187 protein-coding genes, 3 tRNA genes and 4 pseudogenes (2 of these 194 only partly in view) are annotated in these 230,686 nt (G+C 60.7%); 75 read left to right on the forward strand and 119 right to left on the reverse strand.

All coding sequences use genetic code 11. The features are described 5' to 3' along the window. The 4 genes from IPM54_29145 to IPM54_29160 form a co-directional block, all read right to left on the reverse strand. Window positions 1–1,161, reverse strand: the 5' portion of a protein-coding gene (locus IPM54_29145; protein ID MBK9263858.1) for an insulinase family protein. Its footprint begins 279 nt before the window's first position; 1,161 of the gene's 1,440 nt are visible here — the first part of the coding sequence; it begins with the start codon at window positions 1,159–1,161; the stop codon falls past the left edge of the window. Between the two features lie 82 nt (window positions 1,162–1,243). Further along, the gene (locus IPM54_29150) at window positions 1,244–1,855 is read right to left on the reverse strand and encodes a hypothetical protein (GenBank protein ID MBK9263859.1); all 612 of its coding nucleotides are present in this window, start codon (window positions 1,853–1,855) and stop codon (window positions 1,244–1,246) included. 54 nt (window positions 1,856–1,909) lie between these two features. Continuing rightward, window positions 1,910–3,712: an elongation factor 4 gene (gene lepA / locus IPM54_29155; protein ID MBK9263860.1), complete on the reverse strand. Its 1,803-nt coding sequence runs from the start codon at window positions 3,710–3,712 to the stop codon at window positions 1,910–1,912. Between the two features lie 74 nt (window positions 3,713–3,786). After that, the gene (locus tag IPM54_29160) at window positions 3,787–3,981 is read right to left on the reverse strand and encodes a ribbon-helix-helix domain-containing protein (GenBank protein MBK9263861.1); all 195 of its coding nucleotides are present in this window, start codon (window positions 3,979–3,981) and stop codon (window positions 3,787–3,789) included. Between the two features lie 261 nt (window positions 3,982–4,242). On the opposite strand from IPM54_29160, the gene IPM54_29165 reads away from it, so the two are divergent. Together IPM54_29165 and IPM54_29170 are read left to right on the forward strand one after the other, a co-directional pair. Beyond that, the gene (locus IPM54_29165) at window positions 4,243–5,058 is read left to right on the forward strand and encodes a hypothetical protein (protein ID MBK9263862.1); all 816 of its coding nucleotides are present in this window, start codon (window positions 4,243–4,245) and stop codon (window positions 5,056–5,058) included. Next, a complete protein-coding gene (locus IPM54_29170; protein ID MBK9263863.1) occupies window positions 5,055–5,972 on the forward strand; it encodes a hypothetical protein in 918 nt (305 codons plus the stop codon). Before IPM54_29165 ends, IPM54_29170 begins: the two co-directional genes overlap by 4 nt. Before the next feature lie 169 nt (window positions 5,973–6,141). Here the strand turns inward: IPM54_29170 and IPM54_29175 are convergent, their stop codons facing one another. After that, window positions 6,142–6,495 carry a cupin domain-containing protein gene (locus IPM54_29175; GenBank protein MBK9263864.1) on the reverse strand — a complete coding sequence of 118 codons (354 nt, stop codon included), beginning with the start codon at window positions 6,493–6,495 and terminating at the stop codon, window positions 6,142–6,144. Window positions 6,496–6,550: 55 nt separating this feature from the next. Here IPM54_29175 and IPM54_29180 point away from each other — a divergent pair, with 55 nt between their 5' ends. Further along, window positions 6,551–7,513, forward strand: coding sequence for an rRNA pseudouridine synthase (locus IPM54_29180; GenBank protein ID MBK9263865.1), 963 nt, complete (start codon window positions 6,551–6,553; stop codon window positions 7,511–7,513). A gap of 18 nt (window positions 7,514–7,531) precedes the next feature. Here IPM54_29180 and IPM54_29185 read toward each other — a convergent pair whose 3' ends face one another. From IPM54_29185 to IPM54_29195, 3 genes are all read right to left on the reverse strand, one after another. Continuing rightward, complete coding sequence (locus IPM54_29185) at window positions 7,532–8,695, reverse strand: AAA family ATPase (protein ID MBK9263866.1); 1,164 nt, start codon at window positions 8,693–8,695, stop codon at window positions 7,532–7,534. Window positions 8,696–8,852: 157 nt separating this feature from the next. Then, window positions 8,853–8,927, reverse strand: a tRNA-Gly gene (locus IPM54_29190). 32 nt (window positions 8,928–8,959) lie between these two features. Beyond that, window positions 8,960–9,031, reverse strand: a tRNA-Gly gene (locus IPM54_29195). Between the two features lie 283 nt (window positions 9,032–9,314). On the opposite strand from IPM54_29195, the gene IPM54_29200 reads away from it, so the two are divergent. Further along, window positions 9,315–10,586, forward strand: a complete 1,272-nt coding sequence (locus IPM54_29200) for an FHA domain-containing protein (protein ID MBK9263867.1) — start codon at window positions 9,315–9,317, stop codon at window positions 10,584–10,586. Between the two features lie 31 nt (window positions 10,587–10,617). Here the strand turns inward: IPM54_29200 and amrB are convergent, their stop codons facing one another. Continuing rightward, on the reverse strand, window positions 10,618–11,847 hold the full coding sequence (gene amrB, locus IPM54_29205) for an AmmeMemoRadiSam system protein B (protein MBK9263868.1): 1,230 nt from the start codon (window positions 11,845–11,847) through the stop codon (window positions 10,618–10,620). 98 nt (window positions 11,848–11,945) lie between these two features. Here amrB and IPM54_29210 point away from each other — a divergent pair, with 98 nt between their 5' ends. Next, a complete protein-coding gene (locus tag IPM54_29210) occupies window positions 11,946–12,503 on the forward strand; it encodes a YkgJ family cysteine cluster protein (GenBank protein MBK9263869.1) in 558 nt (185 codons plus the stop codon). On the opposite strand, the gene IPM54_29215 is transcribed toward IPM54_29210, so the two are convergent. Then, window positions 12,481–14,646, reverse strand: coding sequence for a bifunctional (p)ppGpp synthetase/guanosine-3',5'-bis(diphosphate) 3'-pyrophosphohydrolase (locus IPM54_29215; protein MBK9263870.1), 2,166 nt, complete (start codon window positions 14,644–14,646; stop codon window positions 12,481–12,483). The two genes, IPM54_29210 and IPM54_29215, sit on opposite strands and share 23 nt — an antisense overlap. Window positions 14,647–14,791: 145 nt before the next feature. Between IPM54_29215 and hemW the strand changes: the two genes are divergently transcribed. From hemW to IPM54_29250, 7 genes are all read left to right on the forward strand, one after another. Continuing rightward, window positions 14,792–16,018 (forward strand): radical SAM family heme chaperone HemW, encoded by a 1,227-nt coding sequence (hemW, locus tag IPM54_29220; protein MBK9263871.1) that lies wholly within the window; start codon window positions 14,792–14,794, stop codon window positions 16,016–16,018. Between the two features lie 63 nt (window positions 16,019–16,081). Further along, entirely contained in the window at window positions 16,082–17,161 is a 1,080-nt protein-coding gene (locus IPM54_29225; protein MBK9263872.1) for a polyprenyl synthetase family protein, read from the forward strand. A gap of 5 nt (window positions 17,162–17,166) precedes the next feature. After that, window positions 17,167–18,171 carry a mevalonate kinase gene (mvk, locus tag IPM54_29230; protein MBK9263873.1) on the forward strand — a complete coding sequence of 335 codons (1,005 nt, stop codon included), beginning with the start codon at window positions 17,167–17,169 and terminating at the stop codon, window positions 18,169–18,171. Then, the gene (gene mvaD, locus IPM54_29235) at window positions 18,150–19,184 is read left to right on the forward strand and encodes a diphosphomevalonate decarboxylase (GenBank protein ID MBK9263874.1); all 1,035 of its coding nucleotides are present in this window, start codon (window positions 18,150–18,152) and stop codon (window positions 19,182–19,184) included. Before mvk ends, mvaD begins: the two co-directional genes overlap by 22 nt. Continuing rightward, window positions 19,181–20,089, forward strand: coding sequence for a hypothetical protein (locus IPM54_29240; protein MBK9263875.1), 909 nt, complete (start codon window positions 19,181–19,183; stop codon window positions 20,087–20,089). The genes mvaD and IPM54_29240 overlap by 4 nt, the downstream gene beginning before the upstream one ends. A 92-nt stretch (window positions 20,090–20,181) precedes the next feature. Beyond that, the gene (gene hisC / locus IPM54_29245) at window positions 20,182–21,270 is read left to right on the forward strand and encodes a histidinol-phosphate transaminase (GenBank protein ID MBK9263876.1); all 1,089 of its coding nucleotides are present in this window, start codon (window positions 20,182–20,184) and stop codon (window positions 21,268–21,270) included. A 2-nt stretch (window positions 21,271–21,272) separates the two neighbouring features. Then, on the forward strand, window positions 21,273–22,436 hold the full coding sequence (locus IPM54_29250) for a tetratricopeptide repeat protein (protein MBK9263877.1): 1,164 nt from the start codon (window positions 21,273–21,275) through the stop codon (window positions 22,434–22,436). A 5-nt stretch (window positions 22,437–22,441) separates the two neighbouring features. Here IPM54_29250 and IPM54_29255 read toward each other — a convergent pair whose 3' ends face one another. From IPM54_29255 to nuoE, 8 genes are read right to left on the reverse strand one after another with little or no spacing between them, the layout of a single operon-like run. Next, window positions 22,442–23,392, reverse strand: coding sequence for a hypothetical protein (locus IPM54_29255; protein ID MBK9263878.1), 951 nt, complete (start codon window positions 23,390–23,392; stop codon window positions 22,442–22,444). Window positions 23,393–23,400: 8 nt separating this feature from the next. Beyond that, entirely contained in the window at window positions 23,401–24,936 is a 1,536-nt protein-coding gene (locus IPM54_29260; GenBank protein ID MBK9263879.1) for an NADH-quinone oxidoreductase subunit N, read from the reverse strand. Next, entirely contained in the window at window positions 24,933–26,792 is a 1,860-nt protein-coding gene (locus tag IPM54_29265; GenBank protein MBK9263880.1) for an NADH-quinone oxidoreductase subunit M, read from the reverse strand. Before IPM54_29265 ends, IPM54_29260 begins: the two co-directional genes overlap by 4 nt. After that, window positions 26,789–29,368 carry an NADH-quinone oxidoreductase subunit L gene (gene nuoL / locus IPM54_29270; GenBank protein MBK9263881.1) on the reverse strand — a complete coding sequence of 860 codons (2,580 nt, stop codon included), beginning with the start codon at window positions 29,366–29,368 and terminating at the stop codon, window positions 26,789–26,791. The genes IPM54_29265 and nuoL overlap by 4 nt, the downstream gene beginning before the upstream one ends. Window position 29,369: 1 nt before the next feature. Continuing rightward, the gene (nuoK, locus tag IPM54_29275; GenBank protein MBK9263882.1) at window positions 29,370–29,672 is read right to left on the reverse strand and encodes an NADH-quinone oxidoreductase subunit NuoK; all 303 of its coding nucleotides are present in this window, start codon (window positions 29,670–29,672) and stop codon (window positions 29,370–29,372) included. Between the two features lie 5 nt (window positions 29,673–29,677). Further along, the gene (locus tag IPM54_29280) at window positions 29,678–30,244 is read right to left on the reverse strand and encodes an NADH-quinone oxidoreductase subunit J (GenBank protein ID MBK9263883.1); all 567 of its coding nucleotides are present in this window, start codon (window positions 30,242–30,244) and stop codon (window positions 29,678–29,680) included. Between the two features lie 55 nt (window positions 30,245–30,299). Next, on the reverse strand, window positions 30,300–31,652 hold the full coding sequence (gene nuoF / locus IPM54_29285) for an NADH-quinone oxidoreductase subunit NuoF (protein ID MBK9263884.1): 1,353 nt from the start codon (window positions 31,650–31,652) through the stop codon (window positions 30,300–30,302). A 3-nt stretch (window positions 31,653–31,655) separates the two neighbouring features. After that, complete coding sequence (gene nuoE, locus IPM54_29290; GenBank protein ID MBK9263885.1) at window positions 31,656–32,135, reverse strand: NADH-quinone oxidoreductase subunit NuoE; 480 nt, start codon at window positions 32,133–32,135, stop codon at window positions 31,656–31,658. Window positions 32,136–32,530: 395 nt separating this feature from the next. Between nuoE and IPM54_29295 the strand changes: the two genes are divergently transcribed. Together IPM54_29295 and IPM54_29300 are read left to right on the forward strand one after the other, a co-directional pair. Continuing rightward, the gene (locus IPM54_29295; GenBank protein ID MBK9263886.1) at window positions 32,531–33,736 is read left to right on the forward strand and encodes a zinc ribbon domain-containing protein; all 1,206 of its coding nucleotides are present in this window, start codon (window positions 32,531–32,533) and stop codon (window positions 33,734–33,736) included. After that, complete coding sequence (locus IPM54_29300; protein ID MBK9263887.1) at window positions 33,733–34,164, forward strand: DUF2752 domain-containing protein; 432 nt, start codon at window positions 33,733–33,735, stop codon at window positions 34,162–34,164. Before IPM54_29295 ends, IPM54_29300 begins: the two co-directional genes overlap by 4 nt. 30 nt (window positions 34,165–34,194) lie before the next feature. Here IPM54_29300 and IPM54_29305 read toward each other — a convergent pair whose 3' ends face one another. The 3 genes from IPM54_29305 to IPM54_29315 form a co-directional block, all read right to left on the reverse strand. Continuing rightward, a complete protein-coding gene (locus IPM54_29305; protein ID MBK9263888.1) occupies window positions 34,195–34,764 on the reverse strand; it encodes a hemerythrin domain-containing protein in 570 nt (189 codons plus the stop codon). Window positions 34,765–34,865: 101 nt separating this feature from the next. Beyond that, window positions 34,866–35,804, reverse strand: a complete 939-nt coding sequence (locus IPM54_29310; protein ID MBK9263889.1) for a serine/threonine protein kinase — start codon at window positions 35,802–35,804, stop codon at window positions 34,866–34,868. Window positions 35,805–35,861: 57 nt separating this feature from the next. Beyond that, the gene (locus tag IPM54_29315) at window positions 35,862–36,095 is read right to left on the reverse strand and encodes a hypothetical protein (GenBank protein ID MBK9263890.1); all 234 of its coding nucleotides are present in this window, start codon (window positions 36,093–36,095) and stop codon (window positions 35,862–35,864) included. A 182-nt stretch (window positions 36,096–36,277) separates the two neighbouring features. Here IPM54_29315 and tssI (IPM54_29320) point away from each other — a divergent pair, with 182 nt between their 5' ends. The 9 genes from tssI (IPM54_29320) to IPM54_29360 are packed head-to-tail and all read left to right on the forward strand — an operon-like array spanning window position 36,278 to window position 50,409. Next, window positions 36,278–38,725, forward strand: coding sequence for a type VI secretion system tip protein VgrG (gene tssI / locus IPM54_29320; protein MBK9263891.1), 2,448 nt, complete (start codon window positions 36,278–36,280; stop codon window positions 38,723–38,725). 32 nt (window positions 38,726–38,757) lie between these two features. Continuing rightward, window positions 38,758–41,208, forward strand: a complete 2,451-nt coding sequence (gene tssI / locus IPM54_29325; protein ID MBK9263892.1) for a type VI secretion system tip protein VgrG — start codon at window positions 38,758–38,760, stop codon at window positions 41,206–41,208. 20 nt (window positions 41,209–41,228) lie between these two features. After that, window positions 41,229–43,682 (forward strand): type VI secretion system tip protein VgrG, encoded by a 2,454-nt coding sequence (tssI, locus tag IPM54_29330; protein MBK9263893.1) that lies wholly within the window; start codon window positions 41,229–41,231, stop codon window positions 43,680–43,682. A gap of 28 nt (window positions 43,683–43,710) precedes the next feature. Further along, on the forward strand, window positions 43,711–46,422 hold the full coding sequence (locus IPM54_29335; GenBank protein MBK9263894.1) for a DUF2169 domain-containing protein: 2,712 nt from the start codon (window positions 43,711–43,713) through the stop codon (window positions 46,420–46,422). 2 nt (window positions 46,423–46,424) lie between these two features. Then, entirely contained in the window at window positions 46,425–47,474 is a 1,050-nt protein-coding gene (locus IPM54_29340; protein MBK9263895.1) for a pentapeptide repeat-containing protein, read from the forward strand. A gap of 30 nt (window positions 47,475–47,504) precedes the next feature. After that, on the forward strand, window positions 47,505–48,149 hold the full coding sequence (locus IPM54_29345; GenBank protein MBK9263896.1) for a DUF3540 domain-containing protein: 645 nt from the start codon (window positions 47,505–47,507) through the stop codon (window positions 48,147–48,149). A gap of 12 nt (window positions 48,150–48,161) precedes the next feature. Continuing rightward, window positions 48,162–48,563 carry a DUF4150 domain-containing protein gene (locus IPM54_29350; GenBank protein ID MBK9263897.1) on the forward strand — a complete coding sequence of 134 codons (402 nt, stop codon included), beginning with the start codon at window positions 48,162–48,164 and terminating at the stop codon, window positions 48,561–48,563. Window positions 48,564–48,588: 25 nt separating this feature from the next. Continuing rightward, on the forward strand, window positions 48,589–50,088 hold the full coding sequence (locus IPM54_29355) for a DUF2169 domain-containing protein (protein ID MBK9263898.1): 1,500 nt from the start codon (window positions 48,589–48,591) through the stop codon (window positions 50,086–50,088). A gap of 45 nt (window positions 50,089–50,133) precedes the next feature. After that, window positions 50,134–50,409, forward strand: a complete 276-nt coding sequence (locus IPM54_29360; protein ID MBK9263899.1) for a hypothetical protein — start codon at window positions 50,134–50,136, stop codon at window positions 50,407–50,409. A 40-nt stretch (window positions 50,410–50,449) separates the two neighbouring features. Here the strand turns inward: IPM54_29360 and IPM54_29365 are convergent, their stop codons facing one another. The 6 genes from IPM54_29365 to IPM54_29390 all read right to left on the reverse strand — a co-directional run bounded on the left by IPM54_29365 (window position 50,450) and on the right by IPM54_29390 (window position 60,141). After that, window positions 50,450–50,686 (reverse strand): hypothetical protein, encoded by a 237-nt coding sequence (locus IPM54_29365; protein ID MBK9263900.1) that lies wholly within the window; start codon window positions 50,684–50,686, stop codon window positions 50,450–50,452. Window positions 50,687–50,719: 33 nt separating this feature from the next. Beyond that, entirely contained in the window at window positions 50,720–53,323 is a 2,604-nt protein-coding gene (gene mutS / locus IPM54_29370; GenBank protein ID MBK9263901.1) for a DNA mismatch repair protein MutS, read from the reverse strand. A gap of 197 nt (window positions 53,324–53,520) precedes the next feature. Then, window positions 53,521–56,628: a hypothetical protein gene (locus IPM54_29375; protein ID MBK9263902.1), complete on the reverse strand. Its 3,108-nt coding sequence runs from the start codon at window positions 56,626–56,628 to the stop codon at window positions 53,521–53,523. Continuing rightward, window positions 56,625–58,340 (reverse strand): hypothetical protein, encoded by a 1,716-nt coding sequence (locus IPM54_29380; GenBank protein MBK9263903.1) that lies wholly within the window; start codon window positions 58,338–58,340, stop codon window positions 56,625–56,627. Before IPM54_29380 ends, IPM54_29375 begins: the two co-directional genes overlap by 4 nt. 58 nt (window positions 58,341–58,398) lie before the next feature. Further along, window positions 58,399–59,115 (reverse strand): DUF2490 domain-containing protein, encoded by a 717-nt coding sequence (locus tag IPM54_29385; protein ID MBK9263904.1) that lies wholly within the window; start codon window positions 59,113–59,115, stop codon window positions 58,399–58,401. 45 nt (window positions 59,116–59,160) lie between these two features. Continuing rightward, window positions 59,161–60,141 carry a YihY/virulence factor BrkB family protein gene (locus tag IPM54_29390; GenBank protein ID MBK9263905.1) on the reverse strand — a complete coding sequence of 327 codons (981 nt, stop codon included), beginning with the start codon at window positions 60,139–60,141 and terminating at the stop codon, window positions 59,161–59,163. 126 nt (window positions 60,142–60,267) lie between these two features. Here IPM54_29390 and IPM54_29395 point away from each other — a divergent pair, with 126 nt between their 5' ends. Beyond that, on the forward strand, window positions 60,268–61,050 hold the full coding sequence (locus IPM54_29395) for a hypothetical protein (protein MBK9263906.1): 783 nt from the start codon (window positions 60,268–60,270) through the stop codon (window positions 61,048–61,050). A gap of 38 nt (window positions 61,051–61,088) precedes the next feature. Then, on the forward strand, window positions 61,089–62,063 hold the full coding sequence (locus tag IPM54_29400) for a quinone oxidoreductase (GenBank protein ID MBK9263907.1): 975 nt from the start codon (window positions 61,089–61,091) through the stop codon (window positions 62,061–62,063). A gap of 3 nt (window positions 62,064–62,066) precedes the next feature. Here IPM54_29400 and IPM54_29405 read toward each other — a convergent pair whose 3' ends face one another. Then, a complete protein-coding gene (locus tag IPM54_29405) occupies window positions 62,067–63,251 on the reverse strand; it encodes an FAD-dependent oxidoreductase (protein ID MBK9263908.1) in 1,185 nt (394 codons plus the stop codon). A gap of 15 nt (window positions 63,252–63,266) precedes the next feature. Beyond that, window positions 63,267–63,521, reverse strand: coding sequence for a hypothetical protein (locus IPM54_29410; protein ID MBK9263909.1), 255 nt, complete (start codon window positions 63,519–63,521; stop codon window positions 63,267–63,269). Between the two features lie 296 nt (window positions 63,522–63,817). Here IPM54_29410 and IPM54_29415 point away from each other — a divergent pair, with 296 nt between their 5' ends. The 4 genes from IPM54_29415 (at window position 63,818) to IPM54_29430 (ending at window position 69,711) form a co-directional block, all read left to right on the forward strand. Further along, entirely contained in the window at window positions 63,818–65,854 is a 2,037-nt protein-coding gene (locus IPM54_29415) for an SUMF1/EgtB/PvdO family nonheme iron enzyme (protein ID MBK9263910.1), read from the forward strand. After that, window positions 65,851–66,924 carry a hypothetical protein gene (locus IPM54_29420; protein ID MBK9263911.1) on the forward strand — a complete coding sequence of 358 codons (1,074 nt, stop codon included), beginning with the start codon at window positions 65,851–65,853 and terminating at the stop codon, window positions 66,922–66,924. Before IPM54_29415 ends, IPM54_29420 begins: the two co-directional genes overlap by 4 nt. Before the next feature lie 47 nt (window positions 66,925–66,971). Beyond that, entirely contained in the window at window positions 66,972–67,802 is an 831-nt protein-coding gene (locus IPM54_29425; protein MBK9263912.1) for a hypothetical protein, read from the forward strand. A gap of 223 nt (window positions 67,803–68,025) precedes the next feature. Next, window positions 68,026–69,711: an FAD-dependent oxidoreductase gene (locus IPM54_29430; protein MBK9263913.1), complete on the forward strand. Its 1,686-nt coding sequence runs from the start codon at window positions 68,026–68,028 to the stop codon at window positions 69,709–69,711. Between the two features lie 120 nt (window positions 69,712–69,831). Here the strand turns inward: IPM54_29430 and IPM54_29435 are convergent, their stop codons facing one another. From IPM54_29435 to IPM54_29500, 14 genes are all read right to left on the reverse strand, one after another. Then, on the reverse strand, window positions 69,832–70,911 hold the full coding sequence (locus tag IPM54_29435; GenBank protein MBK9263914.1) for an ABC transporter ATP-binding protein: 1,080 nt from the start codon (window positions 70,909–70,911) through the stop codon (window positions 69,832–69,834). A 3-nt stretch (window positions 70,912–70,914) separates the two neighbouring features. Further along, the gene (locus IPM54_29440; protein ID MBK9263915.1) at window positions 70,915–71,625 is read right to left on the reverse strand and encodes an ABC transporter permease; all 711 of its coding nucleotides are present in this window, start codon (window positions 71,623–71,625) and stop codon (window positions 70,915–70,917) included. Between the two features lie 77 nt (window positions 71,626–71,702). Beyond that, a complete protein-coding gene (locus IPM54_29445; protein MBK9263916.1) occupies window positions 71,703–72,623 on the reverse strand; it encodes an ABC transporter permease in 921 nt (306 codons plus the stop codon). A 14-nt stretch (window positions 72,624–72,637) separates the two neighbouring features. Then, window positions 72,638–73,798: an ABC transporter substrate-binding protein gene (locus tag IPM54_29450; GenBank protein ID MBK9263917.1), complete on the reverse strand. Its 1,161-nt coding sequence runs from the start codon at window positions 73,796–73,798 to the stop codon at window positions 72,638–72,640. A gap of 72 nt (window positions 73,799–73,870) precedes the next feature. Beyond that, window positions 73,871–75,199 (reverse strand): 4-aminobutyrate--2-oxoglutarate transaminase, encoded by a 1,329-nt coding sequence (gene gabT, locus IPM54_29455; protein ID MBK9263918.1) that lies wholly within the window; start codon window positions 75,197–75,199, stop codon window positions 73,871–73,873. A 36-nt stretch (window positions 75,200–75,235) separates the two neighbouring features. Further along, complete coding sequence (locus tag IPM54_29460; GenBank protein MBK9263919.1) at window positions 75,236–76,702, reverse strand: aldehyde dehydrogenase family protein; 1,467 nt, start codon at window positions 76,700–76,702, stop codon at window positions 75,236–75,238. Window positions 76,703–76,999: 297 nt separating this feature from the next. Then, the gene (locus IPM54_29465; protein ID MBK9263920.1) at window positions 77,000–77,467 is read right to left on the reverse strand and encodes a dirigent protein; all 468 of its coding nucleotides are present in this window, start codon (window positions 77,465–77,467) and stop codon (window positions 77,000–77,002) included. A 103-nt stretch (window positions 77,468–77,570) separates the two neighbouring features. Beyond that, the gene (locus tag IPM54_29470; GenBank protein MBK9263921.1) at window positions 77,571–78,278 is read right to left on the reverse strand and encodes a sulfite exporter TauE/SafE family protein; all 708 of its coding nucleotides are present in this window, start codon (window positions 78,276–78,278) and stop codon (window positions 77,571–77,573) included. Then, window positions 78,275–79,654 carry a cytochrome c oxidase accessory protein CcoG gene (gene ccoG / locus IPM54_29475; GenBank protein ID MBK9263922.1) on the reverse strand — a complete coding sequence of 460 codons (1,380 nt, stop codon included), beginning with the start codon at window positions 79,652–79,654 and terminating at the stop codon, window positions 78,275–78,277. Before ccoG ends, IPM54_29470 begins: the two co-directional genes overlap by 4 nt. 123 nt (window positions 79,655–79,777) lie before the next feature. Beyond that, window positions 79,778–80,359, reverse strand: coding sequence for a c-type cytochrome (locus IPM54_29480; GenBank protein MBK9263923.1), 582 nt, complete (start codon window positions 80,357–80,359; stop codon window positions 79,778–79,780). Continuing rightward, window positions 80,349–80,576, reverse strand: coding sequence for a hypothetical protein (locus tag IPM54_29485; GenBank protein ID MBK9263924.1), 228 nt, complete (start codon window positions 80,574–80,576; stop codon window positions 80,349–80,351). The genes IPM54_29480 and IPM54_29485 overlap by 11 nt, the downstream gene beginning before the upstream one ends. A 12-nt stretch (window positions 80,577–80,588) precedes the next feature. Further along, entirely contained in the window at window positions 80,589–82,988 is a 2,400-nt protein-coding gene (gene ccoN, locus IPM54_29490) for a cytochrome-c oxidase, cbb3-type subunit I (GenBank protein ID MBK9263925.1), read from the reverse strand. 178 nt (window positions 82,989–83,166) lie between these two features. Beyond that, window positions 83,167–85,875, reverse strand: coding sequence for a heavy metal translocating P-type ATPase metal-binding domain-containing protein (locus tag IPM54_29495; GenBank protein ID MBK9263926.1), 2,709 nt, complete (start codon window positions 85,873–85,875; stop codon window positions 83,167–83,169). A 57-nt stretch (window positions 85,876–85,932) separates the two neighbouring features. After that, window positions 85,933–87,495 (reverse strand): response regulator, encoded by a 1,563-nt coding sequence (locus tag IPM54_29500; GenBank protein MBK9263927.1) that lies wholly within the window; start codon window positions 87,493–87,495, stop codon window positions 85,933–85,935. Between the two features lie 294 nt (window positions 87,496–87,789). Between IPM54_29500 and IPM54_29505 the strand changes: the two genes are divergently transcribed. Continuing rightward, the gene (locus IPM54_29505) at window positions 87,790–89,490 is read left to right on the forward strand and encodes a hypothetical protein (GenBank protein ID MBK9263928.1); all 1,701 of its coding nucleotides are present in this window, start codon (window positions 87,790–87,792) and stop codon (window positions 89,488–89,490) included. Here IPM54_29505 and IPM54_29510 read toward each other — a convergent pair. After that, the gene (locus IPM54_29510; protein ID MBK9263929.1) at window positions 89,480–94,630 is read right to left on the reverse strand and encodes an AAA family ATPase; all 5,151 of its coding nucleotides are present in this window, start codon (window positions 94,628–94,630) and stop codon (window positions 89,480–89,482) included. The two genes, IPM54_29505 and IPM54_29510, sit on opposite strands and share 11 nt — an antisense overlap. Window positions 94,631–95,004: 374 nt before the next feature. Here IPM54_29510 and IPM54_29515 point away from each other — a divergent pair, with 374 nt between their 5' ends. Then, on the forward strand, window positions 95,005–95,931 hold the full coding sequence (locus IPM54_29515; GenBank protein MBK9263930.1) for a hypothetical protein: 927 nt from the start codon (window positions 95,005–95,007) through the stop codon (window positions 95,929–95,931). Window positions 95,932–95,939: 8 nt separating this feature from the next. On the opposite strand, the gene IPM54_29520 is transcribed toward IPM54_29515, so the two are convergent. Then, window positions 95,940–96,611: a DMP19 family protein gene (locus IPM54_29520; protein ID MBK9263931.1), complete on the reverse strand. Its 672-nt coding sequence runs from the start codon at window positions 96,609–96,611 to the stop codon at window positions 95,940–95,942. A 106-nt stretch (window positions 96,612–96,717) separates the two neighbouring features. Then, window positions 96,718–98,163 (reverse strand): hypothetical protein, encoded by a 1,446-nt coding sequence (locus IPM54_29525; protein ID MBK9263932.1) that lies wholly within the window; start codon window positions 98,161–98,163, stop codon window positions 96,718–96,720. 67 nt (window positions 98,164–98,230) lie between these two features. Between IPM54_29525 and IPM54_29530 the strand changes: the two genes are divergently transcribed. Continuing rightward, the gene (locus IPM54_29530) at window positions 98,231–99,064 is read left to right on the forward strand and encodes a hypothetical protein (protein MBK9263933.1); all 834 of its coding nucleotides are present in this window, start codon (window positions 98,231–98,233) and stop codon (window positions 99,062–99,064) included. 294 nt (window positions 99,065–99,358) lie between these two features. Here the strand turns inward: IPM54_29530 and IPM54_29535 are convergent, their stop codons facing one another. The 3 genes from IPM54_29535 to IPM54_29545 form a co-directional block, all read right to left on the reverse strand. Then, window positions 99,359–100,027 carry an ABC transporter permease gene (locus tag IPM54_29535; GenBank protein MBK9263934.1) on the reverse strand — a complete coding sequence of 223 codons (669 nt, stop codon included), beginning with the start codon at window positions 100,025–100,027 and terminating at the stop codon, window positions 99,359–99,361. A gap of 71 nt (window positions 100,028–100,098) precedes the next feature. Continuing rightward, complete coding sequence (locus IPM54_29540) at window positions 100,099–100,647, reverse strand: hypothetical protein (GenBank protein ID MBK9263935.1); 549 nt, start codon at window positions 100,645–100,647, stop codon at window positions 100,099–100,101. After that, window positions 100,647–101,018 (reverse strand): AHH domain-containing protein, encoded by a 372-nt coding sequence (locus IPM54_29545; protein ID MBK9263936.1) that lies wholly within the window; start codon window positions 101,016–101,018, stop codon window positions 100,647–100,649. The genes IPM54_29540 and IPM54_29545 overlap by 1 nt, the downstream gene beginning before the upstream one ends. Window positions 101,019–102,322: 1,304 nt before the next feature. On the opposite strand from IPM54_29545, the gene IPM54_29550 reads away from it, so the two are divergent. Next, window positions 102,323–103,195 carry an SAM-dependent DNA methyltransferase gene (locus IPM54_29550; GenBank protein ID MBK9263937.1) on the forward strand — a complete coding sequence of 291 codons (873 nt, stop codon included), beginning with the start codon at window positions 102,323–102,325 and terminating at the stop codon, window positions 103,193–103,195. 8 nt (window positions 103,196–103,203) lie between these two features. On the opposite strand, the gene IPM54_29555 is transcribed toward IPM54_29550, so the two are convergent. The 4 genes from IPM54_29555 to IPM54_29570 all read right to left on the reverse strand — a co-directional run bounded on the left by IPM54_29555 (window position 103,204) and on the right by IPM54_29570 (window position 105,608). Further along, entirely contained in the window at window positions 103,204–103,374 is a 171-nt protein-coding gene (locus IPM54_29555) for a hypothetical protein (protein ID MBK9263938.1), read from the reverse strand. Window positions 103,375–103,481: 107 nt separating this feature from the next. After that, on the reverse strand, window positions 103,482–104,525 hold the full coding sequence (locus IPM54_29560) for a hypothetical protein (protein MBK9263939.1): 1,044 nt from the start codon (window positions 104,523–104,525) through the stop codon (window positions 103,482–103,484). Next, complete coding sequence (locus IPM54_29565) at window positions 104,513–104,890, reverse strand: caspase family protein (protein MBK9263940.1); 378 nt, start codon at window positions 104,888–104,890, stop codon at window positions 104,513–104,515. The genes IPM54_29560 and IPM54_29565 overlap by 13 nt, the downstream gene beginning before the upstream one ends. Window positions 104,891–105,308: 418 nt before the next feature. Further along, on the reverse strand, window positions 105,309–105,608 hold the full coding sequence (locus IPM54_29570; GenBank protein ID MBK9263941.1) for a hypothetical protein: 300 nt from the start codon (window positions 105,606–105,608) through the stop codon (window positions 105,309–105,311). 443 nt (window positions 105,609–106,051) lie between these two features. Between IPM54_29570 and IPM54_29575 the strand changes: the two genes are divergently transcribed. Beyond that, entirely contained in the window at window positions 106,052–106,261 is a 210-nt protein-coding gene (locus tag IPM54_29575) for a hypothetical protein (GenBank protein MBK9263942.1), read from the forward strand. Window positions 106,262–106,344: 83 nt separating this feature from the next. On the opposite strand, the gene IPM54_29580 is transcribed toward IPM54_29575, so the two are convergent. The 7 genes and pseudogenes from IPM54_29580 to IPM54_29610 form a co-directional block, all read right to left on the reverse strand. Continuing rightward, entirely contained in the window at window positions 106,345–106,677 is a 333-nt protein-coding gene (locus tag IPM54_29580; GenBank protein ID MBK9263943.1) for a hypothetical protein, read from the reverse strand. Continuing rightward, window positions 106,674–107,026 (reverse strand): annotated as a pseudogene (locus IPM54_29585) (DUF5615 family PIN-like protein). The gene IPM54_29580 and the pseudogene IPM54_29585 overlap by 4 nt, the downstream one beginning before the upstream one ends. Window position 107,027: 1 nt before the next feature. Next, window positions 107,028–107,262: pseudogene (locus tag IPM54_29590) on the reverse strand (DUF433 domain-containing protein). 562 nt (window positions 107,263–107,824) lie between these two features. Continuing rightward, complete coding sequence (locus IPM54_29595; GenBank protein MBK9263944.1) at window positions 107,825–108,736, reverse strand: substrate-binding domain-containing protein; 912 nt, start codon at window positions 108,734–108,736, stop codon at window positions 107,825–107,827. Between the two features lie 238 nt (window positions 108,737–108,974). Next, window positions 108,975–109,987: pseudogene (locus IPM54_29600) on the reverse strand (ABC transporter permease). Then, entirely contained in the window at window positions 109,984–111,516 is a 1,533-nt protein-coding gene (locus IPM54_29605) for a sugar ABC transporter ATP-binding protein (protein MBK9263945.1), read from the reverse strand. The pseudogene IPM54_29600 and the gene IPM54_29605 overlap by 4 nt, the downstream one beginning before the upstream one ends. Window positions 111,517–111,641: 125 nt before the next feature. Next, a complete protein-coding gene (locus IPM54_29610) occupies window positions 111,642–112,874 on the reverse strand; it encodes a ferritin-like domain-containing protein (protein ID MBK9263946.1) in 1,233 nt (410 codons plus the stop codon). Between the two features lie 2 nt (window positions 112,875–112,876). Between IPM54_29610 and IPM54_29615 the strand changes: the two genes are divergently transcribed. Genes IPM54_29615 through IPM54_29635 form a run of 5 tightly spaced genes read left to right on the forward strand, consistent with a single transcriptional unit; the run spans window position 112,877 to window position 120,044 of the window. Next, window positions 112,877–113,647: a glutathione S-transferase family protein gene (locus tag IPM54_29615; protein ID MBK9263947.1), complete on the forward strand. Its 771-nt coding sequence runs from the start codon at window positions 112,877–112,879 to the stop codon at window positions 113,645–113,647. A gap of 51 nt (window positions 113,648–113,698) precedes the next feature. After that, window positions 113,699–116,488, forward strand: a complete 2,790-nt coding sequence (locus IPM54_29620; protein MBK9263948.1) for a protein kinase — start codon at window positions 113,699–113,701, stop codon at window positions 116,486–116,488. Between the two features lie 56 nt (window positions 116,489–116,544). Then, window positions 116,545–118,197, forward strand: a complete 1,653-nt coding sequence (locus IPM54_29625; protein MBK9263949.1) for a hypothetical protein — start codon at window positions 116,545–116,547, stop codon at window positions 118,195–118,197. Between the two features lie 13 nt (window positions 118,198–118,210). Continuing rightward, a complete protein-coding gene (locus IPM54_29630) occupies window positions 118,211–119,272 on the forward strand; it encodes a hypothetical protein (protein MBK9263950.1) in 1,062 nt (353 codons plus the stop codon). 46 nt (window positions 119,273–119,318) lie between these two features. Continuing rightward, window positions 119,319–120,044 carry a hypothetical protein gene (locus IPM54_29635; GenBank protein ID MBK9263951.1) on the forward strand — a complete coding sequence of 242 codons (726 nt, stop codon included), beginning with the start codon at window positions 119,319–119,321 and terminating at the stop codon, window positions 120,042–120,044. On the opposite strand, the gene IPM54_29640 is transcribed toward IPM54_29635, so the two are convergent. Then, the gene (locus IPM54_29640; GenBank protein MBK9263952.1) at window positions 120,045–121,307 is read right to left on the reverse strand and encodes a c-type cytochrome; all 1,263 of its coding nucleotides are present in this window, start codon (window positions 121,305–121,307) and stop codon (window positions 120,045–120,047) included. A gap of 18 nt (window positions 121,308–121,325) precedes the next feature. Beyond that, the gene (locus tag IPM54_29645; GenBank protein MBK9263953.1) at window positions 121,326–121,886 is read right to left on the reverse strand and encodes a hypothetical protein; all 561 of its coding nucleotides are present in this window, start codon (window positions 121,884–121,886) and stop codon (window positions 121,326–121,328) included. 393 nt (window positions 121,887–122,279) lie between these two features. On the opposite strand from IPM54_29645, the gene IPM54_29650 reads away from it, so the two are divergent. Beyond that, the gene (locus IPM54_29650) at window positions 122,280–122,792 is read left to right on the forward strand and encodes a hypothetical protein (GenBank protein ID MBK9263954.1); all 513 of its coding nucleotides are present in this window, start codon (window positions 122,280–122,282) and stop codon (window positions 122,790–122,792) included. Here the strand turns inward: IPM54_29650 and IPM54_29655 are convergent. From IPM54_29655 to IPM54_29705, 11 genes are all read right to left on the reverse strand, one after another. Beyond that, window positions 122,789–123,907, reverse strand: a complete 1,119-nt coding sequence (locus tag IPM54_29655) for an SUMF1/EgtB/PvdO family nonheme iron enzyme (GenBank protein MBK9263955.1) — start codon at window positions 123,905–123,907, stop codon at window positions 122,789–122,791. The two genes, IPM54_29650 and IPM54_29655, sit on opposite strands and share 4 nt — an antisense overlap. Window positions 123,908–123,969: 62 nt before the next feature. After that, window positions 123,970–125,364 carry a carboxypeptidase regulatory-like domain-containing protein gene (locus tag IPM54_29660; protein ID MBK9263956.1) on the reverse strand — a complete coding sequence of 465 codons (1,395 nt, stop codon included), beginning with the start codon at window positions 125,362–125,364 and terminating at the stop codon, window positions 123,970–123,972. Between the two features lie 205 nt (window positions 125,365–125,569). Beyond that, a tRNA-Phe gene (locus IPM54_29665) sits at window positions 125,570–125,645 on the reverse strand. Between the two features lie 57 nt (window positions 125,646–125,702). Next, the gene (locus tag IPM54_29670; protein MBK9263957.1) at window positions 125,703–126,776 is read right to left on the reverse strand and encodes a hypothetical protein; all 1,074 of its coding nucleotides are present in this window, start codon (window positions 126,774–126,776) and stop codon (window positions 125,703–125,705) included. Beyond that, a complete protein-coding gene (locus tag IPM54_29675; protein ID MBK9263958.1) occupies window positions 126,773–128,815 on the reverse strand; it encodes a M1 family metallopeptidase in 2,043 nt (680 codons plus the stop codon). Before IPM54_29675 ends, IPM54_29670 begins: the two co-directional genes overlap by 4 nt. Further along, window positions 128,812–130,077, reverse strand: a complete 1,266-nt coding sequence (locus IPM54_29680; GenBank protein ID MBK9263959.1) for a hypothetical protein — start codon at window positions 130,075–130,077, stop codon at window positions 128,812–128,814. Before IPM54_29680 ends, IPM54_29675 begins: the two co-directional genes overlap by 4 nt. Window positions 130,078–130,119: 42 nt before the next feature. Beyond that, window positions 130,120–131,949 carry a molecular chaperone DnaK gene (gene dnaK / locus IPM54_29685; protein ID MBK9263960.1) on the reverse strand — a complete coding sequence of 610 codons (1,830 nt, stop codon included), beginning with the start codon at window positions 131,947–131,949 and terminating at the stop codon, window positions 130,120–130,122. A 68-nt stretch (window positions 131,950–132,017) separates the two neighbouring features. Continuing rightward, window positions 132,018–133,736 carry a DnaJ domain-containing protein gene (locus IPM54_29690; protein MBK9263961.1) on the reverse strand — a complete coding sequence of 573 codons (1,719 nt, stop codon included), beginning with the start codon at window positions 133,734–133,736 and terminating at the stop codon, window positions 132,018–132,020. A gap of 133 nt (window positions 133,737–133,869) precedes the next feature. Next, window positions 133,870–134,460, reverse strand: coding sequence for a hypothetical protein (locus IPM54_29695; protein MBK9263962.1), 591 nt, complete (start codon window positions 134,458–134,460; stop codon window positions 133,870–133,872). 17 nt (window positions 134,461–134,477) lie between these two features. Next, window positions 134,478–135,188: a hypothetical protein gene (locus tag IPM54_29700; GenBank protein MBK9263963.1), complete on the reverse strand. Its 711-nt coding sequence runs from the start codon at window positions 135,186–135,188 to the stop codon at window positions 134,478–134,480. Continuing rightward, window positions 135,185–135,769 carry an RNA polymerase sigma factor gene (locus IPM54_29705; protein MBK9263964.1) on the reverse strand — a complete coding sequence of 195 codons (585 nt, stop codon included), beginning with the start codon at window positions 135,767–135,769 and terminating at the stop codon, window positions 135,185–135,187. The genes IPM54_29700 and IPM54_29705 overlap by 4 nt, the downstream gene beginning before the upstream one ends. 380 nt (window positions 135,770–136,149) lie before the next feature. Here IPM54_29705 and IPM54_29710 point away from each other — a divergent pair, with 380 nt between their 5' ends. The 3 genes from IPM54_29710 (at window position 136,150) to IPM54_29720 (ending at window position 140,577) form a co-directional block, all read left to right on the forward strand. Next, window positions 136,150–137,043, forward strand: coding sequence for a rhomboid family intramembrane serine protease (locus IPM54_29710; GenBank protein MBK9263965.1), 894 nt, complete (start codon window positions 136,150–136,152; stop codon window positions 137,041–137,043). Between the two features lie 110 nt (window positions 137,044–137,153). Continuing rightward, the gene (locus tag IPM54_29715) at window positions 137,154–137,858 is read left to right on the forward strand and encodes a hypothetical protein (GenBank protein MBK9263966.1); all 705 of its coding nucleotides are present in this window, start codon (window positions 137,154–137,156) and stop codon (window positions 137,856–137,858) included. Between the two features lie 136 nt (window positions 137,859–137,994). Then, window positions 137,995–140,577 carry a hypothetical protein gene (locus tag IPM54_29720; GenBank protein MBK9263967.1) on the forward strand — a complete coding sequence of 861 codons (2,583 nt, stop codon included), beginning with the start codon at window positions 137,995–137,997 and terminating at the stop codon, window positions 140,575–140,577. Between the two features lie 40 nt (window positions 140,578–140,617). Here IPM54_29720 and rodA read toward each other — a convergent pair whose 3' ends face one another. The 7 genes from rodA to IPM54_29755 all read right to left on the reverse strand — a co-directional run bounded on the left by rodA (window position 140,618) and on the right by IPM54_29755 (window position 147,744). Continuing rightward, a complete protein-coding gene (rodA, locus tag IPM54_29725; GenBank protein MBK9263968.1) occupies window positions 140,618–141,760 on the reverse strand; it encodes a rod shape-determining protein RodA in 1,143 nt (380 codons plus the stop codon). Next, a complete protein-coding gene (gene mrdA / locus IPM54_29730; GenBank protein ID MBK9263969.1) occupies window positions 141,757–143,751 on the reverse strand; it encodes a penicillin-binding protein 2 in 1,995 nt (664 codons plus the stop codon). Before mrdA ends, rodA begins: the two co-directional genes overlap by 4 nt. Beyond that, on the reverse strand, window positions 143,748–144,275 hold the full coding sequence (locus IPM54_29735; GenBank protein ID MBK9263970.1) for a hypothetical protein: 528 nt from the start codon (window positions 144,273–144,275) through the stop codon (window positions 143,748–143,750). Before IPM54_29735 ends, mrdA begins: the two co-directional genes overlap by 4 nt. Window positions 144,276–144,292: 17 nt before the next feature. After that, complete coding sequence (mreC, locus tag IPM54_29740) at window positions 144,293–145,171, reverse strand: rod shape-determining protein MreC (protein MBK9263971.1); 879 nt, start codon at window positions 145,169–145,171, stop codon at window positions 144,293–144,295. A gap of 203 nt (window positions 145,172–145,374) precedes the next feature. Continuing rightward, window positions 145,375–146,409, reverse strand: a complete 1,035-nt coding sequence (locus IPM54_29745) for a rod shape-determining protein (protein MBK9263972.1) — start codon at window positions 146,407–146,409, stop codon at window positions 145,375–145,377. A 191-nt stretch (window positions 146,410–146,600) separates the two neighbouring features. Continuing rightward, on the reverse strand, window positions 146,601–146,762 hold the full coding sequence (rpmG, locus tag IPM54_29750) for a 50S ribosomal protein L33 (protein MBK9263973.1): 162 nt from the start codon (window positions 146,760–146,762) through the stop codon (window positions 146,601–146,603). A gap of 403 nt (window positions 146,763–147,165) precedes the next feature. After that, on the reverse strand, window positions 147,166–147,744 hold the full coding sequence (locus tag IPM54_29755; GenBank protein ID MBK9263974.1) for an RNA-binding protein: 579 nt from the start codon (window positions 147,742–147,744) through the stop codon (window positions 147,166–147,168). A 687-nt stretch (window positions 147,745–148,431) separates the two neighbouring features. On the opposite strand from IPM54_29755, the gene IPM54_29760 reads away from it, so the two are divergent. Next, window positions 148,432–149,349, forward strand: coding sequence for an acyl-ACP desaturase (locus tag IPM54_29760; GenBank protein MBK9263975.1), 918 nt, complete (start codon window positions 148,432–148,434; stop codon window positions 149,347–149,349). Window positions 149,350–149,528: 179 nt separating this feature from the next. Here IPM54_29760 and IPM54_29765 read toward each other — a convergent pair whose 3' ends face one another. Beyond that, window positions 149,529–150,488 carry a prolipoprotein diacylglyceryl transferase gene (locus tag IPM54_29765; protein ID MBK9263976.1) on the reverse strand — a complete coding sequence of 320 codons (960 nt, stop codon included), beginning with the start codon at window positions 150,486–150,488 and terminating at the stop codon, window positions 149,529–149,531. Between the two features lie 133 nt (window positions 150,489–150,621). Here IPM54_29765 and IPM54_29770 point away from each other — a divergent pair, with 133 nt between their 5' ends. From IPM54_29770 to IPM54_29780, 3 genes are read left to right on the forward strand one after another with little or no spacing between them, the layout of a single operon-like run. After that, window positions 150,622–151,401 carry a patatin-like phospholipase family protein gene (locus tag IPM54_29770; protein ID MBK9263977.1) on the forward strand — a complete coding sequence of 260 codons (780 nt, stop codon included), beginning with the start codon at window positions 150,622–150,624 and terminating at the stop codon, window positions 151,399–151,401. 55 nt (window positions 151,402–151,456) lie between these two features. Beyond that, the gene (locus IPM54_29775; GenBank protein ID MBK9263978.1) at window positions 151,457–151,990 is read left to right on the forward strand and encodes a molybdenum cofactor biosynthesis protein MoaB; all 534 of its coding nucleotides are present in this window, start codon (window positions 151,457–151,459) and stop codon (window positions 151,988–151,990) included. 7 nt (window positions 151,991–151,997) lie between these two features. After that, complete coding sequence (locus IPM54_29780; protein ID MBK9263979.1) at window positions 151,998–153,200, forward strand: molybdopterin molybdotransferase MoeA; 1,203 nt, start codon at window positions 151,998–152,000, stop codon at window positions 153,198–153,200. A gap of 182 nt (window positions 153,201–153,382) precedes the next feature. Here IPM54_29780 and IPM54_29785 read toward each other — a convergent pair whose 3' ends face one another. From IPM54_29785 to IPM54_29800, 4 genes are read right to left on the reverse strand one after another with little or no spacing between them, the layout of a single operon-like run. Continuing rightward, window positions 153,383–153,844, reverse strand: coding sequence for a molybdenum cofactor biosynthesis protein MoaE (locus IPM54_29785; protein MBK9263980.1), 462 nt, complete (start codon window positions 153,842–153,844; stop codon window positions 153,383–153,385). Continuing rightward, entirely contained in the window at window positions 153,841–154,791 is a 951-nt protein-coding gene (gene moaC / locus IPM54_29790; protein ID MBK9263981.1) for a cyclic pyranopterin monophosphate synthase MoaC, read from the reverse strand. The genes IPM54_29785 and moaC overlap by 4 nt, the downstream gene beginning before the upstream one ends. A gap of 12 nt (window positions 154,792–154,803) precedes the next feature. Continuing rightward, window positions 154,804–155,853: a GTP 3',8-cyclase MoaA gene (moaA, locus tag IPM54_29795; GenBank protein ID MBK9263982.1), complete on the reverse strand. Its 1,050-nt coding sequence runs from the start codon at window positions 155,851–155,853 to the stop codon at window positions 154,804–154,806. Between the two features lie 3 nt (window positions 155,854–155,856). After that, complete coding sequence (locus IPM54_29800) at window positions 155,857–156,090, reverse strand: MoaD/ThiS family protein (protein ID MBK9263983.1); 234 nt, start codon at window positions 156,088–156,090, stop codon at window positions 155,857–155,859. Window positions 156,091–156,214: 124 nt separating this feature from the next. Between IPM54_29800 and IPM54_29805 the strand changes: the two genes are divergently transcribed. From IPM54_29805 to IPM54_29815, 3 genes are all read left to right on the forward strand, one after another. After that, window positions 156,215–159,694: a protein kinase gene (locus tag IPM54_29805; protein MBK9263984.1), complete on the forward strand. Its 3,480-nt coding sequence runs from the start codon at window positions 156,215–156,217 to the stop codon at window positions 159,692–159,694. 74 nt (window positions 159,695–159,768) lie between these two features. Next, window positions 159,769–161,316 carry a hypothetical protein gene (locus IPM54_29810; protein ID MBK9263985.1) on the forward strand — a complete coding sequence of 516 codons (1,548 nt, stop codon included), beginning with the start codon at window positions 159,769–159,771 and terminating at the stop codon, window positions 161,314–161,316. A gap of 26 nt (window positions 161,317–161,342) precedes the next feature. Beyond that, window positions 161,343–161,804, forward strand: a complete 462-nt coding sequence (locus IPM54_29815; protein MBK9263986.1) for an OsmC family protein — start codon at window positions 161,343–161,345, stop codon at window positions 161,802–161,804. On the opposite strand, the gene IPM54_29820 is transcribed toward IPM54_29815, so the two are convergent. Beyond that, window positions 161,805–162,380, reverse strand: a complete 576-nt coding sequence (locus IPM54_29820; protein MBK9263987.1) for a hypothetical protein — start codon at window positions 162,378–162,380, stop codon at window positions 161,805–161,807. It lies immediately after the preceding gene. Between the two features lie 156 nt (window positions 162,381–162,536). Here IPM54_29820 and IPM54_29825 point away from each other — a divergent pair, with 156 nt between their 5' ends. The 3 genes from IPM54_29825 (at window position 162,537) to IPM54_29835 (ending at window position 165,548) form a co-directional block, all read left to right on the forward strand. Next, window positions 162,537–163,310, forward strand: coding sequence for a hypothetical protein (locus IPM54_29825; GenBank protein ID MBK9263988.1), 774 nt, complete (start codon window positions 162,537–162,539; stop codon window positions 163,308–163,310). A 108-nt stretch (window positions 163,311–163,418) separates the two neighbouring features. Further along, window positions 163,419–164,915, forward strand: coding sequence for a hypothetical protein (locus tag IPM54_29830; protein MBK9263989.1), 1,497 nt, complete (start codon window positions 163,419–163,421; stop codon window positions 164,913–164,915). 123 nt (window positions 164,916–165,038) lie between these two features. Beyond that, window positions 165,039–165,548, forward strand: coding sequence for a hypothetical protein (locus tag IPM54_29835; protein MBK9263990.1), 510 nt, complete (start codon window positions 165,039–165,041; stop codon window positions 165,546–165,548). A 12-nt stretch (window positions 165,549–165,560) separates the two neighbouring features. Here IPM54_29835 and IPM54_29840 read toward each other — a convergent pair whose 3' ends face one another. Beyond that, entirely contained in the window at window positions 165,561–166,466 is a 906-nt protein-coding gene (locus IPM54_29840) for a hypothetical protein (protein MBK9263991.1), read from the reverse strand. A gap of 118 nt (window positions 166,467–166,584) precedes the next feature. Here IPM54_29840 and IPM54_29845 point away from each other — a divergent pair, with 118 nt between their 5' ends. From IPM54_29845 to IPM54_29855, 3 genes are all read left to right on the forward strand, one after another. After that, window positions 166,585–168,930 carry an SBBP repeat-containing protein gene (locus IPM54_29845; GenBank protein ID MBK9263992.1) on the forward strand — a complete coding sequence of 782 codons (2,346 nt, stop codon included), beginning with the start codon at window positions 166,585–166,587 and terminating at the stop codon, window positions 168,928–168,930. Between the two features lie 111 nt (window positions 168,931–169,041). Next, a complete protein-coding gene (gene nrfH, locus IPM54_29850) occupies window positions 169,042–169,485 on the forward strand; it encodes a cytochrome c nitrite reductase small subunit (GenBank protein ID MBK9263993.1) in 444 nt (147 codons plus the stop codon). 14 nt (window positions 169,486–169,499) lie between these two features. Next, complete coding sequence (locus tag IPM54_29855; protein ID MBK9263994.1) at window positions 169,500–170,972, forward strand: ammonia-forming cytochrome c nitrite reductase subunit c552; 1,473 nt, start codon at window positions 169,500–169,502, stop codon at window positions 170,970–170,972. A gap of 23 nt (window positions 170,973–170,995) precedes the next feature. Here IPM54_29855 and IPM54_29860 read toward each other — a convergent pair whose 3' ends face one another. From IPM54_29860 to IPM54_29880, 5 genes are all read right to left on the reverse strand, one after another. After that, the gene (locus IPM54_29860; protein ID MBK9263995.1) at window positions 170,996–171,934 is read right to left on the reverse strand and encodes a response regulator; all 939 of its coding nucleotides are present in this window, start codon (window positions 171,932–171,934) and stop codon (window positions 170,996–170,998) included. Next, window positions 171,931–173,466: a sensor histidine kinase gene (locus IPM54_29865; protein MBK9263996.1), complete on the reverse strand. Its 1,536-nt coding sequence runs from the start codon at window positions 173,464–173,466 to the stop codon at window positions 171,931–171,933. The genes IPM54_29860 and IPM54_29865 overlap by 4 nt, the downstream gene beginning before the upstream one ends. A 575-nt stretch (window positions 173,467–174,041) precedes the next feature. Next, window positions 174,042–174,239: a hypothetical protein gene (locus IPM54_29870; protein ID MBK9263997.1), complete on the reverse strand. Its 198-nt coding sequence runs from the start codon at window positions 174,237–174,239 to the stop codon at window positions 174,042–174,044. 93 nt (window positions 174,240–174,332) lie between these two features. Continuing rightward, window positions 174,333–176,087, reverse strand: a complete 1,755-nt coding sequence (ftsH, locus tag IPM54_29875) for an ATP-dependent zinc metalloprotease FtsH (GenBank protein ID MBK9263998.1) — start codon at window positions 176,085–176,087, stop codon at window positions 174,333–174,335. Between the two features lie 358 nt (window positions 176,088–176,445). Continuing rightward, the gene (locus IPM54_29880) at window positions 176,446–177,639 is read right to left on the reverse strand and encodes a hypothetical protein (protein ID MBK9263999.1); all 1,194 of its coding nucleotides are present in this window, start codon (window positions 177,637–177,639) and stop codon (window positions 176,446–176,448) included. 68 nt (window positions 177,640–177,707) lie between these two features. Here IPM54_29880 and IPM54_29885 point away from each other — a divergent pair, with 68 nt between their 5' ends. Both IPM54_29885 and IPM54_29890 read left to right on the forward strand, forming a co-directional pair. Next, window positions 177,708–182,081, forward strand: coding sequence for a protein kinase (locus tag IPM54_29885; GenBank protein MBK9264000.1), 4,374 nt, complete (start codon window positions 177,708–177,710; stop codon window positions 182,079–182,081). Then, window positions 182,078–183,352, forward strand: a complete 1,275-nt coding sequence (locus tag IPM54_29890) for a patatin-like phospholipase family protein (protein MBK9264001.1) — start codon at window positions 182,078–182,080, stop codon at window positions 183,350–183,352. The genes IPM54_29885 and IPM54_29890 overlap by 4 nt, the downstream gene beginning before the upstream one ends. Window positions 183,353–183,361: 9 nt before the next feature. Here IPM54_29890 and IPM54_29895 read toward each other — a convergent pair whose 3' ends face one another. The 7 genes from IPM54_29895 to IPM54_29925 form a co-directional block, all read right to left on the reverse strand. Further along, window positions 183,362–184,771, reverse strand: a complete 1,410-nt coding sequence (locus tag IPM54_29895; GenBank protein ID MBK9264002.1) for a serine/threonine protein kinase — start codon at window positions 184,769–184,771, stop codon at window positions 183,362–183,364. A 91-nt stretch (window positions 184,772–184,862) separates the two neighbouring features. Further along, a complete protein-coding gene (locus IPM54_29900; protein MBK9264003.1) occupies window positions 184,863–186,638 on the reverse strand; it encodes an AAA family ATPase in 1,776 nt (591 codons plus the stop codon). A gap of 476 nt (window positions 186,639–187,114) precedes the next feature. Further along, window positions 187,115–188,443, reverse strand: coding sequence for an adenylosuccinate synthetase (locus IPM54_29905; GenBank protein MBK9264004.1), 1,329 nt, complete (start codon window positions 188,441–188,443; stop codon window positions 187,115–187,117). Next, window positions 188,437–188,910, reverse strand: coding sequence for a hypothetical protein (locus IPM54_29910; GenBank protein MBK9264005.1), 474 nt, complete (start codon window positions 188,908–188,910; stop codon window positions 188,437–188,439). Before IPM54_29910 ends, IPM54_29905 begins: the two co-directional genes overlap by 7 nt. Before the next feature lie 571 nt (window positions 188,911–189,481). Continuing rightward, complete coding sequence (locus IPM54_29915) at window positions 189,482–190,381, reverse strand: VWA domain-containing protein (GenBank protein ID MBK9264006.1); 900 nt, start codon at window positions 190,379–190,381, stop codon at window positions 189,482–189,484. Between the two features lie 44 nt (window positions 190,382–190,425). Then, window positions 190,426–191,451 (reverse strand): hypothetical protein, encoded by a 1,026-nt coding sequence (locus IPM54_29920; GenBank protein MBK9264007.1) that lies wholly within the window; start codon window positions 191,449–191,451, stop codon window positions 190,426–190,428. Window positions 191,452–191,506: 55 nt separating this feature from the next. Next, the gene (locus IPM54_29925; GenBank protein MBK9264008.1) at window positions 191,507–192,259 is read right to left on the reverse strand and encodes a hypothetical protein; all 753 of its coding nucleotides are present in this window, start codon (window positions 192,257–192,259) and stop codon (window positions 191,507–191,509) included. A 150-nt stretch (window positions 192,260–192,409) separates the two neighbouring features. On the opposite strand from IPM54_29925, the gene IPM54_29930 reads away from it, so the two are divergent. Next, window positions 192,410–193,333, forward strand: coding sequence for a Uma2 family endonuclease (locus IPM54_29930; GenBank protein ID MBK9264009.1), 924 nt, complete (start codon window positions 192,410–192,412; stop codon window positions 193,331–193,333). A 24-nt stretch (window positions 193,334–193,357) separates the two neighbouring features. On the opposite strand, the gene IPM54_29935 is transcribed toward IPM54_29930, so the two are convergent. After that, a complete protein-coding gene (locus IPM54_29935; GenBank protein ID MBK9264010.1) occupies window positions 193,358–194,128 on the reverse strand; it encodes an AAA family ATPase in 771 nt (256 codons plus the stop codon). A 188-nt stretch (window positions 194,129–194,316) separates the two neighbouring features. Here IPM54_29935 and IPM54_29940 point away from each other — a divergent pair, with 188 nt between their 5' ends. After that, the gene (locus tag IPM54_29940; protein MBK9264011.1) at window positions 194,317–195,024 is read left to right on the forward strand and encodes a tetratricopeptide repeat protein; all 708 of its coding nucleotides are present in this window, start codon (window positions 194,317–194,319) and stop codon (window positions 195,022–195,024) included. A 32-nt stretch (window positions 195,025–195,056) separates the two neighbouring features. Here IPM54_29940 and IPM54_29945 read toward each other — a convergent pair whose 3' ends face one another. Together IPM54_29945 and IPM54_29950 are read right to left on the reverse strand one after the other, a co-directional pair. Next, window positions 195,057–195,752, reverse strand: a complete 696-nt coding sequence (locus IPM54_29945; GenBank protein ID MBK9264012.1) for a hypothetical protein — start codon at window positions 195,750–195,752, stop codon at window positions 195,057–195,059. 9 nt (window positions 195,753–195,761) lie between these two features. Further along, on the reverse strand, window positions 195,762–196,532 hold the full coding sequence (locus IPM54_29950) for a hypothetical protein (GenBank protein ID MBK9264013.1): 771 nt from the start codon (window positions 196,530–196,532) through the stop codon (window positions 195,762–195,764). Window positions 196,533–196,924: 392 nt separating this feature from the next. Here IPM54_29950 and IPM54_29955 point away from each other — a divergent pair, with 392 nt between their 5' ends. Both IPM54_29955 and IPM54_29960 read left to right on the forward strand, forming a co-directional pair. After that, the gene (locus IPM54_29955; protein MBK9264014.1) at window positions 196,925–197,647 is read left to right on the forward strand and encodes a hypothetical protein; all 723 of its coding nucleotides are present in this window, start codon (window positions 196,925–196,927) and stop codon (window positions 197,645–197,647) included. Between the two features lie 430 nt (window positions 197,648–198,077). Further along, complete coding sequence (locus IPM54_29960) at window positions 198,078–199,529, forward strand: hypothetical protein (GenBank protein ID MBK9264015.1); 1,452 nt, start codon at window positions 198,078–198,080, stop codon at window positions 199,527–199,529. A 216-nt stretch (window positions 199,530–199,745) separates the two neighbouring features. Here the strand turns inward: IPM54_29960 and IPM54_29965 are convergent, their stop codons facing one another. Then, window positions 199,746–201,242 (reverse strand): MFS transporter, encoded by a 1,497-nt coding sequence (locus IPM54_29965; GenBank protein ID MBK9264016.1) that lies wholly within the window; start codon window positions 201,240–201,242, stop codon window positions 199,746–199,748. A gap of 13 nt (window positions 201,243–201,255) precedes the next feature. Between IPM54_29965 and IPM54_29970 the strand changes: the two genes are divergently transcribed. The 3 genes from IPM54_29970 (at window position 201,256) to IPM54_29980 (ending at window position 204,986) form a co-directional block, all read left to right on the forward strand. Beyond that, entirely contained in the window at window positions 201,256–202,662 is a 1,407-nt protein-coding gene (locus IPM54_29970) for a hypothetical protein (GenBank protein ID MBK9264017.1), read from the forward strand. Window positions 202,663–202,756: 94 nt separating this feature from the next. Then, on the forward strand, window positions 202,757–203,842 hold the full coding sequence (locus IPM54_29975; GenBank protein MBK9264018.1) for a hypothetical protein: 1,086 nt from the start codon (window positions 202,757–202,759) through the stop codon (window positions 203,840–203,842). Window positions 203,843–203,963: 121 nt separating this feature from the next. Then, on the forward strand, window positions 203,964–204,986 hold the full coding sequence (locus tag IPM54_29980; GenBank protein ID MBK9264019.1) for a sphingosine kinase: 1,023 nt from the start codon (window positions 203,964–203,966) through the stop codon (window positions 204,984–204,986). Between the two features lie 4 nt (window positions 204,987–204,990). Here the strand turns inward: IPM54_29980 and IPM54_29985 are convergent, their stop codons facing one another. The 3 genes from IPM54_29985 to IPM54_29995 all read right to left on the reverse strand — a co-directional run bounded on the left by IPM54_29985 (window position 204,991) and on the right by IPM54_29995 (window position 207,154). Continuing rightward, entirely contained in the window at window positions 204,991–205,467 is a 477-nt protein-coding gene (locus tag IPM54_29985) for a hypothetical protein (protein ID MBK9264020.1), read from the reverse strand. 160 nt (window positions 205,468–205,627) lie between these two features. Then, window positions 205,628–206,743 (reverse strand): hypothetical protein, encoded by a 1,116-nt coding sequence (locus tag IPM54_29990; GenBank protein MBK9264021.1) that lies wholly within the window; start codon window positions 206,741–206,743, stop codon window positions 205,628–205,630. A gap of 39 nt (window positions 206,744–206,782) precedes the next feature. Beyond that, window positions 206,783–207,154, reverse strand: coding sequence for a response regulator transcription factor (locus tag IPM54_29995; GenBank protein ID MBK9264022.1), 372 nt, complete (start codon window positions 207,152–207,154; stop codon window positions 206,783–206,785). Between the two features lie 168 nt (window positions 207,155–207,322). On the opposite strand from IPM54_29995, the gene hrpB reads away from it, so the two are divergent. Further along, window positions 207,323–209,893: an ATP-dependent helicase HrpB gene (gene hrpB, locus IPM54_30000; GenBank protein ID MBK9264023.1), complete on the forward strand. Its 2,571-nt coding sequence runs from the start codon at window positions 207,323–207,325 to the stop codon at window positions 209,891–209,893. Window positions 209,894–210,019: 126 nt separating this feature from the next. Continuing rightward, window positions 210,020–210,244 (forward strand): 50S ribosomal protein L28, encoded by a 225-nt coding sequence (gene rpmB, locus IPM54_30005; GenBank protein ID MBK9264024.1) that lies wholly within the window; start codon window positions 210,020–210,022, stop codon window positions 210,242–210,244. A 90-nt stretch (window positions 210,245–210,334) separates the two neighbouring features. Here rpmB and IPM54_30010 read toward each other — a convergent pair whose 3' ends face one another. From IPM54_30010 to IPM54_30050, 9 genes are all read right to left on the reverse strand, one after another. Next, window positions 210,335–211,372, reverse strand: a complete 1,038-nt coding sequence (locus IPM54_30010) for a hypothetical protein (protein MBK9264025.1) — start codon at window positions 211,370–211,372, stop codon at window positions 210,335–210,337. After that, window positions 211,369–212,100, reverse strand: a complete 732-nt coding sequence (locus tag IPM54_30015; GenBank protein ID MBK9264026.1) for a DUF72 domain-containing protein — start codon at window positions 212,098–212,100, stop codon at window positions 211,369–211,371. Before IPM54_30015 ends, IPM54_30010 begins: the two co-directional genes overlap by 4 nt. Continuing rightward, a complete protein-coding gene (gene queG / locus IPM54_30020; protein ID MBK9264027.1) occupies window positions 212,097–213,380 on the reverse strand; it encodes a tRNA epoxyqueuosine(34) reductase QueG in 1,284 nt (427 codons plus the stop codon). Before queG ends, IPM54_30015 begins: the two co-directional genes overlap by 4 nt. Then, window positions 213,377–213,943, reverse strand: coding sequence for an RNA methyltransferase (locus tag IPM54_30025; protein ID MBK9264028.1), 567 nt, complete (start codon window positions 213,941–213,943; stop codon window positions 213,377–213,379). The genes queG and IPM54_30025 overlap by 4 nt, the downstream gene beginning before the upstream one ends. Next, a complete protein-coding gene (gene trmD, locus IPM54_30030; GenBank protein MBK9264029.1) occupies window positions 213,940–214,674 on the reverse strand; it encodes a tRNA (guanosine(37)-N1)-methyltransferase TrmD in 735 nt (244 codons plus the stop codon). Before trmD ends, IPM54_30025 begins: the two co-directional genes overlap by 4 nt. 12 nt (window positions 214,675–214,686) lie before the next feature. Continuing rightward, window positions 214,687–215,232 (reverse strand): 16S rRNA processing protein RimM, encoded by a 546-nt coding sequence (rimM, locus tag IPM54_30035; protein ID MBK9264030.1) that lies wholly within the window; start codon window positions 215,230–215,232, stop codon window positions 214,687–214,689. Then, a complete protein-coding gene (locus tag IPM54_30040) occupies window positions 215,229–215,462 on the reverse strand; it encodes a KH domain-containing protein (protein MBK9264031.1) in 234 nt (77 codons plus the stop codon). Before IPM54_30040 ends, rimM begins: the two co-directional genes overlap by 4 nt. Before the next feature lie 37 nt (window positions 215,463–215,499). Beyond that, window positions 215,500–215,754 carry a 30S ribosomal protein S16 gene (gene rpsP / locus IPM54_30045; protein MBK9264032.1) on the reverse strand — a complete coding sequence of 85 codons (255 nt, stop codon included), beginning with the start codon at window positions 215,752–215,754 and terminating at the stop codon, window positions 215,500–215,502. A gap of 313 nt (window positions 215,755–216,067) precedes the next feature. After that, window positions 216,068–216,259 carry a hypothetical protein gene (locus tag IPM54_30050; protein MBK9264033.1) on the reverse strand — a complete coding sequence of 64 codons (192 nt, stop codon included), beginning with the start codon at window positions 216,257–216,259 and terminating at the stop codon, window positions 216,068–216,070. A gap of 142 nt (window positions 216,260–216,401) precedes the next feature. Here IPM54_30050 and IPM54_30055 point away from each other — a divergent pair, with 142 nt between their 5' ends. The 6 genes and pseudogenes from IPM54_30055 (at window position 216,402) to atpC (ending at window position 223,834) form a co-directional block, all read left to right on the forward strand. After that, window positions 216,402–217,919: a DUF4350 domain-containing protein gene (locus IPM54_30055; protein ID MBK9264034.1), complete on the forward strand. Its 1,518-nt coding sequence runs from the start codon at window positions 216,402–216,404 to the stop codon at window positions 217,917–217,919. Next, window positions 217,877–218,887: a MoxR family ATPase gene (locus tag IPM54_30060; protein MBK9264035.1), complete on the forward strand. Its 1,011-nt coding sequence runs from the start codon at window positions 217,877–217,879 to the stop codon at window positions 218,885–218,887. The genes IPM54_30055 and IPM54_30060 overlap by 43 nt, the downstream gene beginning before the upstream one ends. A gap of 3 nt (window positions 218,888–218,890) precedes the next feature. Continuing rightward, window positions 218,891–220,547: pseudogene (locus IPM54_30065) on the forward strand (DUF58 domain-containing protein). A gap of 63 nt (window positions 220,548–220,610) precedes the next feature. Beyond that, window positions 220,611–221,441, forward strand: a complete 831-nt coding sequence (rsmA, locus tag IPM54_30070) for a ribosomal RNA small subunit methyltransferase A (GenBank protein ID MBK9264036.1) — start codon at window positions 220,611–220,613, stop codon at window positions 221,439–221,441. Window positions 221,442–221,821: 380 nt separating this feature from the next. Then, window positions 221,822–223,246 (forward strand): F0F1 ATP synthase subunit beta, encoded by a 1,425-nt coding sequence (gene atpD, locus IPM54_30075; protein ID MBK9264037.1) that lies wholly within the window; start codon window positions 221,822–221,824, stop codon window positions 223,244–223,246. Between the two features lie 27 nt (window positions 223,247–223,273). Next, window positions 223,274–223,834, forward strand: coding sequence for an ATP synthase F1 subunit epsilon (gene atpC, locus IPM54_30080; GenBank protein ID MBK9264038.1), 561 nt, complete (start codon window positions 223,274–223,276; stop codon window positions 223,832–223,834). 69 nt (window positions 223,835–223,903) lie between these two features. On the opposite strand, the gene IPM54_30085 is transcribed toward atpC, so the two are convergent. Further along, window positions 223,904–224,953, reverse strand: coding sequence for a virulence RhuM family protein (locus tag IPM54_30085; protein MBK9264039.1), 1,050 nt, complete (start codon window positions 224,951–224,953; stop codon window positions 223,904–223,906). A 15-nt stretch (window positions 224,954–224,968) separates the two neighbouring features. Between IPM54_30085 and IPM54_30090 the strand changes: the two genes are divergently transcribed. Together IPM54_30090 and IPM54_30095 are read left to right on the forward strand one after the other, a co-directional pair. Next, a complete protein-coding gene (locus IPM54_30090) occupies window positions 224,969–225,319 on the forward strand; it encodes a hypothetical protein (protein ID MBK9264040.1) in 351 nt (116 codons plus the stop codon). Between the two features lie 64 nt (window positions 225,320–225,383). After that, complete coding sequence (locus IPM54_30095; protein MBK9264041.1) at window positions 225,384–226,955, forward strand: ATP-binding protein; 1,572 nt, start codon at window positions 225,384–225,386, stop codon at window positions 226,953–226,955. Between the two features lie 18 nt (window positions 226,956–226,973). Here the strand turns inward: IPM54_30095 and IPM54_30100 are convergent, their stop codons facing one another. The 3 genes in view from IPM54_30100 to IPM54_30110 are tightly spaced (at most 18 nt apart) and all read right to left on the reverse strand, a layout consistent with a single transcriptional unit that may run on beyond the window. Next, window positions 226,974–227,546, reverse strand: a complete 573-nt coding sequence (locus tag IPM54_30100; GenBank protein ID MBK9264042.1) for a methyltransferase domain-containing protein — start codon at window positions 227,544–227,546, stop codon at window positions 226,974–226,976. A 5-nt stretch (window positions 227,547–227,551) separates the two neighbouring features. Continuing rightward, on the reverse strand, window positions 227,552–229,012 hold the full coding sequence (locus IPM54_30105) for a hypothetical protein (GenBank protein ID MBK9264043.1): 1,461 nt from the start codon (window positions 229,010–229,012) through the stop codon (window positions 227,552–227,554). Between the two features lie 18 nt (window positions 229,013–229,030). Next, window positions 229,031–230,686, reverse strand: partial view of a GcvT family protein gene (locus tag IPM54_30110; GenBank protein MBK9264044.1) — the 3' portion only. Its footprint extends 804 nt past the window's final position; 1,656 of the gene's 2,460 nt are visible here — the last part of the coding sequence; its start codon lies off the right edge, out of view; the stop codon is at window positions 229,031–229,033.

The raw sequence follows: 230,686 nt of genomic DNA on the forward strand, positions 1-230,686 counted from the left end.
CGCCTTCGCAAGCTCAGCTTCCGAAACAGGCTCCGCTTTCACCCGGTCCAATATCTCGTCGATTGCCGTCAAGAGCTCGGCCGCCGTATGGCCTTCTCTCGCCGAGAGAAAGACGTCGTAAAGCCCCGGATCGCGAAAGCTGCCCACGTAGGCGCGCACTTCCGATGCAATTTCTTGTTTTTGCACGAGCTCCCGGTGCGCACGCGACGAACGACCGCCAAACAAGATCTCGTTCAAGAGCACCAGCGGCGCGTGATCGAAATCCCCGAGCGCCGGCGACTTGTACCCGATTGCAAGTTTGTGCGTCGGCGTCGGTTTCGTCATCGAAAGCCGCCGCTCCTCCATCTGCGGAGGCTCGGGACGAACGTCCTCGACCGGAATTTCCGCCGGTGGCATGTGACCGTAGGTTTCCTGCACCAATCGCAAGACCTGCCCAATGTCCACATCCCCCACGACCACCATCGTCGCATTGTTGGGCGAATAGTATGTCTTGTAAAACTCGACGCAATCATCCGTGGTAAAACCCAGGATATCGTCCATCCAGCCAATCGTCGGATGCTTATAGCCGTGCTCGCGAAACGCTTCCTTGTAAAGCGCTTCGCTGATCGATCCATCCACGTCGTCGTCGACACGCTGTCGCCTCTCGTTCGCAACGACGTCTTTTTCGCTGGTCACTTGAGGTTCGCGCAAGACGAGCTGCGACATGCGATTGGCCTCGAGACGCAGCGTCAGCTCCAGCGCTTCGGCGGGAAGGTTCGTATGGTAAAACGTCCAATCGAGGTACGTGGCGGCGTTCGTTTCAGCGCCGGCTTCTTCGAGCATTCGATCGAAAGCTCCATGCGGCGTCGTTTCCGTTTCGCCGAACATCAAGTGCTCGAATAGATGCGCGATTCCCGTCTTGCCTTCACGTTCGTGGCGCGACCCGACGCCGAACCAAGTTTGAAGGCAAATGACCGGCGCGACGTGATCCTCGAGCACCAGCACGCGCAGACCATTGCCCAGGACAAACCGCTCGACGCGCATCGATGGACCGAAGGCGATGGTGCCATCGTGCTCGGCCCATGCATGAGGCGACTCGTGACGGTTCAGCTCGGTGAGCAATTCCGCGAACGGCCCTTTACGGACGCGCGTGCCTGGTTTCAAAACGGAAGCTGTGTGCATGTGGCTCGTGTCCTTACCACATCACGTGCCACGCGCGCCCACGCAGTCGCGACTCGATGAAAAGTCGTCTCGAACGGATGCGTCAGCGTCGTGGTGCAAAGTGACAGAGCACGTCTTCAGGGATGCGCGTCGACTGATGACATTCCCACTTCGAGTCATGACAGGAAATGACGAGCACCCCTGCTTTGTACGCTTCTTCGAGCGACGAACCTGCGCGCTGATGGATCAGGTTCTTCGGCGTCGAGTCCAGACAACCTTTGCCCATCTGCACTTCGATCTTGCGATTGCCTCTGTCGAGCTTCACGGGATTCGGCGGCGTCTTGCCTTTGTCGGCGGAGCGAGCTGCATCGGCGAGCTTTTTCGAGATGCGGTCCAGGTACTCTTTGTCGACGATCGGCGGGTCACCGTTTTGCACTGCAACCATCGCGAGCGTGTACTGGATGGCCATGATTTGGTCTTGTTCCGGCGCGTTGGGCTGAATCGGCCCGGACGAACCCAGCGGTACGGGTCGCGGCGGCATTTTTATTTTGGGCTTCGCATCGGCCGCGCTTGCCGATGGTGCGGCTGACGCTGTCGCTTGCGGAGCTGCCGTCGCGGATGCTGCGGTATCGGTCGTCGCTGGCTTGGGCTCGTCACAGCCCAGGGTGGTCGCGATCAGGACAGCGAGCGGGAATGCATAGCGGATGGTCGCCATGAGCTCTTTTATACGCGTCTTCGCCAAGGGGCGACAAAGCCGCGTCGAAAGTGCTCAATCCACTTTCAGAATCGCGAGAAACGCTTCTTGCGGAATCTCGACGCTGCCCACCATCTTCATGCGCTTCTTGCCCTCTTTCTGTTTCTCGAGGAGCTTGCGCTTACGCGAGATGTCGCCGCCGTAGCACTTCGCGGTGACGTCTTTGCGCATGGCCTTCACGGTCGTCCGCGCAATGACCTTCGATCCAATCGCCGCTTGAATGGCCACTTCGTACTGCTGTCGCGGCACGATGTCTTTCAGCTTCACGGCAAGATCGCGGCCTCGCTGATACGACTTTTCCTTGTGCACGATGACGCTCAACGCATCGAGCGGCTCGCCGTTCACGAGCATGTCGAGCTTTATCAAGTCGGCTGCCTGGTACCCCACGAGCTCGTAGTCCATCGACGCATAACCGCGCGAGACGCTCTTCAGCTTGTCGTGGAAGTCGAAGAGCACTTCGCTGAGCGGCATGTCGTACGCGATGATCACGCGATCGGCCGACGCGTATTGCAGCGACTTTTGCTCGCCGCGCCGATCCTGACAGAGCGCCAGCACGGCACCGACGTACGTTGCGGGCACGTGGATCGTGACGCGGTAGATCGGCTCTTCGATGTGATCGACGTATTGCGGCGCGGGCAGACGAGCCGGGTTCTCGATGGGCTTCATCGTGCCGTCGTTCATGTGCACGTGGTACACGACGCTCGGCGCGGTCGTGATGAGGTCCAGGTTGTATTCGCGCTCGAGCCGCTCCTGGATGATTTCCATGTGCAAGAGGCCCAGAAATCCGCAGCGGAACCCGAATCCGAGCGCTTCGGACGTGTCGGGCTCGTAGACGAATGCTGCATCGTTCATGTGCAGCTTCGATAACGCGTCGCGGAGGTCTTCGTATTGCGCCGAGTCGGTGGGGAACACGCCGGCAAAGACCATCGGTTTGACGTCTTTGAATCCGGGTAGAGCGACTTTCGACGGATGTACCGCGTCGGTCACGGTGTCGCCGATTTTCGTGTCCGTCACGCTCTTGATATTGCCCGCGACAAACCCGACTTCCCCGGGACCGAGCTCGGTGATGGGCGTAGCGTGTGGGGAAAACACGCCCATTTCCGTGATTTCGTAGTCGCGGCCCGTCGCCATGAAGCGAACTTTCTGGCCTTTGCGGATCACGCCATCGACGACACGAATCATGACGACTGCGCCGCGGTAGCTGTCGTACCAGCTATCGAAAATGAGCGCGCGCAGCGTGCCGCTCACATCGCCCTTCGGAGCAGGTACGCGTGCGACGACCGCTTCGAGGATGTCCTTGATGCCAAGGCCCGTCTTTGCGCTCGCGGGAATGGCACCGGCACAATCGAGGCCAATGACGTCTTCGATTTCGCGCTTGGTGCGATCGACGTCCGCCGAGGGCAGATCGATCTTGTTGAGCACCGGGATGATCTCGAGGTTGTTGTCGAGCGCGAGGAACACGTTGGCGAGCGTTTGCGCTTCGACGCCCTGCGATGCATCGACGACGAGCAGCGCGCCCTCGCATGCCGAAAGACTTCGTGAAACTTCGTAGTTGAAGTCGACGTGTCCTGGCGTGTCGATGAGGTGCAGGCGGTACTTCTGCCCATCGTTTGCCGTGTAGTCGAGGCGCACGGTTTGGGCCTTGATGGTGATTCCTCGTTCTCGCTCGATTTCCATCTTGTCGAGAAACTGGTCTTGTTTCTCGCGTGCGGAAAGCGCCCCGGTGAATTCGAGGATGCGATCGGCAAGCGTGGATTTGCCGTGATCGATGTGCGCGATGATGGAGAAGTTGCGGATGTGCTTGGGTTCGACGGGCATGCGTAGTGGACCGACGTGGATGAGAGGGTGCGTGCTCCTAGCGCGTCACCTCGTCAAAAGCCATCCTCGGCGCATTACTTCTTTTGCTGCACCGTCGCCTCGAGACTCATTTGTCCCGGCAAGACGTGCTCGTAGTGCTTCAGAACCATGTCGATGCCTTCGCGGATGTAGACCGCGATGGGGACCTTGGTCCGATCGTGCAAGAGCTTCAGGCGCTCAGCCTGCTCGGGCGTGATGTAGATGGTCGTCGAGACTTTCTTTCGCGACATGTCACGCCCTGCACGTTACTCCGTCCACCACATGCGGACGGTGCACCCTCGGAGCTCCGAGAACGACTGACAAGGCGTTACCCTAGATGCCTGTACGTGTGTTGTCAATCCGGAAGCGTCGAACGAAACGTGCGAGCTCGGGAAAATTGCGGAGGTGCTCACGGTTCTGCGCACGAAAACGGCTCTACCTCCGCAGGTTCGACGTTGCCTTGCCTCGTGAAAGCGCGGCGCCTAGACTGCGCCAAACGCTTGGAATCTCCGTTGCCTCCCGGCCTTCGTCCGGCCCCTGATGCTCTCGAGCCTTCGACGCCACCGGCAAGCAAGGACATTCGCGCCAAAGCATTTTCGACGAGTTTCGCCATCACACTCGTCGCCCTCGCCGCGTGCTCGGCCGCCGATGGAAACGACGCTGCGCGGCCCACTGGCTTCGAGCGCGACACGGAAATGAAGCACGAGCCGTGTGATGGTGCCGCGGCTGGCAATGAGCGAATCGACGTCAATGGCGACGGGCGACCCAACATCGTCAAGGTGATGAGTGGCGGCCGCGAGGTGTGCCGCATCCTCGACTTGAACATGGATGGGGCGATCGACGCGTACGTGTACTACGACGAAAGCGGACGCGAACGACGTCGTGAATTCGACTTCGATCGTGACGGGCGGGTCGATGAAATCGCGAGTCTTCGCGGCGGCGCTGTGTTCCTCAAAGAGCGCGAAACGAACTTCGACAACCAGCTCGACACTTGGGATTATTACGAGTCGGGAAGACTTGTGAAACGCGAACGCGACTCGGACGGCGATGGCGTCGTCGATCAGTGGTGGACGTTCAACGACCCGACCGATGCTCGGTGCGCTGCGGTTTCATTCGACCGCAACTACGACGGCGAACCGGATCGTTCCGGCATCCTCGATGTGTGTGCCGAAGCGCGGCAGAAGGCGTTTATCCAGCCAACGGTCACGAGCGCCAAACCTGCTGGTTCGAGCAGTGCACCGAAACCCGCTGCGACACCTGCATCATCGGCGTCTGCTGCGAAGCCGCCCGTGCCTGCGCCAAGCTCCAGTCAAGCGAGTCCGCCATGAACGTGCGTACGCTCGCCTGGCTCCTACCTGCGTCGTTCGTGCTCTGCGCATGCAGCAGCACCAAGCCTGGCGGCGAAGCGGATGGGTCGCACAGTGCGCTGTCGAAGAAGCCTTTGCGAGGTCCGACGAACGTCGTCGATGACCGTTCGATGTGCGATTGGAAGGGACGCCCCGATCGCGAGGTGAAGGAAGTCAGCGGGCCCGGATCGGCAAACCGGAACGTGCGTCGCGTCTACCAGAAGCTGGGCACGGGCGAGAGCGCCAAGCGCGTGCTGAATTGCCGCGAGATGGACACGAACTTCGACGGCATCAAGGACGTGGTTCGTCGCTACAACGACAAGGGCGAAAGCGTGCACGAGGAGAGCGACTCGAACTTCGATGGTCGCATCGACACGTGGATCACGTTTGCTCGCGGAATGCTCGCCGAAGTCATCGTCGACACCGATTACGATGGTCGTCCCGACGAACAGAAGACCTATTCCGACGGCCGGTTGGTGCGTATCAGGCGCGACAGCAATCGCGATGGACGGCCGGACGTGTGGGAGATTTATCGCGAGGGTCGGCTCGAACGTATGGGCGTGGATGTCGACGGCGATGAACGTGTCGATCGCTGGGATCACGACAGCGAAGCGCGCCGCAAGCTCGACGAAGAAGAGCGCAAGCGGGAAGAGGCCGAAAAGGCGGCGGCTGCTAAAAAAGAAGCGGACAAGAAGAAAGAGGAAGAGGACGCCGACAAACCCAAGAAGGGCGGCGTGAAAGGGCGCGGCAAGGGTGCGGCGGACAAGGCATCGAAAGACGCGCCCAAGAAATCTGAAGAGAGCGCCGCGAAAGGCGAGACCAAACCGGTTGGCGATGCCAAACCGGCAGGCGACGCCAAACCGGAAGACTCAAAACCCGCTGAGGGCAAGCCCTAACGCAGAGGGCCCAATCGGGGGGTATGGGGGGCGGACCAGTCGGCCCGTGTTTTGGCCTTTGGCCAAAACACTTAAAGGGCCGCCTGCGAGCCCCCCATCGTGAACCCGCCTCGCGAAGCGCGCGTCCCACGCGCGCGTAGCGAGCGTACAAACCCTGGCCCGCTTTCAATCAAGCCGCGCTGGTTCCTTCGCGACCGTACACGTCTTCGAGACGCACGACGTCATCGAGCTCGGGCGTCGACACTTCGATCACGTCGACGTCCGTCACGGCGATCATGCGGTGAATGGTTCCTGGCCGAACGTGAAACACGTCGCCCTTGACCATGCGGCGCTTCTCGATCGCTTCGCTCGGTCCCACCTCGAGATCCATCTCTCCAGACTGAATCAGGAGTGTCTCTTCCTTGACGCGGTGGTACTGACGAGACAATCGATGTCCTGCCAGAATGTGCAGCAGTTTGCCCACGTAGCGGGGAGTTTCGGCCCAGATGAGCTCGTGTCCCCACGGCTTGTCGACCCGACGCATGTTGCGTGCTTACCACGAGCGGGCGGATTAGGCAGCGCAAGGAGAAGGGCCCCTCATGGAAGAGCGGCTGCAAAAAATCATCGCCCGATCGGGGCTGACATCACGACGCGCCGCGGAAGACTTGATCACCGCCGGCCGAGTCCGCGTGAACGGACGCATCATCACGGAGCTCGGCGCCAAGGCCGACCCGCGCAAGGACCGTATCGAAGTTGACGGAACGCGGCTCGTCGCCGAGCCTTTCGTGTACCTCGTCCTTCACAAGCCGAAGAACGTCGTCTCGACGCTTCGCGATCCCGAGGGTCGCCCGACCGTGGGCGAATACGTGCGAGGTGTCGGGGCCCGCGTGTATCCCATCGGGCGCCTCGACTTCGCCACGAGCGGCGTTCTGCTCATGACCAACGACGGCGACTTTTCCAACGGACTGCTGCATCCGCGCGGCGGCGTGCCCAAGACGTACATCGTCAAAGTTCACGGCATCATGGATGAACAAGACGTGCTCGTGTGGCGCAAAGGTGTCGAGCTCGAGGACGGCAAGACGCTGCCGGCCGATGTGCACGTCCTCCGGCACGAGGGCGACAAGACGTGGCTCGAAGTCACGCTCCGCGAAGGGCGAAACCAGCAAATTCGTCGTATGGGTGATGCGACGCGTTTTCCAGTCATGCGTTTGGCTCGCACAAGCTTCGCGGGCGTCACGTCCGAAGGACTGTTGCCCGGAAAGTGGCGGCTGCTCACGGTCGACGAGCTGATGGAGATTCGAAAGCAGTTCGGTGTACCGAGGCGAGTGAAAGCAGCAGCCGCACAGCAGGATCTCTCGCGCCTGCAGAGTCGACCTCGCCCTACTGCGCGCGCGCCGCGTGGCCGCAGCGACGAAGAGCGTTCGCCTCGACAAACAAGCAAGGCTCCGCGCCATCCAGCAAGCAAGGGCGCCGCTCCGCGTCCACGCACCGATGACGAACGACCGAAACGAGGCCCGACCAATCGACAAGCCTCCACAAGGCCGCGCCGAGACCGCCCGTAGGGCTTGGACAAACCGTCGCTAAAGCTGCGAAAAACGCCCCGTACGAAACGAAGCTTCGAGAAGCTGCGCGACGCGCTTCTCGAGTTCTCGTGCGCGCGGATCGGTCACGGACGCGAGCGCCGTCTTGATTTCGCCGAGCGCCTTCAACTGGCTGAAGAGCTGCACGTCGCCGAGCGCAGCACCACCTGTGAGCAGTTGGCGAATGCGATCGATCTCGGCCGCGAGCGCATCGACGCCGACACCGAGCGCTCCGACGCGACGTCGATCCGGGTGTTCCCGGAAAAACGCTTCGAGCACGGGCTGCACCACACCTTCCAAAATCGCGGCTTGATCTTGGTTGTTCCAAATGTGTTTGAGCACAAAGAAATCGCTCGGGTCGGTCGTCGAGCGTCCGTCGAGATAAGCACTGGCTGCGAACAGCTTGAGCATCTTCACGACGCGGCGATCGGAGAGGGAAATGCCCTCGGCCCTGATCTGAAAAACGATGCCCTTGTAGGCAGACAAGAAGCTGTCGGAGAAGTTCATCCTTCCGCCGAAGCTCTTGCCCAAGTCCGCAAGTTCTCGTGCTGCAACGACCGGTCGAAGCCCTTCGCCGGACATCTGACGGATCTCGTGCTGGATGCCGCGCTGGAGCAATTCGTTGAAGTGATACGCGTCGAGGTTGTCCGAGTGCACGCGGAGGAGAAAGCGGTCGAAGATGGCGTTGAGCGTTTCGTCTCCGGGCACTTCGTTCGACGCGGCGAACACGCTGATGAGCGGACAGCGCATGACCTTGCCGCCGCTCGTGAACTTGCGTTCGTTGAGCAGCGTGAGCAGCGTATTGAGGATGGCGCTGTTCGCCTTGAAGACTTCGTCGAGAAAAACGATCTCGGCTTCGGGCAGCATGCCTTGCGTGTTGCGACGGTAGGTGCCTTCGCGGAAGGCAACGATGTCGACCGGTCCGAAGATCTCGTTCGGTTCCGTAAAACGCGTGAGCAAGTACTCGAAGTACTGCGCTTGCATGAGCTCGGCGAGCGACCGGATGAGGGCGCTTTTTGCAGTGCCCGGTGGGCCGAGCAAAGCGCAGTGTTCACCGGCGACGACCGAGATCATCAGCAGACGAATGATTTCGTCTTTGCCGAGAAATTGTCGTTCGAGTGTGTTGGCGAGTTGCCTGAGTCGCTCGTGCAGAGGCGCGGACATCGCACTCGGATGCGTACCACAACGCGCGCAGCAGCCGGATGCGATTGTGCGGGGCGAATTGAATGCCGACGCGGATGGGAAAGTGGGGCGTCGGAAAACGTTGGTCGTCAAATGAAAACTACCCGGGCGTGAGAACGCACCGGGTAATTTTGCGACTTGGAGCGGGAGACGGGATTTGAACCCGCGACGTCAACCTTGGCAAGGTTGCACTCTACCACTGAGTTACTCCCGCAGTATGGCTGCATTATACTGCGAATTTTCGAGAGCGGGAGACGGGATTTGAACCCGCGACGTCAACCTTGGCAAGGTTGCACTCTACCACTGAGTTACTCCCGCAAAAGGCTGTCTTAGGGCGCGTCCTGACGGGTACATCAGGACAATCCTTACGAGCGCCTTGCCACGGACTGAAGCACTGCTTCAACCGAGGCGGGCCATTCCTACTAGCGGTTGTCGAAACTGTCAAGGGCTGCGCCCAAGGCGTTTGCTTCTTTGAATTCCAGGAGTATCTTGTTCGGGCCGCTGCATCGGACGGCCTGACCGGAGCGCAACTCCGGGGCCTCATGGGGAATGCAGCACGGCGACGCGGGCACGACGCCCGCTGCCGATTGATGGGGGGAACATGAACGAACAGCAGGCTTTGCGTGTCCACAACACCGACACCAACGTAGAGGCGTCGCACTTCACTCAAACCCAGAAGGAAGTACGATCCGGAATTTTCGCCAAGGGGCGACGAGACGGCAGCGGGTGGGGACTCGTTCTTGCCGGTTTCGACGGCGAGCTTCGGCCCGTCATGCTGACCGATGGCGCCGTCGTCGGAACGACGTCGAAAGATGCACCAATCGACGGCAAAGGAATCGCTGGCGAGCACGTGCGCGTGAACGTGCGTGCCGACGGTTGCTACGTCGAAGACCTTGGTGCGCCGCAAGGCACGTACGTCAACGGCGTTCGCGCCAGGCGCATCGGCCTCAGCCACGGCGATGTCGTCCGCCTCGGCGAAACCCTTGGTATTTTCGTCGAGCGCGATCTCAGCACGTACGCGGGTCCGAGCATGCGCACGGGCACGCTCGTACACGGCCCACGTCAACGCAAGGATTGGATCGATCCCATCCTCGAGCTCGTCAAGAACGGTTCCTGCGTCTGCATCGAAGGCGCTCCCGGCACGGGCAAACGCACGATGGCCAAGCTTGCAGCAGCCGTGCGTGAAGGCGTCGGTGACATCGTCACGGTCGATGGATCGGGCGAAGCCAAACCCGTCGTGCCCGCAGGGGTTCGTCCCATGACATGGGTCGTGCTCCACGCGGATCGCCTTCCACGTCCACAACAACTCGAGATCGCGCACGCGGTCGGACGAACCAACGGCGTCGCCGTGATCGCCACCGTAAGCCAACCGCTCGATCGCGCCGTCGGCGACGGCAAACTCGCACCATGGTTTGCCTCGCTGTTCTCGGGCAAACGCGTCACGATCACGCCGCTCGAGCACCGACGCGAGGACATTCCGGCCATCGTGCGAGACATCGCCGATCGTCGCGGCATCGCGCTCGAGCGCATCACGCCGGAATTGCTCGATGCGCTCGTGCGCGCAGGCTGGCCCGGCGGAATCCCTCAACTCGAAGCGACGCTCGTGGCCGCTGCCGATGCGACCGAAGCAACGTCGCCCATCGAGCCGTCGGCCGTCGTGTCGACGCTTGCTCGTGCCAATCGCACCAAGCCTTCGCTTCCGCCAGCCGCCGATCCGGCGCTCGCTCGCGCACGCCTCGAAGACGCACTCGCGCGTGCCAACGGGTCGGTCGCATCCGCCGCACGATCGCTCGGCATGTCGCGACAAGCCATCTATCGCGAAGCCGAACGCCTCGGCCTCGACATTGCCAGGCGCAAGTTCTCGCGCAGTTGACTCGCTTGTCCTGCCTACCTCGCTTACCGTTTCAACGGTAAAACCCTACCGACGCGTGACTCACGATCGATCCTTCCTGAGGATCGACGCACTGATCGTAGTGCAACACTTCGCCCATCGTTCCTTCGGGTAAAACGCGCAGCGCCGTGTAAATCGGACCAAGTCCGCACACGCGCCGCGCATGCAGGTCCTCGCGGACGTGAAAGTAAAACCCACGCGCATCACGCTCGACCATCCGCGTGATGGACTCGTGGTCACGCTTCGCAAGCGCATCACGCTCGGGTGCATGTAGCGGTCTCGCGTCGCCGAAGCGAGGTCCCACATGCGCGAGATCCGCACCCATCACGACGAAACTGCGCTCCCTGCGACGCTCGACGAGCTCACGCAGTGCAACGAGGAACGACTCGGTTGCCGCATCTCTCGAAGGCTCCTGCGCGGCTGAGATCACACGTCCCAAGCCGCATAAAATGGGCACGATCCGCACCGGCCTTGCACCGAGCAAGTGGCGCAAGAACACGATTTGAAACTCGAGCGAGTGTTCACCTTTGTGCAGGTACTCGTCTTCTTTGACGTCGAAGCGAGCTCGCGACGCAAGCCATGCAATCGCCTCGCGATCAGGAGACATCGCGCCAAGCGGCGTGGCGAATGGTTTGTCGCAGACGGCGAAAGGTTGTCGCATCGGCATGTGGGACGTGCCGAGTACGAAGATCGTGTCCACTTCGTCTGGCAACGATTCGGAGAGCGCCGCGTACGCATGACCGTAACCCACCGATGCTCGCCAAAGATCCATGTGCGGAGCGCAGAGCCCCACCATGCGCGGGCGACGTGCAACTCGCGCTGCCTTTGCCAAACAGTCGTTCTCGATGAACCGCCGCAGCGCTTTCGGATCAGCGTGATACGCACTGCCCGCGTGCTGCGCCGGTCGTTCACTCCGAGACTTGAACGCAGCAACGACCTCACGCCGCCTTTCCAAATAACGCGGCGAATCCAAAAAGTACGCAGCGTCTAGCTCGGCGACGAGCTGCCTCACGACCGCTGCGTCAATCGTTTGACCTGCAATCGAACTGGCCTGCCGAGCCAACGCGTCGATCGATCTCGTGCCATCCATGCTCATCACAACAGGCGCGAGATCACCTCGAATGGCGAGCGCCGTCGGAGCAATCCCCTCCCCGTCCCTCAACATCAGCGCTCGACCGAACGCATCATGAAGAACGAAAATGGTCTCGATCGAACGAAGCCGCGGGTGACTGTTCGTCTCCATGACGCACCCCCCACGAACAATAGCGTGCCGCATGCCGCTCGACTTCAGTTCGCGCTTGGCGCAGTCGCAATCGTTTCGACATATTCTCTGCCGCGCAGATGGCCCGCTCCAACTCGACCGATCGTTCGTCCCGAGCACACCCTCGACAAAGTGACCGCGATGTAGAGAAGAAACTCTTCGGTGAGCTCGAAGCGGTCTATCGCGACGTCGACGCGGTGCTCCACGAAGACTCGTGCCCCGCGACCACCGAGTGCTGCCGGTTTGGAATTACGGGACGCGAGCCGTACGTAACCTCGATTGAAGTTGCGCTCGTCGAACGCGGCATCGCACGCCGCGGCGGCGCCCGTGCGCTTGGTCGCGCGCCGAAGCCGCTTCAGCAAGAAACGCCCGTTCGCAATGACAAACGTCGGCTCGACATGGTCGACGAAGAGCCGTGCCCGCTGCTCGATGCAAACGGCCGATGCTCCGTTTACGACGCACGACCGTTTGGCTGCCGCACGTACTACTGCGAGCGAGCGACGCGATCGAGTGGGCTCGGGCAACGCGACATCAACGAATTCGTACGAAGGATCAAAGACATCGCCGCACGCCACACGACGGGCGGTGATCAAGGCAAGCCGCTGCGTCGCGCGCTCACGTCCGTTCGACCGCGATGACGCCCGGAATGCGTTGAAGCTGCCGAATGACGCCCTTCAACTGAGCGAGATCCGAGCACAGGAAGCTGAACGTATTCGTCGCTCGACCATCGTCGCCGGCGCGACACGTCGCTTCGCTGATGTTGATGCCTTGCTCGTGAAAGGTTTGTCCTACCGTCGCGAGGATGCCGGGACGATTGGCCGTCATGACGCGAAGCTGTACGGGCCGGTTGATCTTGGCGCGTGCATCCCATGAAATTTCGACGCGCCGCTCGGGATCGGTGTCGAGCGCTTTCGGGCAGTTTCGCCTGTGCACCGTGATTCCGCGTCCGCGCGAGATGAAGCCGACGATCTCGTCGCCAGGCAGCGGATTGCAGCACTTCGTGTATCGAACGAGAACGTCGTCAATCCCGTTCAGCTTGATGCCGTGACTGTCGCGACCAGTGACTTTGCGGACCAGCGACTCGATGCGGCTTTCCTTGAGCGACGCCGGAGGAACCGTCTCGGTCGCGCCTGCCTGAGGAGGAGCGAGGAACGCGATCACGTCACGCGCTGCATGCTTGCCGTAGCCGATACCGATGAGCAGCTCGTCGAACGACTGCACGTTGAAGTGTTCGGTCAACTTGCGCAGCTCGGCTTCGTTTTTGGTCAAACGAGCCAGGCTGATGCCGCCTTGGTGCATCTCTTTTTCGAGCAGCTCGCGACCGAGCTTGAGGGACTTTTCGCGTTGATCGGCGCGCAGGTAGCTGCGGATGCGGCTCTTGGCGCGGCTCGTCGTGACGAAGTCGAGCCAGTCCTTGTTCGGATGCTGGTTCGGGTTCGTCATCACCTCGACGACGTCGCCATTGCGGAGCTTGTAACGCAAAGGAACGATCGCGCCGTTCGATCGCGCGCCCGAACAGTGATCACCGACTTGGCTGTGGATCGCGTACGCAAAGTCGATGGGCGTCGAGCCGCGAGGGAACACGCGCACATCGCCCTTCGGCGTGAAGACGTAAACTTCGTCTTGGAACAGATCGACCTTCACGCTCTCGAGGAATTCCGCCGGATCCTTCATGTCCTTTTGGAATTCCATGAGCTGGCGGAGCCACCCGAAACGCGCAGCGTCCTTCGGATCGATCCCCCCCGAGTTGCGCTCTTTGTAGCGCCAATGCGCCGCGATGCCTTGCTCGGCCACGCGATGCATCTCGTGCGTGCGTATCTGCACCTCGATGCGTTCGCGCCCGGGACCAATCACCGTCGTGTGCAGCGATTGGTACATGTTGGGCTTGGGCAGCGCGACGTAGTCCTTGAAGCGACCCGGAACAGGCGTCCACTGTGAGTGGATGACGCCAAGCGTCGCGTAACAGTCGGCCACCGATTCGACCAGCACGCGGAATGCGATGACGTCGTAGACCTGATCGTAGTCGCACTGCTGCGCCTGCATTTTGCGCCAGATCGAATACAGGTGCTTCGCGCGGCCCGTGACTTCCGACGGAAATCCTTGCTCGGCAAGCTTGGCCGAAAGGACCTTCGATACATCGGTGATGTACTTGTCGCGCTCTTTTTTCGATCCGAGCACCTTTTGCGTCAGGTCCCCGTACGCTTGGGGCTCCAAGTACTTGAAGGCCAAGTCTTCGAGCTCGCTCTTGAATCGCGCGATGCCGAGTCGATTGGCGAGAGGCGCGTAGATCTCCATCGTCTCGCGCGCAATGCGATCCTGCGCCTCGGGCTTCATGTGCTCGAGCGTCCGCATGTTGTCCAAGCGATCGCAAAGCTTCACGAGCAGCACGCGAATGTCGCGTGCCATCGCAATCAGCATTTTGCGGAAATTTTCCGCTTGGCGGTCTTCCTTCGATACGAAGTTGATCTTCGACAGCTTCGTGACGCCATCGACGAGAAACGCGACTTCCGCGCCGAAAATCCGCTCGATGTCCGAAAGCGTCGCGAGAGTGTCTTCGACGACGTCGTGCAAGAGGCCCGCAATGACACTGGCCGCATCGAGCCGAAGATCGATGATGACTGCGGCAACGGATATCGGGTGCGAAAAGTACGGATCGCCGCTTTTTCGCGTTTGTCCCTTATGCGCTTCCGAGGCAAACTCGTAAGCACGGGCGATGAGCTCGACGTCGGCCCCTGGATGGTATTCCTGGACCCGACGGATTAGCTCTTGCGACGTCAGCATACGATTTTCGGCCGATGCACCAGCATCGCCCTGTTGCTTGACGCTAACATCCCGCACCTGGCGCGGCAATTCTGTGACCATGGCGCCCGCCTGTTCCCGCACTTCGCGCTTCTGCCCCTGTGATGCATTATACATTGGCGCAACCATGATGCCCATCGGAGTCTACGTTCACTTCCCGTGGTGTCTCAAAAAGTGCCCCTACTGCGACTTCGTCTCTTTCGCCGAAGAACCTCGCATGATCGAGCACGAGCGATACGCCGACGCTGTCATCACCGAGCTCGAACGACGCGCTGAATCGTTCGCGGACCGAACGCTCACGACGGTGTTTTTCGGCGGGGGCACACCTTCCCTTTGGGCACCTTCGGCCATCGGTCGCGTGCTCGATGCAATCGTACGTGCAGCAACGAACGTGACGAACGACCTGGAGGTGACGGTCGAATGCAACCCGACGTCCCTCGATGAAGACAAAGCACGGGCGCTCGTGGATGTGGGCGTCAATCGGTTGAGTGTTGGCGTGCAAGGTACGGATCGCGAAAGGCTCGAGTTCCTTGGTCGGCTTCACGATGCACAAGGAGGCTTGGCAGCGGTCGCTGCAGCCGTGCGTGCGGGTGTGCCGCGCGTGAGTGCCGACCTGATCTATGGGATCGCCCTGCCAGAAGCAGGTTCGAGCGCACGATATCTCGCGGGAGGGCCCGTGCGCGAACAATCGCCGAACGATGCGGCGGCGGAAGCACGGCGAGTGGCTGAGACGGGGGTAACGCATGTGTCGGCGTACAGTTTGACGATCGAGCCGGGAACTCGTTTTGGTGAATTATCGCGACGCGGCAAATTGCCCGTAGCAAGCGACGATGTCGTTGCGGATGCGTTCTTCGCGATCGAAGAAGCGCTCGGAGCAGCGGGGCTCGAACACTACGAGATCTCGAACTACGCGCGACCTGGTCACGAAGCTCGGCACAACCTCGGATATTGGCGAGGGCACGACTACCTGGGCCTCGGTTGCGCGGCTTTTGGGACGATCAGCGGAAAAGCTTCGGGGCAACGAGCTTCGTGGGCGCTTCGTTATCGGAACCTGATCGATCCTTCCCGGTACATGCGTGCAGCACTCGATCGCGCGGTGGATGTCGAAAGCGAAGAGGCTCTTGCGCCCGAAACGCGTCTTCGTGAACGGATCATGCTGGGTCTGCGCCTTCGAAGCGGATTCGATCTCGAGGAGGCCGCGTCGGATCTCGGGCAACCGGTTTGGACCGACGCACGACGCAAAGCAGCAGACCAGCTTTCGGCTCGAGGCAAGCTCGAGGTGCACGAAAACCGCCTTCGTATTCCGAAGCAAGCGTGGGTGCTCGCGGATGGGATCGCTGCGGAGTTGTTTTGACAGCCAAAGATGCCGCCGTTTCATTGACCGACCACGCTGTGCCTCCTACGCTCGCGCGCCCGTATGAGCGGATCTGAGTCGACGGCACACAACGCCTTTCTCGAACTGCTCGGCCGTTTGCGTCCGGAGATCGACCGGCGCATTGCCGAGCGGTACGACGTCGTCGTTGCGCGTGCACGTACGCACGGGCCGCATGTCGCGGCGATGGTCGAAGCGTCGCGCGACCTTGCGCTGCGTGGTGGCAAGCGGCTTCGAGCAGGCCTGATCGCAGCAGGATGGCTCGCTGCGGGTGGAGACGCCGATCTGGAAGCGCCCATCGAAGGTGGCGTCGCGTTCGAGCTATTGCAGACGTACTTGCTCATTCAGGACGACTGGATGGACGGGGACATGACGCGCCGCGGTGGACCAAGCGTTCATGCTGCGTTGACTCGAGCGCTCGACGGCACACAGCGCGGTGCATCATCCGCCATCCTCGCGAGCGATCTCACGTGGGGTTTGTCCGTCGAAACACTCTTGGGAATCGAACGGTTATCGGCCGAGGCGCGCATCGAGGTCTTGTCGACGTTCTTGCGCGTTCACGAAGATGTCGTGCTCGGACAGCAGCTCGACATTCTCGGTGCATCCGAAGACGTCGAAGCGATGCACGACCTGAAAACGGGCAGCTACACGATTCGTGGACCGCTCGTGCTCGGGGCGACGATGGCCGGTGGATCACACGAGCTTCGAGAGTTCCTCACGCGATTTTCCGCGCCGCTTGGTGTTGCATTCCAACTTCGTGACGACTTGCTCGGGACGTTCGGTGACCCTGCGGAGACCGGCAAGCCCGTGGGTAACGACATCATCGTTGGAAAACGCACGGCGCTGGTCGTGGAAGCCGAACGTTTGGCGAGCGAGGACGAACGTAGGGCCATCGCGAGCGCGTTCGATCGCGGTGACGCAAGTGAAGCTGCGGTCGGTGCAGCGACTTCAGCGATGATTTCGTCGGGAGCTCGTCGCGCCGTCGAAGAGCGTCAGGGAACCCTTTGTGATCGAGCGCTGGCGATGCTCGACGAGTCATTGCTTCCCGTTGCCGTACGGCCGGTGCTCGCTGGTATCGTCGATGCCATCAGGGTTCGTCCAAGCGAACCGAAGGTACGATCGTGACGCGTATCGAACGATCGACAGGCGATGCATGCGGCAAGGTGATCCTCTTTGGTGAGCATGCGGTCGTGTATGGTTCGTCAGCCATCGCAGCGGGTATCGAGCGCGGCGCGCATGCGACGGCTGAACGATCCACGACAGCAACGAGCACGCTGCGCATCGCGGGTCAGGACGTCATCGCGGATGCGAATGGGAAGGACGATCTCGGGCGAGCGCTGCACGCGCTCTTGCACGTGTCCCCTGCACTTCCGCCGCTGCACATCGAGGCGCGGAGCGACCTGCCAGCAGGCGGAGGCCTTGGCAGCTCTGCAGCGTTGGCCGTCGCCATCGCGCGCGCCGTGCAGGCATTTGCAGAAGCGGATGGTGGCGATGCGGATGTCGTCACACTCGAGCGAGCTGCCGCGTGGGAGCGGGTTTTTCATGGCAACCCATCGGGCATCGACGCGACGGCGGCTGTGCGTGGGGGCATTTTTCGATACTCGCGCGCGGATGGTGCGACGCCGCTTCACCCTGCGAACGACATCGTTCTTTGCGTAGGCTATTCGGGAACGCCGTCGTCGACGCGCGAGACGGTTGAGCTCATCGCGGCGCGCATGGCCAAGGATTCACAGCTCGTCAAAAACTCGATCGGCGCGATCCAATCGATCGTGGACGCTGCGGCGAGTGCCATTCGGGCGGGCGATCATGCAGCCATCGGACAGCTCATGAACATGAATCAGCTCGTCTTGTCGGGCCTCATGGTTTCCACGAGCGAGCTCGAGGAGCTTTGCGCACTTGCGCGTGTACATGGCGCGCTTGGAGCGAAGCTCACGGGTGGTGGTGGTGGAGGGTCGGTCATTGCGCTCGTGCCGCCGGTATTTACGGATGACGGGCAGGAGGATCGCGAGCGGGAGTTTGCGCACGCCGAACGCATCGTGGATGCGTGGCGACAAGCCAATGCGCGTTACGAAGGGTTCGTCACGCGAATCTCCGCGGACAAACCCGGTTCGTCATTCGAAGGAGAAGCGCCTTGACGCTCTACGCAGCGACAGCCATTGCCCACCCCAACATCGCGCTCGCCAAGTACTGGGGTAAACGCGACGACGGCGTAAATCAGCCGGCGGTGCCAAGTCTTTCGGTGACACTTTCGGGCATGTCGACGACGACGACGGTCACCTTCGTTGCATCGCTCGAGGCTGACTCGTTGCTGCTCGGTGGAGTGCCCGCATTTGGCAGACCTTTGGAACGTGTCGTGGGGCTGCTCGATCGCGTGCGTCGTGCGTCTGGACGAACCGAACGCGCCTCCGTCGCAAGTGAGAACGACTTTCCAACGGCGGCAGGGCTTGCATCGAGCGCATCGGGATTTGCCGCGCTGGCCCTTGCAGCGGCGAGCGCCGCGGGGCTCGACGCTGCACCGACGTACGTGAGTGACCTGGCACGACGCACTTCGGTATCCGCTGCACGTTCGGCGTTTGGTGGGTTTGTCGAACTTCCCGCGGGCAAACCTGGTGACGATGATTTGTCAGCCGTCCCGGTCGCACCCCCGGATCAGCTCGATCTTCGCGTGATCGTCGCGGTCACACAGGAAGGTCCGAAGGACGTCGGTTCGACGGAAGGGATGAAGCACACGGTTCGGACGAGTCCGTATTATCCGGCATGGGTCGAGTCGGCGCCGGCCCTGTGCAATCGGGTACGCGAAGCAATTCTTCGGCGGGATCTCGAGGCGCTGGGAGTTGCGGCGGAAGAGAGTGCGCTCGCGATGCATGCAACGAGCATTGCGGCGCGCCCGGGCCTTATTTATTGGACAGGCGCCACCGTCGAGGCGCTACGCGAGGTTCGGCGGTTGCGAGAACGCGGCGTTCTTGCCTATGCAACGATCGACGCAGGACCGCACGTCAAAGTCCTCACCACGAATGCAGATGAACCTCGGGTCATCAGCGCGCTCGGCGAAGTGCCTGGCGTGAAACGAACGATCGTCGCGTCACCGGGCCCCGGTGCGCGCCTTGCTGATGTACCCACAAGAATGACCAAAGGGAGTAAGTCGTGATCGCGTGGGCCCCAGGCAAAATCGTCATCTCGGGTGCGTACTCCGTGCTCGAAGGCGCTCCCGCGCTCGTGGGAGCAGTCGACCGGTACGTCGTCGCCGATGCGAGCCGCAGAAGCGCCATCGTGAGTGAAGAAGTGCTTGCAGCCTACCGATCCGGGGCGATCGACCTCGTGCCTTGGTTCGATGCATCCGGCCTGCGCATGCGATTGCCCGATGGCACGACACGTAAAATCGGCCTTGGCTCCAGCGCAGCCATTCTCGTCGCGTCCATCGCGGCGGTGTTCTCGAATCGCATCGCTGGCGAAACCGAGTTGCGACAAGCGGTCATGCCCGTGGCGCTTGCCGCACATCGCCAAGCGCAGCCTTTGGGAAGCGGAATCGATGTCGCGGCAAGCGTATATGGCGGCATCGTTCAATGCCTCAAACGTGACGACGACACGCTCGACGTCACGCAAGCCGCACTTCCGGAGGGGCTCGTCTTCGAAGTGTTCGCATGTCCCGTCGCCGCTTCGACGGCGCAGCTCCTCGAAAAGATCCAAGCGTTCAAACAAGCCGAACCAGCGGCATACAACACGCACATGGACGTCGCGATCGCCGGAGCGCGCGATGCTGCTGCGGCGCGCGATGCCGATGCTTTCATGAAAGCCGTGGCCGTTCAGGTCGATGCCCTGGCGAATTTGGGCCGCGCTGCGAGCGCCCAAATCGTCATTCGCGCCGTGGCGGAGCTGCACACGCTGGCCGCTGCGGAAGGCGCCGTGTTCGGCCCTAGTGGAGCGGGCGGAGGCGACATTGCGCTCTGGATCGGAAAAGCACGCCCATCCGAAGCGTTCCTTGCACGCGCCGCGTTTCACCGACTCGAACCACTCGGCGTCATCGTGGGTGCTCGAGGCGTATACGTGGGCTGATGCGTCCCACACGACCGCTTTGCCCGACAACCCTCGCTGCGCGCACGCATCACCACAGCTAAGCTCGTGTCGTGCTCGGAGCTCGAACCGACATGACATCATCCTGGTTTTCTCATCTCGTTCGTCCCGAGCTCGCAGGCGTCGAAGCGTACGTCCCTCACGCGGGCTCGTTCGACGTGCGACTCGATGCCAACGAATCGCCCGATCTGCTCTCCACCGAGGCGCATGCGCGCGTCGCCGAAGCGCTCGCAGCGCCCATGCTGAATCGCTACCCGGACGCCACAGCCCGCGAGCTTCGCGAAGCTGTCGCAGCTCGTGCCGGCGTTTCCGCGGACGAAGTCATCGCTGGATGCGGCTCGGACGAAGTCATTGCCATCCTTCTCGCGGCGCTCGACAAACCTCGCCCGAAAGCTCCACGCCCGAGGATTGTCACGACAACCCCCACGTTCGTGATGTATCGCCTGAGCGCGCGCGTGCGCGGAATCGAGGTCATCGAAGTACCACTCGATGCGACGTGGGATCTCGATGTCAGCGGCATGAAGCGAGCCATCGAGTTTGGACAGCCAAACATCGTGTTCATTGCCACGCCGAACAATCCAACTGGCGGCTGCATGTCCGAAGATCGCCTGCGCAGCGTCATCGAATCCGCACCCGATGCGCTCATCGTTTTGGATGAAGCTTACGTAGATTTTTCGACCACCAACGTTTCACACCTGCGTCGCGAATATCCCAACGTCGTGACACTCGGCACCATCTCCAAGATCGGCTTTGCGGCGCTTCGAGTCGGATGGATGATCGGTTCGGCAGATCTCGTGCACGAGCTGCACAAGATCCGCCAGCCCTACAACATTCCCCTCCCCTCACAACGCGCGGCGACGTTGGTGCTGCGAGAGCTGAAGGGCGAAGTGGACACGCTCGTGACGCACGTGGTTACCGAACGTGAACGCATGACGCGCGAGCTCGAGCAGATTGGGTTTGGCGTGGCACCGAGCCAGACGAATTTCCTTTGGGTAGAAACGAAACGTCCAGCGACCGAAGTGTTCGACGGGCTCGCGGCGAGCGGCATTTTGGTGCGGAGTTTTGCGAAATCCGGCGGGCGGCTCGCACGACGCATTCGCGTGACCGTTGGCACCACAGCAGAAAACGATCGGTTCCTCGACTCGGTTGCAAGGTTCGTATGAGCATGACACGCGTCGTTGCACTGCTGATGTTCCTCGCCGCGGGATGCTCGGATCCGCAGGTGATCCGCGTCATCGACGGAGTGCCCATCGAAGGGCGCTTCATTCGGTACGAGGCGTACGCCGCATATGGGCGCGGGTTGGAGGCGCAAGCGGACGGGAAGCTCAACGATGCGATTGGGTGGTTTACCGAGGCATCACGTTACGACCCGAAGAGCCCTGAAATTTGGACGCGTCTCGGAAGCGCGATCTGCTCGGCGTCATCGTCATCGACACCAGAAGCGGCCGATGCATTCGACCAAGCCGAGCAGCTCGATCCCACGTTCGAGCCGCTGTACCGTGCGCGAGCTCGATGTGCCCTTGCATCGTCGAACCTGGATGCAGCGCTCGCCCATGCAGCGCGCGCAGTTGCCCTCGATCCGGACAACGACGACGGGGTCCTGCTGTACGCAGACATGTTGGAGCGACGCGGCAAGGCGGAAGACGCAACGCGTTTGCTCGACGGGCACCTCGTTCGCCACCCGGCGTCCGTGAGCGCGTGGCGTGCGCGTTATGAGCTCGCAGCGCGAAGACGCGACGCGCCTGCGATGGAGCGATCTGCGCGGATTCTCGTACGGCTTGCGCCACACATGTCCGCGGAGATCGGTCGCGCCGTGCCAACGCTCGCACCGCTCGCTCGGGTCGACGACGCAATCCGCCAAGGGAACATCGACGACGCTCGCAAGGCCGCTCGACAGGCTCGGCTGCCGCCGGCGGAGCTTGCCGTTCGGGCGGCAGCGATGGGTGCGCAGAAGCTAGCGCGTGAACAAGCCGAACATGTTTTAGGTGCGGATCCTGCGAGCGGATCGGCACGCGTGGCGCTTGCGTCGACAAGCGATGCGATGGCGGACGCGCAGGCCGTTGGCGTGGCGCTCGACTTGCCAGCAGGCGTGCGCATCACGCCGCTATCGCCACTGGCGCGGCTGGTGTTCGCCGAGCTGCTCGTGCGACACGCCGAACGCGATGCGGCACGTGCGTTCATGGGATCCGTCGAATCCGATGGAACGAACGATCCGGTGTTCGAATCGCTCAGGTTGCATCTTGCGGGAAGACTTGGCGCCTCACCCCCCGGCCCCCTCTCCAACTTCGCTTCGCTCGTGGAGAGGGGGAGACGAGCGTCTCTCCGTTAGAAGCGTCATTTCTTCCCCCTCTCCACTTGTGGAGAGGGGGCTAGGGGGTGAGGTGCAGCGTCGGCACCTGCGTCCTTCGCGTCGTCGCTTTTGGTTCCGTACGTGAGCTCGAGATCGAGCGTGTTGGTACCTTCTTTGAGCTCCAACGATTGCTCGGCGACCTTGTCGATCGCGGGCAAGAACGCATTCACGGCGACTTTTCCAACGGGAATGCCCTGAATCTCGTACTGGCCGTCGAGCCCCGTGACATCGTGCGTGGCGTAGTTGAGTACGAAGACGTCCGCCGTGAGAAACGGGTTCGGCAGTTCGTCTCGAATCATGTAGTGGGCACGATTTTCGAGCGGATAGAGCTTCACGGGAGCGCCGCGTGGAACGGCGATCATGACCGCGCGGCGCGGCGCTCCATCGAGATACGGCATGTAGCTCTCAATCTGATCGAGGTTCGCGACTTCGATTCGTTGTCCGAAGGTCATCGAGACCGTGCGACGCGCGAACGCGCAGCCGTGAATGGTGACCTTCTCGGCTTCGTCACGTGCCGGGACAAACCCTTTGTAACCCGTGACGGTGACGAGCACATCGGCAGCGGCGCCTTCGAGCCCAACGCGGAAGAGTTTGCCGTAGGTGGCTGCAGCTTCTCCGCACTTACCCGAGGGAAACGTGAAGCTCGTGTTCGGCGGCGGATCGCCCTTGATGCGCACCGTGCCGCGCAGCGTGGCCGTCGGTCCCTTGTACGGTTCTTCTCCGTTTGGATTGACAACCTTGGCAACGCTTGCCGGCGACACCGGAATGCCCACGGCAAACGGTGTGGTGGGGGCACTGGAGGCCGCAGTCGACGCGCTGGGCGCGGCAGCCTCCGTAGATGTCGCGGGTTTTGCGGATGACGACGGTGCTTCTTTCTTGCAGGCGCTCGTAGCTACGAGTGCCGCGGCACCGAGGAGGGGCAGGCAGTGACGCATGGTGGGGTTTAGCGTGAAGCGAGAGCAGCTTCGACGGCAAGTTGAAGCGACGTCGTGGGCCACAAGCCGAGGATCACGACGAGGACGCCGGCAACGACGAGCGCCGTGGCGACGTAACCCGACCGCATGGGGGTTGCGATCGGAGCGCCTGGGGCCGGCTCACGCATGTACATGAACACGAGCACGCGCAGGTAGTAGTACGCGGACACGACGCTGTTCAGGAGCAGAATGACGGCGAGCGGAACGAGGCCCGCGCCGATCGACGCCTTGACGATGTACAGCTTGCCGAAGAAGCCTGCGGTCGGGGGTACGCCCGCAAGCGACAGGAGAAACAGCGCGAAGGCGAAGCCCGCCATGGGATGACGTTTCCCAACGCCTGCGAGGTCTTCGTAGCTCACGGCTTCTGCACCACGGCTACCGCACCAGATGAGGGCACCGAAAGCGCCCACGGTCGAGACGGTATACGCGAGCAGGTAGAACAGGATGCTGCCCTGCGCGTCGTCGCCGGCACGCATGGTGGCGACGACACCTACGAGCACATAACCCGCATGCGCGATGCTCGAATACGCGAGCATGCGCTTGACCGATTCTTGCTGACCCGCGATGAGGTTCGCGACGGTCATCGTGAGGACGGCGAGGAGTGCCACGATGGGCGGCCATCCGGCGGACCACGAATCGAGGCCGCTTTCGCTGAAGGCGCCGATGAAGACGCGCAGCATCATGGCGAATGCGGCGCTCTTGACTGCAACGGCCATGTAGGTCGTCGCAGGCGTGGGCGCACCTTCGTACGCATCGGGCGTCCACATGTGGAACGGCACCGCGCTCACCTTGAAAGCAAGGCCGGCAATGATGAGCGCCGCTGCGCCGAGCGTCATGCCGACGTTCACAGCGCTGCCGCCATTCGCGAGCGCGATGAGGCCCGCGCGAATGCCCACGAAGTCGGTGTGCCCGGTGGCGCCGTAAAGAAGCGCGCCGCCGTAAAGCAAGAGCGCTGCGCCGAACGATCCGAGCATGAAGTACTTCACGGCGGCTTCGGTGCTGCGCAGCGATGCGCGGCGGAAACCGACCATGGCGTACACACCAAGCGACATCGTCTCGAGACCGAGAAAGAGCGACAGCAGGTCACCCGCGGCAACGAGGATCATCGCGCCGACGGTCGAGAAGATGACGAGCGGGTAGAACTCGCCGCGATCGATTCGGTGTTCCGGGAGGTATCCGCCTGCGAGAAGTGCCGCGAGCGCGCCACCCACGCAGAGCAGGAACGAGAAGAACAGCGTGAATCGATCGAGGATGAGCCACGGGGCGACAGCCGCTGCTGCACCGTCGAGTTTGTCAGGACCGACGACCCAGATTGCCGCGGCAAACACCGCTCCGACGAAGAGCGTGATGGCACTCAGAATCGACAGCTCGCCCGATGGTCCCGAAGCGCGATGCTCGGCTTGATCGTAGCCTCGCCTCGACAGCGCTTCGGCGACCATGAGCAGCACGCCGCCGAAGCTGACGACGAGTAACGGTGACAAGCCGAGGAAGATGTCGGTGTTCATTGCGCCACCTTCCCTTCACCACCCGCGCGAGCGTTTGCCGCTTGCGCGTCCGCTTTTTCATCGGCGGACGGCTTCTTCGGGGCGCCTTTCATGAATGCCGGAGCAAACGTGTCTTCGGGGAGCAACTTCGCGTCTCGTTCGTCCGCGAAGAGAATCGCTTGGCCCGAGACGGTCTTGAACTGGTTGTGGTGGAGCTGCACCGCGTCCTTCATTCGATCGAGGAAGATCGAGGGGAAGAAACCGATCACGAAAATCATCACGACGAACGGAGCGACGGCGAGCGTCTCGCGCACCGTCATGTCCGGCAGGTGCTTGTTCTTTGGATTCGTGAGAGGTCCGAAGAACATCTTCTGCACGACCGACAGCATGTAGACGGCGGCAAGGATGACGCCCGCTGCCGCACCTACGGTGTGGATTCCGGCGAACTTGCCGAGTCGCTCGGACATGTACGTGCCCATGATGACGAGGAATTCGCCAATGAACCCGTTGGTCCCCGGAACACCCACCGACGCGAACGTGACGATGAGGAACACGACGGCGTAGATGGGCATCACCTTGGCGAGGCCGCCGAACTCGTCGACTTCGCGCGTGTGACGGCGGTCGTAGATCACGCCGACCAAGAGGAACAGCGCACCGGTCGACATGCCGTGGTTGACCATCTGCAAAACGGCGCCTTGAGAACCCGTGGGCGTTGCGCTGAAGAGGCCGAGCATCACGAAGCCCAAGTGAGCGACGGACGAGTAGGCCACGAGGCGTTTGACGTCGCGTTGTTTCCAGGCGACGAGCGCGCCGTAAAGGATGCCGCCGAGAATGGCGACGCCGGCGAGATTCGCTGCAAGGCTCGATGCGGGTCCGGGGAACAGGCCCATCGAGAACCGCATGTACGCGTAGGTGCCGAGCTTCAGCATCACCGCGGCCAGGATCACGGAGCCACCCGTCGGCGCTTGGACGTGCGCGTCGGGCAACCACGTGTGCACCGGCCACATCGGAACCTTGATGAAGAACGCGAGCGAGAAGGCCCAGAAGCAAAGGACTTGCGCGCTCTTCGGCAACACCACGCGCGAGAGCGCGAGGAAGTCGAAGGAGAAGTCACCCGTGAGCTTCTGATGCGCCCAGACCAAGTACACGATGGCCGCGAGCATCAGGACCGAGCCCGCCATGGTGTACAGGAAAAACTTCACCGCGGCCTTGATCTTGTCGACGCCACCCCAGATGCCGATCATCAGGAACATCGGCACGAGCATCAGTTCCCAGAACACGTAGAACAGGAACAGGTCGAGTGCGACGAACGCGCCGATCATCGCGCCCTGCAAGAGCAGGAACGCGAAGCACAGTTCCTTGATGCGCGTCTTGATCGAACCGAACGATGCGTACACCGCGATTGGCGTGACGAACGTCGTGAGCAGCACCATCCACAGGCTGATGCCGTCGAGCGCCACGTGGTAACGAATGCCGAGCGACGGGATCCAGTCCTTGATGTACTGGAAATGCCAGCCTGCCGTCATCGGTACTGCCAAAAGCCACAACGAGGCGACGAACCCGATGCCGAGCACCAAGTACGTGAAGCCTCGCAGCAGCGACAGCATCTGACGCGGGATGAACAGCACCGCCGCAGCACCCGCGAGCGGTAGCGCGATGAGCAGGTTGAGCAGATGAGGCCACTCGTTGGGCGGCGTTTCCGTCGCTTGCGCTGGAGTGCCGGAGGGCCAGAGCCACATCACGAAGAACGTCGTCAATGCGGCGATCAAGCCCAGCCCCGCGCGCTGTTTGCCTGACGCGCCGCGCGGCACGAGCGCGCCGATGATGCCGACCGCAATCGCAGGCCACTGTTGGAACACGTAGTCGAACAGGTTCATTGGCGGCCTCGCGGGTTGATGAGCTCGTGGATCTTGTCCTGCGGAACGACTCCACCCGTCGGCGGAGCACCGCCCGGAGCCAAGTTCGGCATGCCAAACCCGCGTCCCGGACGCGCAAGAGCAAACGTCTGCGTTGCTTCCTGCGCGAACGCGTTACGTACGTGAAGCTTCACGTCCTTCTTCTCACCAGGGTTCAAATTGATCCGAACCTCACGCGTTTTGCCGAATTCCTTCTCGTCAGCAGGGCTGATGCCCTCCCAGCGATACGAGTAACCAAGACCGCCCTCCGCCGAGATCACGACCTCGCCAGACGCGCGCACCTTCGACTCGTCCACCGTTGCGACGGCATGAGGCACGACGAGGTACCAGCCAACGCCGGCCATACCGAGCGCCATGGCAGCGGCGTACACCTGCACTCGACCCGTTTGGAACAAGCGCAGCACCGTGCCGGCTGCACCAACGACCGCCGCCGTGGCTTTCGCGATGATGCCGTCGATGATCCACTTGTCCGCAATCGTGAAGATGTCCGCGAGCGCGTCGACCATGCCGATGACCGTCGCGTCGTAGAGCTCGTCGATGCGCCACTTGTCGTAGATGAGCTTGTAGAGGCCGGGGAATGCCTTCTTGAATTGCTCTTCGGGACGCCCGCGCTGATTCAAGTAGACGACCATCGCAGCGCCCGTACCGGCGAGGAACGCAGCAACGCCTGGTCCCATCATCGGCCACATGAGCTTGCCGATGCCTTCGTAGCGAGGAACCACGACATCTTGCGCCTTCGTGAACACCGGTGCGAGCAGGTGCCCAAGCGGCTCGACATGAAGCGGTTCGGCCATGAGGAACCCGGCGAACACCGCGAACGCCGCGAGCACCACGAGCGGTATCGTCATCGCGAGCGGCGACTCGTGCGGCTTCGGCCCCTCGAGAGGTTTGCCGTCGTCGTGATGATCATGCCCGTGACCATGGTCGTCGTGACCATGTGCAGCCTTGAAACCAGCGACGATCTTCCACCCACGGAACTCGCCGTGGAACGTGAGGAAGTACGCGCGGAACATGTAGAACGCCGTCATCGTCGCCGCGAGAACGCCGACCCAGTAGATCGTCGCACCGAGCCATGAAGGCCACGTCCAGAGCGGTTCCATGCGACCGAGCTCGGGAGCGTTGATCTTCGTCGAGAACGCTCGCCACAGGATCTCGTCCTTCGACCAGAACCCTGCAAGAGGCGGCGCACCGGCGATCGCGAAACACGAGATGAGGAACGTCCAGCGGGTCAGCGGCATGTACTTGCGCAGCCCGCCCATGTTCCGCATGTCTTGCGACTTGTCGGTGTCGTGGATGCGCGCATGCATCGCGTGGATCACCGAGCCGGCTCCGAGGAACAAGCATGCCTTGAAGAAGGCGTGGGTGAAGACGTGGAAAAACCCTGCGGCAAACGCGCCCACGCCGACGCCTATGAACATGAACCCAAGCTGACTGACCGTGGAGTAAGCCAGCACTTTCTTGAGGTCGTTCTGGAACAGGCCGATCGACGCAGCGAACAAAGCCGTTGCAGTTCCAATGACCGCCACCGTCGCCATCGCCGCGGGGGACATCAGGAACACGGACGACGTGCGAGCAACCAAGTAGACGCCCGCGGTGACCATCGTGGCCGCGTGGATGAGCGCGGAGACCGGCGTGGGACCCGCCATCGCATCCGGGAGCCAGACGTAGAGCGGAATCTGCGCGCTCTTGCCAGCCGCACCGAGGAACATCGCCCAACCAACGAGCGTCGACGCGTACACCTGCACCGGTTTTTCCGGGAGGAACGCGTGCACGATCGCCTTGTAGGCCGCGTTCGCGCCAGGGTTCTGCGCATCCCATTGCGCTTCGAGCGGCAGGTTGCCGAACGGCCACACCGTCACCGGATCGAGCAGGTTGCGTGCATTCGCCGAGATGATCTCGAAGCGCAGTGACCCGGTGTAGTAGAGCAGCATCGCCATCGCGACGAGCAGACCGAAGTCACCGATGCGGTTGGCGATGAACGCTTTCTTACCCGCGGTCGCGTTCTTGTCGTCTTCGAACCAGAAGCCGATGAGCAGGTAGCTGCACAAGCCCACGCCTTCCCAGCCGACGAAGAGCACCGCCATGTTGTCCGCCATCACGAGCGTCAACATCGCGAAACAGAACAGGTTCAAGTACGAGAAGAACCGGTAGTAGCCCGGGTCCTTCACCATGTACTCGCTCGAGTAGAGGTGAATCAGGAACCCGACGCCGGTGACTACCAGCATCATCGTCGCACTCATGCCGTCGACGCTGAATGCAACGTCGATCGGGATCGACTGCTGCATACGGCCACTCAGCGTGAACCAACGCCACGCGGTCCATGCGAGTCGTCCACCGCCCGAGGGCAGAAGGAGGAACGTCACAAGGCTCGCGATGAACGCACCGCCGATCGCGGAGAGCGCCATCAAACGCACGCCGTCTTTGCCGAGCCGCTTGCCGAAGACGCCGTTGATGAAGGCGCCGAGGAGCGGCAAGGCGAGAACGACCGCAAGAAGCGTGAAGTTCGTGGCGGGAAACTGTGCTTTGAGCGCTTCCACGCTAGTTCCTCAACAGATCAGCATCGTCCGAGCGCACCGTGCTTCGAAGCCGGAAAAACGCGAGGACGATGGCCAAACCGACAGCAGCTTCCGCTGCCGCGATCGCAATGATGAAGAAGGTAAAAATCTGCCCCGTGTGATTGCCCGCGTGCATGCGATTGAACGCGACGAGCGTCAGGTTCACCGCGTTGAGCATCACTTCGATGCTCATGAGCAACACGAGCAAATTGCGACGGATCAAGAAGCCTGCAGCGCCGATGAAAAACAGCACGGCCGCCACGATCACGTAGTACTCGAGCGGGATCGCGTTCACGACTGAGCCTCCTTGCCCTTCGGATCCGCCGCAGGAAGCAGCGTCGGATCGATCTGCTTGCCGCGAGCGACGGCGACGGCACCGACGACTGCCACGAGAAGCAGCGCGCCCGAAAGCTCGAACGGAATGAGCGCATTCGTGAAGAGCTCGTGACCGATCGATTCGATGGTGCCGAACTTCGCTGGCGCTTTTGCGAACGCCGTCGGAGTTGCGGGGCCTGCGCGAACGATGAGCGCGAGCATCGCGAGGCTCGACAAGAGCAGCGCTCCGGCGCCGACGTACCTGGCCCATGGCCCACGCGCCTCGCGCTTCGACACCGCCGAAGGACCGAGAAGCATGATCACGAAGAGGAACAGAATGACGACCGCGCCTGCGTACACGAGGAGCTGAATCGTCGCGAGAAACTCGGCCGCGAGCGTCAGGTACAAACCTGCGATGCCGACGATCGTCGACAACAAGCCCATCGCTCCACGGATCGGGTTTTTCGCGGCGACGGTCGCGATCGCGCCGAGAAGCGCGATCAGTGCACACAGGCCGAAAAAAGCCAACTCGAGCATGTTCATGTTCGTCCGCTCCTCGGCGCGCTCCATGCGCGCTCTGCGGCCCGCTGCCTGGCGATCACAGTGCCAGCCTCCCGGTCGAGGATTTGCCCTTCGTGCGAATGTGCGCCTCGAACTCCTTGCGGAACTTCTTCAAGAAGCCGAGCGCGGGCATCGCCGTGCCTTCACCGAAAGCACAGATGGTGTTGCCCATGATGTTGCTTGCGATCTCGTGCAGTCTGTCGAGCTCTTCGAGCGTCGCTTCGTTCGCCGCCATGCGCTCGAGGATGCGGTAGATCCACGCGCTGCCTTCGCGACAAGGCGTGCACTGGCCGCACGATTCGTGCCGGTAAAACCGCATCAAGTTGTGCATGGCCAAAACGATGTCGGTCTTGTCGTTCATCACGATCGCGCAGCACGTGCCGAGCATCGTTCCGAGGGCTCGATACGTTTCGACGCCCATTGGCACATCGAGCACGTTCTTGCCATGCCAGCGATGCAGCGGGCTCTTGGGATCCGGCGCATCCACGAGCTCATCCGGGCGCAAGAGCGGACAGGACGAACCTCCCGGAATCACCGCAAGAAGCTCGCCGCCTTTCACGCCGCCACCGAGATCGTAGATGAGCTCGCGCAGGGTCAAACCCACGCAAGCTTCGTAGATGCCGGGCTTATTGACGTGACCGCTGACGCCGTAAAGACGGCAGCCGCCGTCTTTTTGATCGTGCAGATCCGACAGCTTCGAGAAGTTGTCGCCACCTAGCGCCATGATGGTTGGAACGGCAGCGATCGTCTCGAGATTGTTGACGGTCGTGGGCAATCCAAATGCGCCAGCTTGTGCGGGAAACGGCGGCTTCAGGCGGGGTTCGCCGCGGCTGCCTTCGAGCGAATTGAGGAGGCTCGTTTCTTCGCCGCAGATGTACGCGCCGGCGCCCGTGTGCACGTAGACCTCGACGGGGTAGTCGATCCCGAAAGGTTTGGCGCCGAGGTACCCCTTGGCTTTGGCTTCCTTGATCGCTCCCCAGAGCCGCGCCTTGGAGAGGTGCAGTTCGTCCCGTACGTAGATGTACGCGGCATGCGCGCCGATGCCGTAGCAGCCGACGATGCAACCTTCGACTACGGCGTGCGGATCGAGCTCCATGATGGTTCGATCTTTGAACGTGCCGGGTTCACCTTCGTCGGCGTTGATGACGAGGTAGTGAGGTTTTTCCGGCTTGGGTGGCCACGGCATGAAGCTCCACTTCACGCCCATGGGAAAACCAGCGCCGCCGCGGCCGCGAATGTTCGCGGCCTTCATCTCGTCGACGAGCGCTTGACGCTCCATCGACAGAGCACGTTTGGCTTGCTGATACCCGCCGTCACGCTCGTATACGGGCAACGTCCACCCTTCGGGGACGCCATACCGTTTCGTCAAGTACGTCGTTTGTCGCAGCATGGGTTACTTGACCAAGCGGTCGAGGATGCGATCCACCTCGGCCGTCGTGAGGTTCTCGTAATAGTCCTTGTCGACCTGCATCATTGGCGCCGTGCCGCACGAAGCGAGGCATTCGGCGGTTCTCAAAGTCACCTTGCCGTCCTTCGTGGTTTGGCCGGGAGAGATCCCCAAGCGATTTTCGCAGTGGTGCAGGATCTCGTCCGAACCGCGCAACGCGCAGCTCAATGTCCGGCAAACCCAGACTTGGTGTTTGCCCACAGGCTCCTTGTTGAAGAGCGTGTAGAACGTCACGACGCCCTTGACGTGAGCCGTGGACAGCGAAAGCCGGTCTGCAACGAACTGCATGACCTCTTCCGAGATCCATCCATTCTGCTCTTGGCAGACGTGCAGCACGGGAATGCAGGCCGCCTTCGGGTTCGGGTAACGCGCGAGGATTTCTTCGACGTGCTTCTCGCGCTCGGGTGAGAGTGCGAACTTGGTCATGTTCGTGCGCCAGCAGTGGTAGAGGTGATTTCGGTGCGGCGACAAGCCAGCACAGCCTCGATGCTGTGCTTTCCTGCCCCACGATCGAGACCGCGAGGTGCGTGAGCCGCCCGCGGAGTGGCTACGTTTCGTGGCTGGAGACCCCTTCTGCAGGCCGGCGCACGCTAATGACCGACCCCCATCGATGTCAAGGCGCGGCTCGCCCTGGACGTGTTTTTCTGCTCTTGCGACGTTTCCACACCGCCATCTGGGCGGCGTGAAATCCAGCAAACTGACGCACTGCGCCCGCAGCTCGTGCGTTCTTCTTGGAACCTTGCGGGACTTCCTTTACGCTCCCGGCCGCCTCGCGTGCTTCGCACCGCGATGTTCACGAAGGCTCATGGGAGGAATTGCGCGTGTTCTGTCCGAACTGTGGGACGCAAAATACCGAGCAGGCGACGACTTGCACGAAGTGTGGCTTCAACTTGAAAGGAGCCGCCGCGCCGAAGTTCAAGGGGACGATGCTGATGAGCCAGCAGCCGCCGACGGCGCCGGCATCGCCGCTGGCCCCGTTGCCTGCGCCGCCGCCGCCGCCCATGGCGGGCGCGCCACCGGCGCCACCGATGGCGGCCGCGCCGCCACCGCCCATGGCAGGTTTCGAGGGCCAAGGTCTTGCCGGAACCGTCGTCGGCGTGCCTCCCGCTGGACTTGGGCCAACCGCGGCACCGAGCCCCTTGGCTGCTCCACCGCCGCCTCCGGGATACCCGCCCGTGGGTGGCGCAGCTCCGCCGCCGTTTGAACCATCGCCCGGCCTCGGAAGCACCGTCGCGTTCGACCACGTGCCCGGCATGCCACTTCCCGGCCCCGGTGCACCGCCAGGCGCATCGCCAGGTTTGCCCTCGCCAGGCGCATTTCCTCCGCCAGGTGGTCCGCCGCCCGGTGGTGGGTTTGGCGCGGCACCTCCTGGAGGTCCTGCTGGCCAATACGGCGCTCCGCCCCCGGCAGGCGGTCCCGGTGGTGCTCCTGGCGGCTACGGTGCCCCGCCTCCGGCTGGGCAATACGGTGCACCTCCCCCAGGCGGCCAGTTCGGTGGTGCGCCTCCTGGTGGGCAATTCGGTGGCGCGCCTCCTGGTGGCCCGGGCGGACAATACGGCGCGCCTCCTCAAGGCGGGCAATACGGCGCTCCCCCGCAAGGCGGCATGATGCAGCCCTACGGCGGCGGCGGCATGGGTGCTCCGATGGGTGGACCCATGGGCGGCGGCATGATGATGGGCGGCCAAGGCGGCGGCATGCAGGGTCCTAGGGGACAAACCCGCAACCCGACCACCGCGCTGCTCGGTACGCTCTTTTGCTGCGGCATGTACCACCTCTTCGGCGGTTACGGCATGCTCAACGAGCTCAAGGAGTACACCAAGGACGAGTCGCTCCAGCCGTGGCACCTGTTCATACCGATTCTGAACCTGCTCATGATCCTGAAGCTCCCCGACATCGTTACGCGGGCGAAGCAAACGGCAGGCTCGCGCAATCCGCAATCGGCGGGCCTGGTGCTCTACCTGTTCCTCTTCCCGTTCGCGCTGGCCAAGGACCTCAATCAGGTCTGGGATCCCAGCTCGGAAGGGTGATCTCTCCTCCCACGACCTCGCCTGCTCTTCGGGCAAACTCGACCCCGTTGCGCCGCGCCGGAGGCGTTGCCCTCGTCGCGTGCGCGTTTGTCCTCGCCTTCGTTTTACGCATCCCCCTCTGCCCATTCGCCATCGTCACTCGACACCCCTGCCCCGGATGCGGTCTCACGCGCGCCGGCGTCGCGCTCCTCCAAGGACACCTCCATGACGCCATGCGCCTGCATCCTCTCGTCATCCCCATCGTCCCGATCGTCGGACTCGTCGTCCTCCAAGGCACCTACAACTACGTCCGCCACGGCCGCTGGTACACGTTCGCATTCGTTCAAAGTCGTACGATCACGATTGGCACGATCATTCTCGGCGTAGCGCTCATCGCCGTATGGATCGCGCGGTTCTTCGGCGCCTTCGGTGGCCCCGTCGCCGTCTAGTCAAGCAAGCCCGCGACAGCCGCCAGCACGTCAAAGCGAAGTCGGACGAATTTTCGCACGCACGCCACTGCGAACGATGGCGCTGGAACGTCGCGCACGCGCGCGAAGTGAACGCGCGCTCGGCCGCGTCGAGCTCACTGGCTCCATCTCGAAAAACGGTTTGTCCTCAAATAGAAATCGATGATGCGCACGTTCGAGCGCTTCGCCAAGGACGTCGAGAGCTTCATCGGTGAGCGTGCGTTTCAGCTTCGGAAACACAGCGTCTTCTTCCGCATCGGCATGCTGTGCAAAACGCTCCGAGAGGGTCGCGACGTGATCGCGGAATTGCGGATCCGACGGACTCGTCTCACCGAGCAGGCGCAGCGCAGAGAGAATGCCCGCGCGCTGCTCACCCGCCACCTCCGCACGACCATCACCGCGCAACTTGCTCGCACACGCAACATAGACGTACGCCTCTTCAATGCGCACATGCGCTTCGACGGCGCGAAGCACCGCTTCGATCGTCGCGTCGTTCTCTTCGCCAGACGCTTCCACTGCCAAACGATCGAGAAGCTCGGTCACTTCGCGATGCTGTTGCTCCAAGAGATCGAGTGCATCCATGGGCCCTCCCGTGGCTGCTCCGCCCCCATCGAGCACGGAATCGATGACATGAGCGAAAGCAGCGCAGCCGCCCTCGCGTGGCAAAGACCGGGCCGTAGCTTTCAGCGCGCGGCCATCTCGCCCGACACGGACATGCGAGCCTTCCTTCGACCTGCCCCCGCAAGCGCAGCTCGCATCTCGGCCGCATTGGCAAAACGCGCATCGGGATGCTTGGCCAACGCCCGCTCGATGAGCAAGTCGAGCGCCCGAGGTACGTTCCGGCGCTCCACACGAAGCGGAATCGGCGAACGCCTCAAGAGCGCCACCGTCATATCCACCGGCGCCTCACCTCGGAATGGGAGCTTGCCCGACAGCGCAAAGTAAAGCAGCACCGCCGCGACGAACAAATCACTACGCGTCGTGATCGCTCGACCACGCGTCATCTGCTCGGGCGACATGAACCCCATCGTCCCCACGAGCGCTCCGCGACTGTCCACCGTCACGCCATCACCCGTGTCCACACCCGGTTCGTGAGCAAACCCGAAATCGAGCAGCACCACGCGATCGCTTCCATCCGGGTTTGGTTCGACGAACACATTCTCCGGCGTCAGGTCACGATGCACGATGCCCGCCGCATGAACCGCATCCAGCCCCGCGAGCACTTGATCGACGATGTCGATCGCTCGAGCCATCGGAAGCGGTCCGTCTTGACGAACCATCGCGCCTAGCGTGCGCCCTTGGTACAGCTCCATGAGCGCATACGGACGCCCATCCGAAAGACGCCCGTGCCCAAGCACCGGTGCCACGTTCGGATGCGCTACACGTGCCGCAAACGTGATCTCACGCCAGAACCGCCCCACCGTCCCCGCATCCGCGGCACAGTGCGGCCGAATCGTTTTGAGCGCAAAACGTTTGCCCGAGTGAGCATCGCGCACCCGGTACACGATGCCCATACCACCCACCCCCACAACGCCCTCGAAAACCAGGCCCGAAGCATCAGGTACGGCGATCCCCTGATACTCGCTACAGGCCTCTCCTGATGATTGCGTGCGGAACTTCATGATCGGTCGCCCAGTCATTTCCGCACGCCACGGGTCGGGACGCACCCGATTTCTTCGTCATATTCGCGCTGGCAACTCCGCGTTTCGACGCTCGTTCGACCACAGCGCACGTCGCATCGACCAAGCCAACGTGACGTAACAAGAGCAGTCGCAAGTGCGACCATCCACCGTCATGAACGTGACGCTGTGATGCATCGTGGACATCACGACGAGCAATCGTTTCGTTACGAACGTACGCGTATCGAGCAACATCACGTCGTGAATCTTCGTCTCACAAAGCTCACTGGCCACGATGGTTTGTCTCGACAATCACGTCCAATGCACCGCGTTTGCGATCACCACGAGACCGACTCTCTTCAGCGCCTTCTGAAAAATTCTCGCGTGACTCGACGAAAGTGATTGCCCTTGCCGGCCATCAAGACGACGGCGATCATGCCTCGTTGGGCCCCTTCACCTGACTTTGGCGAGGGAACATGTCGGATCACGACTTCTCGCTGGCGTGCGAAGCGATCGCTGGAGCCGGCAACCCATGGCAGCACCTGCGCGTCGTGCACTTCCGCGGACGCGAAGCCATTTCGGAGCCGTTCCGCTACGACATCACGCTGCTCGCCAAAGGTTCGGCTGGTGAAATGGATCCCCGAGATCTCGTCGGCAAGCGAGCGTCGCTACGTATCGCGACGTTGTCCGTCCCGACATGGAAGATCGTGCACGGCATCGTCGAAGAAGCCGAAGACCTGTACGACGTACCCGAAGGCACGCTCGTTCGCATCGTCCTCGCGCCGCCTTGGGCGCGTGCGATGCATCGGCAAAGGTGCCGGGTTTTTCTTAATAAAACCCTGCGACGCATCATCACCAACGTCCTCGAAGGCGATCCGCTCGTCGAGCGCAGCGACGACGACGTCGAGCCCGACGATGGAGCGCCAACCTATACGCCAGCACGTGAACGTTTCACCTGGCGCGTTCACGACACCTCACGCATCGACAACGTCCGCGCGCGTCCGTTTGTCGTGCAGTACAACGAGAGCGACTTCGCGTTCGTCTCGCGACTGCTCGAGGAAGAAGGCATCGGGTACCACTTCGAACACGGCAGCGACACGTGCCTGCTCGTGCTCACCGATCACGATGGCGGCCGCGCGCGGCTCGTGCCCGACGCACCTCTTGGCGCAGCAGTCCCTGGCCGAAAAATGGACGCCGTGCGTCTGGGCGCACGACTGCGCCCAACGAAGGTCATCCTCGATGATCACGACTGGAGAAAACCGGACCTCGACATGACCACGGACGCAGGCGACGCCGCAGGCGAGCTTGCCGAGTACCACTACCCTGGGAGCTACTTCGACGCGCCTCTGCAAGGCAAACCGGTCGCTCTTGCACGCGTCGATCGTTACGGAATCGAAGCAAAGTACGGCGTCGCTTCAGGCTCGGTTCGACTGCTCTCCGCAGGCTCCGTGTTCAAGCTCCTGCACGACGTGCACGATGGCGAGTACCTCGTCACGTCCGTCGACGTGCGCGGCGAGCAGCAAGGCGTGGTCTCGCAGCCCTCCGGAGGCCAATTCGTTCCATGGACAGCGCACTTCGAGCTTGCGCGACGTGGCGCAGGATCCGCCGTCGAAGACTCGCGCTTCCGTCCCGCTCGCCTCACGTCGAAGCCACGCATCAAAGGTGTGCAAACGGCGGTCGTCACCGCGGATCCGGGTTCTGCCGGCGCCGAGATCAATGTCGGCGGTCCCGATGGAATCAACATTGGATGCGTGCGCGTGCGGTTCCGCTGGGATGGCGACGCAGCGCGCCTCGCGAGCGAGCCATCGAGCTGTTGGGTGCGCGTGAGCCAAGTGTTCGCCGGTGCTGGCCAAGGCGCGGTGTTTCATCCGCGCGTGGGCGACGAAGTGCTCGTCGACTTCGACGATGGCGATCCCGACAGGCCCGTCGTCGTCGGGCGTGTGTACAACGGAGCGAACTTGCCCGCCCGATCCGGGGCGCCGGAAAGCTCGATGAAGTCGCTGTCGACACCGGGAGGCGGGACGTACAACGAAATCATGTTCGGTGACACAGCCGGTAGCGAGCTGCTTCATTACTTCGCCGGCAAGGATCAAAAGACCGACGTCGCGAACATGCGCAGGGAATCGATCGTCGCGAATGCAACGATGATCGTGGGCGCGAACAACACCGAGATCACTGGAGGATCCCGCACGGAGAGCGTCGGAGCCAATGACACGCTCACGATTGGCGCAAACCAGGACATCATGATTGGTGGCAATTCCGCGATGCGCATGGGTGGCAATCACGAGCACACCGCGGGGGCCAACGAGGTCAACACCGTGGGCGTGTCGCAGTCGATCCTCATAGGCGGCAATGTGAGCGAAACCGTCGGTGGGACCGTCACGGAAACCTATGGAGCGTCTCGTAAAACGAATATTGGAGGCGCCATGGCTGAAAGCTTTGGCGGAATGCTCTCGGTGTCCGTCGGTGGAAATGTCGACGAAAAATGTGCATCGCATTCGCTCGACGTGAGCGCATCGCGTTTCATAGCCATTGCGGGGAACGAAACGAACACCATCGGCGGTAGCAATTCAACGGTCGTGGGATCTTTCTCGCTCGAGGCCAGTGGCGGAGCGCAAAACCTCACGGTGAGCGGCAACATCATTCGAAATGGCCCATTCCACCTCACGGCATCGGCTTATGAAGAGGACATCAAGGCCGTCAAAGCCAACGCCAAACTCACGAACATGTCGATCAGCGTCATTACACTGAGGGCCATTGGCATGACCCGCGACGTGATGGGAATTTGCAATTACAAGTTCGGCGCAAAACCGAACAAGTGGGGTTTCAAGGACGAATTCGATGGTGGCACCATCATCGTCGCGCCGGTGGGCATCTTGGCCTCGGGCGCGCACCACGCAGGTGGCGGGCCGGACATCAATTGATTGTGCGTGATTCACGAGCGTTGGGGTAACTCATGAGCAGCTACGATTTTACTTTTGCATGCGAAGGGATAGGCGGAATCGCCCAAGCATGGGATCCCCTTCGTGTCGTGCGGTTTCGCGGCACCGAAGCGCTTTCGACTCCCTATCGATACGACGTCACGCTGCTCGATGTGGCCGCCATGATTCCCGTCGGCGAGCTCATTGGCAAACGAGCGTCCCTGCGCATTGCAACGTCGTCGGTGCCCGCCTACAAGACCGTGCACGGCATCGTCACGGAAGCCGAGGAAATCAGCACATTGCCCGAGGGACGCACCTTGCGCGTGATCATCGAGCCTCCGTGGACGCGAGCGAAACACAAAAGGCATTGTCGCATTTTTTTGCAAAAATCGCTACGCCACATCGTCGAGTCGGTCTTGCAATCCGATAAACTATTAAAGAAAGCCAATTCAGAGGAGCTCGGCCCCGACCTCGGCGGAATCGATTTCACCCCCGCACTCGAAACATTTGCGTGGCGCATCGTCGATACCCAGCGCCTCGACGACGCCCGCGTATCCCCATTCGTCGTGCAATACAACGAGAGCGACTTTGCTTTCGTCTCGCGGCTGCTCGAAGCGGAAGGCATCAGTTATCACTTCGAACATGGCGCCGATACGGTATTGCTCGTCTTCAGCGATTCAGATAGCGGCAAACCTCGCTTGACGCCGGCCGTCGTCGGTACCGGCATCAATGGCCGGGAGATTCGCGGCTTCTTCACAGGCGCAAGGCTGAAACCCGCAGCCGTGACGCTTGGCGATTACAATTGGAAGCAACCCGATGTGAACATGTCGGCATCGGCGGGCTCGAAAGGCGCGGATTCATTCGAACAAGTTTACCCGGGCGGCTATCCGGACCACGCGAACCAAGGTGCGCCGCTCGCTCACGTGCTGCTCGGCAGGCACAAAACGGAAGCGCGATTTGCTCGTGGTAATGGCTGGCTGCGCGTACTCGGCGCGGGCAGCATCTTCGAGCTCGAGCACAAGACTGCGCGATTCGAAGGTGAATACCTCGTCACGTCGCTCGACGTGCAAGCTGAACAAGCAGGCGTGCTCCAAAGTAACCCTGCTGGCTCCATCGAACCATTTGCGGCGAGCTTCGTATGCGCCCGTCGCGGCAGCGGAAAAGCCGTGGAGGACAGCGGATTTCGACCGGCGCATTCGACACCGCGTCCCCAAATCGTTGGATCTCAAACGGCCATCGTCACGGCTGAACCATCCGCATCGGGAGCCGAAATCAACGTCGGTGGGCCTGCGGGCACGGACATTGGTTGCGTGCGGCTCAGGTTTCACTGGGATACGGATTCGGCGCGACTTGCGAAAGAGCCTTCGAGCTGTTGGGTGCGCGTCAATGAACCATTTGCGGGCAGCGGAATGGGTGGCGTTTGGCATCCACGCGTGGGCACCGAGGTCATCGTCGAATTCGAGGACGGCAATCCCGATAGGCCCGTCGTCGTCGGACGCGTCTACAATGGCATTCATCGTCCCTACCACGGCGGAGCGCCCAACATCAGCACGCTGAAATCGAATGCGAGCCCCGGTGGAGCCGTACACAATGAAATCACCTTCGACGATACCGCCGGCGGCGAGCTCATTTATACGAACGCCGGCAAGGACATGGAAACCGACGTCGGCAACGATCGCGTCGAGACCGTAGCAGCAAATGCATTCATGAAGGTCGGCGGCAACGACACGGAGACGATTGGCGCCAATTGCAGCGTGACCATTGGTGTCAATGAAATGGTCACCGTCGGTGGAAATGACACGGCAACGATCGCAGGCAACGTGTCGACCGCCATCGGCGCGAACAGCATGACGATGATTGGCGGCAACGAAGCGCACGTCGTGGGCGCGAATCAATCGATCATCATTGGTGCGAATCACACCGAGGTCGTCGGTGGCAATTTGTCCGAGAAAATCGGCGGTACGCTCACGACGACCGTCGCTGCGGCTGAAAGCCAATCCATTGGTGCGGACCGATCGACGACCATTGCGGGAGCGCACACGCAATCATTTGGCGCCACGCACGTGAAAATCGTCGATGGCAACCGAAGCCTGGAATGCGCCGATCTCACGACGGACATCGGCGGATCGTCGATCCGGCTCGTGGGTGGTTCGATCACCACGACCGTCGGGGGCGAGCACACCATGAACACCGGTGCCGGTGCCATTTTCCTGGCCCCCAAATACAGCGCGCTCGATTCCAATCGCAGCGACGTCGACACGACCAAAATCAAAATCACAGGACTCACGCTCACGATTGGCGGAATTCAACTCGGCGCTTCGGGATCCATGTCCGTCACCGCCGCCGTCAATGCCAATCTCGGGGGACTCAGCTTGGAGTTTTACGGCGCCAAACTACACGTCTACGGCCTTCTCACCGGGTGCAATGGAGGCGACGTGCAAAACAATGGCATCAAGACTCGGGCTGGATTCAACATTTATCTTTGACGCTTGATCGAGGGCAAGCCATGAACGGCAATGATTTTCAATTCGCAGTGGAAGGCATGACCTCCGTCGAGGGGCCGTGGAAATACCTTCGAGTCGTCCGCGCCTCGGGCGAAGAAGCGATGAGCCGGCTGTTTCGTTATGAAGTCATTGCTTTGCTGAAGGGCGATGATGCCGACCCACAGGATTTCGTCGGCAAACGCGCGAGCTTGCGAATTGCGACGCTTTCGGAGCCGGCCTATCGGCTCGTGCACGGCGTCGTCACCGAAGCCGAAGATGCCGGTCTCGACGCCCAAGGCCCCATTTACCGAATCGTCGTCGAACCACCTCTGGTCCGCGCACGTTATCGCAAGCGTTACCGCATTTTCCTCGACAAAACGTTGCGACGGATCATCGAAACGGTGTTGCAAGCCGATGCTGGTATGGCGCTCGTTTCCGGCTCCCAGCTCGAACCGCCCACGAGCGGACCGACGTATCAACCGGCTGCGGAACGTTTTACGTGGCGCATTTCATCGAGCGCGCGCCTGGACGACCCGAAAGCCCGCCCGTACGTCGTCCAATACGGCGAAAGCGACCTCGATTTCGTTTCGCGACTTCTCGAAGAAGAGGGCATCAGCTACCATTTCGAGCACAATGACGACGCAAGTTTGCTCGTCCTGTCGGACAAGGACTTTGGCCGGCCTCGCGTGCCGTTCGATGATACGTTCGGCCCAGGCAAAGCCGGTCGAGCCATTGGGCAATTCCGCGTTGGAGGAAGGCTGCGCGCATCGAGCGTGCAATTGGGCGAATACAATTGGGAAAAACCTGCCGCCGACATGAGCGCGAAAGCGAATGCCAAGGCGGGCAGCGATTTGTCCGAGTATTCGTATCCAGGCGGGTACCTCGAGAGCGCGGAGCTCGGCAAGCCACTCGCATTCGTCAAAGTCGAAGCGCTGCACACCGAAGCATCGTTTGCCCACGGACAAGGCACGACGCGGGTATTGGCTCCGGGCGCCATTTTCACGCTCGAACACCCGAAAGCGCGTTACGACGGCGAATACCTCGTAACGGGTACGCTCGTACGGGCCTATCAACATGGCGTTCTGTCCGTGGATCCGCCGGATGCGCCGGCCGAGCCTTATCACGTGCAACTGCAATGCGCATGTCGCGGGCGCGGCAAGGACGTTTCCGAAAGCCTATTTCGCCCGCCTCGATCGACGCCGAAGCCGCGCATTTTCGGGACTCAAACCGCGTTCGTCACCGCGGAACCCGGCGCCGCCGGAGAAATCAACATTGGCGGTCCAGGCTCGATTGGTTGCGTTCGCGTCGCTTTCCATTGGGATACGGAGAAATCACGCCTCGCCAAAGAACCGTCGAGCAAGTGGGTTCGCGTGAGTGAGCCATTTGCACGCGGCGGTCAAGGCGGAATCTGGCATCCACGCATCGGCACCGAGGTCATTGTCGAATTCGAGGAAGGTGATCCGGATAGGCCCGTCGTAACGGGTCGCGTCTACAATGGCAAAAATCGTCCGGCGCAAACGGCGCCCACGCATAGCACGATGTGGTCTCTTTCGACACCGGGCGGCGGCGTTCGTAATGAAATCAGTTTCGAGGACACCGCCGGCAGTGAGCGAATTTACACGAATGCCGGCAAGAACATGACGGCGGACGTCGGCAACAATCGCACCGAAAACGTGGGTGCAAACGCATTCATGACCGTCGGGAGCAACGACACGGAGCTCATTGGAGCAAACCAAACCATTCAAATCGGCGGAAACGACACGCTCGACGTCGGCGCCAATCAAACCGAAACCATCGGCGCCAACCAATCTCGCGTCATTGGCGGCAGTCGCACGATGATGATCGGTGGCAACGAAACGCGAAAAAACGGCGCAAATCACGCAAACGTCGTCGGCGCAGCGCTCAATGAGGGCATCGGGGGAAACGTTCTCGAAAACTATGGCGCAGCTCGAAGCACCAGCATCGGAGCAGCCTTTACCGAGGAAGATGGCGCGACGAGAACGCAGAGCGTTGGCGGCCTCGTCTTCCAGCAATACGGCGGCAATCACACGACGACCGTGGGGGGCAATCGCGAAATCAAAACCGGCGGAATGCAGGGTGAATTGGTTGGCGGCAGCGTCACGACGGACATTGCCGCTTCGGAGACGGTCGACATCGGCGCGACGGCCATTCACATTGCAGGCGGTCCCATCACGCACCAGGCCGCCAGCATGGACCTCAATATGCTGGCCAAAGTGCACTTGATCGGCGTCAAGCTCAATATGTTCGTCGCCGACATGGGAGCCTACGGATCATCGTCGGCATACGGCGTCCTCCGAGCAGCGGTGCGAGGTTCGACCATTGAAGCAGCCGGATTCAAAATTGAAAAAACCGGCCTCAAGCTCGACGTTTCCGGCGTAAAACGCACGACCGACGGCGCACGGCTCGCCGCGGTCGGCGTACTCATCCACCCTTCCGGAATGCACGTCAAAACCTGATGAATGCCCGAATGCTCGGAGTTTTCGCGTGAAAACGATCAAACCCATGAAGCTCGGCATTCTCACCAGAACGTTCGAGCTCGATCGTAAACATTACTTCGTTCCAACCGTCCTCGTTTTTTGCGATCTCGGACCCGAGCGTTGCCTTTTCCCCGAAGTCGAATTGTGGCAACTCGCCGCGAACGAATTGGGCAAAGAAGCCGTCATCGACGAATGCATGCCCAAAGAGCGCGGCGAGCTGCTCGTGCATGGCCGCTGCTTCACCGCAGGTCGCGTGCCGCGCACCGCGGCCTCCGCGCGCGTAAAAGTTGGCAGCATCGACAAAACTCTTTACGTGATTGGTGATCGCACCTGGCGGCGCGATGGCGTACCGGGCGAACCACAACCCTTCACCGAAATGCCCATTCATTATTCCCGTGCTTTCGGCGGCGAGGGATACCCGCAGAACCCCATCGGTGTCGGGTTTGCCAAGGCCAAGGAAAACGGCCAAGAAGTCCACCGCTTGCCGAACATCGAGTTGCCTGGCAAACTCATTCAATCAAAGTCGGACAAACCCACGCCCGCCGGTTTCGGTCCGTACGATTTGTTATGGGCACAACGCTGGCCCAAAATCGGCACGTACGACACGAAATGGGTTCGCGAACAACTCCCCGGGCTCGCCAAAGACATGGATTTATCCATTTGGAATGCAGCGCCCGAAGACCAACAGCTCACATCGGGATTTTTCGAGGGAGTCGAGGACATCCTCATCCAAAACATGCATCCCGACATTCCGCAAATCGAGGGCCGTTTGCCCGGCGTGATTGGCCGATGTTTCGTCACGCAACGAACGCCAAACGGTGAAGTCTTCTGCGAAATTCCATTGCGGCTCGACACCATTCAACTGTTTCCACATCGGCAACGATGCGCCTTGTCATTTCGAGGTTTGTGGCCCATTGCGGAGGACGATGCGGACGACATCGTTCACCTCCTCGTTGCTTGCGATGATCGCGTAGCCCCGCGGCCCATCGACCATTACCGTGCCGTGCTCGAAAAAAGGCTCGATCCCAAGCGCGAGGTTTCCGAGGCATTCCGAGATAGCGATCTCATGCCGCCCAATTTGGGCAAAGGCGTCGGTATGGGCGAGATCGACGCCATGTTCGATCTCACGCGATCGGAAAACCTGCTCCAGAAAAACCTTTCCGAACGAGCGCGAAAGGAAGCAGAACGGACACGAGCCGCCATTGTGGAAAGTGGCGGTGATCCGAATAGCATTCCGCCCTACGAGCCACCCAAACTCATCGATGGGCCCAGGTTTCAGGATCTATCGGATTTTGTTGATCAATCTCAGCGCGACCTTGCCGAAACGCAAGACAAACTCGATTCGACACAGAAGAGCATCTTGGAGGCGACGCGCAAGCGCTACGCAGCCGCGGGCGTGGATTACGATGCTGAAATCCGCAAAATGAAAAAGGAAAACGCCGGTCCGCCAAAGTTTTCCGCTGACAAAGAGCTCGAACGCCTGCGCGACATTCAAACGCTCTGCCGAAACGCAAATATCGAAAGCGCCGACCTCGACGCAGCCCTGGCGAATCCCGAAACGGAACAAAAGCTGCGCCGTGCCGAGGAAGAAGCCATTGCGGCCTATCGCATGGGCGCGCATCTCGCCGAATATCGTCCGAAGCGCATCACCGAACCTGCACGAAGCGAGCTACGCAGGCGCGTCGCAGCAGCCTATGCCGAAGGCCGGAGCTTTGCCAGAGTGGACCTGTGCGGCGCGGATTTGTCGGACATGGATCTGCGCGGAATCGACTTGACGGACGCATTCTTGGAAAATGCGACGTTGGCAAGAGCGAACTTATCAGGCGCAAACATGGCGCGCGTCGTCCTTGCCGGGGCCGATGTATCCGAGACAAACCTTGCACAAACCGATCTTTCCGACGCAAATCTCGGCGAGGCAAACCTGCGCAGCGCCATGCTCGACGACACCAATCTTCGCGGAGCGATTCTCACCAAGGCCGACTTCACGGGTGCGTCGCTGCGAAACGTGACGTTCGAAATGGCCAATTTGTCGAACGTCGTTCTCGATGGGGCAACGCTCACCAAAACACGCTTCGACAAGTGCATTCTTTCGGGCAATCAGCTTCGAGGCTGTGATTTACGCGAAAGCACCTTCATTCACTCCATGTTCGTCGATGTGGATTTTCGGTCGGCGAATTTTGCCAATGCCATCGCCGAACACGCATCGTTTGTTCGGTGCATCATGGATGGCGCGTCTTTTTTGCAGGCAAACCTTCGCGGTATGCGGCTCGCGCCTCCTTGTTCATTCGTTGGAGCGAATTTCCGCGGCGCAGCGCTCGACGCAGCAACACTCCGCGAATGCGATTTCAGCCTCGCCGATTTCAGCGGCGCAACGCTCAATTCGTCCGACCTCACCAAAGCCATTCTCCGCGAATCGAACCTTTATCGTGTCATCGCGAAAAATGCGCTGTTCTTGCGAGCTGATCTAACGGGCGCGCAGCTCGTCGCCGCCAACTTGGAAGGTGCCTGCTTCATGAAAGCCAAGCTCCCTCGAGCCGATTTCAAAGGGGCCAATCTTTTCCGAGCGGACATGCTGCGCGCCATGGGTGACGACAAGACGAGCTTTCATGATGCCAACGTCAAACAAATTCGCGTTTCGCCGAAAGATGCGGCATCCTCGCCGAATACCGTAGACCCCAGCGCGCGCCTGCGTGCCGCCAAACCGCCCGCAGGAGCATGAACGTGGACAAAACCGAGCTCGAGCTGGCCATCAAAAGCGGTGAAATCATCACCGAAGTCGATCTTTCGGGTGGCGACTATTCGGGTACCGATCTCTCCGGCGCAATCTTTGAAAAAGTATCCTTCCGAGGCGCAAACCTCGAGCGGTGCCTCTTCAAAGAAAGCATGCTCAGCGAATGCGACTTCGAAGACGTGCGAATGAGCGATGCGAACCTTCGTCACGCCGCCGTCCATCGATCGAATTTTCGCAAAGCGGATGTTCGCCGCAGCTACATGGGCGTCGCCAAATTCTATCAATCCGACTTGACGGAGGCGAATCTCACGGGCTCGGATCTCGTCATTGGTGGTTTGGCCGAATGTAACCTCACTCGAACGGACCTCTCCGAAACGAACCTCGATCGGGCAGCCATCGTCGATTCCACGGTCACGGGCATTCGATTCGCACGTGCTCGGCTGAAACAAACGACGCTTTACAAGGCGGATTTGTCCGAGGCTGACTTCACCGACGCACGATTCGAAAATACACTTTTCATCATGTCGAAGCTTCGGGGCAAAAGTTTTGCCGGAATGGATTTGACGCTATCGCAATTCATCGATGGGGACCTCGAAGGCACATCGTTCGAGGGCGCGATCGTCAGGCAATGCAACTTCATGCGAGCGAACCTCGAAGGCGCATGTTTTGACAAGGCCGACGGTTTGCAGGCCATTTTCGTGGAAGCCAAACTTTCTCGCGCCAGTTTCAAGAAAGCCGTGCTCACGCGAAGCCTTTTCGTCGATGCTCGGCTCGACCTCGCCGACTTTTCGGAATCCACCATCAACGAAGCCATCTTTCATCGAGCCCAATGCGAAGCCGCCAAGTTCGTGGGATGCGATTTGACGTATGCAGATTTCACGCATGCCGACGTATCGGCAGCGGATTTCTCGAATGCCAAGGTGTTTCGGACGCGTTTCCACCGCGTCAAAGACAAAGATACCCTGTGGTGCAGTAGGCTCGCTGCACTCGGGGACGAACCGGATGTTGCCGAATCGGAAGATTGGAATCCACCTTATTGATTGGGCCCTTGGGCCAGGAGGCACGACGAAATGCTCGCACGTAAGCTGAATCGGCAAGAGGTGACCATTGATGAGGGCACCGTCGTCAAAACGAAGGATGGGTCGCTCGACGTGGTCGTCGATGGGACCCATTATGCCGCGAAGCGAGCGCGAAGCTGCCTGGTCGCTCCGCGCGCTGGTGACGCAGTGCTCGTCGCATTCGGTCATGGCGGGCGCTGCTTCGTCCTCGCCGTGCTCGATGGCGACGACGCCGGGGCCACGAAACTCGAAGTCGACGGCGACCTCGAATTGCACCTTGGTACGGGAAAACTCGACGTGAAGGCCGCTCGCGGCGTGACGTTTTCCTCGGGCAGCGAATTGAACCTCGTCGGCAAATCGCTCAGCGTGAGCGCGCTGGAAGGCACGATTTTCGTGGAAAAGCTCGAGCATTTGGGGAGCCGATTCAAAGCGGAAGTGGAGGCCATCCACATGGTCGGCACGGTTTGTGATTCATTCTTCGAGCGCGTATCGCAGCGCGTTCAGCGGTCGTACCGCGTGGTCGAAGACATCGATCAGGTCAAAGCACAAAAATTGGATTATGCCGCCGAATCCACGATGGCCCTGCGCGCCAAACACGCTGTCGTGCATGCGGAAGAAATCGTCAAGGTCGACGCAAATCAGGTTCAATTGGGCTAACGAGGCAATACCATGTTCGGAAATTCGCAAATGGGCGGGCTCAATGTCGGTTTTCCCGATGTGTGCCTCACGCCGGCGCCACCTGCCCCGGCACCCATCCCCATTCCTTATCCCAACATGTCCCTGGGACCGCTCGGCGTACCCTTCGTTCCGACGGTCCTTTATGGCGGCACACCGGCGCATAACCTCGCGACGATGATTCCCATTAGCATGGGCGACAATCCCGGCATTGCAACGGGCGTCGCCTCGGGCACCGTCATGGGGCCGACGCGAAGCGTGACGTGTGCGGCAACCGTGCTCGTCGGGGGACTTCCCGCCACGCGCTTGACGACGGTCAACGTCCAAAACAGCACGAATGCACCGGGAATGCGCATCGTCCCGAGTCAAGTGCGCGTCTTGGTGCTCGCCCCGTGATGCCCGATCCGCCGTGGAGGTTGTCATGACAAGCGCCAATTCGTCGTGCCCTCTGCGCGTAACATCCGTCGTCTGGCAACCGGCCGACGGTATGTTCATGCTCGCCGTCATTTGCAAAGCCACTTTTTCACTGGAAATCGACGAATCTCCGCTCGCCGAGGACCAGGATGACGTCGTTCAAAACGACGAATATTGGAACGAAGATGAACATGCGAGTTTGAGCGACGCGTGTGATCTCGTTCCTTTCAAGCGTGGTGTGGATGTGATCCTCGTTGGTCATGCGTACGCGCCACGAGTTTTGTCGGAATTGCCATTTTGCGCGCGGCTTTCGATTGGTACGTCCATCGACAAGGCAATCGAGATCCACGGTGAAAGGCATTGGTCGAAAGACGACGAATTGGTCGAACAGCCGTGCCCGCGCCGAATGCCATTGCGATGGGAACGCGCCACCGGAGGTCCCGGAACGACCAATCCCGTGGGCGTACCTCATGTCGCGCTCGCCGAAAAAGGACAAACGCGAAAACTACCGAATCTAGAGCCCCCACGAACGCGATTGGCACGACCAACCGACGTGATTCCACCGATTGGGTTTGGTCCAATTGCACCGTCTTGGCCCGAGCGAAAATCAAAAATTGACACAAAAGCTGGCGAATGGGATCACCGGCGCTGGTTCGACAAACCCTTGGCGCCCTACGTCGATGCGTCGTTCTTCAATGCCGCGCCATTGGATCAGCGGCTCGATACGTTCGTCGGCGATGAACGAATCGTGCTCGAAAACCTTCACCCCGAATTCCCTCGTTTTTCCACACACCTGGCGCCCATTCGACCACGAGCCGAAGTTCACAAGTCTAGCAATGCAACATTTACGGTGGATTTGCGTTGCGATACGCTCTGCATCGATACGGATCGTCTCGTATGCACATTGACCTGGCGTGGTTCGGTGCCGCTCGCGCACGCAACGGAATCAGCGCGCGTGGAAGTCACCATCGACAGCGGCCCCCGAGCAGAAACCGGCATGGCGAATTCCACCGTCATGCTCGATTGGGAGGACCATCACGCGAGCGCTGCGGCTCCTGCATTGCCATTTGCAGGCGTGAAAACACATGCGCGGCCACCATTCGATGCCGCCGCGTTTCCCATTGAACGTTTTGCCGCAATCTCCGCAGAGCTCAATGAGGGACGAGCACCACGACACCACGTCCTCGAAGCGCATCGGCTTGGCGAAGATGATTGGAAAACCATCGAAGCATTTTGGATGCAAAAGCTCGATGAGGAAGCTGCTTTGGGAAAACACGCGCTCCGAGCGATGAACGACCAGGCGTACATTGCCGCGGTCGAGGTTTTTCGCGGGCCCATTACGCCGGCAGAGGTGGCGAGCATCGTGGCGTCGCTCGAGCGAGGGGAGGCGTATCAAACGCTGGACGAGCTGAACATTCAGCAGCCGGCGCTCATGCCCATCTTGCGGTCGTGGACGCGAAAGCCGGCCAGAGATCTCGTCATTGTATCGGCGCCAAAAGGAACGTGAGCGCGACACTTGCCCGAGCGCCGTGTCGACTCGAGATCCCCGCGCATGGCCGATAAGACCAGGGGCGAAGGCACCGCGAAGACTGTTACCGAACAGCACATGCAATCGGGCGAGCAGCCTGCTCGAAGACAAGCGCTCATACCAACGCGCACAGGCGACATTGCCGAAGGAGACAATGTACCGGGCGCATTCAGCGACGATGCTGCTGGCGGACGAGCTCCGGATGAACCTACATTCACACAAACACCGGGCGGACAAACCCAACCCAGGTCCGTTCCATACGATCGCGCTCATCCTCGCGGTCGCGGCGGACGCGGATGAAGGCAATGGTCATCGAATCAGGTTTGTCCCGGAATGCCAATCAGCCTGCGCCGCCCTCGTCGAGCGACGTGCCCTTTTCCTCGGGCAAGAGTTCTTCCTTGTATAACGGCGTTTCCGAAATCCGTTGGAATTTGCTCTCGTCACAACCGCACCGCTCAACTGATGGCTCGACACTGCCCTGCTCTCCGACGACATTCTCCATGACGTCGCCATAACCAGGTGCGCTTCCGAGCGGCGGATCGCCATCGATCAGGGGCCGTTCTTGATCTCGTAGCATTCTCGTTCGTCGAGCAAAACCAATGCCAAGACATCACAAAGCCGAATCGATCGCCTTCAGCTTTGCCACGAATGTCAGCGCATCGAGCGGTGTCAGGCGTTCGATGTCGACCGCTCGTAACATGTCGAGCGCCGGGTTTGCCTTCGTTTCAGGAGCTTTCGACGGAGCGAACAAATCGAGCTGCACGCCGCCATTTTTGGTTCGTCCACGCATCGTCGCGTGATGTCCCGAAGGGAGCGCCGCGCCCGCTTCGAGCGTCGACAGGATGGCCTTCGCACGCGCGAGCACGGGCTCGGGCACGCCCGCAAGACGCGCCACCGCAATGCCGTAACTCCGGCTCGCCGGACCTCGCACGAGTTTGTGGAGAAAAACCACGTCGCCACCATGCTCGCGCGCAGATACCGACCAGTTCGCTATGCCCGGCCCTTGCTGCGCGATCTCCGTCAGCTCGTGGTAATGCGTCGCAAAAAGCGCCCGACATCTTACGGCGTCGTACAAGTGTTCGGCCACCGCCCACGCGATCGACAAACCATCGTACGTGCTCGTACCTCTGCCAATCTCATCCAAAATCACGAGCGATCTCGGCGTCGCATCGCGCAGGATCGCCGCCGTTTCGCGCATCTCCACCATGAACGTGCTTTCCCCGCGCGACACGTTGTCGCTCGCTCCAACGCGCGAAAGAATCCGATCCACAATCCCGATCTTCGCCGACTGCGCAGGGACGAAACTTCCCACTTGCGCGAGCACCGTGATGAGCGCGACCTGCCTCATCAACGTCGACTTGCCCGCCATGTTCGGCCCCGTCAGGAGCCACAACCGCTCGCCTGCAAGGTCGAGCGTCGTGTCGTTCGGGACAAACCTTCCCGCTGCCGATGCTCGCTCGACGACCGGATGACGCCCCCCTTCGATGACGAGCGCATCGCCTGCGTCCACTTCAGGTCGTACGTAGTCGTAACGATGCGCCACATCCGCGAGCGATGCCGCCACGTCCCACGCCGCAAGTATCCTCGACAAACGCTTGATTCGCTCCGCGTTTTCCGCGACGAGACGCACGAGCCCCTCGAAAATCGTCGTTTCCCGCTCGAGCATTCGTGACTCGGCGTGCTGCAGTTTGTCGGACAGATCGTCGAGTTTGTCGTTCGTATACCGCTCGGCACCCGCCACCGTTTGCTTGCGACGAAAATCCGGTGGAACCTTGCTCAAGTGCGACTTGGATACCTCGATGTACCAGCCAAACACGCGCGTGTAACGCACGCGCAAACCCGTCGCGCCCGTCTTCGCGCGCAGGTCCGCTTCGAACCGGTTCACCTCCTCCGCGCCGTCTTTCGCGAGCCGTCGCTGTTCGTCCAGCTCCACGTCGAACTCGTCCCGGACAAACTTACCATCGCGAGCGATCGTCGGGGGCCGTTCGACGAGCGCAGCTTCGAGCCGCTCTGCAACATCAGCGACCGGATCTACTTCACTGCCGAACAATTCCGCCGCATCGCTGCCCGCGATCGATCGCACTGCAGCCATCGCTGCCGGCGCTGCCAAAAGCCCCGTACGCAGCGCGCCAAGGTCCCGCGGCGTCGCTTCCTTCAGCACCGCGCGCACCGCAAGCCGCTCGATGTCCCCTACCCTCTCGAGCGCTTCACGAAGCTCCGCCCGTGCCCGCGGATTGCTCACGAACGCCTCCACTTCATCGAGACGCCGGCGAATCGACGCCACATCGAGCAGCGGCGCGACGAGCCTTCGACGCAAGAGCCTCGCACCTGCCGGCGTCACCGTTGCATCGACCGTATCGAGCAACGTGCCCTTCCTCGATCCTTCGACACCTCGCAAGATCTCCAAGTGAAGCTGCGCCGTCTCGTCGATGCGCATCGTCGACGCCGACTCGTGCACCGCGATTCGACGCACGGGCAGGTTTCCGCTCGGCATGCACTTGCGTGCAAACCGAAGCACTCGAGCTGCAGCACGAAGCGCTGCACGCGGGAGCCGTCCCGCAGATTCGGCTGCAAGCGGCTCGGCCACGGCGCCATCGATCGCACCTGCAACGTCGTCATCGGCGAGAGGTTCGTCCTCGCGTAACACTGCACGCGGCGCCGCGAGCGAAATCGCGCTTCGAACCACGGCATCCATCGGCGCTCCCCAGAGCAGCTCACGCGGATCGCAACGAGCAAGCTCGGCGAGGATCGATGCAAGATCGGTCATCGCTCCTGCAGAAAGCTCGCCCGTCGAAAGATCGAGCAGCGCAATGGCAAGCTCCGATCGCGTCGTCGCATCTTGATCGACAGCGAGCAGCCAATGGTTTGTCCGTGCATCGAGCTGTTCGGTATCGGTCACGAGCCCCGGCGTGATCACGCGGACCACTTGTCGCGGCACGATCCCTTTGCACTTCGACGGATCGGCCATTTGCTCGCAAATGGCCACTTTGTGCCCCATCGCGAGCAGACGCGCGATGTATCCATGTGCCGCGTGAACCGGGACGCCCGCCATCGGAGGTTCCGTGGGATCCTCCTTGTTGCGGCTCGTCAGGGCCAGGTCCAGCGAGCGCGCACAGACGACCGCGTCCTCGCCAAACATCTCGTAGAAATCACCCATCCGGAAAAACAGAATTGCGTCCGGATGTCCTGCTTTCGCTTCTTCGTGCTGCCGCATCACGGGCGTCAGCTTCTTCGGCTTCGCTTGCACGGCCGACACGTACCACAGTTTTTGTGATGTGTATGTGCCAGGGCAAACCCGGTGAATGTTTTCGAAGCAGAGCCCGATTGGAGCTTGCGCGCGTGCGCGACGCGGGCTACGCGATGCTCGATAGTGCCCGCGTGCGCATCAAGGGCCGAAACGTTTGCTTGGAATCAGAAATAACGACGCGTGACGTCGAGGCGCCCTGCATTGAGCAGGATGATGCCTTCGAGCGATCCGTCGGTAATGACGACCTCACCCGTGGGCGGGACAAACCCGATGGCTTGCGGCTGGATTTCGGTCGTCGCCGTTGCGAGATTCACGAGCAGCGGCCGGAACTGGCCCTGCGTGTTGAACTGGAAAAACGTTCCACGTTCGGGCGCATTGTCCGCAAGCTTCAATAGGCCCTCGGGAGTGAGTTTTCTTTCCCCGTTCTCGATGACGATGTTTCCTTGCGCGTCGCGCACGTAATCGGTCGACAGGACCGGATTCGAGTCGAACGAATTGCCGTCAACCGGGTCGTTGATGACGAACCGGAAAAACGTATTGGTGAATGCACGCGGATCATCATCTGTGATGATGGTGCCATGCGGCAACGAACGTACGCGACCGTTTTTCCTGGCGTCACGCGGATCGCATGAATTGCGACACGCTCCAACGGCCCGATCGTTCGTCGAGCTCTCCATCGTCGTCGGAACTACGTGATGCATGAATCCAGCGCTCGTGCCAATCACCGCCCATTGGTGCCCCACGCGCACGCTGAAGCTGACGAGCGTCGGGAAGCAGCAATCGACGATATCCGATACGGGAATTGCTGTCGAGGGATCGGATAGGTCCGCGACGAACCCTTCGGGCATTGCAAGTTCGACATGATCTTGATATGCCTCGATGATTTTCATGTCGCGTGAGGTTTTTGGAATCTCGATGGGCCCGAACGCAGCTTTGCACTGGTCGAAAGAACAAACGCCTTTCGCAGTCGTCGTCCAATGGGCATCGTTCTCCGCCGGCGTGGACGACGCAATTTGTACGTAATCGGCAAGCTCCAGCGCCTGCGCTTCGGCCTCGGCTTCCGTGAGCATCGGGTTTTCCGCGAGCAGCATTTCTTTGAATGCTTTTTGCCCGAGCACGCCCTGATCACAGAATCGACTCGATGCATCCGTAAGCGCCGCGGGCACGCTCATCGTATCGAGCTTTGCTGCTTTACCGACAAATCCTGGGAGAGCCCCTTCGTAAATGACGGAAAACGATTGGTCCCTCGTGTGAGCGCGCGGATCTTCCAAATTCGCGGCCAGGGTATGCTCTGACTCGTCGTCACTCGTCACGAGCCCCGTTTTGGTATCGATGGCCCAAACGCTGGTTCCGGCGGCAAGCGTGAACTGCTCCGGCTTGATTTCGGGCTTGGGCAGAGTTGCGCGCATGACCACGCCATCGGGATCGAAATTCGCTTGTACTGCTCCCTGGTTGGTATAAAGCGTGGGGAAATTCTGGACACCAGGCTGATTTTGCCCTGTTTTTTCCGCCGAACGCATGTAATTGGCCGAGCGCGGCGTATGCGGCGTAACCACGTTGCAGGATGCTTCGCCCGAGCTCTCCCAAAATTCTTCCACGCCAATCACGCTCGATGGACAACCATTCAAGTGCGACGGGACCCTCGGCATACGACAAGCGGCATCGTAATCGTCGATGTCGACCATGGCAATTTGCCCCGTCGAAAGGACCAAGTACGCGAATGCTCCGCGCATACGCGTCGGCCCCGCGCCTCGGTCGAAGTTGGCGCTCGTGCGATACAGCGTTTCGGGGTCGCACGAGATAGATTCGGCGGTGCATACCGTCAAGTCCGGATCGGGATCGCACCGAATACCCTCCGCGGCAATGTCCGTCGCGGGAATGGGTTGCGGATTGTCGCGTTCGATGAGCACCAAGTCTTGCACGGGCACGCCGAAATCGATGCGATCCGGCGGCTGAAATGGCGTCCATTCCGTGTGCGGCCGCGAAATGGGGCGCCGCGACGTCGATGCTTGACCGACATCGAAGACCATCAGGCTTCCATCGTAATCGTCGACCGCGTACACGAATCGTTCGAGCGTCGAAGCGAGCGTTCCCGATACCGCAAGGGCATTCGTCGTCACGATTCGGGTCGGATTCTCCATCGAGGAAGGCAAAAGCGGCTCGCGTTCAATCGGTTCGCAAGGCGTCTTCATGTCGAGCACGTGAATGACCGGCGCCTTCAGATCCGCCACGAAGAGTTTGTCCTCGGTCCGGGCCATACCCGCCGGACGGGATTCGAATTCGACTTGCGGAGCCGGTGGCGGCACCGATTTGTCCACGCACGCAGGCCCCCCGGTGCCCGCAGGCGGAGGGCTCGTCACGGGCACGTCCACGGCAAGCGGCACCCAACGGTCGATGGGACACGCTTTCCACGAGCCCGGCGGGTGCTTGTACACGGGGCCGTTTTCGTCTTCGAGCGGTTTGCCATTGGCATCACGCTCCACGTCGAACAGCGTCTGCGCGTCGATCACCGCAATGGCCCCGAGCTCGGGGATTGTCGTGACAATCTTGGGTCGTCCGAGCGTTTTGTCGGTCACGTCGACGAAGTATTTGCCTTTGCTGTCCTTTTCGGGTTCTCGAATGGATTCGTAGCTACCGTCGCAGCTCGCGCGCAGTTTGCCGTCCTCGGGTGGATCTTCGACGATGAGCATGGTCCCGGGCGCTCCGGGCAGCGCACAAGCGGGCCAATCCGAAAGCGTTTTCGGTGCGCAATCCGCGCAGGGCCGGATGTCCGTCGATGGTATGGCGAAAATGCCCTGACGCCCGATCTCCGCCACGCCAACGAACGTCGCATCGCCGTCACTCGTGCTCACGATGTCGACGGGCTGCGCCGCAATGGGCAAAAAGTTCGCGCCGGGCACGCGTGGATTCTGATCGAGCACCGCATTCGCCTTGGTGCTCATGTCGATCACGGCCACTTCCCCGCGCGTCGTCTGCGTAAGCAGCGCGTAAAGATGCGGCTGCGTCGTTTCCCCGCCGAAGACGCCATAATCGTTCGGCGACTCGAACCTCACCGAATTGCATCTTTCGAGCGGCAAACCTGCAGAAGGAATGGTCCCCGGAGCTGCCAGGCAAACGAAGGAAATGCGGCCGGAATGCTCGAGCGACCGCAATGACGTCGCCACGGATTGTTGCGTACAACCATCCGTCACCAAAAGGGCCAGCGGCGTCCCCAGAGCAATCAGAGCGACTTTCCCAATGGCTCCGCGAATCGAGCGTCTCGACAAACTCATTGCGACCCCTTCGGCGGCACCGGCTGGCCCAGTGTCATGTATATCGAACCAAATGTGGCACGGTTGTTCATGTCGAGATCCACGACTCCCACGTAGGAATCGGTGAAATGCGAGACGTACATCGTCGCGTACGGGTGCATTTTTCCGTCGCTCCCCATTTCCTCGCCGCTATCGAATGCAATCGCATGCGGGCCGCGCCCCGTTCGAATGATTGCATCGACTCGCCTCGCTTCCGGATCGTATGAAAACACGAACCGAGAATCGAACGTCACCGCAAATACGCGGCGCGACAAGCGTCCCTGCGTGTCCACCACATGCCCGATCTCGATACGCGAAGCGCCGAATGCGAGGGGCACGGAGTCGTGGAACGACGGCAATTCGTATGCCCCCGTGACTTCCACACCATTTGGCCCCGCACCTTCCGCAAACTTCGTTTCGACGCGCCCAATCACGAGCGCTGCAGGCGCTCGGTTTGCCATGTACACGCCGAGCGGGTGCGTTTCGGCGCATGCCCGCAAACACGCATTCCGATCCGCCTCGCCGCATGCATCTTCGCAGGCGCGCCTTGCTGCACCGTCGACGGCCACGCCGCGTGAATCCGTCGCGCTTGCGGTCGTGGCGACTCCCGACGCCGCACCACGCGTCAAAAACGGACGCGCCCCGCCATCGTCTTCATATCGAAGCAACGTGAATTCGGGAGCAGCTCGGTACGATACGACAAACCCCGGTGTATAGTCGATCCCGTTCTCCTCGATGATGCGGGGAATCGGTAAAGAAGCGATGTCCGTCGGCCCGATGGACAAACCCGTCATGTAGTACGCGAGCATTGGCGTGCTGTCCCATCGGTTCACGATCAAGCTCACCGTCGCGTCGGACTGATGCGCCACGACGATCGACTCACCGCGATCATCCACGTCGATGCCAACCGGCTCGACCGGCAACGTCAGTCCGCGCGGGTTCTTGGACGGATCCTTACCCACGAGGTAGCTCGAAGAACAACGTTCGCCGTTTGTCGCGGCACCACAGCTCAGACACGCCGCAGGATCGTCGGGATTGCCGCACGGCGACGTGCGTTCGAGCGGCATCGCGGGCGATCCGCACGACACGTCACGATCATCGGTCACGTCGAAGTACGTCACCGACGGGTCACCTCGCACGGGCACGAACAGGCGTGCACCACGGCCGCGGATGAGGCCCTTGTCCTTGTCGACGATCTCGCAAGGATTGGTCAGCGCAAGCGTCGCCCCCGATGCGAACGCACCAATCGTGGCAACGGATTTCACGTACTGACCAAACGCCACCGGAGAGCACGGCCCTGGGTACAGCGTCGTGTTGTCGTTCGCCGTGAGCGCAGGCGATTGCGCCGCGCACGCATCCGCGGTCGCCCGCGGAGGCTGCATCGATGCGCCTTCGTTCAGCGCATCGCGCAAGGCTCGACCCTTCTCGCGGAGCGCCACGAGGTCGAGCGCCTGCACGGTTCCGCCGCTGTACTGCAGATCGAAGTCCGAGTTCACCACGTACAGGGTGGTTCGTCCTGGTGAAACCACGACCCCCGTCGGGTAGTAGAACTCGTCGAGCGGCGGGGGCACGCCTTCGGCGATCGTGAAGCAACCGGCAAGGCCCACGATGCTCGAGCCAACGAGCGCGATCGTCGCGGCGGCGTAGTGGTTTGCCGCGAATCGTACGCGGCCAAAGGTTCGATCGGACGACATTGCGCGCGCAGCCTAGTTTGACGCACACCTCCGAGCAAGGCGCTACGTGGGGAAATTTCTAGCGTACTTCGGAGACCGCGCCAGGCCGCGCAGGTCGGCGCTTCTTGGGCAGGGACGGCGCGTCGATGAACAGGTAAAAGTTCAGCACGCCGTCGTGCTGCCAACCCGATGCGTCTTCGCGGCTGCGAACCATGAAACCAACATCGAGGCGCACGTTCGGCCAAAGCTGCCTACCAATGCCGATGTTCGCACGGTTTTGGTTGAGCCCGAGGCCCGACAGGTCGACGAGCACTTCGTCCCAGACAAACGGGATCCATCGCCAATCTTGCGGCGCCAAGTTGATGCGCAATTGATTGCGGTAACGATATCGAGTTTCCTTTTCGCGCCACCGGATCTCGAATCGATTGCGATCATTCCACGTGAACACGCCCAGGCGCCCAAACAAATTCGGCTCGACCTCGAAACGAGCTTCTTGGTCGAAAACGCCCGAAGGCAATTTGTCGGCATAAATCGTTCCGTGCAGGCCGACGAACAGAAAGTCCGTCAAGTAAAACAATGGACCGACGCGTAAGAACGATTGCGCGAGTCCGTCCGATCGACGGTTCATGCGCACGTCGGCGAACGTGCGGAAATCGATGCGGGGAAAACCCGGTTTTTCCGTACGCACGATGGGCGTACGGTTTTCCAACCAAACCCATGCTTCTTCATCGGCAAGCGCCGACGTAGGCCATGCGAGTATAGCGAGAGGAATGGCAAGCCGTGCCGCGGACTTCATGAGCCTGACCGAACCACGTGCACGCGGACTGGTCAAGTAACTGGTTCAATTTCGTAAGGTTTTCTCTTCACGCGCCCTGGCATACGCCTCGAGCAACGCATTGACTTCGGCCCCCACGAGCACCACGACACCGCCGACATAGAGCCAAAGTAGCAAGATGATGGCCGCCCCCAAGCTTCCATACGTCGCTTCGTACGAACCAAAATTTTCGACGTACACTCGAAACCCCAGCGACGATGCAATGAAAAGTACCGTGGCAAGAATACCGCCAGGCGTGATGAGCCGAAAACGTTGCTTTACATTGGGCCCGAAGTAATAAAGAAGCGCAAGCGCACCAAACATCAGCACGAGAATGATCGCCCATCGCAATGCGGTGAAAAGCCATACCGTCACCGAGTTTTCCCCGATGATTCGCTCGAGGTGCTCGTGAAGGATGCCACCCACGATGAGGAGCGTGAATGCGGTTACGACCAGCGTCCCCACGGCCATGACGAGCAATAGCGCAATGCCGCGTCTCTTCCAATAAGGCCGGGTCTCTTGCACATCATAGGTCGTGCCAATACGCTGCATCATTGCCTGCAGTCCGGTCGATGCAGCCCACAACGTTCCGAGCACGCCGAATGACAAAAGCCCCCCCCGAGGCTCCGATACGACACTCCTGACCGTCGATGTGAACAGTTCTGCAGCTTGATCCGGCATCGCGCGAGACATCGAATTCAGGATCATCTGGTCGAGATTCGGAATGGGCAAATACGGCAGCAAGCTCAAGAGCAAAATGGCTGCTGGAAAAATGGCGAGCATCGAGAAGTAAGCGAGCACGGCGGCGCTATCGGTCACTTGGTCTTTTTTTATTTCCGCCGCGAGATCCTTCAAAAAACGCTTCGCGCCCACGCCTGGACGCACCAAACGCGAAAACGGGATTGCCGGAGGCAGCTCGTCCCGCCGCTTGTTTCTTCGCGGGGCCTTTCGATCACCGCCGAGCCTGTCACCACCCACGTGCACATGTCGTTCCGTCCGCGCCACCATGCCCTCCACACAAGCAAACCGGGTGCCTTTGGATCCATCGTCCGGAGAAACTTCTTGTATTCGGCGGAAAACCGGTGTACGTGGAGCCTAAGGTCGGGCCGCCTGCCCGGCGGGAGTCTGTCGCACATGAAGGCATATGTCAAAACGTTTGGGCTTCTTGGAGCGTTCCTGCTCGCTACGGCTCTGCCAGCCTGCAAGGAAGAACCGCCGACCCCCGCGAAAATGCACCTCTCGGCCGGGGACAAACACTTCGTCGCCAAAGAATGGAAACAAGCGGCGGAAGAATACGGCAAGTCGCTCGAAGCCGATCCCAGCCAGGACAAGGTATGGGACAAAAAGGCGTATTGTCATCAGCAAGATGGCGACATGGAGGGGACGGTCGCGACGCTTGCGAAAATGGCGGAATCCAAAAAGGAGCCCGCCGACAAGGCCAAGATTCATCGAAGCATTGCGGCGCTGTGGATGCAAAAGCCCAACATGGAGAAAGCCGAGGCGAGCTTTCTCGAAGCGGTGAAGGCCCTCCCGACGGACGACGAATCGCTGTCGTGGCTCGGCGAAATCCACTCGCAACGCGGTGGTGCGCGCGACGGCAAAGCACCAGCGGTACCGGCAGAGCTCGACAAAGCATACGAATATTATGACAAAGTCGCGGCTTTGAAGCCGGACAAACCCGATGCGTACATCAATCAGCGCGTGATTCTGACCAAATACATGGGTCATTTCAAGAAGCTGAAAGAAGAAGCGGAAGCCGAAGCGAAGGCCAACGAAAAGGACAAAGACAAAGCTGCCGAAGCGACCGCTCGCGCCGAAAAAAACAAGGCGTCGATGGACGAATACCAAAAGAAAATGGAAGCCGTCACGGCTAAATTGGTCGAAGCGAACAAGAAAACGGCGGCCGCGAAGAAGTAGATCGCAACTCGCCACCAAGCTCGATTGACGAAACCACCATGCGTGCCATCCGCTTCCATTCCCTCGGCGGCCCCGAAGTTCTAAACGTCGAAGACGCACCCGAACCGCAGCTCAGGCCGGGCCAAGTCCTCGTCGACGTCCGCGCCGTGGGCCTCAATTACGCCGATACCATGTTCACTCGGGGCCACTACTTCGTGCAGCCCAAATTCCCCGCCATTCCGGGCATGGAAGCGGCCGGCATCGTCACGTCCGTAGCCGATGACGTCACGGATTTTCGTATTGGCGACCGCGTCATGGCGCTCGGAGCTTCCGCTTGTGCCGAACGCATGGTCGCCAATGCTCGAAGCGTTTTCCCCATTCCGGATGGTTTGTCCTTCGAGACCGCAGCCGCCTTGCCCGTCCAGGGCCTCACGGCATGCCACATCCTGACGCTATGCGGGCGCCTCGGGCGCGGTGAAAAAATACTGGTACACGCAGCCGCGGGAGGCGTCGGGACGCTCGCCGTGCAGCTCGCCAAGCGCATGGGGGCTTCATTCATCGTAGGCACCGTGGGCTCGCCGCAAAAGGCCGATCTCGTGCGTTCGCTGGGTGCGGATCTGGTCGTCGATTATCGACAAGACGACTTTGCAACGCGCATTCGTAGCGAAATCAAAGAAGGCGTCGATGTGGTCCTCGAAATGCTCGGCGGAACCGATTCGTATAAGCGAAGTTTGTCCTGCCTTGCGCCGCTCGGGAGAATGGTCGTATTTGGCGCTGCAAGCGGTGACAGACGCGGAACGCTCGAGCCGATTGGGCTCATGCACAAAAATCTTTCCGTGATTGGGTATTACATGACGCCGCTGCTCGAACGGCGCGACTTGTGCGCCCCGCCTCTCGCGGACCTCGCCAACGCAGTGAGCAAAGGGGAACTGCGCGTCATCATTGGGAAAACGTACGAGCTCGAAGAATGCGCGGAGGCGCATCGAGCCTTGGCGGGACGAACGAGCACGGGCAAACTCGTGCTTTTGGTCTAGGTTTTACCCTCGATGCCTGGCAGCCTCTTGGCCTTGTTCGGCGCCATGTCCTTTTGAACTGTCGCGGTATCGGAATTTTGCGAGGACTGGATTGTCCACGCCTTGCAATGCATCGGCCACGAGATCACCGATCACGGTTGCGAATTTGAATCCGTGTCCCGATCCACCGGCGGCCAGGACGAGCCCTTCCATTTCCGGATGGCGCGTGATCCAAAAATGTTCGTCGAAGCTATCGCCATACACGCACACGCGCGTGTGCACGATGGGCGCGTCCGACAAACTCGGAAACGTTTCCGCTAGAAATTCGCGCAGTGATTGCTCTTGTTCCGCCGTGACCTCGCGTTCCGACGAATCGGGATGCATGCCGCGGCCGATACCGTGATTGGCGATCTTCACGATCCCTTCGGCATTCGCGGGGAAACCATAATACCCCGTGCGAGAAATATCCGCGCCGAATACGGGAAACACTTCGGGACGATAAAGCGATGGATCGTTTGGACGCAGATGAAATACGGGTTGGCCGACCGTCGTCAGTGCCCCCGCGAGCGATGGTAAAAGATCGGTCGTCCATGATCCCGTGGCCAGTACGACATGATCCGCAGCAATGGTTTGTCCGGACGATAACACGACGCCCGCGACGCGTCCGCCACGCTCGCCGAGGCGCACGACTTTTTCGCCCAGGATCAATTGCACGCCGAGCGCGACGGCTTCGTCTACGAGCGCCAGGACGAAGTTGCTGCTTTCGACGTATCCGCCCAGTTCGTTGAAGTAACCGTCGACGTAATGGCCACGCCAAGCGGGAAAACGCTTTCGAATGGCCGCTTCGTCGAGCCTTTCGAGACGGTGCCCGCGGCGCGTGAGCATGGAAAAACTCTCGTACTCGAAGGTCCCATTTCCCATGGGGTTTCGCGAGACGAACATGACGCCGGTTTCGTGGAAGAGCGGCCGAGACGAACGCGCATTGTACTGGCGAAATCGCTCAATCGCTTGCTCCATGAGCATGGTATACATTTCATCTGCGCCGTAATCGGCTCGAACGACCTTGCTGATGTCGGTCGATTCGGCGAGAGAATGCGGCAGAGGCCCAGGATCGACGAGTGACACGCGATGTCCGCGCTTACGTAACGCGAGCGCTGACGAGACGCCAAAAATGCCTGCCCCGACGACGATGACGTGACTCGACTCCACCTGCATCGCCTTTTGTTATTTCTGCTTCTCTGTTTCCTGCGCTTTGGCAGATGCAGCAGCCGCGGCGGCTTTCGCATCTTCGTCGGCCACTTTTGCCGATGACGCCGCAACGGCCGCTTGAAACTTGGGCCGCACGTTGAGACGCATGCTCGTGCCAATGCCTGCGATGACCACGGCGATGGCGATGAAGACGACGACGAATACTTTGCCAGATATCGCGCGACCGTCGGTTACGGGGGCGTGTTCGGAAGGGTTTTTCGGAGTGTCCATGAGGTCTGGTCCGCGAGCATAGCGGCAAAAGAGCGCGGCCGCCATGTTCGAGATGCGACGATCGAACGGCTGGTCGATCACACCTTGGAACAGCCGTCAACAATTTTTGTTCACGAAACAGAAGCGGGACAAAAGCAGACAGATGCGCAAATTTTGCGGGCTAGCGTTCGTGTAAACCACCCACGAAATGTCCTCGATGCAACATCTACGCAAAGCTCCACGAGATGCTTGATTCGTTGATTCTCCGTTGTATCCTCGATGATCGACATGACAAGTGTGAATCGAGGAGAAACATCGTGAGCGAGATGGGCCTCGCGGCAGGAACCCTCATCGGTGATGATTTCGAGATCGTCCGGCCGCTTGCATCGGGCGGGATGGGTTCCGTGTTCGTCGCGCGGCAACGCAGCCTCAACATGTTGCGTGCCGTAAAAATCATGAACTTGGGTCTGACGGCGAATCCGGAGCTTCGCGAACGATTCGAGCGTGAAGCGCGCATCAGCGCGCTCATCGAGAGCGACCACGTGGTGCAAGTCATCCATGCGGGCATCGATCCGCGGCTTGGTTTGCCCTGGATTGCGATGGAGCTTCTCGATGGCGCGTCGCTCAACGACTACGTCGAGAAAAACACGCCGCTTTCGCACGAGACGATAGCGCTCATTTGGTCGCAGTTTTGCGCGGCCATCATCGCGGCTCAAAAGGCGGGCGTCGTTCATCGGGACATCAAGCCGGAAAATGTTTTTTTGGCGAAATCGCGCCTCGTTGGGGTGCCCTTCATCGTCAAGGTGCTCGATTTCGGCATTGCGAAAATCGTGTCGGACAATCACAACAACACGATTCAGGCCGGCTCGCCGCTCTACATGGCGCCCGAGCAAATGTCTCGTAATGCGACCATCGCCAATTGCACTGACGTGTGGGCGATGGGGCTCCTCGCGTTTTTCCTCTTCGTCGGCAAACATTATTGGAAATCGGCATACGACGAAAATGCGGGCACGGGGCAGATCTTCGTGGAAGTTTCGGGCGGACCCATTCCTGCCGCGTCGGTGAGGGCAGCGGAATATGGGCGAGCTTCGGCATTGCCTCCGGGCTTCGACGACTGGTTTTACCGCTGCGTCGTGCGTCAGCCCGAAGCGCGCTTCGTGGATGCAGCACAAGCCGCCAAGGGGCTGTCGGATTTGCTCGATCGCGAACGCGGACCCATGAAGAGCGTGCCGGACATATCGTCGACGGTGCCGGGATTGCCTGCCGAGGGCGCCATCCACAATCAAACGGTTCCGTACGACAAACCTGCCGCGGGTTCCAGCACCGTCAAGGATGCGCCCGCGGGAGCGACCGTGCGTACGGACGTGGGCGCATCGGTGACGGTAACGGGCAAGCCGCAATCGTCGAGCAAATTGGGGATTGCCATCGGTGCCGCCTTGGCCGTTGCGGCATTGATTGGCATCGCGGTCGTCGCGACGGGCAAGAAAGACGAGGACAGCTCGAAGGATCCACCGGTCATTGCAATTGGCAACGAGGCGACGAAGCCATCGGCCAATGCAGCGGCTCCCACGGCCGCGTCGCTCGTACCCGCAGACATGAAATTGCGCCCCGGCATGGTGGAATTGCCCGGAGCGTCGTTCGCGCTGGGAGAAGATCCCGGCAAGAGCGAAACGCTCGCTCCATTTTTCGTCGATTCGACGGAGGTGACGGTCGAGGCGTATCGCAAGTGCGTTGCAGCAGGCGCGTGTACGAAGGCGGCTTCGACGATCGAATGGGCCGGGGCGTCCGCGGCGACGCAGCAAGAATGGAGCAAACTCTGCAATAGCGGACAATCGAATCGGGAAAACCATCCGGTCAATTGCGTGACGTGGAATCAGGCCGCCGACTATTGCAAGTTCGCGGACAAACGCCTCCCGACGGATGCCGAGTGGGAATACGCCGCGCGCGGCTCGGAAGGTCGGGCATTCCCGTGGGGATCGAATCCGGTGACGGCGCAACACGCCAATTTGTGCGACAAGAAGTGCGCCGATTTCGCAAGCAAGCTCGGCATCAACTGGGCCGCATTCGATGGCGACGATGGCTACGAAGGTACGGCTCCGGTCGGCTCGTTCCCGACGGGCGCGACCTCCGCAGGCGTACAGGATCTGCACGGAAACGTGGCGGAATGGACGTCGACGGAGCTGTGCAAGACGGGCGGCGATTGCGGTGAATACGTCGTGCGTGGTGGCGGCTGCCAAACCGAACGCACGGAAAACGTCACCATGATGACGCGTGCGACCAAGAAAAACGATTTCAAGTCGATGAACATCGGTTTCCGTTGTGCAGTATCGGTTCAAGAAGCAACGAGGAAATGACAGTGGACAACGGCAAAAAGCACAAATTGTCAATTGCGATCCCATTGATTGCAATCTCGGCCCTCGCCGCCTGCGGCGGCGGCAGTACGCCTCCGCCCGTGGTGCCCAAAGGCCCAACGTCGACGCAAGTCTTCGAAGAATGCAGAGCTCAAGAAAGTTACGGAGACGCCGCGTCCTGCTGGAAGTATTTCGTCGCGGAGTTCGAGTCGGGCACGAACGTTCCCGCGGCCGAGCTGGAATATGCCCGGGCAAAATCCACGGAAGGCCCCAAGAAGCCCACGTGCGCGGCCGGCACGAGCTGGGACGGGAGCAAGTGCAAATCGCTATGCAGCGAAGACAATGGCGAAACGTGGGATAGCAGCCAAGGTCTGTGTTTGCGACGCATCGCGCTCCAATGCTTCCGATTCTTCCACCAGGAAGACGGCCATTGCGTGCCGGATGGTACATGCCCAGATGGCTGGCGCCGCGCAGCCGACGGCGGTTGCGAAGAAGCGCCCGTGAGCCCGTTCAAGCCTGGCGAGCGCGTCATTTCCATTGTCGAGCAGCAAGACAGCTCGAACAAGCTACGCGTCAAAAAGGGCGCCAAAGGTACATTTTGGGCCAGCGACGATTCTCTCGCATTCGTCATTTGGGACAGCTTCGTGGGTTTGTCCCCCGTCTATCCCGGTCCTGAAACGGGCGTTCCGCAAGGGAAAAACCAATACGCGTATTGGGTCGGCATGGACGAAATCATCAAAGACGGGGGCAGCGCCGACGATACGTCGCTCATTCCACAATGGTGCGGCCAATCCAGCGCGCATCTGAGCTACGGACGCATTCGCATGGGCACCATGGTCAAGCTCGGAAAGCACCGTCCCGTCGACGGCAATGCAAACTGGGGCAGCGACATGGAAGCATACGTCGGCAAAGTCGGCCGCGTGGTGAAAATGCCCGGCGTCGATGCCGCGGGTTGCCCCGTCGTTCGCGTCGATGTCGATCGTGAACAATTCGCTTGGCGTATTCGCGATTTGACCCTCGCGCCCGTCAGTCGCCCAACGCCCACTGGCCCGCAAACCGCGCCTCCGAAGTAACCGTTCGAGAAGACACGAGCCATTTGGAGTTTCAGGAGACGAAGACCATGTTGAATGTCCACCACAAGCTGCTCGCTTCCGCTCTTCTCGTCGCTTCTTCAGCCACCGTGCAGACGAGCATTGCGCAGGATGCGGCACCGGCACCGGCAACTGCAACGCCCCCCAAGCCTCTCGCATCCGTCGAGCGCTGCGTCGCCCAAGAGAAATATGGCGATGCGTGCACGTGCTGGATGTACCTCAAAGAAAAAGCCCCGCCGAAAGGCGCCGCTGAATTGGCTCTCACGGAAATGAAATCGTCCACGTGCGCCGCCAAAGCAAAGGAACCGGCTCCGGCAGCATCGCCAGGCATTACGTTTCCGAAGCGCACGGCGGAAGATGCAACGTGTTACGTGGGGGCCAAAATGAAAGGCGCTCCAAGCGAGATCCTCAGCGAGCTCACGGACAAATGCGGGGCTCCCACGGGCATGATTCCCATGACGCCCATCATTCAAGGATACCAACGCAAAGAGGACAAACCGGAGCTTTACCGCGTCATTCTCAGCGACAAGGAATGTTACCGGTTCTTGGCCATCGGCGACGGCGCCATTGAAAACATCGTCGCGAAAGTGCTCGATCCGGAGCTCAATGAAATCGCAGTCGACCTCGACGTGGACCGGGTCAAGGTGCTCGCCCCGAAACGGGCGATTTGTCCGAAAACGAGCGGCTTGCATGCGGTGTGGGTTTCGGTCGCATCAGGTCAGGGACGTTATGTGCTGCAAGGATTCCGGCGCCCCGCCAATGCACCTCCGCCGAGCGAAGGTGGCGATCCGAAGCGTCAAGCGCTGATTGATACGAGCGGCGGAGACGCGCCGGCTGCGCCGCTACTTTCGGTTCGGTAACCGTACCTCGCTTCGCGAGGCCAGTCACGATCCACCATACCCGTCAAATTCAATGGTTCGGGCAACCGCTCATTGGCACCTCGGTACACCGCTTGCGGCGTTTTGAAAAGTGCCAATCATCACTTGTCACTTCGAATCGCCCAAAGCATGCGTAGCTGCATGGTTTCGCAACAGAATGAGGTACAATGAGCCGTGGTCGAGTCGACCATCCAGGAGGTTTGCCATGCACAATGATTCGAAACGAGGCCCCGGAGGCATGAAAAAACTTGCCGGACCAGAATCGGCGACCACAACCCGAGGTGGTGTCAAGCGCCGAGATTTTTTGAACGGCATGCTCATCGGCGCTTCGGGCATTTTTCTAGGTAGCTCCGCCATCGGATGCAGCGATGACCCCGCAGTCGCAAAGCTTCCATTGGGCAACGACAAAGTGCACGAGTACGAGATCTGCCATCAAATACGTGATGGCAAAATGTGGGACATTCCTGCAGCATCAGGCGATCTTTACGATTGCATCATCATCGGCAGCGGAATCAGCGGGCTCGTTTCTGCATGGAAACTCACCAAACGTGGCGTCACGAATCTCTTGATTTTGGAGAAAGATGCGATTGGCGGTATGTCTCAGCAAGACGGCGACCCCGCGCATCCATTCGCGCAGGCAGCGGCGTATACGGTATATCCATACAATGATAACCTCATCGAAATCTATACGGATCTCGGGGTGGTCACTGGCGTCGACATGGACGGCTATCCCATCGTCGATGAGAAATACATCATCGGCGAGCCTGCGAATAACGTGATGATGGGTGGGAAAATCATTGACGATGGATGGCAAGCGGGTCTCGATTCCCTGCCCCTTCCGGCCAACGTCATTACAGATTTGAAGGCATGTGTCGACGACATGAAGGCTTGGTACGATTACGTCGGCATGGATGGGTTGTACGCGTTCGATACTCCATCCGATGCATCGACGGCGGATGCGGATGTGCGAGCGCTCGATAATTTGACATTTCTCGATTACGTCAAGAGCAAGGGGTGGGATCCTGCCGTTTCGGAATTCTTCGATCGCTACATTCGATCGGCGCTGGGGGCGACGCACGACACGGTATCGGCGTGGGCGGTCTTGAACTTCATGGGTTCGGAGTTCCAACCGGCGATGTCGCAGCCCGGTGGAAATGCCTATCTGGCGAAAGGACTCGCGGCGAAGGTGGGCGAGTCGAAGATCAAAACGGGTGCGGTCGTCGTTCGAGCCAAGACCGAAGGCATGGAGGTGCACGTTACGTATTTGGAGAATGGCGCAGCGACGACGATTCGCGCGAAAACTGCAATTTGCGCGGCTCCGCTCTACATCGCGCGGCACCTTTTGCCCGACCTTGCCGCGGCGGGGCGAATGGAGGGCAAAGACTTCATGTATACGCCCTACATCGTGGCGCAAGTTCACGTGAACAAAACGCCCGCGGGTCTCGCGTACGACAATTGGGCACACGGCGATTACATCTTTACCGACGTCATCGTCGCGGATTGGGCCGGGCAAAGCGATCCGAAGAGCGCGTCGCTCGATCGCCCCAATGTGTTATCGATTTACACGCCCCTCTTTGGACCCACGGCAAGAACCGACTTGCAGACGAAGCCGTTCGAGGAGTACGAAAAACTCATTCTCGACGACCTGGAGCGGCTCATTCCTGGCATCGGCAAGACGGTCACTCAATTCGACATCTACCGGTGGGGACACGCGATGCTATCGGCCACGAAGGGTTTTATATTTAGCAAGAGCCGCGTAGATTCGCAAAAGCCGATCGGGCTCATCAGCTTCGCGTGCCACGACGTCGACGGCCTACCTGCATTCGAGAATGCGGTGGGTGCGGCGTTCCGGGCGCAAGAAGAAGTGGCGATGGTTCTCGGTTTGCCATGATTCTCGGAGCATAAACGCCGGCCCCAGCGGCATTTTCACGCGCGCGCGCGGGACGCCGCAAGCGCGTGAAATACCCACTGCGACCTCCCCATGTTGTCCGGATCAGGGATAAAGGCTCGATTATTCCTCGAGCACGACAGCATTTTCGGGTGCCCAGCCGACGACGACCTTCGTTCCAGGCTCCAAATACCCATGCGACGACGGCGGCTCGGTGGCCATGATTTTTGGACCGTGAGCCAATCGAACCATCGTCTTCCACGCAGCACCAACGAATACGGTCTCCTCGACCTCACCGGCAAGCGCAATCGGAAGCGAACCACCATTTGCCTTTGCCTCTGATTTGGTCACCGTGACCATTTCCGGTCGAATGCTGAGCCAAACGGTTTTTCCATCGGCAATGGCTTCTCGAGGTTCAATGGCAACCCGCCCGTCACCAATGCCAAGATGGTGCGTTTCGCCATCGCGTACGACGCAGCCGGAAATGAGATTGGTTTCGCCGATGAAGTCTGCGACGAATTTTGTTTTGGGCCGGTTGTAAATCGCGACGGGCTGGTCAATCTGCTCGATTTTGCCCGCATTCATGACGGCAATTCGATCGCTCATCGTCAGCGCTTCTTCCTGATCGTGCGTGACGTAGATGAAGGTCATCTCGAGCTTTCGTTGCAGCGTCTTCAATTCGAATTGCATTTCCTTGCGCAGCTTGAGGTCGAGCGCACCGAGTGGTTCGTCGAGGAGCAGAATGCTCGGGCTGTTCACGATGGCACGAGCGACAGCGACGCGTTGCTGCTGTCCGCCGGACATTTCCCGCGGCTTGCGCCCAGCAAATGCCTCCATGCGCACCGTCGCGAGCACTTCGTTCACTTTGCGCTCGATCTCGGCTTTGGGCAGGCGCTTCTGTTCCAATCCATAAGCCACGTTTTGCCGCACCGTCATGTGCGGGAAAAGCGCGTAACTTTGAAACACCGTATTCACATCGCGCTTGAACGGCGGCAGCGCCGATACTTCTTTACCTCCAAGCCATATCTCGCCGGACGTGGGCATCTCGAATCCGCCAATCATCCGGAGCGTGGTGGTTTTTCCGCAACCACTCGGCCCGAGCAGCGTCAAGAATTCGCCTTTCTCGACCGACAAATCGAGCGACTTGACGACTTCGACGTCCCCAAAACGCTTGACGACTTTCTTCAATTCGGCAAGAGCCACGCGTTACTCCTTGTCGCGACCGCCAAGGGCGGTGCCGAGTAGGATGAGGCTTATCGATCCCACAAATACGAGCGTCGAAATGGCGTTGACCTCGGGCGATATTCCCGTACGCATCATGGCCCAAATCTGAATGGGCAGCGTATTGTCACCCGCAATCAGAAAAAACGTTACAGGGATTTCATCGAGCGACAGCGTAAACGACAAGAGCGCCGACCCAATGATGGCCGTGCGAATGTTTGGGAAAACAACTCGCCAAAACGTGGTCAAAGGCGGCGCGCCAAGATCGGCGCTAGCTTCTTCGAGCGACGGATCGATACGCTTCAGGCGCGCGTACACCTGCGTGAGCGTAATCGCGATGAGAAACGTTCCGTGACCAATGAGCACGGCAGTGAGCGAAACGGGCACGCCGATGAGCGGAAAAAAGCTGAGCATCGCCACGCCCGTCACGATGCCGGGAAGCGTCAATGGCAAAAGCACGATGCGCTCGAATATGCGTTTTCCAATGAAATCATGTCGAGCGAGCGCGAGCGCACCCGGAACGCCGAGCAAGAGGCCGATCAACGTGCCTCCCACGGCAATGCCGAGGCTGATTTTCAGCGCCTGCAAAAGCGTGGCGTTCTCTGCCATGACTCGATACCAACGGAGCGAAACACCGCGCATCGGAAATACGTTGACCGAATCTGGATTGAACGAATACACGATGACGACGAGCATCGGCAGGTATATGAACGCCAACACGAACGCCGCCGCAGAGCCCACGGCAAACGTGGGTAGGTCGAATCGACGCTCTTTCACCGCGCGCCTCCAAACCGCCCACGCCCCGATTCCAAACTCGCAAATGACTTCTCGGTTCGCGCCGTCATTTCGAGGACGAGCACCACGACGACGAGCATGATGATCCCCACGACGGATCCGAGCGGACGATCGTTCGACGTGCCAAACAGATTCTGCACGATGTTGGAAATCATCATGTTGTCGGTTCCACCGAGCAACACTGGCGCGAGGAAATCGCCGAGCGTGAGCACGAAAGCGAACGTAGCACCCGCAATGATTCCCGGGAACGACAGCGGCAGGACGACTCGATAAAACGTCGTGAATCTGCCTGCACCAAGGTCCTTCGAGGCCTCGATGAGGGGTCGAGGTATGTGTTCGAATGCGGTGTACACGGGCATGAGCACGAACGGCGTGTAAATGTGCACGAGCCCGATGATCATGGCCCACTCGCTATAAAGAAATGCATCCACCGGAGCGCTGGTGAAATGCGCCCACTGGAGAAATGAATTCAGAATTCCTTCTCGCCCCAAAATGATCTTCCACGCGTAGGCTCGAACGATGTAGCTGACCCACAAGGGGACGATGATGAGCGTGTACAGGAGCTGCTTGCCGCGCTGCATTTTGAAAGCAATGAAATATGCAAGCGGAATGCTGAGACAAACACTGAGCGTGGTGACTTTGGCAGCGACGCTGAACGTATAGCCCAACGTGTCGCGATAAAGGTCCTTCGAGAAAAATGTTTTCCACGGAGCAACCGTCGGCTCGAAAACGACGTTTCCCAAATCATCCGATCCGAGAAAGCTTTGGCCGAGGAGCGCGAGATAAGGTGCGACCAAAAAGAACGCGAGCCACAAAAGAGGTGGCATTGCAAGAAAGTACAGCGCCCGCCTACGCGGCGCGCGCTCTGGGGTTGCCCGATCGGCAGACGCTGTACCCATTGCAATTCCCTCGACTACTTCGCGCTCTTGACCTCGTTCCAGAGCTCGTTGTACTTCTTGCGCTCCTTGACGTATTGCCAGAAGTTGAGCTTCTGGAAGTACGTCTCGCCCTCGGTCACGCACGGGCTCTTCTTCAGCTCGTCCGACATGTGCTCCTTGGCTTTCGCATTGGCGACGCAATAGCCACCGGTCGCGTCGAATACGAGCGCCTGCGCCTTGGGCGTGGTGACGTAATCGAGATAAAGCAGCGCCAATTCCTTGTTCTTGGACGACGACGTGATCATGAGCCTGTCAATCCAGCCCGTCGCTCCTTCTTCCGGAATCACGCCCTTCAAATTGAGCCCTTCTTTGTTGAGCGCGCCTACGGTGAGCGGCCAGCCGACCGCAAGCGCAACCTCTTTGTTCTTGAACAGATCGTTGAGCTCACCGGCCGTCGCCCAATACTTACGAATTTGCGGCTTCAGCTCGACGAGCTTTTTCTTCGCTTCCGCGAGCTGTTCGTCGGTCATGTTGTAGAGCGCACCGGGGTTTGTCTTGTCCAGACCCTGAACCTGCCCGATGAGATAGATGTTGGAGATGTCGTCCCAAAGGCTGACTTTGCCCTTGTACGCCGGGTCGAAGAAGACCTTCCAGCTCTTTGGTTCTTCCTTTACGACATTGGCGTCGTAAATCAGGTAATCGGGTCCCCAGGTGAAAGGAACGCCGTACAGCTTGCCGTCCTTTTTGACGTCATCGAGCTTGGTCAAGGCTTCGGCCAAGTCCCCGAAGCTCGAAATCTTCGCCGTATCGATGGGATCGACGAGGCCGCCTTGCACGAGCGTGTAGGCAACGTCGGACGAGGGCGAAATGACGTCGTACACGCCGGGGCTTGCCTTGAGTTTGGCAACGAGCTCGTCGCTCGAACCGAAATACGTGTACTTGACGGATACGCCGTACTTATCCTCGAAGCCTTTGGTGAACTTCGGGTCGGCATAACCTTCCCACGTCAGGAGCTGCAAGGTTTGTCCCTTGAATTTCGTTGCGGGATCCTCGGGTTTTGCGGCCGACGGTGCGGCTGCCGCGCTTTTTTCCGGCGCTGGAGTTGCCGCCCCGTCAGGCTTCTTTTCTTGCGTACATCCAAGCCCTGCGAACACGCAAAGCGCCCCAAGAGATACCGAAAGAAACAACCGCGTCATTACACATCCTCCCAATTCATCAGCTTGCCCATGCTATCGCCATGGGGGTTTCCGTGGCATGGTCCATGCGGCTCATGCATGTCCGCTAATCACTTCCAGGCCGCTTTCGATGATCGAAAGCCCCTCGTCCAATTCGTCGTCGGCAATGACGAGCGGCACGGCGAATCGGAGCACGTTTCCATGCGTGCCCGCGCCGAGCACGACGACTCCATGCTCGTAACAATATTTCGCCAGCGCATTCGCCGCGTTTTTATCCGGCTCTTTGGTTTGACGGTTTTTCACGAGCTCGATGGCTCGCATGGGACCGAGACCGCGCACGTCGCCAACCATGTCGAAATGGTCTTTCCACGCGAGAAGTCGCGATTCGATGCGCCGGCCGACTTCGGCAATACGCTCGAAAATCTTTCCACCATCGGCCTCGAACCTGTCGAGTACGGCGAGTGCCGCTGCCACGGCAACCGGATTTCCGCCGAACGTGCCGCCAATACCGCCTTCGACGGGCGCATCCATGATTTCCGCGCGCCCCACGACAGCCGAAATGGGCAAACCCGACCCCAAACCTTTGGCAAGCGTCAACAGATCGGGCTCGATTCCGTAATGTTCACACGCGAAAAGTTTGCCCGTGCGCCCGAATCCCGTTTGAATTTCGTCGACGACGAGCAAAATGCCGTGCTCTGCGCAAAACGCCGCGAGTTCCTTGACGAACGCCGGAGGCGCATCGACGAACCCTCCTTCACCGAGCACCAATTCGATGACGACCGCGGCCACATTTTTCGCGCCCACGTGATGAAGAACGAGCTCACGAAGCTCGCGCATCGCCCACGCCGAAACATCCGCTTCGGGACATCGATATGCATACGGAAATGGCGTTCGATACACTTCCGCGCAAAACGGGGCAAACCCTTGTCGATACCCAAGCTTGCTCGTCATGCTGAGGGCCATGTACGTGCGGCCATGAAATCCATGTTCGAATACGACGACGGCTTGCCTGCCCGTTGCCACACGCGCTATTTTTACCGCATTTTCGACGGCTTCGGCGCCGCTGTTGGCCAAAAACGTTTTTTTGGCAAAACGCCCCGGGGTCACTCGATTGAGCCGTTCGGCAAGCTCGATGTAGCCCTCGTACGGCACGACATTGATGCTCGTATGCAAAAATCGGTCGATTTGCGCATGGGCTGCCGCGACGACGTCGTCGGGACAATGCCCGAGGTTCGTCACGGCAATCCCCGATGCAAAATCGAGGAGCTGATTGCCATCGACATCTTCGATGACGGCTCCGCGTGCGCGCGCGACGAACACGGGCGTCGCGTGAAACGGGCCGCGCGCGACGGCAGCGCGGCGCCGATCCATGAGCTGCCTGCTACGAGGCCCCGGGATCTCGGTTTTCAAGTTGATCCGCATACTTGGACACTCCTCGACGAACCCTGACAAACACTTTCAGTACCAACCAATCGGAGCTTCGTCCAAGTTGATGTTGACTTGCTTGGTCTCGAGATACGCCTCGATGCCGTAAAGCCCGAGCTCGCGACCGGTGCCGCTTTGTTTGTATCCGCCCCACGGCATCTCGTTGAACGTCGGATGGTATGTGTTCACCCACGTGATGCCTGCACGCAGCTCGCGAATCACGCGATGCGCTCGGTTGATGTTCCGCGTCCAAACGGCCGCAGCAAGACCGTATTCCGTATCGTTTGCAAGCGCGATGGCTTCTTCTTCCGTGTCGAAGGGCAAGACGGAGAGCACGGGCCCGAAGATTTCTTCGCGTGCAATGCGCATGTTTGGCGTGACGTTCACGAAGATGGTCGGTTCCAGGAAAAACCCATGGGCGAGCGCAGGATCGGCAGGTCGCTTGCCGCCGCAAACGAGTTTGGCGCCCTCGTCGATGCCGATCTTGATGTACGATTCGACCTTGTCGCGATGCGCGGCCGAGACGAGTGGTCCCATTTTGCAGCCGTCTTCGAGGCCATGTGAAAGCTTGATGCGCGGGATTTTCGCGAGCATCGCTTCGACGAACCCGTCGTGGATCGTTCGTTCGACGAGCAGGCGAGATCCAGCCGAACACACTTCACCTTGGTTGGCAAATGCGCCGAACAGAGCGCCATCGACGGCACACTCGAAGTCTGCGTCTGCGAAGACGATGTTGGGGTTTTTCCCGCCAAGCTCGAGCGTGACCTTCTTCAAGTTGCCGGCGGAGGCGTGAAGGATCTTGCGTCCGGTGACGGTTCCGCCGGTGAACGCGACCTTGTCGACGCGCGTGTTTTCGGCAAGCTCTTCGCCACAACCCGCTCCAGGACCCGTGATGATGTTCACGACGCCAGCGGGAAAACCGACTTCGGTGATGAGTCGACCAAGCTCGAGTGCGGTGAGCGGCGTGAGCTCGGAGGGCTTGAGGACGCACGTGTTGCCTGCAGCAAGTGCGGGCGCGAGCTTCCACGCAGCCATGAGCAGCGGGTAGTTCCAGGGGATGATTTGCCCGCAAACGCCGACGGGTTCTCGCACGACGTAGCTCATGCTGTTGGCGGGAACGTTCATCGTTTCGCCATGGATTTTCGTCGCGAGGCCCGCGTAGAATTCGAAGCAGTTGGCAGCGTCCGACACGTCGAACTGCGCTTCGGCAAGGGGTTTGCCACAGCTTCGAACTTCGAGTTTGGCAAGCGCGTCGGCTTCGCGATTGATGGCTTCACCGAGCTTGAAGAGAAGTTTGGCGCGATCGAGCGCGGAGGTCTTGCGCCAAGGACCACGATCGAAGGCTTCGCGAGCCGCGTCGATCGCGCGGCGAGCGTCTTGTCGCGAAGCTTCGGGTACCGTCGCAACGAGCTCGCCACTTGCAGGATCGCGAAGTTCGCGCGTTTCTCCCGATGCGCTGTCGACCCAGGATCCCCCAATGAGCATTTGAAAACGTTTCATACGGCGCCCCTCTGCTGGAAAGGGGCGTAGTCTACGAAAAAACGGACCAGGATCGCGAGAGAAAAATGTGGGAGGTTGATTCGGGGCCGGGTCTAAAGGGGGCTGAGCAGGCTCCGACGCATCCGCGCCTCACCCCCCCCAACCCCCCTCTCCAACTACGCTTCGCTCCGTGGAGAGGGGGGAGCCCGAAAAAAAGCGGCGAGTTCCCCCTCTCCACGTAGCATTGCGGAGCAATGCGGAGTTGGAGAGGGGGTTAGGGGGTGAGGCGCGAATTGCGGACGAACCGAGACCGAGTCATTATTCTTCGAGCACGACCGTGTACACGAAATCGTATTCGACCGTGGGCGGCTGTGTTTCACGGAATCCGAGCGCCATTTCGCCCGTCGCGCTCTTGAATGCACCGGTTCCGCCGGTAATGGTGAGCGTCGATTCTTTTGCATCGAAAAACGGCCCGGCCACGCTGATCTGTCCGTCAGCAAGAAACGCGGTCCATTCACATTCCCATGAAACGCCGGCAGATACGCGTATGCAGTAGCCCTGATCCGTACCAACTTTGGTCGTATTCGTCTTGTCGTAAAGCGAATTGGCAAATGTGAGAATGTCGCCGACCGAATCCCCCATGGCTCCGGTATCGGTCACCGATTCGTTTTCCACATGCTCGACGAGCTCGATGACGCGAACCGTGGGAGCTCGAGCGCCTTCTTCCTCCGCACACCCGAAAAGAAACACCGACAACCCCAGTGCAAGCACCCATCCTTGACGCATGTGATTCCTCCGCGATGATCCACACGGCGCGCGAGCCGCAAGACAACGAGCCTACTTCCTTTTGCTACACGTTGTCCATCACGAATGTGAGCGTGCCGCACGTTTACGCGTGCTCTCCATGAGCACAACAAGCGGGCTTTTCCGCCGGTGCAAGAAGATTGCGAATGGGCGGCGCGACGACCCACGCAGCCGCCGCGACCAATACGGCAGCCCCAAGTTTTCGCGCCCATGCGCTGCGCAAACCAGCCCCCACCTTTGCCGCAGCAAACGCCGGCAACATCAATAGCGGCGCGCTCGCCAGTGAAAACACCGCCATCATCGCTGCGCCCGCCAAAGCCGACCCGCTCGAAGCCGCGGCGACGACTGCTGCCAAGAGCGCTCCACAAGGGAAAAACGCAGTTGCCAAGCCAAGCCCAAACCCGCGACGCGGGACGAATCGAACGAGCGTCCGGAAAAACCCTGCGTCGCTTGGACTTCGACCCAATTTGACGAGGCGCTCGCTCACCCCGGGACGAACGAGCACGATTGCTCGATAAACGAGTAAAACCGCGACGACGAGCGATAGAACGAGTCGCACAGCTTCACCCGCTTCGCCGCCTGCAAATGGCGCCGATACAGCTCCGGCGGCACCACCGAGCAGTGCATACCCTATCGTGCGACCTCCGAGGTACCGAACAACGAGGCTTTTGTCGAGTTTTCCGTCGGCGCTGGTCCCAACGGCTGCAATCGGGCCGCACATGGCTGCGCAATGCAATCCGCTCGTCGCGCCGAGTGCTGCTGCCGTGCCCATCGAAAGCAACAACATGTTCATGGCCCACTCCCGGCTGCTCGAGATTTCCCGGTTCCCGCGGTTGGCCCGACGAACGTTCCTTCCACGATGCGTTCTTCAAACGGGCTTTTAATGCGAATGCGGATCGGAACATTTCCCTTCATTTCCGACCGCTTGGCCGTCGCCGTGATGGGAACGGAGAGCCCCGCGAGGCCCGCGACATCCGGCTCGTTCATGGGCACGACCCATGTAATTCCGGGCGCAGGTTGCGGCTCCACGAGGAACGTGGCTGCATCCGGTCTTTTGTTTACGAGGTGAATCGTGAATGCATTGCGAACATCGTCGCCATCGAGCAAAAATGGCATACCTGGCACTCGCAGGAGGTTTGCCTCGAACGATGTCCGCGTGCGCGTCGCAACGGTTGCGACAATCAAACCCACGAGGCCCAGCGCGAGATAGAGCCACACGCGAGGCCGCATGATACGCGTTTTTTCGCCTGCGAGACCATTTTGAGAATCGTACCGAATGAGACCCCGAGGCCGATCCAGCTTGTCCATGACCTCGTCGCACGCATCGATACACGCCGTGCATGCAATGCAATCGAGCTGCAAGCCATTGCGGATGTCGATGCCCGTCGGGCAAACGGCAATGCATCGTTTGCAGTCCACGCAATCCGCGGCATTCGGATCCGTCGCTTTGCCGCGCGGTTCGCCGCGCTTTTTGTCGTAGCCGACGACGAGCGAATTCGGATCGATCAGGATCGATTGTAGCCTGCCATAAGGGCAGATTCCAATACAGAGCTGCTCGCGAAAACGCGCGAAATTCCCGTAAAAGACGGCCGTCAACGCAATGGCCCATGCAAAAGCTTCCGGATGCGCCGACGGACGCTCCTTCATCATGTCGAGAAGCCGCGGCACACTGACGAAATATCCAACGAATACGTGCGCAACGAATGCCGAAAGCATCACGAAGACGATTTGCTTCAAAACCTTGCGAACAATCTTGTCCGCGTTCCACGGCCCCTTGTCACGGCGAATGCGGACTTCACGGGAGCCTTCCAAAAGCCGCTCCACGGGGCGGTACAGCCCTTCCAAAAATACCGTTTGCGGACACGCCCAACCACACCACGCGCGCCCGAGCGTCGATGCCAACAAGACGAGAGCAAAGCCGACACCCGTCAGCAAGAAAAACAAGAGCCACAGATCCTGCGCGTTGAACGTCGCGCCGAAGAGGAAAAACTGCCGGCGTTCGACGTCGAGCATGAGCGCCGGACGACCATCGATACGAATCCACGGAATCACTGCCCATATGGCGATGAGAGCGAGAAAAACGAGCTTTCGCGCGCGGGAAAAACGGCCTCGAACATCGGCCGGTTGCACCCAATTTCGAGAACCATCGGCACGAAGCGAGCTTTGCATTTCGCCTTCGTTCGGTGGCAATACGGGCAGGTGAACTCGTGACATATCGCATTCGTGGGTTTTTCCCACGCTCCCCGAGCGAGCCTCGACACGTGCTGCGCCGAGACTCGCTCGAAACGCTGCTTACTCCTCGGGTACGCCTTGCGGCGCTTTGCCCCCCGGCACGTTCGTCCCTTTGATCGACAGCACATAGGCCGTCACCACACGCACCTTTTCTTCGCCCACCAGGTTGCCCCACCCGGGCATGCCATTTTTGGCAAAACCATCCTTGATGGTCGAATATATATGCATGGGTTTGCCCCCGTGCAACCAGGCATTGTCCGTCAAGTTCGGGCCGATACCACCACCACCCGTGGGACCATGACAAGCCAGACAATTTTTCTGGTAAACGTCCTGCCCTTCCGCTTTGGCTGAGTCATTTTTCGCCATCGCCGAAAGGCTATCGTCATTCGCTTCGCCCAATGCCTTGAGCTTTGCAGCCGCGGCCTCGGCTGCCTTCGCCTGCTCGACGGCAAACTCAGCGCCCGGCGAAGGCAGCGTTTTCAGGGCCTCGTACGCCATCCAATATACGGCACTGAAAGCAACTGCCGCATACAGCGTAAAGAGCCACCACCGAGGCAAATGGTTATCGGCCTCGAGAATTCCATCGTATTCGTGGACGATCTTTTCGCCGCCACTATCCGGCGGATGTTGTTCATTCGACATGACTCACCTCCCGAACATCATCGGTAGGGTTTTTCCGAAACGCGCGCGGGTCGTCGTCGCAGAGCGGCAGCGCCGCGAGCTCGGCGTATGCTTCCGGTCGCTTTGCGTAAGTACGCACGATCCAACCCGCAAAAACGACCAGGAACAGAAACAGTGCAGCGAGCGGCAAGAGGAGCAGCGGGCTCTGTGCAATGGGTGCAAGAAATGCTTGCTTCATGGCCCTTTCCTTTCAATTCCCAGCCGGAGTCGGGTTCTTCATCGTCACTGTCGCTGGTGCAGGCGCGGGCGGCGGAGGCGCGGGCGCTTTGCCAATGCGCTGCAAGTACGCGGTCATCGCCACGAGCTCGCTCGCGGGGTCCGCGGCAATGCCCTGAGATTCGAGATCCGCAACGATTTCCGCAGCTTGCGCAGCCGCATCTTTCGGAGCCGCCGCAATGTCGTCCGGCGTGTACGGTACGCCCACGCTACGCATTGCACGAAGCTTGTCCGACGTTCCATTGAAATCGATACGCGCGTGCTCGAGGTGCGCATACGAAGGCATGTTCGACCCGGCCGACACCGAACGCGGATCAATCATGTGCTGCCAATGCCACACGTTGGGGTACTTGCCGCCGAGCCGCGCGAGATCGGGCCCCGTGCGCTTCGATCCCCATTGGAATGGATGGTCCCAGCGCGAATCGTCGAGCTTCGATACGTCACCATAGCGCGACGTTTCGAAGCGGAATGGCCGAATCATTTGCGAATGGCAAGTGTAGCAGCCTTCCTTGATGTACACGTCACGCCCCTCGAGCTCGAGTGCACGATAAGGCGGATTGGTCTTCTTGGCGATTTCACCGTCCGTTTGTTGCATGACGATCGATGGGACGATTTCCGCAACACCGCCGATGAGGACCGCAATGACCGTGAACACCGTGAAGAGCAGCGCGCGACCTTCAATGATCGCATGCCACGTGGGTTTGTCCGGGCGCTTCGCCAACGTGATGAAGTAGATCCCCAAGTACCCGACGAGGATGGCGAGCACGATGAATGCAGCCGTGTCCACGCCGTTCGCGAAGCCGGCCATTCCGAGAAATCCGAGGCCGAGCGTCGTGACGAGAACGGGCGGGCCGAATACGATGTTCTTCCAGTTGACTTCCTTTTCGGGCTTCACCTCGACGACGATTTCGGCTTGGCCATCGACAGCCACGCCGCTCTTTGCGGTCATCCACAGGTTCCACGCCATCACGATCATACCGATGAGATAGAGCGTTCCACCGACGAGGCGGGTCCAGTACATCGGTTTGATGGCTTCGAGGGTTTCGACGAAATTCGGATAGAGCAGATTGCCCTGCGCATCGACGGCGCGCCACATCATGCCCTGCGTGATGCCACTGACCCACATCGAAATGATGTAGAGCAAAATGCCCAAGGTGCCGATGTAGAAATGGAGCTCGGCAGCGCGACGCGAATACAGCTTCGTGCCGAAAAGCCGAGGTACCATCCAGTAAAACATGCCCGCCGCCATGAGACCATTCCAACCGAGCGCTCCGGCGTGTACGTGGCCGACGATCCAATCGGTGTAATGCGCGAGCGACGACACGCTCTTGATCGAGAGCAGCGGCCCCTCGAACGTGGCCATGCCATAAAACGTGATGCCCGCGGCGAAGAACTTGAGCACCGGATCTTCACGGACCTTGTTCCACGCACCTCGCAACGTGAGCAGCCCATTGAGCATGCCGCCCCAGCTCGGAGCCCAGAGCATGACGCTGAAGATCATGCCGAGCGTTTGCGCCCAATCGGGGAGTGCCGTATTGAGCAAATGGTGCGGGCCGGCCCAGATGTACACGAAAACGAGGGCCCAGAAGTGAATGATGCTCAGCCGATAGCTGTACACCGGACGCTCGGCCGCTTTGGGAAGGAAGTAATACATGATTCCCAAAATCGGCGTCGTCAGGAAAAACGCGACGGCGTTATGGCCGTACCACCATTGCACGAGCGCATCCTGCGCACCGGCGAACACCGAATAGCTCTTCAGCAGAGAAACGGGGATCGACAGCGCATTGACGACGTGCAACACCGCCACGGTCACGATGGTGGCGATGTAAAACCACACGGCGACGTACAGTTGTTTTTCGGCGCGTCTTGCGAGCGTCCAGAAGAAGTTGACGGCGAAGACGATCCACACGGCCGCAATCGCGATGTCGATGGGCCATTCCAGCTCGGCGTATTCTTTGGACTGCGTAATGCCCAGCGGAAGCGTCACCGCCGCCGAGACGATGATGCCTTGCCAGCCCCAGAAGTGAATCCGCCCCAGCAATTTGGAGGCAAGCGTGGCTTTCACGAGCCGCTGCGTCGAATAATAGATGCCGGCAAACATCATGTTGCCGACGAACGCAAAAATCGCGGCATTCGTATGCAGCGGCCGAAGACGCCCGTAACTCAGCATGGGCGCAACGTTTGCCTTGAAAAACGCGAGCTGCAACGCAGCAAGCGCGCCGACGAGCATCGCCACGATCCCCCACGCGACCGATGCGAAAATGAACCATCGCGCAATCTGATCATCGTACGTAATCGTCCGTTTTTGGACGTTCGCACGATAGGGGCTCGCCGCCTCTTGCGAAGCATCTGCGAGCAATGCACTTGCCGTCATGACTTCCTCTTTCCTCCACGATGGGGGGTGGAACTTTCCTCTTCAATCGGCAAAAGCGCGAGCCGATCCGCGTGCTCGTCGTCGCGCTGACGTGCGCTGTAGGCAAACGCCAAAAGCGAGCCCACGACGAGCAGAAAACTCACGAAAACTTGCAAATGAATGGCTTCCATATTGCACCTCACCCCCTGGCCCCCTCTCCCCGGCGCCTTGCGCCGCGGAGAGGGGGAAAGAAGGCGAAACTTGCTCCGAAAACTCCCCCTCTCCGCGGAGCCGCAGTGCGGCGACGGGGAGAGGGGGTTGGGGGGTGAGGTGCGAGATTTTGCAAGCGCACCCGTTCACCACTCCTTCGCTCGTCGAGCGATACGATGACCATTGCAATCGTGCTGAGCGACGAGAGCGGCATGAGCACCGCGCAAAGCAGCGGCGTCATGAGCCCCGCATACGCCAAACCGACCGTCACGACGTTGTACGCAATCGCCACCGACAACGTGAATCCAAGCACGCGACGCAACCTTCGCGCATACGCGAGCGCAAGTCGCAATGGCGATAGCCCCGGCGTGACCAGATAGAAATCCGTGCGCGCCGCGAGAAATGGCCGATCGATGGCCGGTGTGCCGCTCGCCGTCGCTTCGGTCGCCACGAGCGCGTCATTGATTCCGTCGCCCAAAAACAACAGATCGCCCTCGTCATGCGCGCTAACCCATTCCGCCTTCGCTTCGGCGCTCTTTCCTCCCACGGTATTCTCCGGCGTTATGCCACACGCTGCCGCAACTTCGAGAGCGCGCTCCTGAGAATCCCCACTCAAAATTCCAATATCGTATCCCATTTCCCGCAATGCACGCACTTCGGCACGCGCATCGAGACGAAGGTCCTCGACGGTGCGAAACGAAGCGAGAATCCGACCGTCGACCCCAAATGCCACATCCGATTCGATGTCGCTCGACGGGTCAATCCACTCGCGCGCGCCAAGACGATACGAATGCCCATCCACGCTCGCCTGAACACCACGACCCGGAATCTCTTCGGTCACGAGATCCGGCCAAAAGTCGTCCGTTCCGAGCGCGCGAGAAAGAGCAGCACTCTTGGGATGCGTGCTGCGAGCGGCAAGGTTTTTCAGGACGCGCGATTCGAGAGGCGAAAGCATCGCCGCGGGCGAAACATCCTCGATTGCAAGCTTTCCCGTCGTGAGCGTCCCCGTCTTGTCAAAAACGATCTTTCGCACGAGCGCTGCACGATCGAGAAATGACGCCGAACGCACGAAAAGACCAGCCTTGCGAAGCCGCGCACCGACGATTTCGTACGCGAGAGGCGTCGCAATACCGAATGCGCAAGGACACGTGACGATCAATACCGCCGTCACTCGCTCGAGCGCCGCGCGCGGATCGAGCGTGAGCGCGTATCCAACGACGAGCGCAAAAAACGCAATCACGAGCACGGCGGCTACGTATACGCGAGCAAAGGTGCGCCAATACGCCGTCGCACGTCCATCGCGACCATCGCCGGGCGGAGCGCGAAGCAAGTCGACGAGACTGCTCGCAGCAAAATCATCCGCTGCACGAAGCATTTTAGCTCGCGCATCCGCAAGAAATGCCCCCGCGGGAATGGTTTGCCCAGGCTCGAAGACGCGTGGCGCGCTTTCCCCATTGACCCAATCGAGCGAAAACGGCGCGGCATCTTGCCCAAGTAGATCGGCCGAAACGGGCACCACATCGCCCGGCGCAATGACCAAGGTATCGCCTTTGCGAACTTCCACGGCGCGTCGCAAAACGACCTCGCTCCCCTCGAGCCGCCGCGTGTAAAGCCCTTCGGCACCGTCACTCGCGAGCAGCCGCTTCTGATTGCGCTCGATGAGCCGCATTTGCAGAAAACGCCCGACGAGCATCAACGCAATGAAGACCGTCAGCGTATCGAAATACGTCGTGAGCCCATGCGCAAGCCATGCCCACGTCGACGAGGCATACGCGAGCAGAATGCCGAGCGCAATGGGCAAATCCAGATGCAATACGCCGCGACGCAAACCGGCGATCGCGCTTTTTCCGAAATACGATCCGCCCACGAGCACGCTTGCCGTCGCGAGCCCGAACGAGAGCGTGAGAAAGAGCCGATGCAGGGGCCCCTCGGTGAGACCCGCGTACATGGAGATGGCCAAAATCATGCCATTCATCGCGATGGCAATGGCGATTCCCATGCGAAACAGAAGCCCATTGGACGGGCTCTCGTCGCTCTTCAGCTTGGGCCCCAACAAATAGCCGCACGATTCGACTCGCTGCACGAAATGGCGCAACGGGAATTCACGCGACGCCGTGAGCCGAATACGACCAAGTGCCGGATTGACGACAATGCCGGCAGCTCCAGCCTCGCGGCGAAACAACTGTTCGATGAGCCAAACGCACGCGGCGCACGACAAACCTTGGATGTCGAGGTCAATTCGGAAAAGTCCGGCACTCTTTACAAGCTCGGCTTCGATGGGTTCGAGCCACTTTTGATCGCGACCTTCCACAGTCGTCGTGACAGGCTCACCCTTGTCGCCCCGAAGCGCGTAGTAACGATCGAGCCGTTCGTCTCGCAATAATTCGTATACGAAGCGACAACCAGCACAACAGAATGCCGCCGTGACGTCCGCTGAACACGGACCACCACAATGCAGGCAATGATTCGTCGAAGGCGCTGGGTCCACGAGCGTCGTCCGACAGCAATTTGTGAGCCGAGCGGATTTCCCGCGATTTTTCCCTCGAACGTCAATCACTCGGGCGCAGCGATTGCGGTCGCGGCGCAAGTTCTGCACTTCGACTCGATAATCAAATCCGCCAATCCACCGCAAACGCGAAAGTTTTGCCGGCAAACCCGTGACCCATGACCGTACGCCGCCGCTCGTACCACGACGCATGCACAATCACAAATTCAGGCAATGCCCGGCAGGAGGAAATCTGACTCACCATCGTCCTCATGCTGCCTTAGCCGCTCGAGATGCCAGCACGTTGCGGATCGTCTGCAGATCGACTGGTTTGACGAGATGCGCGTCGAATCCGGCTTCTCGCGACAATCGTCGATCATCGTCCTGGCCATATCCCGTCGTTGCGATGATGACCGCATGATTCAATCCGCCGTGCCGCATCGCGCGACAAGCGTCGAAACCACTCATGTGAGGGAGGCCAATATCGAGCAATATCACATCGGGCCGCGTTTCAAGAGCATTCTCGACAGCCCCTTTACCATCGTACGCCCGCAAAACTTCGTGCCCCTCGACTTCCAGCAATTGCGCGAGCGTATCCGCCGCATCGCGGTTGTCGTCCACCACGAGCACCCGCAAGCCACTGCTCGCCATTGTCCGCGGCGCACCGCCGTTCGGCTTCCGCGGCGCCACATCGTCGACACGCACCGGAAGACGCACGACGAATTCGCTTCCTTTACCTCGTCCGGCGCTATGCGCCTCGACACGCCCGCCGTGCATTTCGACGAGATTCTTCACGAGCGACAGCCCGATGCCCAAGCCCCCCTCGGAACGGTCCAAATTCCGGTCGACCTGATAAAAGAGTTGAAACAAATTCCTCATGGCTTGAGGATCCATTCCTCGACCATTGTCGGCTACTCGAATGACAGCCTCCATCTGGCCATCGTTCATCACCCGATCCACATTCAATTCAATGCAGCCCCCTTCGTCCGTATACTTGGCCGCATTGTTCAGCAAGTTGCTCACGACCTGCGCCAATCGAGCGAAGTCGCCATCCAAAAGAATCGGATCCAGTGGCACGTTCACCGTCAAATGATGATTACGTGCATCAATCAGTGGGCGGCTCGTCTCGATCGCTTGTCCTACCACATCATCGAGATGAATGAACGCTTTTCGGAGCTGAACTTTTCCGCGCGATACGCGCGATACGTCCAGCAGATCGTCCACCAACCGGGCGAGTTGATTTACTTGCCGTTCGAGCACGTCGTGAAGTTTTTGCTGCCGAAGAGGCACGGGTCCAATCAAACGAAGAAGCTGGACCGCATTGAGAATCGGGGCGAGCGGATTGCGCAGCTCGTGCGCGAGCATGGCCAAAAATTCATCCTTTCGTCGATCCGCTTCTTTTAGCGCTTCCTCGGCGCGCTTGTGGTCGGTAATATCATGCGATATACCAACGAGCCGCAGTGGGCGGTGGTTTGCATCGAATTCAACGCGCCCAAATTCACCGAGCCATCGGACTTCACCATTCGGCCTGATGATTCGGAATTCGGATTGGTAAATACCGTCTTCCGATTCCAGCGCTGACCGAGCGTTCGCTCGAAACACGTCCCGATCCGACGGATGAACCACTTGTAGAACGCCCTCGAGCGTGTCCGACTCGGTTGCTGGCAATTCATCCACGTTGCTTTGCAGCCGTCGCACACGGTCACGCACGACATCCCACTCGAACGCAATCGCCAACGATGAAATGACGGCAAGCGCCCAATAGGTATCGTCGCACAGCCGAGGCCCATGGTCTGCTCGCAGCGTCGGATCATGCTCGTGCTCGACGGTCATTCATTCCTCCGATTGCCAACTCGCTTCCGATTGCCAACTCGATGTACGACCTCCCCGGGTTCGAGGGTCCCCGATTGGCACGTTTACGTTGGCACGCACAGCGCGACGACGCAATCATACCCGCGCACAAGCGCACGCAATGCACCCTCGCGCAAAATCGTCGCGCCCACATGCACCGCTCGAACCTTGCAGACTCATCCGCAGGCAATTCCGGCAGCGGCACGCTTCTTGTTGATTGTTGATGAGTGGCCCTTCTTCCCCATCGGCGCGATTTCCGATTCACGAGTCACTCCAATGAACATCCTCACCAAACTTGGCATTCGGCTGCATGTGCTTCACTGGCGCCTGACGTGGGCAAAACACGATTCTCACTATCCGCCACCCGTAAAGGACAACCCGAAATTCATGACCGCATGGCAAGCCGCTCGCCTCATCCATGACGGCGCCATCATGGCCACCTCGGGAATCGGCGGCAACGAACGCTGCTCGCTCATGTATTGGGCCATGCGCGAGCGATTTCAGGCGGAAAAACGCCCCTCGAACATCACCATCATTTCCGTCGGAGGCCAAGGCGGTCGGGGCAAAGTCCCCGGAACGCTCGAAGAGCTGGGCGTCGAGGGGTTCAATACGCGTCTGTTCACGAGCCATGCGGAAACGTACAAGGCTCAGCTCGCATTGGCCCAAGCCGGTAAACTCGAACTGCAAATCATCCCGATGGGAATGCTCACCCGCCTCCTGAAGGCTCAAGCCGAAGGTCGTCACGACATTGCGGATCGCATTGGTCCAGGCACGTTCATCGACCCTCGAACGGGCCGCGGAACTCCGCTCACCCCCGGCGCCCCCCAATACGTCGAAGTATTGGACGACGGGCAATTCAAGTACCACATCCCCCTCATCGACACGGCCGTGTTCAGCGCTCCCGCCGCGGACCGCAAGGGCAACATTTATATTAAAAATTGCGCCGTGGTCTCCGAAAGCTGGGAAATTGCCAAAGCGGCGAAACGAAATGGCGGCAAGGTCATCGTGAACGTGGGATTGCTCGTCGACGAAGGGTACGACGAAGTTTGTTTGCCGGCGGAGGACGTCGATGCAATCGTGTATTGGCCCGGCGTCGAACAAACCGTCACGGTCCCGCACCGCAAATATTGGGACATCTTTACGACGAATAGCCGCACGCCCATCGACGAGGGCATCATGCGCGTGGGCGTCGTCAATGATATGCTGGGCGTGACTCCGCATCGAAAAACCATCGACAACGTGCTCGGAAGGCTCGCTACGCAAATCTTCATCGATCACGCCCATGCGGGCGATCACGTCGACATCGGCGTCGGCCTTCCGGAGGAAGTGTCGCGCATTCTTTTCCAGCATGGAGCCATGAAGCGCCTGACGATGATCAATGAAAGCGGCGTCTTCGGTGGAATGGCCGCCCCTGGCGTTTTCTTCGGCGCCGCCATCAATCCCACCGAAATCGTCTCTTCCGCAACGGCATTCGAACGCGTATTCAAACGGCTCGATTGGGCCATTCTGGGCGCCTTGGAAGCCGACAGCGCAGGCAACGTCAACGTCTCCAAGCGCGGCGAAGGCCCCATGCATTACGTTGGACCCGGTGGGTTCATCGATCTGACCACGAATGCCAAGTCCATCATCTTTTGCAGTGCCTGGGGTGAGCACGCGAAAATCGACGTGCACGGCGACCGCGTCCACGTGGCCGATCCAGGCACGCCCAAGTTCATCGATAAGGTGCACGAAATCACGTTCAATGGGGCCGAAGGACTGAAGCAGGGCAAGCGTATCTATTACGTGACCCACGTGGGCGCCTTTCAGCTCACCGAGCGCGGCATGGAGCTCATCTACGTCATGCCCGGCGTCGACCCACAGAAAGACATCATCGACGTATGCCCCATGCGCATCGTGCTGCCGGAAAATGGAAAACCGGCCATTGCAGCAGCGAATGTCGTGACCGGGGATGGGTTTACGTGTGAAATCAGACCGTAGGGGCCGATTCCTCGTCCACCTCGACCACGTCCGGCAATGAAAGCGTGAACGTCGACCCCTTCCCTTCTTCGCTCTCCACCGTAATCGTCCCACCATGAGCTTTCGCAATTTCGGTCGCGATATAAAGCCCGAGGCCCAGCCCACCATAATGCTTGTCGGAAACGGCACGCTCGAAGCGCTCGAAGATTCGCGCACGCATTTCAGGTGCAACTCCAATTCCCTGATCCCGCACCGAAATCTGCGCCATGCCTGATTGACCCTCCACGGAAATTTCAATGGGCCTGCCGCTACCGAACTTGATCGCATTCGATATCAAATTCGCAACGATCTGCTCCACCCTGCACCGATCCCAACGGCCAATGAGATGGCGATGCGCCGAAATCGACACAAAGATGCCCGCGCGTTCGAATTCAGCCTGAAATTGACCCACGACATCGTGTACGAGCGCCACGCAATCGACCTCTGCCCGATCGAGCCGCAAGCGTTGGGCGTGAATCCGCGACACGTCGAGCAGGTCGGCATTGAGCCGCGACAGGCGCGTGCATTGCCGTTCGATACGATCGACCGACTTTTCCATCGATGGATTTCCGGATGGGCACCCCCTGATGTCTCGACGGAGCCGCTGAAGCGACAAAAGCAGCGATGCGAGCGGCGTATTGAGCTCGTGGGATGCAATCGAAAGGAATTCGTCACGCGCACGAAGTGCCTCCTCGGCCCTCAGCCTTTCGGCCTGCTCGGTCGCGAGCGACCGCGCATGCTCGAGAGAAATCGCCGCCTGCGACGCGAGCAGCTCGAGCGCCGCAATACGCTCGGTCGTAAAAGCTCCCGTCACGAGATCGTTTTCCAAATAAAGTAGTCCAATCACTTCCCCCTGCCGCATGATGGGAAGCCATGACAAAGACCTCGGCTTCACGCTGGCAATGAACGGGTCTCCCATGTACCTCGCCATCTCGGCATTGTCATTCAAAATCACCCGCTGCTTCGTTCGCATGGCATATCGAGCAAGCGATACGGGCACGCGCGTGGACGACCACAAAGGCTCCGACTGGAGGACTTTCGTCTCGACGTCCTGGCCCTGCAAAAACGCCTCGGCCTCGATCGATGGCTGCGCATCCCGAACGAGCACCAGACAAGCTCGTTGCGCCCCGCCCTGCTGCAAAACCACTTCGAGCAGCGTGGGCAGCAACTTGTCGACGGCAATCTCACCCGAAATCGTTTGCGATGCCTTCACGACCGAAAGCAAATCGAGCTGCTCGGCGCGTGCGGAGAATGTCGCCGAGGATATCGTGGCCCCCCTGGATTGTCCCCAAAGCCGAGGGTACCGAACGTCCATTTGCTTCACCTTGGCGGCGGCGCCCCAGCGACCATAACGAATCCGAGCTTCCTGCGCATGCGCATGTGCATTGAGGTCGAACCCACGCGATTCGTAAAACTTGGCAGCGATTTCGTACGCGAGCGCCTCCTGGTGAACGAAACCATTGTCGTGCGCAGATTGAATCGCTTGGTCGTAAAGACGCATCGCGTCCATATCGCGGTTTTGAATGCGCGCTATTTCGGCACACACGAGCGCGTGGCGGTTCTGATAATTTTGCGGGCAATTGTCTGCCCAAAGTGCATGCTTTTGTCGCAAATGGTCGAGCTTCGACAGGATCTCGCGTTGCTGCTCTTCGGTCCTCTTCGGATGGAGCGCCGCGAGCGTGAGCGCCAAATAAAAATGATACGTCGCTTCGATCGGCATCGCCATGGCCGCCCCGAGGTTTGCTGCCGCTCGCATCGCGAGCTCGAGCGCCGCTTCGTGCTCGCCCGCATGAAACGCCATGATCTGCTTCATGATGTCGTGAAAAACGATGCCGCAGCCGAACGTCGCCCTCGTAATGACCTGCAAACTGGATGCTTCGTCGAATTCCCCATCCTCGAAGCTCGATAACCCCTGCGTCATGCCTTGAAATGCCGCCACGAATTGTTGCTCGAAACGAATCGTCTCATAAACCGCGTCGTTGTGGCTTTGCCTGGCAAACGCCGCATACTTTCGTGAAGATTCGAGCACGTCGTCGAGCGACTCGCCGTTTTCGATGTATTGCCAAACCGTTTCGAATGCGAGAAAACCAGCGTACACCAAATCGCCGACGTCGAGGCACGCGCGGAATGCTTGCTGCAAAATGGGAAAACCCGTGGAAAAATGCTTCCGCCAGAAATGAATGTGATCGCCGTGCAAATGCAAAAGCGTCCCGCGAAGTTTCCGGTCGTCGAGCTTCTCGTTGAGCCGCAAGGACATTTCAGAAAACTCGTAACCCGCAGGAATGTCCTCGAAAATGGACACGAGCATCAAACCATACACGCTATAGGCAAAGCACGATTCCTCGGTGTTGCCGCGCTCGAGCGACCAGCATACGGCCTCGAGCGCGATGAGTGGGAAGATGCGCGGCCGGCCGATATATGCGCAGGGCGCTGATTCGACGAGAAGCGCGATGATCGCTCGCGCCTCCGGATCCGTCGCCATGGGCGCATCGATGAGATCGGCTATCCGGCGACCATGCATGAGCTTCGCTATCGTCGCAATGACGTCTTTGGTCGCGCGACGAATTTCACTTTCCTCGTCCGGCAACGTCACACCAAATAGATGCAATGCCGCAAGCGCAACGGTCACCCCTTCGTCATATCGACCCGACACCTGGTACAACCTCATGCGGAGCCGATATACCCGCACGCAGTCGAACTTCGACCGCGCGTTCTCGAGCAGCACGTTGAACAGCGCATCGGCCTGCGAGAAATGCCCCGCAAGGTATTCACACTCCGACCGTTCCAAATGAATCTCGAACGTGTCGTCGTAATTCGTCGTCCAAGCGTCCGGCGCGAGCAGCGTCGATGCCAGGCTCAAATATCGCAAGGCCGATGCATGAGCAATCGAGCTCTTTGCTTTCCGACCGGCTGCAAAATTCAGGCGCCACAGAGCTTCCCTTTCGCGCTCGTCCGTAATGAGCTCGACGCCGCGGTTGAGGTGGTTGACGATATCGAAAATTTGCTCCGCAATCTTCGCCGGCGGCACGTGCGCCTCGAGAATCCGCCCGATGTTCAAATGAATCGCCGCTCGAGACGCCTCCGGAATGAGCGAATACGCCGCTTCTTGAACGCGATCGTGCGTGAACTTGTACGTATCGCCCGTGCGCGACAATAGCCCCGCATGCAGCGCATCCCAAAACGCCGCGTGCACCTCTTGTTCCGAACGCCCGAGCACCATCGCCAAGATGGCCGCATCCGCAGTATTTCCAAGGCACGCTGCGAGCTTCACCGCGTCCAGCGTAGCGGGCGAAAGGCGGCTCAACTTCCCTATCATCAATGCCACGACATTATCTGTCAATCCCTTGGCCCGAATCTTGGCAATGTCCCACTGCCACTCCCCAGCATTCGGATTGAATTCCACGAGGCGTTCTTCATAGAGCGTGAGCAGAAATTGAATCGTGAAAAAAGGGTTGCCAGCCGTCTTTTCGTGCAAAAGCTCCGAAAGCGGAGTCGCGCGGTCCGCACTGCAGCGAAGAGCGTCGGCGAGAAATGCCGTGAGATGCCGTGGAGACAGCGGACCAAGAACGATGTTCGACGTCTTCGTTCCCATTTTCCGCACATTGTCGATCGCCAGCATCAGCGGATGCGACGGGAAAACTTCATGGTCGCGATATGCGCCAACGAGGAGCAAGAACTGAGCTTCGGTGTGCGTCACGAGGTCCTCCAGGAGCCCGAGACTGCCCGAATCGGCCCATTGGAGGTCGTCGAAGAAGAGCGCGAGCGGGTGCTCGCGTGTCGTGAATACACCAATGAACTCGCGAAATACGATACGAAACCGATTCTGCGCTTCCGCCGGCGGCAAAACGGGAACGGGCGGTTGCGGCCCGATGATGAGCTCCACCTGCGCAATGACGTCCACGATGAGCTGCCCATTGACGCCCAGCGCTTCCCGAAGACTTTTCCTCCATTCCGCAATCCGATCCTCGCTCTCCATCAGCAAGTCGAACACGAGCTCTCGGAAAGCTTGCACGATCGTGGCGTAGGGGCTCTCGCGGCGATGTTGATCGAATTTGCCCGCCACGAAAAACCCTCGCCGCTGCGCAACGGGCTTGTGCAGCTCTTGAATCAACGACGACTTACCAATGCCAGAATAACCGGACACCAGCACGATCTCCGGCCTGCCCGTCGTGACGACGCGATCGAAAGCGCTGACGAGCGATGCGATCTCTTCTTCTCGCCCATAAAGTTTTTGTGGAATTCGAAGGCGATCCGAAAGATCGTACCGACCCAGCGAAAATGCATCGATACGCCCGCATTCGGCCCACCTGACGATGCACTCTTCAATGTCGTGCAAAAGCCCCGCGGCGCTCTGGTATCGATCGTCCGGCATTTTCTCGAGCAGCTTCATCACGACGCCCGATAACCCCTCCGGCACGCCCGGTTTCACTTCGGCGAGCGGCGGAGGCGCATGCGCGATGTGGCAATGAATCCACGCGAGCGGATCGCGCGCTTCGAAGGGAAGCTTGCCCGTGAGCAATTCATAAAATATCACGCCAAGCGAATAGAGATCCGTGCGGCTATCCACCGGTTGACTCATCCGACCCGTCTGTTCCGGCGACATGTACGGCAAAGATCCCTCGATTTGCCGTGGTCTTCGCGGAGCCACGTGCTCGCGAGAGAGCCGCGAAGCAATGCCGAAGTCGACGATTTTCACATGGTTCATCGTCGGATCGACGAGAATGCTCGAGGGCTTCAGGTCCTTGTGAATGACATCTTGCCCATGAATTTGAGCAATGGCAGCCGCAAGGCGGACGGCAAGACGAAGAAAGCCGCTCGTTTCCATGGGGACTGGAATATGATCGAGCGGTCTTGCATCGATGTCCGGCATGACGAGGACAGGCAGCCCCTGGTACGATTCGAGCGCCAAGGGCTTGACGACCGCCGGGACGTCGAGCGACCCTGCAATGTCGAATTCATGTTTCAGCCGCTCGATGTCGTGCGCGCCGCTGGAATTCGGGCTCAGCACTTTGCACACGAGGCGCCGCCCATCGGCGTTGCGCACGGCGCGGACGAGCGTCGACTCCGGGCCTTCGCGAAGGGTATCCATCACGCGATACGGTGACGTTTTCAGTCTCTTCATGGTTACGACTCATGGGGAAACCACATCCGCCGGGACAACCCCTTCGACCCGTTCCGTTCGCTCGCAGAATCGGTACAACCCCCTCCCTGAACCTTCTAACACACAATGCAGGTCGTTGCTGCCCAAAAGACGTACGAACGATTTCGACAGACGCGGCGCGAGGGCGCGCTGGTCGAGCGTATTGGTTGGCTGAACGATCGAGACGGCGGCGTCGGCTCCTTGATCACTCGGCGTGCGCGACATTTTTCTCGCGGAGCAAGGCGAGTCCGGCTGGTCACATGGAGCGGGCTGATTCCCATATCGAGGTCGTCGAGATTGCTCGGATTCGTTTTATGGCTTGACCCCCGTTGAAATTAGGAAGAATAGTTAATGTCATGTACCGACGGCTTCGCTTCCGCACGCGATCTTTGGTCGTTGCCCCGTTTCTGATGCTGTCCGCGGTCCTGTGTGGGTGTTCGGCTTCGATGCCCGAGCCTGAAGTGGCATCATCCGCTACGGAGCCCGGTTATGCCCAGGATTACCCGGCGACGGTCGAGCAAATCGTGAAGGACTTCGGTCGCGACGACGATGATGCCCAGACACTCGCCATAGGGCTTTCCGTGTATGCCAAAGACCTCAAGGCGCCCGATTGGAAACTCGTCGCGGATGTTTATCGCAGCGCGAATGATGCGGGGCGGAGCCGAGCGTATGTGGATCGTTACGCAGAAGTCGAAGGGGCACGCGTATTCTTTTCGGAGGAACAAGGCGAAATCGCCAAAAAAGTCGGGGGCTGGGCGTCCTACGCGTGCATGCAAAAAGGCGCCGATGCGGATTTACGGGGCACCGTATCGCGTTCGCTCTCCGAGCTCGTCTCGAAGCGGCTCGAGGAGCGCCTTCGCGAACGAAATGCCGCGCATGCGATGATCAATCGTCATCGGCACGAGCTGACCAAAGAAGACGCCGTGGCGCTCGAAGTGCTGGCGGATCAAATCAGCCGCGCGAGTTATCTCGTGCATATTGCCATGGTCAAAACCCAAATTCGCATGCGCGCGGTACTCGAAGAAGCCGAGCAGGTGAAAAAGACGCTCGACGATTACATAGCCGAGGAGCGGGCCATTGGAGGCAAGTCCGACAAAGAGGCCGACAAAATCGGGAGTGAAGCGCGGATCGAGCGAGCCACGCAAGTCAAGGCGCGGATTGATGGGGTTCTCTCGCATGGGCGCACCATGGAGCAAAAGATGGAGCCGCGAATCGCGGCAGCTCAGAAGCGGCACAAAGACGCGCTCGACGCTCTGCTGGCCGATGCAGAGAAGAGGAAGTGACGCAGCGGTTACTTCGGAGCCTTCAGCACCCACCTATACTCGCCGTCGACAACCTGTATCTCGTAGGGGTGTTCGACGTCCACCACCGTGCCCGACCACAGAAACTCGTCGGGGTGGGCCCGGATGTACGCTTCCATCAACGCCCAGACTTGGTCATCCACACCGTCGTAGAATCGGCGATCCAGGTCATCGAATACCTTGTCGGGAAGCTTCTTGAGCGCTTCCTCACGCTGGGAGTATTCAACTGATAGCGGTTCGGGAAAGCGCTGCGTCGCCTCCAGCAAGATCTCCCACGCCGCCGTTGCTCCCAGCATCTCGAGTCCCGCAAGAGCGTCAGGCCAAACCAATCCGGCTGAACAACCGAAGAAAAACTCGTGGCCCCCGCTGTTCACCTCCATCACATACCACTCGACGGCATAGAGCCTCCGCTGCCCGAGCGAGAATGAAGCCAATACGGCTTCCGCTTCCGCGCCTGTGCTGACTTCGAGCATCTCACAGAATACAGGTTCGAGAATGTCTTGCACATACGCGGTCTCCAGTGTCTCGCGGGTGATGGTGACCTGACGCGGCACGAGAACAACGGGTTCGGTCGTGGCGAACTCAGCACGACGCGCCCACTCTGCCAACATCGCCATAACCTCGGCAGCCTCTGCCTCTTCGTCCTCAGGAGCTTCTGTCATCGCGCATGTCCTTCGTGTATCAACGGTGCGACGGTAGATGGCCAGGACAATCAATGCAAGAGGTCGCATCCATGACTTCTGGTCTCATGTTCGCGGATGTCCTTCGTTACTTTCCGAAGTACGGCTTGATGGCATCGAGCCAGTGCGGGCGGTCATTGTACACTGCTTTGTAGATCTTCCACAAATCCTCCGGGGTCTTCGGCTTGTTTTTCCGGATCCACGCGTTCAGCTCTGTCGTGATCCGCCTATGCTCAGCCTTGTCCAAGATCACTGATGGCACGAGGTCGGTATCCCCAGAGAAGAGCTTCTTGTCGCCCTTGAACCACCTCTGCTCGAGGATATGATGCACCTCTATCTCTCCTTCGTGCCCCAACGTGAATTCCTTCAAGGTTCTGTACGGCCCGATCGTACCCGCGTCCTTTAGCCGCTGCGCCGATCCAGGCTGGCTCGCGAGCCACTTCGCCGCGTCGTCACTCAGCTCTTTCGTTTCGACGACCACTGGTGTCTTCTTCGCGACCGATTTGTTGACCTTGTTGATGAACGCTTTGATCTGCCCTTGCATCGCGGGCGTGAGCTGCAAAAACGTCGCGATGGCCTGAGTCAGCGCCATATCCGGGCCATTCGCATTGCGCCCGCCAACGACGCCGTGCTTTTTGCCGTCAGGCCTATTCAAATCCTCGTCGAGCTGCAAATTCACCGCGCCTGCAAAGAGCGCGAACTCCTTCAAAACCTCCTCGAACGCCGTCCTTTCGTCGACCGGTCCTTTCTCGCCCCCCGTCTTTCGCTTGCATCGCGTTTTTTCAGCCTGGCAATTCGCAGCGAAATGGTCGAACGACGACCGCGGCAAGGGCGGCGCCTCCTCCGCCTTCGGCAGCACCTTTGCTTCCTCGGCCTTCGGCAATACCTTTGCGTCTTCCGCCCTCGGTAGCACTTTTGCCTCCTTCGCCTTCGGCAATACATGCTCGCTTCGTGGCAAAATCGCCGAAGGCGGAGGCAAAATAGATGGGGCCTTTTTCTTCGGCCGCTCCGCCATTGCATTGGGCCCCTGCGACGAACGCGCACTTGCTTTCGGCAATGGCTTCGGACCGTCCTTCTTGCCCGAGCCCCCACCCTTGACCTTTTCAGAACCTTTTTGGGGCGCCTTCGGCTCGGGCTTCTTGGGCGGCGGCGGCTTTGGCGGAGGCGGTGGAGGCGGTGGAGGCGGCGGGTCTGCAGCCGGCGGGTCGGGCGCTTTGGGAGGTGCAGGTACGCAGTGCCTTGCCTCCTTGCGGATATTTTCCGGAAGCCTATCGAGGCTATCGGCTCCGAGAGAAGGATTGTATTTATAAACGATTCGACTGGTGGCGATGTTCCAAAACCGACGTGGATTGGACAACTCCCATTTATCCATTTCCTTGACGATGAGAAACGTGTCCACGTCCGGCGGAAGATGCGGAGGCTTCCAGCAAACCTCGACCGGCGCCGGTTCGGCCGAGGCGTCCGTCGCCGACACAGCGAGCAGCAGCACACAAGCCGCCCAAGAAACCCGGCGCCACCGCTTCCACGTCGCCATCGCAAGCTCCCTCCACCTCGGCACCGCGTACGCGGCGACGCAGCAGGCAGCCTAGAGCATGGAAAACATGGAGGTCAAGAAAACACCTGGTAGGCGTCTTCATGCTCAGGACGACCCGGCGACCGTCGAGCCAATCGTCAAGGACTTCGATCGCGACGACGATGATGCTCGACATTTTTCTTGTCGAGCTCGCTCGCTTTCCGTTACCTTCCACTCCATGGCAACTCATGTTCGTGAAGACCGAGACATCAACCCGGTGGCGGATGTTTGCGCCGCCATTGCCGACGCGCTCGATAGCGACCCGGAGACACAACAGCTCGCGCCCACCTGGGAAGCGCTGACGGCCAAAGCCGATGCCCTCGTGGCGGCACGGCGCACGGCGGACCGCAACCTGGCGCGCGCGAGGGCAAGGCTCCAGGTCGCGGATGCCAAATGGGATCCCGAAGTGGGCGCCTTTGGGCGGGCTTTGGTGGACCAAAGCGGCGGAAAACGCGACCGGCCTCCCTATACGCGATTTTTCAAGACCGTGACGCCCTCGGACGCCCAAACGTTCGGCACCGATCGCGAAGTGCAACATGGCAAAGACTGGATCGCCGAATTGGCGCGCGATCCCAACGAGCCGCTCGCGAAAGAATGGACGCCGCGCCTTTCGGCGGCCACCGAGAACCTGGATACGTGCTCCAAGAATCGCGGCAGCGCGCTGCAAGCGGTGGCGTTGCAAGACACGGCCGAAGAATTGTTCATTGGCGACGTCAATCGCGAAATCGACATCCTCGAAGGTGAACTGTTGAAACTGTTCCCCGGACAGCCGAAACGCGTGGCGGCGTTCCTCGAAGCGACCAAACCTCGCACGAGCAGGCGAAAGCGCTCCGGAGGCGGATCGGGCGGGGACGAGGATTGAGGGGACCTCACGCGTCTGCTCCCCTGCCATGACGACTCCTTCGGGTGGCGCGGCGATCCAAGGTCGCGTACCGCCACAATCCCGCCCGATTTCTCGCAATGAGCCCATAACGTCAATCCGAGCGCGTTCGTAGGCAATGGCCCGCGCTTCGTTCGGCGTTGGCGCCGTCATCGTCGTTCGGCATGTACCCATAAGGAGGGCTTTTGTCGACGGGGGTCCACTTGCTCAGCCGGTCCCAGAAGTACTGCTCGACGGTTGTGTGTAGCAATTCTCGCACAATATACGCTCCACCCATCAATGAGGAAGCACTTTCATGATCCAAGACGAGAAGAGATATGCTAGCAACTGCGTCACCCACGATAGAATCAAAATTTTGAGAATGGTCCATCTCGAATAACGGGCAACGATACGCGCGACATCTCGCGCAAGCACACCGAGCAATAGTGAATATACCATTGCAGAGAAAAAACCCACCAGAGGATCCTGGATCATCAGAATATCCTGGATCGAATCAAGACAACCTGCATAGGGTTGATCATGGCCAACGAGCAGGAGCAGCACCGAGGACGTCGTGATGATGAACCCTGCCAAGGGAGCGAAGAGGGGCAAGGTTATGGTGATGGGCAAGAACAGGCCCCGGGACGGCGGTGCGATACCTGCATCCGTCCGCCGATCGACCATACAGACGAACGCGATACAAGCTGCAGAGCCAACCGCCACTTTATTCATTTCACGAAATGCAGATACCGCGACGATACCCGCGACACGCCCCTCGGCGCTGAACGTCTTCAACGCATAGGTCGTCTGTAGGGTCAGAACTGCACCGACAAAGATCGACACGGCCACGGTGGCAATGGCAAAAACCTTGGCCACGAACCTCCACTCGGCCTTCGTCAAGTACGCGCTATCCGCAGGAGGCTCATCGAACTTGGGGGAGTGATAATGATCTTCAGCGTCGTTCATCGTATAGCGCGAGGGTTCTTCATGATACCGCGTCGTGGTCCCACGCCTTCTTCATCGCGAATATCGCGCGTTCAATCTGACGACCATAATTTCTTGAATTCGAGGCCTCGCAACCCCGACGCATTCCACAAGTCGACGAATCGATCGCTCAGGAATGTCGGGCCTGTGCGCCAATTGGCAAGTCTGAAAATGTCAACCCCAGCTACGACGTCGACACGAAACACGTGTTTGTCGATAAGGTAGATACCTCCGTGAATGGATCGCGATGCAACGGATGCCTGTTCGTCCAATGCATCGAGAACAACCGTCGGGTTGAACACCCACAATTCGGCGTCTGGACATTCCAAGGGCAACAACTCACCATGCGTCGCCAGGATCGGCTTCATTTTTTCGATGGCGGACGTCCGAAAAATGAGGTTGCTGGTCGAGTGCCACGGGGCATCGGAAGAAAGCAATTTGTGGCGCGACGTCTTCCGCAACAATTTTACGCGTACGGGCTTCCACGTCTCGCGTCGCGGCGTACCATCGAGCTCGACGCGAAATTGCTCGGATCCTTCATCCGTGATGGGATTGCACCACTCGGTTCTTTCCGTCGAGCTGGCCTTATAGACACTTCCCATCACAAGCCTCCCTTTTTCTCGAGCCTCCACGCAAGCTCTTGGAGTCTGTTGATCAGATCTTGCTTCGACGCTGAATCCTTGATTGCCTCGTACACGGCTTCATAATACGCGTTCGTATGCACTGTCGAGTGCACTGCTTTGCCTTTGGGGTTCGGCACGGTGGTGTTCTGCGGCAAGAATACCCCATTCTCTGCCGTGTCAACGCCGACACCAAATTTTTGCAAAATCTTCCGCGCTTCTTCCGCTCGCCAGTCCGAGTGTGACACGACATGATGCGGCACTTCGCCCGCTAATGGTTCTTTCTTCGCTTCGAGCAGTGCCTTCAACAAGCGCCGCGACGAACCGTTCACCACCCGCGGCGGAACCTTCATGAAAAACCCAGCACCGCGGGCCGCCGCTGGCACGAAGATGGGCATGCCGCGCAAACGCATGATCGCGCGGTCCAAGAGCTTCGCCCCCGCCGACTCCAAAGCACCGGCAATATTGCCGATGACCATGAAGTACACATCCACGCCGATGTTGACCAAGAACGCACGCCGATGGGCCGCGTCGATTCCTTCCCCATACCCTTTCTGAAATCCCGCCAGCGCCTTGCGCGCCAACGCGGGGTCGCTGTATGTCGGCAAGTCGGGAAGCTCGCTCAAGTCCTTTGCTGCCCCCGCCAAAAAAGCTTCTCGCTGCGCCGGATTCGCCAAAATTCGCTTGAGCGATACCCCAAGATGCGGCCACCCCTGCAGCATCTCGAGACCGGCTTCGATCCGACCGAGCTTTTCACCGAATTGCTTCCCAACCTCTTCCCCTACCTCTTGCGCTCGTCGCTCGTCCTCCACCGACGTCGCCCATGCGGGATTGGGTGCGCATTGCGGTACGGCCCCGCCAAACCGCGGGCTGCGTATCGGCACCTGTTGGCCAATCAACTGCTTTTGCGCCCGAGCTTCGGCCCGTTGACGCGCATCTGCAAACCACGAAACGTCGTCACTCGACGGCAACAGGCGATCGTTCGTGAGCACATATTGACTGCTCGGTAAATGCAGCGGATACCCAGGCGCTCCGCCCGAATACTGCACCTCGCCACAATCGCGCGCCGTTCGCGTATGCATCGGCTCCGATGCACACGCCACAGCGAATAGCGCCATGATCAAAAACGCACCGCAAAGGTGCATTCGTCGAAGCACGATCCAAAGCGCGAGCAACCATCGATACCCCTCCATGCAGCCTCCGATGTGAGAAAAAAATTTCGCATCGCGAAGTTACGGGAGTGGGCAACGCAGTGTCAATGGCCACGAGTACCCTGCAAACGCATCGAATTCGATCTCGACACCCCAAATCACCCGGCCACCTCACGAACTCAGTGCACTCGACACCTCGAGTGCACCAACCCCGTCACGAACTCAGCGCACTCGACATGCCAAGTGCACCAACCCCGTCAGAAACTCAGCGCACTCGACATGCCAAGTGCACCAACCCCGTCACGAACTCAGCGCACTCGACATGCCAAGTGCACCAACCCCGTCACGAACTCGGCGCACTCGACATGCCAAGTGCACTGGCCCCGTCACGAACTCAGCGCACTCGACACCTCGAGTGCACCAACCCCGTGTGCTGACGTGAGAAACCCCACACGAAGAAAGCTCTGGACACGGCCCCCGGTGCATGGAGTACAACGCGCGGCACGATGCCGCTCCCTGCCGACTTCGAGAAGAGCCTTTGGGCCGCCGCCGATCAGCTTTGGACCAATTCGGGTCTGCAACCTTCCGAATACGCGACGCCCGTGTTGGCGCTCATCTTCCTGAAGTATGCGGACCACAAGTTCGCGCAGGCCGAGCGGGAGCTGTCGACGAAATCGCGCCGGCGCGGAGGTATCGGGCGGGACGATTACCACGCGCGGGGCGTCGTCTACGTGCCGGAAAAGGCGCGGTTTCGGGTGCTGCGCGAATTGCCCGAAAAAGAGGACATCGGCAAAGCCATCAACGATGCGATGAAGGCCATCGAGGCCGAGAACGACGATTTGAAGGACGTGCTGCCGAAAGCGTACGGGCGCTTCGATTCGAAGACGCTGAAGGAAATATTAAAATTGTTCGGCACGATTCCGGAGGACGTCGAGGGGGACGTGTTCGGGCGGATTTACGAATACTTTTTGGGCAACTTCGCGCCGCGGACATTACAAAAGGGCGGCGAATACTTCACGCCGTATTCGGTCGTGCGGCTCATCGTGGAGATCGTCGAGCCGTACCACGGGCGCATTTTCGACCCCGCGTGTGGATCGGGTGGGATGTTCGTGCAGAGCGCGAGTTTTGTCAGTGCGCATGAAAAGCGGCCCTCGGACGAGATATCCATTTACGGGGTGGAGAAGATTCAGCAGACGTTGCGTCTGGCGAAGATGAACTTGGCGGTGCACGGGCTTTCGGGGGACATTCGCGAGACGAATACGTATTACGACGACATTCACGATCAGGTGGGCAAGTTCGATTTTGTCATGGCGAATCCTCCGTTCAATCAGAATGGAGACCCGGCCGCTTGCCTCGGTCGCATGTTGGACGGGTTTTAACATGCGGTTCACTTACCAGGCAAACCATTGGGCGTGGCCCCTAACTTCTCAAGAACCTTGTCCCTTTCCCGAATGCATTCACCGACGAACGATAAAAATTCCGCATAGCTGACATCCAGCCGTTCACGTTCCGCATTGGCGACATCTTCTTCGAGAGAAACTGCTTCAAAGGATCTCATCGAGAACGTGCTCGGATCCCAAAATGACGCGAGATCTGCCCCTAGCCTCGTGCTCACAAAATAGCATGCCCTATATAGGCCAAAATCGCTGGGAAACACGAGCACCGTCATAGCGCAGATAGGAAATGTTGGCGACGGAGGGCATACCTCAACTCCACGCCCGCCTCAGGAGGACCCTTGGGCGAACATACACCGGTCAGCACCTGCACGGTGTAGCTTTCGGTCCTTTCGACCGGTTTTCTCGTTTTCTGAATAGAAGGGCTCGATCTAAACGATGCCAATGTAAACGGACTCCGGGGAATCTCCACCTCAGTCTCTTCGTACACAGTCCGCGTTCGCAGCTTTTCCTGCTCTTCATGCGTAAACTCGACATTGAGAGCCGTACTAACCTTGGAGTTCTTCAGATATTGCGCCAATTCCTTGTTGAGCGCAACCTTCTCCAATGGATGTCGATATGCAATCAGCCGGTGTCCCTCGGGTAGGCGCGAGCCATCGTCTTTGACACGTTCCGTTGTCCATGAGATCATTTCGGATACTAACGTTTGCGCAACCTGTGATCTCTGCTCAACGTTGGCTGCAACAAACTTCGCAGTAGGTCTAGGTGTGCGAATAATGCTCGTCAGGCCTGCAAGGATTTCGTTAGTGCGGCTCGGCTTCGGGGCGAGGTCAGCAACGTTCATGTTTGTGATGGTTTCTAAAACTGGCGGGAGCTTGTCTTCGGGCTTGCTTCCGAGTGCCGCCGTCGCCTTAGCAACGAGACTGAGAATCAGATTGCCTGCTTGCTCGCCCCGAAATACAGGCGTTTGGGTCATTCCACGTTTCTTCGTCAGCTCGATCGTCTGATTCATAACGTAGACCTTTAGGCTGTCCAACGTAACTTGGCCGCTGTGTGGCACAGCTGCTTCCCCGCGCAAACCATTGACGATGAAATATGAGAACACGCCGTGCCCGATCTCCTGGAGTTCGTGTGCAGACTCGTCTTCCTTGCACGCCGCGAGCGTCGCCCAACCGGCAGCATTGATGGCGAGATGCTTTTCGATGCTTGGATTTGGCATCCCGCGCATTCCCATACGCCCTGAATGGCACGCGTCGAATAAGCGAAGTTTGAATTTGGCTTTTGAATTCTCAAAGTAATGGTTCACCTTTGCCATGAGATTGAAGAGTCTGCGAGTACGTTCTGACGAAACTCTCGAGTCAACAGATAGCTGTCGTGTTCATCCTTGGTGCCATGTCCGGCAAAGAAGAAGAGGATCATGTCCTCCTCAGTTGCTTGATCGCACATATCTTTAATGGCGGATAGGATATCGCTGTAGTTGGGAACGCGTGCGCCGTCGCCATGCCCTTCGCAGAACAACGCCACATTATCGCGAGCAAACTGCGCGAAGTGCGTAAGTCCCGCTGCGATTGCCAGAGCATCGTGCGAGCAATATGACAACCTCGGAAGGTTAGAGCCTGAATAATCATCGATCCCGACGATAACGGCACGACGAACGGGAGAAATCTTGGAATCACTCATATACGCTACCTTTCAACCAAACTCCGGGCAAACGCAGGAACTGCGCGAGACGCTAGCATGCGGACAGATGTTCTTGCAACTGCAAGCATAAAGTTGAGCTTCACGTTCCGACAATTCCTGCAAATCATCGCGCGGGTAGATGGTTTACCGCGAGCCTTCGCAGCTTTCGAAGTCGGCCTTGTGCCCGGTATCGCAGACATAGCGCTGGTCAAGGCAACAGCGGGTGCACGCCGGACTTGCCTTGCGTGCATTGCAACTTCGATGGCACTTGTGCGAAGGTTCGCTGCACTCGGGGCGCATGACGATTCCTCCGTCCGCACCCTCCCCCCTTTTTGAGGGTTTTTCAAGTTCGCGACAATCGCTGCCGACCATCACGAGCAGCGACGCTGCAATGTAAAAAGGGAGTATCCTCACGATCTTACTTCGCGTCGGGGCAAGAGTAGAAGCTGTAGCTTCCATCGCTGTCGCATGACCTCGCGTTACGCTCACAGCACTCCATACACGCTGAGCCGAGATCCATGCACTTATTCGTACATGCTTGCGCCTTCAACGTGCAGTGTTCCAGCTCCGGAGCCGCGTCCGACCCCGCATCCCCCTTGTCCGGTCCGAACGGCGACCACGTGCAGCCGCCAAGCACGAGGAACATGCCGTAGCTCGCAAGGAGCGTCTTCGTAAAAACGCGGTGGATCAAGCGCGAAGTCGTCGAGGCGGACACCATGGGCGCATGCTACCGAACGTGCGAGCGGGGGGCAAGACAACTGCGACGTGATTTACCGCGAGCCTTCGCAGCTTTCGTAATCGGCCTGATGTCCGCTGTTGCACACGTAGTCCTGGTCAATGCAGCACCGAGTGCAGACGAGACTTGCATCCCGCTCAATACAGCTTGTCATGCACTTGTCGCCGGGTTCACTGCATTCGGGCCGGAAGACGATTCCTCCGTCCGTCTCTGCCCACCTTCTTTTTGGTTCTTCCCGGTCACTGCACTCGCGGCACATCATCAGCGTGTTCGACGCGATCAACGCAAAAGGCAACATGCGCGTCATGGCGACACTCATGACGCGCACCCTACCCAGCGGACCGGAGTTTGGCAAAGAAAAACTCAGGCACGCAACATGGCCACCCGCATGGCGATCTTGGGACTACGGCGCTAACGTCTAGCCGATGACGCGCAGGGCGAACGATCCCATTGATACAGTGCGGAAAGCTCGGCACGAAATTTCGCGAGAGCATGGTCACGACCCCGAGCGGCTCGTGGCCCACTACCTCGAACTACAAGCACGGTTCAAGGGGCGCATCATTCCCGGCCCCGAAAGCGATGAGGAGCTCGAAATGCCCTTCAATGCGGCATCCAGCATGAAATCCGTCCCATAAGTTCGTGTCTTCTCGATCGCGACCGATACAATCGCCGTCGACCATCAAGAGCAGCTAAGCCGTAATCGCAATGGGCACGTGAGTCACCGCGAGCCTTTGCAGCTTTCGAAGTCGGCCTTGTGCCCCGTGTCGCAAACATAACGCTGGTCACGACAGCATTGCGTGCAGGCAGGACTCGCCTGCCGGTCGTAACAGCTTTTGTGACACTCATAGCCAGGCTCGGAGCACTCTTTGCGCTGTATGTGGCCCCCGTCGACATCCTCGTACTTCTTCTTCGGTTTTTCGCGTTCGCGACAATCGCTACCGACCATCAGGAGCAGCGACGCGATGACGATGACCGGTGCGTGATTCGCGGCGTTACTCCTCGTCGTCTGGCACGAGCATTTTGCACCCAGCCGGCCCGATGTAGCCGTCATTCGCGAATACGAATCCGATCGGCTTCCACGATCCACAATCGGCGTTCCAGCGGCTCGATTGAGAACAATGGAAGAATCCGGCGAATGATGCTCAGGACGAAGATCTTGTCCTGCCGAACGAGACGCAAGACCACAAGGCCGCAATGATTGGATGGTGGATATTGCCGCATGTTGGCAAAATCCACATCCAATGTGATCAGCGCCCTTGCCTCCTCGATGCATACTGCTGCAATGTCAGGATCGGGCCGCCCGCCGAGGCGTTGCTCCAATACAGTAGCTGCGTCGTGCCCAGCCCCCTCAGCAAATCGGCGACTTCAACGGGAAGATTTTCGTCGACTTTGAAGCGCATGTCATGACGCCGCAGGCAAGACGATGATTCGCTCGCGGGCGATTTCCGCGGCATAAGCCATCGACGCGTGGATATCGTCAACGCTCAGCGATGGTATAATCGCGCAAAATCTCGTCAATCGACAAGCCTGCTGCCAGGTTGTCGAGCACAACGGACACGGGAATGCGCGTCCCGCGAATACACGACTTACCGTGGCAAATCGTCGCCTCTGTGACGATACGTTCGCGCCAATCCATGATCATCTCCTGGGTTGTGCGGTATCCTCCGAATCTCCGCGGCCGTCAAGGAGAGGACCCTCCCCATCGGTAGAATTTCGTCTCCCGTCCGGATCGTCGCAACCTGGGCAACCACGAGCACCCTGCAAACGCATCGAATTCGATCTCTACACCCCAAATCACCCGGCCACCTCACAAGCTCAGTGCACTCGACACCTCGAGTGCACCAACCCCGTCACGAACTCAGCGCACTCGACACCTCGAGTGCACCAACCCCGTCAGAAACTCAGCGCACTCGACATGCCAAGTGCACCAACCCCGTCAGAAACTCAGCGCACTCGACATGCCAAGTGCACCAACCCCGTCAGAAACTCAGCGCACTCGACATGCCAAGTGCACCAACCCCGTCACGAACTCAGCGCACTCGACATGCCAAGTGCACCAACCCCGTGTGCTGACGTGAGAAACCCCACACGAAGAAAGCTCTGGACACGGCCCCCGGTGCATGGAGTACAACGCGCGGCACGATGCCGCTCCCTGCCGACTTCGAGAAAAACAAATACACGGCCACCTGACGCCCGCTTCACTCAATCGCTTTCCCACCCTGTTTCACGTTTTCCTTCGTGAACATGCGCGATCCGAGCGTCATGGTCTTCGGCGGTTTTTCCCCGCGCAGGATCTTCCCAGCCGTTTCAATGGCTTCGCGACCACCCGTCGGATACTGGAACGTCGCATCGAGCAAGCCCTGCTCGACATACGCAACACCCTCGTGCGGCAATGCATCAATGCCGACGAACTTCATTTCCTTTTCGCGGCCGGCCGCTTTTGCTGCCAAGTAAGCTCCGTGTGCACCTGGATCGTTGTGCGCATACACGAGGTCAATCTTGGGCAAGCGCGACAAGGCAGAATCCATTTCCTTGCGCGCGTCGGGCTCGAGCCACTTCATGTCAGCCTCGAATGCTACTTCAATTTCGGTACCTTGCAATGCCTCGCGAAACCCCGCATTGCGATCCTGCCCAGGCGTGGACGTCATGAGGCCCTTCAATTCGACGACCTTGCCCTTTCCACCAAGAACCTGCTTGACCCATTCACCAGCCGCTTTGCCAATCTTCTTGTTGTCGGCACCAATGAACGTCGTGTACTTGTCGCCAAGGACGGCTCGGTCGAGCACGATGACGGGAATGCCGGCATCGAATACTTTGGCGACAGGGTCAGTGAGCGGCTGGGCCTCCTTGGGACTGATGATCAATACATCGACCTTGGCCTGCGCCAATTCCTCGACGTGCGCTCGCTGCTTGCGCGTGTCGTTTTGCGCGTCACGCCAAACAAGCTCGAAGTCGGGATGATCTTTCGCCGCCGCCGCAATGTCCGCGTTCATTTGCACGCGCCAAGGTTCACCCAAGTTGCATTGCGAAACGCCAATGGTGAATTTCGCCTTCTTCGCAGCGCTCGCCGCGGGCGCGGGACCCGCATCGCCCCCACCCTTGCAAGACATGATGAATGCGAGGGCGAAGATGCATAGTGCATAGAAACCGGGCCAGACTTGGGACGCTCGCTTCGCGCGCGTGGGACGCGCGCTTCGCGAGGCTGGTCTACGATGGGAGGGGCCGAGGCTCGCCTCCCGGTGCTTTGGACTGCGTCCAAAGCACGGCGAGGCTCGGCCCCCCCCATACCCCCCCGAAATGGCCTCGTCCCACCCCGAATTGGCCTCATTACGATTCTGTTGGCTCATCCTAATTTCTCCCGGACTTCTGTGCAAGCACGGCCAATACCACGATGACACCGGTAAACATGAGGCGACTCGCCTCGGGCACTGCATTGATGCTGAGAATCTTGTCCAAATACCCAATCGTGAGCACTCCGAGCAGCGTCAAGCCCATTCCACCTCGCCCGCCCGAAAGGCTCGTGCCGCCCATGACGACCATTGCAATGGCCGTGAGCTCGTAGGTCGCGCCAGCCTCGGGATCGCCCTGCTGCTCCTCCGCTGCATGACAAATACCCGCGACGGCCGCGCATATGCCGCACCACACGTACGCCGCAATCTTTGCCGCCGATACAGGCACGCCGGATAGCCGCGCCGCTTCCTCGTTACCACCCACGGCAAGCCAATACCGACCCATACGATGAAAGCCGCACAATACACCGACAATGGCCGCCATCGCCAAAAAAACGAGCGTCACGACAGCCACGCCACCACCAGCCAATTGCGTGTCGATCGCCCGAAATAGCGCCGGCACCTCGACATACCGCATCACGCCGTCCGGACCCGCGACCGCCGTGGCCACCTTCATCCCACCACTCGCGGTCTTCGCCAATCCTCGAGCAAACACCATCATCGCAAGCGTCGCGACGAACGGCTGCACACGCGCAATGGATACGAGCGATCCAGAAACGGCTCCACATGCCGCTCCGGCAGCAATGCCAAGAATACTCCAATCGCTCCAGATAACCCCGCATGCATGACGAGCTTCGCCACGACGACCGCGACGAGCCCCAGAATGCTGCCGACGGCCAAGTCGATACCGCCCGTCAAAATGACCGGCAATAGGCCCACGGCAAGGATTCCGTGCACCGACATTTGACGAAGCGCACCGAAATGCGTGCCCGAGCGATAAAACGCACCCTCGGCAGGAAATACGACGCCGAGCGCAAGCACGAGGAGCAATGCAAATACCGCACGAGCGAGCGGACTGCGTACGGAATCCGCAAGCTTGCTCGATTTCAAGGACAACGATACATCCGTCATGCGCTCGCCTCGATGACTGCACCATCATGTTCACTCATCGCCAATGCGAGCAGCCGATTCGCATTGCATTCACCAGGACGAACGGTGGCGACGATTTTCCCTTTGCGCAAAACAAGGATTCGATTACACAATTCGACGAGCTCCTCCGCATCCGAACCGGCAACGAACACGGCAGCTCCACCGCCCGCGAGCGCCCGCAAACGCGCGTATATCTCGGCTTTGGCGCCGACATCGACTCCTCGCGTGGGATCGTCCAATAGCAATAACCGCGGATCCGATACGAGCCATTTGCCAAGAACGACCTTTTGCTGATTGCCACCAGACAACTCAACCACGGCCCGCTCGAGAACCGCCGGACTGAGGCCCGTTCGTTCGGCTGCCTGCATGGATACGTCTCGATCCTTCTTGTTGCGAATCCATCCAAGTGGCGAAATCGCAGAAAGCACAGCGAGCGTCGCGTTGTGAGCGCTCGTCATGAGCGGCACGATGCCCATGGTTTTCCGGTCAGCCGGAACGAATCCAATCCCAAGCGCGGCCGCATCCCGCGGCGAGCCAATGTTCACGGCTTGCCCATCGAGTCGCACGATTCCCTTCGTTCGATCACTCGAGGCCCCGAACAGCGCGGCGACAAGGTCATTGGCGCCAGCTCCAGACAATCCAAAGCAGCCGACGATTTCCCCCGCGGATACGGAAAATGAAACGGCATCGACGAGCAAACGCTGACTGTGGCTCGACGTGATGCTGAAGTTTTCGACTTCGAGCCGCGCCGCCGCAGGCACGTCCGTCAATTCGGCACGGCCCGATGGATCCGCCGAAACAGCAGCAGCTCGCGGGCCGAGCATCCACGCGACGATGTCTTCGACGGTCGCTTCACCGACGAGCGCACGCCCAGCAACTCGGCCGTCACGCAAGACGGTCAAACGATGCGCAATCCGCGCGATCTCGTCCATGCGATGCGACACGTACACGACAGCAACACCTCGCGCACAGAGAGACCGTACGAGCTCAAAAAGTCGGTCGACGCTTGGAGCGGTCAAAGCACTGGTGGGCTCGTCCATGACGAGCACCGAGGCGCCAAAACCGAGGGCTTTGGCAATTTCCACGAGCTGCCGCTCGGCGAGCGAGAGCTGTTCGACTGGTTTGTCAGGGTCGATGTCGAGGCCGACTTCGGCGAGACGCTTTTCAGCTTCGGCGCGTTCTCGTCCTCGCAACAAGAAACCCAGACGCGACATGGGACGGCCGAGAAGAAGGTTGTCGGCAACGGAGAGCGCCGGAACGAGCGAGAGCTCTTGATGGATGACGGCAATGCCCAAGCGAGCCGCATGAGCTGGCGAACGCGGCGTGATGGATCGATTCGCAAGGTGGATCGAGCCTTCGTCACTCGTATGCACGCCGCCGAGGATCTTTAGCAATGTGCTTTTTCCGGCGCCGTTGCAGCCAAGGAGCGCGTGCACTTCGCCCGCGTGAAGCTCGAGCGATACACCATCGAGAACAGTCTGACGCCCGAACCGCTTGGTGATGCGATCCATGCGGAGGAGGGCCTCACCCCCTAACCCCCTCTCCGCAAGCGGAGAGGGGGAACAGGCCTCACCCCCCGACCCCCTCTCCCTGTGAGGGAGAGGGGGAGGAAGAGCGTCGTTGTGAGGGACTTCGTTCACGCGGATCCGAGAGCAGTTTGGCAGAGCGCTTTGCCGAGCGGCAAGACGATGTCGTCCATAGCCCGGACGAACGCCGCGCGCGAGACGTTCGATGCGACGAACCCATGGGCTCGGGCGACGTTGGCTGGCAAAGCGACGTCGGCGGGAGGATCGGGCAATCGCGAAGAAGCTTGGGCAAACGCGCGCGAGACGGCATCGAGGACGGGTTTTCCGCCCGATGCGATGGCAAACGCAATCACGCGGAACGCAAGCTCGGCATGACGAGATTCGTCGTCGGCAATCGCAAGAAGAACGCGACGCACGGCGGGATCTTCCGCAACGGCGGCTTGTTCCGCGGCGAGAACGGCGGCAAGCGTTTCACCAACGGCACCTTCGACGACACTGGACACGGCAAGCTCGGTGAGGTCCGCGCCGAGCGGGAGCGCATCGGGGAGCGGAAGCGCACGCGGCGCAACCGATTCACCTCGATACGCGGCTGCAAGGGACAAGGAAAGTTTGGCATGCCGAACTTCGTCGAGAGCCGCTTCGTGCGCGGATCGAACGAGATCGGCATCGGCAGAAGCGGCCAGAAGCGCGAGCGCGAGGCGGGAGAAAGACGCGATGGAGGCATGTTCGAAAAGGCCGTCGCGAATCCACCGCCCGGCAATGATTTCCCGATCGGATGCCGAAAGCCCGTCGATACACGGAAGGAGCTCTTCGTCGGACCAACCGCGTTTGCCATTGTCGATCGGAGCAACGAGCGGGCCGTTTTCCGATGGAAGCGCTCGGCCCACGACGCACACGAACTCGACGAGCGCACCGTAACAACACAAGCCAGTGCCGCTCGGATCGGGCGAAGGTCCTTTCTCAACGGAGCTCAAGCACGTGCAGAAGTCGAGCGATGCCTCGATAGGGCCCGCCGCGTTTTCCAGCGCAGGACAATTGCCGGTCGAATCGGGCTGAATACACGCGAGGTATTCCGTGACCATGCCCGTGAGCATCGTGCAATTGGGATTGCCAGAGCTGCTCGATACGCTGGAGCTCGAGCTCGTGGTCGTGGACATGCCTCCGGTACCGCCCATTCCACCGATGCCACCGGCACCTCCGGCACCTCCGGCGCCATCACCCCCCGCGCCGGATCCACTATCGACGACGACCTTTCCGCCGCAAGCTGCGAGCGCAAACGATAAGCCAAGGGCGCCCGCGACACGCGCCGCGAGTGCCCTACGAAATTGAAAAGAATGATCCATGCATGGATGATACGACGGAAAACATGTCCGAACCCGTTCTGGTCACGATCACGTTCAGTCACTACTGCGAAAAAGTCCGGTGGGCTTTGGATCGAACGGGCATCGCTTATCGCGAATCAGGGCATTTGCCGATCTTTCATGCGCTCGCCGTGCGTCGTGCCGGCGGATGGCGCAGCGTCCCGGCCCTCGTCACGAACGATGGAGTCATCAACGATTCGACGAACATCCTGGGTTGGATCGACAAGCGCGCTCCGGAAGGACACCTGTACGGCCGCAGCGATGCCGAGCGCCGGGAAATCGAGCGTATCGAAGATCTTTGTGACGAACAGCTCGGCCCGCATACCAGGCGCTGGGCCTACTTTTACTTATTGCCGATGCGCGACCTGACACTGCGCATGACGCGCGACAGCGCACCGAAGGTTGAACACGCCGTGATGAGCGTGGTTTTCCCAGTGGCGCGGAAGATGATGCAGCGCGCGATGAAAATCACGCCCAAGGGCGCCGAACGGTCGCGTCAGAAGATCGACGAGGTGTTTGACGAAATCGCCAAATTGCTCGCGGATGGGCGAAAGTTTCTCGTGGGCGATGGTTTGTCGGCGGCCGATATCACGTTTGCGTCGCTCGCGGCAGTGGTCGTTTTGCCAGAGCAATATGCCGCCACGCTTCCTCGCATCGACGACCTGCCCGCCGAGGCTCGCGCTGGGATCCGGGCTTGGCAGGAACATCCGGCCGGTCAATTTGCACTGCGATTGTTCAGGGATCATCGCCGCTGACGCTCGTGGACGTACAACCCCTTTTCCGATTGCGTTATCCTGCCGGCGCTGATGCCCCCGCAATCCGTACGCGAGCTAGCCGAGCGCCGAGTTGGCGCGACGCTGCGCGACAAATATCGAATCGAACGAGTGCTCGGTGTGGGCGGCATGGCCACCGTGTATCTGGGGGTTCATCGAAACGGCCACAAAGTCGCGGTGAAAATCCTTCATCCGGAGCTGTCGAAGAGCGCGTCGCAAAGAGATCGCTTCGTCCGTGAAGGATATGTGGCCAATTCGATCGAACATCCGGGCGCCGTGCGCGTGCTGGATGACGACATCGCCGAGGACGGCTGCCCGTTTTTGGTCATCGAGCTGCTCGATGGCGAAACGCTGGACGAACGACGCCGGCGCGCCGGGGGAAAACTCGAAGCACGCGAAGTTCTGGCGATTGGGCATGCATTGTGCGACGTGCTGGCGGCCGCGCATGACAAAGGCGTGATCCATCGGGACATCAAGCCCGAAAACGTGTTCGTCAAAGACGACGGAACGCTGAAGATCTTGGACTTCGGCATCGCGCGCGTGGCCCATGAAGAAGCCGCTCTGGGGGGTTTGGCTGGTACGCCTGCGTTCATGCCGCCCGAACAAGCGCTGGGCGACATCATGGGTCCCATCGACGCTCGCGCGGATCTCTGGGCCGCAGGCGCCACGATGTTCACGCTGCTCACGGGACGATTCGTTCACGACGCAAGTCGTACGACCGAAATTCTGACGAGCACGGCGACGAAGTCGGCCCCACTGCTGCAAGAAGTCGCGCCCGACATGCCGCATGCGATCGCAACCGTGGTCGACACGGCGCTCGCATACGATCGCGAAGAACGTTACCTCGACGCTCGAGAGATGCGCGATGCCATCGGCGCCGCATACGTCGAGCTCACCGGCGAACAGCTCACGGTCGCGGCCCCTCGTGGCTCGGCAAGCGTGCTGTCGATACCGCCGATATCGATGTTTCCCGCAGCGCGACCATCGATGAGACCAGCGGCACTCGCGAGCGGCATGCCTTCGGTGCGCAACCTGCAAGTCGCCATCGAAACGCTCGTCGACGTTCCCCCGACGCTTCCGTCAGACAGCTTGGACAAGACGCTGGTGGACGATGCGCCGGTGCATGAGGAGTCGCCGCCTTCGGTATCCGGTTCGATCAACACGAGCGGCCCGGAGAGCACGATTGCTCCGCCCACGCTTTCAGGCGCGCCGCCGCCTCGAACGGCGCGCACACGAGCCGTCCTGGCGCTCGCCGCGGGGCTCGGGATGGTGCTGACATTGGCGGTGCTTTTCGGCGTGCGCGCTGCGCGTGAACGTCGAACGAGCGCGTCCGGGACGAGCACACAGCAAGCGTGCGAAGGACCGAATTGCGCGGGGCCGAGGTGCACGACGAACGCGGAATGCATCGCGGAGAGCGGCGGCGCGGCTGCAATTTGTCGCAAAGACAGCGGCGCGTGCGTGAAGCTCGAGACGACCGAATGCAAGGTCATCGCGGACAAGAGCGAGATAGAGAACGACGCGACGATTTGGATCGGCGCGATGTATCCGTATGGGGTCAAAGGAAACTCGTACGGAAAACAGGCGGTGAAAGCCGTCGAGCTTGCGCGCAAAGACTTCGCGGACATCACGGGCGGGATTCCACCGGTCGCACCTGGCGACAAGGCGCGACCCATTGGCGTAGTCGCATGCGACGACAGCGAAGCTGCCGAAGGCTTGGCGACGCATTTGATCGATGGGGTGGGCGTGCCCGTGATTTTGGGGTTTGCCCGCAGCAAAGAAGTGCTCGATCTGGCAAACGCGTTCTTCCTGCCGAAAGGCGTGCTGGCGCTGGCATCGAACACGGCATCGATGCTCGCGGACATTCCTCGGCCGGCAGGCGAGCCACGGTTGGTTCTGCGAGCGACGGTCAGCGCTGACATGATCAACCGTCCGAAAGCCGTGGTCGTCGAAGAGATGCTCGAGCCGATGCTTCAATCACGCGGTGTGCTTCGACGGAACGAGGCGATGCGGATTGCGCTCGTGCGAGCGGACAATGCGTCGGGCATCAGCCACGCGGACAAACTTTTGTCGCAGCTTCGATGGAACGGCAAAAGCGCGGCCGAACATGGGGATCTCGTGCGCCAGTTCGTCGTGCCAGACCAACTGGCGCGCAAAGGCGGTATCGAAGCGCTCTACACGATGGCGGATTCCGTGGCAGCTTTTGCGCCTCATGTGGTGATCGAAGCAGGAGCGGATCAAGCGCCTTTTCTTGCGATCGAGCGCCGGTGGCCAGCCAAGTCGAAGTTTCGACCAAACTACTTGACATGCGGTCAGCTCGGGGATCCCAACTTGGAAAAACTCGTGAGCGAACGGCCCGACGCGCTGCGAAGGCTCTTCAGCATCAACACGACGATTCCATCGGCGCTCACGAAGTTCATCATGCATCACAACGAGATCTTCACGGACGAGAAGATCGACGCGGGCAACTCGACGAGCGCTCCGTACGACGCGTTTTACGCGGCTGCGTATGCGATGATCGCGCTCGGGGACGAACCCATCACGGGCAAGGCGCTGGCGCGATCGATTCGTCGCCTGGTTCCTCCGGGCGAACCCGTCGACGTGGGACAAGCTGGAATTTACGCGGCGACGCAGATGTTGCGTCAAGGCAAGAACATCGATCTCGCAGGCGCGCAGACGACGCTCGACTTCAATCCGGAGACGGGTGATCCGACGGCGGACATCTCGGTGAGGTGCATCGATCCGAAACAGCGAGTGACGGTCGAGTCGGGGCTCGTGTACCGCGCAAAGTCCGGGAAGCTCGAAGGCACGCTGAAGTGTCAGTGACCGTTGCGTTCTGCACGGAGATGCAGGTACGTTGCGTGTCTGCCTTTCCGGTCCCCATGCGAACCATTGCCGCCCTGTTTTGCTCGGTTGCCCTCGCGACGGTTACTCTCGCGGGTTCGGCGAATGCCCAACAAGAAGCCTGGTCGGATCCGGATCCGAAGGCTCCCAATCCGCGTTACGCGCTCGGACACCTAGGTTTCCGCGCCGGCGCCGAGTACCGCGCCAACGCGCTCTACGTCGACCCACTCGCGGTCAACAGCGAAAGCGGCAGGCGCGTCGGATGGCTCGAACATCGCCTGCGCCTCGATCTCGGCATCGACTACCGCGACAAAGTCCGCATTCAGGCGTCCGCCGATGTCCTCGACGGCGCACTTTGGGGCGACAACGGCAGCCTCGTTGCCGGCCCGCGGCCCAACTTCGGCACGAACATCAACGCGCGAAGCCCGAACATCGCCGTTCCTTGCGTCGCCCTGCGCGGCTCCGATGCGCTCTCGCAAGACAGCTACGGCTACGGCCTTTGCTCGCAGGAGCAAGTGCGCTTCCGCAAACTCTACGGCGACGTGTCGCTTCCATTCGGCTTGCTGCGCGTCGGTCGGCAAGCGGCGAACAACGGTCAGGGAGTCCAAGCGGCCGATGGTGACGGTCGTCCCAATCGATTCGGATTCAGCCGTCAGGGCAACCTGGTCGACCGCATTCTCTTCGCGACCAAACCTCTGGAAGCCTTCAAGCCCAAAGCCGAGCGCGACGTATCCGAAGATCGCGGCATGATCCTGGCCCTGGCCTACGATCGTTGGGTTACCGACGACGTGCATTTGTTTGGCGACGACGTGCAGCAATTCGACGTTGCCGTGCGCTACATGGCGCCGAAATTGGGCCCCATGCGAGACCTGTTCATTGGTGGCTATTACGTGCACCGCTGGGACAATGTCAATGCATCCCGAGTGAACAGCTTTGGCGCGCGAGCGATATCCAAAATCGGCGACTTTCACGTGACCGTCGAAGGCGCGATGAACGTGGGCTCGACTCGAGAAATTGCGGCTGCTTACAAGTTCATCACGAACGATCCCGTGGTGGATCAAGAGGTTTTCCAAGGGGGCGCTCGCGCGGTCGTGCGTTACGACAAACCGAAGTTCACCGCCTACATGGAATTCGATTATGCGTCGGGCGATACGGATCCCAACAATCGCACGCCGCTCACACAATTCACGTTCGCCGAAGATTCCAACGTGGGCTTGCTCCTCTTCGAGCATGTCATTTCGTATCAAACCGCCCGCGTCGCTGCGGCGGGCAACGAGCTCATCCGGAGGCTCGGAGCGACCAGTTTCCCGCCGGATGCCGTATGGACGCGCGGATCCTTCACCAATGCCGTGGCGCTCTTTCCGCAATTCGACTTCCGGCCCGTGAAAGGACTCCTTTTGCGCGGCGGCGTGCTTTTCGCGTGGGCGGCTGCTCCCGTTGCGGATCCCATTGCATCACTACTCGCGCGCGATGGCGTCACCATTGACGACGATCTCGTCAACTTCAATGGCGGTAAACCTGGCAATTATTGGGGCACCGAGCTCGATGCACGCATTTCGTACAGGTACCTCGATCACTTCCTCTTCGACCTCGAAGGCGCCATCCTCTTCCCCGGCAATGCGCTGAAAAATGCCGACGGTTATGCCGCTCGAAGCGCTTTGGTTCAGGGACGCACCACGTTCTACTTTTAGGCGGTAAACGGCCATGACACGTCTTTGCTCGACAATTTTCGTCCTTTCGGCCGCCTTGCTCACGGGTTGCGGCGACCTTTACGATGCACCTCCAGCGCCGTTCATCGAAGGCGCCGAAGACGGTACGCTCGACGATCCCAATGCGCCCATCATCTTGTCATTCGCGGAACCCGTGGATCCGACGACGATTGACATCAAGGTGATTCGCGTCGTCACGGACATCGAAGGCAATCTCGCCGATGAAGACGAGGATCTGACAAACGAGCTCGACGTCATGTTCAGCTCGCATCCGGTCGACGGTGACGTGGGTGGAATTGCCGAGCTTCTCGACAACAATTCGAAGTTGCGCATCGTTCCTGCAGCATCGATGCCCGTGGGTCCGAAATTGGCCATTTTGGTCGAAAAGGGACTCAAGGATTTGGCGGGAAACGTGACGACGACGCGCAAGCGGCTTTCGTTCGGCTATACGTTCAAACTCGAATGCAACGCACCGTCGACGGTTTTCGATTCGGGTTATTATTTCATGCTTGCCGACATCAAGCAGCCGCTCAAAGTGCAAGTGCAGCTTTGGACTTATTTGGAGGTCGATCCGATGACGGGCAAAGTGCGCGGTCAATGCACGAACGCTGATCGTATCAAAGATCCCAATCGTTGTCCAATGCCATGCGCCTCGTCGGAAGTTTGCCGATTGCTTCCCGAGCCGGCCTGCGTGCCTCCTTCCGAAAAAGCAGGCACGGTCGACGAATACAGCGATTACGAGCCGAATGAAACACCACCCACGGGATACACGTTCAGCGTCGATGGGTGCGTACAGGACCAACCCGATGGTTCCGCCATTTTCGTCACGGCTCCGACGGACGTCGTCGTTCAATCGCCTCCGGTTACTTTGCGCAATGTCACGCTGGGCGCGTCGTTTGCCAAAGACGCCATGGGCGCCCTTCGAGGTTCAGGGTCGCTCGCCGCAGGTCAAGTGCTGCTCGGCACGACGGCGAGTGGTAAAGGCGAAGGAGGGCTCGACGCGCGGAAAGTAGCGGCGGACGAAGCTCCGATGAACGTACCGATGCCCATGCCTTGATATGGTAGGACAAACCGCGCGACGAACGGCTTCTCCTTGGCGTCTGATGAGGCAAGCGATCGGCGGTCCCGTCGATTTTGCCAAAAAACTCGAGCGGCTTGCACAAACGCTCCGCGGATACGCGAACCCTGCCGAGCTCGAGCGGCGTCTCGAGCGTTTGATTGCCGCGGGAATCATCGACCAAGCGCCGACGAACGTGCAGCTCTTCGTGGGCGCCGCAGACATGCTGCGATTTTGGATTTCGCCCGCTGCGGCCGAATATTACGCATCCATGGGGATTGATTATGGGTTTCACCAAGTATTACGATTTTTGGATGAACCATCGAGCGTCACGGATCCGGTCGGTTTTTTTAGCACGAAGGATGGGATCATCGGTCATTTGATGCAGGTCGTTCACGCCAATCCCCATTACGACTTGGAGCTGCTTGGAATGTGGGACGACGGTCTGGACGAGCTCGAGCGACAGATTGAAGCGATGCTGACGGGCACGCATCCGCGGCAAGCATCGATTGGCGCGGTCGTCGAAGAACCCGATTATCACGCGCGACTTTTGGAGTACACGCGGTCATTCAGGAAGGACCCCCACGCGACGCCTCCGGTAAGGTCCAACGTTGCGGCACATGCGCATTGGGCAGACGTCGAGCGCACGTTCGGGTCACTGCGCACATCGATGCGGTATTTCTGTCGATTGCCGACGAATCCCGTGGAAGGCGCGTGGCATTTGCTCGTGGTGAAGCAATTCCCGGCGCATTTGGGGGAAGCGGCGACGTAATTACTGCGGCCTACCCTGCGCTATCCACGTCTCGACGAGCTGAATGTCCTCCATCGTCACCGACGGCAAACCCATCGGCATGCCTCGAATGGTCGGATCCTGCTGCCCCGCTTCTTCACGATAACGCGCCAGCAGCGCATACACGAGCCTCGGAGTGCCGTCGGGCATTTTCGTAAAAATGCTGCGCCGCTCGCCCTTGTCGTCCACATATCCCGCTTGAATGCCTTCGTATTCGGCCAGGTTCAGCCCTCGCGGCTTGAACCCGAATCCCCCCGTATTGCCCGGACCACCATCACCAATCGCATAATCCGGTTCGGCATGACAATGCCAACACGTATTGCGGAAAACGCGCTGACTCACTTCTTCGTAGGTCACTTTACGCGTGAGCACGGGCAATCGAGCTGGAATGGGCTTGTCGACCTTCGCCGCCAAGTTCTGCTGCACCAAAAATGCCGCCAGATCACGCGTTTCTTCGGGCGTGAGCGGCGTCTTCGGCATCGCCGTCTCGGGATTGACGGCGGCCGGATCTTCCAGCCACCGAATGATTTCCCCCGCATTCATGCGATCTCGCACGTATCGAAGATCCGGCGCGAGCGAATGCCCTCGGCGTTCCCCCGTCCCTTCCACCTGCGGCATTCCCGCGGGAAGCGCCGCCCTTGGAGCCCCCGTGTATTCGTGGCATTGCCGGCAACCTTTTTGCTCGAATACTGCATTCCCCCGCTCGACACTTGCCCCATCCAGTGAAATTGGTTTGGCGGGGGCGGATCCTGCCGTCAAATACGTGGCAATGTCGCGCGCTTCTTCGGCGGACAATTCAAGGCGCGGCATCGACGTTTCCATGTGCGGCCGCATGTCGCGCGGGTCGAGCAAAAACTGTTCGATGAACCCGCGCCGGAGCCGTCCTCCAATACCCACGAGCGACGGCGCATCCCGAAAATGAACGATTGTTTTCTGCCACTTCGCAAGCGTCGATGCGGACGCTTTGTACGTGCCACCATGAATCTGCTGATGACAACGAACACAATCCTTATCGAGCGCTGGAGGCTCAACGTCGGCCAGTGAGTGGCAGCGATTGCATTCGAATTTGGCGACGAGCGCTTTGCCGCGCTGCGCATCGCCGAGGGGCGGTTCCGCATACGCCGTTACAGACGCAGCGGAAGCGGAGGCGGAAGGAGCGGGTTTTGGGGCTTCCTCGGCGCGCTCGTTCTTGCGACAGCCGACGAGGAGAAGAGCGAAACTGGCAAGAACGAACGCGCGAAACACGATGGATCACTTTCCCAATCAGCTTTGGCCCCCCGACGAGGCCGCGACCTTGCAGATTTCAGCATCTTTGGCCATCGCATTGCAACGCTGAATTGCAGCATCGCGCGCCGCGGCATTTCCGGCTTGGTGTTGGAGACGACCAAGCGCCGCGTAACCCTGCGGGGTCGCCATGAGGTCACGGTCGGCCAAACTCTGCAAAATCCCCCGAGCCTCTTCCTGTCGCCCGTCGACCTTCGCCAACGCCTCGCCAAGATCCGTGTCGACGGCGGGGTCGTTTTTGCGCTGCGTGCGGAGCCGCTCGAGGGATGAGACGGCCCACGTTACGTTCTGCGCCCGCTGCTCGGGCGTCTTGGCTCGCCACGTCGGGTCGAGATCGATGGCGCCATCGGTCCTGACGAGCGCCACGGCGAGCGTGCGCTGAGCGCGACCGAGCATCCCATCCTTGCCGGGGTTGATGGTGCGAATTTCGGGGAACATGCGAACGATGGATTGAGCAGCGGCAACGATTTTGCCGTCACGGAGGGCCTTTTCGGCGTTGGCCAAGCCCTGCACGCGGTGGTCGATCTCGGGAATGAACACGTCGCCACACGCGCGGGCATCATGAGTAAACGCGGCAGCAGCAGAAAGCGTGGCGAAAGCAAGAGCGAAACGAGCGGCGAGCGTCCTGAGCGTGTTCATGTCTATCTCCTCATCCTCCGAGCGCGAACGGTTCATTGGACGTATCGGGCGGTCTGGAGCTTCTGTGACAACGACGAGTTAAAAAAGTTTTGTCGAAGTTCGGTAGCTCGATGGAGAAAACGCACGGTGGCCAGGAACGCTTTCAGGGTTCGTCACGTCCCCGTATAAATTCTTGCGCCCGACCTGGACGAGAGAGCAATCTTGCTCGAAACCCCGCGCTCCCCCTATGCTCAGAAAGTAGGGACCTCCACGAACATGTACGCGTCCTTGGCCGAACACATCGGGACCGCTCAAATGCTACGGATCGAAAGGAGTCTGTCCGCAGAACCCTCGCTGCACGGCTACCTGCTCGGTCTGAGTCCTCAGCTCGGGCTGATGCACTGTTTCGATGACTTCGATCCGGACGGATACACGATCTTCCGCTTGGAGGACGTGCTGGCATACGAGCGGGGCCCGCACGAAAAGCACTGGGATCGCATGCTCACGGGCGAAGGCTTGCTCGGGGGCATGCACCTCCCCATCGAGATCAACCTGGGCAACTTGCAAGCGGCGCTCGGATCGCTGCAAACACACTTTTCCGATGTGATCATCGAATGCGAAGACGACTCGGATGAAGAGGGATCGTTCTATCTGGGTCGCATGCTCGACGTCAGCTCGGAGACGATTTCACTGCTCTACGTGGATGCTCTCGGGCACTGGGACGACATGCCGTCGACAATCACGCTCGACCGGATCACGAAAGTGCAGTTCGACACGCCGTATTTGCGGCGTTTCATGCGGTATGTAGAGGCGTTTCCGTCGCACTAGTGCGTAGCGTCGACCGCACCCGGGCCGAGCAGCGTGCCGCACATCGTCTTGCACAGGATGTCCTTGTCAGAGCACGTGCACTGCCCCTGCTTCTTCAGCTCGAGCTTCTTCTGCATGTCGACGATGGTAAAACCGGCGCGTTTTTCGACCTTCTCGATGGTCCACTTGTCCCGCTGCTGCCAGGGCGTTCGGGGATCGGTGGGTTTGCCATCGGCCTCGGCGCAGCAGCGGAAGCTGAGAAAGTAATAATAAAAATCTTCATCGTGCGTGTAGACCTTGGGCCTGCACTGATTTCGCACGCCTCTGTACCAGGGGCCGCCCGTGTGCACGCTGTCGAAATGGGCGCGGCGGCTGTTCTTGGGCTGCTCACTGGCAACGACTTCGTCGGCATTTGCCGGCATGTCCGCGACGCCGAAGTCGCTGATGCAGTTCGGCTGCGATCCGCTCGGAACACCACGCCATAGTCGCGCAAGCTCGTCGGGATCACGCTTGGCGACCTTCTTCATGTTGGGACCATCCCAAGGATGATCGCCGTTGCACTTGGCAGCGTCCCGGACAAACCCATGCGGAAATGGCTTCATTTCGGGGCCTTCGCACGCAAAGTTCCACTCGGACTCCGTGCACATGCGCTTGCCCACGGCCGCGCACTTGATCTGCGCCTGATGAAACCGATTCATCACCTCGGGCCGCACGCCCTTCTGATTCGGCCATTCGTACGTGTCGACGCAGTAGCGCTTCTTCACTTTCTCACCGACGCACGTAGCGACCGGCTCGAACTCCTCACACACGACCTTCTTGTTCGACTTGTCGAACCACTGCTTCTTGCACTTGTGCTCGACCTCCGTGCAGTAATCGCCATCGACGAGCTTCATGTCGGGCGGGCACGCTGCAGGCGCTGCGGGAGGAGCTGCGACGACGTTCGCTTCGTTTGCAGGTTCCGGTGCATGCGGCGCAGGAGGCTCTTCAGAGATGGCAACGGTGACCGCGGGTGGAGGTGGAGGCGGCGGTGCGGGCGGAGGCGTGTTTTTCGGCGGATCGATGGCCGCGGCAGTGCACGCGAGACCAAAAACCGACGACGCAACGAGGAAGGGCAACAAGGAGGCGTTGATGCGCATGGCCGCATCTCCCCCATAGCCCGTCTATGTCAGAGCGCCAGTTTTTGACACGTGAACGCGCGTCACTTGGGCGGAACGGGCGGGTCGTCGTCGGGCTGAACGCATGCCGAGAGATCGAAGAGCATGAACAAGAGTGCCTTTTCTTGCGGCGAAAGATCGGTCGTCGTGCAGCCGCTCGGGAAAGGCGTGTTGACCTTGTCGCCGGACGACACGTGAATGTCGCTGAACACGACGCGACCACATTGCTGTTCTTCCGGAACGCCGATGGGCGTGTTGAACGTGAGGTACTGAATGGATTGCGGCGAAACGCCATAGATCCATCGGCGTGAGATGCCGGGATTGACGGCAGCGACCGTGTTTTGCCCTTCCTTGATGACGAGCTTTCCGGACATCGACGACGCGCCTACGTTGACGAGCCAGTCACGAAGCGCGGCTCCTTTCGGAAATGAAGAATCGATGTCTGCCGTGAAGGGATTGGGCAAGTCGGGTTCGTCATCCCAAACTGCCGTGTCCGGAAATGGAGCGGGGCCCTGCTGGAGCCAGTAGTTGTGAAAGTGCGAGGCGAAAATGCGGCCGCCTTTGGAGGCGTAGTCGAACATGGCCTGACGCGCCTCCTGCGGCTTGGAGCCGGAATTTTGTCCGCCTTCGCAAGCAAGCAGCACGACGTCGTACTTGGACAAACTATCGACGTTGGCCCATAGGCTGGTCGAGCCATCGAACGACGCGCCTCCGTTGAGCGTCGTGTCGTATTTGTTCGTGCCGCCGACACCCGAGAACAGGTTCACTCGGCCCGCGCCGCTGGGTGGCGTGAATTCACTGTCGTCGATGCCGATCTTGCGCAAGAGACACTCGAGCGGATCGGCGTTGCCCGTGCTCAACGCAATTCGCGGCAAGTCGCCTTCCGTTTGGTTCCGGGGCAAACGCGTGAGCGACGCGTCGGTGATGGGGTTGTCGACGCAGGCCTCGACTTTGGGAATGACGATCTGGCGGCGCCACTTGCCGACTTGAATGACGAGCGGAATGTTTTCGCCAACAGGTACACGCTCGAGGACGAACTGGCCCTGCGTGTCCGTGATGGCCGTGACGACGGGATCGCCGGAGAGCACCGAGCCGCATTGGTCGCAGCTCGCGCCTTCGGGCAAAGGCTTGAGCGCGGAGTTGGGAACGTAAACGGTGATGTTGTAGAGCGGGGTCTTGCCCGCAGGATCGTAGACCTTGCCGGTAACGGTGGTTTCGGAGCCGGGGTTGCAAGTGACTTGCTTGCATTCGAGGTTGGAACATCCGCTGGCGCCACCGGCGAAGTTGCCGCCGATATTGTCACCCCCAGCACCCATTCCGCCGGCGCCACCTTGCGCGGAACCAGACCCGTTCGTCGACGACGAACCGCTCGCACTTTGCGAGCCTGTGTCACCGCATCCCACGAACAACACGACGCCCGCATACGCGACGCCGACGATTCCAATCCCTAATGCGCGTCGAGCCTTCATACGCATCGCCCTCTGATGACAAGCAAAGAATCCGGCCCGCGCATGCAGTGCGAAGCACACGCGGACGGTTCGTATGATGCACCAGGCGCTCTTGTCTTGCAGCGGGTTCGCGATGCGAGAGCAAAACATTCGGCAGGGCGTCACGCGTGACGCCAACACGAATGCTGGGATTCGATGGTGCCCAGGGCCAGAATCGAACTGGCCACACGCGGATTTTCAGTCCGCTGCTCTACCAACTGAGCTACCTGGGCGGTAGCGACGCACCTCGTGGCGACGCGGGCGCAACGTTACGCGAGGCGGCGAGCAAGTCAAGCTTCCGCGGATCGATTGTCTGCCGGATCCGATTTTTCTGTCGCTGCGACATCCAATTCCGCGGACGGATGCGCTCCATTCGACCGGTTTTCCTCTGCATGTTCCGCAGGCTCGGGCTCTGTAACGACCTCGGCCGCGGGCTCTGCGACAGCCGGAGCCGCAAATTCCACGACGGCTGGTTCCTCGGGTTCCGTCACGGCGTTGACGACTGGACGAGCAGCATCGACGTGGCGAATGGCCGACGCGAGCCACGAAGCGCGCAAGAAGAGCGCTCCGATCACGGATGCTTGGTACACCAAGAATCCCGCCGCGACCTTTGCACCCGTGTCGACGCCGACGCGCGACCCTATCGAGAGGCCCGCAAAGAGCATCACGGCACCGAGCGTCGCGCGCGCAGCCCACGCGCCGAACACTTTCACGTGCGACTTCTTGACGGTTTGCCACGCACGTCGCAACGACGCGCGAAAACCAAGCTCGTCACGCACCGCAGTCACGCGCGCAAGGTCGTGCACGACGCCGATCACGAGCACCAGCACGACGGCCGCAATGGCAAAAGCGAGCTTCACGCGATCGGCCCCGGGCGCATCGAACGAAGGACGCCGAGATATTGCGCCGCCAATGGCCATCACGATCGCTCCGAGGATGGCTTGGACCACTGCAAATGCGCCGAAGAGCAGCGCAAAGGTGCCGACGGGACGAAGCGCGAATGCTCCGAAATCGCGAGCCGTAAGGCGCCCCTTTGCTGAAAGCGCGCCGATGAGCGCCGCAAGGGGCACGATGCTCGCGAAGGAAGCGACCACGAGCAGCGCGAGCGCGCCCATGGTGACCGGAGGCATCGCAGCGTTCGAGCGCCGAATCGCTTCGATGAAGAGCAAGCCACCTTCATCGAAAAGAACGGCGTCCCTGCGCGGATATCCACCCGTCGCCGCGCCAAACATGACGGCAAACGGCGTCGCAACGAGCGATGCGACCACGAGCCGGTAGGCGTACATGACAAACACTGCACCAGGACGACGCCAGGCGGCAGGTGCATGTTCGAGGCGTTCTTCGGCGTGTTGCATCGTCGTCACGGGGCAAAGAGTTGCATGAAGAGCTCGGCGCCCATCACGCCACGAGTAAAGACGCGTGGCGCAAATGCGCACGGTGATGTGGCTCGAGCGTTGTCGAGAAGGTTCGAGTCCAAATAAACGCGGTGCTCCGGATCGACGACGGCATAGGCAATCTTTCGGTCACCCTCGTAAGGGATCTCGAACGTGGTCCCCTGCCCGTCCCACTGCACGCGTTTGACCGTGCCGTCATCGGCGACGATGTCGATGTCCACGGGGAACACGAGCGTTCCGCGACGACGGACCATGACACGCCCGTGGTAGCGCGTATCGACCTCTGGAGCAGCGCCGGGTTTTTCCGGATCACCGAACACGCCCTTCAAAGGTTCGCGCTCCGTAGAAACGACGTCCCCGATGCCGTAGTCGACCCACGCACGGTCGAAAATGGCGGCGCGCAAGTTGTCGGCAACGACGGGGCTGAGCTCTTCGCGAAAAACCGCGATCATGTCGTCGGGCGTCGGATGCGCGTACCGATACCGCCTCGTGTACACACCCACTGCGCGACGAACGCGTTCTTCGCCGTAGACCCGAGCAAACGTGTTCAAGATGGTCGCCGTACGCGAATAGACGAGCGCGCCGTAGTCACCACCGCTCACGAACCGAGCTGCCGATTGAGCGACCTCTTCGTTGTGCTGCACTTCGATCGCAGGAAGTCGCGACACCGCTGGTACCGAAATCCCCAGGCCTCCGAAGAGCCGCGCTCCGGACGCTCCCGGCCACAGCGTTTCTGCCGCAATTCCTTCTGCGTACGAATTGAACCCCTCGTCGAGAAACGGATACGCGTGCTCGTTCGTCGCGACCATCCCCTGGAACCATTGATGGCCAAGCTCGTGCAGCGTGACGAGCTCGACGTTGCGCACGCCTGTCTTGTCGGAATACCACTGGCCTCCCGTCGTGATCAGCGTCGGGTACTCCATGCCGCCCGCTTCTTCCGCGCCGCGCGGCGGATGCACGAGCGTCAGCGTTGCATGCGGGTACTTGCCGTATGCCGCCCCAAAGTGCGTCAGGCCAAACTTGGCTGCATCGACCTGCGCCTTGGCGACGTTGTCGTAGCCCGGTGGAAACAAGCACCGAATGTCCACGCCATCGTCGGACTTCGCGGTGATCTCCTGGAACTTGTCCCACGCCGTGAAAACGAAGTCGTGAACGTTTTCTTGGACAAACCTTCGCTCGACGCGCCCGTTCTCCGTTTTTTCGCTTTGGAGTTTGCCCGTGGCGCCGACGACGTACGCTTCGGGCACGTCGATGGTGACGTCGTACGCGCCAAAATCCGCGTAGAACTCCGAGTAACGGTAGAACGGAAAGTGAGCCCATCGGCCGTCCGGTTCGAGGCGCGCGAGCTTGGGGAACCACTGTCCCACCATGTGAAACGTGCCCTCGTATCCCGTGCGCAACGTGACGGTGGGCAGATCGGACAACCACGCGACGTCCAACGTGAGCGTTTGTCCTGGCTCAATGGGACGCGGCAGAGGAATACGAATGTCCGTCTCGTCGTCGGGATCGCCGGGTGAATGAGCTTCGGCGGACGGCCACAAATCCTTGTCGAACTCGCGCGCAAAGAGCTTGGAGACTTTGATCCAACCAAAATCGCTCTTGCGCGGATCGCCTCGGAATCCACGCCCGAGGTTGCGCATGTAGATCGTCTTCTCGTTCTTGAACGCGTTCAAGTAGAGGTGGAGATAGATCTCGCTCTGCGGAACGTTCGATGCGTTTTTCCAGACGATCGTCCCTTCGCCACGCACCTGATGCGTCGTGGGATCGAGCGATACGCGCAGCGTGTAGTTCGCGATGTGCGTGGCCTTTTCGGGCACCGGGACATCACTGAAGTTTGGCAGGGCGATCTGCGCAGGCGGCGATTCGGCCTCGGCAGGAGCAGCCGCCGACAGCACGAGCGCCGCCGCGAAGGTCATGCCGAGACCTCCGAACACCGAAGCAATGGTCGTGAATGCCGAACGTCGCGGCGACCGCGAGCCGACACGGTTTGTCGTTTGAGGTGCAATCATCTGCGTCCCGGTGCGTGTCCAACGAGCTCGACGAGGCCATCGACGACCAAGTCGTGAACGACGCGCAAGACATCGAGCGTCGAGAGTCCCGATGCCCCCACAATCTCCTCGACGGACATGACGCCATCGATCGCATCGACGACGAGAATGTCCCGCGCATCGACCCCTACCCGCGCAAGCTCGATGGCCACGTGTTTGATGCGCGGCACGACCGTCATGTCCCCGATACGCGCCAAGTACTTCTGCCGAAGCATTTGCCTCGAGCTCTCTGCGTAACCGAGCGCGGCAAGATGATCGGGATGCTCGCGAAGAATGCCCTCGGCAACACGCAGAGCATTTCGATGATCGCCGGCTTCGTAACGCTCGCGCACTTCGAGCAACCGATCGCTGACCGACACGTTTGGCTGTTCACGCCGACTGCTCGGCGGAGGCGGCGTATCGATGGGGCGAGTGCCGGTTTCCGAAATGCGCCGTCGCGCAGGGGGACTGCGCCCTGTGGAGCTCGAAGGAGGAATCACGTCATGGGTTGGACGTATGGGCCGCGGCGGTGTGAGCCGAGAATTTGGCACAGGACGCCAACGATCTTCCGGAGCCTTCGAGCGTGATGGATCTTCCGTCGTACGGACGCGCGGCGCCTCTTCGGCAGGAGCATCCTTCACGCTCGGTCGTCCCTTGAAGAACTCGACACCAAACTCTTCGAGCACGGCTTCGGCCGTGTCGATGGCCGACGGCGGAGGTGGCGGCCTGTCGCTCATCATAGGGCGAAACCCCGGCTCGGTGTCGTCCGCGACGGTCACTGGAGGCAACGTATCCGCGTCGTCGGGATACGGCGGAACCGTGGGCACGTCGTCTTGCGGTGCGCTCGTTGGAGCTGGCGACAAGGGAACTCGATTCATGTCCGCCATGCGCGTGCGCACGGTGTCCACGTCGCTGCCTGGAGGGTTCGAGTCACCCGATGGGGCACGAATGATTGGCTTGATGTCCGGCGGTGGAGCTCGGTCGGAATCGGCGAGCATCATGTGCTCGACGAGCTGCTCCATGGGCACGGGTGGAGGCAGCGTTCGGCGCTCGTGCTCGGGTCCCGATGGCCTTGTGTACGTGACGCGCATCGAAGCGACCGCGGCATCGGTGGCGATCTCGATGTTGCGCGAAACGACAGGAATACCCTGCGGAGCAGTGGTGTCGTTCGCGTCGCGAGGAGCGTCTTCCGCCGGGTCTTTGCCGGCAGCATCACGAGGTGGATCAGGAGGTTTCTTAGACATCAAACTCCGCGTGCTCGGCCGTCGCGATGCGCCTCGTCGGGCTCATCCCTGAGGCCTCGCAACGACACCCTTGAACATGCGATGCGTTCTCGCAAGCGACTCCATCAAGCCACGAAGGCCGGCCACGTCTTTACGGGCCACGGCATCTTTACAACGCTCGAGCACGCTCCGTGCCTTCCCAATGGCGTCGCGTCCGAAGTCGCTCGAAGCCACGACGAGCTCGACGCGAGGAAACATTTTTTCGATGTCGGCGACGAGTTTGCCCGCTTCTTGGCTCAGCGACGCGAACTCGTCGTTGCTCGGCCGGTCGACGAGAAAATCTTTTGCGGCCTCCATCATTTGACCGACTTCCTCCTTGGTGAGACCGCTGGAAGACGTGACTTGGATGGATTGCTGCTGGTTGGTCTCCATGTCCCGAGCGCTCACGGAGACGATGCCATCGCCGTCGATGGAAAACATGACCTCGATTTCCACCTGTCCTCGCGGCGCACGGCGCAAACCGGTCAAGACGAATTCGCCAAGGAGATCGTTGCTTCCGGCATTCGCGCTCTCGCCTTGCATGACGAGGATCTTGACGGCGGTCTGATTGTCGCGGCTCGTGGTGAAGATTTTCGATCGGCTCGTCGGAACCGTCGTGTTCATGGGGATGAGCTCTTCGAAGTTCTCACCGTAGGTCATGATGCCGAGCGCGTGCGGGGTGACGTCGAGCAGTACCATCTGCGCGGAGACATCGACGAGCGCTGCGCCTTGCACGGCAGCGCCGAGCGCGACGACTTCGTCTGGATGAACGCCCTTGCAAGGCTCGCGACCGAAGAATTGCTGCACGGCCTCTTGAATGCGCGGCATGCGCGTCATCCCACCGACGAGAATGACGTCTTCGATTTCATCGACCTCGATACGCGCGTCTTCGAGGGTTTGGCGGCAGATGTCGATACACCGATCGATGAGGTCGGCGCACAGCGATTCGAGCGTTTCGCGCTTGAAAGTACGCTGCAAGTGCGTCGCGCCCGTGTGCCCAGTCGAAACGATGAACGGCAGGTTGATGTCGGTTTCGCGCACCGCCGAAAGCTCGCACTTCGCTTTCTCCGCAGCGTCCTTGAGCCGCTGAAGCGCCATGCGATCGCTGCGCAGATCGATATCCGTTTGAATGCGAAACTCTTCGATCAGCCAGTCGATGATGCGGGCGTCGAAGTCCTCGCCACCGAGGAACGTGTCGCCTGCCGTCGCGATGACTTTGAAGACGCCGCCCGAGCCGATCTCGAGCAGCGAGATGTCGAACGTGCCCCCGCCCAGATCGAAGACTGCAATCGTTCGCTCGACGTTGCGCTCGTAGCCGTATGCGAGCGCCGCGGCGGTTGGTTCGTTCACGATGCGGATGACGTCGAGCCCCGCGATTTGCCCTGCGTCTTTCGTCGCCTGGCGTTGACCGTCATTGAAGTACGCCGGCACGGTAATGACTGCCTTCGTTACGGGCTCGGACAGATACTCCTCGGCAAAGAGTTTCAGTTCCTGCAGCACCATCGCGCTGATCTCGGGAACCGAATACGTCTTGTCGCGTAGCTGAACGCGCACATCGCCGTGCGGCCCTTCGACGATGCGGTACGAGGCCGTCATCATCGCGTTCTTGACCTGCGGCGATGAAAACTTGCGACCGATGAGGCGTTTGGCCGCGTAGACAGTGTTCTCGGCGTTGGTGATCGCTTGTCGCTTCGCGATGTGCCCGACGAGTCGCTTCCCTGCCTCGGTGATCGCCACCATCGACGGCGTGGTCTTGTATCCTCCGCGGTTGGGGATGACCGTAGGGACGCCTTCTTCGACAATGGCTACGCACGAGTTGGTGGTGCCGAGATCGATTCCGATGACGCGCTCCATCGCTTCAATATGCTCCGTGGAGGGGGTGCGAATGCGACGCCACCGATGTGGCGACTAGGGATGATACGCTACGGTTCGTTGCTGTCCGCCTTCTTGATCTGCATGCGAAGCTGAGCGATCGCGTCGCGCATCTTAGCATCGTTCGGTGCGAGGTCGGCGATGCGGTCGACTTCCGCGCGAGCGCTGGTTTCGAGCCCGGCGGCGATGTAGGCCCGCACGAGCGTAATCCGATATTCGGGCACTTGCGGAGCGAGCTTGACGGCGCGGCGCGCATAGTCGACCGCGCGGCGAGCGTTTTGACCCGTCTTGAGCGTCGCGAACGCAACGCGCTCGTGCAGCCTCGCGTCGTCCTGCCGCGTGCGACAACCATTCGCGAAGCTCGCTGCAGCCTCTGCCCAGCGCCCCTGACTCGCCTCGTACTCCGCTTGCTTCAGAAAGCCTTCCGACAGCTCGCTCGATGCCGTGCGCTGCACCTCGAGGGCCTTGCGCACGAGCGCTTCGTCATCGGGTGCCAGCGCGGCTGCCAAGCGGTACGCGTTCGCCGCTGCCGCCAAGTCTTTCCGTTCCAGCGCGACTTTCGCCGCCAAGAGATACCGTTCGAGCTGAAGCCTTCGCGGATCGGGGCGCGCCGTGTCGATGCGTCGACCGGCATCGCCCCCGGCACTTGGCCCGGACGCACCGGACGGTTGTCCTTCCAAACTACGACGCGAGCTCACCATGGGAGCGGGTTTCGGCATCACGGGACGGCGACTTCGCGCGCTTTCGGGCCCCGGCGCGTCGCCATCGCTCGAATTTCTGCCCCGCGCGGTTGGCGGCGGGCTCATCGGATCCTCGTCGGCAGCCGCCACGACCGCCGGAATGATCGCAGGATCGTGTTCGAGAAGCGCAGCCATCGTGCGGTTGCGACGAAGCTGCTCGAGGTACGCGTCGTACTCGGCGCGACGCTGTTTTGAGGTCAAAACATCATGCGCGAGCGTGAGGCGCGCAAAAATGGCCTCGATCTTCGCCTTGTAGTGCCCAAGCCGCTTGCGGAAGTATTTGTCCGGGTGAAACTCGGGAGCGATCGAGTAGTACGCACTCTTGACCCGCTTCTTGTCTGCATCCATCGGAAGCTCGAGCAGCTCGTAGTGCGTACGCGATTCGAGAGCTTCGTAAAGCTCGAGAATTTTCTTTTTCTTCGCGTGGTCGATGTCGAGCTGGTCGTCGACTTCGACGGGAAGAATCCGCGGCGGCTCGATGGAGATTTCCGCTCCACGTCGAGTGGGCGGAGGCGGTTCGATGACGACTTCTTGCACCGCAGCCGGCCGGCGTTCGATCACGCGCTCGACCACGGGCTCGACGACGCGCCATTCAGGCTGAGCATCGAAGCTTCGCCGAGTTGGCGGCGGCGGTTGGTCACTGCCGTGCTCGAATCGACGGCTTGCGGGAGGCGATTCCACGGGAGCATCGACGAATCTGCGCGATGGCGGAGGTCCGCCGCTCAGCGGTGGATCGAATGCCCGGCTCGAGGGCATCTCCGATCCTCGTGTCGATGCGACCCCTGCAGCCGTCATCATCGTGGAACCGCGACGCGATACGGGCGGCCGCGCGTCGCCAAATTCGACAGCCCCCAGCACCACCAGACGATCGAGCGCGATCGATACTTCTGCCGGCGAAAGCCCCGTAATGAGCGACAACTCGCGCTCGCTGACAACCCCGTCGATCCGCGACAACAGGTAGGCTTCTTCAGTCTTGAGCGGGAGTGCCTTTATGTCACATCCCGCCACCAGCCTCGGAACACGCATCATGGGGAAACCGAAATCGCGAGCAGCGCCCGAACGACCAGTCTAACGGTGTTTGCTGCCGTTTCGCAATTGACCTGCAAGAGTCCGGCATCGCATTGGCCGCACGATAACGGATGCATCGTCGTGAACGTGTTCGTTACCGCGGTCCCCCATCGCCTCCGAGCGCATTCATGATGACCTGGTCTTGAATGCGTACGGCCTCGTCAAACGCTTCGATCGCGGTCTTGCGAGCCTCGCGCGCACGATCGGTCTCGCCGCGCTCGTCCAGCGCCTTCGCACGCCGTTCTTCGACGAGCCCACGAACCTCGAAAAGATGACCACGGAAATACGTCACGTCCGTAGCGAGACCAAGGCCCATTTGCACGTGTTCGAGCGCCGCGTCGAACCGGCCTCGTGCGCTCTGCAAGTCGGCGATGCGCGCATGCGTGTCCGCGAGAACCTCGCTCGCCTCGGGCAGAGGTTTGTCCCCACCCGGCCTCGGCCCGCGCGTGAGCGTTTCGAGCGCCGCGATGGCAAGCGTGACGTCACCCGTAGCCTCGGCAGCGTCGGCCTTGTGATGCGCAGCTCGCGCCTTCGATAGAAACGCAAGCAGCACCGGATCGACGACAGCGGCCCCAGCCGGCTCACACGCTGCAGGCTGCTGTGCACCTGCTCGTTCACGCTCGGAACGCGCGCAACTGGCAAGCGACACGCTGCCCAAAACGAGGCTTGCGACGACCGCAACCACGGGAAAAGCGCGGCGATTCACCGAACCCCCCAGAGCGCAAAACGATTGTCACGCAAGTCCGCAGCACGCGCCGACGCAATACGATCGACACGAGCCGACTCGCCTCCCACGCGCGGAAACGGCGTCGTTTGGTCGAAGAGGTCCGCGGTCGATCGCGATCGCTGCAGCGATGGAGCGGCTGCTACGGGTTTGTCCGACACGGGACGAAGGTACAGCGATAGCCCCGCTGCCATCGCTGAGACGCCAAGAACGGCCGCCGTGACGATGGGCCACACGCGCCTCGCTGCGGTTTTTTCCGACGAACTCCGCAGCGCCCGCGTGATGAGCAGCTCGTTGCGTAGCGGATCGATGTCACGCGGCCGATATGCCGAAACGAGCGCATCGAGCACCTCCACCACGGGTTCGTCGCGGTCGTCGCTGCGCGGATGCGCAACGGCTTCGCGCAATCGCTCCGCAGCTTCCCGCTCCGCAGGCGCGGGCGGTGCGTCTGCTACGCCGATCCCAAGCGCCCGATCGATGAGCGCATCGTTGTCCGCCGCATCGAGCGATGCGGGCACGTACGCTGCACGCAGCGCCTCTGCGAACGGGTGGTCACCGCGTTCGAGCAGCGCTCGCAGCTCTTGCGCCTCGGCGACTTCGCGCGCGGACGGCGGCTGTTCGCCCAAGGGACCAGGTTCGTCTTGACCAACGACGGGCGGGACGAGCCTCAATTTTCGATCGCCGCTCATCGGGATGCCTCCTTCACGAGGGCGCCGTCGGCCGATCGCGACGTTTGCAAAGCCTTTTTCAACGCGGTGAGCGCGCGATGAAGCACGACGTCGAACGTTGCAACCGAAACACCGAGCGACGAGGCGACTTCATCGCGCGATCGCTCCTCCAGCACACGCAGCCGAATCGCTTGCGCGTACCGCGGGTTGATCGCATCGAGCGCCGCGTCGACACGCGCCCTCGCATCGGCGAGGTCTCGCTTTTCACAAAGCTCGGCTTCGCCATTCGTTGCAGGATCGTCTTCGGATGCATCGATTTCGCGTTCGAGATCCGTTGGATCGTAAAGCAATTCCCTACGGCGAGCGCGAAGGATGTCGAGCGCGATGCGCAGCGCCACCACGCGTAGCCACGGGTAAACTCCAGCGTTTTGCCACTGGAATTGATGAAATCGTTCGACGACGCGAGCGTACGTCTCGGCAAGCGCATCTTGCGCCAGCGCTTCGCGACCAAGACGCGGCAAGAGAACGGAGCGATAAAGAATCGGGCCGTAACGCCGTAAGATCTGCCCGAGAGCAGTCCGATCTCCAGACTGTGCTCGCATGCAGAGCTCACGCTCGGCTTCCAGATCCGTTCGCGCTTCGACGACGGCCACGGGCGGCACGATACCCGCATGCGGTCGAGACCGCACCGTCGGTGCACTGGATGTGTGTCGCACGGGCGGTCGCGATGCCGCCGGATCGAGCCCAACCGCGGACAAGAGAACCGCGATGGGGTCGTACCCGGATGACAAGGGCGGATGCAGTGCAACGGCGGCTATGGTTTGCACGCCCCAACAACGCGACCACGCAGCTCGACCTTACGGCCAATCACCATCACATTGGGTCCGGGCCCGGCCGTGCCCACGCCAAGCCCAAATCAGGAAACCATGATGCCCCTGGCGAACGCTGATTCCCGAGGTTGTTCGTGAGTAACGACGCGCAAATGAAAAGCCGCAAGGCGTCCACGTGCCCGCGTTGCGGAGCTCTGAACGGAGCCGGCTTCGATCGCTGCGTCCGCTGCGGCCAGGGACTGTCCCCGAGCGCTCAATTTCGCGAACGACTCGGGACCTACGTCGACGGCGACGCCCTGTGGGCCTCGAAGACCATCATCATGCTCACGGTGATCGTGTTCGCCGCGCAGGTGTACATCGGCCAGATCCGCAGCGGCCAAAACGCCCTGCAAGCACTCATGCGCCCCACGACCATCGACGCGGTCCGCTTCGGTGCGCTGCATTCCGTCATCGTCATCGCCGAGCCCTGGCGGCTCCTTTCGGCGGTTTTTGTGCACTTCGGCACGTGGCACCTTCTGGGAAACCTCCTTTTCCTCACGTGGCTCGCACGCGCAGCCGAACCTGCCATCGGTTCGGCTCGGTTTGTCCTGGCGTATGTCTGCACCGGGATCGCCGGGTTTGTCGTGTCAACCGGCTACAACATCTTCGTCGAGGGTTTCGGGGGCGGACTGACCGCCGGCGCGAGCGGTGCGGTTTTCGGCATCACCGGCATGGTGGCCGGCATGCTCTATCGCCAGAAAAACCCGCAGTGGAAGGGCTTCGCCGTGCAAGCGGTCCTCTTCCAGCTCCTCATCGGCTTCGGAATCAACCAGGCGCAGGTCGGGATCATGATCAACAACCTCGCGCACCTCGGAGGACTCGTCGTCGGCGTCGCCTTCGGATTCGCTTACGCAACGCGCCAAAGGCCGTCGCGCAAACCGACACGCAGCGAATCATGGGTAAACATCGGAGCCTTGATCGGTCTGATGGCGTGCGTCATATCGCTCGTCTTGGCGCAGCGATCGCCCATCTGGCGAGAACTGGAGACCCGCGTGGGCGGCAGCTAGTCTAAAAATGTTCGCGATCTCGACTTTTTTTTCGTCGAGGTGATTGCAAACGCACCGCGAACCGTCTACCGCCCGCCATCGATTTTACTTGCCCCTACGAGGAGACACTCATGTCGTCGCAACGCTCCTTCAAGCTCGCCCTCATCCCTTTGGCGCTCATGCTCGGCGCCTGTAGCTTCAGCCTCCAAGCCGGAACGTCTGCCGGCACGAACAACCAGCAAGGTCGTAGGGCGGCCCAACCGAATCGACGTGTGTCAACGCCGACCAGGACGAACACACCGAAGCCCGCGAACACGATCAGCACCCCGACGAAGCCTGCGGTCGAAGCTCCGCGGATCAACGGGAAAAACGCATTTGGAAACGGATCGCTTGGAGCCTTCAAAGGCAGCGCGTACGTGATTCCAAACACGACGCAAAGGATGCCCGACCTGTCGAAGATGGTCCCCTTCGCGACGCTTTTCACCGATAGCTTCATCGTTCAACCGCAAGAGTTCACGGGCGGATTCCCCGGCGTGCTCATGCAGGAAGAGTGGTTTGCCATTCGGTACGAAGGCAGGTTCAACATCCAGGCGGACAATACCTACATCTTCAGGCTCATCTCGGACGACGGCGCGGTCCTGTACATCGACGGTGAAAAAGTGGTCGACAACGACGGCATTCACGCGTCGAAGACCGCCACGGGCAACAAGATGCTCCGCGCAGGCCAGCACTCGCTCCGCCTCGATTACTTCCAGGGCGCGCGAGGCCCGGTGTCCTTGTCGCTCGCCATCAGCGATGCCGCCACCGAACCCCGGCCTCTCGTCGGCATCCGCTGACCTGTCCAAGACGGCCCGGCAGAAGCAATTCTGCGGGCTGCGCCCACGCGAAAAACTGCACCGCATCCGCCAAGGTGACGGTCGTGCGCCTAATTGAACGCACGCGCTCGCGCGAGGTGGTATCGTCGCGTCGCTTATGGCGTCCGTAAACCCGCTGTCGCGGGAGCTCGTTTTCAAAGTCGTCTACTATGGGCCGGGGCTTGGCGGAAAGACGACCACGCTCGAGTACATCCATGCGACGGCCAAGCCCGATCATCGGGGCAAACTGGTCTCGCTCGCAACGCCCGTCGATCGGACGCTGTACTTCGATTTTCTGCCGATGCGCTTGCCGCCGATACGCGGCATGCACGTGCGCCTGCAGCTCTTCACGGTTCCCGGACAGGTTTACTTCAACGCGACTCGCAAACTGGTGCTCACCGGCGCCGACGGCATCGTCTTCGTCGCCGACTCGCAGACGGCACGCGCCGACGCGAACCTCGAAAGCCTCGACAACCTGCGAGACAACCTGGCGGATCAGGGACGCAACCTGTCCGACGTCCCCATCGTGTTTCAGTACAACAAGCACGATCTGCCCGATGTATTGCCGGTGGAAGAGCTCGACAAACTGCTCAATCGCTGGCGTGCGGCATCCCTCGCGACGTCGGCCAAAACAGGCCTCGGCGTGTACGAAGGCCTCGAGAAGATCACGCACGCGGTGCTCGCGTCATTCGAAACGCAAATGCCGGAATCCGTACGGGTTGCGGCAGCCGCTGCGTTCGATCCGAACGAAGAAGGTCTTGCCGCAGCACTTCGAGGTGCATCGCAAGCCGAAGATCGTCCACCGACGAGCGGCGCAATCTTCAATCGCGTTGCATCGAGTCGCACGGCGCTCGGTTCCATTCCGCCCGAAACCGGCGTCGAAGATGGACCATCGATCGAAAAAGCAGCGATGCGGCCCGCCGCATTGCCGGTGATGACGTTTCCTGAAAACACCGACGATGGTTCGAGCTCAAAGGACAAACTTGCGCTCGCTGCCGCGTCGGAACCGTCGATCCTCACGAAGCCCGATTCGATTCGTGCACATACCGGCCGAGGACCCGACTCGCGTTCTGGCGAGTCACCGAGGAGCCGCAGTCGCCCATCGGTTTTGCCTCCCAAACCCTATGCGCCGATCATTCCTCATGCAGCGCAGCGAACGAGCGTTTCGCATGCGTCGCATGCACCTCCGCCTCCGCCCAACGCGACCACGACAGCCGTCAAAGAGCCTGCGCCGCATGCAGCCGCTCCTGCACCTCCGCCCAACGCGACGACGACGGCGGTAAAGGAAGCCGCTCCCGCCGTCGCAAAGGCACCTTCGGCCTCCGCAGTGGCGAGTGCTTCCGCAAGCTCAGCAGCACCTGCTGCAACTGAGGAAAAGGCGCCGAGCACCGAGAAGACCATCGCTGCTCCGGCGAAGCCTGCGGCGGCTGCCAGCAAGGTAGAGACCGCGCCGGCGAAGGCTGCACCTGCCAAGGCAGAGCCTGCGCCTGCCAAGGCAGAGCCTGCACTGATCAAGGTCGAGCCAACAGCAACCAAAGCAGAGCCTGCACCGATCAAAGTCGAGCCCGCCAAAGCTCCGCCAACGCCCATCAAGGCAGAGCACGCGCCCATCAAAATCGAAATTGCTGCAGAAAAGACGCAGCCCGCAGTCGCAGCGTCCACGCCCGCAAAAACGCCTGCACCCTTCGAGAAACTCGATCCCACCGAGCTGTTCTCGATCGCCGATTTGCTCGAGCCCGCGCCCGAAGCCGTGCGGCAACCGCCGACGGAAACACCGCAAGCCAAGGCTCGCGCAGCGGAAACGCCCGCGCCTGCCGACGCGCCGCGTGCCCAAACGGAGCCGAAGGCTGCAGAACCCCTACCCGTTGCCAAGAGAATCGCGGCCGAGCCAGAACCGGCGCCCGCCGTCGAAGCGCCGAAGCCCATCGACCTCGAGCCGCTGCCGATACGGAAGTCGACACCGCCACCTGCAGCAGTTGCCAAAATCGAAGAAGCAGCAGCACCTGCCGCAGCGGTCGCCAAGGCCGAGGCCGTCGCAACGCCGCCTGCGCCGCCACCTGCCGCAACGGCAGCGCCTGCACGAGCCACACCGACTCCACAAGCGCCCGCACAAGCCAGCACAGCTGCCGCGACGACTGCATCCGCCCCAGCGAAAGAGCAGCCCGAAGCGCCGCTGCCGCCTCCACCTCCGCCACCACCCGCTCGGCCGCTTGGTGCGATTCCTACGCAGCACGCGCACGTCGAATCAAATCGACCCGACGCGCATGCAGCGGTTCCTTCGACGTCAAAGGGTTCTTCAGAGACAAACCTCGTCCCTGCCCCCGCTGCACACGTCGAGAAATCCGAAGCTCGGAAGACACACGAATTGTCCTTCGGCGAGCTTTGGCCCGAGAGCGACCGCGCTTTGGTGCACGAGGCCGAAGCCGCCCTCGCTGCCGGGAGATGCGCCGAAGCCATCGACCACGCGGATGCGCTCGTCACGCGCGTGCTCACCGGAGCCGCAACGCTCTTTGGATCGAGCGATCCGTCGCGCGACATGACGAACATGCCGCTCATGCTCGGCATCGATGGCCGCCGCTATCTCGCGTTCCGATCGATCGTTCGCGCATGCCGCAGCGGCGCAAAACCAAGCATGCGCGACGCCCTTGCCGCTTATGCGTTCGCCATCGAAGCTCGCATGGCGAAAAGCTCCGTTCGCTGAAATTGTCGCGAAGGCCCCCCGAACACCGCTCCTGGCACGATCACAGCCTGTCTGGAGCCGGTGCGACGGAGTAGCGGCGCATGGACACGTTCATGAGCATCGCAACCGCCATGAGCATCGTGGTGATGCTGGATCCGCCGTAAGAGAAGAGCGGAAGCGTCACGCCGACGACGGGAAGCACGCCGCTCGTCATGCCGATGTTGATGATGGCGTGCCAAAAAAGAATCGCGCCGCAACCGACGGCAAGCACTGCACCAAAGCGATCCTTTGCGAGGGACGCAATTCGGATCGACCACACGGCGAGGAATGCGTACAGCAGCACGAGCAAGACCGAGCCCACGAAGCCCCATTCCTCGGCGAAGATCGGAAACGGAAAATCCGTGTACTGATCCGGGATGAAGTTGAACTGGTTTTGCGTGCCCTGCATGAACCCGCTGCCAAAGACGCCGCCGTCACCTATTGCAACGCGCGAATGATGTGCGTGCCACCCGCGGTGATGAATGTCGTCCTCGGGACGCAAGAACACCGTGACGCGATCGCGCTGATAGTCGTGCAAGACGTACGTCCAGATGATCGGTAGAGCCGATGCGACGGTCACGACGAAGAGCACGACGCTCTTCCACCTCACGCGCGTGAGCGCTGCGATCGTCAAGAACACGAGCATGTGGATCGTCGCGGTGCCGAGGTCCGGTTGCTTGAGGATGAGCAGCGCCGGTACGGCCGTGAGCAGCGCGGGGATCAAGAGGTCCTTGAGCGTTCGTCCTTCATTGCGCGGATCATCGTGGAGGAACTTGGCGAGTGCGATGACGAGACAAACCTTGGTGTATTCGCTGGGTTGGAAGGTCAAACCACCGAACTCGATCCACCGGACGCTGCCGCGGATGTCCTTGCCGAAGACGAAGACGAGCAGGAGCGCGAAGATGCTGCCCGCGTAGACGATGTACCCGAAGCGTTCGAAGTAGCGGTAGTCGATGGCGACGAGCACGCCGCCGAAGATGCCTCCGAGGACGAGCCAGTAGATCTGGCTGATGTAGAGCTCCGAACGCGTGGAAAAACCTTGGTAGACGCTCGTTGCGCTGTAGAGGTTGACGACGCCCAAGACCGCGATGAGCGCGACGGTGATGAAGAGCGGCCAATCGAAGTGGTCTTTGGCTCGCGTCGATACGTCTCCTCCGAGGATCACGGCGGGCCTCCTGCTGCCTTTGCTGGAGCGCGTCCCGCCGAGCTCGTGCCAGCTCGTGGCCCGCTTCGTTCCCTGAAAATGCGGTTGTAGGCGGCGACGACTTCCATCGCGACGGGAGCGGCGTGCTTACCACCGGCGCCACCGTGTTCGACGAGCACGACGACCGCGACTTCGGGCGCGCGAGATGGCGCATATCCGGAGAACCACGCGTGCTCGCGGTTGAAGTACCACACGCGTTCGGCTTCGGCGCCGCGTGCAAGCTTGTGTGACACCTGCGCAGTCCCGGTTTTACCTGCCACGTCGACGCCGACGAGCCTCACCTTGTGCGCCGTTCCTCGTTCTTCGTTCACGCCTGCGTACAGAGCCTTCTGTACGAGCGCGAGGTTCTCCGGGCTCACTTCGATCTGCCTTCGCACGCGCGGCGTAAACTCCTGCACGACCGTCCCGGAGCTCGTTTCGACCGCGCGAACAATTTGCGGTTGATAAAGCGTTCCGCCATTCGCAAGCGCGGCGTACGCGAGCGCAAGCTGAAGAACCGTCACGGTCGTGGCACCTTGACCGATCGCTGCATTCAGCCCGAAACCAAGACGATATTGCCCTTTGTTGCGCAACGTCATCCATGCGCGTGTCGGCATGCGCCCAGAGGCTTCGGCATTCACACCCAGACCCGTGCGTGAGCCCAAGCCAAACCGCTGCCCCATTTCGGCAATGACATCCATGCCGACGCCAAGCTCCGAAGCCAGCCAGTAAAAGTAGACGTTGCACGACTGCGCAATCGCCTTGTGCAGCGCCACAGGACCGTGCACGTGCGTGCATCGAAAGTTGCGCTTGCCGAACGTGATGCCTCCGCGACATTGCGTCGCAGCGCGCGGATTGATGAACCCCTTCTCCAGCGCCGCGAGCGCCGTGAACGGCTTGAACGTCGAACCCGGCGGATACGCACCAGCAATCGTCTTGTCGAGCGCCGGCTTCAACGGATCCGAATACAGACGGCGGAACGCATCACGAATGACCTGCTTGCCCGAACCACCCGAGAGCGCGTTCGGATCGTAACTCGGCTTCGAATACAGCCCGAGGATGCGGCCCGTGCGAACGTCGACCAGCGCTACGCCTCCCGCAAGCTGACCACGCATCGCATCGCCGATCGCCTTCTGCAAATCGGCATCGATCGTCAGTCGTAGATCGCGACCGGGGATCGGATCGACACGTCTCGGCTCTTCGATGACTCCGTCCACGCGCTGGCGTCTTCGCCCCTTCGCGTCGACGAAGACTTTTTCCCAACCGCGCGTGCCATGAAGGTAGCTCTCCCACGCGCGTTCAACACCCGTTGCACCGATGCGATCGCCCTCCACATAGCCCGCGCTGCGTAGCTGGTTGAGTTTTTCCGCGTCGACCTCGGCCATGTAACCGAGCACGTGCGCGCCAACTTCTTCGTACGGGTAATAACGCACGGGCACCGGAACGACTTCAACGAATGGAAGCTCGGCTTCGTGCGTTTTCAGCGTGGCAACCACATCGCGAGAGATGTCTTCTTTCAGCAGGATTTGCTGCGTCTTGCGCTTGCTGTCGCTCTCGCACAAGTTCTTGAGCATCGTCTCCAGACGCACCCGCTCGTCGTCCCCCAGTCCGAGATAGTGGACGAGCCGTGGCCAGACATTCGGGTCGACCTTCTTCTTCTTCGACGGATCGTCCTTCCGGTAAAGGTCGCAAGTTGGCTCGATCTTCTCGGGAACGACGTAAAGGTTGTACGAAGGACGGCTTGCAGCGAGCACCTTGCCATTGCGATCGCGGATGATTCCTCGAGTCGTGGCAAGCGTGATGCGACGAACGATGTTTTCTCGTGCAATCGCGGCATTTTCGGCTCCTTCGAGAATTTGGAGCTGAAACAATCTCACGATGAGCCCCAGAAACAGGAGCACCATGCCGAGGCCGATCCACCGAAATCGGCGGCGAAATTCGCTGACGTCTGATCGCTGAACGACGAGACTCATCGTTGACCTCCTTCGCCGGGCCTAGGTGCCGTAATCGTCGCTTGATGCACGCGTTCGGCAAGGTTGAAGATAAACGGAGCAAAAAACGCCGTGCCAATCGCGTGGGGAAGCACGAGTGACGCGAGTGCGCGAGGCCTGGCCGTGTCCGTCGAAAAGATTGCCGTGAGCACGATGATGAGCACGCCCTCGAGCAGCGCGAAGGCAAACGCGAGAGCAATCTTGGTCAAGAGCGTTTGCGCTGCGAGACGCACGCCCGCGGCACGTGCCACGACAAACGTTGCGACGGTGATGAACGTGAAGAGCCCGATGGGCGCCGCCGAGAACAGATCGAGCAAGTAGCCGAGCAAAAATGCGAGCGCGGCACCACGCGCAATCGAGTACTCATGCACGCCCATGAACACGACGAGCGGCAAGAGAAGGCTGGGCGTGGCGCCTGAAATCTGAAGCCTGCCGATGAGTCGAAATAGGTTCGACTGAATGATGAGCAGCCCGATTCCGATGGCGAGGAAGGCGGTGTTGCGCATCGATCACTCCACGCTCGTCACCTTCGCGGTGGCGACGCTCCGGGAGCATCGCGTTGGGCCTGAGGTTCCTCGCCGGGCGGAGCCGTCACGATGAGCACTTCTTCGAGACGCGAGAAGTCGACGGCGGGCGTCGCGAAAACTTGCTGATAAATGCCGAAGTCGCGCTTGACGACTTTCGTGACGGTGCCGACGGGAATGCCCTTGGGAAAACGCCTTCCAACACCGCTCGTCACGAGCAAGTCACCGACTTCGATTTCATCCGTGCGTTGCACGTATTCAACGCTGCATAGGTACTTGCTTTCGTCGCCGGTTCCGCGGACAAACCCTCGCGCGCCCGTGCGTTGAACGACGATGTCGACGCCGCTTCCCGCGTCGACGACGAGACGCACGTCAACGGTATCGCCCGAGACTTTCAGCGTCGTACCGACGATTCCATCGGGTGAGATGACCGGAAGGTTGAGCCCGATGTTTTTCGCGTCGCGATCGAGCGTGACGCGCGCGATCCGGAAAAACTCATTCGTGTCCTTGCCAATGACCTGCGCGCTGACGACGTCGGTCCGAACGCTCGTACGCATGTCGAGCAGGCGCTTCAGCCTCAGGTTTTCCTGCTCTAGCTCCTCGAGCTTGCGGACTCGTTCACGAAGGCGAGCGTTTTGCGATGCGAGCCGCGCGTTGTCCTCTTTGACGTCGACCAAGTAGATGTACTCGCCCCAGATGTTGGACAGGGCCCGAGCGAGCGTCGCGGCGACGAACTGAATGGGCGTAGAGATACGGACGATGATCTTGTCGGCGCCGGTGACTTGGCGCGGGTCACGCATGCTGGCGCGAAGGAACCAAAAAGGAACCGCGAGAGCGAGCAAAACAACGGCTAGGTCGCGATAGCGCTTCAGGTTCATGACGTTGCCGGAAAAAGCGGCTCACCCCGCATGGATCGAGATCAGCAGCTCGTGCGCGATGTGGACAAGAAACGGACTCGATTCGATGCCACGACATGACCGCGAGCGCCACTTCATGGAGCGTTTGGCAACGCGGGAGGTGGGAGGATCGTGCAGCGCGCTTGAAATGTTCGGGATTCGCCAGCGTTCGTTAGGACAAACGATCACCCGATGGTGACTTCTTTCAAGAGCTCGAGGTGGTCGAGGGCTTTGCCGCAACCAAGAACGACAGCGCTGATCGGGTCGTCGCATACCATGACGGGCAAGCCGGTTTCCTCGCGCAAGAGCACATCGAGATTCTTCAGCAGCGACCCACCACCGGTCAGCACGATGCCCTTGTCGACGATGTCAGCCGCAAGCTCGGGTGGCGTTCTTTCGAGCGCGACGAGGACGGCGTCGACGATGGCGTTCGTCGGTTCGGCGAGCGATTCGCGGATTTCATCGGAGTTGACGACGACCGTTTTCGGGATGCCGGCGACCATGTCGCGGCCTTTGACTTCCATCGTGAGCTGTTGCTCGAGCGGGTACGCGTTGCCGATGGTGATCTTGATGCGCTCGGCCGTTTGTTCACCGATGGCCATGTTGTACTTGCGCTTCATGTAGGCCATGATCGATTCGTCCATCTTGTCGCCGCCGACGCGAACACTTTGGGAGTAAACGATTCCGGCGAGCGAGATGACGGCGACTTCGGTGGTGCCCCCGCCGATGTCGACGACCATGTTTCCGGACGGCTCGGTGATGGGCAAACCGGCTCCGATGGCAGCGGCCATGGGCTCTTCGATGAGGTAGACCTCGCGAGCTCCGGCGCCTTCTGCGCTTTCTTTCACGGCGCGTTTTTCAACTTCGGTGATGCCGAAGGGAACGCAGATGATGATGCGCGGCTTGACGAGCGTGCGCCTGTTGTGAGCGCGCGCGATGAAGTACCGCAGCATGGCTTCGGTGATCTCGAAGTCGGCGATGACGCCATCACGCAAGGGTCGAACCGCCTGAATGTTTCCAGGGGTTCGTCCGAGCATTTCTTTCGCCTCGCGCCCGACCGCGAGCACCTTTTTGCCGCCGCGGTTATCGCGCTGCACGGCCACCACGGAGGGCTCACAGGAGACAATTCCCTTGCCCTTGACGTAGATGAGCGTCGTGGCGGTGCCGAGATCGATCGCGAGATCGTTCGAGAACAGGCCGTATAGCCAGTCGAAGATCATCGCATCGTCCTGAAGCTACTGCCCGACGCATGCCGAATTGACAACGCGGGCGAAGACGGTTCGTACCACCAGCGGAACGAAGCCGCAAAAAAACGGCAACGACGGGACGGAATTGCCGACTCGTGATCGGGCATCTCGCCCCGTCGACCTCGAAAACAGACCATGGCGTACGCGCAACGCGCGTCGCGCCATTAGCCTTTCGAGATTTTTCCTTCTTTGTGCTCGTGATGCTTGCGGCAAGCCGGACAGAACTTCTTGATGACGAACTTTTCCGTCATCGTCCGCTTGTTCTTGGTCGTGTGGTAGTTGGCCCGACCGCAATTGGCGCACGTCATCTTGATCGTGTCGCGCATGGCTATCTCCTCAGAAAACTTGCACGTCCCCACCACGACGGCGGGGCGTGAAGAGGGCGGTAACGTACGGGATTTCCGACGGCTGTCAATGTTTGAAGTGTGAAACTGGGCGTGGGGATCAAACCGAAGCCGGCTCAGTAATTTGAACCGAACGAATCGGAACCAGGCCTGGGCTTGCACGCTCGCTCTGCGTGCCGGATCGGAGCCGAGCCACCGCTTGTACGCTCGCTACGCGCGCGTGGGACGCGCGCTGCGCGAGGCTAGTTTACGATGGGGGGCTCGCAGGCGGCTCTTTGAGTCTTTTGGGTCTACGACCCAAAAGACGAGCCGACTGCTCCGCCCCCCATACCCCCCGGGGACAAACCCGAGCCGGGTCAGGTCGTTGCGCGGGACAAACCTTGGGTCATTCGTCCCAATCGTCTTCGCCACGCGAACGGGGATCCCAGTTCTTGTTGCGACGACCGCCACCACCACCACCACCGCCGCCACCACCGCCACCACCTGGCGGACCATCATCATTCGCACCGCGGCGACGACGATCGTCGAACGTGCGTCGCTGCGGAGGAGGCGGCGCGGGAGCCGCATTGTACGAACCCGTAGGACCTCCGCCGTAACCACCACCGCCGCCACCACCACCGCCACCGGCGTAACCACCGGGGCGTTCTTCGCGCGGAGGACGTTCACCTTTGGGATGCGCAAGGTTCACGACGAGGCGCCGGCCGCGAACGTCGACACCACGAAGGCCTTCGATTGCGCCTTTGGCTGCTTCGGCGCTTGCCATCGTGACAAACCCAAAACCGCGTTTGCGCCCGTCGGCATCCATGGGCAAGTGCACGCGCACGACAGGCCCGGCACCCGTCGAAGTGATCATCGCTTCGACCTCTTCGATACTCGCGTCGTACGGCAAGTTGCCTACGTAGAGCGTGCGATCGGGCGCGCCAGCAGGGCCTGCAGCGCCGCCGAAGCCAACGCCACCTCCCATGCCACCACCACCACCACCAGGAGCACCGCCACCACGGGGACCACCAAAGCCAACACCTGCCTCACGTCGGGGCGGTTCGGCCTGGAACGGTCGCACAGAGATCGACTTGCCTCCCTGAAACGACCCATCGAGCGACTCACGCGCTGCGTTCGCCTCTGCACTCGTCGCGAGCGTCACGAACCCGAAACCGCGCGGCCGCCCAGTCGCGCGATCCTTCGGCAGACTCACTTCGACGACATTGCCTCCCGTGGCCTCGAAGAGACCACGAAGAACATCTTCGGTGATTGAATCGGGCAAGCCTGCGACGAACAACTTACGAGAATCTTCAGCCATCGAAAAACCTGCACACCCACGATATCCGGTTGCGTCGAAGTACCTTCTGGATACTTGCGACTTCGAGGCGCGCGCCCTGCTGCTCACCTCGAATGCTTTTCCTCGAAGACCTGCCGGCGCTGCATGTACCGGAGCCAAATCTTCTAGGACCAGCCCACGATATATGGCCCCTTTGCCGCGTCAAGGGAGCCCCCAATCGCCCTTTCCCACGAGGACGTCGACCCTACCCCCCGGGAACGTCCAAAACCGCACCAAAACAAGCTTCTGTTCACCTTACGACGCGTCAGAAATTCCCGATCCATCCCCACAAGTGCCCAGGACGTTCGGACGCTCCTGTTCCACATAGCGCAAACCATGTTAGGAGGTCTGTTCGAGGTAAAAAAGGCGATGGCTGAGGAGTTCAACATCGATCGTTTGATGAATTCGTCCGGGCGCGTCGAGTTCAACGACCTGGACTGGTCCGAAGTGCCCAAGCACAAGCTTACTCCCGAGGCACTCCGCACTTTGCGGTACTTCCTGCGTACCGAAAGTTCGACTTTCTTCTACGTCAAAGGCCTGATGTCCACGCGCGCGGTTTTCGAAGAACCGGAGCTTGCGCCGTTTCTCTGCGTCTGGATGTACGAAGAAGAATTTCATGGCCGTGCGTTTCAGAAGTTTCTCGAAGCGTACGGCGAACCCGTCGGCGAGTCGTACCGCTCGAACATGTACAAAGAACGCGGCTTCGGTGAACGGTTCGACGAATGGGGCCAAGACTTGCTCGGCGCCGTCGTCCCCGATCATTGGCCCGCCGTGCACATGACCTGGGGAACCATCCAGGAATTCACGACGTACCACGCGTACCAAGCTCTCATCGAACGGATCGATCATCCGATCCTGAACAAGATCTGCCAACGGATCATGAAACAAGAGCTGCGCCACTACGTGTTTTACCGCGAGCACGCAAAGAGGCGCCTGGCACGCAGCCCCATCACGCGCATGGTCAACAACATCGCGGTCAAAGCAGCGTGGACGCCCGTCGGAGATGGTATGTGCACCAAAGAAGACGCCGTGCACGCCATCCGATTCCTCTTCGATGGCCTCGACGGACCGGTGATTCCTCGCGTCGAACAGAAAGCACGCGAGCTCCCGGGCCTCGAGTGGTTCAACCTGTTCACGCAGTTCGCCGAACGTCACGACATTCGCCGCGCCCCCGATAGTTGGTTCACCAAAGACTTCCGCGAAAATGCGAAGAAGTCGGGTGCTGCTGCGGCCGCGGAAATCGACGCGCACTGAAACCAGGTCTTGGCTCGTACGCTCGCTTCGCGGCGCAAGCGCCGCTGCGCGAGGCTTGTTTACGATGGGGGAGTCCGCGGCTCGCCTCCCGGTGCTTTTGCTGCGCAAAAGCACGGCGAGGCGCGGACGCCCCCCATACCCCCCCGGCATCAGGTTGAGACCGGGTTAGCAATCAACGTTCAGCTCTCCGAACTTGTGTTCGTCGGCTCCTTGGCCACAGGAGCAGAATCGTTCACCGCCGTATCATTTTGCGCAGATGCCTCGGTTTGCGCCGGAGCCTCCGCAACCGGTGACTCGGCATTCACAGGCACAGGCGACACGGGGTTTTTCTTGGTCACATACAGCAAGAAATAGAGGCCGATCGCAAGCAAGCCAAACGACTGCCACTGCGCAGGCGTCAGACCCCCATAGCGGGGATCACCCGGCACGATGCCAATGTCTTCCTCGCGCAAAAAATCCAGAAAAAACCGCACTGGCGCATACGCGGTGCAAATGAGCCCCACGTAAAAGCCCCACGGACGTGGCTTGCCACGCCACAGCAGGGTGACTGCAATCGCGAGAGGTATCGTCAGGAAAAACTCGTACAGCCCGAGATCGTAGCGACCGATGACCCCGTTGCGAAACGGGTACCGGACGGCAAACCATGCATCCGACAAACGCCCCGGATGGTCGTGCACGACGGCACATCCAGCTCGCCCGAACACCCAACCCCACGTAAACGCCGACCCACCAACATCCGCATACGGAAGAATGTTCTCGTTCTTGAGGTACTTGAACGCAAGGCCCCCGATGATCGCTCCGACAAACCCACCGTAACTGGACAAACCATCCCAGAGCATGAACAGGTAAAATGGATCCTTCAGGACGCGCTGCGGATGGTAAAAAAGCGCGTCGAATACGTGAGCTCCGACAAACCCGATGCCGACGACCCACACGAAGAACTCGCTCATCTTCTTCGTGTCGAGCCCTCGCTGCTGAGCTCGCTTCACCGACAAAATCGAGCCGATGTACACACCGAGCGCGACGAGCGTTCCGAACGGCTTGATCGACGGCTCGATGTGCCCCAAGTAGGGTAGGTCGAGCGATATGCCGAGCGGAATTTCGGGAATCGTGATGTAGGGGATCAGCGGCTCTGCCACGCGAACGTGCGTAGCTCAGCACGCGTGGGAGCGCTATCGCATCGCGGCACTTTCTCTTCGTCACGTGGCTCGGCGCCGCTCGCTACGCGTGCGGATGCGTGACGAACGCGCAGGCGTTTGATAAGAGCGGGGTGTGCGTGCGCTGTCGTTACCAGGCTGCGCCTGCCGAGGCGCATTTCAGATTGCCGTGATGTCGCGCCTCGTTGCCGCAGGCGAACGCTTCGACCTCGTTGCAGGCGCATCGTCAGGGTCGCTCACAGGCGCAACCTACGTGTCAGGTCTCGCATCCGTCGGTCCCGACATGTGGCGCTCGATGGCCGGCACACCCGTCGTGTCGAGACGCTATCTGCGTAGCGAAAAGAGCGTCTTCGGCATGAGCGTCGTGCTTCGCGAAGCGCTGGAACGATTTCTCCCCGAGGACAAACTCCATGGCACGAGCACGGAGCTGCTCGTCGCGACGACGCACGCGCGTCGTTTCCTCACGGGCAAGCAGAACGCACTCGTGGTGCACTCGAATCGCACGCGACGCGACATGCACGATGTCCTCGTCGCGTCGTGCTTCATCCCCATCATCTACGCCCGCCTTCCGGTGCTCGATGGCGAAGTGCACATCGATGGCGGAGCTGCCGACAACACGCTGATGGATGAGCTCGTCGGTCGTGGCGCGACCGACATCACCGTCATCACGCCCTTCCCCGAAGGCCGCATCGCTCGCACGATCTTCGCCAAGGAAGCACCTCCGATAGCTCCACCTGGCGTGCGCTTGCGGCTCATTTTCCCCGAACGAGCCCTCCGGCAAAAACACTTCGATTTCGCCCCAGAACCGCTCGAAGAAGCCCTGTCGATGCCGCACCGAGAAGTCGTGTTCGAGCCGAAAACCACGATCGACACACGCGTGCAGATCGCTCGCTAATTGCATTCCACTCGGAACGGTTTCGACCTACAACGAAAGTATGAGCACCAATCATATGTCCGAAACATTGCGTATTGCTACATTCACGCTGAGCGACACGCGGACGCGCGTCGATGACGTCGGTGGACGCCTACTTCGCGAAAAACTCGAGGCCGCCGGATTTGCCATCGCGCTGCACGACATCCTTCGCGAAGACAGCGATTCGCTACGCGAAACCATTCACCACACGTGCGATTCCAACGTCGCAGACGCCATCATTTTGACGGGTGGGACGGGCATCGCTCCGCGTGACCGCACCATCGAAGTGCTCGAGCCCATGTTCAGCAAGACCATCGACGGGTTTGGCGAGGCATTCCGTCGTTTGTCCTGGGACGCCATCGGCCCGCGCGCGATCCTGTCGCGTGCCACCGCCGGCATCATCCGCGGACACGTCGTCGTGGCGCTGCCCGGAAGCCCACAAGCCGTCGAGCTAGCGATCGACACGCTGATTGCCCCGATGCTGCATCACGCGGTAGCTCTGGCGTCGGGTCGCGGCGGCAAACACGCGTCCCACGGACATCACCACCACGCTTCCGAAAAGAAGCACTGAACTTGCAATGCTCACCTACGAAGAAGCTCTCGCCAAGCTGCTCGGCAGCGCACGACCCATTGCAGCCGAACGTGTTGGCGTCGATGAATCGACAGGTCGAGTGCTCGCGGAAGACATCGTCGCGCACGTTCCCATGCCGGCGTTCGACTACAGCTCGATGGACGGCTACGCCGTAAACACGGACGACCTTGCCGGCGCGGGTCCGTGGGATTTGCCGGTCATCGGCGAGAGCGCGGCAGGCGGCGAATTGCCAACGTTTGCCCCACATTCGGCCTGTCGCATCTTCACGGGCGCACCGACGCCGCAAGGGACGAACGCCGTCATCCCGCAAGAAAACGTGGAGCGCACCGGCGACACGATTCGCATCACGCACGCGCCAAAACCGTTTGCATGCATACGAATGCGCGGCGAAGACCTCGCCCAAGGTGCGATCGCTTTGCGTCAAGGTACGCGCATGAACCCCGGTCACGCGGCCCTCGCGGCGGCGCTCGATCATGCGTTTGTCTTGGTCGCACGCAGGCCCGTCGTGACGATCCTTTGCTCCGGCGACGAACTGCGTTCGCCGGGTACGCCTGGACGGCCGGGATCCATCGCCGAATCGAACGGTATCTTCGTGGCCGCAGCCGCTAGGCGTGCGGGCGCGATTGCGCGCGTGGGCGCGTACGTGCCCGATCGCGCGGACGTCGCGCGCGATGCCGTCGCCGAAGCGCTGCGCGGAAGCGACCTCGTCGTGACGATCGGCGGCGTCAGCGTGGGTGATCACGACGTGATGCGCGGAGCCTTCGAAGCAGCCGGCGTGACGCTCGACTTTTGGCGCGTGGCCATCAAGCCTGGCAAGCCCATCGCCGTCGGTCGTGCAGGACAAACCCAAGTGATCGGTCTCCCCGGCAACCCAGCCAGCGCATCGCTCACTTGGTATCTCTTCGGCGCTCCGCTCGTTCGCGCCATGCAAGGCGACGGAAGTCCCCTACCACGCCGCGAGCGCCTCGAGATCCTCGGAGCCATTGAACGATCACCTGGCCGTGAAGAGTTCGTACGGGCCAAACTCGAAGCGAGCCCGCAAGGCACACGCGCCAGAATCCTCGCCAATCAAGCATCCGGGGCCGTCACGAGCTTCGCGCGCGCCAATGTGCTCGTCGTGGTGCCGAAAGACATGGGCCGTGTCGAAGACGGCAGCACGCTCGAAGCCATTCGTATTGATGAGTTTTGACGAGATGACCGGGCACTCTGCGTGAGGCCCAACTCGGGGGGTATGGGGGGGCCGAGCCTCGCCGTGCTTTTGTGCGAAGCGCAAAAGCACCGGGAGGCGAGCCTCGGCCCCCCCATCGTAAACTAGCCTCGCGTAGCGCGCGTCATACGCGCGCGGAGCGAGCGTTCGAATCTGGCCCGGTTTCAACGATGGTGATGCTCGTGCTCGCCATGATCCGGTGAGCACCGCGCATCTTCCCAGCCCACCCAATACGGACCATCGGGGCCATGTTCACGCTTCCATATCGGCAAGCGCGCCTTGATGCGATCGATGAGCTCGCGGCACGCGACGAACGCTTCGTGCCGATGCGGAGCACTTGCAGCACAAACGACCGCTGCATCGCCAACCGACAGCGACCCGATGCGATGCGTCGCCGCAACGCGAACTTCGGGCATTTCGCGCTCCATCTCCTCGATGATGCGCGCGAGCTCCGCTTCGGCCATCGTTCCGTACGCTTCGTACTCGAGCAACGTGACGGCACGGCCATCGTTCATGTTGCGCACGACGCCCAAAAACGTGGCGATCGCACCCGCTTCGGGACGCGCGACGAGACACGTCACTTCATCCAACGAAAGCGGCTCGCGACGAATACGCCCCGCACTCATGTCGACCTCCGGAAATGTCCTGAACGTCCGCCACTCTTTTCCACGAGCATCACCTGCTCCACCACTATCTCGCGATCGATGCCTTTGAGCATGTCGTACATCGTCAGCGCTGCGATCGATGCAGCCACCATCGCTTCCATCTCGACGCCCGTGCGATCGACCGCTTCCGCGCGCGCCGTGATGAGCGCCGTCGCCGAAGGTTTGTCGATGTCGATCTGAATTTCGACATGCGACAGCGCGATGGCGTGACACATCGGAATGATGTCCGGCGTGCGTTTGGCAGCCATGATGCCCGCAATGCGCGCGGTCGCGAGCACTTCGCCCTTCGGCGTATCACCGCGCAAGAGCCGCTCGACGGTCTCCGCGCTCATGCGCACGCGTGACGTAGCCACCGCACGCCTTCGTGTCGGGGCTTTTTCCGCGACATCCACCATACGCACATCACCCGAAGGACCGATGTGCGTCGACAGTTGCTTTGGTTCCGAAACAATGACCGGAGCGCGGGACGAGACCGGTTCAAGCGCTCGGGCCAAAACGGACTCGATCGCAGTCGTGAGAATCTTGGGCTTTCCTCGTTTCAGCGCGCGTTCTGCAGCATGCGCCAAGGCGTAACGCTCCAAGCCTCCGAGCGTCGCCCAACGCTGCGCATCCATGCCTCGCCTCGAAGACAATCCCACAGGCAAGAATTCGGGCGTGGGATCAGCAATGGGATCGATCGGGCGCGCGGGAGGTTTGGCATATGAAACGATCGTCGCAACGGTCGACACATCGACCGCGCTTTGCCCGCCTGCACGCGTGATGCGTTTCCGCTCATCGACCGACAAAGATCGCCAACCTTCGAGTGGAAGATGCAAGCCCGCATGATCGAGGGCGCGGCGTGCAGCGAGCGGCATGAGATCCAAATCGGGCCCCGCTTCGTCTGCTTCGAACGAGAAGACGTAATCCATGGCGCCGGAATGCTAGCCGCCAATGGCCCGCATCGATACCCGAGCTGCCGTTTCTTCGGTGCAACCCTTCCAAACCTTGCCGTCGGGCTTCATCGACCAGGCTTCGTCAATCTGCCGCGTGATCTCTTCCGCATCGCCGCTCCGCGCAGCACTCGACGCGTCAACGCCATCGTCCGTCGCCAAACACGGCCGAAGCACGCCCGTCGACGACACTCGAAGCCGGTCGCACGTTTCGCAAAACGTGTCGCTCGTCCCCGTGATGAACCCAACGCGAAGCGTCGGATCGTGCCGCGCGTGAACATACTTGGCCGGACCAAGCCCAGGATCGACCACCGCGTCCTCGTCGACGAGGTGATGCGCAAGCATCCGGCGTATGTCGGACGCCGTCACGAGATGCTCCGCAACCAGCTTTGCTCCTTCGGCGATCGGCATGATTTCGAGAAATCGCGGCACGAGCCTCCGCTCCCACGCCCAAAGCAAAATCCGCTCGATCTCGTCGTCGTTCACGCCGCGCAAAACGACCGTGTTCAGTTTGATCGGGACAAACCCAGCTTCCACCGCTGCGTCGATTCCCGCGAGCACCGGGGCAAGCTCGCCACCTCGCGTGACCGCGCGAAAACGGTCTGCATCGAGCGTGTCGATGGAGATGTTCAGTCGATGCAAACCCGCTTCTCGCAGTGGTTTTGCAAGACGCGCAAGCTGCGAAGCATTGGTCGTCAGCGCGACGTCTTCGAAACCAATCGAGGACAGATGTTTTACAATCGAAACGATTTCCGGATGCACGAGCGGCTCGCCGCCCGTGAGGCGCACTCGACGCACGCCTGCATGCCGCAACGCTTCGAACATCGTGCGCCACGCCGATGTCATGAGCCGCCCGTCGGTGTACCCATCACTGCGCGACGGCCGGCAATACGTGCACGCGAAGTCGCAACGATCCGTCACCGAAAGGCGCACGCTTCGCGGCGGCGGCCCAGGCTCCATTCGCTTGGGAACACCGAGGCGCGAAGACACGATCGGCAGCGATCGCCTTGCATTGCCTTGCGTGTCGTGCGTCATGGCCATGCATCAACCTCCCGCAACCGGCGGGATCAGCGCAACTTCATCGCCCGGTCGAACCTCATCGTCCGAACGCGCATACGTGCCGTTCACCGCAACTCGAATCGATCGACGGTACGGCTCGAGTCTTGGAAATTGCTGACATACGCGGGTCAAGAGCTCGTCCGCCGTACACTTTCCATCCATTGGCAAGAGCAACTCGGACGTCCCAAGGACGTCACGTGCCCCCGCAAACGCGAGCACTCTTACCATATTTGACATCTTCCGTAACGTAGCATTTCAACGTGGTCGCGACAGCACCGTACTACAGGAACGCGCGCGGTGGCTGTCTTGCGTCGGGCAAAGGCACGATATAGTGGGCCGCTGAATGAGCGAGCAGACCGGCGCGGTTGTCGGCAAGATTTTGGCCGGGCGTTACCAGGTGCGGCGCGAGCTAGGGCGGGGTGGCATGGGGGTCGTGTACCTCTGTCGCGATCTCGTCGACGATGATCGCGTCGCCGTCAAGGTCCTGAGCAAGCCTGGAGCGCGATCTCGTCAGGAGGAATCCTGGTGGTTTTACGAGGAAGCGCGAGCGCTTGCGGGGCTGAGCCACCCGTGCCTCGTGCGAGCGCGCGACTTCGGTGCGCTCGCCGATGGAACGCCGTTTCTCGTGATGGACGCGGTGCCCGGACGATCGCTGCACGAATGGTTGTACCTCGCGCAAGACACTGGAGGTCTGCCATGGCCGCTCATCTGGAAGATCACCGACGACGTGCTCGCAGCGCTCGCACATGCGCACGCTCGCGGCGTCATTCATGGCGACTTGAAGCCATCGAACATTCTGGTCGACCTGCCGACGGATGATCCTGCGACGGCAACGGTGCACCTGCTCGACCTGGGTCTCGCGTGGCTCGTGCAGGACCGCGTCGATCATCGCTTGGACGGGTCACCAGCGGCCAAACCAACGATTCGTTGGGGCGCAGGAACGCCCGGGTGGATGGCGCCCGAACAGATTCGATATGCCGCGCCACACGTTGGACCAGCAACGGATTTGTACTCGCTCGGATGTGTCGTCTACACGATGATCTCCGGACGCGAGCCGTACGAAGGCACCGACGACGAACTCTTGCAGCAGCACAAGAGCGCGCCCATCCCGGACGTACCTCTGCGAGCTGGCATTCCCAGCGATGCGGTCGCGTTCGTTCGGCGCCTCATGGCCAAGCGGCCCTGGCATCGATTCGATTTTGCCGCGGATGCACGCAAGGTGCTCTGGCCCATGCGTCCTCGAGGTCAGGGGGCGACGACGACGCCGCGTCCGACAGCGGGTTCGCCGTTCAGGACGTCGCTCAGCAGCTCGCCGATGGGAATGAGCGCTCACGCGGAATCGCAAGTGACGACGACGGGTCTGCTCAGCTTGCGCCCGAGTCCTTTCATCGCGCGTACGAGTGAACGAGCTCGGCTGATCCAGTTCGCGACGGAGATCGCGCAAGCGCCGGATCCAAGGCACCGCTTCATCTTGCTCGCGGGAGAAGCCGGCGTGGGCAAGACGAGGCTCGCGGAATGGCTGTGCGAAGACGCGCACGAGCGAGGGCTCATGGTTCCGTTGCGTGCGCGGTATCGAAAGATCGCAGCGCCTCTCGACGGGTTTGTCGGGGCCGTCGTGCAACATTTCCGCTTCGAACGCGAAGGTCGCGACGTCATCGAAAAAGTGCTCATGAACCAGTGGGAAGTGGGCCCGGATGACGAGGATGGCAAGACATGGGTCGCGGCGACCGCGGAATGGCTCAAGCCTTCGTCACCAGGCGATCCGCTCGGCCCCACGGGCAAGCGTTTCGCGCTGTCGTCGGAGACGCGTTGGCGCGTCATGCAACGGACGCTCGAGAAGATCGCTCGAGGTCGCCCGCTTCTTTTGATGCTGGACGATCTGCATCACGCAGCGCCAACTACGTTCGAAGGCGTGGCGCGGCTGCATCGTGAAACGCCGCGGCTGCCGATGTTCTTCGTGGGCACCGTGCGCGACGAAGCGCTCACCACGGATCCCGTCGCGCGCGAATGGGTCGATTGGCTCCTACGCGAGCTCGGCGGCGATCGCGTGACGCTCGATCCGCTCGATGCAACGCAAACGCAGGCGCTGCTACGAGGCACCCTGCCGCTCGACGAAGCAGCCATCACGGAGGCCGTTCAGCGCAGCAAAGGCAACCCCCTCTTTGCTTTGCAAATCGTGCACTCGTGGGCATCGGGTGGACACATCGAGCTGCGCGATGGGCGTTATGTCGTTCCCGAAGCGAAGCTTGCGATGCGCGCCGCGACCACGGCCGAGCTGTGGGAAGAGCGGCTTCATGCGATTCCGGAAGACCTTCGCCGCGGCGCTCGAGCAGCCGCAGCACTCGGCGGCGACATTCGCGAAGACGTCTTGCGCATCGAGCTCGGTTCGCTCGGCGTGGATGCAGATCGCGCCGTTGCCGCAATGAAACGCGCACAAATCCTCCTCCAGTCCGGCGAAGAGCGCCTGCGTTGGCCACACGCTCTCTTGCAAGAGCACCTGCTCGCGCAGCTCTACGCGCAATCCGATGCGCCCATGATCCTCCGCGCCGCAGCAGCAGCCCTCGAGCGTCATCCGGATGGATCGAGCCGCCGCATCGTTCGTCACCGCGTGACCAACTTGCTTCGCGCCGGAGACATCGACATCGCCGCGGGCATCTTGCACAAGTCGATCGCTCGCTCGTGGGGCCGCACGCGCGATGCGCAAGCCACACTGCGCGACTTGTCGCTTCTCGACGGTCGCCTCGACGGACTTCCCCTCGCAACGCAGAAACGTTGGCGCGCCGAAGCTCTCCGGCACGCCGGACGCCTCGAAGAGTCACGTCGCGACGCCGAAGAAGCGCGCCGCATTTTTCACGATGCAGCCGACATGCTCAACGAAGCTCACTGCGTCCGGCTCCTCGGTCACGTGGCGAGCGATCTGTCGGCGCCGGCCGAAGGCAAAAAGCTCCTCGAATCAGCCCTTGAAATGTTCCAAACGCTCGGCCACTCGCATGGCCAGGCGCTCTGCGAAGTCATCATCGGTGAAATCGATTACCTTCTTGGAGATCATCCGGACGCCTTGAGGATTCTGGAAAGTGCTGGAGGCAAGTTCCAGGCTGTCGGGGATCGTCTTGGGCATGCTCAATGTTTGGTGCTTCACAGCTTCGTCGAGCAAGCTGGTGGAGCGCCGGAGAAGGCGCGGGAGCGGCTCAAGGTTGCCCGAGCTGAGTTTGACGCGATTGGTTATCGATTGGGTATGGCGCAATGCGACATTTCGCTTGCGCATTCGGATCATCGTGAGGGGCGTTTGGATGAGGCTCGTCGAGTGGCCCTCATGACGCGGCGCAGCTTCCGGGATCTTGGGACGCCGCGTGGGGAGGCTGCGTGTGAGCGGCTTTTGGCGATGATTGCATTCGATGCGGGGCAGCTCGAGATTGCCGAGGCGCATGCGCGGGCGGCTGGAGGTCTGTACGATCGGCTGGCGGATCCGTGGGGTCAGGTGGAGACGAAGGTCATTAGCGCGCAGATTGCGCTCGAATGTGGTCGCGTCGAATTTGCCCGTGCGGAATTGGCTGAATGTGAGCGTCTTCCGCTGCTCGAAGCGGAGCCCAAGCAGCACTTGGCGCTGACGCGTGCGTGGCTTGCCTATTACGACGGTCGATTTCAGGACGCGGCGCAGGAGGTTTTGCGGGCGCGCGAGGCATTCCAGGATCGCACTGGCGCGGGAGATCACACGCCGGAGCTATTGCGTAAGTTTGCAAAAATGGGCTGGCCAGCTCCGGCGGGTCCGCTCATCGACGCGTGGTTGCAAACGCACGTCAAACCGGCTCTACCGGCGATCTGAGCTCGCTTCGCGAAGCGTATTTCCTCTCGATTTCCAGAAACGCTTCGTTGTGCTTCCGTGGTATCTTGCGTCTCATGACGCGCGAGCTTACCGGGTTTCAGGCGATAGGCTTACTCTTGGCGGCTTTTGTTTTAGGGGGAGCGTGTACGCCGACAGACCGCGATTTTGCATCGGGTGGGGCCGGGGGACAGGGCGGTGGATGTCCAACGGGATTTGCCGAGTGTGATGGAGATCCCACGACGGAGTGCGAAACCGATACGACGACGCTCGAGCATTGCGGAGCGTGTGACAATGCTTGTGCCGCGGCGCCCAATGCCAATGTTGCGTGCGAGGGTGGGAAGTGTTCCATACCGAGCTGCACGGATGGGCGTGAAAACTGCGACAACTTTTATGAAAACGGTTGTGAAACGAATCCAAGCGTGAGTTTCGAGCATTGCGGAGCGTGCGGTAATTCCTGCGAGGCGCCTCAGGCGATTACGGCGTGCGTGACGGGCACTTGCCAGCTCGCGCAATGCGTCTTGGATTACCTCGATTGCGACATGGATCCGAAGACCGGATGTGAGGTGGATCCGAAGGCGGATGCCGAGCATTGCGGTGGATGCGGCAACACGTGCATGGCTCCGAATGCCAACATGGCATGCGCGGAGTCGCAATGCATGATTGCGAGCTGCATGGATAACTTTGGCGATTGCAATGGGAACCTCGCCGACGGCTGCGAGACCGACCTCACCACGCATCCGGACCATTGCGGAATGTGTGGCAATTCATGCCAGGGTGGCCTGTGCAATTCGGGCATCTGCAATCCGCCGGTGCTCGTATCGAAAGCCGGCTTTCCGGCCGGAGAGCTGGCCATTTACAACGACGAGCTTTACATTGGCTCGCGTTCGGGGGCGGGCGAGGTCGCGAAGGTAAAGCTCGCGGGCGGAAGCACATTCATCATGAATACGACTGGCGCAGCCGCCAATGCCATTTTCGTTAGCGACGCGGGTGTTTTCGTTGGAGGTGGAAACGTCATGGCGCGCATGAATCACGACGGCTCGAATATGTTCATGTATTCCGGCATGAATGGAACCGTGCGTGGCGTCGCCGCGGACTTGAAGAATGTATACTGGTCGTCATTGTCCAACATTCGTTTTGGACCGGTCGCTGGAGGGATATCCAATACCTTCGTCTCGACACCGACATCGGCGTATGGTGTCGCCATCCACAAGGATTATCTGTACTGGTCTCTTAGCGACGGCAGCATCTGGCGCTCGCCGGTCGATACACCCAAGCCCGACCAGATTTCCCTCGGCCCGACAGTGCCGACGAACATGGTGGTCGACGCGTCGAATGCGTACTGGAATTCCTACAACGGGATGCACTGGGCGCCGCATTTGGGAGGTTCCGCCAAAACGATTGCACCTGCTACGTCGGCCGTTCGAGCGCTCGCCGTCGACGATACATACGTTTATTGGACCGAGGAAAGCATGGGCGAAATCCGCAAAGCTCGCAAGGACGGCTCCGAGCCCTTCGTCACCATTTACAAAGGTCCACCGGGGCCCTGGGGCATCGCGGTCGATGCTCAATTCGTTTATTGGAGCAACTACCAATCCATGGAAATATGGAAAGTGCTCCGATGAGCCTGCCCATCGGCAAGGGAGCATTCATGTCCGAACACAAAGCAACCATCGATTGGCAATTTTCCGGCGGCGACTTCGTGCACGGCAAGTATTCGCGCGAGCACTCGTGGTCGTTCGATGGCGGATTGACGGTGCCCGCATCGCCGTCGCCATCGGTGGTTCCCCTGCCCCATTCCAATCCGGCAAACGTGGATCCGGAAGAAGCATTCGTGGCGGCCCTATCGAGCTGCCACATGCTGACATTTTTGTGGCTCGCATCGCGTGCCGGGTTTCACGTGATCAGCTATCGCGACGAAGCCATCGGGCACATGACGAAGAACGAAAAGCGCATTCCGTGGGTGAGTCTGGTCGAATTGCATCCACGCATCGAATATGGCGGGGACAAACGGCCTTCGGCGGAAGAAGAAGACCGATTGCATCACGACGCGCACGAATTTTGTTTCATTGCGAATTCCGTGAAGACGGAGATTCGCGTGGTGAGCACGTAATCACTTCATGCACCACGGTTCGGCGCTTTCCGAGTTGATGATCACTTCGCCCTCCCCGGCGCTCGTATCGATCGTGCCTTCCCAAGCTATCTTGGAAGGAGGAGCGTCCGTCACGTCGCGGACGACGCGGATCGAAATGCTCCCCGATTCCACCGGGATGATGTCAGCCGCATAATCGAAGACGCACATACAATGGCATCGAGCGCCTCCGGCCGCCGCCTCGGGAGCATCGACTTCCGTGAACACGAGCGTGTCGCCGTCGCGCGTCACGTTGACGGAATGATCGCCGCAACAATTGAGCATGATGCGAGCATTGGTCAGACCGAGCGTTTTGGTGGCCGCGTCGTAGTTCCACAAGAGACGCTCGGCGTCGCAATAGGTTGCTGCATCGGGCATGGGAATTTTGGCGCCCGAGTTGATGAATCCGCCGCATTCACTGATCGACGGCGCGACATCGAACTCGGCAGGCGCAGGGTTTCCCCCGGATGACGAGTGGCCGCTGTTTTCGCCGCTGCAGGAAGCGATCAGGATGGCGGTCAGAAAAGCTGCACCGATATGCTTCGAAGAAAAGTTCATGGGATGACTCCTGGTTGCATCCATGAGATACGACCTGGGCGAGGATGTCAATTGCGGAGTCGAATACTGAAGACATTGACGCCAGCAATGTGGTAGCGTGCGCGAACCAGGGAGAAAACGACGTTGATGGCCCCCGCATCCGTCGGGATCACTACCATGCAGCAAGCCACGACACGCCAGTTTCTTGCAGCCGCCATCGTCGTAGCCGGCGTCATTGCATCAGCCGGTCACGCCTTCGCGCAGCCCGCGCCGCCACCAGCATCCACCGCTGAAGCGGCCCCCTTGCCACCACCGCCATCGCCACCTCCTGCTGCCGCTCCCGATGCGCCCCCGCAAGACCCGGCATTGCCAGCACCTCCACCACCTCCCCCGATTGCGCCGCCCGTAGCAGCGCCGCAAGGTGCTGCCCCATTGCCACCACCGCCAGCGGCTCCTCCGGGCGCAGCTCCGCCCCCCCGTGCTCAGCCTCAACCGCCTCCCTATACGGGTCAGCCATATGCGCCGTGGAAAGAACAAGCTGACGATCGTCCCAAGGAAATGGCCTACAACGGCTTTGTTCCAATGGGATACCACAAGGTGGAGCGCTCGCGCAAAGGCCTCGTCATTGCCGGAGCCGCAACATTCGGTGGCCTTTATGGAATTACGCTGCTCGGCGCGCTCAGCGGACCGTCCAATGCTTATTCCTTGGCGATACCGGTCATCGGTCCGTTCACGGTGATGGAAACAAGCCCGGGAGGCAGTTGGTCGGGCCTCTACGCAATTGCCAATGCACTCCTGGTTCTCGATGGATTGGGCCAAGCAGCCGGCGTCATCATGTTCGCCGCTGGCTTGTCCAGCAAGAAAACCGTCCTCGTGCGTGACGACGTCACCGCGTTCGAGCCGGAATTCATGGTCGGCCCGGGATCTGTGGGAATGCGGATGAAATTCTGAGGTTCCCAAACGAGCAATCCTTGGAGTAGCTCGTTTTCCAGGCACAATTCGACCTCGCCTCCCCCGGACCAGCTTGCAGGCCGCGCTTTCCATGGCGAAACGTAGGGAGTGGCCACATCGACTCCGAAATTGCTCGACCAGCACGAAGCAGCGAAAGAGCTTCTTCGAACGCTGCGCGGGCAAGGACAGGATTTCACCATTGCCGATGCATCTGCGAAAAGCGGTTTGCCTTTTCGCGATGCCGAGCAGGGTCTTCATGCGCTCGTCAGCGAATATCGCGGGCACTTGCGCGTCACGGAGGACGGCGAGCTCCTATTTCGTTTTCCTCATGGTTTCACCAAACCTTGGGAAGTGCCCACACGCGCCAAGCGCTTTGCACGTGCCGTAGGCAAAGCATTTCTCGGAATTCTCCGATTCGTCGTCCGCGCGTGGATAACCATCGTTCTTCTTGGTTACACCGCCATTTTCGTGGCGATTCTCCTCGGATTCATGTTCGCCCGAGGCTCCTCGAGCGATTCCCGCGATCGCGACCACGGGCACGGCTTTCTGCCAACGTACCTGTTTTTCCGAATCGTGAGCGATGCGCTCTTTTGGACGTTTCATCCATTTTCGCCCGTCGCACTCTCGCGCACGCACCAACGATATCGCTATGTCCAACCGTACGAAGGATCGGCATACGATGTAACACGCAAAGCAGCGAGGGACGACGAGGAAAACGGGCCGCGGTTTTATGACAAGGTCAACCGGTTCTTCTTCGGACCACCTGCGCCCGAAGCGGATCCGCGTGAAACCGAACGCCTCGTGCTCGCTGAAATTCGCGCACAAAAGGGCCGCATTGGACTTTCCGACGTAATGCGCGTCACAGGTCTGCCGCGTGAACAAGCCGATCCCATGATGGCTCGGCTCATGCTCGATTACGATGGCACGGTGGAAGTCTCCGACGAAGGAGGAATCTATTATAAGTTTCCGGCGGTTCGGCGCACTGCGGGGGATCTGAGCGGGTGGGACAGGCCGACACCCATATGGAAACGCCTGGAAAAGCTCCGCCCATTTACCGGAAATGACGTAGGCACGAATTTGCTCATCATGGGGCTCAATGGGTTCAACCTGTTCATGAGCGCTTGGGTGATGCAACATGGCTTGACGCTCGCCAATTTGCGCCTCGCCATGATGGGCATTCCGATGAATGAATTGCCGTTCGATGGCACTCCGATTGCGCTGGGGCTCGTGCCGCTGTCTTTTTCGATTCTGCTGTTCGCGATACCGCTCGTACGCGCCGTATGGCGCCCCATCGAAGCTCGGCGCATTGCACGCGAAAATGGCCGGCGCGCGATGCTGCGCGAAGTGCTGGAAAAACCGCAAGGCGTCGAGGAAGATTCATTGGTCGACGCATACCGAAAAGCAGCGGGGCGAGACATTGATTCGAAGGAATTGACGCGGGAAATCGTGGCGCTCGGCGGAGACGTGGACCTGGAAACGGCGGACGGGATTCGTTATCGCTTTCCGGACCTCGTCGTGGAAAGGCGCGCGCTCGAGGCCGAACGCGAAACGGCCTCCGAGGAAGAAGCGCGCGTGGGCAAGATCGTGTACTCGTCGGAGGATTGATTGTTCTCGGGCGCCGCTGCTGAGACGACAATCGACGCAGCGTGTCGTTTTTCATTGACGACCGCACGCTCGGTCGACTAGGGTGATTGGCGCCCCACGTCAACGCCTCGAGAGAAGCTCGATATGCCTGCTGTTACCATCGAACGCTCGACCGATGAAACCGTTGTCGTGATGTTTTGGCACGACATTCTCGCGGTTTGGATGAAGGGCCCGCCCACGATTGCCAATCAGCGGGATGCTGAACGGATTGCATCGAAGCTGCTCGAGCAGTGGACGCGCGGAATTGCAATGATGGTCGTCATCGGCGTTGGGCTTCCCCTCCCTTCGGCGGAAGTCAAGCGGGAGCTCGATGCCATTTACCGCCGCCTGGCACCGAATCTGCGCGCCCTGTCGTATGTGGTGCTTGGGAGCGGGTTTCATCCAACCATGGTCCGCAGCCATCTCATCGCGTCGAATTGGGTGATGCGACGGCCCTATGCGACATCCACCACCGGTGACGTAAAAAAAGGTGCGACGTGGCTGTTTTATACGCTCGGAGAAGACGCCGAACGCGGTAGCGTCGATCAATTCACGCAAGCTTTGGCGGCCGCCGTTCGCGGTGAAGCGCCCACGACGCTGCGCACGCGAAGCTGATCTATCGCGCGGTCAGAATCGGAAAACGCCATTTTCGAACACGAGCCCCGCATTGCCACGGCTCGCTTCGACGATTTCCACACGCGTTTTCCCCGCCGACAACATGACGAGGCCCACGGCAACGCCCACCAGCCCCACGCCACCAATCGCGAGCCCGACGGTACGCACTTGTTCTGCCGTTTTTTTCGGATTGGGGTTTTCCTCGGATGGCGTTTCGTTTTCGGCGATGTAACTCATCCCAAAAAACATCCCGCCCCCAAGCGTGAACATGCCGCCAGCCGCAACCGCGGCAACACCTCCCGCATACCTCGAGAAACTCACACCCTCGACGCGTGCGGTCACTGGTCCCTCGTACCCTTCCAAACGGAAATGCGGCGACGGGTACATGCCAGGTGCTGTAATGAAAAACCGATGCCCATCGCTGCCGTCGACGGGCTTGTTGCAGGGCGCTCGACAGACGTAACGCGACAACGTATGCGCAGCACCCTGATTTTGGCCGGCCGCCGTGCCAACACCGAGCTCTCCGTCGACGCGATGCAGCTCCGTCTCGGCCCAGTTCGATTCGATGTGAACGACGGGCATGCCTTTCGCGGGAGCCGGTACGGCCGCGGGAGCCGGCGACGCAGGCGCGGGACTTGGCGCCGCCTGGATGACCGTGGGTTGCGATTCTTTTGGACCACCAACGATCTTCGCAACTTCGGCCCATGGAATTACGCTTTGCTCACCGGCAACGATGATGATGACGCGTTGCCCGGGTTCGACGGAAACGATGGTTCCGCGTTTGAACGTACCGTCTTTCAATTGGATTTCGGCAGCTTCAGCGGTCGCTACCGGAGCGGCTTCCTCGGCGTGTGCCAATTGGCTCGACAAACTCGCGCACAGGATCAAAGCGACGGGCAAGTACAGATTCGTCCCCATGTGGCAGTCATAGGGCAAGTTTCAGAACAAGAAAAGGCCCATCCTCATGTTCGTGAACCTTCTGCGGTAGCCAGTTCTCCCTTGACGTGCCCGCGCGTTCATGATGCATCAGGCGACCATGAAGTCCCTACGTACGCCCTCGTCGTATGCATCCCTTTCGCTTTTCATGGCCCTTACACTCCTGCCGAGTTGTTCGGGCGATGACCCGCAAACGTCCACGGGCTCCGGATCGACGTCATCGAGCGGCGGGGGCAATGCGGGCGCTGGAGGCGAAGCGGGCACGGGAGGCAGCGGCGGCGGCACTGGAGGCATGGGCGGCGGTGGAATGGGCGGCGCAGGCGGGGGATCCTCGTGCACGCCTGGAAGCACGGAATTTTGTTATTCGGGGCCTCCGGGGACCGAAATCGTAGGTGCCTGCAAGGCCGGCGTAAAAACGTGTCTCCCAGATGGAACCGACTTTGGTCCGTGTGTGGGCGAGATCACGCCAAATGCCGAATTGTGCTCGACGATGGTCGACGACGACTGCGATGGAATGGTGAACGAGGAAGGCGCCGATTGCGCGTGCATGCCGAATTCCACGGCGCCTTGTTACACGGGTCCCATGGGCACGCAAGACGTCGGCGATTGCAAGGCCGGTGTTCAAGCATGCAATGCTCAGGGTACGGCGTACGGGCCTTGCGTTGGCGACGTCGTTCCGCAGATGGAGACATGCGCATTGCCGGGCGACGAAGATTGCGACGGCCAGATCAACGAAGGCGGCTTGTCGTGCGTGTGCATTCCGAATAGCATGGCGCCTTGTTACACGGGTCCCATGGGCACGCAAGACGTCGGCGATTGCAAAGCCGGTACGTGGACATGCAATGCGCAAGGAACGGCGTACGGCCCATGCATGGATGAAGTCCTGCCGCAAATGGAATCGTGCGCATTGCCGGGCGACGAAGATTGCGACGGGCAAATCAACGAAGGTGGTCTCTCCTGCGTGTGCGTGCCCAATACCGTCGAGGCGTGTTACACGGGTCCGATGGGCACGGCGGGCGTGGGTGAATGCAAGGCGGGCACGCACGCATGCAATGCGCAAGGAACGGCGTATGGGCCATGTGTTGGCGAAGTCCAGCCGCAAGCCGAAAATTGCAACACCATGGGCGACGACGATTGCGACGGCATCATCAACGAGGCGTGCAGCGCCCTTTGGGCCAAGTCGTTCGGCGATGCAGCGTTTCAGGACATCTTCGACGTCGCCGTCGATCCACTCGGCAACATCGTCATCGTCGGACAATTCATTGGCACCGTCGATTTCGGCGGCGGCCCGTTCACGACGCCCACGAGCAATGGTGACATCTTCATCGCCAAATACGATCCTCAAGGTAACCATCTCTGGAGCCAACAATATGGTGCCAATGGCACCGACGGCGCGCGCAGCGTTGCAATCGATGCTGCCGGCAACATCCTCGTCACGGGCTTGTTCCAATCCACCGTCGATTTTGGAGGCGGTGCGCACGTCAGCGTCAATGGCACGCACGACATTTTCGCCCTCGCACTCACCTCGACGGGCAGTTTCCTCCTCAGCCGCGCATTCGGTTCGCCCGGTGGCGACGAAGGATTGGCCGTATCATTCGACCCCGCCGGCAATGCCATCATCGTCGGGTACGCCGCGGGCCCCATCGACTTCGGCGGAGGCGTTCTGCCCTGGTTGGGTGGCGACGACGCATTCATTGCCAAATTCTCTATGCTGGGATCTCACCTGTGGAGCAAGGGTTTTGGCGATGCGTCGGGTCAATACATTCGCGACGTCGCCGTCGATGCCGCAGGCGACATCTATTTCACCGGATCTTTCCAGGGTGTGGTCGATTTCGGTGGCGGCGCCATAACGAGCATGGGGTCGACCGATTCCATGCTCGTGAAATACTCGGCCGCCGGCAACCACGTCTGGACTCGTCAAATTGGTGCGCCGCTCATTCAAGACGGGACGAGCGTTACCACGGACGGCGCGGGCAATGCGATTGTCACTGGCTACATCCACAGCACCGTCGACTTTGGCTTGGGGCCCCTCACGAGCGCCGGCGCTGGCGATATCTTCGTTGCCAAGTACAGCTCGACGAACGTGCCTCAATGGGCCAAGATTTTCGGCGATTCCAGTGATCAGGCCGCGCTTGGAATCAAGACCGACGCGCAAAACAACGTCGTGCTCGTCGGCCGCATGACCGGATCGGCCGATTTCGGCGGCGGCACGTTGACGTCCGCGGGCGGAAATGACATGTTCCTCGCCAAATTCAGCGCGGCTGGTACTCATACGTGGAGCAAACGCGCCGGCGATACCCTCGAACAATCTGCCCGCGCAGTCGCCACCGACAGCATGGGAAATGTTGTTGCCGTCGGGCGATACCAGGGCACGCTGGACTTCGGTACGGGCCTGCTCACGAGCGCCGGGGGCCACGATGGGTTCGTCGTGAAGTATGGACCGTGACGGATAACCGACCAAGCGCGTCAAGTATCGAACTCGGCTGAGAAATTTCCCTTTACGTGGCCGATCGTCTTTGCTACACGACCGCTCCCTCGCGGCTCAGGGAATGACTTCGTGAAACAATCGTTTGCCATCTTGTTCGGGATCCTCGTGCTCTCCGGCGGCTACACCTTTTGGTATGGCCAAGGCGCGTCGTATCTTTCGAATGATCCGGCCGCTTGCAAAAACTGCCACATCATGAACGACCATTATGACGGGTGGCTCAAGGCGAGCCATCATGCCGTCGCCACGTGCAATGATTGCCACACGCCGACGTCGTTCATTCCCAAATACCTCGTCAAGGCCCAAAACGGCTTTCTCCACTCGAAGGGTTTCACGCTCCAGGACTTCCCCGAACCGATCCGCATTCGGAAGAGCAACAAGGCCGTATTGAACGAGAATTGCATTCGATGTCACGACACCATGGTGAGTGAAATGACCGCGCCGCGCGGACATTCGGACGAAAAAATCGATTGCACGCATTGCCACATCGTCGTCGGACACGGACGAACTCGCTAACACGAGATGAACGCATGAAAAACCGCTACACGATCCTTACCATTCTGGTCGCCGTCGCCATCATCGGCGTCATGCTCGTGCACCAAACCATCGCCGACCGCAAAGCTGAAGCTCAATATACGGTGCTTCGCGTCGCGAACATCGACGAGCAGACGGTCGATCCGGCCGAATGGGGCAAGAATTACCCTCGGCAGTACGACGCCTACAAACGCACCGTCGACATGGAGCGCACGCGTTATGGCGGCAGCGAAGCGGACCCGTTTGCCATCGGCGAAAACAACGTCGCCAAAACGAAGAGCCACATCGAGCAGGACCCGCGTCTCGTCACGATGTGGAACGGTTATGCATTTGCCATCGATTTTCGCGAAGAGCGTGGTCACGCCTATATGCTGCACGACCAGCGGGAAACCGAGCGCGTGCTGAAGAGGCCACAGCCGGGCGCTTGCGTGCATTGTCATGCCAGCACGACGGTGGCGTATCGAAAAGCCGGCATCGATGCAGGTGCTGCGGGGTCACTCGCGGATCCCTTGCTGAGCGAATCGGGCAAAGCGCAGCTCATGAAAGGATTCGAAATCGTCACGGCGGAGCCTTATGCGAAAGCAACCGAGCGCGTCAAGCACCCGGTCGCGTGCATCGATTGCCATGATCCGCAATCGATGCAGCTTCGCGTGACGCGTCCCGGATTCATCCGAGGCATCGCGGCGCTGGCAACGAGCGACGATCCGGTCCCGCACATTCCATCGATTGCCACGTGGCGAAAAGGCAATCGCAAAACGCCCTACGATCCGAATACGATGGCGAGCCGCCAAGAAATGCGTTCGTTCACCTGCGGGCAATGTCACGTCGAATATTACTGCGGGCCCAAGACGACGCTGTTTTACCCGTGGAACAATGGGCTGAAGTTCGAACAAATCGAAGCCTACTACGCCGACTACAAATTCCCGGACGGCACTCCATTTTCCGATTGGAAGCACAAGACGACCGGTGCCGACGTCATCAAGGCGCAGCATCCGGAATTCGAGCTTTGGAGTCAGGGCATTCATGCGCGTTCGGGCGTCGCGTGCGCGGATTGCCACATGCCGTACACGCGCGAAGGGGCGCTCAAGTTCAGCGACCACCAGGTCCGCAGCCCCATGCTCCAGGTGGCTCGGTCGTGTCAGGTTTGTCATCGTTATGAAGAGGCCGAGATCAAGAGCCGCGTGGCCATCATTCAGGACCGTACCAAGGGCCTGATGAACCGAGCGCTCGATGCGCTGGTCGCATTGATTGCCGACATCGAAACCGCAATGGCCGTGGGCGCGACGGATGAAGAGCTGAAGGCCGCGCGCGACTATCAACGGCGGGCGCAGTTCCGGGTCGACTTCATCAATGCGGAGAATTCGATGGGGTTCCACGCGCCACAAGAGGCGGCGCGCATTTTGGGCGAAGCGATCGATTATGCGCAAGAAGGGCGCATCGCCGTGGCAGGGATAGCGGGGCTACGGTGAGTGCAGCACCGGGTGTGTGCGCGCTATTCGTCCCGCCCATGGTCGAATGTCGCCCCAACAGCACGCCGGTGCACGTCTTTCAACACCTCATTACGATCGGCTGACTTCACCAAGTTGTCGAGATCGCCAGCCCCCATGAGCATCACGAGCTGATTCCCTTTCGCCCCTTTGGCCAGTTCCAGACGCACGGTATCGGCAAATCCCCCCACGGCGACGAGCACGGCAAGGCGACAACGTTGGTACCGATCTTCGATTTTTCCTAGAAGATCCCGAACTTCCTTGGTGCCCACGTGCTGACTCGACCAGTTCTTGCATTCGACGAGAATGTACGGGCTCTCTTTTTGCCAAAATGGATCGGGCGAGTTGTTCTGCACCAGAATATCCAATTCCTCGGTTTCGTTTTTCATTCGCGAACCGAGACGGTTGAATCCTGGAATCGTCTTGAGGATCAGTTCCATGAGGTGCTCGAGAAGGAGACCTTTGCGTTGACGATCCTTTTCGTTTCTCACGGCGTCCCAGGTGTTTCGAATGGCCGTCTCCGTAGCGGATTGGTCGAGTGACCCCAGCCATCGCTCGCGCACGGCTTCCATCGCGTTTCGCACCTTGACTTGCAGAAGCGCCGCGAATACGTCCCGCTTTTCGAGATAATCGTATGCGCCGTCCCTGAATGCCCGTTCGACCGCCACCTTGGATGCATATGCCGTTGCGAGGATAGCCTTGGCCCCCGGAGCCCGGATGCCGACTTCGGCAATCAAGTCGAGGCCATCGTCGGGACCGCCCGGACCATTGAGCTTCTGGTCGACGATGACGACCGCCCAACCGGGTTCGTCCAGCCGCTCGAGCGCCTTGGTCCGGTTCGTCGCCCGCTCGACGATGTACCCTTGCGCAGATAGGAGATCCTCGTATGTCTCCAGGAACGCCACGTCGTCATCGATGATGAGAATCCGTCCGAAGTCGTTCATGTCGTCCTCGATTGCAAGGGGATCCGAAGCGTGAATCTGGCGCCGCTGAGTGGAGCATCCGTGCACATGACGAAGCCTCGCATCTCACCTTCGATGACTTGACGCACCAGTGCAAGTCCTTGGCCGCTGCCACCCGTGCGGAATGTGATTCCCGGTTCGAAGATGGCGCTACGCTGCGCCACGGGTACGCCGGCTCCGTTGTCATCCACGTGGATCAGAATGAAAGACTCGGCGACTTCCGTCGATATGGCGATGCGCCCGTCTGCCTTGCCCGCTATGCTCTGGGCGGCATTTCGCAGGAGATTCGTTACGGCAAGAACAAATCGATCGCGAGGGCCCACGACCGATCCCTCGGAAATAGCCATTGGCTGCTGGAATCCCCCGTTGAGCTCGCGCAACATTGCGGCACATGCGTCGCGCAATGCCGTTGCAACATCGAACGTGGTCGGCTGTTCGACGCCGAGATTGGCTACGCGCAGCATGCCATCGACGAAATCGAGCGCGCGCTGAATACCGCCCTCGACACGCGCGCGCCTTTTTTGCAAAACTTCGTCGTCGTCAGATATCTTCGATACTATCGCATTGAAAGCGATCTGTGCAGGAACGAGAGCATTGCGTACTTCGTGCACGACCATGCGAGCTTGAAGTGCGGTTGTCGCGGCCGCGCTTTCTTGCATCATCCGGGCGTCTGGATGCGCTCGTTCGACGAGCCCCATGGTTTCGTCCCGCAAGAGCGCGTCGGCGAGGATGGCGTAGGGCGTCGATTTTCGTTGGCCGATTTCTTCGAATATGGGCAAGTGACGCTCCACGACCCAATATTCCGAGTCGGTCCTATGCTGAGAACCAAGCAAACCAAATGCCTCGAGCCGTTCGAGGGTGGGATCAATTATTTCGTCATCCGTTCGCACCTGACGTTCCCGAGCCAAATAGGATGCATATTCGGGCGACAACCGAAAATCGTCATCCGAGCCAATCGATTGCGCCGCTTCGAGCGTGACCAACCATTGGATTGCCGCGATGCCCGTCATTTCGAGAAATGTACTTCCACAGCGAGACAGCACGACCTTGTCGGCGCGCCTCTGAACCAGACGCACCTCGAATGCATAATGAGGCGGAAATTCCCACGCACCCGATGAATATTTGCGATCGAACGCATGGGCCGCAATCTGATACAAATGCCGGTCCGCCGGTGGTACACTGATGGTCGCCGGATGCCCACTTGCCCGGATCGTGCAGAAGTAAATCGCAATACCCTCATTGATAAGATTTGCGAGCCGACTCGTCGTCACCGTCGGATCTAACTGGTCGACAATGTCGCTTGCCAAGCCTCGAATCACTGCACTGGTACGGAGTGCATCCCATCCGTGGTTCACCAGCTCAGCTTCTCGCCACTCAACAACTCCCCATTCCTTTTCGATCGTCTCCAGCAAGAACCGCCTGTGCGCAGCGACGTCCACGGTCACGTACGGAAGCCCCTCGGGGGCTTGCCCTACCCGCTCCAAGTAGCGGCGCAGACGCATCAGAAAGTCCATCGCCGACCATCTACACCCACCTCCGCACGCGCGTCAAGAACCCGGACAAGCCGGAGCGTCGTCATACGTAGTCAGCTATCACCATGAATTTCTGGGGGCCATTTCCACCGCTGTTTCCTCGCCCTCATCACTTGCGAGGTAACCCATGCTCACCGACGAAGACCGTTAGCGTTTGCTAGAATCGCGGCACGACGTCGACGGCCCGATTCCCGTGACACCGAAATCAGAAACGCCTGCGTAGTTCTCCCCACCCACGCAAGATCCGTTCCGCAATGGCGATCTTTTTAAAAAAATCGACCTTGCAGACGTCCGATGTGACGTTTTGTGTGAGCAGAAGGGCAGATCGGACGAGTGATCTGGCGTTTTGTGTGAGCAGAAGGGCAGATCGGACGAGTGATCTGGCGTTTTGGCGATGCGCTTCGCCGATGCGGACGGGTGATGAGGCGATCCGGGGACGGAGATCGGCGGATCGGGAGAGTGATTTGGGGATGTGCCGAGGCGACCACGGCGGATCGAACGTTCGCAGGGGCGATTTTGCGGGAATTCGCGCCAAGGCAGGCACCGACCAAGATACGCTACGACTCATGCTTGGAACGCGCTTCGATGCTGGCGCGTATTTGCTCCGAACTGACCGTGCGCCCAGCCCGAATGTCCGCCATACCGACTTCAAACGCCGCCATCTCCTCGGGCGTCGCTTCTACAAGCGGAGCATTTCGACACGCGGCAGGAAGATCGAGCTCGATACCATCGGCAGCAAGCTGTTCCATCAGCATGCCGCCGAGCTTAACCGAAAGCGCATCCGCAAGCTAGAGGTTTTTACGGACGCACGGGAAAACCCCCATGCGCCCGTAGCCTCGTGCCTGCCCTCACTCGAAACACGCCACGATATCGTCCCCCGCAACCGTATCCTCTTCCAAGAGCTTCTCTGTAAGCCGATCCACGCCACTACGCATGGATTCGACAATCTTGCACGCGCGCTCGAGCTGCGACTCGACGAGCTTCCGCGATACCTCGTCCACCCGCCCGATGAGCGCCCCGCTATGAGCAGCCGCGTTTGGATGATCCGTCAGGCTGATCGGCCCAAGCTCGCTCATTCCAAGCTCGCCCACCATCTTGCGCGCCAGCGTCGCCGCTCGCTGTATGTCGTCCGCAGCGCCCGCAGTCATCGTCCCGAGCATGACCATTTCAGCAGCACGTCCACCCATGAGCATGCAAATCTGATCCTCGAGGAATTCACGCGTGTGAAGTAATCGATCCCGCTCAGGAAGCGCTTGTGTCACGCCGAGCGCCCTGCCCCGCGGCAAAATCGATACCTTGTGCACCGGATCGGCATGCTTTGCCGCGAGCGCAACCGCGACGTGGCCCGCTTCGTGAATCGCCGTCGCCCGACGCTCGACGGGATCGAGCACCAGCGACTTGCGCTCGGCTCCCATGAGCACCTTGTCGCGCGCTTTGTCGATATGCGAAAGCTCCACCGCCTCCGCTCCTTCACGCGCCGCCAAAATGGCCGCCTCGTTGAGCAAATTCGCCAGCTCCGCACCGGAAAAACCCGGCGTGACCTTTGCCACGTGCGCCAAGTCGACGTCGTCCTCGAGCGTAATGGGCCTGGCGTGGACTTCGAGGATCTCGCGACGCCCGCGTAAATCAGGCAATGGCACGACAACCTGCCGATCGAATCGCCCCGGCCTGAGCAGCGCAGGATCCAATACATCGACACGGTTCGTGGATGCAATGACCACAATGCCAGTCGTGTGATCGAACCCGTCCATTTCCACGAGGAGCTGATTCAACGTTTGGTCGTGGTCCATCGACGCGGAATCCCCACTGCGACCACGCGATCGCCCGACTGCATCGATTTCGTCGATGAAGATGATACACGAGGATGCTCGCCTGGCTTCGGCGAATAAGCTGCGCACGCGAGATGCGCCCACGCCGACGAACATTTCCTGAAAGCTCGATCCCGATGCCGACAAGAATGGCACGCCCGCTTCGGTCGCGACGGCCCGCGCGAGGAGCGTTTTGCCCGTGCCCGGCGCGCCCGTGAGGAGCACTCCCCGCGGAGGACGGCCTCCGAGGCGGCTGAATCGTTCGGGGCTGCGCAAAAACTCGACGGTTTCGCTGAGCGCCTCTTTGACTTCGTCCATGCCGGCGACATCGGTGAAGCGCACAGGAGGGCTCGATGTGCGCGTACCAACCTCGGCAAAGTGCGCTCGGTTCTTGCGACGATGCATGGCGAACGCACCACCGGCGAGGAGCAGGATGACGACAATGGGCGCGATGGCAGCCACGGCGCGCGAGCCGGGTGCTTCTTGCAATGCGCCGTACTCGACAGTCGATCCTGTCGCGACGAACTTGTCGACGAGGGCTCGGCGGGCTTGTTCGTCGCCCACGATGCCGGTGCTCTCGCGGCCATCGGTGAACTTGACTTCGAATCGCTCGCCTTCGACGCGCACGTGGCTGACCGACTTTGCGTCGGGGAGACGCACGAGGTCGGTGTAGGAAAGCATCTTATCGGGCGTCCAGGAGCGCACGACGAGCGCCAGGATCGTCATGACGGCAATTACGGCCACCACGATAACGGGTCGTACCTTTTGCTTATCGAAATTCCTCAGCCATCGCATGTTCGCGTCGCACCTCGTATCCCGGTGACGAGCTACCGGGGCCGAAGAGGATAGCGTCGGGCTGGCTGTGTGGTAGGGACAAACGAAACGAATTTAATCGGGAAATAGGGATGATGATGAATTGCGAGTGTAGGATTTTCAGTTTTTCCGGACGATTCGAGGAGGGGTTGGACCAATAGCGCTAACTTGCGGCGAAAATGCCACGCTCTTGCGCGCCTCACCCCCTAACCCCCTCTCCAACTCCGCATTGCTTCGCAATGCTACGTGGAGAGGGGGAAAAGAGGCTCGATCTGTTCCTGCTCCCCCCTCTCCACGAAGCGGCAAAACCGCGGAGTTGAAGAGGGTCGGGGTGACCCTTTCAGAACGACAGTCCCGCGTTCAGCCGTACGCCCGCAATGGACGCCGAGTGCGCGCCGCCAATCGGGCCGCTCACGGGAAGAATGACACCAAGCCCCGCGCGCACGGCCATCGCCTTGCCCACGGGAATCGTGCTGTTCACGCCAGGCTCGACGACGAACTGCGCGCCCGAATAATCGCTGCTGCGCACGGATTCGGGCAAACGCGAGACCGCAAGCCACGCACGAAGCCCGGGGGAAACCTTGCCGTCGAGGAAGTCGTAAAAGAACGATGCTCCCGTGACCCAGTTCAGCGCCGGGTTGTGCACCGTGCCGTCGTTTTCCGTCGCTGGAAGCCCGCCCGCCGTGCGGATCATCAGCTCGAGCTTCGTGCTCGCACCGAAGTGCATGTTGCGCGTGTCGTACGTGAAGCCGACGCCCGGTACGAAGCTCAAACGCTTCGGCGTAAAGAGCGCTTGTTCTTCCCATCCGCGTGCGGCCCCCGCGGCGTGGTTGAGCAGCGCTTGAGGCTTGGCACCCGTTTCATCCGCCGGCGGAAACATCTGGCCTTGACCCGTCGGGATCGCGACAGCCAGCGAGATGGGCAGACGCATGAAGCGCCTCAGCTTGATTCTTGCCTTGACGTGCCCCTCGAAGTTGCCCGTCGCGAACGGGCTATACGCGTCATTGTCGACCGGACCGTCGATGGATCCTGTCGAGAAGGGCAAACGCACGCCCCACGACCATCGTTCATCCATGCGCCACTCGAAGTAGGGCACGAACGTCACGAAGGTCGTTTTCGTCGGGTTCGAGTCACTTCGTATGTCACGGATGTCGCCGACGCCGATCACGGTGTCGATGCCGACGTCACGCGGGGGAAGCGGACGATAATCCTCGGGTTTTGCAGCCTCTTTTGCCGCTTCTTCTTCCTCCTTCAAGTGACCCGTCTTGCCCTGCGGAGCAAACTTGCCTTCGCCTTCCTCTTTGCCTCCAACGCCCCATGCATTGGGATCTGGCGGCGGAAGCTCGGGCGGGGGCTTCGGCTCCGCATCGGGATCGACCACGGTGTCGACGCCTTTGGGCACCGGCTCGTCGGCGAGCACGATTCTGGGAAAAGCGAGCGCACCGAGCAAAAATGAGACGCCGGCGAGCGGCACCATCTTTTGCAAGCGCGCGCGATGAGCGGAGAGGCGGAATCGAGGAGGGAGAAGTAGCATCGTTTTGTTCCGGGACTCGTGACGCGACGCTACCATGCGACCGGACCGTTCGTCTTCAGCAGCGCGTTATGGCGATGCACCCTGACCAACTTGCCGATTTCGAGATCCTCCGCCGCCTGGGTGCCGGCGGCATGGCGGAAGTGTTTCTTGCGAAAAAACGCGGCGCTGAAGGGACCTACAAGCTGCTCGTCGTCAAACGCGTGCTCCCGGCGCACGGTTCGTCACGACGCTTCCGAACGATGTTCGTCGAGGAAGCGCACCTGGCCACGCGCCTGAATCACCCGAACATCGTGCAGGTGTACGAGTTCAGCGATCATGGCGATGATGGGCTGCTCTTGTCGATGGAGTACGTCGAAGGCTTCGACCTCGGCAAGATCATGTCGAACGCGAAGCGACTCGGCGCGCGCATCCCGCCGTTCGTCGCGGCGTACATCATTTCGGAAGCCGCCAAAGGGCTGCACTACGCGCACGAACGCAAGGACGAAGGCGGCGTGCCGCTCGCGATCGTGCATCGCGACGTGTCTCCGCAAAACATCCTGTTGTCGTACGAAGGCGCGGTGAAGATCGCCGACTTCGGTATCGCCACGGCAAACCTTTTTCGGCAAGAACAAGGCGTCTTGAAGGGGAAATTCGGGTACATGTCGCCCGAGCAAGCGCACGGGGAACAAGTCGATCGCAGAAGCGACATCTACGGGCTGGGCGTGGTCTTCTACGAGATGCTCACGCTGCGATCGCCGTACGACAAGAGCAACGACGACATCCTGCTCGACGCCGTGCGAAACGGGACGTTCGAACGGCCTTCGTTCTATGTGCCGGACGTTCCCCCGGAGCTCGAAGCGATCGTGCTGAGAGCGATGAGTCGTTCGCGCGAGGATCGCTTTCAAACGGCGCGCGAGATGAGCGCGGCGATCATGCGCACGCTGCTCGCGAAACAAGAGCTGGTCGATTCGGCGTCGATCGAAGCGATGCTGCTGGAACTGTTCGGGCGTGAAGTTGATTTGCCGGCGGACAATCCACAGGACGCGCCAGAAGCCGCGACGATGGCGGCGGTGCCGCTCGCACGCATGCCCGCGGAAGACACGCGTGGCCCGGTTCCCGTGCGCGTTGCGCGAGAAGTGCGGCACGTCGCGGTCGTCACGCTGCGCATCGACGACGCGTCGCATGATCATGCCGAGCCCGCCAATCAAGCGGTGCGGCGCATGGCCGTGTCGATACGACAAACCCTCGACGACATCGCCTTCAAGCACGGCGCCGTGTGGTCGTGGGAATCCGCGTGGTCGGCGCGAGCCATCGTCGGGTTGCTCGCCAATCCGTCGAGGTCAGCCGTGGATTCCGCTTCGCTCGCGCTCGACGTGCACGAAGCGTTGGCCGGTGCGAGCGAAGACCTGCCTGCACCGCTGAAAGCGTCGATCGGCATCGTACGAGGCATCGCCGCGGGTGAACGCGACACGCAAGGTCACCTCGTGCGGCACACGCTGCAAGCGCCCGCCGACTTCCTCGCCGATCGCGTAGGTGCAGCGACTCCCTTTGGCAAAACGTGGGTCGCAGGCGGCGTTTATCGCTTGGTGCGTCGCGATTTCCGATGGGGCGACGCGCCCGTGCTGACGCTCGGCGATACATCGGGCTACCGCGTGCCTCCGCAGATGCGCCTGTATTCGCTCGAGCGGCCGCTGACGCGCGAAGAGCGCACGGACGAGCTTTCGATTGGGCAGAGCGATCTCGTGGGTCGCGACGCCGAACGCGCGGACTTGCACGCGGCGTATCACCGCTGCACGTCGGCAGCGCTGTCGAATCCATTCGGCGGAGCGGATGAAGCTCCGATGTCACGCATGACGCGTGGCGAGCTCGTCGCACGCGTCGTCGTGGGCGAAATGGGCATTGGAAAAACCGCGCTCGTGTCGGCGTTTCTGACGGATTTGCCGCGAAACGTGCGCGTCGTGCAGATCGAATGTTCGCCCGTGAAGATCGAGCTGCCCTTGGCGACCGTTGCGGACCTTCTTCGTGAAGTCACGGGCATGGGCCTCGACAGCGCGCTCGACGATGTGCAAGCAGCCCTGCGCGACATCTTCGGCCCGTTCATGCGAGCCATGAGCGCGCCGCGCGAAATCTTGCGCCTCGCAGAGCTCGTCACGGGCACGCAACACGGCGATCACCAGGAAGAAGACGCCAGCAACTATCGACACGACTTGGTCGTTCAAGGCATTCGCCGGCTGCTCGTTGGCCTCACGCGTCGCAATCCGCTCATCATGATCATCGACGGCCTTCAATGGGCCGATCGCGCAAGCCTCGAGCTCTTCAAGGAGATCCTGCGCCGAAGCGAGCCCATCCCGCTCCTCTGCGTGCTCGTGACGAGGCCCGATGAACGCGTGCTCTCGTTCGTCGAGGGGCTCGTGCACATCGAGCTCCGAGGGCTCGCGCCGGAAGAGCAAGTGCGTTTGGTCGAAGCGCGTCTCGGCGTGCGCGACGGCGTGGCCGCCATCTGCGGCGAGCTCGTGCCGCGCGTTGCGGGAAACCCGTTTTTCTTGCTGGAAATGGTCGACGCGCTGCTCGAGCGCGGCACGCTCGAGATCGTCGAAAACGAAAACGGCGGGCACGAGCTGGTGCGCCACGAACGACCAGGGGAACGCGGTGAAACGCTTCCATCGACGCTGGAACAGCTCATCGGGGATCGCATCCGCGAGCTTCCGGCGGCCGAGCATGACGTCGTTGCGTGGCTTGCGGTTGCCGGCGGGCCACTTACTGAAGCAGATATTTTAGCGCTGACGCGCCTGCCCGATGGCGAGCCGATCACGCGGCTGTGTGCGCGCGGATTGTGTGACAGGCGCGCGGATTCCGTCGATTTTCGGCATCCACTTGCGCGCGACGTCGCCTACTTGGCGCTCGATGCCCCCAAGCGTGCACGTCTGCACCTTTTGCTAGGTGAGCACTTGTCACGCACGCCGCTTGCGCGCGGCTTGTCCGCGGCCATCGTGGCGCGGCACTTCGCGCGTGGAGAAGCGCCGGTGCAAGCTGCCGAGATGTACCTCGAGGCTGCGGCTTCGGCGCGCGCGACGCATCAGGAGCAGCTCGCGCTGCGGTATTACCAGCGCGCGTTGAGCCTCTTGCCGCCGACCGATCCTCGGCAGATGACCGCGCACGCGGCGCTCGAAGCCATCTACAGGCACCTCGGCCGGCGCAGTGAACGGCGCAAACACCTCGAAGCATTGCGCGACCTTGCAAAGCGCAGCGGCAAGGCTCGCTGGGCGGCGCTCGCGCTCGTGCGAACGGCGCGTATCGACTGCGACGACGGCCAGCTTGCGCGGGGATTGCCGGTTGCCGAGCGCGCAACCGAAGCGGCGCGCATGTCGAAGCAACCGGCGCTCGAGGTCGAGGCGCACACGATCCTATCAGAAATCCTAGGCGATCTCGGTGATGTACGCGGCGCGATCGAAGCTTGTGAACGCGCTCTTCACGTGGCCAAAGTCGCAAAGCTTCCGCCACGCATACGAGCCGAGGTGTTGCGTTCGAAAGGCGTGCTCTTGCGTCGAGTGGGACGCGTGGACGAAGCTGTCACGGCGCATGCCGAAGCCATCGCGGTGTTCCGCGTCGTGGGCGCAAGGCGCAGCGAAGCGAGGGCCAAAAATGCGCTCGCTTATGCCATGTTCGTCATGGAGCGGTTCGAGGACGCCATCGCGCTCGGGCTCTCGTCGATCAGCATCGACCTTGCGATCAGCGGTCGTTTTCAGATTGCCAAGACGCTGAGCAACGTCGGGCAAGCGTACGCGCGGCTCGGCGACGTCGAACGAGGCCTCTCGTATTTGAAGCGTGCTCGCGAAGCGCACGAGCGATACGCCGATCAAGATTCGCGCGCCGACACGCTGCTTTGTTCGGCCGAAGTGCTGCTCGAGCACGGATCGCTCCCCGAGGCTGCAACTTTGTGCGGCGATGCCGGAGCGCTCGTTGCGGTCACGGGCAGCGCGTACGACACCGTGCACGAGCGCATCGTGCGCGCGCTCGTTGCGCGAGCGGAGAACCACGCGGCCGAGGCGATTCAGTACGCGCAGGCCGCACGCAAGCTCGCCGAGCCGCAGGGCCTCTTGAGCTACCACATCTACGCAACGGCCATCGAAGCTGCCGCGCGCATCGATGCGCAAGAGCATCACACCGGGGTTTTGCTTGCACGCACCGCGCTCGGGGCGATCGAGTCCACGAGCTCCGAATACGGCATCGAGGTGCGAGCGCTTTGCACCGACGCCCTAAGGCGAGCTAGTCCGCTTGGTTTGCGTGACGCCGTCTTTCGCTCGGCGAGCCACATACGATCGGTCGCGGCGCACGTTCGGGACCCGCGACTGCGCGAGCTGTTCTTGCGAAGGGCCGTGGTTGCGCGCATTCTGTCGGAGGCGGACAGCCTCGGGTTCGAATCAGGTCGATCGGACTCCGGGGCTCGCGGCGAGTTGGCATGACGGTACGATCCACGAAACGAGCAGGCACAGGGCGTCGCAAAGTTGCGCTGATTCTTTCGGGCGGCGGAGCGCGTGGCGCGTACGAGGTCGGCGTTCTTTCGTACGTCCTCGACGGGTTTGCCCGCGTGCGCGGTGCGGCTCCGCGGATCGACATTCTGTGCGGCACGTCGGTCGGAGCGATCAACGCGTGCTTCTTGGCAGCGCACTTGGCCGATCCGACGACGGGCATACGGCGCCTGGCAAACTTGTGGACCGAGCTCGACTTGCCGGACGTGCTGGGATTTGGCTTCCGTCAGGCGTTGGGCCTGCCAAAGGTGCTCTTTGGTGGTGGGACGGATTCCGTTGGCGTGTTCGACGTAGCGCCCATGGCAAAACTGGTCGAGCGGGAAATTCCGTGGCGAGCGGTCGCGCGTACATTGCGGCACGGGCATCTTGGAGCGCTCAGCGTGTCGGCGACCGAGGTTGCGTCGGGTCGTACGGTCATCTTCATGCAGACGGGGCCGGATGGCGCATTGCCGACGGTCGCGCCGCCGCGGACGATCATTCGCGGAGCGCACATCGGGCCGCTTCATGCGCTGGCATCGGCCGCGATTCCGATATTGTTTCCACCGGTGCGAATTGGTCGCGAGCTGTTCATGGATGGCGGCGTACGTCAGAACACGCCCATTGCTCCAGCATTACGATTGGGTGCGACGCACGTATTTGCGATTGGATTGTCGCGAGACATCTCGGGCGTCAGCACTTCGCCGGAGGACGAGAAGGTTCCTGGGGCGGCATTTTTGCTGGGCAAGATCCTCAATGCATTTTTGCTCGACCACATACAGACCGACCTCGAAGTGATGACGCGATTGAATCACATCATCGACGATGCCGAGCGGATGTATGGTTCCGAGTTTTTGCGTCAGGTCAATGGTATGGCCGAACGACGCGGAGCGATGCCATACAACAATATTCGATCGCTGGTGGTACGGCCGTCGGAGGACATTGGCAGGCTCGCGGCGGAATACGTTCGTCGAGGTAACATTCGTGGAAGTCACGCGTTCATGCGGCGCCTCTTGACACTGGTGGACGTGGGCGAAGGGACGGAAGCGGATCTAGCGAGTTATTTGCTCTTCGATGGAGCATTTGCGCGTCGATTGATTGATTTGGGTCGCGCGGATGCGGAAGCGCGCAAGCACGAGATTGCGGAGTTTTTCGGCCACGCTGCGGAAGACGCCGCGCCCGTCGAAGCGGAAAGCTCGGTGTGGAGCATCCCGCCGCATGTGGAGTAAAGGGCGCGATTACGCGTCCTTTTTCCCCTCGGGCATCATAATCCACAGAACCGCCCCCGAACGGATCCCCGCTTCCTCCAAGCTCATTTTCCCACCATCACGCCCCGTATCCGCGACAAACTTCTGGGTGCGCGGTTCATAGAGCACCCATTCCGTACCGTACGACATCGGCGGCACTTTCGCCCCGGCGCGACGCATGGCTTTCCAAATCCGTGACAACAGCGTCGAAATGTCGCGATGCACGTCGAGCGACAACGTCCACAGCTCGCTTTTTTCTCCGAGAAAACGCCGCGGATCCACCGTCACATGCTTTCCCGCTACGTGCGTACCCAGCTTCGGCACCGCCGATCGCTCGATGACCCGCGGCTGCATTTCGGTCTCCGACAATGCCTCGTGCCTCGGCACCACCACCGTCGCCTCGTCGCCTCGAATGGGCTTGTCCGAGCTCGGCCCCACCACCACACGCGATACCTCGGCCGGTGCGCTCGGCGGCAAACTCGAAAGGTATACCGAGCGAAACCCGTCACGCGATGAAAGCAGGTCTTCTTCGCGAAGCTCGCCTGCCGGGACGAGCTTTTCGATATCGGCCAGCATCGCCGTCGCGCTTGGATAACGCGCAGCCGCATCAATTTCCAGCGCCCGATGCACGATCGCCGCGATTTGCGCCGGCACCCAAGGTGCAACCTCGACGAGCGGTTTGGCCGGGTGCACGCAGATTGCGACGAGGAGCTGCCCCATGGACGACAAATGTTGATGTGGCGCGCGTCCTGAAAGCGCCGCATACAGCACCGACCCGAGCGCCCAAACGTCCGTGCGAGCATCCACGTTTCGGCTATCTTGAATTTGTTCCGGCGACATGTACAGCGGCGATCCCACCATGCTCCCCGTCGCCGTCACGTCCGTCGTCGTTCCTTGCGAAAATGGTTCCCGATGCACTTTGGCGATGCCGAAATCGAGGATCTTCACGGTGAGCGTCCCGTTTGGACCTCGAGCCAAAAAGAGATTGGCCGGCTTGATGTCTCGATGCACCACGCGCGCCCCATGCGCATCGCAAAGGCCGCGCAATGCCTGCGCTGCCATCCGCACCACCCCGTGAAGCGACAGCGGGCCAATCCGATCGATCCAATGCTGCAAATCGTTGCCTTCGAGCAGCTCCGTGACCAAGAACATGCGCCCCGACGTTGTGCACGTTCCCGCCTCCACGATGCGCACGATGTTGTTGCTCTTGATGCGCCTTGCAGCTTCTGCCTCGCGCTGGAATCGCCGCGCCCCATCCCCCTCGGCGAGGTGACCATGCAGCACCTTCACCGCGACATTTGCGCCGGTGCCTTCGCACTGAGCCTCGTACACGGCGCCCATGCCTCCTTGACCGAGCAAAGAGACCAGCTTGTACTTGCGATCCAGGATTTCGCCGATCACGTCGGCGGAGCGTAGTCGACGAAGTGGGTTCTGGGCAAGTGTTCAGTGACTGGACGTGCGTTTTTGTGCATCCTCCACCTCCCATCCCCATTCACGTCTTCGGCCACGCCCGGAAAAACACGTCCTTCACGCCCACGAACATGAGCACTCCGGCCTTCAAGAAGTGGCCCCGCGTGAGCATCGCGACAAGGTCTTTGTCGGCCGTGTATTTCTCGATTTGCGCGAAACCTTGTTGAATGGCAGCTTCGATTTCGTTCTCCGTGGCGTCGGTCTTGACATATTTCGCTTCGATGATCCAAGCATGTTTCGCGGCGGTGCCAATACCGCGCAAACCGAGCAACAAATCGCAATATCCTTGGTTGAATTCTTTCTCGGTCATCAAATAAAAAGCTTGGGTTTGCGCCACGTAGGCGAAAAGCATCAGCTTCATCGTCTGCTCGTCGAACTTCAGCAATTCACGCAGTCCAATCCGCTTCACGACTTGATCGTGGAAAATCTTCACGAACGGTTGGATATCGCCCGTGACCGACATCTTTGTCAATGCATTCTCCACGTAGGTCATGTCGATCTTGATGTGATCGTGGTCTTCGAGCGCGAGAGCGAGGTACGACCATTGCAGCTCGCGCATGACGCGGTTGGGAACGACGAGCTGTGGCTCGACCGTCTCGACGGCATTTTCGGAAAACGTCAGCATACCCATGTAATAAAACAGCGACACGAGCCGGGCGCGATCGAGCGAGATGCGGGTCCCGAATTGTTCCACCAGGGGACTTTGTACGGACTCGTTCGTGAGTATTTCTTCGAGCAGCTCCCGCATTTCGGTGTCCCGCTCGGTGGCCGCTCGAGCGATGGCGTGCAGACGTCCATAATCGGTGCGGACGTTCAAATCGAGCATTTGGCGCGGGTATCCGCCCGTCGACGATACGGCGGCCAGGAAGTAGATCACGAGCGTCGAATTGTAGAGCCTTTCGGACGCGACGGGCGAGAATCGATACCCATTGTAGTACCGTTCGAGCGCACCCATGAGCTGGTCGCGATTTCCCAAACGTTCGTCCGTCGCCAACTGGGGTTTCGCGCGTAACAAGTCATCGACGGCGCGTTCGACGTCGACGCGCGTGAATCCCGCCAGCGCGTTGAATTCACACAGTTGCGAAATATGCGCAATGATGTTGAACCCGCTCGACAGGTCATCCAGCATGATGGGCGAGACCCCCGTCACGAACATGCGGACGAGTGACGTGCGCGTAAGGGCTTTCAGGGACCCATAAAAATTGCGAATGTACCCGTTGGTTCCTACGAGCGTACGGTAGGTGGATTCTTCGCCGTCGCTGAGCAATCGATTGCCAAAATGATCGTATTCGTCGATCAACAAATAGACGCTATGTCCCGCGGCTGCGACGATTTGCAATACATCGGCCACCAACGCACCTGCGTCGTCATCGTCGGATCCGACAATCGACGACGCCATCGTCAGGTCAGGAACGACGGTTTTGTATCTGTTGATGAACGAGCGCAATGCAACTTTGATTGTGCGGGCGAAGCTCGTGCGAATTTCAGCTACCGTGCCGTCCGAACGAACGGGCGAGAAATCCAACGAGAGCACCAGATATTTGTTTTTTTCGGGCGTGGGATTCTGATGAACCCACAAGCCGCGAAAGAGCTCGTCGAATCGATCGGCATGGTTGATGTCGTAATAATGTTCGAGCATGCTGAGCAGGGTGGACTTGCCGAACCGTCGCGGGCGCAAGAAGAGCTGGTAACGTCCGCTGAGGTTCTCGAGGAGCGGCAAGAACGGGGTCTTGTCGACGTACAGAGACCCTTCGGTACGGATCGTGGCAAAGTTGCATGTGCCGTAGAGAATTTTCATGGCTCGGGGTGCTCGCGAGGCGATGGTAGCGGACGTCCGTAGGCAAAGCAAAGAGTTTACGCCGCGTGAGGTTCGTCGGAGTTTGCCACTCGAGAGGCTCCGTCGTGCTGCGAAACGTGGAGGTGACCCCCAGAATGGACTCCTCCACGCGTAGGAGACCGCGCTCGGACCCCCGGAATGCACCTTTCGACACATCGAGAAGCGTCCGCTGGAGCCCAGAACGCACCTCCCCACGCGTCGAAGGGCGTCCCCAGCGCCCCTGAAGACGCTTCCCAACCTGTCGAGGAGCGCGTTTGGCGGTCTGGAGGCCGATTTCGCCCAATAGCACAACGTGACGCTTTGGGAGTTGCTTGATTTTACGGCGCCGCGGCGGGGCCCCGCTGTTCGAGCCCGCGAAGCGGGCGAGTTTGGGGTGCCGTGGTGCCGTAAAATCAAGCAGCTTCCAAAGCGCAACCAACGCAGATGGCAAAGTAGGATTAACGCCCCCTCCACACCTTGTCCCTTGCCGCCGGCCCAGCCGACGTCATCGCAACCCGCACCCCCAGCGCCGCCTCGAGCTGCTCGATGCGCGTTTCCAATCCCGGCGCCGCATCCTCCCAAATGGGCCGCACCTCCCGCAATGCATTGCCCAGCCGCTCCTGGCGCGCCAAGTCCCCCTCGCGCAAATCCATCGCACGCCCCTGCCCATCGTGCACGAACAATGCTTCATCGGACGCATTCTCATATGCCACCGCAATCCGATGCATCAGCTCGATCCGATCGCAATGCGTCACCGCAAGTGCATCCACGCCCCCGCATACGCGCATTGCATACTTAGTCAAAACGAAATCCGGATATCCCACGCGAAACGCCCCCTGCCATCCCAGGCTATCGTTATGCGGCTCGGGAAGCCACGGACCCAGGTCCGGCGTTTCCGTGGGAAACGGCCCCTCGCCATGACGCGTCAAATACGTTCGCAATACGCCAATTCGGCGCACTTCACCACAATGACCGTGCGTTCGCAACAACGCCAGCGCCCCACGCGGCGTGCAATCGCTCCACGTCGTGTGCGGATGAAACCCAACATTCTCGTCGAGCAATACTCCTTGCGCACCCTCGAATACGACATCACCAGATGATTCACGCAATCGCTCGAACAGCCATTCATCGGGCACGACGCAACCAGCTACGGGCCGAATGAATTCCACCCAGCGCGCAGGCAAATCCCAATCCAAAAATCCCGCGAGCTCCCGATGGTCGTCCCCCAATACCAAAAATTCTTCCTCCAACGTCGCACGCAATCGCTCCCGCGCTCGCCCGAGCTTTCTCAGCAATACGCCAGCATCGTTCAAATCCCGCGCGTAAATCGCATCGTCGGGGTTTTCCATTGCATCCCGCACGGTCTCGCCCACCCCCACCCCGCACGTTCCATGCCTCGCATTGCCACGCGCAAGCTCCCGCGCACGGTTTGCCGCTTGATGAAACGGCGTAATGACACGCGCGCTCTCCGCAATCGTCAAGCGATCCAATGCATCGTGCACCAATACCCGCTCGAGATGCCGCGCCTCCACCAATAGAGCGCTCGGATGCACAATCACCGGCTCGGCCAAATGCGTCCTCACCCCCGGAACGAACGTGCCTGCACCGAATTGCGAAAACGTGTGCACGCGCCCGTCATCGGTCACGACCGTATGTCCCGCTTGCGCTCCACCATTGAAACGCACGACCAGGCGCGCTCCCGTCTCGCGCACCAGAAAATCAGTTATCGTACCCTTGCCAGCATCGCCGAACGCAAGATCGACGACGACCCACGTTTTGCTCAAGATCTTGTTACCCGACGATGTCCCGAAGGCTCGGTATCATTTGGCAATGGGGCACGTTCATCGATCACGGGCCACGGTGCACCGTCTTTCTCTCGCGATGCAGCCCATGCCGTGAGCGCTCGAACGACCGCACCAATGCGCTGCCGCTCATGCCCGCGATCCCCAAGCCTTCGCGCGAATGCATCGAGGTCCGACACGGCACCCTGATCCATTGCAACGATGCCCGCAATGCACGCCGTCGTATCACGCGGACTCTCCATGCAAATCACCCGGTCGCCCAAGAGATCACGCCATACACGTTCGCACGACGCCCGCCTCTCGATGTCCGGAATCAAAAAGAATGGCTCGACCACCCGCGATGCCTCGTCCACCACCACGGAAAGGGGCAAATCCTCGTTGAGCTCGTCGCCCAATACGGTGCGCACGGCTGCGCGAGACAACTGCGGATACGGTTTTTCATCGCCCGTGATGAACATATACCCGCGTTGATTGCGCAGCCGCAAACAATCCATTTCCAGGTGCCGAGCTGCAAAATACATTGCAAGCTCGTACGATTCGTGCCCCGGCGTCCCGCCCTGCCCTTCGAGCCACGTCCAGGTGAGCCATTGATCCATGAGCTCTCCGGTCGATTCGAATTGGCCGATTTGAAGCGGAGCGCGATCATGAAATGCATCGCCAATCGCGAGAAAAAGCACCTGCGGATCCAATACGCCGTGATCGTTCAGCATTCGCACGAGGCCCGGCAATTCTTCCTTCGCAAGACGCTCGGGAATTTGCCCCATCGACCCGGTCACATCGAGCGCCATCACAATGGCCAGCGATCGCGGATGCCCCGCGCTATCGCAGCTCTCCCGCGCTTTGATGCCCTGCGGACGCATGAGCGGGTGCACGTCGCGCTGGCGAAACACCTGCTGCACGGGCACATCGCGCCGCGCCTGCGTGATTGCCTGGTGCGCCTCGAAGCTATAGCCACCGTAGCCCATCTATTAAACATCTCCTCCCCCTCTCCGCTTGCGGAGAGGGGGCTGGGGGGTGAGGCCCTCAGGATTTGCCGATGCTTTCGGCCCAAGGTTTCATTGCATTGAGCACGCGGGCAACACGCGCGCGGTCGAGCCCGCCGCCCGAAAGCTTCGCGCCCACCGCTTCGAGGTTTGCCGCGCATCCTTCGGAAAGCGCCACGATTCCTGCGGCGACGGCACACGTGTCTTCGGGATCTCCCAAAATGATCGTTTGCTCGCCGAGGTATTCTCGCCAAAATCCGGCAACCTGCCGGCCACGCCCCGGATCGGGCACCAAGTAGAACGTGTGGTACAGCGCCGCGCAATCCGCGATGACCTTCTTCAATGGCACGTTCGCCGACAGATCGTCTCCAATGAATTGCTTTACCCAATGCGACTTGAGCTCGTCATAACAAGGCTCGTCGCCGGTCATGAAGAGATACCCCTTCTTGCCGCGCTTCTCGAAACAATCGAGCTTCGTGTGGTGTGCGGCGAAGTAAAATGCCAAATCGTACGACTCGTATGCGCTCATGCCGCCGCCCATCAGCCAGCACCACGTGAGCCATTGATCCATCAGCTCGGCGGTCGATTCGAATTGCCCAACTTGCAACGGCGAGACGCCGCCCGCGCAATCCTGAAGCGCCATGAATAGCACCTGAGGATCGGTCACGCCTGCATCGAGCAGCGCTTTCATGAACGTCGGCAGCTCTTTGCGCGCAATTTGCTGCGGAATTTGACCCATCGAGCCGCTCACGTCGAGCGCGAATACAATGCTCGTCGTACTCGGATGCTCGGCGCTGTCGCGCGATTCGCGAAACGCGACGCCGAGCGGATTCATCAGCGGATGGATCGTGCGCTGCGTAAACACTGCCTGCGCCGGCAATTTGGCTCGTGCCGATGTAATTGCTTGATGCGCCTCGTAGCTATAACCACCGTGCCCCATTTGAATCGTGCCTCCATCCGTGCGGTTCGTCGTTATCGTCTCAGTCAATCTCGAGATTTCCACCCAGGCATGGCAAACGGTATGAACTTCGGCGGGCCGAAAACCCGCCGAGCCACCTGGTCGAGCTCGTCACGGACAGCCCATGCGTCGTCCGGGAGCCTCGAATCACCGCGCGCGTGCCCTTCGAGCAGGTGTGCAAGCGGCCCGGGCGTGCTCGAAGGCGCACGATCCACCGCGCCGCCCAGCGCTTTCAGCAGCAGCCGAGCGCTCATGGCGATGTCCGTGCGTGCTGTCGCGGGTGCGCCCTGCCAAACCCCGTCGGGGTAATGCGCGCGAAACTGTGGATTCGTCGCTGGAAGCGGTTTTCCCATCGGCACCGAGCACGACCAGCCCACGAAAACGATGCCATGATCGCGCGCGTGCACGAGCGTATGTTGCGGCAAAATCGCGCCATGAACAAAACCGCTCTTGTGCACCCACCCGAGGTTTTCGAGCATTCGTTTCCACATCCATACCGCGGCTTCCGGCGCAATGCCGGACGAATGCGCCGCGAACACGTCGGCGAATGTATGGACAAAACCGCTTCGCCAGCGCATCACCGTCGCGCGGCGCTGCCCTTCGTCACCCCGCAGCCCCAAGCGCGCGGAGCTCGATGCAATCCGCTGAGGCAAAAGCCCCGTAAAGTACGGTGCGCCTTGCGCGGAGCTTTTTTCCAGCGCTTCGAGCACGCGTTGCTCGTTGTCCAAAAGGTCCGCATCGTCGTGTGAATGCAGCACCTTGATGAGCACGCGTTCGGTCAGGCGCCCGTCGCGACGCGCGAGAAACACGTCGCACGATTCACCTCGCGCGATACGGCCGAGCATGGCGTAGCGTTTGCCGCCCACCCAGAGGCGCTGAAAATGCGGGTCGGCAAGCGGCTCTTCGCCTGCGTCCGCAGCGGCGGGTCGCCATCCGCCCGGTCCTGGCGCGAGCAGAGCCGAGCAATAGCCGCAGCGCTGCGAGCGCGTCGCAGGCGGAGGCGGCATCGGAGCGCCGCAGTTGGGGCAGCGATGTTGAACGTAGCTATCCAAGCACGGAAGGACATATCAGCACGGGGCCACGGTGTTCAACACTTTTTTGAGTACATCACTTCGGGATGATCCGTCGCCCCACGACGCTTGCCGGATACGCGGCAGCCCTGACCATTTGAATCGGCCCCACCGGCACGATGGCTCGACCCGTGCGAAATGGATTCATGGCGAGCGATTCTTGGTCGATGTCGGCGAGCTCCTCGATTTCGACGGTCGCGAATTCTTGCCATCGCGCCTCGTTTTCGTCTTTTTTCACTTCGAACCGCATGTTGGCCGATCCTGCTGCAACCCGAGCTGCAAGTCTTTCTCGTCGGCTCGTCGCTTCGGATCGCAAGCGCACGGGCGAGAGGCGAAACTTTGCACGACCCAAGCCCGGTACTTGGAATGGGAGCAATGCGTAATAATCATTTGCCAAGAAATCGTTGACGTTCGTGACGAGCGGTGCAAGGGGGAGCGTCAAGACTGCCCGTACCGTTGCAAAGAGCAAGTCCTGATCGCGTGGCGATGGAATCAGCGTATTCCGTCTGGTCATGCTTTGCGTGTCGATGAATCGAATAGCGATTCCCAGCAAATCCGGGAGCTCTTTTTCATTGCGCCACCACGCGCTGGAAAACCGCACGATCGCGGGTCCTTCGAGCCGCTCTGCCAATGCTCCGAGCGCTCCTTCCATTCCCACGGGGCGCACGCGAGCCCAGTAAACCACTCCATCCGGGTGAAAGAGCCTGGCATTTCGCGCCAAACCACCGATTGCAACAAGTGGGGAAAGCACTCCACCCACCATTCTGCCCAAGGCTTCCAGCACGCGCATGCGATACCCCCGTCCGGAGAATCTGAGTGTGCAGCCCCATCGGTCGCAAGGTCTGGGGCAACCAGTCCTTGCCCCTCGGCAAACCTTGCATGTCGGAACATCCCGAAATTTTGTCTTGCACCGCGGGCAAACCCATGGTACGAGCGCCGTATGGCTCAGTTGGCGCAGGACCGTAGTTTTAGAAGTGCGCAACGTCCATCGTCGTATCCTGCCGACTGGTATATCGAGGATGACGAACCGGTGCCTACATCGACCAAGCACGACGATTACGCGGATCGGCTGAAGAGCACGCTCCGAGCGTGGAATGAGCGAATGGGTCATGATTTCCTCGTGAATCGTGAGCTCGCGTTTCGGTGGGACGAACGACATCCGAGGGTCGGAGTGGATCCGGATGTATTCGTCACGGAAATGCCCCCACGGGAGCCCGATGGCGATATTCGTCGGGTTCGGACGTGGGAAAAGGGCAATCGTCCACCACTGCTCGCCATCGAGATCGTGAGCCGCTCGAGACCCAAGAAAGATTATTCAGAGTCGCCCGAGAAGCACGCTTTGCTGGGCACATACGAATTGTGGGTGTTCGATCCGCATCTGCACGGGTACACGCCGAAGCAGCCACCGGTGCTTTTGCAAATTTTTCGACGCGAAACGAACGATGAGCTCGTGCAGGTGTATGCGGGAGCTGGCCCGTATCGTTCGGAGGTGCTCGATGCGTGGGTGATGGTGATCGACGGGGAGCTCGTCATTGCAAACGATCGGGAAGGCAAGGACCGCTGGCCAACCCTCGAGGAAGTCGAGCAAATGCGCGCGGACGAAGAAGCGAAGCGTGCCGACGAACAAGCGAAGCGCGCGGACGAAGAAGCGAAGCGCGCAGACGAAGAAGCGAAGCGTGCAGACGAAGAAGCGAAGCGTGCAGACGAAGAAGCGAAGCGCGCAGACGAAGAAGCGAAGCGCGCGGACGCGCAAGCAAAGCACGCGAACGAAGCAGCAAAGCGTGCCGATGCAGAACGAACCGAAAAGGAAAAGGCACTTGCACGCATCGCGGAGCTCGAAGCATTGCTCGCTGCGCGGAAATAGCGGCAAGCTTCACGAATAGGGCACTCAGCCCTCTTCCACATCTTCTTTGAACAATTCTCGAAAGAATCGATCGCGGTGCAATAAGAAATCCCGCGTCAAGCAATAGTGATCCGTGTCTTCGTAACGGACCGTGGTCATGCCTTTCTCCGTGAGCTCGTACAGTGTCGCATTGGGATATGCGAGCAAAATGGGTGAATGCGTTGCGATGATGAATTGAGCGCCCGCCTGCGCGAGCACGTGCAGATGCCCAAGAAAACGCAATTGTCGCGCTGGCGAAAGCGCGGCTTCGGGTTCATCGAGAAGGTACAAACCATCGGGGCGAAACTTCTGCTCGACCACCGTCAAAAATGCTTCACCGTGGGATTGTTCGTGAAGCGACCGGCCGCCCCACCACGGAGTCACGCCAATATCATCGATGTACGTGGCAACATTGAACGTACTCTCGGCACGCAGAAAATATCCACCACGTTCGCGTCGCGCATTGCGAATGGGACGCAAAGCCCTGTGCAAATCGGATTCGCTCCGGCGCGTCGAAAAGTCGCAAGCCTTTGTGCCTCCTTCTGCGTTGAACCCCAGAAGCAATGCAATCGCTTCGAGGAGCGTGGATTTGCCCGAGCCATTTTCACCCACGAAAAACGTCACTCGAGGATGAAACTCGAGCGTCTCGAGCGCACGAATGGCTGGAATGGTATACGGATAAACATTCGGATCCTCGATTCGATCGCGAAGTACCGTGATGGCTCGAATGAAGCCGTCCGACGGGGGTGGCTTCGCGGAAGACTTGCGGCGCGGCATGAGATCCTTGTGTAGCAGAGATCGCGCACTTGCGTCACGGTCAAAAATCAGGGGGCGCGGCAAGCACGTACACGCACCTTCGCGGATGTGTGCCGGCAGGACGGGTGCGCAGCGGACAGACATCTGTTACACGGCGCACCCGTCACGCAGCTCCACCGGCGAGCACTCCTGGACTACCCACGATTCCCTTGACGCTCGTTGACGTTCATGGTTTGCCCGGGTCACGCATGGCCTACTGGTGGTATTATCTAGCGATGGTTTTTCTGAGTTACGTGCTGCACCGGCCGTGGCTCATGGCGGGTATCCTCATTTTCTTTTTGCTGCGGCCGTTTTTACCCGATCCAGGTATTTTGCTGCGCACTTGGGGCCAGATCCAAACCTTGACGGCGCAAATTCAGGCGAATCCGGCGAACATCACCGCGCGCCGAGACTTGGCCATCGTGTGGCTCGAACGACTGCGCCCACGCCGTGCCCTGGAATTGCTCGACGAAGCTCGCACGCGATTCCCCAACGATGCGGAATTGCTGTACCTGACGGGGGTTGCTCGATTGCGATGCGGTGATGCGGAGGGCGCGCTGGAACCGCTCGTGCAGGCGGTTGAAATCGATCCCAAGTTGCGCAGGGGGGACCCATACCTGACGGCAGCCGAAGCGTTGTTGTCATTGGGGCGCATCGAAGAGGCCGAAGATGCACTCGAACGGTATGTGCAGGCAAATTCGTCATCGATGCAGGGATATGTGCTTCTTGCGGTAACACGGCAAAAACGTGGCAATGCCGATGGGGCGCGAAAAGCCCTCGATGACGCGTTCCACACCTGGAGTACGATTCCATCCTTTCGGAAGAAGGGGCAATGGTATTGGTGGGCAAGGGCGTGGTTTCACCGGGTGGTGGGATAGATGATCGCCTGGCGCTCATTGCCGGAAGCACGTCAAACGTGCTTCAGCGCGGTAGATGTGTGCGCTACGACGAGCGCCTTCAGCATGAGCCCGCCGCGTCGCCTTTCGGCAATGCTCTTGTAGGGTTCGAGGAACGGATTCAAGTAGTTCGAATCGTTATCGAAGAGGATGTACGGTTCCCAGATGCCGCCATGCACTTCATTGAGATGCCAATGGCCTCCGGTCAGTTTACGCCCCACTTCGCCGGTATACGCGATGATGCTGGCGAACAGGTTGGGTATTTCGAGAATGCGGCTACGTGGCCGAATTTTTTTCAGGAGCGCCTCTTCGACGACGTCGAGGCTATCGAGCGAGCCATCGAGTGATTCCCGCGGAAGTTGCAATCGAACGGCCAATTCATCGACGAGGCCGGGGACGGCTTCGATGAATTGCGGGCCTTGGGGGAGAAGGCCTTCGAGGACGTGGGTGGCGGGGGACTTGCTGATTGCGTCTACAAATGCCTTCTCTTCCGCGCGTGAAGCGTAAAGAACGCTTCGACCTTGCTTCAGGAGCATGAGTAACTCACCCCTCTCAGAAACGAACGCGTCGCAAATCGTGCTGGAGAAGTCCGGATCCGGTGTCCAGTGACCCTCCGCCAAGAGCGCCTTTGCTTCGGACTTTTTGATTGACCAGCCCTTCGGTGTTCCTTTGGGGCTGGACGGGCGGCGATTACGCGGGTCGTTCTCCATACGTCGATCCTATGGATTTGGCGCGGTCAGACCCGGCAATCCTGGATGACCAATCAGGCCATCGTCAAGGATGGGCGGGTCGAAGAGCACTGGCACGCTGATGCCTGGCGCACCTAGCCGGAATGTCAAGCCTGGGATGACGACGCCCGGCGTCCCAGGGCCAATGAAAATGTGCGCGCAATTCAGGCATGTTGGAGCAGCGACTTGAAGCCGATCGTCGGGGAACACCGTCACATACGACAACCACACTAGGATCTTGAGGCGTGTTGCCTCTTGCGTGACGTCCGGAGCGATGCTCGTGTCCCCCGTGATCACGAAGTACAAACTCGGATATGCACGGCTCGATCCCATGGATGATGCTGCTTGCGATCTCGACAGCACATCGAGCATGCCTTCGATCTGATACTGCCCGTAGCTGCGTGTAATTTTTCCCTTGACAGCCTTGACCTCGATGAAGGTGCTCTCTGGGTATGTCGTGACCGTGGCGCCGAGGGGGCTGTTGCTACCGATGGATGCACCTGCGACGCCGTCCGGGATGACCGATCGTAAACGGTTCCTCGTGCTCGCCGTGCGCACCGGCGATGGATATGGCTTCGTGTTCGCGAAGCTCATCTTCGGTCCCGGCATGTGCGCCAAGACGAACTTCTGAAACGTCAAGCCTACCGCCTGGTTGTACCGAATCCCCCTGAGCCCATTGGGATTACCGATGATGCGCCGCAGTTCACGCGTGGTCAGCGGCGTCTGCGCCTGCACGTTGGGCGCGCCCAACGCAGTGAACACAATCACAGAAATCGCTGCAGCGACCCACGCTTTCGCGCGTCGCAAGGATTGTCGGAACCCATGACGAGAATGCATCATTGCGCGTCCATTTCTGCCGCGCCGTCCAATAGCGCGACAATCGTTCAGCGTATGGATACGGCTTTGCGTGCATCAACGGAAAACCATTATCGACCCAAAGCGTTGAGGTTTAGGATCCCCTTGCGCGAGAGGCTGAAATCTGTTTCTCGGCGCACTCGTCTCGCGACGCCATGCGCTCGACTCCAGCCGCGAGTACAGTACCTCAGCGCCCCAAGTCGGACGCCCAAAGCCCTCCCGGATCTCTTTTTTCTTGCTCTCCTCCCGGTCCGTCGTGTACCGTCCACCACGTACGCCATTCCACCTTGGAGCATGCCATGGCCGATCCTTACATCGATTACCGCGAAGTCTCCGAATATGGCCGGCAATTCGTAAGTGCAGTGACGCCGCTTGCGGGCCAATCCGAGCTCGTGGATGTCGTCAAGCTGGCAGCGCTCGTGTCGAGCGCCGTCGACGCCGTCGAGGCGGAACTGCAAAAAGCGACGAGCGATCGCAGCGACTTGCGCGGTGAACGCACGGATACTTCGGAAGCAGCAGAAACCGTGCGCGACACGGTCAGCCGATTCTATTATCACCTGCGGTCCCTACCGAAAGCCACCGTCTTCGATTTCGAGGCATTCTATCCGGGCCAAACGATGGGCGACCTGTCGAGCATGAAGCCCGCCGATTTGAACGCCAAAGCTGGCGAGGTGTTGCGCGGTTTCGATACCGACAAGAATAAAAACGTCGCCGCATTTTCGACGTGGAAGACCGAGCTTGCAACGGCGCACCAAACATTGACGAATGCGCTCGCGGGCAAAGGGAACGCAACGGGAAAATCCTTCGTCGCCACCGCCGCATTGGTCGAAGCGCGCAAAACGTTTCTGCACAGGTACAACAAAGTCGCAAAACCCATCATGCGCGGACTCCTTGCGCAATTGGGGCGCGAACATGAATTGCCGCTCTACTTCAAAGACCTCGCCGTCAATGAAGGTGGCAAAGCAAAAGCTCCCAACGAACCGGTAGAATCGAATACCGCCTTGCCACCAGCCACTCCATAAACGCTTCGACCCACCCCTACATCGCGCAGAATACCCACCGGACTTGCCTGGATAGGCACCTGCGTCACTTGGATCACCCCGCCGGTACGCCCGGATGGCCTCCTGCGCTGCTCAGATCGCCATCAACGAACGCCAGATCACCTTCTGCATCCAACAGCACCTTCCCCGGGCGCGCCCGCACAGGCACCTGACAAGCCGAGGCCCCCACGTCGACTCGCCGGTAACCCCCTCTGCGTCACGTAGGTGCCCATCCGTGTGCGCCAGGCAACGAACTTGTGGACACAGGTGCAAATCCGGACCCACCGGCATGTACACCTACCTCGCTCAGCTCGTCAGGATCCCCCCTACACGCAAGCGTCCCAATTGAAGACCCACTCTTGGGAAATCCCCCGACACACACCCACACATCCCGCATGTCAGCATCCATGTGATGCACCACACGGTCGTCATCTCCGACATCCACCTCTGCGAAGTCGAACCCGGCGCCGGCGCTTGGATGCGATATCGGCAACGCCCTTGTCTGCCAGACGCCGAAATCGGCCGGATGCTCGATGCCCTGTGTCAAAAGCTCGGCGCCGACCGCATGACGCTCATTCTGAACGGCGACATCTTCGACTTCGATGCCCCTCGCGTCATCGGCGGAGTCAGCGAATTCCACGACTTGCCACGCACCGCCGAACACGCCGTGCCCGCGATGGCCGCCATCCTCGACGATCACCCGCTCTTCGTCAGCGCGCTCGGCCGCATCCTCCGCCGAGGTCACGACATCGTGTTCATTTCCGGCAACCACGACGCAGCGCTCACCTTGCCCGAAGTCCGATCGCTCGTCACAGCACGCCTCGTCGACGCCGTGCTCGATGGAAACCCACCCTCCATCCGCGCTCGTGCCAACATCGTGGCGCGTATTCACTTTCGCGCCTGGTTCCACCTCACGCCGGACCAGATCCTCGTCGAGCACGGCCATCTGTACGATCCGTACTGCGCCTTTCGTTACCCGATGTTGCCGTACGTGGATGGTGCCAGGGAGATTGCGCCGACGATCGGGTCGATTGGCACGCGCGTGCTGGTCGCGCGCCTTGGTTACTTCAATCCGCACGTCGACCGTTCGTTCAACATGACGAAGCTTGGCTACGCGCGGCACTGGGTGCGCTACTACCTTTTCACGCGTCGATCGATCGTGTGGATGTGGATCTTCGGCATGACGTGCCTCATGTCGCGGATCGTTCGAGCGCGGCAGCGTGCGTGTCGCCAGCGTGCTCGTAGCAACATCATCGAGTGCGTTCGAGAGACCGGCGCGAGGCTTTTTGCCACGGCGAGGCACGCGCGATTGCTGCAGCCTCCGGCGGACGATGTGTACGGGATTGCGCGGGATCTGTGGTTCGATCGGGTGCTCGTGTTCATGAGCACGCTGGTGTTGAGCGTGTTTTTTTGCGTGAAGCAGGGTTTGCCGTGGGGGCTTCCGTGGCTGCTTTTGCCGCTGGCGGTGTTTCCGCTGTACAACCGTTTCGCTCCGAAGCCACGGCTGACCGAATCATGGGAACGCGTGACGGAGGTGATGCATCGCATCGCGCACGTGCATCGCGTTCGGGCGGTGATTTTCGGGCACACGCATCATCCGTTCGGCAAGTGGAACGATGGGGTGTTTTACGGCAACAGCGGGTCGTGGTCGGCGGCGGTGAGCACTGAACATGGGGAGCTATTGGTGAACGAGCGGCCGCTGATTTGGCTGACGACCGATGATGCGGGCAACGTGACTGGTGGGCTCTACGCATGGACGCGTGGCGTTTTCGAAGAACGCGTGACGCAGCCTCGACCCGCAACGGCGATGCCTCACGCGGCAGAGGCCGCGAACAACGTGCAGTTCGAACGGCAGGCAGTTTAGGTACGGCGTTCGATACGACCCCGGGGGGGTATGGGGGCTGTTTGAGACCGGACCTGGGCTTGGACGCTCGCTTCGCGCGCGTGGGACGCGCGCTTCGCGAGAGTTTTATTTACGATGGGGGGGCGCGCGGCTGGCCTCCCGGTGCTTTGGACTTCGTCCAAAGCACGGCCAGACGCGCCGCCCCCATACCCCCCCGATTCGAATTGAAGCCACGCCTTAGCGAGCTTCGTCGGCGCGCTTGGTCGGAACGAAGAACGACAGGATCATGCCGGGAATGGCCGCGGCAAACGCGATGAGGAAGAACGCGGGGAAGCCAACGCGCGCCGCGAGCTTGCCGCTCACGGTGCCCATGATGGTCGCGCCGACGGACATGAGCGCCGATGCGATGGCGAAGTGCGATGCCTTGTAAGCACCTTGGCAACTGCGCATCAGGTAGACCATGAGTCCCGCGGTTCCGATGCCCGCGACAAACTGCTCGATGAGAACGATGGCAACGATCGCGGTGAACGACGGTCGTGCATGAGCGAGCCAGGCGTAGAGCAGGATGGCGAAACCTTGAGCGAGCACGATCGGGCGGAGCGTACGTTCCAAACCCAGCCGTGACACGATCATGCCGCCGACCATGGCGCCTCCCACGGAAGCGATGGTGCCCCACGTACCGCTCACGATGCCGCGCTGCGTGAGTGACAAACCGAGATCCTTGAGAAAGGGCGTGCCCATGGCGAACATCAGCGCGTCACCTGCGCGGTACGTCAGGATGAACGCGAGGACGAGGATGACTTTGGGCTGCCGAAGAAACGATAGGAACGCGCGGATGAATGCGGCGAAGGCATGTTTGTCGGTACGCGCGGCTTTCGCAGGACGGGGCAGCAGAAGCGCGTGGCCGACACCGAGCAGGAGCATCATCGCAGCGGCTGCAAAGAATGCAGCTTTCCATCCGCCCGCGAGACCTGCGAGGACGACGAGGCCTCCTTTGCCCACGAGGAGCGCGATGCGATACGCACCAACGCGCAGACCGGAATAAGCGGCCTGGCGTTTGTCCGGGAGGGCTTCGAGGTAAAACCCATCGACGGCGATGTCTTGCGTCGCCGCCAAGATCGACACGGGGATGAGCAGCCATGCGACGGCTTTCAAGTCACCGACTTGTGCAGGCATGGCGATGGCGAAGATCACGAGAGCGAGCGCGATTTGGGTGCCGACGACCCATGATCGTTTGTGCCCGTAGTGATCGACGGCGGGGCTCCAGAGGAATTTGAAGTTCCACGCAAGCCCATAGAGCGACGTGTAACCGATGGCTGCGAGGCTTGCGCCGAAGGCCGTGAAGAGCTCGGCGCTGACCTGGTGCACGATCGAGTAAGGCAGGCCCTCGCCGTAATACGTCGACGCGACCCAGGGCACCGATCGAAGCCCGTTGTCCTTGCGTTCGCCGCTGTGTTCTCCGGAGTCTCGAGCGACCTCCGGCGCGGCTACGGGTGCTTGTTCCGATGCGGCGCTCGAGGGAAGAGCGGCCGAGTGTGTGAAGACCTGCTGAACACTGGTCACGATCCGAGGCCGTACTACATCGAGCTGCAAATGGCCCAGCTTTTGGCGCACTTGGGAATCTCGCGCGACGCGGCGCCAAGAGGTAGCGGTTTCGGGCCATCTCGGGTAGACGTGGAGTTTGCACGTCGGGCCACTGCTTGCGCGCTCGTGCGGCAGAGATCTCCACGGCATCGAGGGAACCGCGGTGAACGTCTACACACGACGCGAGGAAATGCGCTGGACGCTGGTGGCGCTGGTGGTCCTCGTGCTCACGACCGGTGGGTCGGTCGCACGGCTGATGACAGCGAAGGGTCCGCTCATCCCGGATCCGGCTGCGATCGCGTCTGCGAAGAACGCCGACGCGCGAGCGACGCAGGCGAAGTCGTGCAACCAGGCTGCGGACAAGTTGAACACGGAGGTTCCCCTTTTCCGTGCGTCGGCCAAGGCGGCGCGGCTCGCAGCTCCAGCGCCGAGTGCGCCGCTGCCGCGTGGTCGCAAGCCGCCGCCACCGAAGGAAAAGGAACCGGACATCGAGCTTGCGTGGCCGACGGCGATGCCGGCGTGGAAGCAAGCGAAGCTCTTGGCTCCATGTCGCGCGCAGCTCGAAGGCGTCGTCGAAGCGAATCCCGACACGACGAAGGCGTGGGATGCCGTGGCTGCGGCGGCGGCGATATCGCCTGGAGACGATCACAAGTCGCAAGTCGATGCTGCGCGGCAACTGCTCGGAGCGCTCGAAAACGCGCCGACCGACAAGCTGCTCGAAGCGACGAAGGCGGCGGAAGCGACGTTGAAGAAAGCGGCGGACGTCGAGGCAGAGAAGGCGAAGACCGCCAAGGTCCGTGAACCTTTGCCGCCGGGACTTTTGCCGCGACAACTCGCCATTGGGCTCGGCGTGCTCATTGGCGTCATCACGCTGCTAGCAAGTTTCCTCAGTGTGCGAGCTGCGGCGGCGCGGCGTTTGGCGACGCTCGTGCCTCTACGTGAAGCTGCGAAACAGGGCCAGCCTGGTCTACAAGCTGCGGCCATTCTCTCGCTTGCTGCAACGCACAACGGAGGCGAGCCGGGGCTTGTGTTTGGCGCAGGCTTGGGTGGACTTGCCGCGGCGATCGCGTTCCCGGTCGACGCGGACATCTTCGTGGCGGGCGTGATGGTGGGCCTCCTTCTGGGCCTTGGTATCCAGTGGTCGCTGCGCCTCTCGCAAGGTTTGTCCGCGTGGCGACGGCGTGCATCGGAGCTTGCTGAGATCGAGAAGCCGGCCACGCCGATCGTGCTCGTGCTGAGCGCCGTGCACCTGGGCCGCGAGGCCGAGTTTTGGAACTTCTTCAGCAACCTTTCGCCACCCGAGCAATCGAACACCGTCCTGCAGCTCGCGTCGCAGGCCGAGGAACAAATCCTCGCAGCGGCCGAAGCAAGCAACAGCATGCCTACGGCGCAGTTGCACGGCGGCATGCCTCCACAAGGCGCTCCTGGAGCCGCTCCGAGTGGTCCTGGCGGTTATCCGCAGCAGCCTGGATACCCGCAACAACCGGGGTACCCGCCGCAAGGTGGTGGATTCCCGCCGCAAGGTGGTGGTTTTCCCCCGCAAGGTGGCGGGATGCCGCCTGGTTACTGATTGCCCGCCCAAGCCGCTTTTCCCAGGCGAAATTCAACCGAAAAGCAATAAATTCGACGCTCCAACGTATCCATGGGAAGTGGAAACGACCCGGATGCGCTCTCTTCCCTTTTCCTCACGTGGGCTCGCTCGTTTCGCCGCGCTTCTTTCCCTCGTCACGGCCGCGTCGCTCCTACGTGCGATCCCCGCCGCTGCTGACGATCCGGCGCCTGCTGAAGCGGAAACGAAGCCTGCCACGGTCGTAACGACGCCAAGCGCGACCGATGCAGGCAGCACCACGACGGCGCAAGTTCCAAAAGCGGCATCACCTGAAGCGGCTTCACGGGCGCCAAAGAAATCAGCGCCTGCCAAGAAGCGTCGCGGCGGCATTCACCCGTGCATGACGCCCGACCCTGGCTTTGGTCTGTACGATCATTGGTCTAGCGCGCCGAGCGTCGGGCAAATGATTGCCCCTCGCAAAGGCGGCATCACCAAGAGCGGCGCATTCGACCTCGTCGTGCACTTCCACGGGCACGAACCCATCCGCAAAGAGTTTGTCAAGACAGCCAAGGGTGCGGTCCTCGTTGGCATCGACCTCGGCATCGGATCAGGCGCGTACGCGAGCGGCTTTGCTTCGCCTCACACGTTCACGCAGCTCATCAGCAGCGTCGAAGCGGCCATGGCGAAGAAGACGGGCAACAAGAAAGCCCACGTCCGAAAGATCGCGCTGAGCGCTTGGAGCGCGGGTTATGGAGCCATCGAACAGATTCTGCGACAGCCCGCGGGCAAGCGTATCGACTCCGTCATCTTGCTCGATTCGCTGCACACGGGATACACCGACGAGCGCGCCAAGACGCTGAAGACGGTGCAGATCGAACCGTTCATCGACTTCGCCAAGCAGGCGGCGAAGAAGCAAAAGTTCATGTTCCTGAGCCACTCGTCGATCATCCCGCCGGGCTACGCATCGACGACGGAAGTTGCGACGCACGTGATCGGCGAGCTTCGCGGAAAGCCGAAAAAGGCCAAGCGTGCCGACGTGTTGGGGCTCGATTTGATCCGCCGCTACGACAAGGGTGATTTCCACGTTCGTGGATACACGGGCGACGACAAACCCGATCACTGCGCTCACATCGGGCTCATGGCGGACATCATGCGCGTGCACCTCGAACCGCGATGGAAGACGCCTCGAGCGAAGAAGTGATCGAGCGAAGCGCGTAGATAGATCCACACTTCCGCAAAGGCGATTTCGCAGCCGATATGAAGGTATTTCGCACGTCGCGAAATGCTTGACGTCTCGTCACGATTCCGTCACGGATGGTTGCATGGCTGGTATTGGCGTCGTCCTGAATCCGCGTTCACGCCAGAACCGTCGTGACCCCGCAGCCGCTACGAGACTAGCGAAAGCGCTTGGAGATCACGGCGTCGTGCGCACGGCGCAAACGCGCGACGAGCTTGCTCGAATTGCGGAGGACTTTCGAAAACTCAAGATCGACGTGCTTGGCATCTCGGGTGGAGACGGCACGAACAACGTCACGTTGACTGGGTTCCTCGAAGTTTATAGTGACGAACCTTTGCCACCGATCGCATTTTTGCGAGGCGGCACGATGAACACGGTGGCCAACGCGATTGGCGTACCGAAGGGCCGACCCGATGGCCTGCTTGCGTCGCTCATCGCTCGGTACAACGAGCGCATGACGAATCCGCTGCGGGTCGTCGAGCGCAACGTGATGCGTGTTGGGGACAGGTACGGGTTCATCATCGGCACGGGCGTGATTCACAGTTACATGTCCGTGTATTACCAACATCCCGAGCCGAATCCGCTTCATGCGGCGAAGACGCTCTTCGATGCATGCAAGTGCGTGATGCTGCATCGGCCGACGCCGGTGGTGCAGCGTTGGGAAGGTCGTGTCGAGCTCCCCAATGCGACGAGTTTTCCCGACCGCGATTACCTGTGCATCGCGGCGGGTACGGTCGATCAGATTGGGCTCGGATTTCGGCCGTTTTACCGCGCCGATCATGTTCCGCATCACTTTCACATCCTGGGCATCCACACGACGCCTATCGGGTTCGTCAAGAAGCTGAAGGATGTTTGGCGCGCCAGACCCATGGGTGCCGATCACACGTACGAGTGCGTCGCCGACCACGCGATCCTGCACGGGCGCGATGGCGTCGTGCGGTACGTGCTCGACGGCGACATTCACGAACACCGTGGACCACTCGAGCTGCGGGCGGGTCCTCGCGTGAAGCTCGTGGTCGAGCACAAGCTTGGCTTCCGGCCGCTTGGCACCCGCCCACTTGCGCTTTCGCCGGCATCATCCTGGTCGCAGCGGAGCGACCCTTCTTGAGGGTCTACGCCTTCGGCATCTCGTCCGGGTCCATGTGGACCGTGACAAACGTTCCGTAGCTCATCACGGTCAAACTGTGATCATCCAGGATGAGCACGCGAATGGACTGCAGCGGCGATGGCTCCATCAGATCATCGTACGGATCGAACGGAGCATCCTCGGCAGCGGGCAGCATCGAGTTCAAGAACGAGCGCACCTCGCACCTGTGGCCAACCAAAATTGTCGTCCCGCAAGGCTCACCTTGTCGAAACAAGAGGTCGTGAGCCGATGCGTCCACGACGAGCACCGCCACGTCCGTGACATCGATGTCGCCCGTTGCGCACATCTCTTCCACGCGCGCGCAGACCACGCCTTCGAGGTTGCGGAACAGAGACAAGCGACGTCTTTGACCATCCGACAACGATGGATTGTCGAGAAAAACATCCATGCTGGCAGGATCTTCGGGGATCTCGTGTCTTTCTCGCTTGATGTTGTCGCTCATGGTGCCGATGTCGCGACGGGCTCGGCCTGCCGCATCCCCCTTCGGCGATGAAGCAATGCAGGAGCGTCGCCAACGAAGCGTGGCACCAAGGACGGCACCAGCGAGCGGGCTCTACGCAGGCCGTAGAGCTTGGGCGTGCGGCGTGTGACGAGCTTGCTCGTCAGGGTGTGTTGCTCAGCGCGGCGCGAACGTCGGTCTGGATCATCAGCCGCTGACCTTGCTGCTGCTGCGGGGACGTGAGCATCGATTGCATCACGATGTTGATCTGTCCCTTCGCGGGCAAGAACGGGTCAGGACCAACGGAGATTTCGCCTTTGCCCTGCGATTCGTACTTGTCGAGCGAAACCTGAATTTCCTTGGGCAAACCTGGCAAGCCGAACGCCGTGTTCGCCGCGTACTGACGCACGTCGAGCGACAGCGTCGCGGTCTTGTCCTCGACCTTCACGACCTTCGCCACGCGATAGCGCACGACATCCACGCCAGACGATCGTGCACGATCCGTGACCATCCAATACGCGCCCACACCCACGGGTTTGTCCGGTACAGGCACCGTCATACCCATGATCGCATCGACGAGGGAGGTTGCCAGGAGCTCGATCGTGTCGGACGACTTCTTCGGATATTCGATGGTCATGTCCGCCGGAACGCCTGCCGGCGTGAGCCGATAACGAAGGACGACGTCTTTTATGTTCGCAAGGTCGTCTCCGAGATCTCCACCGCGAAGCGGTTTTGCTTCGGCAATCTTCACCGTGACGGGAAGCGAGGTCGGCTCGGCGGGTTTGTCCGCGTCGTTGTCCTTGCCGGGCTTCTTTTCGTCCTTGGGTTTTTCGGACTTGAACACGAGCGCCACGGTGAGCGGCGTGAGCGCAGATTGGGCCGCGCGCACTTGCAAGAGCACCGTGGCTTTGCGTTCACCGCCAGGCGCGAACGTGTACGTCAAGGGAAGCTTCGGATCGCTGCCTTCAGCGAAGAGTTGAAGCTTGGGCGGTGCGGACGGTGCGTGCGATGCATCGGCTGCACCAGGAGCAAAAATGCCGTTTGCCGGCGGGCCTCCGTCGGCGTCGTTCTTCGGCTCCGCAGGGGCCGCCGACGCAGCGGCCGCAACAGCCTCGCCCAGCTTGCCACCGAGCACAGGGCCGGACATCGATGCATCCGCAGCGCCAGCATCGGCCGCCTGCGTATTGTTCCGCTTATCGTCTTCACATGCAGCGAGCGCAGTGGCCAATAGCAGCACGGCCATGCCTGCGCGCGGGGATACGTGCACGCGTTTCAGCATGGCGCACGATGTAACTCGTTTTGCCCGTGCTGTCAGGCGTTAGCGTCGAGAAGCCGCGATGCCCTGAATGACCTTGAGCAGTTCGAGAGGCCGAAACGGTTTGCCGAAAAAGTCCGTCGCACCGGCGGCTTTCGCCCGAGCACGAGACACCGAATCGTCCATCGCGCTGATGACGAAAATAGGCAGCGTCTTCGTGGCGTCCTGCGCTCGAAGACGTTCACACACTTGGAATCCATCGAGCTGACCGGGGAGCATGAGGTCGAGCAAGAGAATGTCGAACCGCTCCGCGGTGGCCAGCTCCACTGCCATCGCGCCAGTAGAGACGCCGACGACTTCGTGGCCGGACGAACCGACGAGTGTCGTGATCATCTGGCGAATGGCGTCCTGATCTTCGCAGACGAGCACTCGCATGGGTTTTACTCGCTAGGACCCCAACCCATGGGATCCGTTTCTTTCACCTCTTCTACATCGGCTTACCCCGACGGGCCAGATCGAGGCGCATCGTCAAAGTGTTTGACCGAACCACATGCGACCACCGCCTGGATTTTCCCGCACGCTAGGGCACGATCGCGCACCCCGATGCCGCTGCCGATCGAGCCCGTTTTGCCAGAAATCTGCGCAACTCTCGCAGAACGACGCCGCCTGGTACTCGAAGCTCCCCCAGGTGCAGGCAAGACAACCCGCGTTCCTCGAGCGCTCTTCGAACATGGCTTCGCCCACCAAGGAGAAATCCTGGTCCTCGAACCTCGAAGGCTCGCCGCTCGAATGGCCGCACGTCGCGTCGCGGAAGAGATGGGTCAGCGCGTGGGTGATTCGGTCGGCTACACGATGCGTTACGAGGACGTTTCGAGTCCCGCGACACGCATTCGATTCGTCACCGAAGGCGTCCTGACTCGCAGACTCGTGCGCGATCCGCTCCTCCAAGGCGTCTCCGTCGTGGTGCTCGACGAGTTCCACGAACGACACCTGCATGCAGACGTCGCGCTCGCGATGCTCGAACGCCTCACGCGAACGGCAAAAGACCTCGCCATTGTCGTCATGTCGGCGACGCTCGAAACCCGTCCCGTGTCCGTTTTTCTCGACTCACCCGTCGTGCAATCGATGGGGCGCCTTTTCGATGTGGACATCGAACACCTCGATCGCTCCGACGATCGGCCACTCGAATCGCAAATCGCATCGGCACTGCGGCGGCTCGTGCGTGAAGGCTTGGAGGGCGACGTGCTCGTGTTTCTCCCGGGCTCGGCGGAAATCCGCCGAGCAGCCGAAGCGCTGCGCCCCATCGCGGAATCCGAGCGCCTCCTCGTATTGCCGCTGCACGGAATGCTCACGCCGGCCGAGCAAGATCGCGCAGTGAAACCAGCATCCGACCGCAAGATCATCCTGTCGACGAACGTGGCGGAATCGAGCATCACGATCGACGGGGTCGTCGCGGTCATCGACAGCGGCTTGGCGCGCGTGGCGTCGCATGCTCCGTGGTCCGGTCTGCCGACGCTCGAGGTAGCGAAGATCTCGAAGGCTTCGGCGATTCAACGCGCTGGACGCGCTGGACGAACGAGGCCCGGGCGTTGCTTGCGCCTCTACACTCGAGGCGACTTTCAGGCGCGGCCCGATCACGAGACGCCCGAGATCCTACGCATGGATCTGGCCGAAACGTTGCTCGAGCTTTACGCGTCGAATGTTCGTTTGGACGAACTACGCATGCTCGACGCTCCACCTCGCGCCGCCATCGACGCCGCGGAAACACTGCTCCGGCGGCTCGACGCCATCGACGAAACGAGCACGTTGACGAAGGTCGGGCGGCGGATGCTGCGGTTCCCTGCGCATCCACGGCAAGCACGGATCATCGTCGAAGCGGAGTCACGCGGCGTTGCAGCAGAAGGGTGCACAGTGGCAGCGCTGCTCGGTGAACGAGACGTGAGCCTGGCAAGCTCGTCGTCGCGTCGTCACGGGCAAACGGGCATGCATCGATCGGATCTGCTCAGCGCGCTCGATGACGTGGAGCGCGCGCAAGGAGCATCGCCGGATCGTTTACGTTCGTATGGATTGGATCCCACGCGGGTCGCATCGGTCGAACGCGCATCGAAGCAGCTTCTGCGTCAGGTCGATCGACAAGCAGCGCCTCGCCCGCCGAACCCCGATGCTTTCGAACGCGCGCTGCTCGTCGCAACACTCGCGGGCTATCCGGATCGCGTGGGGCGCTTGCGTCGTCCCGACACGTCGACGGGTCGAAGCGGTCGCGAAGTGGTGTTTGCCTTTGGTGGATCTGCGGTGCTTGCAGACACGAGCGTGATTGGCGCGGAAGAGTTTGTCGTGGCAGTCGACGCGGAAGAACGGTCGGAAGGAACGAGAAACCGCGTGCTCGTGCGGGCTGCGAGTGCCGTCGAAGCGGACTGGCTGCTCGATTTGTTCACCGACGCGATCACCGATGCCGTGCGCGTTCGATGGAACGACGAGCAAGGTCGCGTCGATGTAACGCGGCAACTGGCTTACGGGAGCTTGGTGCTCGAAGAAACGCGCGTCACGACGTTCGACGACGATTTGTCACGACGCGTGGCCGAAGAGTTGGCAAAGGCGGCGTGCGCCCGGGGCATTGCAGCGTTCGTCAAGGGCGACGCGCTCGAGCGATGGTTTGCCCGCGTAAGGTTTGTCCAGAAGCACTGTCCCGAACTGGGTTTGCCGATCGCCGACGACGAGCTGCTCGAACGCGCAGTGCGCGACGCCTCCTTCGGTCGGCGCAGTTTTTCCGAGCTGCGCGAAGCCGATCTGGACGGGGCAATTCGAGCCACGCTCACGCCCGAACAAACGCGCAGCCTTCACGAGGCGGCGCCCGACGCGATCGTCCTACCTGGAGGAAGAAGGCTCTTGCTCGAATACGGTCCGGACGGGACGGTTTTGGCGTCGTCGCGCATGCAGGACTTTTTTGGGATGGCAGAGGGGCCCGTGGTCGCGAAAGGCCGCGTGCCCGTCGTGCTGCATCTGTGTGCGCCGAACCAGCGGCCCGTGCAGGTGACGACGGATCTCGCGGGGTTTTGGCAGCGACACTATCCAGCGTTGGCGAAGGAGCTTCGGCGGAAGTATCCGAAGCACAGTTTTCCGGACGATCCGCGAACGGCGCAGCCGCCGGCGCCTCGAGGTCCACGTCCGCGCTGAAAGGCGCCAACCACTTTTCAAAAAAGAGCGCCTGTTGTGCTTGACATATGCGTCTGCTTCCGCCACTTTGCCGGCCCCCGAGCGAGCAAAGCGCGCAAGCGAGCGCGTGGGCCATCCGAGGACGTCATGGCAAGAAGCGAGATCACTGGAAAGCGCAAGCTTTTGGCGCAAAACGTCTCCCACTCGAACATCAAGACGAAGCGCTGGCAGAACGTGAACATCCAGACGCGCCGTCTGTGGGTTCCCGAGCTGAAGCGGTACGTAACGCTGCAGCTCACGACGCGGGACATCCGCAACATCGACAAGCTCGGCGTGATTGCATACGCCAAGCGCTACGGCATCGCGCTGTAAAGAGACTTCGGTCAATCTGGAGTCATCTCGAAAACCGTTGCGAGCGCCCTGAACGACGATTCGGGGCGCAAGCAGCTTGCTGAGATGATTTCAGTCCGATTGCCCGGCGTCTTCGGTCGTTCTCAACGCCCGCGCATCACGCGCGTCGCGCAAGAGCGCCAAGACGGACCGGGCTTTCGTTTGTGCTCGTAAGTCTTCCAGCGTCGCGTCCGTCGGCCATCCTTCGATGACACCCGACAGCGTGCTCGCGTCCACGCTCGACTTACCGAGAAGCGCAATCGCTGCCGCCGCGCCTGCCCGCGTTGCAATCGCAATGGGAGCGCTCATGTCGAGCGCCGTGCCCGGTTTGGTGCGCGGAATCCCTCGACGCACGGGGTGAGCATGCATGCCGAGTACGAGGCCCAGCTCCGGAACGGGCAAGCCGTCTTCTCTGCGCGCGGGCACGTACGCGAGCGCTGCAACGAGCCCGCGACCATCACTTGCAAGGATGACGTCCGCTGGGGCGAATCTGCCAAGCGGCCCATCCCACGGCAGGCCCAGCACGGCGTAATCTGCGCCCATCGGCATCGACGTGGCGGGCACATCGTCGGGCAGCGCGCTGTCGAAATCTTCCGCGGTAAGGAGTCCACCCACGACCGGTCCTGCCGCAGCGAGCAGTGCTCCGACAAACTCTTCCGAACGCAGCACGGTTTGCCCCGACGCACCGAAGCGTCGCAGAAGTGCCGCACGAGCCGCCGCACCCGCATTTTCTGCGGCCGCAACACCCGGTTTGACCAAGTCGTTCAACCTCGAACGACCTCGTGATGCGTGCATGAGCGCCACGAAGCCAAGCGATCGCGGAACACCCACGCGCGCCGCTCGAGGCACTTCCGCTTCGGTTTTGAAACCGCGAGGTCGAGCGGTGCCTTTGCCAGGTTGAAGCGCGCGGCCATCGAGCACGCGCGCCCCCGCTCCCACACCCGCAACGATGGCCACGACGGGCGCGAGGAGCACGCCAGCCTCGGCCCCCGCATGCGCCAGAAAGCCCGCAATCACTGCATCCGCCGCGGTGCCGACATTGTCGAGCGCCGCGGAAGCCGCTTGTGCAGCGGCCGTGTTACTGGCGATTGCAAGCGCACCGCGAATCACTGTTCTTCATCCTCTGCAACGAGAGGCCGAGGAATCGCGGTAGCCGCAGGATTGATGATGCCCGACTCACGTGCGGGATTCTGACGTGCAAGGGCCGCCACGAGGCCACTCTTGACCCGAAGCGCGGCACCTCGTGTGCCTTCGAGAACGACGAAGACTTCACGCCTCCCGTGAATGCGACGTGCAACTCGTTCGAGTGCCGCTGCGCTGGGCGTCGTCTGCGCGCCGAGCGCACGCAGACGCGTGTACACCACCTGGCCGCTGGCCGGCTCGTCACGAGAAGCATCGAAGACCGGAAGCGCACCCGCCGAGCGCGCCGTGTCGATGACGTCTTCGCGCTCCCACATGCCGTGTGGCTCCCAGAACCGCAACGTGCCTTCGGGCGGAATGCGCGCAAAGAGCGCGGCAATCTTCTTGCGATTGGCAGCCGTGGGGCGAATCTCCGCGGGCGTCACGAGCACGATGCACCGCGCTTCGATCACCGTCGCAACCTCGAGCGACTTCGCAAGCGCGTCATCGACGAGCTTTCCCGACCCGAGCTCCCCAACCACGCGTGGCAACACCACGCTGAACACGAACGTTGGTGCCGTCGCCTTGCGCCAACGACGGAGCCCACCCGTCGCGGGAAGCGACGTATCGACCGGCCGCAGTTCGACCAGATCCAGATCGGACTGGTACTTCTTGATGTCGCCGGACAGAGCGTGAAGACCTACGTGCAGTCGAGTCATGCCGGCGCTCTCTTTACACGAAGTCGAACCGGCTGGTCGGTTTCGTGCGTAGATGCTTGATTTACCGGGAATTTCGCACCCTGAATCGACACATTTGTAGCTTGGACCACATTCTCAACCGCACGAGCGCCCGAATCGTCGGCGTGTTCGTCGAGTTTGTCTTGATGAACTGCTGAACGAGTCTCCAGGATGCGTTCGAGGGCAGCGTGCCCCACCTCGCGCGCTGCGGGATCGTCGTGCGCTGCAGCAGCCTCGATCGTGCGCCAAAGCTCCATCGCGTCGGGATCACCCGGATGTCGCTCGAGATGCTTCGCTGCCACCAGGGCCGCGTTGCGCGCAAGCCCTCCCCTGCCCGCGCGCGAAAGAGGCGTTCCCTGCGTTTGTCGAGAAAAAGTTTCCTCGTCCATCGAAGCAAACTCGGACAAACGCGTGCCCGTCCACCTTTCGAGGGGACGAAAACCTTCGGTGCGATCCGCCGAGGGTGGCGCCGTTCGATTGTAAGGACAAACCTCCTGGCACACGTCGCATCCAAAAAAGTGGTCGCCCACGGCATCGCGCAGGTCCTCGGGTGGAGCCCCCGAATGTTCGATGGTGAAGTACGAAATGCACTTTCGCGGATCGAGCACGAACGGCGCGGCAAATGCCTGCGTGGGACACGCGTCGAGGCACCGCGTGCACGATCCACAACGCTCGGTCATGGGCACGTCGGGCACGAGCTCCAGCGTCGTGACGACTTCACCAAGCAGCATGAAGCTGCCCTTGCCAGGCGCGATGACGATGCCATTTTTTCCGACAAACCCGATCCCGGCGCGCATGGCAAACGCTCGCTCCATGATCGGTTCGACATCACAGAGGGGCCTAGCCTCGACATCCGGACCAAGTCCCCGGATGAACGCCGCCAGCTTGCGCACTTTCTTGCGAACGAACCCGTGATAGTCCTGCCCGCGCGCGTAACGCGCGATCAAGCGCGCAAGAGGCGGATCGTTTTTCTCGGCCTCGGCCGAGCGTGCATAAACTTTGCCCAGACAAACGACACTACGCGCTCCTTCGAGAATGAACGGCGTATCGAGCCTTCGCCGAGCCTCGACGTGATCGGCCAAGTACTGCATCGAGCCGTGCATGCCCGCATCGATGAACGCTCGGTAACGTTCATGTTCGATGCCCAAAGGTTCGTCCGCACGAGCTACGCCGACGACGTCGAACCCAAGCTCGAACGCCCTTTGCCGGATACGTCGATCCGCTTCGATGTCGGCCAAACGGACTACCTCCCGCTCGATCAGCCGAAGAGTCGGTCGAGCACGATCGCGCAGGCAGCGCGCACACTGAGATGGTTGTAGCCCGAATCAATACGCGCGTGTATCGGTGCAAGCCGTACATCCGCCGAAGAAACGAGCTCTCCAGCGAGCCCCCACCCCGTTCCAAACGTGATGAGCACGGGTTTGTCCAACTGCTCCATACGAGCTCGAGCGTCGGAATACGCCGTGACGGGACCGCGACGCGCAGACGCGGCCGTCGTCCAAAGCTCGATGCCAGCCCGTCCCGCATCACCACCCAGCGCCCGATAGACATCTTCCAGGCTCGGCACGATGCGCAACACTTCGAGTGCATTGGCTCGATCCGGAATGCGCCGCTTGCCCGATCCTTCGACCCAGTGATCGCGAATGCGCTCGGCAAGCAGCCTCTGCGCTTCGACCGGGTGCACGACGAAAAGCTCGTGAACGCCATACGTACGAGCGCTCCGCGCCATGTCGTGCAGGTCGAGGTTCGTAATCGCGGTCGTAACGACTTCGCCTGCTCGATCGAGCACAGGATGATGAACGAGCGCGAGGGCGACACGAGTCACGATTTCTTCCGATCTGCGCGCATTTCCAGCGCACGAGCATACAAGTCCGGCCGGCGCTCACGCGTGCGAGCTTCGGCCGCCTCGCGCCGAAACGCCTCGATCGCTGCATGATTTCCGCCCTTCAGCACGTCGGGCACGTTCATGCCGCGAAACGTCTCCGGTCGCGTGTAGTGCGGATATTCGAGCAGCCCATCGAGCGCCGTGCTGTGCGATTCGTGCATCGCCGAATCCGCACTTCCAAGCACGCCTGGCAAAAGACGAGAACACGCATCCACGATGGCCATCGCGGCAACTTCGCCGCCTGCCAAAACAAAATCCCCCAGCGAGATCTCTTGATCGATGAACGCATGTACACGTTCGTCGAAGCCTTCGTACCGGCCACAGACGAGCACCAGCCACGGCCGCTGCACGAGCTCTTCGACGCGGCGTTGGTCGAGCACCTGGCCGGTCGGAGAAAGCAGCACGCGATGCGGCACCGCATTCGGATCCTGCGCCGTTCTTTGAGCGACAACGGATTCCATGCACGCCACGACGACGTCGACGCGGATCACCATCCCCGAACCTCCGCCGTACGGTGTGTCGTCGACGCTGCGATGTTTGCCCAGGCCATGCTCACGCAGGTTCCAGCACGCTACGTCGAGCGCGCCGTCGCGCATGGCGCGACCCACCATTCCGGTCGAGAGAAACGGCGTAAAGAGCTCAGGAAATAGGGTGATGATGTCGCAACGCATGGACAGCGTCGTTCATTCGAGCCCCTCGATCGTCACGAGGTGAACGACCCCCGCGTCGGTATCGACGGACTGGACAAACGGATCGAGCAGCGGAATTTCGAGTTTGCCAAGCTGACCGCGGTCGACGGTGAGCACGTCGCATGTCGGATACGACACGAGGCCCGTGACGCGCCCGACGACTTCGCCCGAAGGGAGAACGGCTTGCGCGCCTTCGACGTCGCATGCGTAAAATTCGCCTTCTTCGAGCTCGGGAAATTCGTCACGAGGTACGGACAATTCAGCGCCGCGCAAAGCTTCGGCGTCGTTGCGATCGTTTGTCTCGGTGAACTTCACGAGCAGCCCGTTGTTCGTGGGACGAGCGAACTCGATCTCCACGAGCCGCTCCTCGCCTTCGGGCGTGCGCAGCCGAATGGTAGGCTTTTGCGAGAAGATGTCGGACTGCTCGTGGTAGAGCTTGAGACGCACTTCGCCGCGAATGCCGTGGGCGCGTGCGATCTCCGCGACGGGGACGAACCGCCGCGAGGTCGAGTTTGTCGGGGTAGGGCGACGCGAGGTCAATCGCAGATATCGAGGAAGGCGCGGGTGCCGGCCTTGTGGGCAGCGGCATTGACGAGCGCGCGGATGGACTGCGCAGTGCGGCCGTCTTTGCCGATCACTTTGCCTATGTCGTCGCGCGCAACGGAGAGCTCGATGCGAGGAAAGCGGTCTCCGGTGACTTCCCGGACCTTCACTTGGTCGGGGTGATCGACGAGCGCTTGCGCGATGAGTCTGACGAGATTGACGAGCATCGCGGGTGCCGAAGAGGACGCAGTCACCATGCTGGTACTACTTTGCCACCGTCGCAGCGACGACGTCGGGACGCTTCAGGAGCATGTCGACGGTGTGCGAGGGCAATGCGCCCTGGTCGCGCCAGTGTTTCACGCGTGCGCTATCGAGACGGATTTCGTTGCGCCGCGGATCATACGTGCCCAAACGTTCGATGAACCGACCCCCGCGAGCAGCGCGCTGATCGGCAACGACGATTCGGTAAAACGGGGTCTTCTTCGTGCCCGCCCGTGCGAGGCGGATATGAACGGCCATCGGTAAACCTCGAACCTTTTCAATGGATCCGGCAAATGCCGGGGCTACGACGCGCTCAGCCGAAGCGGCGGCCCAAGAAGGCAGCGCCGTAGGGAGTCACGGGGCGCGAAAGGTACGCAAGACGGTGCGGGCGGTCAAGGCCACCCGTGAGTTTTTCGTAGCTTTCGGCGCACGTTTGTCGAAAGGCCCCGTCCGGATGTCCGGGGGGCGTCGTGGAAAAGCGCATGCGCCATCGCAGCGAACGGTCACGCGCTGGTCTATGTTCAGATTGTCTTGGTTTGTTTGGTTTGGAGTTACGTGAGATTCAGCCGAGTCAAACGATGTCCAGGATGATCACGCCGCGATTGGGGTCATCGTCGTCCTGAGCTGGTGCTGGGCCTGTTGGCCGTCGCGGAGCGGGATACCGTTCAATCGGCAATTCCAGACGTGGGCGGCTCTCCTCACGCTGGCGGCGATCCCTCTCTTCACGTTGCCGTATCTGCTCGATAATGAACGGAGGTAGCATCTGAACTCCTCCACCGCGCTAGAGTGCCGTCGCCCGAAGTGAACGGATTGGAACATCATGCGCCCGTTCACGAGTCGAATCTAGCAATGCAAGTAGCGGGGTCAAGCTTATCGCCCGGGACAGGGTTATGCTCCGCGCCCTCATGACGCATCACGGCGCCCGAGCGCCCTGGAAAGCGCGCCGAATCGGCAACATCTCACGCTCGCACGTCCACGACGCGATGTGCGCGCGCATTGCATCGCGCCTCGTTGCCATCGCACTTCTGCTCGCTTTCGTCACGCAAGCTCGGGTCGCGAAGAGCGACGCGTTCGACATCTCCGACACATCCTGGGAAGGCTGCTCCGAACTCTACAACCTCGCCACGAGCGAGCTCGGAAGCGATCGCGTCAAGGCCGTCGCCGTCCTTGATTGGAGCACCATCACCGCCAACGACGGCGTCCTCGTCCTGCACCCGCTCCAAAGCATGGATCCCGAGGAAACCGAGGCGTTCGTTCGAGCGGGCGGAAGGCTTGCGATTGCGGATGATTATGGCCGCGGCGAAGAAACGCTGAGACGTTTCAGCATCGAACGAACGACGCTGCCCACGCGTCCGGTGCAAGCGCTGCGCAACAAGCCGCAGCTCGCCATCGCCGAACCCGTGCTCGTCGACGAAAAAGGTCAACCCACGGGCCCGCATCCTGTCGTCGCAAACGTGCAGCAGTTCGTGACGAACCATGGGACGGGACTTCGTTCTGCCAAACGCCTCACGAGCGTGCTCGAGATCCGCGCCGTTGGAGAGACTCCTGTGTCCGTGGCTCTTGCCGGCATGGTCGATTCAGGCCGCGTATTCGCGCTGGGCGATCCCTCCGGGCTCATGAACCAAATGTTGCGCTACCCCGGAAATCGCGCGTTTACCCAAGCCCTCTGTCACTACCTCGTCGATGAAGACGCAGGCAAACGTCACGGGGGCAAACTCTACATCGTCGCCAATCGTTTCTCCGAAGTGAGCTCGTTCAGCGGCAACGATTCGCTTCGAAAAGACCTCGAGTCACAGGCCCGAGCACTGGCCGATGCGCTCGCCGAAGCTCGTCAAAACGGAGCGCCGGCTGGTCTGCATTGGGCGATTGCACTCTTCGCGCTGCTCGGGATCGGTGCGTGGGTCGTACGTGCTGCATCGCGCCCGTACAAAAGTCCAAACCCCAGGTTTGCCCGCCCGACGCCGCTCGTCGCGCAAGGAGGCGTTGCCGGCCGCTTTGCACTGCTGTCTGCGCCTTCATCACCGCCGAGCCTCGTGCTGCTCGAACTGAAAAGCGCCCTCGTCGAAGCGCTCGGGCAAAAGCTCGGCACGCCCGTCGAACCGTCGATGGAGGCCATTCTGTCGGCCGCTCATCGTGCGGGAACGCTTGACGACGAAAGACGCGCAGCGTTGAAGGAAGTCCTGGCTACGATGCACAAAGCCGAATCTTCGATCGTCGCAGGCAGGCCCACGTACGTGCCTCGCTCCATGCTGAGCAAGGCGGCGTCGGTCGTGCGCGACGTTCTTCATGCGGCAGGCGGCATCACGCCAGCGCCTCTCGGCAACGAGCCCGAATCTGCTACTCGTTCCGCTACCGTGCCCGTAAATTCGCCGGACAAACCATCCACCACCGTTCGTCCTGCCTCAGAGGAGAGCTCCCCTTGACCCAGGCCGTTGCCATCGAGGAGATCAGTGCCGCCAAAGACCGACTCGACTCGCTCAGACGCGAAATCAGTCACGTCTACATCGGCCCTAGTCGCACATTGGACCTCATGCTCACCGCCCTGCTCGCGCAGGGCCACGTCTTGCTCGAGGGGGTGCCCGGAGTCGCCAAAACGACCCTCGTGAAAGCCTATGCATCCGCACTAGGTGCATCGGTCCGGCGCATCCAATTCACGCCCGACCTCCTGCCTGCAGATATTACGGGTACGTACGTTCTGTCGCCGAAAGACGGAACCTTTTCGCTCAGGCCAGGACCGATCTTCGCCAACGTGGTGCTCGCCGACGAGATCAATCGTGCACCCGCAAAGACGCAGTCCGCGCTGCTCGAAGCGATGCAAGAGCGGCAAGTGACCATCGAAGGTGACCGATTCGAGTTGCCCGCGCCGTTCATGGTGCTCGCAACGCAAAACCCCATCGATCTCGAGGGAACCTATCCGCTCCCGGAAGCGCAGATCGATCGGTTCCTCGTCCGTGTGAGCATCGGCTATCCAACGGCCAAAGACGAAGTCGCGATGCTTCGAACGCACAATGCCGATCCGCCGAAAGCTCGAGCGATCCTGACGGTCGAGCAATTGCTTTCACTTCAAAGCATCGCGCGACGCGTTCACGTCGACGACGACCTGTACGAATACGCCGTGGGGCTCACGTCGTTCACACGCTCGCATGCCAAGGTTCTTCTCGGTGCGTCACCTCGCGCAACGCTCGGGCTCATTCAAGCCGCCAAGAGCGCAGCCGTCATCGCTGGACGGCCGTTCGTCACCCCAGACGACGTGCGCGGCGTTGCGTCATCCGTCATCGGTCATCGTCTCGTGCTCGTCCCGGAAGCCGAAGGCGACACGCGCGCTCGGGATGCCGTCGTCGAAGACGCGATCTCTCGAGTTACCTACCGGCGCGCGGTGCGAGCAGTCTAGCCAATGCAGATCTTTCCCACACGCTCGGCTGCGCACGTGAGCATCGGGGCCCTCGCCATCGCTGGTGTCGGACTCATCGCGCGCGAACCGGCCATCGTGGGATGGGCCGGCGCAATGGTCGTCGCCATGGCGCTCGCACGCGCCGTCACGCTCGTGTCGATCTCGCGCATCCGAGCTGCCGGCTTCGAGATGCTTTGGACCGGCCACAAACGCGTCATCCGCACCGGCCGCGGCAGCGGAAATCCAACTCGAAGCCGAAGTGCGCAATCGCGACACCTTGGCAGCCCGTTACGTTCGTCTGCGCGCGATCGCCTCATCCCAGCTCGAGATCCACATCGAGCCGTCTGCAGGCGAAGTCGCTGCATCGGGTCGGCTCAAAGTAAAAGTCACGGTGCGCACCCCACGCGTGGGCTTGCACGGGCTGCATGGTCTGGCGCTCGAAGTTCACGGTGCACCCGGTCTCTTCGAGGTGCCTCTCACGTTCGCCAATCCGTTCGGCGTCGAAGTGTTGCCTCGGCCCTTCGCAGCGTGGCTCCCTTCCCCGCGTGGCGGTCGCAGCAAGCTGCTCGCTCCAAGCGGAAGGCCCGGTCGCGCGCGTGGTGATGGCAGCGACTTGCGCGAGCTGCGCGAACATCGGCCGGGCGATCCCTTCCGCCGCATCGCGTGGAAGGCGAGTGCCCGTCGTGGCCAATTGCTCGTTCGCGACTTCGAACGCGAAGAGCGCGACGTCGCGTGGGTCGTGCTCGATGCATCCGTCGAGCTTTGGTCGGGCCCCGTCGGCCGCGCTCCGCTCGACCTTGCCATCGACGAAGCCGCGTCCATCTGCCAGCGCTACCTCGCTCGCGGCGATCGCGTCGGCCTCGCCATCTACGCCGCCACCTTGCGCGCGTTCATCCAGCCCGACCAGGGTCCCGCGCACGGCCACAAGGTCGCGCAAACGCTCCTCATGGCCACCAGCACCTACGACGCCAGCCGCAGTGACCTCGACGAAGCCGACGTTGCCGTACGCGTCCTCGAACACATGCGTCCGCTCGACGGTCGCGGTTTGTCGGACCTGCGCCGCGGCGACCTCGACAGGCTCGCCATGCGTGCCGATGCCATCCGAGCGCGCGCTCCCTTCAACCCGCCGGTCCCCGATGGTCGCTCCTCACGCGAGCGAACGCTGCGCCGATACCTTGCAGCGTACGGCATCGAATCACCGCCTCGCACCGAACCAGATCGCCACCAATCAGGGCTCATCCTTGCCGATGTGCTCGCACAGATCAGTCGACACAAACCTGCATCCAGCGTCGTGCACGTCATCGCGCCAGCCCCGACCGAAGTTGCGCACGAAAAACCCTTGTCGGACGGCCTCCGGCGCCTCGCGCGACATGGCATGGCCATCCATTGGTCGATGCCTCAGTTCGAGCCCGCCCTCCTTCCACCGTGGGAGCCGCCAAGGCGCAGCGATGGTTCGCCCCTCGACGAAGATCCATCTGGCAGCCAAAAAGCGTCGTGGGAACAAACAGCAGCCGTTGCAGCGCAAGCCGTGCTCGTTCGCACGCGTGTGTCCGTTGCACGCAGCGAAGCCATACTCCGACGCATGGGCGTGCGCATCACGCGTCTGCGCGCGACCTCGCCGCGTCGGCCCGACCTGCCGGCAGATCCGCTGCATCGGTAGCCTCCGACAAACCTTTTCCAATTCGTTTGTCCTCCAATCGTTTTACCCAACCGAGTCGAGCTCATGTCGATTGCTGAACGTCTGCGCGAGAGAGGGCTCAGTCCCAAAAAACGCTTTGGCCAGAATTTTCTCGTCGACGTCCATGCGCAGCGAACCATCGCCGAAGCCGCGACGACTCCGCCCGGAGGCACCGTCCTCGAAATCGGTGCGGGCATGGGCGCACTCACAAGACCCCTGCTCGAACGTGCAGCTCGCGTCGTCGCCATCGAGCGAGATCGCGATCTCGTTCCCTTGCTCTCCGCCGACTTTGCCGAGCCCATCGCGGAAGGTCGCATGCAGCTCGTCGAGGGCGACGCACTCTCGCTCGATTGGGCCGCTCTTTTGGCCGATGGCCCACGTCCACACATCATCGCGGGCAACCTGCCCTATTTGCTCACCGGCCCACTGCTCGAGCGAGCAACCACGCTTGCCGATCACATCGATCGCGTCGTCTTCATGGTGCAAGCGGAAGTCGCCGATCGTCTCGTCGCGCGCCCATCGACCAAGGAATACGGGGCGCTCACGGTGTTTGTCCAAGCAGCCTTCGATGTTCGCCGAGTTCTCACCGTGCGAGCTGGAGCATTCTATCCGCGTCCCGATGTCGATTCGGCCGTCGTCGCGCTCGAGCCTGTTCGCCCTCGGCGCGCGCAAGAAACCGAAGCGTTTCGCGCGGCCGTCCGAGCCGCCTTTGGCACTCGGCGCAAAACCCTACGAAACGCGTGGAAATCGCTTTACGGCTGGTCCAAGGACGAGCTCGAAGCGCGCGCGAAAGAAGCAGGCATCTCGCTCGAAGCGCGCGGAGAAACGCTCTCCGTCGGCGACTTTGCTCGGATTGCAGAACTCGTGACTCGGTAGCGGTTTGTCCCCGGCAGTATTGGCGACTGTGAATGGAATCGAGAGGTCTGCGCCCGAATTTTCGGGTGCTCGCGGGGGGAACCCCGCTGTTTGAGCCCGCGAAGCGGGCGAGTTCGGGATCCCGCGACGTCCGAAAATCGGGCGGAGACCTCGGGCTTACAGCGCACGAAGCGGGCGAGTTCGGGGTCCCGCGACGTCCGAAAATCGGGCGGAGACCTTGGGCTTACAGCGCACGACACTTGATACTTCCAACCGCTCGCACTAATCAGTTTCCCGCGCACGACGTGCCGCTCAGAGCTTGCCCTCTCGACAAGCCGTCGCGGCTGTGGTAGTCGGCGCGCGCGTTCGTTCCTGACGTCCGCTCATAGGAGTCCCGCCCCATGGTGGTTGGAAAAATTTCTCAGGTCATTGGCCCCGTCGTCGACGTCGAGTTTCCCCCGGGCCAGCTTCCCCAAATCCTGAATGCGCTCAAAGTTACCAACCCGAGCATTTCCTCGGCGGCGGACAACTTGACCCTCGAGGTCGCGCAGCACCTTGGCGAGTCCGGCGTTCGCGCCGTCGCCATGGACACGACCGACGGTCTCGTCCGCGGCATGGAAGTTCGCGACACCGGCAAGGCCATCATGATGCCCGTCGGCCCCGAATGCCTCGGCCGCATCCTCAACGTCGTCGGCGCCCCCGTCGACGAAGCCGGCCCCGTCAATGCCAAGAGGTTCTCGCCGATCCACCGCGACCCCCCCAAATTCGTCGACCAGTCGACGAAGGTCGAAATCTTCGAGACCGGCATCAAGGTCATCGATTTGCTCGCTCCGTACCGCAAAGGCGGCAAAATCGGCCTCTTCGGCGGTGCAGGCGTCGGCAAGACCGTTCTCATCATGGAGCTCATCAACAACGTCGCGAAAGCCCACGGCGGTGTGTCCGTGTTTGCCGGCGTCGGTGAGCGCACCCGCGAAGGCAACGATCTCCTCGTCGAAATGACCGAGTCGAAGCTGGGCAGCGGCGAACCGGTCATCTCGAAGGCGGCGCTCATCTACGGCCAGATGAACGAACCCCCTGGCGCGCGTGCTCGCGTGGCTCTTTCGGCACTGACGGTCGCCGAGTATTTCCGCGATGAAGAAGGCCAAGACGTGCTGCTCTTCGTCGACAACATCTTCCGATTCACACAGGCGGGCTCCGAAGTGTCCGCTCTCCTCGGCCGTATCCCCAGCGCCGTCGGTTACCAGCCCACGCTGGCCACGGAAATGGGTCAGCTCCAGGAACGCATCACTTCGACCACCAAGGGTTCGGTTACCTCCGTGCAGGCCATTTACGTGCCCGCCGACGACTTGACCGACCCCGCTCCGGCCACCGCGTTCGCCCACTTGGACGCGACGACGGTCCTCTCTCGCGCGATCAGCGAGCTGGGTATTTACCCGGCTGTCGATCCGCTCGACTCGACGTCGACGATGCTCGATCCGCAAATCGTCGGTCAAAAGCACTACGACGTGGCGCGCAAAGTGCAGCAGACGCTGCAACGCTACAAGGACCTGCAAGACATCATCGCGATTCTCGGCATGGACGAGCTCAGCGAAGACGACAAGCTCGTCGTCGGGCGCGCTCGCAAAATCCAGAAGTTCTTGTCGCAGCCCTTCTTCGTGGCCGCGCAGTTCACGGGCCTCGAGGGCAAGCTCGTCAGCCTGAAGGACACCATCTCGGGCTTCGAGGAGATCATCGCGGGCAAACTCGACCATATCTCCGAGCAGGACTTCTACATGGCCGGTGGTATCGACGAAGTTAAGGCGCGGGCTGCGGCTGCCAAGCGCTGAGCACCGAGTCCCAGGAGCACCTCATCGATGTCCGATTCAATCTTGCTGGAGATCGTTACCCCCACCGGTGTCGCCCTGCGAAAACAGGTCGCTGACGTCACCGCTCCGAGCGTCGCCGGTGAATTCGGCGTCATGCCGGGACACGTCCCGCTGCTCGCCGCACTCCGCACGGGCATCGTGACCTACCACGAGTCCGGCAAGGAACATCGCCACGCAGTCGCCCATGGCTTCGTCGAAGTCGTCGGTGACAAAGCACTTTTGCTCACCGAACGCTTCATGAGCAAAGACGACGTCGACGTCGTGAAGGTTCGTTTGCGCTTGAAGGAGGTCGACGCCGAGCTCGACCACTGGCAAGGCGACATGACCGACCCCAAGCGCAAGCAGCTCATCGAGGAAGAGCAGTGGCTCGCCACACAGCTCGACCTCATCGGTGACCCACCCTTGCCAATCGTTCGCGAAGACACCCGGTTCCTCGCAGCGCACGCCGAAGCCCCGCCGGTCAAGGAGATGGTCGAAGGGCAAACGCCCGACGTCAGCCTCACGGACCACAGGAAGGGCGAAGCGGGTCCTTTCGCAGACGCGTCCTGAAATCACTTCCGTTGTGAATCAACGCCATCGAGGCCCCTGCGTCTCGATGGCGTTTTTTTCAATCGCCTGTCACGATGATTTGCGTTTGGCGCGACGAGGTGCCAAAGGTTTGCGAATTTCTTTGGCGAATTTTTCGAATTCGATATCAACGGGTTTGGGCTTGGCGTCTTCGATGGCTCGATATCGCGTGTATTCTTGTTCGGCTTTGGCTTTTGCGACATCGGCGGACACGGTTCCGGCATTATCGAGCACTTGGCGCCCCGTGGTTTTCAAAAATTCGTCGAGCTTTTTGATCCAATCGCGCATCGTCATCGGTTTTCGTTCGAGCGCCTGGAGCTCGGCATATTCGATGTAAAGGCTCACGATGCGATTGAGCACGGCAAGCTCGTGTTCGTCGAGGTAATTTTTCGCGATTGTGGCATCGTCTTTGTGAATGATGCCCCCTGGCCTCGTGGAATGCATACCCATGAACGGTTTGCTACCATCGGCCCGTTCGAGCACCAGCTCGGCAGCCGTATGTCCGTGAACGGCATAATGCATTTTATTTTGCACCGTCGCGAAGAACCGCTGCGATACTTCGTTATGCGGGCTGTAGTCGACGCTCGTCGCGTAAATGTCGAGCACCTTTTGGTAGAAGCGCCGTTCGGATGCGCGGATGTCGCGAACCCGTTCGAGCAATTCGTCGAAATAGTCACGATGGCCTGGTCCGGGCGGATTCTTCAGCCGCTCGTCGTCCATCGTGAAGCCTTTGACGAGGTACTCCTCGAGGCGCGCAGTAGCCCACTGTCGAAACTGCGTCCCGCGATGACTGCGCACGCGGAAGCCGACGGCAAGGATGACGGCGAGGTTGTAGTGCTCGATGTCCCGCGCGATGTGCCGAGCTCCCTCGGCTTGAACTATTCGATATCGTCGAATAGTTGCCTCTGATACAAGCTCGCCCTCACTGTAGATGGCCTTCAGGTGGTGGTTGACCGTACCCACACCGATGTGGAACAGCTCGGCCATCTGCTTTTGCGTCAGCCAGACGGTTTCGTCTTCGAAACGGCACTGGATGCGTGTGCGACCGTCCTCGGTTTGGTAGAGGATGATTTCGGAGCTGGGGACCATTTGGTGCGTCATGTGGGAGCCATCAGCTTGGACCGTTCGATGCTATCGCGCAGTCGTCTCCTGCACAAGTTCGTTTATGCCAAACTCTCGAAGCCCACACTCTACGGCAAAAACCCCGCTCAACCGCTCGCCCATCCCGCCCCCGCGAACCCGTTCCGCAACGAAAACTTCGCCCCAAAACCCGTCGCGAAAGCGTTCCGCAAATTGCAGAACGTGAGCAAGAATGCTTTTCGCGCGCTCCGCAACGTGCGCTTCGCCTTCGCGGCCGTCGCGAGCCCGACGAATTCCGTGCGGACCGGCCACGCGACCGTCGCGGGGGCGCCTGCATCCGAGAACGTTGGCTACGCGGGCGCCGCGGACGCGTCCGTGGGCGGTTGAGGTGGGGCGGGGTGCCGCGACACGAGCTTGACTTCCCTGCCCTGCTGCGGCTTAGTCCTCGGCGATGAAGCGCTTTTTCAACACCGCGGGGCCGTGCAAGCCGGAAATGCACTACATGATTCCGGCTGCCGAGCGTTTGCCGGATGCGCCCAAGGTCATCGATCAGTTCGGCTATTTCGTGGTGCACGCGCCGCGGCAGACGGGCAAGACGACGACGCTGCGTGCGCTCGCGAAAAAGCTCACGGCCGAGGGAAAATACGCGGCGCTGCACTTCTCGTGCGAAGCGGGTGAAGTGGCGGGCGACGACTATGCGGAGGCCCAGCGGGGGCTGCTCTCGCGCATACGCCGGGAGGCCCAGTCAGCCTTGCCGCTGGAGCTTCAGCCTCCGCCCTTTCCAGAAGCTGCCGCATCAGACTTGCTCAGCGCCGCACTTGCTACATGGGCCCAGGTTTGCCCCCGCCCGCTCGTGCTGTTCTTCGACGAGATCGACGCACTGCGCGGACAGAGCTTGATCAGCGTCTTGCGGCAGCTTCGAGCGGGATACCCCAGCCGACCGAAAGACTTTCCTGCATCGGTCGTGCTCTGCGGTCTGCGCGACGTGCGCGACTACAAGGCGGCAAGCGGAGGAGATCCGTCGCGTCTCGGCACGTCGAGCCCGTTCAACGTGAAGCTCGCGTCGATGCGGCTTGGCAATCTCGTTTTCGAAGAAGTCGGGGAGCTTTACGGGCAACACACGGCCGAGACGGGACAAGTTTTCACTCCTGAGGCGCTTGCTCGTGCGTTCGAGGTGACGGGCGGTCAGCCTTGGCTGGTCAACGCGCTCGGGCGAGAAATTGTCGAAGAAATGGCCGTGCCGACAAACGAATCCATCACGGCGGCTCATGTCGAGGAAGCGAAGGAGCGATTGATCCTCGCACGAGCCACGCACCTGGATTCGCTCGTGGCCAAGCTCATGGAGCCTCGCATGCGCCGGATCATCGAGCCGCTGGTGCTCGGCAAAGAAATCCCGGACGACGAAACGTACAGCGACGACGCGGCGTACGTGGCGGATTTGGGCCTGGTGAACAAGCGCCCGCTTCGCATCTCGAACCCCATTTACAAAGAGGTGATCATTCGGGTCCTGGGCGACCGAGTTGAAGACACGATCACATACGAACCACCCGCATTCATCCTGCCCGACGGGCGCCTGGCATTCCGCAAGATGATGCGTGCATTCGCAAAATTCTGGCGAGAGAATGGCGAAGTATTGGCGACGCGCATGCCTTATCCCGAAGCGGGTCCGCAATTGGTGCTCATGGCGTTCATGCAGCGCATCGTCAATGGCGGCGGGTACATCGATCGCGAATATGGCATTGGAAGAAAACGTATCGATTTGCTCGTGCGTTACCCATACAAGAAAAAGGACGGCACGCGGGCCGAACAACGCCGGGCGGTCGAGATAAAAGTGTGGCGCAAAGGCGAAGCCAATCCGCTCAAAAAAGGATTGGCACAAATGGACGAATACTTGGGGAGCCTCGGCATGAAAAGCGGAACGCTGGTCATTTTCGACGCGCGTGGAAGGCTCGCCAAAAAGAAAGTCCAATACGAAGACACCGTCACGAAAAAAAGACGCCGCGTGCGCGTGATGTGGGCGTGAACGATGCGCCCACGGCACCTACGTGCTCGTCGCGAACCGCAGTACCGGCTGCTGTTGTAGCCCGCGTAGTGGTGGTCTTACAGGCTTGACCGCGCGAAGCGTCGCGACCATTTCCTTCACCACGTTCCGACGCTCCTCCACCGCCTGAAACACCTCGGCCCACGATTTGCCATTGTATTCGTCTTTCACGAGGAGCAGGATATCCTCGACGTCCCAATCGCCCCGATAGCCATAATCTGCGCGCCAATAATAGGGCTGACCGAAGTACCCCCACGAGCCCCAATAATACCGACGTACATGCGTAGGATCCGTATCGGCGTCGTCGCTCGAACCATAAGGCACGCGGAAAACGGCGCGTGCCCCCGGTTTGGCAATGCGATGGAGCTCCTGCATCAAGCCCAGAGAATTTTTGATGTGTTCCAAAAGATGACTACCAGCGATTTCCACGACGCTGTCGTCCTCGAAGGGTAGCGAAGCTGCTTCCAGGTCGGCGACGACATCGACTTCCGGCAACTTGACCGAATCCACATTGACCCAACCTGGAATCGGAAACCGACCACATCCCAAATTGAGTCGCAATTCATCCGCCATTGACGTTACCTCCCCTGCCCCGACGGTACACGCTGAAGCAATTCCGACGCGACGAGCGACTCCAGCACTTGACGAACTTGATCCCAGTTCTCCGGTGCAATGCCGAGCCATGTGGCCGCATCACCCGCACGAAAGCCATTGGCGTGCCGGACGAGCTCGCGGACGAATCGGAAGCCGGTGGCATCTTCGACGGTAATGCCGCGTTGCCCACACGAAATCGACAACGTCGGTTTGCCCTGCGCCGATTTGCCTTCGACGAGCAAGGGCTCGGCACCGCGATACCCGCGGAAAAAACGAAGCTCGTCGTTCGGCGTCAAAGGCCCCGTCGGGCGCGCAATGGGAGGCACGTCGTTTCCGTCGGGCGGCAGCAGAATGCCTCGACGTCGCAATGCTCCCAAGAGATCGTCGTTTATCTCGATCCCGCGCGCGGCAAGCTCTTTCAATACATCGTCCGCTGGGCGACCATTGAATGCGCCGAGCGACTTGACGAGCGCCGTGGGCAGCTCGATCGGCTCGTTCGATGCTTCCGCACCGCGTATCCTCAGGCGATTGGCGTCGATGGGCATGGACGCGAATTGACCTTTGCAAAGAATTTGCGCATCGGCGTAGCGCTGCGGAAGCAGGGCTTTCATGCGGCGTTCGAGGTGCTGGAGCTGCGGGCCGGCCCTTTCAACGACCGCGGCCCAATCGAGCGGCCCGACGAGCTCGTGACAACGCCGAAAAAACGCTTCTTCACGGCCATACCACGAACCCCATACACGCTCGGATAGAGCCACGCTGAGGCGACCGTCGGCGTCGATCTTGCCGCGCAGATTGCGATTCGCAAGCTCGCGCGGTGCACCCATTGGATCGAAGAGCTCATCGAGCACCGCTTCGTCCTTCACGAGCTCGACGACACACCACGACGCCAATGCGCGTTCGGTGAATTTCAGCAAATGGGCCGCAGCGTCCCAGAATCGTTTACCGAGCGCGCCATCTCGATGCTTGCAAAACCACGTCGAGCATGACGAATTTCGATGGAGCCACAGCCCGCAAAGCCCGCCGCCGGCCGGATTGAAATAGGGGCAGAGCAAATCGGTGGCGCGACCGAATAATGATGCGTCCGCGCCGCGTGCTTGGTTGGCGCCGTGTCGTTCTTTGAAGTCGGGGCTCGCGAAAAGCCCGAGCGGCGTGGAGCCAATGCGTTCGCGTATTCGATTTGCGACGACGTCCTTTCCCGTGAGCCCGGGCGTGTCGTCCGCGAGTACGGCGCCGACCAAGAAATTGGGGAGGTCGGGGTGAAAGGTGCAGCATTTCGTGTTCGGATTGAAGCGCAGATCGGGCGTCGTGCCATCACGCTCGGCCGCTTCACCACACATGGCGCAATTCGAGCAAGTAGCGCGATCTTCGGAGGGAAGCTCGTCGCCAAAGGATTGCTCGATCCAGCGAGCGTAAAGAGGAGGCAATGGGGTCGTGCTGGTGGTCATTGCTGCACCTGCGGAGGGTTATGCTTTTACGCGCTTCATATCGGGATCGTAGAACGGCTTCAATGAGGCCTCGGCGGGATAAACGCGCCCGGCGATCTCGACGTCCCAGCGCCCGCCCGCAATGTATGCCGCATCGATGCTTTCGCCGGCTTCGACCATGACGAGCCCCACGGCGCCACCCAAGGTATGCCCATAGGAGGCCGCGCGCACGTAGCCGACGATCTTGCCATTGCGACGAACGATTTCCGCGTGGAACATGAGCGGCTCGGGATCCTTGATGAGAATTTGCAAGAGCCTTCGTTTCAAAGGTCCTTCGGCTTTTTTCGCGAGCACCGCTTCGCGCCCGAGAAACCCTCCGGGCTTTTTCAGGTCGACGAAGAACCCGAGCCCCGCCTCGAAGACAGAATCCGTATTGTCGATGTCGTGGCCGTAGTCGCGATAGCCTTTTTCCATGCGCAAGCTGGCAAGCGCCTTGAGGCCCGCGTGGACCAAGCCAAACTGCTGCCCAGCTTCGACCAATCGATCGTATACGTGGAGTGCTTGTTCCGTGGGAATATAGAGCTCGTAGCCCAATTCGCCGAGGTACGTGATGCGAACGCAGAGCGCTCGGCCGAAGCCGATGTCGATTTCCCGCACGGTGCGAAATGGAAACGCTTCATTCGACAGATCGGCGCTCGTCACGGATTGCAGCATTTCGCGCGAACGAGGGCCTTGGATGTTGATTTGCGCAAAGCCCGACGTCACGTCCGTCACGAAGACGTGGTCAGTGTCGGCGATATGCCGTTTCATCCACGTTTCGACGTGCCGGTGGGCGGTGTCGGACGCGACGACCCAGAACTTTTCGTCATCGAGTTTCGTCACCGTCAAGTCGGCTTCGATGGTCCCGCCTTCGTTGAGCCATTGCGTGTAAGTAATGGTTCCGGTTTTGGCATCGACATCGTTGGCGGACAGGTAATTCAGAAAGCGCGCTGCATCGCGGCCCTGAACGAGGAATTTCGCCATGAACGACATATCCATCAAAATGACGCCTTCCCGCGCCGCTCGATGTTCGGCTTCCCAATAGGGAAACCACGATTGCCGTCCCCAGGATAGTTTGTCCGCTTTCGGCTCGACGCCCGGCGGAGCGTACCAATCGGCGCTCTCCCAGCCGCTCACGTCACGGAAATAGGCGCGTCGCGCGGCGAGCCTATCGTAAATGGCCGACTTTTTGGCGCCGCGCGCCGTCTGCATCGATCGCGTGGGATAGTGGCATTGGTACACCATGCCCAGCGATTCCACCGTGCGCGTGCGCCGATATTCGGGATTGTTCTGGTACGTATGGAGCCGATCGATGTTGAATCCCGTCACGTCGACGTCGGCACGACCGTTCAGGATCCAATGCGCGAGCACTCGGCCGAGCCCGCCGCCCGTGAGAATGCCTATCGAATTGAGGCCCGCGGCGACGAAATAATTTTTGATTTCCGGAGCTTCGCCGACGATGGGGGCAAGATCCGGCGTAAAGCTTTCGGGGCCGCAGAAAAACTTCTTGACGCCGGTTTGCATTGAAATAGGTACGCGTTGCATCGCCGTTTCGACGTACGGACCCATGCGATCCCAATCGGGCGTGATCGTACCGAACGAGAAATCATCCGGCACGCCACCGACGTTCCACGGAGCGCAGACGGGCTCGAAGAG

The sequence above is a fragment of the Polyangiaceae bacterium genome, assembly GCA_016715885.1.
Taxonomy (GTDB): Bacteria; Myxococcota_A; Polyangia; order Polyangiales; family Polyangiaceae; genus Polyangium.

Bases quoted from the DNA above. Each gene is read 5' to 3' on its own strand.
- rpsP (MBK9264032.1), bottom strand. From the start codon at position 215,754: ATGGCCGTTCATATCCGCCTCGCACGGGCGGGCACGAAGAAGACCCCG.
- IPM54_29355 (MBK9263898.1), top strand. From the start codon at position 48,589: ATGACAAGCGCCAATTCGTCGTGCCCTCTGCGCGTAACATCCGTCGTC.
- IPM54_29170 (MBK9263863.1), top strand. From the start codon at position 5,055: ATGAACGTGCGTACGCTCGCCTGGCTCCTACCTGCGTCGTTCGTGCTC.
- IPM54_29575 (MBK9263942.1), top strand. From the start codon at position 106,052: ATGACGCGCAGGGCGAACGATCCCATTGATACAGTGCGGAAAGCTCGG.
- hrpB (MBK9264023.1), top strand. From the start codon at position 207,323: ATGCCGCTGCCGATCGAGCCCGTTTTGCCAGAAATCTGCGCAACTCTC.
- IPM54_29365 (MBK9263900.1), bottom strand. From the start codon at position 50,686: ATGCTACGAGATCAAGAACGGCCCCTGATCGATGGCGATCCGCCGCTC.
- IPM54_29460 (MBK9263919.1), bottom strand. From the start codon at position 76,702: ATGAAACGTTTTCAAATGCTCATTGGGGGATCCTGGGTCGACAGCGCA.
- IPM54_29935 (MBK9264010.1), bottom strand. From the start codon at position 194,128: ATGCCGCGCCGCAAGTCTTCCGCGAAGCCACCCCCGTCGGACGGCTTC.
- IPM54_29400 (MBK9263907.1), top strand. From the start codon at position 61,089: ATGCGTGCCATCCGCTTCCATTCCCTCGGCGGCCCCGAAGTTCTAAAC.
- IPM54_30085 (MBK9264039.1), bottom strand. From the start codon at position 224,953: ATGACGCACCAAATGGTCCCCAGCTCCGAAATCATCCTCTACCAAACC.
- IPM54_29610 (MBK9263946.1), bottom strand. From the start codon at position 112,874: ATGGATCATTCTTTTCAATTTCGTAGGGCACTCGCGGCGCGTGTCGCG.
- IPM54_29785 (MBK9263980.1), bottom strand. From the start codon at position 153,844: ATGAGTGCGGGGCGTATTCGTCGCGAGCCGCTTTCGTTGGATGAAGTG.
- hemW (MBK9263871.1), top strand. From the start codon at position 14,792: ATGATGCCCATCGGAGTCTACGTTCACTTCCCGTGGTGTCTCAAAAAG.
- IPM54_29185 (MBK9263866.1), bottom strand. From the start codon at position 8,695: ATGTCCGCGCCTCTGCACGAGCGACTCAGGCAACTCGCCAACACACTC.
- atpD (MBK9264037.1), top strand. From the start codon at position 221,822: ATGGTGGTTGGAAAAATTTCTCAGGTCATTGGCCCCGTCGTCGACGTC.
- IPM54_29930 (MBK9264009.1), top strand. From the start codon at position 192,410: ATGGCTCAGTTGGCGCAGGACCGTAGTTTTAGAAGTGCGCAACGTCCA.
- IPM54_29635 (MBK9263951.1), top strand. From the start codon at position 119,319: ATGAGGCAAGCGATCGGCGGTCCCGTCGATTTTGCCAAAAAACTCGAG.
- IPM54_30095 (MBK9264041.1), top strand. From the start codon at position 225,384: ATGAAGCGCTTTTTCAACACCGCGGGGCCGTGCAAGCCGGAAATGCAC.
- tssI (MBK9263891.1), top strand. From the start codon at position 36,278: ATGTCGGATCACGACTTCTCGCTGGCGTGCGAAGCGATCGCTGGAGCC.
- tssI (MBK9263892.1), top strand. From the start codon at position 38,758: ATGAGCAGCTACGATTTTACTTTTGCATGCGAAGGGATAGGCGGAATC.
- IPM54_29560 (MBK9263939.1), bottom strand. From the start codon at position 104,525: ATGGCAAAGGTGAACCATTACTTTGAGAATTCAAAAGCCAAATTCAAA.
- IPM54_29390 (MBK9263905.1), bottom strand. From the start codon at position 60,141: ATGGTGGCGCGGACGGAACGACATGTGCACGTGGGTGGTGACAGGCTC.
- rpmG (MBK9263973.1), bottom strand. From the start codon at position 146,762: ATGCGCGACACGATCAAGATGACGTGCGCCAATTGCGGTCGGGCCAAC.
- IPM54_29515 (MBK9263930.1), top strand. From the start codon at position 95,005: ATGTACCGACGGCTTCGCTTCCGCACGCGATCTTTGGTCGTTGCCCCG.
- IPM54_29425 (MBK9263912.1), top strand. From the start codon at position 66,972: ATGTTGAATGTCCACCACAAGCTGCTCGCTTCCGCTCTTCTCGTCGCT.
- IPM54_29620 (MBK9263948.1), top strand. From the start codon at position 113,699: ATGCCCCCGCAATCCGTACGCGAGCTAGCCGAGCGCCGAGTTGGCGCG.
- IPM54_29280 (MBK9263883.1), bottom strand. From the start codon at position 30,244: ATGAACATGCTCGAGTTGGCTTTTTTCGGCCTGTGTGCACTGATCGCG.
- IPM54_29690 (MBK9263961.1), bottom strand. From the start codon at position 133,736: ATGATGCGTGTTCCGAGGCTGGTGGCGGGATGTGACATAAAGGCACTC.
- IPM54_29960 (MBK9264015.1), top strand. From the start codon at position 198,078: ATGCACCACACGGTCGTCATCTCCGACATCCACCTCTGCGAAGTCGAA.
- IPM54_29755 (MBK9263974.1), bottom strand. From the start codon at position 147,744: ATGGGAGGTGGCGTTGGCTTCGGCGGCGCTGCAGGCCCTGCTGGCGCG.
- IPM54_29495 (MBK9263926.1), bottom strand. From the start codon at position 85,875: ATGCGTCGTGGTACGAGCGGCGGCGTACGGTCATGGGTCACGGGTTTG.
- IPM54_29995 (MBK9264022.1), bottom strand. From the start codon at position 207,154: ATGCGAGTGCTCGTCTGCGAAGATCAGGACGCCATTCGCCAGATGATC.
- IPM54_29680 (MBK9263959.1), bottom strand. From the start codon at position 130,077: ATGTCTAAGAAACCTCCTGATCCACCTCGTGATGCTGCCGGCAAAGAC.
- atpC (MBK9264038.1), top strand. From the start codon at position 223,274: ATGTCCGATTCAATCTTGCTGGAGATCGTTACCCCCACCGGTGTCGCC.
- IPM54_29835 (MBK9263990.1), top strand. From the start codon at position 165,039: ATGCCTGCTGTTACCATCGAACGCTCGACCGATGAAACCGTTGTCGTG.
- IPM54_29860 (MBK9263995.1), bottom strand. From the start codon at position 171,934: ATGAACGACTTCGGACGGATTCTCATCATCGATGACGACGTGGCGTTC.
- IPM54_29510 (MBK9263929.1), bottom strand. From the start codon at position 94,630: ATGAAGAGACTGAAAACGTCACCGTATCGCGTGATGGATACCCTTCGC.
- IPM54_29980 (MBK9264019.1), top strand. From the start codon at position 203,964: ATGGCTGGTATTGGCGTCGTCCTGAATCCGCGTTCACGCCAGAACCGT.
- IPM54_29350 (MBK9263897.1), top strand. From the start codon at position 48,162: ATGTTCGGAAATTCGCAAATGGGCGGGCTCAATGTCGGTTTTCCCGAT.
- IPM54_29480 (MBK9263923.1), bottom strand. From the start codon at position 80,359: ATGTCGAATGAACAACATCCGCCGGATAGTGGCGGCGAAAAGATCGTC.
- IPM54_30015 (MBK9264026.1), bottom strand. From the start codon at position 212,100: ATGACTCGACTGCACGTAGGTCTTCACGCTCTGTCCGGCGACATCAAG.
- IPM54_29780 (MBK9263979.1), top strand. From the start codon at position 151,998: ATGCTCACCTACGAAGAAGCTCTCGCCAAGCTGCTCGGCAGCGCACGA.
- IPM54_29675 (MBK9263958.1), bottom strand. From the start codon at position 128,815: ATGATTGCACCTCAAACGACAAACCGTGTCGGCTCGCGGTCGCCGCGA.
- IPM54_29615 (MBK9263947.1), top strand. From the start codon at position 112,877: ATGGATGATACGACGGAAAACATGTCCGAACCCGTTCTGGTCACGATC.
- IPM54_29215 (MBK9263870.1), bottom strand. From the start codon at position 14,646: ATGCTGACGTCGCAAGAGCTAATCCGTCGGGTCCAGGAATACCATCCA.
- IPM54_29945 (MBK9264012.1), bottom strand. From the start codon at position 195,752: ATGGAGAACGACCCGCGTAATCGCCGCCCGTCCAGCCCCAAAGGAACA.
- IPM54_29580 (MBK9263943.1), bottom strand. From the start codon at position 106,677: ATGACGGCTACATCGGGCCGGCTGGGTGCAAAATGCTCGTGCCAGACG.
- IPM54_29990 (MBK9264021.1), bottom strand. From the start codon at position 206,743: ATGCTGAAACGCGTGCACGTATCCCCGCGCGCAGGCATGGCCGTGCTG.
- IPM54_29550 (MBK9263937.1), top strand. From the start codon at position 102,323: ATGCCGCTCCCTGCCGACTTCGAGAAGAGCCTTTGGGCCGCCGCCGAT.
- IPM54_29440 (MBK9263915.1), bottom strand. From the start codon at position 71,625: ATGCTCGTCGTCATCGTGTATTCGTTCAATCCAGATTCGGTCAACGTA.
- mreC (MBK9263971.1), bottom strand. From the start codon at position 145,171: ATGAACCTGAAGCGCTATCGCGACCTAGCCGTTGTTTTGCTCGCTCTC.
- moaA (MBK9263982.1), bottom strand. From the start codon at position 155,853: ATGGCCATGACGCACGACACGCAAGGCAATGCAAGGCGATCGCTGCCG.
- IPM54_29900 (MBK9264003.1), bottom strand. From the start codon at position 186,638: ATGAAAATTCTCTACGGCACATGCAACTTTGCCACGATCCGTACCGAA.
- trmD (MBK9264029.1), bottom strand. From the start codon at position 214,674: ATGCGTTGCGACATCATCACCCTATTTCCTGAGCTCTTTACGCCGTTT.
- IPM54_29565 (MBK9263940.1), bottom strand. From the start codon at position 104,890: ATGAGTGATTCCAAGATTTCTCCCGTTCGTCGTGCCGTTATCGTCGGG.
- IPM54_29380 (MBK9263903.1), bottom strand. From the start codon at position 58,340: ATGTCGTCCGATCGAACCTTTGGCCGCGTACGATTCGCGGCAAACCAC.
- IPM54_29535 (MBK9263934.1), bottom strand. From the start codon at position 100,027: ATGAACGACGCTGAAGATCATTATCACTCCCCCAAGTTCGATGAGCCT.
- IPM54_29260 (MBK9263879.1), bottom strand. From the start codon at position 24,936: ATGAACACCGACATCTTCCTCGGCTTGTCACCGTTACTCGTCGTCAGC.
- IPM54_29915 (MBK9264006.1), bottom strand. From the start codon at position 190,381: ATGGGGCACGGTGGTTATAGCTACGAGGCGCATCAAGCAATTACATCG.
- IPM54_29715 (MBK9263966.1), top strand. From the start codon at position 137,154: ATGTCGTCGCAACGCTCCTTCAAGCTCGCCCTCATCCCTTTGGCGCTC.
- rsmA (MBK9264036.1), top strand. From the start codon at position 220,611: ATGTCGATTGCTGAACGTCTGCGCGAGAGAGGGCTCAGTCCCAAAAAA.
- IPM54_30050 (MBK9264033.1), bottom strand. From the start codon at position 216,259: ATGCTACCTCCGTTCATTATCGAGCAGATACGGCAACGTGAAGAGAGG.
- amrB (MBK9263868.1), bottom strand. From the start codon at position 11,847: ATGGAGACGAACAGTCACCCGCGGCTTCGTTCGATCGAGACCATTTTC.
- IPM54_29570 (MBK9263941.1), bottom strand. From the start codon at position 105,608: ATGGTGTCCGCCTCGACGACTTCGCGCTTGATCCACCGCGTTTTTACG.
- IPM54_29630 (MBK9263950.1), top strand. From the start codon at position 118,211: ATGACACGTCTTTGCTCGACAATTTTCGTCCTTTCGGCCGCCTTGCTC.
- ccoG (MBK9263922.1), bottom strand. From the start codon at position 79,654: ATGCAAAGCTCGCTTCGTGCCGATGGTTCTCGAAATTGGGTGCAACCG.
- IPM54_29975 (MBK9264018.1), top strand. From the start codon at position 202,757: ATGCGCTCTCTTCCCTTTTCCTCACGTGGGCTCGCTCGTTTCGCCGCG.
- IPM54_29150 (MBK9263859.1), bottom strand. From the start codon at position 1,855: ATGGCGACCATCCGCTATGCATTCCCGCTCGCTGTCCTGATCGCGACC.
- IPM54_29375 (MBK9263902.1), bottom strand. From the start codon at position 56,628: ATGAGTTTGTCGAGACGCTCGATTCGCGGAGCCATTGGGAAAGTCGCT.
- IPM54_29870 (MBK9263997.1), bottom strand. From the start codon at position 174,239: ATGCTGATGGAACAGCTTGCTGCCGATGGTATCGAGCTCGATCTTCCT.
- gabT (MBK9263918.1), bottom strand. From the start codon at position 75,199: ATGCGGATCAACTTGAAAACCGAGATCCCGGGGCCTCGTAGCAGGCAG.
- ccoN (MBK9263925.1), bottom strand. From the start codon at position 82,988: ATGACGGCAAGTGCATTGCTCGCAGATGCTTCGCAAGAGGCGGCGAGC.
- IPM54_29735 (MBK9263970.1), bottom strand. From the start codon at position 144,275: ATGCGCAACACCGCCTTCCTCGCCATCGGAATCGGGCTGCTCATCATT.
- IPM54_29465 (MBK9263920.1), bottom strand. From the start codon at position 77,467: ATGCGTCAAGGATGGGTGCTTGCACTGGGGTTGTCGGTGTTTCTTTTC.
- IPM54_29500 (MBK9263927.1), bottom strand. From the start codon at position 87,495: ATGACCGTCGAGCACGAGCATGATCCGACGCTGCGAGCAGACCATGGG.
- IPM54_29545 (MBK9263936.1), bottom strand. From the start codon at position 101,018: ATGAAGGTTCCGCCGCGGGTGGTGAACGGTTCGTCGCGGCGCTTGTTG.
- IPM54_30100 (MBK9264042.1), bottom strand. From the start codon at position 227,546: ATGGCGGATGAATTGCGACTCAATTTGGGATGTGGTCGGTTTCCGATT.
- IPM54_30105 (MBK9264043.1), bottom strand. From the start codon at position 229,012: ATGACCACCAGCACGACCCCATTGCCTCCTCTTTACGCTCGCTGGATC.
- hisC (MBK9263876.1), top strand. From the start codon at position 20,182: ATGACATCATCCTGGTTTTCTCATCTCGTTCGTCCCGAGCTCGCAGGC.
- IPM54_29700 (MBK9263963.1), bottom strand. From the start codon at position 135,188: ATGAGCGGCGATCGAAAATTGAGGCTCGTCCCGCCCGTCGTTGGTCAA.
- IPM54_29305 (MBK9263888.1), bottom strand. From the start codon at position 34,764: ATGGATGCACTCGATCTCTTGGAGCAACAGCATCGCGAAGTGACCGAG.
- IPM54_30055 (MBK9264034.1), top strand. From the start codon at position 216,402: ATGACGCATCACGGCGCCCGAGCGCCCTGGAAAGCGCGCCGAATCGGC.
- IPM54_29650 (MBK9263954.1), top strand. From the start codon at position 122,280: ATGCTACGGATCGAAAGGAGTCTGTCCGCAGAACCCTCGCTGCACGGC.
- IPM54_29775 (MBK9263978.1), top strand. From the start codon at position 151,457: ATGTCCGAAACATTGCGTATTGCTACATTCACGCTGAGCGACACGCGG.
- IPM54_29555 (MBK9263938.1), bottom strand. From the start codon at position 103,374: ATGAGATCCTTTGAAGCAGTTTCTCTCGAAGAAGATGTCGCCAATGCG.
- IPM54_29420 (MBK9263911.1), top strand. From the start codon at position 65,851: ATGACAGTGGACAACGGCAAAAAGCACAAATTGTCAATTGCGATCCCA.
- IPM54_29200 (MBK9263867.1), top strand. From the start codon at position 9,315: ATGAACGAACAGCAGGCTTTGCGTGTCCACAACACCGACACCAACGTA.
- IPM54_29175 (MBK9263864.1), bottom strand. From the start codon at position 6,495: ATGCGTCGGGTCGACAAGCCGTGGGGACACGAGCTCATCTGGGCCGAA.
- IPM54_29855 (MBK9263994.1), top strand. From the start codon at position 169,500: ATGAAAAACCGCTACACGATCCTTACCATTCTGGTCGCCGTCGCCATC.
- nuoE (MBK9263885.1), bottom strand. From the start codon at position 32,135: ATGACCAAGTTCGCACTCTCACCCGAGCGCGAGAAGCACGTCGAAGAA.
- IPM54_29955 (MBK9264014.1), top strand. From the start codon at position 196,925: ATGGCCGATCCTTACATCGATTACCGCGAAGTCTCCGAATATGGCCGG.
- lepA (MBK9263860.1), bottom strand. From the start codon at position 3,712: ATGCCCGTCGAACCCAAGCACATCCGCAACTTCTCCATCATCGCGCAC.
- IPM54_29255 (MBK9263878.1), bottom strand. From the start codon at position 23,392: ATGCGTCACTGCCTGCCCCTCCTCGGTGCCGCGGCACTCGTAGCTACG.
- IPM54_29540 (MBK9263935.1), bottom strand. From the start codon at position 100,647: ATGGGAAGTGTCTATAAGGCCAGCTCGACGGAAAGAACCGAGTGGTGC.
- IPM54_29805 (MBK9263984.1), top strand. From the start codon at position 156,215: ATGAGCGAGCAGACCGGCGCGGTTGTCGGCAAGATTTTGGCCGGGCGT.
- IPM54_29985 (MBK9264020.1), bottom strand. From the start codon at position 205,467: ATGAGCGACAACATCAAGCGAGAAAGACACGAGATCCCCGAAGATCCT.
- IPM54_29385 (MBK9263904.1), bottom strand. From the start codon at position 59,115: ATGAAGTCCGCGGCACGGCTTGCCATTCCTCTCGCTATACTCGCATGG.
- IPM54_29520 (MBK9263931.1), bottom strand. From the start codon at position 96,611: ATGACAGAAGCTCCTGAGGACGAAGAGGCAGAGGCTGCCGAGGTTATG.
- IPM54_29705 (MBK9263964.1), bottom strand. From the start codon at position 135,769: ATGCGAGCACAGTCTGGAGATCGGACTGCTCTCGGGCAGATCTTACGG.
- IPM54_29625 (MBK9263949.1), top strand. From the start codon at position 116,545: ATGCGAACCATTGCCGCCCTGTTTTGCTCGGTTGCCCTCGCGACGGTT.
- nuoF (MBK9263884.1), bottom strand. From the start codon at position 31,652: ATGCTGCGACAAACGACGTACTTGACGAAACGGTATGGCGTCCCCGAA.
- IPM54_29825 (MBK9263988.1), top strand. From the start codon at position 162,537: ATGCAGCAAGCCACGACACGCCAGTTTCTTGCAGCCGCCATCGTCGTA.
- tssI (MBK9263893.1), top strand. From the start codon at position 41,229: ATGAACGGCAATGATTTTCAATTCGCAGTGGAAGGCATGACCTCCGTC.
- mutS (MBK9263901.1), bottom strand. From the start codon at position 53,323: ATGCGGCAGCACGAAGAAGCGAAAGCAGGACATCCGGACGCAATTCTG.
- IPM54_29310 (MBK9263889.1), bottom strand. From the start codon at position 35,804: ATGAAGTTCCGCACGCAATCATCAGGAGAGGCCTGTAGCGAGTATCAG.
- IPM54_29745 (MBK9263972.1), bottom strand. From the start codon at position 146,409: ATGATCTTCGACTGGCTATACGGCCTGTTCTCGAACGATCTCGCGATC.
- IPM54_29720 (MBK9263967.1), top strand. From the start codon at position 137,995: ATGGCGTCCGTAAACCCGCTGTCGCGGGAGCTCGTTTTCAAAGTCGTC.
- IPM54_29865 (MBK9263996.1), bottom strand. From the start codon at position 173,466: ATGGACTTTCTGATGCGTCTGCGCCGCTACTTGGAGCGGGTAGGGCAA.
- IPM54_29450 (MBK9263917.1), bottom strand. From the start codon at position 73,798: ATGACGCGGTTGTTTCTTTCGGTATCTCTTGGGGCGCTTTGCGTGTTC.
- IPM54_29470 (MBK9263921.1), bottom strand. From the start codon at position 78,278: ATGAACATGTTGTTGCTTTCGATGGGCACGGCAGCAGCACTCGGCGCG.
- IPM54_29885 (MBK9264000.1), top strand. From the start codon at position 177,708: ATGGCGATGCACCCTGACCAACTTGCCGATTTCGAGATCCTCCGCCGC.
- ftsH (MBK9263998.1), bottom strand. From the start codon at position 176,087: ATGCGATGGCTGAGGAATTTCGATAAGCAAAAGGTACGACCCGTTATC.
- IPM54_29845 (MBK9263992.1), top strand. From the start codon at position 166,585: ATGAAGTCCCTACGTACGCCCTCGTCGTATGCATCCCTTTCGCTTTTC.
- IPM54_29210 (MBK9263869.1), top strand. From the start codon at position 11,946: ATGGCCCGCTCCAACTCGACCGATCGTTCGTCCCGAGCACACCCTCGA.
- mrdA (MBK9263969.1), bottom strand. From the start codon at position 143,751: ATGAGTCTCGTCGTTCAGCGATCAGACGTCAGCGAATTTCGCCGCCGA.
- IPM54_29605 (MBK9263945.1), bottom strand. From the start codon at position 111,516: ATGGATCGCATCACCAAGCGGTTCGGGCGTCAGACTGTTCTCGATGGT.
- IPM54_29810 (MBK9263985.1), top strand. From the start codon at position 159,769: ATGACGCGCGAGCTTACCGGGTTTCAGGCGATAGGCTTACTCTTGGCG.
- IPM54_29710 (MBK9263965.1), top strand. From the start codon at position 136,150: ATGAAAAGCCGCAAGGCGTCCACGTGCCCGCGTTGCGGAGCTCTGAAC.
- IPM54_29880 (MBK9263999.1), bottom strand. From the start codon at position 177,639: ATGCTACTTCTCCCTCCTCGATTCCGCCTCTCCGCTCATCGCGCGCGC.
- IPM54_29160 (MBK9263861.1), bottom strand. From the start codon at position 3,981: ATGTCGCGAAAGAAAGTCTCGACGACCATCTACATCACGCCCGAGCAG.
- IPM54_29530 (MBK9263933.1), top strand. From the start codon at position 98,231: ATGGAGGTCAAGAAAACACCTGGTAGGCGTCTTCATGCTCAGGACGAC.
- IPM54_29485 (MBK9263924.1), bottom strand. From the start codon at position 80,576: ATGAAGCAAGCATTTCTTGCACCCATTGCACAGAGCCCGCTGCTCCTC.
- IPM54_29820 (MBK9263987.1), bottom strand. From the start codon at position 162,380: ATGAACTTTTCTTCGAAGCATATCGGTGCAGCTTTTCTGACCGCCATC.
- IPM54_29760 (MBK9263975.1), top strand. From the start codon at position 148,432: ATGTTAGGAGGTCTGTTCGAGGTAAAAAAGGCGATGGCTGAGGAGTTC.
- IPM54_30040 (MBK9264031.1), bottom strand. From the start codon at position 215,462: ATGCTCGTCAATCTCGTCAGACTCATCGCGCAAGCGCTCGTCGATCAC.
- IPM54_29525 (MBK9263932.1), bottom strand. From the start codon at position 98,163: ATGGCGACGTGGAAGCGGTGGCGCCGGGTTTCTTGGGCGGCTTGTGTG.
- IPM54_29360 (MBK9263899.1), top strand. From the start codon at position 50,134: ATGGCCGATAAGACCAGGGGCGAAGGCACCGCGAAGACTGTTACCGAA.
- moaC (MBK9263981.1), bottom strand. From the start codon at position 154,791: ATGGATTACGTCTTCTCGTTCGAAGCAGACGAAGCGGGGCCCGATTTG.
- IPM54_29345 (MBK9263896.1), top strand. From the start codon at position 47,505: ATGCTCGCACGTAAGCTGAATCGGCAAGAGGTGACCATTGATGAGGGC.
- IPM54_29840 (MBK9263991.1), bottom strand. From the start codon at position 166,466: ATGGGGACGAATCTGTACTTGCCCGTCGCTTTGATCCTGTGCGCGAGT.
- IPM54_29265 (MBK9263880.1), bottom strand. From the start codon at position 26,792: ATGAACCTGTTCGACTACGTGTTCCAACAGTGGCCTGCGATTGCGGTC.
- IPM54_29445 (MBK9263916.1), bottom strand. From the start codon at position 72,623: ATGGGTACAGCGTCTGCCGATCGGGCAACCCCAGAGCGCGCGCCGCGT.
- IPM54_29655 (MBK9263955.1), bottom strand. From the start codon at position 123,907: ATGCGCATCAACGCCTCCTTGTTGCCCTTCCTCGTTGCGTCGTCGGTT.
- dnaK (MBK9263960.1), bottom strand. From the start codon at position 131,949: ATGGAGCGCGTCATCGGAATCGATCTCGGCACCACCAACTCGTGCGTA.
- IPM54_29815 (MBK9263986.1), top strand. From the start codon at position 161,343: ATGTCCGAACACAAAGCAACCATCGATTGGCAATTTTCCGGCGGCGAC.
- IPM54_29430 (MBK9263913.1), top strand. From the start codon at position 68,026: ATGCACAATGATTCGAAACGAGGCCCCGGAGGCATGAAAAAACTTGCC.
- IPM54_29250 (MBK9263877.1), top strand. From the start codon at position 21,273: ATGACACGCGTCGTTGCACTGCTGATGTTCCTCGCCGCGGGATGCTCG.
- IPM54_29595 (MBK9263944.1), bottom strand. From the start codon at position 108,736: ATGTCTTGCAAGGGTGGGGGCGATGCGGGTCCCGCGCCCGCGGCGAGC.
- IPM54_29225 (MBK9263872.1), top strand. From the start codon at position 16,082: ATGAGCGGATCTGAGTCGACGGCACACAACGCCTTTCTCGAACTGCTC.
- IPM54_29925 (MBK9264008.1), bottom strand. From the start codon at position 192,259: ATGCGCGTGCTGGAAGCCTTGGGCAGAATGGTGGGTGGAGTGCTTTCC.
- rpmB (MBK9264024.1), top strand. From the start codon at position 210,020: ATGGCAAGAAGCGAGATCACTGGAAAGCGCAAGCTTTTGGCGCAAAAC.
- IPM54_29395 (MBK9263906.1), top strand. From the start codon at position 60,268: ATGAAGGCATATGTCAAAACGTTTGGGCTTCTTGGAGCGTTCCTGCTC.
- IPM54_29180 (MBK9263865.1), top strand. From the start codon at position 6,551: ATGGAAGAGCGGCTGCAAAAAATCATCGCCCGATCGGGGCTGACATCA.
- IPM54_29965 (MBK9264016.1), bottom strand. From the start codon at position 201,242: ATGCCGTGGAGATCTCTGCCGCACGAGCGCGCAAGCAGTGGCCCGACG.
- IPM54_29410 (MBK9263909.1), bottom strand. From the start codon at position 63,521: ATGGACACTCCGAAAAACCCTTCCGAACACGCCCCCGTAACCGACGGT.
- IPM54_29505 (MBK9263928.1), top strand. From the start codon at position 87,790: ATGAACATCCTCACCAAACTTGGCATTCGGCTGCATGTGCTTCACTGG.
- IPM54_29890 (MBK9264001.1), top strand. From the start codon at position 182,078: ATGACGGTACGATCCACGAAACGAGCAGGCACAGGGCGTCGCAAAGTT.